This is a genomic window from Streptomyces sp. NPDC002994 (assembly GCF_040611155.1).
In the GTDB taxonomy this organism is placed as follows: domain Bacteria; phylum Actinomycetota; class Actinomycetes; order Streptomycetales; family Streptomycetaceae; genus Streptomyces.
The window spans coordinates 171,350-392,463 of sequence record NZ_JBEXNQ010000003.1; the positions used below are offsets into that span (position 1 = coordinate 171,350).

At 70.8% G+C, this 221,114-nt stretch carries 189 protein-coding genes, 9 pseudogenes and 2 riboswitches (1 of these 200 cut by a window edge); of the genes and pseudogenes, 118 read left to right on the forward strand and 80 right to left on the reverse strand.

What is annotated here, in order from left to right; translation table 11 throughout:
• From ABZX79_RS04555 to ABZX79_RS04580, 6 genes are all read left to right on the forward strand, one after another.
• Positions 1 to 636: the 3' portion of a glutamate ABC transporter substrate-binding protein gene (locus tag ABZX79_RS04555; RefSeq protein WP_355251489.1), read on the forward strand. It extends 204 nt beyond the left edge of the window; only the last 636 of its 840 coding nucleotides appear in the window; the start codon falls outside the window, past its left edge; the stop codon is at positions 634 to 636.
• Positions 637 to 668: 32 nt separating this feature from the next.
• A complete protein-coding gene (locus ABZX79_RS04560) occupies positions 669 to 1,334 on the forward strand; it encodes an ABC transporter permease subunit (protein WP_355251492.1) in 666 nt (221 codons plus the stop codon).
• On the forward strand, positions 1,331 to 2,239 hold the full coding sequence (locus ABZX79_RS04565; RefSeq protein ID WP_355251495.1) for an amino acid ABC transporter permease: 909 nt from the start codon (positions 1,331 to 1,333) through the stop codon (positions 2,237 to 2,239). Before ABZX79_RS04560 ends, ABZX79_RS04565 begins: the two co-directional genes overlap by 4 nt.
• A 42-nt stretch (positions 2,240 to 2,281) precedes the next feature.
• On the forward strand, positions 2,282 to 3,070 hold the full coding sequence (locus ABZX79_RS04570) for a type 1 glutamine amidotransferase (protein WP_355251498.1): 789 nt from the start codon (positions 2,282 to 2,284) through the stop codon (positions 3,068 to 3,070).
• 13 nt (positions 3,071 to 3,083) lie between these two features.
• Positions 3,084 to 3,269 (forward strand): DUF1737 domain-containing protein, encoded by a 186-nt coding sequence (locus tag ABZX79_RS04575; protein ID WP_355251501.1) that lies wholly within the window; start codon positions 3,084 to 3,086, stop codon positions 3,267 to 3,269.
• Positions 3,270 to 3,357: 88 nt separating this feature from the next.
• Positions 3,358 to 4,593 (forward strand): cytochrome P450, encoded by a 1,236-nt coding sequence (locus tag ABZX79_RS04580; protein ID WP_355251504.1) that lies wholly within the window; start codon positions 3,358 to 3,360, stop codon positions 4,591 to 4,593.
• 59 nt (positions 4,594 to 4,652) lie between these two features.
• Here ABZX79_RS04580 and ABZX79_RS04585 read toward each other — a convergent pair whose 3' ends face one another.
• The 4 genes from ABZX79_RS04585 to ABZX79_RS04600 form a co-directional block, all read right to left on the reverse strand.
• Positions 4,653 to 5,249, reverse strand: a complete 597-nt coding sequence (locus ABZX79_RS04585; RefSeq protein WP_355251507.1) for a Type-2Aa cytolytic delta-endotoxin — start codon at positions 5,247 to 5,249, stop codon at positions 4,653 to 4,655.
• Positions 5,250 to 5,347: 98 nt separating this feature from the next.
• A complete protein-coding gene (locus ABZX79_RS04590; RefSeq protein WP_355251989.1) occupies positions 5,348 to 7,984 on the reverse strand; it encodes a SpoIIE family protein phosphatase in 2,637 nt (878 codons plus the stop codon).
• Positions 7,985 to 8,160: 176 nt separating this feature from the next.
• On the reverse strand, positions 8,161 to 8,430 hold the full coding sequence (locus ABZX79_RS04595; RefSeq protein WP_355251510.1) for a DUF4873 domain-containing protein: 270 nt from the start codon (positions 8,428 to 8,430) through the stop codon (positions 8,161 to 8,163).
• 176 nt (positions 8,431 to 8,606) lie between these two features.
• Positions 8,607 to 9,368, reverse strand: a complete 762-nt coding sequence (locus ABZX79_RS04600; protein WP_355251513.1) for a LysM peptidoglycan-binding domain-containing protein — start codon at positions 9,366 to 9,368, stop codon at positions 8,607 to 8,609.
• Positions 9,369 to 9,372: 4 nt separating this feature from the next.
• Positions 9,373 to 9,537, reverse strand: a riboswitch (cyclic di-AMP (ydaO/yuaA leader).
• A gap of 482 nt (positions 9,538 to 10,019) precedes the next feature.
• On the opposite strand from ABZX79_RS04600, the gene ABZX79_RS04605 reads away from it, so the two are divergent.
• Complete coding sequence (locus tag ABZX79_RS04605) at positions 10,020 to 10,817, forward strand: SDR family NAD(P)-dependent oxidoreductase (protein WP_355251516.1); 798 nt, start codon at positions 10,020 to 10,022, stop codon at positions 10,815 to 10,817.
• A gap of 16 nt (positions 10,818 to 10,833) precedes the next feature.
• Here the strand turns inward: ABZX79_RS04605 and ABZX79_RS04610 are convergent, their stop codons facing one another.
• Positions 10,834 to 11,733: an SDR family oxidoreductase gene (locus ABZX79_RS04610; protein WP_355251519.1), complete on the reverse strand. Its 900-nt coding sequence runs from the start codon at positions 11,731 to 11,733 to the stop codon at positions 10,834 to 10,836.
• 205 nt (positions 11,734 to 11,938) lie between these two features.
• Between ABZX79_RS04610 and ABZX79_RS04615 the strand changes: the two genes are divergently transcribed.
• A complete protein-coding gene (locus ABZX79_RS04615) occupies positions 11,939 to 14,146 on the forward strand; it encodes a glycoside hydrolase family 6 protein (RefSeq protein ID WP_355251522.1) in 2,208 nt (735 codons plus the stop codon).
• A 92-nt stretch (positions 14,147 to 14,238) separates the two neighbouring features.
• Here ABZX79_RS04615 and ABZX79_RS04620 read toward each other — a convergent pair whose 3' ends face one another.
• Entirely contained in the window at positions 14,239 to 15,375 is a 1,137-nt protein-coding gene (locus ABZX79_RS04620) for a cellulose binding domain-containing protein (RefSeq protein ID WP_355251525.1), read from the reverse strand.
• A 416-nt stretch (positions 15,376 to 15,791) separates the two neighbouring features.
• Between ABZX79_RS04620 and ABZX79_RS04625 the strand changes: the two genes are divergently transcribed.
• Both ABZX79_RS04625 and ABZX79_RS04630 read left to right on the forward strand, forming a co-directional pair.
• Positions 15,792 to 16,508 (forward strand): hypothetical protein, encoded by a 717-nt coding sequence (locus tag ABZX79_RS04625; protein WP_355251528.1) that lies wholly within the window; start codon positions 15,792 to 15,794, stop codon positions 16,506 to 16,508.
• 70 nt (positions 16,509 to 16,578) lie between these two features.
• Positions 16,579 to 17,130: a hypothetical protein gene (locus tag ABZX79_RS04630; RefSeq protein ID WP_355251530.1), complete on the forward strand. Its 552-nt coding sequence runs from the start codon at positions 16,579 to 16,581 to the stop codon at positions 17,128 to 17,130.
• On the opposite strand, the gene ABZX79_RS04635 is transcribed toward ABZX79_RS04630, so the two are convergent.
• Positions 17,085 to 18,107: a LacI family DNA-binding transcriptional regulator gene (locus ABZX79_RS04635; RefSeq protein ID WP_355251992.1), complete on the reverse strand. Its 1,023-nt coding sequence runs from the start codon at positions 18,105 to 18,107 to the stop codon at positions 17,085 to 17,087. The genes ABZX79_RS04630 and ABZX79_RS04635 overlap by 46 nt on opposite strands.
• Positions 18,108 to 18,309: 202 nt before the next feature.
• On the opposite strand from ABZX79_RS04635, the gene ABZX79_RS04640 reads away from it, so the two are divergent.
• From ABZX79_RS04640 to ABZX79_RS04650, 3 genes are all read left to right on the forward strand, one after another.
• Positions 18,310 to 19,521 carry a glycosyltransferase gene (locus tag ABZX79_RS04640; protein ID WP_355251533.1) on the forward strand — a complete coding sequence of 404 codons (1,212 nt, stop codon included), beginning with the start codon at positions 18,310 to 18,312 and terminating at the stop codon, positions 19,519 to 19,521.
• A gap of 80 nt (positions 19,522 to 19,601) precedes the next feature.
• Positions 19,602 to 21,242 (forward strand): phosphoglucomutase (alpha-D-glucose-1,6-bisphosphate-dependent), encoded by a 1,641-nt coding sequence (gene pgm / locus ABZX79_RS04645; protein ID WP_355251536.1) that lies wholly within the window; start codon positions 19,602 to 19,604, stop codon positions 21,240 to 21,242.
• A gap of 78 nt (positions 21,243 to 21,320) precedes the next feature.
• Positions 21,321 to 23,543: an NADP-dependent isocitrate dehydrogenase gene (locus tag ABZX79_RS04650; RefSeq protein ID WP_355251538.1), complete on the forward strand. Its 2,223-nt coding sequence runs from the start codon at positions 21,321 to 21,323 to the stop codon at positions 23,541 to 23,543.
• An 83-nt stretch (positions 23,544 to 23,626) separates the two neighbouring features.
• Here the strand turns inward: ABZX79_RS04650 and ABZX79_RS04655 are convergent, their stop codons facing one another.
• Positions 23,627 to 24,607, reverse strand: a complete 981-nt coding sequence (locus tag ABZX79_RS04655; protein ID WP_355251540.1) for a TIGR03557 family F420-dependent LLM class oxidoreductase — start codon at positions 24,605 to 24,607, stop codon at positions 23,627 to 23,629.
• Positions 24,608 to 24,866: 259 nt separating this feature from the next.
• Here ABZX79_RS04655 and ABZX79_RS04660 point away from each other — a divergent pair, with 259 nt between their 5' ends.
• Positions 24,867 to 25,283: a CBS domain-containing protein gene (locus ABZX79_RS04660; RefSeq protein WP_355251543.1), complete on the forward strand. Its 417-nt coding sequence runs from the start codon at positions 24,867 to 24,869 to the stop codon at positions 25,281 to 25,283.
• A 79-nt stretch (positions 25,284 to 25,362) separates the two neighbouring features.
• Complete coding sequence (locus ABZX79_RS04665; protein ID WP_355251545.1) at positions 25,363 to 26,187, forward strand: PhzF family phenazine biosynthesis protein; 825 nt, start codon at positions 25,363 to 25,365, stop codon at positions 26,185 to 26,187.
• Between the two features lie 77 nt (positions 26,188 to 26,264).
• Here the strand turns inward: ABZX79_RS04665 and ABZX79_RS04670 are convergent, their stop codons facing one another.
• Positions 26,265 to 26,825: a hemerythrin domain-containing protein gene (locus ABZX79_RS04670; RefSeq protein ID WP_355251548.1), complete on the reverse strand. Its 561-nt coding sequence runs from the start codon at positions 26,823 to 26,825 to the stop codon at positions 26,265 to 26,267.
• A gap of 127 nt (positions 26,826 to 26,952) precedes the next feature.
• On the opposite strand from ABZX79_RS04670, the gene ABZX79_RS04675 reads away from it, so the two are divergent.
• The gene (locus ABZX79_RS04675; RefSeq protein ID WP_355251551.1) at positions 26,953 to 27,477 is read left to right on the forward strand and encodes a hypothetical protein; all 525 of its coding nucleotides are present in this window, start codon (positions 26,953 to 26,955) and stop codon (positions 27,475 to 27,477) included.
• Positions 27,478 to 27,555: 78 nt separating this feature from the next.
• Here ABZX79_RS04675 and ABZX79_RS04680 read toward each other — a convergent pair whose 3' ends face one another.
• Both ABZX79_RS04680 and ABZX79_RS04685 read right to left on the reverse strand, forming a co-directional pair.
• On the reverse strand, positions 27,556 to 27,741 hold the full coding sequence (locus ABZX79_RS04680) for a DUF2795 domain-containing protein (RefSeq protein WP_355251554.1): 186 nt from the start codon (positions 27,739 to 27,741) through the stop codon (positions 27,556 to 27,558).
• 83 nt (positions 27,742 to 27,824) lie between these two features.
• Positions 27,825 to 28,271: a DUF6098 family protein gene (locus ABZX79_RS04685; RefSeq protein ID WP_355251557.1), complete on the reverse strand. Its 447-nt coding sequence runs from the start codon at positions 28,269 to 28,271 to the stop codon at positions 27,825 to 27,827.
• 232 nt (positions 28,272 to 28,503) lie between these two features.
• On the opposite strand from ABZX79_RS04685, the gene ABZX79_RS04690 reads away from it, so the two are divergent.
• The 11 genes from ABZX79_RS04690 (at position 28,504) to ABZX79_RS04740 (ending at position 41,102) form a co-directional block, all read left to right on the forward strand.
• Positions 28,504 to 29,466: an NAD-dependent epimerase/dehydratase family protein gene (locus ABZX79_RS04690; RefSeq protein WP_355251559.1), complete on the forward strand. Its 963-nt coding sequence runs from the start codon at positions 28,504 to 28,506 to the stop codon at positions 29,464 to 29,466.
• Between the two features lie 77 nt (positions 29,467 to 29,543).
• Positions 29,544 to 31,217, forward strand: a complete 1,674-nt coding sequence (locus tag ABZX79_RS04695; RefSeq protein WP_355251562.1) for a carbamoyltransferase C-terminal domain-containing protein — start codon at positions 29,544 to 29,546, stop codon at positions 31,215 to 31,217.
• Positions 31,214 to 32,293 (forward strand): glycosyltransferase, encoded by a 1,080-nt coding sequence (locus ABZX79_RS04700; RefSeq protein ID WP_355251565.1) that lies wholly within the window; start codon positions 31,214 to 31,216, stop codon positions 32,291 to 32,293. Before ABZX79_RS04695 ends, ABZX79_RS04700 begins: the two co-directional genes overlap by 4 nt.
• 662 nt (positions 32,294 to 32,955) lie before the next feature.
• Positions 32,956 to 33,549: an HAD-IIIA family hydrolase gene (locus ABZX79_RS04705; protein ID WP_355251995.1), complete on the forward strand. Its 594-nt coding sequence runs from the start codon at positions 32,956 to 32,958 to the stop codon at positions 33,547 to 33,549.
• Positions 33,546 to 34,649, forward strand: coding sequence for a glycosyltransferase family 9 protein (locus tag ABZX79_RS04710; protein WP_355251568.1), 1,104 nt, complete (start codon positions 33,546 to 33,548; stop codon positions 34,647 to 34,649). Before ABZX79_RS04705 ends, ABZX79_RS04710 begins: the two co-directional genes overlap by 4 nt.
• Positions 34,646 to 35,611, forward strand: coding sequence for a glycosyltransferase (locus ABZX79_RS04715; protein WP_355251571.1), 966 nt, complete (start codon positions 34,646 to 34,648; stop codon positions 35,609 to 35,611). Before ABZX79_RS04710 ends, ABZX79_RS04715 begins: the two co-directional genes overlap by 4 nt.
• Entirely contained in the window at positions 35,608 to 36,882 is a 1,275-nt protein-coding gene (locus tag ABZX79_RS04720; protein ID WP_355251573.1) for a glycosyltransferase, read from the forward strand. The genes ABZX79_RS04715 and ABZX79_RS04720 overlap by 4 nt, the downstream gene beginning before the upstream one ends.
• 113 nt (positions 36,883 to 36,995) lie before the next feature.
• Positions 36,996 to 37,637, forward strand: coding sequence for an SIS domain-containing protein (locus tag ABZX79_RS04725; protein ID WP_355251576.1), 642 nt, complete (start codon positions 36,996 to 36,998; stop codon positions 37,635 to 37,637).
• Positions 37,634 to 39,037, forward strand: a complete 1,404-nt coding sequence (rfaE2, locus tag ABZX79_RS04730) for a D-glycero-beta-D-manno-heptose 1-phosphate adenylyltransferase (RefSeq protein WP_355251579.1) — start codon at positions 37,634 to 37,636, stop codon at positions 39,035 to 39,037. The genes ABZX79_RS04725 and rfaE2 overlap by 4 nt, the downstream gene beginning before the upstream one ends.
• A gap of 68 nt (positions 39,038 to 39,105) precedes the next feature.
• Positions 39,106 to 40,185: a glycosyltransferase family 9 protein gene (locus tag ABZX79_RS04735; protein WP_355251582.1), complete on the forward strand. Its 1,080-nt coding sequence runs from the start codon at positions 39,106 to 39,108 to the stop codon at positions 40,183 to 40,185.
• 35 nt (positions 40,186 to 40,220) lie between these two features.
• A complete protein-coding gene (locus tag ABZX79_RS04740; RefSeq protein WP_355251998.1) occupies positions 40,221 to 41,102 on the forward strand; it encodes a glycosyltransferase in 882 nt (293 codons plus the stop codon).
• 18 nt (positions 41,103 to 41,120) lie between these two features.
• Here the strand turns inward: ABZX79_RS04740 and ABZX79_RS04745 are convergent, their stop codons facing one another.
• Positions 41,121 to 42,554 carry an MFS transporter gene (locus ABZX79_RS04745; RefSeq protein ID WP_355252001.1) on the reverse strand — a complete coding sequence of 478 codons (1,434 nt, stop codon included), beginning with the start codon at positions 42,552 to 42,554 and terminating at the stop codon, positions 41,121 to 41,123.
• Between the two features lie 469 nt (positions 42,555 to 43,023).
• Between ABZX79_RS04745 and ABZX79_RS04750 the strand changes: the two genes are divergently transcribed.
• Together ABZX79_RS04750 and ABZX79_RS04755 are read left to right on the forward strand one after the other, a co-directional pair.
• Positions 43,024 to 43,761, forward strand: a complete 738-nt coding sequence (locus ABZX79_RS04750) for an SDR family oxidoreductase (RefSeq protein WP_355251584.1) — start codon at positions 43,024 to 43,026, stop codon at positions 43,759 to 43,761.
• 73 nt (positions 43,762 to 43,834) lie between these two features.
• The gene (locus tag ABZX79_RS04755) at positions 43,835 to 44,644 is read left to right on the forward strand and encodes an SDR family oxidoreductase (RefSeq protein WP_355251587.1); all 810 of its coding nucleotides are present in this window, start codon (positions 43,835 to 43,837) and stop codon (positions 44,642 to 44,644) included.
• A gap of 31 nt (positions 44,645 to 44,675) precedes the next feature.
• Here the strand turns inward: ABZX79_RS04755 and ABZX79_RS04760 are convergent, their stop codons facing one another.
• Together ABZX79_RS04760 and ABZX79_RS04765 are read right to left on the reverse strand one after the other, a co-directional pair.
• A complete protein-coding gene (locus tag ABZX79_RS04760; protein ID WP_355251590.1) occupies positions 44,676 to 44,903 on the reverse strand; it encodes a DUF6480 family protein in 228 nt (75 codons plus the stop codon).
• Positions 44,904 to 44,952: 49 nt separating this feature from the next.
• The gene (locus ABZX79_RS04765) at positions 44,953 to 45,354 is read right to left on the reverse strand and encodes a ChaB family protein (protein WP_355251593.1); all 402 of its coding nucleotides are present in this window, start codon (positions 45,352 to 45,354) and stop codon (positions 44,953 to 44,955) included.
• Positions 45,355 to 45,624: 270 nt separating this feature from the next.
• On the opposite strand from ABZX79_RS04765, the gene ABZX79_RS04770 reads away from it, so the two are divergent.
• Entirely contained in the window at positions 45,625 to 46,044 is a 420-nt protein-coding gene (locus tag ABZX79_RS04770) for a CBS domain-containing protein (RefSeq protein WP_355251596.1), read from the forward strand.
• A 440-nt stretch (positions 46,045 to 46,484) separates the two neighbouring features.
• Here ABZX79_RS04770 and ABZX79_RS04775 read toward each other — a convergent pair whose 3' ends face one another.
• The 4 genes from ABZX79_RS04775 to ABZX79_RS04790 all read right to left on the reverse strand — a co-directional run bounded on the left by ABZX79_RS04775 (position 46,485) and on the right by ABZX79_RS04790 (position 50,414).
• The gene (locus ABZX79_RS04775; protein WP_215133091.1) at positions 46,485 to 46,661 is read right to left on the reverse strand and encodes a hypothetical protein; all 177 of its coding nucleotides are present in this window, start codon (positions 46,659 to 46,661) and stop codon (positions 46,485 to 46,487) included.
• Positions 46,662 to 46,747: 86 nt separating this feature from the next.
• Positions 46,748 to 48,868: a xanthine dehydrogenase family protein molybdopterin-binding subunit gene (locus ABZX79_RS04780; protein ID WP_355251600.1), complete on the reverse strand. Its 2,121-nt coding sequence runs from the start codon at positions 48,866 to 48,868 to the stop codon at positions 46,748 to 46,750.
• A 20-nt stretch (positions 48,869 to 48,888) separates the two neighbouring features.
• Entirely contained in the window at positions 48,889 to 49,875 is a 987-nt protein-coding gene (locus tag ABZX79_RS04785) for a xanthine dehydrogenase family protein subunit M (RefSeq protein ID WP_355251603.1), read from the reverse strand.
• Positions 49,872 to 50,414 (reverse strand): 2Fe-2S iron-sulfur cluster-binding protein, encoded by a 543-nt coding sequence (locus ABZX79_RS04790; RefSeq protein ID WP_355251606.1) that lies wholly within the window; start codon positions 50,412 to 50,414, stop codon positions 49,872 to 49,874. Before ABZX79_RS04790 ends, ABZX79_RS04785 begins: the two co-directional genes overlap by 4 nt.
• Positions 50,415 to 50,512: 98 nt before the next feature.
• On the opposite strand from ABZX79_RS04790, the gene ABZX79_RS04795 reads away from it, so the two are divergent.
• From ABZX79_RS04795 to ABZX79_RS04820, 6 genes are all read left to right on the forward strand, one after another.
• The gene (locus ABZX79_RS04795; RefSeq protein WP_355251608.1) at positions 50,513 to 50,881 is read left to right on the forward strand and encodes a VOC family protein; all 369 of its coding nucleotides are present in this window, start codon (positions 50,513 to 50,515) and stop codon (positions 50,879 to 50,881) included.
• A gap of 9 nt (positions 50,882 to 50,890) precedes the next feature.
• Entirely contained in the window at positions 50,891 to 51,073 is a 183-nt protein-coding gene (locus ABZX79_RS04800; RefSeq protein WP_355251611.1) for a hypothetical protein, read from the forward strand.
• Positions 51,074 to 51,181: 108 nt separating this feature from the next.
• Positions 51,182 to 51,358 (forward strand): CsbD family protein, encoded by a 177-nt coding sequence (locus ABZX79_RS04805; RefSeq protein WP_355251614.1) that lies wholly within the window; start codon positions 51,182 to 51,184, stop codon positions 51,356 to 51,358.
• A 99-nt stretch (positions 51,359 to 51,457) separates the two neighbouring features.
• Complete coding sequence (locus tag ABZX79_RS04810) at positions 51,458 to 52,165, forward strand: HAD family hydrolase (RefSeq protein WP_355251617.1); 708 nt, start codon at positions 51,458 to 51,460, stop codon at positions 52,163 to 52,165.
• A gap of 22 nt (positions 52,166 to 52,187) precedes the next feature.
• Positions 52,188 to 53,414, forward strand: a complete 1,227-nt coding sequence (locus ABZX79_RS04815; RefSeq protein WP_355251620.1) for an aromatic acid exporter family protein — start codon at positions 52,188 to 52,190, stop codon at positions 53,412 to 53,414.
• Between the two features lie 71 nt (positions 53,415 to 53,485).
• Entirely contained in the window at positions 53,486 to 53,935 is a 450-nt protein-coding gene (locus ABZX79_RS04820) for an ATP-binding protein (RefSeq protein ID WP_355251623.1), read from the forward strand.
• Between the two features lie 13 nt (positions 53,936 to 53,948).
• Here the strand turns inward: ABZX79_RS04820 and ABZX79_RS04825 are convergent.
• The 6 genes and pseudogenes from ABZX79_RS04825 to ABZX79_RS04850 all read right to left on the reverse strand — a co-directional run.
• A pseudogene (locus tag ABZX79_RS04825) lies at positions 53,949 to 54,827 on the reverse strand (SigB/SigF/SigG family RNA polymerase sigma factor); the annotation flags it as partial.
• A 109-nt stretch (positions 54,828 to 54,936) separates the two neighbouring features.
• Complete coding sequence (locus ABZX79_RS04830) at positions 54,937 to 55,974, reverse strand: NAD-dependent epimerase/dehydratase family protein (protein WP_355251626.1); 1,038 nt, start codon at positions 55,972 to 55,974, stop codon at positions 54,937 to 54,939.
• A gap of 96 nt (positions 55,975 to 56,070) precedes the next feature.
• A complete protein-coding gene (locus tag ABZX79_RS04835; protein WP_355251629.1) occupies positions 56,071 to 58,077 on the reverse strand; it encodes a translation factor GTPase family protein in 2,007 nt (668 codons plus the stop codon).
• Between the two features lie 174 nt (positions 58,078 to 58,251).
• The gene (locus ABZX79_RS04840; RefSeq protein WP_355251632.1) at positions 58,252 to 58,593 is read right to left on the reverse strand and encodes a hypothetical protein; all 342 of its coding nucleotides are present in this window, start codon (positions 58,591 to 58,593) and stop codon (positions 58,252 to 58,254) included.
• A 35-nt stretch (positions 58,594 to 58,628) separates the two neighbouring features.
• Positions 58,629 to 60,356, reverse strand: coding sequence for a cytochrome c oxidase subunit I (ctaD, locus tag ABZX79_RS04845; RefSeq protein ID WP_355252004.1), 1,728 nt, complete (start codon positions 60,354 to 60,356; stop codon positions 58,629 to 58,631).
• A 150-nt stretch (positions 60,357 to 60,506) separates the two neighbouring features.
• A complete protein-coding gene (locus tag ABZX79_RS04850; RefSeq protein ID WP_355251635.1) occupies positions 60,507 to 61,751 on the reverse strand; it encodes a DUF6777 domain-containing protein in 1,245 nt (414 codons plus the stop codon).
• Between the two features lie 153 nt (positions 61,752 to 61,904).
• On the opposite strand from ABZX79_RS04850, the gene ABZX79_RS04855 reads away from it, so the two are divergent.
• On the forward strand, positions 61,905 to 63,200 hold the full coding sequence (locus ABZX79_RS04855) for a streptophobe family protein (protein WP_355251638.1): 1,296 nt from the start codon (positions 61,905 to 61,907) through the stop codon (positions 63,198 to 63,200).
• A gap of 15 nt (positions 63,201 to 63,215) precedes the next feature.
• Here the strand turns inward: ABZX79_RS04855 and ABZX79_RS04860 are convergent, their stop codons facing one another.
• From ABZX79_RS04860 to ABZX79_RS04875, 4 genes are all read right to left on the reverse strand, one after another.
• The gene (locus ABZX79_RS04860; RefSeq protein ID WP_355251641.1) at positions 63,216 to 64,226 is read right to left on the reverse strand and encodes a serine/threonine-protein kinase; all 1,011 of its coding nucleotides are present in this window, start codon (positions 64,224 to 64,226) and stop codon (positions 63,216 to 63,218) included.
• Entirely contained in the window at positions 64,226 to 65,536 is a 1,311-nt protein-coding gene (locus ABZX79_RS04865) for a hypothetical protein (RefSeq protein WP_355251644.1), read from the reverse strand. Before ABZX79_RS04865 ends, ABZX79_RS04860 begins: the two co-directional genes overlap by 1 nt.
• A 12-nt stretch (positions 65,537 to 65,548) precedes the next feature.
• Entirely contained in the window at positions 65,549 to 67,900 is a 2,352-nt protein-coding gene (locus ABZX79_RS04870; RefSeq protein WP_355251647.1) for an FHA domain-containing protein, read from the reverse strand.
• Positions 67,901 to 67,995: 95 nt separating this feature from the next.
• The gene (locus tag ABZX79_RS04875; RefSeq protein WP_355251650.1) at positions 67,996 to 68,481 is read right to left on the reverse strand and encodes an SPW repeat protein; all 486 of its coding nucleotides are present in this window, start codon (positions 68,479 to 68,481) and stop codon (positions 67,996 to 67,998) included.
• A 120-nt stretch (positions 68,482 to 68,601) separates the two neighbouring features.
• On the opposite strand from ABZX79_RS04875, the gene ABZX79_RS04880 reads away from it, so the two are divergent.
• A complete protein-coding gene (locus ABZX79_RS04880; protein WP_355251653.1) occupies positions 68,602 to 69,327 on the forward strand; it encodes a class I SAM-dependent methyltransferase in 726 nt (241 codons plus the stop codon).
• Positions 69,328 to 69,345: 18 nt separating this feature from the next.
• Here the strand turns inward: ABZX79_RS04880 and ABZX79_RS04885 are convergent, their stop codons facing one another.
• Positions 69,346 to 69,786: a hypothetical protein gene (locus ABZX79_RS04885; protein ID WP_355251656.1), complete on the reverse strand. Its 441-nt coding sequence runs from the start codon at positions 69,784 to 69,786 to the stop codon at positions 69,346 to 69,348.
• Between the two features lie 423 nt (positions 69,787 to 70,209).
• Here ABZX79_RS04885 and ABZX79_RS04890 point away from each other — a divergent pair, with 423 nt between their 5' ends.
• From ABZX79_RS04890 to ABZX79_RS04905, 4 genes are all read left to right on the forward strand, one after another.
• Positions 70,210 to 70,434, forward strand: coding sequence for a type A2 lantipeptide (locus tag ABZX79_RS04890; RefSeq protein ID WP_214966772.1), 225 nt, complete (start codon positions 70,210 to 70,212; stop codon positions 70,432 to 70,434).
• A gap of 170 nt (positions 70,435 to 70,604) precedes the next feature.
• Complete coding sequence (locus ABZX79_RS04895) at positions 70,605 to 71,411, forward strand: HlyD family efflux transporter periplasmic adaptor subunit (RefSeq protein WP_355251659.1); 807 nt, start codon at positions 70,605 to 70,607, stop codon at positions 71,409 to 71,411.
• Positions 71,408 to 73,687: an NHLP family bacteriocin export ABC transporter peptidase/permease/ATPase subunit gene (locus ABZX79_RS04900; protein ID WP_355251662.1), complete on the forward strand. Its 2,280-nt coding sequence runs from the start codon at positions 71,408 to 71,410 to the stop codon at positions 73,685 to 73,687. The genes ABZX79_RS04895 and ABZX79_RS04900 overlap by 4 nt, the downstream gene beginning before the upstream one ends.
• 4 nt (positions 73,688 to 73,691) lie before the next feature.
• Entirely contained in the window at positions 73,692 to 76,550 is a 2,859-nt protein-coding gene (locus ABZX79_RS04905; RefSeq protein WP_355251665.1) for an NHLP bacteriocin export ABC transporter permease/ATPase subunit, read from the forward strand.
• Positions 76,551 to 76,562: 12 nt separating this feature from the next.
• Here the strand turns inward: ABZX79_RS04905 and ABZX79_RS04910 are convergent, their stop codons facing one another.
• The 4 genes from ABZX79_RS04910 to ABZX79_RS04925 form a co-directional block, all read right to left on the reverse strand.
• Complete coding sequence (locus ABZX79_RS04910; protein WP_355251668.1) at positions 76,563 to 77,258, reverse strand: type 1 glutamine amidotransferase domain-containing protein; 696 nt, start codon at positions 77,256 to 77,258, stop codon at positions 76,563 to 76,565.
• Between the two features lie 15 nt (positions 77,259 to 77,273).
• Positions 77,274 to 77,600 carry a putative quinol monooxygenase gene (locus ABZX79_RS04915; protein ID WP_355251671.1) on the reverse strand — a complete coding sequence of 109 codons (327 nt, stop codon included), beginning with the start codon at positions 77,598 to 77,600 and terminating at the stop codon, positions 77,274 to 77,276.
• 156 nt (positions 77,601 to 77,756) lie between these two features.
• Positions 77,757 to 79,550, reverse strand: a complete 1,794-nt coding sequence (locus tag ABZX79_RS04920) for an ABC transporter ATP-binding protein (RefSeq protein ID WP_355252007.1) — start codon at positions 79,548 to 79,550, stop codon at positions 77,757 to 77,759.
• A gap of 86 nt (positions 79,551 to 79,636) precedes the next feature.
• Positions 79,637 to 80,098: an NUDIX domain-containing protein gene (locus ABZX79_RS04925; protein WP_355251674.1), complete on the reverse strand. Its 462-nt coding sequence runs from the start codon at positions 80,096 to 80,098 to the stop codon at positions 79,637 to 79,639.
• A 653-nt stretch (positions 80,099 to 80,751) separates the two neighbouring features.
• Between ABZX79_RS04925 and ABZX79_RS04930 the strand changes: the two genes are divergently transcribed.
• The 3 genes from ABZX79_RS04930 to ABZX79_RS04940 all read left to right on the forward strand — a co-directional run bounded on the left by ABZX79_RS04930 (position 80,752) and on the right by ABZX79_RS04940 (position 84,454).
• Complete coding sequence (locus ABZX79_RS04930; protein WP_355251677.1) at positions 80,752 to 82,299, forward strand: MFS transporter; 1,548 nt, start codon at positions 80,752 to 80,754, stop codon at positions 82,297 to 82,299.
• A 146-nt stretch (positions 82,300 to 82,445) separates the two neighbouring features.
• Positions 82,446 to 83,789 (forward strand): sensor histidine kinase, encoded by a 1,344-nt coding sequence (locus tag ABZX79_RS04935; protein ID WP_355252010.1) that lies wholly within the window; start codon positions 82,446 to 82,448, stop codon positions 83,787 to 83,789.
• Positions 83,786 to 84,454 (forward strand): response regulator transcription factor, encoded by a 669-nt coding sequence (locus ABZX79_RS04940; RefSeq protein ID WP_355251680.1) that lies wholly within the window; start codon positions 83,786 to 83,788, stop codon positions 84,452 to 84,454. The genes ABZX79_RS04935 and ABZX79_RS04940 overlap by 4 nt, the downstream gene beginning before the upstream one ends.
• Position 84,455: 1 nt before the next feature.
• On the opposite strand, the gene ABZX79_RS04945 is transcribed toward ABZX79_RS04940, so the two are convergent.
• On the reverse strand, positions 84,456 to 85,067 hold the full coding sequence (locus tag ABZX79_RS04945) for a TetR/AcrR family transcriptional regulator (protein WP_355251683.1): 612 nt from the start codon (positions 85,065 to 85,067) through the stop codon (positions 84,456 to 84,458).
• A gap of 145 nt (positions 85,068 to 85,212) precedes the next feature.
• On the opposite strand from ABZX79_RS04945, the gene ABZX79_RS04950 reads away from it, so the two are divergent.
• Positions 85,213 to 86,604: a cytosine permease gene (locus tag ABZX79_RS04950; protein WP_355251686.1), complete on the forward strand. Its 1,392-nt coding sequence runs from the start codon at positions 85,213 to 85,215 to the stop codon at positions 86,602 to 86,604.
• 190 nt (positions 86,605 to 86,794) lie between these two features.
• Positions 86,795 to 88,474 carry an amidohydrolase gene (locus ABZX79_RS04955; protein WP_355251689.1) on the forward strand — a complete coding sequence of 560 codons (1,680 nt, stop codon included), beginning with the start codon at positions 86,795 to 86,797 and terminating at the stop codon, positions 88,472 to 88,474.
• Here the strand turns inward: ABZX79_RS04955 and ABZX79_RS04960 are convergent.
• Entirely contained in the window at positions 88,434 to 89,522 is a 1,089-nt protein-coding gene (locus ABZX79_RS04960; RefSeq protein ID WP_355251692.1) for a magnesium and cobalt transport protein CorA, read from the reverse strand. The two genes, ABZX79_RS04955 and ABZX79_RS04960, sit on opposite strands and share 41 nt — an antisense overlap.
• A gap of 443 nt (positions 89,523 to 89,965) precedes the next feature.
• On the opposite strand from ABZX79_RS04960, the gene ABZX79_RS04965 reads away from it, so the two are divergent.
• Positions 89,966 to 91,435 (forward strand): UDP-N-acetylmuramoyl-L-alanyl-D-glutamate--2,6-diaminopimelate ligase, encoded by a 1,470-nt coding sequence (locus ABZX79_RS04965; RefSeq protein ID WP_355251695.1) that lies wholly within the window; start codon positions 89,966 to 89,968, stop codon positions 91,433 to 91,435.
• Here the strand turns inward: ABZX79_RS04965 and ABZX79_RS04970 are convergent.
• The 3 genes from ABZX79_RS04970 to metE form a co-directional block, all read right to left on the reverse strand.
• Entirely contained in the window at positions 91,422 to 92,192 is a 771-nt protein-coding gene (locus tag ABZX79_RS04970) for a fibronectin type III domain-containing protein (RefSeq protein WP_355251698.1), read from the reverse strand. The two genes, ABZX79_RS04965 and ABZX79_RS04970, sit on opposite strands and share 14 nt — an antisense overlap.
• Positions 92,189 to 92,788 (reverse strand): hypothetical protein, encoded by a 600-nt coding sequence (locus ABZX79_RS04975; RefSeq protein ID WP_355251701.1) that lies wholly within the window; start codon positions 92,786 to 92,788, stop codon positions 92,189 to 92,191. Before ABZX79_RS04975 ends, ABZX79_RS04970 begins: the two co-directional genes overlap by 4 nt.
• A gap of 146 nt (positions 92,789 to 92,934) precedes the next feature.
• Positions 92,935 to 95,238, reverse strand: coding sequence for a 5-methyltetrahydropteroyltriglutamate--homocysteine S-methyltransferase (gene metE / locus ABZX79_RS04980; protein WP_355251704.1), 2,304 nt, complete (start codon positions 95,236 to 95,238; stop codon positions 92,935 to 92,937).
• A gap of 159 nt (positions 95,239 to 95,397) precedes the next feature.
• Positions 95,398 to 95,630: riboswitch (cobalamin riboswitch) on the reverse strand.
• A 174-nt stretch (positions 95,631 to 95,804) separates the two neighbouring features.
• On the opposite strand from metE, the gene ABZX79_RS04985 reads away from it, so the two are divergent.
• On the forward strand, positions 95,805 to 96,773 hold the full coding sequence (locus ABZX79_RS04985) for a DUF4331 family protein (RefSeq protein WP_355251707.1): 969 nt from the start codon (positions 95,805 to 95,807) through the stop codon (positions 96,771 to 96,773).
• Here ABZX79_RS04985 and ABZX79_RS04990 read toward each other — a convergent pair.
• The 3 genes and pseudogenes from ABZX79_RS04990 to ABZX79_RS05000 all read right to left on the reverse strand — a co-directional run.
• Positions 96,774 to 97,001: pseudogene (locus tag ABZX79_RS04990) on the reverse strand (hypothetical protein); the annotation flags it as partial.
• 74 nt (positions 97,002 to 97,075) lie between these two features.
• Entirely contained in the window at positions 97,076 to 98,890 is a 1,815-nt protein-coding gene (locus ABZX79_RS04995) for a TIM barrel protein (protein ID WP_355251710.1), read from the reverse strand.
• Between the two features lie 25 nt (positions 98,891 to 98,915).
• A pseudogene (locus tag ABZX79_RS05000) lies at positions 98,916 to 99,561 on the reverse strand (shikimate dehydrogenase); the annotation flags it as partial.
• A 261-nt stretch (positions 99,562 to 99,822) separates the two neighbouring features.
• Here ABZX79_RS05000 and ABZX79_RS05005 point away from each other — a divergent pair.
• A complete protein-coding gene (locus ABZX79_RS05005; RefSeq protein ID WP_355251713.1) occupies positions 99,823 to 103,386 on the forward strand; it encodes a phosphodiester glycosidase family protein in 3,564 nt (1,187 codons plus the stop codon).
• 160 nt (positions 103,387 to 103,546) lie between these two features.
• Here ABZX79_RS05005 and ABZX79_RS05010 read toward each other — a convergent pair whose 3' ends face one another.
• From ABZX79_RS05010 to dhaK, 3 genes are read right to left on the reverse strand one after another with little or no spacing between them, the layout of a single operon-like run.
• Positions 103,547 to 103,957 carry a PTS fructose transporter subunit IIA gene (locus ABZX79_RS05010; protein WP_355251716.1) on the reverse strand — a complete coding sequence of 137 codons (411 nt, stop codon included), beginning with the start codon at positions 103,955 to 103,957 and terminating at the stop codon, positions 103,547 to 103,549.
• Positions 103,954 to 104,619 (reverse strand): dihydroxyacetone kinase subunit DhaL, encoded by a 666-nt coding sequence (gene dhaL / locus ABZX79_RS05015; protein WP_355251719.1) that lies wholly within the window; start codon positions 104,617 to 104,619, stop codon positions 103,954 to 103,956. Before dhaL ends, ABZX79_RS05010 begins: the two co-directional genes overlap by 4 nt.
• Before the next feature lie 35 nt (positions 104,620 to 104,654).
• A complete protein-coding gene (gene dhaK, locus ABZX79_RS05020; RefSeq protein WP_214981239.1) occupies positions 104,655 to 105,647 on the reverse strand; it encodes a dihydroxyacetone kinase subunit DhaK in 993 nt (330 codons plus the stop codon).
• A gap of 628 nt (positions 105,648 to 106,275) precedes the next feature.
• Between dhaK and ABZX79_RS05025 the strand changes: the two genes are divergently transcribed.
• Both ABZX79_RS05025 and ABZX79_RS05030 read left to right on the forward strand, forming a co-directional pair.
• Positions 106,276 to 107,361, forward strand: coding sequence for an S-(hydroxymethyl)mycothiol dehydrogenase (locus tag ABZX79_RS05025; protein ID WP_355251722.1), 1,086 nt, complete (start codon positions 106,276 to 106,278; stop codon positions 107,359 to 107,361).
• Complete coding sequence (locus ABZX79_RS05030) at positions 107,361 to 107,996, forward strand: MBL fold metallo-hydrolase (protein ID WP_355252013.1); 636 nt, start codon at positions 107,361 to 107,363, stop codon at positions 107,994 to 107,996. Before ABZX79_RS05025 ends, ABZX79_RS05030 begins: the two co-directional genes overlap by 1 nt.
• 12 nt (positions 107,997 to 108,008) lie before the next feature.
• On the opposite strand, the pseudogene ABZX79_RS05035 reads toward ABZX79_RS05030, so the two are convergent.
• Positions 108,009 to 108,840, reverse strand: a pseudogene (locus ABZX79_RS05035) (serine dehydratase beta chain); the annotation flags it as partial.
• Positions 108,841 to 109,006: 166 nt separating this feature from the next.
• On the opposite strand from ABZX79_RS05035, the gene ABZX79_RS05040 reads away from it, so the two are divergent.
• The 4 genes from ABZX79_RS05040 to ABZX79_RS05055 all read left to right on the forward strand — a co-directional run bounded on the left by ABZX79_RS05040 (position 109,007) and on the right by ABZX79_RS05055 (position 112,754).
• Positions 109,007 to 109,372, forward strand: a complete 366-nt coding sequence (locus ABZX79_RS05040) for a bifunctional 3-phenylpropionate/cinnamic acid dioxygenase ferredoxin subunit (protein WP_355251725.1) — start codon at positions 109,007 to 109,009, stop codon at positions 109,370 to 109,372.
• A complete protein-coding gene (locus ABZX79_RS05045; RefSeq protein ID WP_355251728.1) occupies positions 109,369 to 110,550 on the forward strand; it encodes an FAD-dependent oxidoreductase in 1,182 nt (393 codons plus the stop codon). The genes ABZX79_RS05040 and ABZX79_RS05045 overlap by 4 nt, the downstream gene beginning before the upstream one ends.
• Before the next feature lie 5 nt (positions 110,551 to 110,555).
• Positions 110,556 to 111,458 (forward strand): dihydropteroate synthase, encoded by a 903-nt coding sequence (gene folP, locus ABZX79_RS05050; RefSeq protein WP_355251731.1) that lies wholly within the window; start codon positions 110,556 to 110,558, stop codon positions 111,456 to 111,458.
• 168 nt (positions 111,459 to 111,626) lie between these two features.
• Complete coding sequence (locus ABZX79_RS05055; RefSeq protein ID WP_355251734.1) at positions 111,627 to 112,754, forward strand: aromatic ring-hydroxylating dioxygenase subunit alpha; 1,128 nt, start codon at positions 111,627 to 111,629, stop codon at positions 112,752 to 112,754.
• A gap of 18 nt (positions 112,755 to 112,772) precedes the next feature.
• Here ABZX79_RS05055 and ABZX79_RS05060 read toward each other — a convergent pair whose 3' ends face one another.
• Positions 112,773 to 113,570, reverse strand: coding sequence for an IclR family transcriptional regulator (locus ABZX79_RS05060; protein WP_355251737.1), 798 nt, complete (start codon positions 113,568 to 113,570; stop codon positions 112,773 to 112,775).
• Between the two features lie 152 nt (positions 113,571 to 113,722).
• Between ABZX79_RS05060 and betA the strand changes: the two genes are divergently transcribed.
• Positions 113,723 to 115,405 (forward strand): choline dehydrogenase, encoded by a 1,683-nt coding sequence (gene betA, locus ABZX79_RS05065; RefSeq protein WP_355251740.1) that lies wholly within the window; start codon positions 113,723 to 113,725, stop codon positions 115,403 to 115,405.
• Positions 115,406 to 115,419: 14 nt separating this feature from the next.
• Positions 115,420 to 116,277, forward strand: a complete 858-nt coding sequence (locus ABZX79_RS05070) for a 5,10-methylenetetrahydrofolate reductase (RefSeq protein ID WP_355251743.1) — start codon at positions 115,420 to 115,422, stop codon at positions 116,275 to 116,277.
• Between the two features lie 46 nt (positions 116,278 to 116,323).
• On the opposite strand, the gene purU is transcribed toward ABZX79_RS05070, so the two are convergent.
• The gene (gene purU, locus ABZX79_RS05075; protein WP_355251746.1) at positions 116,324 to 117,196 is read right to left on the reverse strand and encodes a formyltetrahydrofolate deformylase; all 873 of its coding nucleotides are present in this window, start codon (positions 117,194 to 117,196) and stop codon (positions 116,324 to 116,326) included.
• 224 nt (positions 117,197 to 117,420) lie between these two features.
• Here purU and ABZX79_RS05080 point away from each other — a divergent pair, with 224 nt between their 5' ends.
• From ABZX79_RS05080 to ABZX79_RS05135, 12 genes and pseudogenes are all read left to right on the forward strand, one after another.
• Positions 117,421 to 118,890, forward strand: a complete 1,470-nt coding sequence (locus tag ABZX79_RS05080; protein ID WP_355251749.1) for an aldehyde dehydrogenase family protein — start codon at positions 117,421 to 117,423, stop codon at positions 118,888 to 118,890.
• Between the two features lie 51 nt (positions 118,891 to 118,941).
• Positions 118,942 to 120,033: a glycine betaine/L-proline ABC transporter ATP-binding protein gene (locus ABZX79_RS05085; protein WP_355251752.1), complete on the forward strand. Its 1,092-nt coding sequence runs from the start codon at positions 118,942 to 118,944 to the stop codon at positions 120,031 to 120,033.
• Positions 120,033 to 122,018 carry an ABC transporter permease subunit gene (locus ABZX79_RS05090; RefSeq protein ID WP_355251755.1) on the forward strand — a complete coding sequence of 662 codons (1,986 nt, stop codon included), beginning with the start codon at positions 120,033 to 120,035 and terminating at the stop codon, positions 122,016 to 122,018. Before ABZX79_RS05085 ends, ABZX79_RS05090 begins: the two co-directional genes overlap by 1 nt.
• Positions 122,019 to 122,088: 70 nt before the next feature.
• On the forward strand, positions 122,089 to 123,036 hold the full coding sequence (locus ABZX79_RS05095) for an ABC transporter substrate-binding protein (RefSeq protein ID WP_355251758.1): 948 nt from the start codon (positions 122,089 to 122,091) through the stop codon (positions 123,034 to 123,036).
• A 220-nt stretch (positions 123,037 to 123,256) separates the two neighbouring features.
• Positions 123,257 to 125,695 carry an FAD-dependent oxidoreductase gene (locus tag ABZX79_RS05100; RefSeq protein ID WP_355251761.1) on the forward strand — a complete coding sequence of 813 codons (2,439 nt, stop codon included), beginning with the start codon at positions 123,257 to 123,259 and terminating at the stop codon, positions 125,693 to 125,695.
• Positions 125,696 to 126,018: 323 nt separating this feature from the next.
• The gene (locus ABZX79_RS05105) at positions 126,019 to 126,912 is read left to right on the forward strand and encodes a bifunctional methylenetetrahydrofolate dehydrogenase/methenyltetrahydrofolate cyclohydrolase (RefSeq protein ID WP_355251764.1); all 894 of its coding nucleotides are present in this window, start codon (positions 126,019 to 126,021) and stop codon (positions 126,910 to 126,912) included.
• Positions 126,909 to 128,213, forward strand: a complete 1,305-nt coding sequence (glyA, locus tag ABZX79_RS05110; RefSeq protein WP_355251767.1) for a serine hydroxymethyltransferase — start codon at positions 126,909 to 126,911, stop codon at positions 128,211 to 128,213. The genes ABZX79_RS05105 and glyA overlap by 4 nt, the downstream gene beginning before the upstream one ends.
• Positions 128,210 to 129,442: a sarcosine oxidase subunit beta family protein gene (locus ABZX79_RS05115; protein WP_355251770.1), complete on the forward strand. Its 1,233-nt coding sequence runs from the start codon at positions 128,210 to 128,212 to the stop codon at positions 129,440 to 129,442. Before glyA ends, ABZX79_RS05115 begins: the two co-directional genes overlap by 4 nt.
• A gap of 12 nt (positions 129,443 to 129,454) precedes the next feature.
• Positions 129,455 to 132,561, forward strand: a pseudogene (locus tag ABZX79_RS05120) (sarcosine oxidase subunit delta family protein).
• Entirely contained in the window at positions 132,554 to 133,264 is a 711-nt protein-coding gene (locus ABZX79_RS05125) for a sarcosine oxidase subunit gamma family protein (protein ID WP_355251773.1), read from the forward strand. The pseudogene ABZX79_RS05120 and the gene ABZX79_RS05125 overlap by 8 nt, the downstream one beginning before the upstream one ends.
• A gap of 1,001 nt (positions 133,265 to 134,265) precedes the next feature.
• Positions 134,266 to 134,916, forward strand: coding sequence for a fasciclin domain-containing protein (locus tag ABZX79_RS05130; RefSeq protein WP_355251776.1), 651 nt, complete (start codon positions 134,266 to 134,268; stop codon positions 134,914 to 134,916).
• Between the two features lie 69 nt (positions 134,917 to 134,985).
• Complete coding sequence (locus ABZX79_RS05135; RefSeq protein ID WP_355251779.1) at positions 134,986 to 135,444, forward strand: ATP-binding protein; 459 nt, start codon at positions 134,986 to 134,988, stop codon at positions 135,442 to 135,444.
• A gap of 293 nt (positions 135,445 to 135,737) precedes the next feature.
• Here ABZX79_RS05135 and ABZX79_RS05140 read toward each other — a convergent pair whose 3' ends face one another.
• A complete protein-coding gene (locus ABZX79_RS05140) occupies positions 135,738 to 136,082 on the reverse strand; it encodes an STAS domain-containing protein (protein ID WP_355251782.1) in 345 nt (114 codons plus the stop codon).
• 184 nt (positions 136,083 to 136,266) lie between these two features.
• On the opposite strand from ABZX79_RS05140, the gene ABZX79_RS05145 reads away from it, so the two are divergent.
• On the forward strand, positions 136,267 to 136,845 hold the full coding sequence (locus ABZX79_RS05145) for a hypothetical protein (RefSeq protein WP_355251785.1): 579 nt from the start codon (positions 136,267 to 136,269) through the stop codon (positions 136,843 to 136,845).
• Here ABZX79_RS05145 and ABZX79_RS05150 read toward each other — a convergent pair.
• The gene (locus ABZX79_RS05150; RefSeq protein WP_355251788.1) at positions 136,830 to 137,843 is read right to left on the reverse strand and encodes a YafY family protein; all 1,014 of its coding nucleotides are present in this window, start codon (positions 137,841 to 137,843) and stop codon (positions 136,830 to 136,832) included. The two genes, ABZX79_RS05145 and ABZX79_RS05150, sit on opposite strands and share 16 nt — an antisense overlap.
• Before the next feature lie 63 nt (positions 137,844 to 137,906).
• Here ABZX79_RS05150 and ABZX79_RS05155 point away from each other — a divergent pair, with 63 nt between their 5' ends.
• Positions 137,907 to 139,061, forward strand: coding sequence for an epoxide hydrolase family protein (locus ABZX79_RS05155; RefSeq protein WP_355251791.1), 1,155 nt, complete (start codon positions 137,907 to 137,909; stop codon positions 139,059 to 139,061).
• A 59-nt stretch (positions 139,062 to 139,120) separates the two neighbouring features.
• Here ABZX79_RS05155 and ABZX79_RS05160 read toward each other — a convergent pair.
• The 4 genes and pseudogenes from ABZX79_RS05160 to ABZX79_RS05175 all read right to left on the reverse strand — a co-directional run.
• A pseudogene (locus ABZX79_RS05160) lies at positions 139,121 to 139,521 on the reverse strand (transposase); the annotation flags it as partial.
• 9 nt (positions 139,522 to 139,530) lie between these two features.
• Positions 139,531 to 140,616 (reverse strand): lactonase family protein, encoded by a 1,086-nt coding sequence (locus tag ABZX79_RS05165; RefSeq protein ID WP_355251794.1) that lies wholly within the window; start codon positions 140,614 to 140,616, stop codon positions 139,531 to 139,533.
• A 494-nt stretch (positions 140,617 to 141,110) separates the two neighbouring features.
• On the reverse strand, positions 141,111 to 141,512 hold the full coding sequence (locus ABZX79_RS05170; protein WP_355251797.1) for an SMI1/KNR4 family protein: 402 nt from the start codon (positions 141,510 to 141,512) through the stop codon (positions 141,111 to 141,113).
• Positions 141,513 to 141,802: 290 nt separating this feature from the next.
• Positions 141,803 to 142,303: a hypothetical protein gene (locus tag ABZX79_RS05175; RefSeq protein ID WP_355251800.1), complete on the reverse strand. Its 501-nt coding sequence runs from the start codon at positions 142,301 to 142,303 to the stop codon at positions 141,803 to 141,805.
• Between the two features lie 301 nt (positions 142,304 to 142,604).
• Between ABZX79_RS05175 and ABZX79_RS05180 the strand changes: the two genes are divergently transcribed.
• The 6 genes and pseudogenes from ABZX79_RS05180 to ABZX79_RS05205 all read left to right on the forward strand — a co-directional run.
• Positions 142,605 to 143,144 (forward strand): hypothetical protein, encoded by a 540-nt coding sequence (locus ABZX79_RS05180; RefSeq protein WP_355251803.1) that lies wholly within the window; start codon positions 142,605 to 142,607, stop codon positions 143,142 to 143,144.
• A gap of 90 nt (positions 143,145 to 143,234) precedes the next feature.
• Complete coding sequence (locus ABZX79_RS05185) at positions 143,235 to 144,071, forward strand: DUF4097 family beta strand repeat-containing protein (RefSeq protein WP_355251806.1); 837 nt, start codon at positions 143,235 to 143,237, stop codon at positions 144,069 to 144,071.
• Positions 144,072 to 144,117: 46 nt separating this feature from the next.
• Positions 144,118 to 145,107 carry an ATP-binding cassette domain-containing protein gene (locus ABZX79_RS05190; protein WP_355251809.1) on the forward strand — a complete coding sequence of 330 codons (990 nt, stop codon included), beginning with the start codon at positions 144,118 to 144,120 and terminating at the stop codon, positions 145,105 to 145,107.
• A complete protein-coding gene (locus ABZX79_RS05195; protein ID WP_355251812.1) occupies positions 145,104 to 145,901 on the forward strand; it encodes an ABC transporter permease in 798 nt (265 codons plus the stop codon). Before ABZX79_RS05190 ends, ABZX79_RS05195 begins: the two co-directional genes overlap by 4 nt.
• Before the next feature lie 36 nt (positions 145,902 to 145,937).
• Positions 145,938 to 147,140, forward strand: coding sequence for a cytochrome P450 (locus ABZX79_RS05200; RefSeq protein ID WP_355251815.1), 1,203 nt, complete (start codon positions 145,938 to 145,940; stop codon positions 147,138 to 147,140).
• A 4-nt stretch (positions 147,141 to 147,144) separates the two neighbouring features.
• Positions 147,145 to 147,234, forward strand: a pseudogene (locus ABZX79_RS05205) (ferredoxin); the annotation flags it as partial.
• Between the two features lie 20 nt (positions 147,235 to 147,254).
• Here the strand turns inward: ABZX79_RS05205 and ABZX79_RS05210 are convergent.
• Positions 147,255 to 148,148, reverse strand: coding sequence for a hypothetical protein (locus ABZX79_RS05210; protein WP_355252036.1), 894 nt, complete (start codon positions 148,146 to 148,148; stop codon positions 147,255 to 147,257).
• A 156-nt stretch (positions 148,149 to 148,304) separates the two neighbouring features.
• Here ABZX79_RS05210 and ABZX79_RS05215 point away from each other — a divergent pair, with 156 nt between their 5' ends.
• Complete coding sequence (locus ABZX79_RS05215; protein WP_355251818.1) at positions 148,305 to 148,520, forward strand: hypothetical protein; 216 nt, start codon at positions 148,305 to 148,307, stop codon at positions 148,518 to 148,520.
• Positions 148,521 to 148,640: 120 nt separating this feature from the next.
• Here the strand turns inward: ABZX79_RS05215 and ABZX79_RS05220 are convergent, their stop codons facing one another.
• Positions 148,641 to 150,080, reverse strand: coding sequence for an MFS transporter (locus tag ABZX79_RS05220; protein WP_355251821.1), 1,440 nt, complete (start codon positions 150,078 to 150,080; stop codon positions 148,641 to 148,643).
• 204 nt (positions 150,081 to 150,284) lie between these two features.
• Between ABZX79_RS05220 and ABZX79_RS05225 the strand changes: the two genes are divergently transcribed.
• Complete coding sequence (locus ABZX79_RS05225) at positions 150,285 to 150,509, forward strand: hypothetical protein (RefSeq protein WP_215136164.1); 225 nt, start codon at positions 150,285 to 150,287, stop codon at positions 150,507 to 150,509.
• 1 nt (position 150,510) lies between these two features.
• Here the strand turns inward: ABZX79_RS05225 and ABZX79_RS05230 are convergent, their stop codons facing one another.
• Positions 150,511 to 151,365 (reverse strand): (2Fe-2S)-binding protein, encoded by an 855-nt coding sequence (locus ABZX79_RS05230; protein ID WP_355251825.1) that lies wholly within the window; start codon positions 151,363 to 151,365, stop codon positions 150,511 to 150,513.
• 145 nt (positions 151,366 to 151,510) lie between these two features.
• On the opposite strand from ABZX79_RS05230, the gene ABZX79_RS05235 reads away from it, so the two are divergent.
• The 9 genes from ABZX79_RS05235 (at position 151,511) to ABZX79_RS05275 (ending at position 160,970) form a co-directional block, all read left to right on the forward strand.
• Positions 151,511 to 151,831 carry a hypothetical protein gene (locus ABZX79_RS05235; protein ID WP_355252039.1) on the forward strand — a complete coding sequence of 107 codons (321 nt, stop codon included), beginning with the start codon at positions 151,511 to 151,513 and terminating at the stop codon, positions 151,829 to 151,831.
• Between the two features lie 91 nt (positions 151,832 to 151,922).
• Positions 151,923 to 153,113, forward strand: a complete 1,191-nt coding sequence (locus ABZX79_RS05240) for an ATP-grasp domain-containing protein (protein WP_355251828.1) — start codon at positions 151,923 to 151,925, stop codon at positions 153,111 to 153,113.
• On the forward strand, positions 153,110 to 154,885 hold the full coding sequence (locus tag ABZX79_RS05245; RefSeq protein WP_355251831.1) for an IucA/IucC family protein: 1,776 nt from the start codon (positions 153,110 to 153,112) through the stop codon (positions 154,883 to 154,885). The genes ABZX79_RS05240 and ABZX79_RS05245 overlap by 4 nt, the downstream gene beginning before the upstream one ends.
• Positions 154,882 to 155,235: a hypothetical protein gene (locus ABZX79_RS05250; RefSeq protein WP_355251833.1), complete on the forward strand. Its 354-nt coding sequence runs from the start codon at positions 154,882 to 154,884 to the stop codon at positions 155,233 to 155,235. The genes ABZX79_RS05245 and ABZX79_RS05250 overlap by 4 nt, the downstream gene beginning before the upstream one ends.
• Complete coding sequence (locus ABZX79_RS05255; RefSeq protein WP_355251836.1) at positions 155,235 to 156,998, forward strand: IucA/IucC family protein; 1,764 nt, start codon at positions 155,235 to 155,237, stop codon at positions 156,996 to 156,998. The genes ABZX79_RS05250 and ABZX79_RS05255 overlap by 1 nt, the downstream gene beginning before the upstream one ends.
• Complete coding sequence (locus ABZX79_RS05260; protein WP_355251839.1) at positions 156,995 to 158,209, forward strand: type III PLP-dependent enzyme; 1,215 nt, start codon at positions 156,995 to 156,997, stop codon at positions 158,207 to 158,209. Before ABZX79_RS05255 ends, ABZX79_RS05260 begins: the two co-directional genes overlap by 4 nt.
• A 27-nt stretch (positions 158,210 to 158,236) precedes the next feature.
• The gene (locus tag ABZX79_RS05265) at positions 158,237 to 158,683 is read left to right on the forward strand and encodes a MarR family transcriptional regulator (protein WP_355251842.1); all 447 of its coding nucleotides are present in this window, start codon (positions 158,237 to 158,239) and stop codon (positions 158,681 to 158,683) included.
• A 141-nt stretch (positions 158,684 to 158,824) separates the two neighbouring features.
• Positions 158,825 to 159,286 (forward strand): SRPBCC family protein, encoded by a 462-nt coding sequence (locus tag ABZX79_RS05270; RefSeq protein ID WP_355251845.1) that lies wholly within the window; start codon positions 158,825 to 158,827, stop codon positions 159,284 to 159,286.
• Between the two features lie 58 nt (positions 159,287 to 159,344).
• On the forward strand, positions 159,345 to 160,970 hold the full coding sequence (locus ABZX79_RS05275) for an NAD(P)/FAD-dependent oxidoreductase (RefSeq protein ID WP_355251848.1): 1,626 nt from the start codon (positions 159,345 to 159,347) through the stop codon (positions 160,968 to 160,970).
• 27 nt (positions 160,971 to 160,997) lie between these two features.
• Here ABZX79_RS05275 and ABZX79_RS05280 read toward each other — a convergent pair whose 3' ends face one another.
• From ABZX79_RS05280 to ABZX79_RS05300, 5 genes are all read right to left on the reverse strand, one after another.
• Complete coding sequence (locus ABZX79_RS05280) at positions 160,998 to 161,882, reverse strand: SDR family oxidoreductase (protein WP_355251851.1); 885 nt, start codon at positions 161,880 to 161,882, stop codon at positions 160,998 to 161,000.
• Positions 161,883 to 161,964: 82 nt separating this feature from the next.
• Entirely contained in the window at positions 161,965 to 162,402 is a 438-nt protein-coding gene (locus ABZX79_RS05285) for an ANTAR domain-containing protein (protein WP_355251854.1), read from the reverse strand.
• A gap of 204 nt (positions 162,403 to 162,606) precedes the next feature.
• A complete protein-coding gene (locus tag ABZX79_RS05290; protein WP_355251857.1) occupies positions 162,607 to 163,299 on the reverse strand; it encodes an inositol monophosphatase family protein in 693 nt (230 codons plus the stop codon).
• 30 nt (positions 163,300 to 163,329) lie between these two features.
• Positions 163,330 to 164,046: a flavodoxin family protein gene (locus tag ABZX79_RS05295; protein ID WP_355251861.1), complete on the reverse strand. Its 717-nt coding sequence runs from the start codon at positions 164,044 to 164,046 to the stop codon at positions 163,330 to 163,332.
• Between the two features lie 32 nt (positions 164,047 to 164,078).
• Positions 164,079 to 165,362 (reverse strand): MFS transporter, encoded by a 1,284-nt coding sequence (locus tag ABZX79_RS05300; RefSeq protein WP_355251864.1) that lies wholly within the window; start codon positions 165,360 to 165,362, stop codon positions 164,079 to 164,081.
• 70 nt (positions 165,363 to 165,432) lie between these two features.
• Between ABZX79_RS05300 and ABZX79_RS05305 the strand changes: the two genes are divergently transcribed.
• Entirely contained in the window at positions 165,433 to 166,458 is a 1,026-nt protein-coding gene (locus ABZX79_RS05305; RefSeq protein WP_355251867.1) for a helix-turn-helix domain-containing protein, read from the forward strand.
• A 9-nt stretch (positions 166,459 to 166,467) separates the two neighbouring features.
• Here ABZX79_RS05305 and ABZX79_RS05310 read toward each other — a convergent pair whose 3' ends face one another.
• Positions 166,468 to 167,214: a 2OG-Fe(II) oxygenase gene (locus ABZX79_RS05310; protein ID WP_355251870.1), complete on the reverse strand. Its 747-nt coding sequence runs from the start codon at positions 167,212 to 167,214 to the stop codon at positions 166,468 to 166,470.
• A 263-nt stretch (positions 167,215 to 167,477) separates the two neighbouring features.
• On the opposite strand from ABZX79_RS05310, the gene ABZX79_RS05315 reads away from it, so the two are divergent.
• Together ABZX79_RS05315 and ABZX79_RS05320 are read left to right on the forward strand one after the other, a co-directional pair.
• Positions 167,478 to 167,945, forward strand: coding sequence for a hypothetical protein (locus tag ABZX79_RS05315; RefSeq protein WP_355251873.1), 468 nt, complete (start codon positions 167,478 to 167,480; stop codon positions 167,943 to 167,945).
• Between the two features lie 42 nt (positions 167,946 to 167,987).
• Positions 167,988 to 168,554 carry an AAA family ATPase gene (locus ABZX79_RS05320; protein WP_355251876.1) on the forward strand — a complete coding sequence of 189 codons (567 nt, stop codon included), beginning with the start codon at positions 167,988 to 167,990 and terminating at the stop codon, positions 168,552 to 168,554.
• 70 nt (positions 168,555 to 168,624) lie between these two features.
• Here ABZX79_RS05320 and ABZX79_RS05325 read toward each other — a convergent pair whose 3' ends face one another.
• The 4 genes from ABZX79_RS05325 to ABZX79_RS05340 all read right to left on the reverse strand — a co-directional run bounded on the left by ABZX79_RS05325 (position 168,625) and on the right by ABZX79_RS05340 (position 175,235).
• Positions 168,625 to 169,017 carry a hypothetical protein gene (locus ABZX79_RS05325; RefSeq protein WP_355251879.1) on the reverse strand — a complete coding sequence of 131 codons (393 nt, stop codon included), beginning with the start codon at positions 169,015 to 169,017 and terminating at the stop codon, positions 168,625 to 168,627.
• A gap of 26 nt (positions 169,018 to 169,043) precedes the next feature.
• Entirely contained in the window at positions 169,044 to 169,922 is an 879-nt protein-coding gene (locus ABZX79_RS05330) for an NlpC/P60 family protein (RefSeq protein WP_355251882.1), read from the reverse strand.
• Between the two features lie 13 nt (positions 169,923 to 169,935).
• Positions 169,936 to 173,823 carry a helix-turn-helix domain-containing protein gene (locus ABZX79_RS05335; RefSeq protein ID WP_355251885.1) on the reverse strand — a complete coding sequence of 1,296 codons (3,888 nt, stop codon included), beginning with the start codon at positions 173,821 to 173,823 and terminating at the stop codon, positions 169,936 to 169,938.
• Between the two features lie 116 nt (positions 173,824 to 173,939).
• Positions 173,940 to 175,235: an MFS transporter gene (locus ABZX79_RS05340; RefSeq protein WP_355252016.1), complete on the reverse strand. Its 1,296-nt coding sequence runs from the start codon at positions 175,233 to 175,235 to the stop codon at positions 173,940 to 173,942.
• 81 nt (positions 175,236 to 175,316) lie between these two features.
• Here ABZX79_RS05340 and ABZX79_RS05345 point away from each other — a divergent pair, with 81 nt between their 5' ends.
• Positions 175,317 to 176,375, forward strand: a complete 1,059-nt coding sequence (locus ABZX79_RS05345) for a helix-turn-helix domain-containing protein (RefSeq protein WP_355251888.1) — start codon at positions 175,317 to 175,319, stop codon at positions 176,373 to 176,375.
• A 53-nt stretch (positions 176,376 to 176,428) separates the two neighbouring features.
• The gene (locus ABZX79_RS05350; RefSeq protein WP_355251891.1) at positions 176,429 to 176,761 is read left to right on the forward strand and encodes a type B 50S ribosomal protein L31; all 333 of its coding nucleotides are present in this window, start codon (positions 176,429 to 176,431) and stop codon (positions 176,759 to 176,761) included.
• A gap of 6 nt (positions 176,762 to 176,767) precedes the next feature.
• On the opposite strand, the gene ABZX79_RS05355 is transcribed toward ABZX79_RS05350, so the two are convergent.
• Positions 176,768 to 177,076 (reverse strand): hypothetical protein, encoded by a 309-nt coding sequence (locus ABZX79_RS05355; RefSeq protein WP_355251894.1) that lies wholly within the window; start codon positions 177,074 to 177,076, stop codon positions 176,768 to 176,770.
• A 195-nt stretch (positions 177,077 to 177,271) separates the two neighbouring features.
• Here ABZX79_RS05355 and ABZX79_RS05360 point away from each other — a divergent pair, with 195 nt between their 5' ends.
• The gene (locus tag ABZX79_RS05360) at positions 177,272 to 177,475 is read left to right on the forward strand and encodes a hypothetical protein (protein ID WP_355251897.1); all 204 of its coding nucleotides are present in this window, start codon (positions 177,272 to 177,274) and stop codon (positions 177,473 to 177,475) included.
• 77 nt (positions 177,476 to 177,552) lie between these two features.
• On the opposite strand, the gene ABZX79_RS05365 is transcribed toward ABZX79_RS05360, so the two are convergent.
• Together ABZX79_RS05365 and ABZX79_RS05370 are read right to left on the reverse strand one after the other, a co-directional pair.
• Positions 177,553 to 178,581, reverse strand: a complete 1,029-nt coding sequence (locus ABZX79_RS05365) for an iron-containing redox enzyme family protein (RefSeq protein ID WP_355251900.1) — start codon at positions 178,579 to 178,581, stop codon at positions 177,553 to 177,555.
• Entirely contained in the window at positions 178,578 to 180,083 is a 1,506-nt protein-coding gene (locus ABZX79_RS05370; protein ID WP_355252019.1) for an FAD-dependent oxidoreductase, read from the reverse strand. Before ABZX79_RS05370 ends, ABZX79_RS05365 begins: the two co-directional genes overlap by 4 nt.
• Positions 180,084 to 180,178: 95 nt before the next feature.
• On the opposite strand from ABZX79_RS05370, the gene ABZX79_RS05375 reads away from it, so the two are divergent.
• From ABZX79_RS05375 to ABZX79_RS05390, 4 genes and pseudogenes are all read left to right on the forward strand, one after another.
• Entirely contained in the window at positions 180,179 to 180,829 is a 651-nt protein-coding gene (locus ABZX79_RS05375; protein ID WP_355251903.1) for a HemK2/MTQ2 family protein methyltransferase, read from the forward strand.
• A pseudogene (locus ABZX79_RS05380) lies at positions 180,744 to 181,049 on the forward strand (CDGSH iron-sulfur domain-containing protein); the annotation flags it as partial. The gene ABZX79_RS05375 and the pseudogene ABZX79_RS05380, both read left to right, overlap by 86 nt.
• Positions 181,050 to 181,142: 93 nt before the next feature.
• Positions 181,143 to 181,559 (forward strand): CBS domain-containing protein, encoded by a 417-nt coding sequence (locus ABZX79_RS05385; RefSeq protein ID WP_355252022.1) that lies wholly within the window; start codon positions 181,143 to 181,145, stop codon positions 181,557 to 181,559.
• Between the two features lie 115 nt (positions 181,560 to 181,674).
• The gene (locus tag ABZX79_RS05390) at positions 181,675 to 182,853 is read left to right on the forward strand and encodes an acyl-CoA dehydrogenase family protein (RefSeq protein WP_355251906.1); all 1,179 of its coding nucleotides are present in this window, start codon (positions 181,675 to 181,677) and stop codon (positions 182,851 to 182,853) included.
• Between the two features lie 37 nt (positions 182,854 to 182,890).
• On the opposite strand, the gene ABZX79_RS05395 is transcribed toward ABZX79_RS05390, so the two are convergent.
• Positions 182,891 to 183,826, reverse strand: a complete 936-nt coding sequence (locus ABZX79_RS05395) for a MerR family transcriptional regulator (protein ID WP_355251908.1) — start codon at positions 183,824 to 183,826, stop codon at positions 182,891 to 182,893.
• Between the two features lie 109 nt (positions 183,827 to 183,935).
• On the opposite strand from ABZX79_RS05395, the gene ABZX79_RS05400 reads away from it, so the two are divergent.
• Positions 183,936 to 185,444, forward strand: coding sequence for an alpha/beta fold hydrolase (locus ABZX79_RS05400; RefSeq protein WP_355251911.1), 1,509 nt, complete (start codon positions 183,936 to 183,938; stop codon positions 185,442 to 185,444).
• Between the two features lie 75 nt (positions 185,445 to 185,519).
• Here the strand turns inward: ABZX79_RS05400 and ABZX79_RS05405 are convergent, their stop codons facing one another.
• On the reverse strand, positions 185,520 to 186,101 hold the full coding sequence (locus ABZX79_RS05405) for a hypothetical protein (protein WP_355251914.1): 582 nt from the start codon (positions 186,099 to 186,101) through the stop codon (positions 185,520 to 185,522).
• A gap of 158 nt (positions 186,102 to 186,259) precedes the next feature.
• Between ABZX79_RS05405 and ABZX79_RS05410 the strand changes: the two genes are divergently transcribed.
• From ABZX79_RS05410 to ABZX79_RS05420, 3 genes are read left to right on the forward strand one after another with little or no spacing between them, the layout of a single operon-like run.
• Positions 186,260 to 187,186, forward strand: a complete 927-nt coding sequence (locus ABZX79_RS05410) for an oxygenase MpaB family protein (protein ID WP_355251917.1) — start codon at positions 186,260 to 186,262, stop codon at positions 187,184 to 187,186.
• Positions 187,168 to 189,414, forward strand: coding sequence for a serine/threonine-protein kinase (locus ABZX79_RS05415; protein ID WP_355251919.1), 2,247 nt, complete (start codon positions 187,168 to 187,170; stop codon positions 189,412 to 189,414). Before ABZX79_RS05410 ends, ABZX79_RS05415 begins: the two co-directional genes overlap by 19 nt.
• Positions 189,415 to 189,460: 46 nt before the next feature.
• The gene (locus tag ABZX79_RS05420; RefSeq protein WP_355251922.1) at positions 189,461 to 191,017 is read left to right on the forward strand and encodes an NAD(P)/FAD-dependent oxidoreductase; all 1,557 of its coding nucleotides are present in this window, start codon (positions 189,461 to 189,463) and stop codon (positions 191,015 to 191,017) included.
• Positions 191,018 to 191,042: 25 nt separating this feature from the next.
• Here the strand turns inward: ABZX79_RS05420 and ABZX79_RS05425 are convergent, their stop codons facing one another.
• Positions 191,043 to 192,782, reverse strand: a complete 1,740-nt coding sequence (locus ABZX79_RS05425) for a serine hydrolase (RefSeq protein ID WP_355252025.1) — start codon at positions 192,780 to 192,782, stop codon at positions 191,043 to 191,045.
• A 212-nt stretch (positions 192,783 to 192,994) separates the two neighbouring features.
• On the opposite strand from ABZX79_RS05425, the gene ABZX79_RS05430 reads away from it, so the two are divergent.
• Together ABZX79_RS05430 and ABZX79_RS05435 are read left to right on the forward strand one after the other, a co-directional pair.
• A complete protein-coding gene (locus ABZX79_RS05430; RefSeq protein ID WP_355251924.1) occupies positions 192,995 to 194,107 on the forward strand; it encodes a nitronate monooxygenase family protein in 1,113 nt (370 codons plus the stop codon).
• Positions 194,104 to 195,660 carry an acyl-CoA synthetase gene (locus ABZX79_RS05435; RefSeq protein WP_355251927.1) on the forward strand — a complete coding sequence of 519 codons (1,557 nt, stop codon included), beginning with the start codon at positions 194,104 to 194,106 and terminating at the stop codon, positions 195,658 to 195,660. Before ABZX79_RS05430 ends, ABZX79_RS05435 begins: the two co-directional genes overlap by 4 nt.
• A gap of 188 nt (positions 195,661 to 195,848) precedes the next feature.
• Here ABZX79_RS05435 and ABZX79_RS05440 read toward each other — a convergent pair whose 3' ends face one another.
• Entirely contained in the window at positions 195,849 to 198,245 is a 2,397-nt protein-coding gene (locus ABZX79_RS05440) for a penicillin acylase family protein (protein ID WP_355251930.1), read from the reverse strand.
• Positions 198,246 to 198,437: 192 nt separating this feature from the next.
• On the opposite strand from ABZX79_RS05440, the gene ABZX79_RS05445 reads away from it, so the two are divergent.
• Positions 198,438 to 199,931: an acyl-CoA synthetase gene (locus tag ABZX79_RS05445; protein WP_355251933.1), complete on the forward strand. Its 1,494-nt coding sequence runs from the start codon at positions 198,438 to 198,440 to the stop codon at positions 199,929 to 199,931.
• A 2-nt stretch (positions 199,932 to 199,933) separates the two neighbouring features.
• Here the strand turns inward: ABZX79_RS05445 and paaK are convergent, their stop codons facing one another.
• Positions 199,934 to 201,223, reverse strand: a complete 1,290-nt coding sequence (gene paaK / locus ABZX79_RS05450) for a phenylacetate--CoA ligase PaaK (protein ID WP_355251936.1) — start codon at positions 201,221 to 201,223, stop codon at positions 199,934 to 199,936.
• Between the two features lie 143 nt (positions 201,224 to 201,366).
• On the opposite strand from paaK, the gene ABZX79_RS05455 reads away from it, so the two are divergent.
• Both ABZX79_RS05455 and ABZX79_RS05460 read left to right on the forward strand, forming a co-directional pair.
• Positions 201,367 to 202,890: an alpha/beta hydrolase gene (locus tag ABZX79_RS05455; RefSeq protein ID WP_355251939.1), complete on the forward strand. Its 1,524-nt coding sequence runs from the start codon at positions 201,367 to 201,369 to the stop codon at positions 202,888 to 202,890.
• Between the two features lie 87 nt (positions 202,891 to 202,977).
• Positions 202,978 to 203,352 (forward strand): DoxX family protein, encoded by a 375-nt coding sequence (locus ABZX79_RS05460; protein ID WP_355251942.1) that lies wholly within the window; start codon positions 202,978 to 202,980, stop codon positions 203,350 to 203,352.
• A gap of 1 nt (position 203,353) precedes the next feature.
• Here the strand turns inward: ABZX79_RS05460 and ABZX79_RS05465 are convergent, their stop codons facing one another.
• The gene (locus ABZX79_RS05465) at positions 203,354 to 203,551 is read right to left on the reverse strand and encodes a DUF4236 domain-containing protein (protein ID WP_214972726.1); all 198 of its coding nucleotides are present in this window, start codon (positions 203,549 to 203,551) and stop codon (positions 203,354 to 203,356) included.
• Between the two features lie 133 nt (positions 203,552 to 203,684).
• Between ABZX79_RS05465 and ABZX79_RS05470 the strand changes: the two genes are divergently transcribed.
• Positions 203,685 to 208,283, forward strand: a complete 4,599-nt coding sequence (locus ABZX79_RS05470) for a HEAT repeat domain-containing protein (protein ID WP_355251947.1) — start codon at positions 203,685 to 203,687, stop codon at positions 208,281 to 208,283.
• A gap of 19 nt (positions 208,284 to 208,302) precedes the next feature.
• Here ABZX79_RS05470 and ABZX79_RS05475 read toward each other — a convergent pair whose 3' ends face one another.
• Entirely contained in the window at positions 208,303 to 209,844 is a 1,542-nt protein-coding gene (locus ABZX79_RS05475; RefSeq protein ID WP_355251950.1) for an ATP-dependent DNA ligase, read from the reverse strand.
• 58 nt (positions 209,845 to 209,902) lie between these two features.
• On the opposite strand from ABZX79_RS05475, the gene ABZX79_RS05480 reads away from it, so the two are divergent.
• Positions 209,903 to 210,370, forward strand: a complete 468-nt coding sequence (locus ABZX79_RS05480; protein ID WP_355251953.1) for an SRPBCC family protein — start codon at positions 209,903 to 209,905, stop codon at positions 210,368 to 210,370.
• Positions 210,371 to 210,422: 52 nt separating this feature from the next.
• Complete coding sequence (locus ABZX79_RS05485; protein WP_355251956.1) at positions 210,423 to 211,193, forward strand: PepSY domain-containing protein; 771 nt, start codon at positions 210,423 to 210,425, stop codon at positions 211,191 to 211,193.
• A 42-nt stretch (positions 211,194 to 211,235) separates the two neighbouring features.
• Here the strand turns inward: ABZX79_RS05485 and ABZX79_RS05490 are convergent, their stop codons facing one another.
• Entirely contained in the window at positions 211,236 to 212,864 is a 1,629-nt protein-coding gene (locus tag ABZX79_RS05490) for an acyl-CoA synthetase (protein WP_355251959.1), read from the reverse strand.
• 161 nt (positions 212,865 to 213,025) lie between these two features.
• On the opposite strand from ABZX79_RS05490, the gene ABZX79_RS05495 reads away from it, so the two are divergent.
• The 5 genes from ABZX79_RS05495 (at position 213,026) to ABZX79_RS05515 (ending at position 217,404) form a co-directional block, all read left to right on the forward strand.
• Complete coding sequence (locus ABZX79_RS05495) at positions 213,026 to 213,832, forward strand: crotonase/enoyl-CoA hydratase family protein (RefSeq protein WP_355251962.1); 807 nt, start codon at positions 213,026 to 213,028, stop codon at positions 213,830 to 213,832.
• 47 nt (positions 213,833 to 213,879) lie between these two features.
• On the forward strand, positions 213,880 to 214,839 hold the full coding sequence (locus ABZX79_RS05500; RefSeq protein ID WP_355251965.1) for an OB-fold domain-containing protein: 960 nt from the start codon (positions 213,880 to 213,882) through the stop codon (positions 214,837 to 214,839).
• Positions 214,840 to 214,847: 8 nt separating this feature from the next.
• Positions 214,848 to 215,888 (forward strand): thiolase domain-containing protein, encoded by a 1,041-nt coding sequence (locus tag ABZX79_RS05505; RefSeq protein WP_355252028.1) that lies wholly within the window; start codon positions 214,848 to 214,850, stop codon positions 215,886 to 215,888.
• A complete protein-coding gene (locus ABZX79_RS05510) occupies positions 215,888 to 217,054 on the forward strand; it encodes a thiolase domain-containing protein (protein WP_355251968.1) in 1,167 nt (388 codons plus the stop codon). The genes ABZX79_RS05505 and ABZX79_RS05510 overlap by 1 nt, the downstream gene beginning before the upstream one ends.
• 107 nt (positions 217,055 to 217,161) lie before the next feature.
• Positions 217,162 to 217,404 (forward strand): DUF397 domain-containing protein, encoded by a 243-nt coding sequence (locus ABZX79_RS05515; protein ID WP_355251971.1) that lies wholly within the window; start codon positions 217,162 to 217,164, stop codon positions 217,402 to 217,404.
• Here ABZX79_RS05515 and ABZX79_RS05520 read toward each other — a convergent pair.
• A complete protein-coding gene (locus ABZX79_RS05520) occupies positions 217,330 to 217,962 on the reverse strand; it encodes a hypothetical protein (RefSeq protein WP_355251974.1) in 633 nt (210 codons plus the stop codon). The two genes, ABZX79_RS05515 and ABZX79_RS05520, sit on opposite strands and share 75 nt — an antisense overlap.
• The gene (locus tag ABZX79_RS05525; protein WP_355251977.1) at positions 217,959 to 218,333 is read right to left on the reverse strand and encodes a PadR family transcriptional regulator; all 375 of its coding nucleotides are present in this window, start codon (positions 218,331 to 218,333) and stop codon (positions 217,959 to 217,961) included. The genes ABZX79_RS05520 and ABZX79_RS05525 overlap by 4 nt, the downstream gene beginning before the upstream one ends.
• Positions 218,334 to 218,423: 90 nt before the next feature.
• On the opposite strand from ABZX79_RS05525, the gene ABZX79_RS05530 reads away from it, so the two are divergent.
• Both ABZX79_RS05530 and lepB read left to right on the forward strand, forming a co-directional pair.
• On the forward strand, positions 218,424 to 218,924 hold the full coding sequence (locus ABZX79_RS05530) for a hypothetical protein (RefSeq protein ID WP_214972705.1): 501 nt from the start codon (positions 218,424 to 218,426) through the stop codon (positions 218,922 to 218,924).
• A 34-nt stretch (positions 218,925 to 218,958) separates the two neighbouring features.
• Positions 218,959 to 219,690: a signal peptidase I gene (lepB, locus tag ABZX79_RS05535; protein WP_355252031.1), complete on the forward strand. Its 732-nt coding sequence runs from the start codon at positions 218,959 to 218,961 to the stop codon at positions 219,688 to 219,690.
• A gap of 79 nt (positions 219,691 to 219,769) precedes the next feature.
• Here lepB and ABZX79_RS05540 read toward each other — a convergent pair.
• Positions 219,770 to 220,987 (reverse strand): annotated as a pseudogene (locus tag ABZX79_RS05540) (germacradienol/geosmin synthase); the annotation flags it as partial.
• Between the last annotated feature and the right edge of the window lie 127 nt (positions 220,988 to 221,114).

Here is a 221,114-nt window from a genome sequence, read left to right on the forward strand (position 1 = left end):
ACGTACGTCGCCAGGGAGCTCGGCACCGAGCCCGGCGACATCGAGTGGAAGGAAGCCAAGAGCGCCGACCGCGAGCAGCTCCTGGAGCGCGGCGATGTCGACTTCATCGCGGCCACCTACTCGATCAACGAGGAACGTGAGAAGAAGGTCGACTTCGCCGGCCCCTACCTGCTCGCGCACCAGGACATCCTGGTCCGGGCGGACGACGACTCCATCAAGAAGCCCGAGGACCTGAACAACAAGAAGCTCTGCTCGGTCACCGGATCGACCTCCGCGCAGAACGTCAAGTCGAGGCTCGCGCCGAGGGCGCAGCTCCAGGAGTACGGCGGCTATTCGGAGTGCCTGACCGGCCTGGAGAACAGGGTCATCGACGCCCTCACAACCGACGACGTGATCCTCGCCGGCTACGCCGCGCAGAAGGAGCACCAGGGCAAGTTCAAGCTGGGCGGCTTCAAGCTGAGCAACGAGAACTACGGCATCGGCGTCCAGAACGGCAGCGATCTCAAGGCCAGGATCAACACCGCCCTGGAGAAGATGGTCGATGACGGCTCCTGGGACGAGTACGTCAAGAAGAACTTCGGCCCGGCCAACTACAAGAACGAACCCGCCCCGGAGATCGGCAACATCGTCCGCTGACGCACCTCCACACACGCGGAAAGCGGGCGATCGTGTTCGACTTTCTTGAGGGTTACGATCTGCTGGGCGCCTTCTGGGTGACGGTACAGCTCACCGTCTACTCGGCCATCGGCTCCCTGATCTGGGGAACGATCCTGGCCGCCATGCGGGTGAGCCCGGTGCCGCTGATGCGCGGCTTCGGCACCTCGTACGTCAACGTGGTGCGGAACATTCCGCTGACGGTGATCATCGTCTTCACCTCGCTGGGCCTCTTCCAGACGCTCAGCGTCAGTCTCGGCGCCCAGGATTTCGAGACCATCAACTTCAGGCTTTCCGTGCTCGGCTTCATCGCCTACACCTCGGCGTTCGTCTGTGAGGCGCTGAGGTCCGGGATCAACACGGTGCCTGTCGGTCAGTCGGAGGCAGCGCGTGCCATCGGCCTGAGCTTCACGCAGGTGCTGTCGCTGATCGTCCTTCCGCAGGCCTTCCGTTCCGTGGTGGGGCCGCTCGCGAACGTGCTGATCGCACTGACCAAGAACACCACGGTGGCCGCCGCGATCGGTGTGGCCGAGGCGGCCACCCTGATGCGGGAAATGATCGAGAACGAGGCGCAGCTCATCCTCATCTCCGCCATTTTCGCGCTCGGGTTCATCTGCCTCACCCTCCCGACCGGACTGATCCTCGGCTGGGTGAGCAAGAAGGTGGCGGTGAGGCGATGACGTCCGTTCTGTACGACGTTCCCGGGCCCCGCGCGAAACGGCGCAACGTCCTGTTCACGATCGTGTTCCTGGTGGCGCTCGCGGCACTGATCTGGTGGGTGCTGAAGGCCCTCGCCGACAAGAACCAGCTCGAGTGGATCAAGTGGGAGCCGTTCTTCACCGACGGCCGCGCCTGGACGACGTACATCCTGCCCGGGCTTGAGAACACGCTCATCGCCGCCTCCCTCGCCATGGTCATCGCCCTGCCCCTCGGCGCGCTCTTCGGTATCGCGCGGCTCTCCGACCACTGGTGGGTACGCGGCGCGGCCGGCACGGTCGTGGAGTTCTTCCGCGCCATTCCGGTGCTGATCCTGATGCTCTTCGCCAACGCGGCGTACGCCGAGTTCACCGACATCAGCCCCGAGAACCGGCCGCTGTACGCCGTGGTCACCGGCCTCGTCCTCTACAACGCCTCGGTACTCGCCGAGGTGGTGCGGGCCGGAATCCTGTCCCTGCCCACCGGCCAGACCGACGCGGCCAAGGCGATCGGCATGCGCAAGGGCCAGACCATGCGCTACGTCCTGCTGCCGCAGTCGGTCACCGCGATGCTTCCGGCGCTCGTCAGCCAGCTGGTCGTCATCGTGAAGGACACCGCGCTCGGCGGGGCGCTGCTCGGCTTCTCCGAGCTGCTGGCATCGGTACGCCCGATGAGCGCGAACTACGGTGCGAACACCATCGCCAGCTTCACCGTGGTCGCAGTGATCTTCGTCCTGCTGAACTTCGCGCTGACCACCTTCGCCAGCTGGCTGGAGGGCAGACTGCGGCGCGGCAAGAAGTCCACCGGCGCGGTGGTGGGCGTCGACGCCGTCGAGGACCTCGCGAGACCCGGCGAACACATGGGCCCGGGCGGACCGGACAGATCGTAAAGCCGGGCGAACGGCACCTCACGACCGGTAACAATGGCTGCCATGGCCGAGATACCTGCCGTACTCCGGCAACGATTGACGACGCCCGCCGGCGGTGAGCCGCCCGGGATTCTGGTGGTCGAGCACGAGGCGGAGTGTCCGCCCGGACTGTGGGGCGGGTGGCTGACCGAAGCCGGTCTGCGGCTGCACGTCGTACGCCCTTATCTGGGTGAGCCGCTGCCCGAGGACGTCGACCACTTCGCCGGACTCCTCGTCCTGGGCGGATCCCCTGGCCCCTGGGACGACGACCGCTTCCCGTGGCTGCCCGCCACCAGGGCCCTCCTGCGTACGGCCTTCGAGCACGGCACTCCCACGTTCGGCATCTGCCTCGGGGCCGAGCTGATGACCGCGGAGTTCGACGGCCGCACCGAACGCCGCGATGTGCCTCAAATCGGTGTGTACGACCTGAAGGTGCTCCCCGCGGCGGCCGAAGATCCCGTCTTCGCCGGACTGGCCGACTGCCCGCCGGCCATGCTCTGGCACCGGGAGGAAATGGCCACCCTGCCGCCCGGGGCGGTCCTTCTGATAGGCGGCACCGACTCCCCGCACCAGGCCTTCCGCCTCGGCGATCAGGCGTGGGGAACCCAGTTCCACCCCGAGGCGACGCCGGAGATCGTCACGGGCTGGGCCGACGAAAGCGCCATGCTGTGCGAGGCCGGGGCCGACGCGGACGAGATCGTCGCGCAGGTGGCGGCGGCAGCGGCCGAGACGACCCGGACCTGGCGCCCGGTCGCCCACCGCTGGGCCGCCCTGGTCCACCAGCGCCACAGGGATCGTCTTCTGCCGTCATGAGACGCTGGTCGCCATGAGCACACCACCGGACGGGCTGCCGGCCTATCGCGTTCTGACCGGGCCCGACGACGCCACGTTCTGCCGACGGGTGAGCGAGGCGATCGCCCTTGGCTATCAGCTGTATGAAGGCCCCGCCATTACCTTCAACGGCGAGCGCGTGATCGTCGCGCAGGCACTGGTCTGGCCGGTGAAGCGGTAACAACCGCGCAGGCGATATTGTGCGGCCCGAGAAGTGGCTGACCACGACGGGTACGCGGAAGGGGGTGGGTTTCGTCATGGCGATATCCATGAGCAGTGTGGATCTTTTCGACGAGGCGTACGCCCTTGACCCGTTTCCGGTGTGGGACGCGCTGCGCGAGAACGCGCCCGTGCACTACGAACCGGACACGGGTCTGTGGCTGGTGAGCCGGTACGACGACGTTCGAGCCGTATTGCTCGATACGGACACCTTCCTGCCGGCCAACGCGATGGACGCGATCGGCCGCTTCTCGGTGCAGACCCTGCGCGTCCTCGCCAAAGCCAAGTTCGCCCTGCCGCCCACGCTCGCCAGCAACGGCGGCGAAAGCCACGCCGGCTACCGGCGCATCATGACAAGGCTGCTCAACGCCCAGGCCGTCACCGCCGCCGTGCCCATGGTCGAGCAGGTGACCGGGGAGTGTGTGGACCAGGTCGAGGAACGCCTCGATGCCGACGGTGTGTGCGACCTCGCCACCACACTCGCCCGGGACGTCCCGTTGCGGGTGCTGCTGCGGCTGCTCGGCCTCGACGAGGCCATTGACGTCGGCATCGACACGCTGGCCCGGTGGAGCGACGCCTCCCTGGAGTTGTTCTGGGGCCGGCCGGACGCCGGCCGGCAGCGGGAGCTGGCAGGGGAGGCAGCCGACTTCTACTCCTGGCTCAGGGGCCTGGTGACCGAGCCCGGCCCCGGTGAAGACACGCTGCTCGGCGCACTGGCGGCGCACCGGCTGCCGGGTGGCGAGCCACTGAGCGTGGCCGAGACCGTCGCGGTGCTCTACTTCATGATCATCGCCGGTCAGGCGACCACCCGGCAGATGCTCAGCATCATGTACCGGCGCGCACTCACCGAACCCGGGCTGTGGCAGCGCTTCGCCGACGAGCCGGGCAGTGCGCAGCCGTGGACCGAGGAGGTGCTGCGCCGCGAGCCCCCGATCACCACCTGGCGCAGGGTCACCGGCCGGCCGGTCACCCTACGCGGAGTGGACATCCCGGCGGGCGCGCCGCTGCTGCTGATGCTGGCCTCGACGGGCTCGGACCCCGAGGTGTTCGAGAACCCGGAGCAGCTCTGCCCGTACCGGCCGAACCAGCGCAAGCATCTGGCCTTCGGCGTAGGGCGTCACAGGTGCTCCGGAGCCGAACTGGCCAGGATGGAGGCCGGCGTGATGATGCGGATGACCGCGTCGCGACTGCCCGGCCTGCGGCTCGCGGACACCTCCTCGCCCCCGGAGATGCTGGGACTGCTGTCCTTCCGGGCGCCGCTGCACGTTCGCGTGGAACGAGGCTGACCGTACGCCGCGCGCCGCGCCTCACCCCGACGAAGGGTGAGGCACGGCGGCTTCGGTGATCAGCCGGCGGACGGCAGGTCCTGCCGCACGGTGATCGCGTTCAGGCGGATCGCGTACCGCGCGGTGTTCCCGACGGTCAGGGAACGGACCTGCTCCGGGCCCAGCGCGACCGTCACATTGGCGCAGAAGGCGATGGAGTAGACAGAAGCCCCGGTCTCCTCGTCCTGGAGGGCGAACAGCAGGTTGTAGTAGTAGCTCGTACGGTCCGGATCCTCCCGGTAGAAGGAGAGGTGCGTGCCCTCCTGCTCGCCCAGGCCCACGAAGGCTGCGGTCAGCGCCTGCTCGACCTTGTCCCAGAAGACGGAGTTGGCCGTCGGGAGCGGAAGGGCCTGGCGTACAGCCTCCTTGAGGGACAGGACCATGACGCTGACGGGAGCGGTCTCCTGCAGACCCCAGCCACGGATGATCTTTACGGTCGAACAGTCCGGGATGCCGCTCGCCGCCCGGCTGATCTCACCGAAGTCGAAGTCCACGGTCGCCGGGGCGATCGCGTGCTGGAATCCGGCCTCAATGTCCCGTGCCCTGCCCATGAAGGACGACCCCACCTCGAAGACGGTCTTGAACGTTGTCTTCTCGGTGGCGATCTGGTCAGCCATCGCTGCTCCTAGCGTGTCGGAAGTGATCGCGCCCGGTCGGAGAGTATGCCGTCCGTACGCTCGCCTTCCGCACGGGGCACGGTTCGCTCCCACGGCCGTCAGAGCGGGTCGACGGGCAACCAGGACAGATCGTCCAAAGACGGCTCGGCCGACGGCTGCTGACCGTCGTTCAGTGACTGCTCGATCCACATGACTTTGCCGGTCGCCGTGTACCTGGTTCCCCACCGCCCGGCGAACTGGGAGACGAGGAACAGACCGCGCCCGCCTTCGTCGGTGGCGGCGGCGCGCCGCACGTGCGGGGCGGTGCTGCTGCCGTCGGACACCTCGCAGATCAGACCGCGCTCGTACATCAGCCGCACGTGGATCGGCTCGGAGCCGTAGCGGATGGCGTTGGTGATGAGTTCGCTCAGCATGAGTTCGGTGGTGAACCCGATCTCCCCGAGCCCCCACGTCTCCAGCTGACGGCCGCACGCGGCGCGGACGGGAGCGACGGCCGCGGGGTCGGCCGGGACGTCCCAGTCGGCGACCCGGGCACGGTCCAGCAGATGAGTGCGGGCCACCAGCAGCGCGATGTCGTCACTGCGGTGCGGCGGCAACATCGCACTGAACACGGCCTGGCAGGTCTCCTCGGGCGTCGGGTTCGTGGCGTCGGCGAGGGTGTCGCGCAGGAGGCGCAGGCCGGTGTCGATGTCGCGGTCGCGGTGCTCGATGAGGCCGTCGGTGTAAAGGACGAGCCGGCTGCCCTCGGGCAGGGGCACTTCGGCGGTCTCGAAGGGCAGGCCGTGGAGGCCGAGCGGCGGAAAGACGGGCATGTCCAGGATCTCCACCGTGCCGTCGGGGCGGACCAGCGCGGGGGCGAAGTGCCCGGCCGTAGCCATGCTGCACACGCCGGAGACCGGATCGTAGATGGCGTACAGGCAGGTGGCGCCCGCGATGCCGTCGCCGTCGTCGTCCCCCTCCTCGTCGTCGATACGGGAGACCAGCTCGTCGAGGTGGCCCAGGAGCTCGTCCGGCGACAGGTCGAGGGCGGAGAAGTTGTGGACGGCGGTGCGCAGCCGGCCCATCGTGGCGGCGGCGTGCAGGCCGTGGCCGACGACGTCGCCGACGACCAGGGCGACCCGCGCCCCCGGCAGCGGGATGACGTCGAACCAGTCGCCGCCCACCCCGGCCTGCGCGGGCAGATAGCGGTAGGCGACATCCACGGCGTCCTGCTCGGGCAGGACGCGGGGCAGCAGGCTGCGCTGGAGCGTTACGGCCATCGTGTGTTCGCGGGTGAAGCGACGGGCGTTGTCGATGGCGACCGCCGCGCGGGCCGCGAGTTCCTCGGCGAACGCCACATCTTCTTCCCCGAAACGCTCAGTGGGCTCCGCGCGCCAGAAATTCGCCATGCCCAGGACGACACCACGGGCCTGCAACGGCACCGAGACCAGCGAACGGATGCCGTAGGCGAGGGCCCGGTCGGCCCCCACCGGATCCTGGGACCGCCAGCCGTGGGCCACCGTCAGATCGGCCTCCAGCACCGCATGGCCGCTTGCCAGCGCCGCTGCCATCGGCGTCGTGGGGACGACGAATCTGATCAGGTCGCCCACCGGCTGGAAAGGCCGGCCCTCCTCACGGCGGCCGCTCACAGCGGCGCGGCGCATTTCGGTGTACGCGCCCGTCGGCTCCTCGCCCTGCAGTACGGGGTCCAGCAGCTCCACCGTGGCGAAGTCCGCGAACCGGGGGACCGCCACCTCGGACAGTTCCTCGGCGGTACGCATCACGTCCAGCGTGGTACCGATCCGCACCCCGGCGTCGTACAGCAGTTTCAGGCGCTCCCGGGCCACCTCCGCCGCGCCGGACAGCGCGCGCAGCTCGGTGGTGTCGCGGAGCGTCGCGGCAGTGCCGGGAGGACCTCCGTGCGGGGCGGTGGGCCGTGTATTGACAGCCAGCAGACGATCCCCGGCCAGGTGCACCTCGTCGGTCACCGCGCGGCCCGAGACCAGCAGCTCGGCGATGGGGGCATCGAGGCCCACCTCGGTGACGTGCCGGCCCTCCGCGCCCGCGGGCAGCTCCAGGAGCCTGCGTGCCTCGTCGTTGACCAGCGTCAGCCGGCCGTCGTCCCCGACGATGAGCACCCCTTCCCGGACGGCGTGCAAAACCGCGTCGTGGTGTTCGTACATCCGGGTCATCTCGGTGGGGCCGAGGCCGTGCGTCTGCCGGCGCAGCCTCCTGCTCACGAGCACGGAGCTGCCCGTGGCGAGAACGAGTGCGGTGGTGGCGGAGGCGAGGAGCATCGGCAGATGGCGGTCCACCGCGTCACCGACGTTCTCGACAGTGACACCGGCGGCCACCAGGCCGACGACGGAACCGGCGCGGTCCACCACGGGCACGACGGCGCGGGCCGCGTCGTTCGGGGCGCCCGTGAAGATCTCCGTGAAGGTTTCTCCGGCCGAGGCGCGTTCGACATCCTCGGCGCGCTCGCCGATCAGCGTCGGATCGGTGTCGACGTACCGGGTGCCGTCCGGGGCCATGACCGCCATGAAGTCCACGCCCGATCCCCGCCGGGCCGACTCCGCGTGGGCTTGCAGAACCGCGGCCGGGTCGGGAGACCGCAGGGCGTCGACGGTGCCCGGGGCGTCCGCGAAGGCCGCCGCGGCGGCGAGCGAGCGGTTACGGGCGTCCCGCTCGCTGTCGTGGCGCGTCTGGAACGCGAGCGCGACCACCGCGGCGGTGATCAGCAGCACCGCGACCATGATCTGGAGGAAGAGGACCTGACCGGCGGCGCTGCGCGCCTCCAGCCGGGAAAGCACTCCTCGCCGTGACGAGCGCGGTGACCCGACATGCCTGGATCGTCCGAGGCGTCCGCTCATGCCCTATTTTTAGCATTGCGTGGCATTTTAGGGGCAGCCGTCGAGGGTGACGGCGCCGCCTAGAACGGGATCGAGCCGACCCCGGAAATCTTCAGCCGCCCACTGCCGATGGCGGTGCGCTTCGCCAGGACGCTCGCCTCCCGGCCGTCCGGCAGCCGCAGCGTGGCGCGGTCGCCCTCCATCGCCGCGAAGAACTCTTCTGTCACCTTGTCGGTCTGCGCGCTGCCGCCCCACTCGGCCAGCTCGGCGCGGCCGCCGCTGAGGGTGGCCACGACCTCGATCTCGACGTCACCGGTGATGAGGACCGCGGGGCCCTGGTAGTTACTCATGGTCCCCAGTGTGCGCCCACCGGCCGCCGCGTCCTACCACAGGGGCGAGGTGCGCTGGGTGTACGACCGGCCGTGCGCTCCAGCGGGGTGCCCTCAGGCGCCCTGCTGGAGCGCACGGCCGTGAATTTCTCAATCACTCGCTACGGGAAGGGTGTTCACCCGCCCCGGCGGTCGCTTTAGTACGGTCCGTTGACGTTGTCGATCGAGCCGTAGCGGTCCGCGGCGTAATTGCACGCGGCGGTGATGTTGGCGACAGGGTCGTAGCTGTCCATCGACGTACCGGGCACGTGGTAGGCCGCGAAGGTCGGCTGGATGACCTGGAGGAGCCCCTTGGACGGCGTACCGGCCACGGCGTTGGAGTCCCAGTTGTTGATCGCCATCGGGTTGCCCGAGGACTCACGCATGATGTTGCGGTGGATGCCCTCGTACGTGCCGGGGATGCCGTGCTTGGCCATGACGGCCAGCGACTCCTTGATCCAGCCGTCCAGGTTGTTGGCGTACGTCGTGGTCTTCGTGACGGCGGTGCGGGTCTCGGAGCGGTCGGCCCGCTCGGCCGGGGCCTTCGCGGGCGTCTTCGCCTTCGGCTCGGCCTTCGCGCCGATCGTCAGCTTGAGGCCGGGGTGAATCAGCGCCGGGTTGTCGCCGATGACCTGACGGTTGTCCTCGTACAGCTTCTTCCAGCCGCCGCTCACGGAACGCGCGTCCGCGATCTTGGACAGGGAGTCACCCGCGACCACGGAATAGGTCTTGGGCTCGGCCTTCTTCGCGGCGGCGGCGACGGCCGGCGCGGCCTTCTCGACAGCTGCGGGCTGCGCGGCGGTGGCGGAGGTCGCCCCGATCAGCGGCAGGGCGAGTGCGGCGCCACCCGTGCTCGCGGCGATGAAACCGCGAGTGAGTGATCTGGCCTTGGGACGACGGTGCTTACCCTTCGAGGGCATAACGAATTCCTCTCCGTCGCCTGCGAGGTGAGCTGTCGGGTTCGGGCTGGAGATGCCCGGTCGCACGGTCAATGCGACTTCACCCCAAGCCGTTCCGGATTCCGGATCGGCGGCTTACCTGGTTCCCCCGCTCCTGCCGTACGTGAGTGTGAGTGGGTGCGGTTTCCGGACGGCGGCAGGATTCGGCGGTCCACCCGGATTGACGGTGACGGTAAGCGAGACAGGCAGGTAAGAACAAGCCCCGGATTCCGCGTCGCAATGGAGATGGCCTATCAGGACGTGGAAACTTCTGTCACTGTCCGTGGGCGGCAGGCGCAACTTTCCCTCTATTGACGGGAACTGAGGCGTTGGCACTACCGCGTTTCGCTGCCGACGTGACTCCTGTCACGGATGACGTCGAGCGGCCGACCATTCAGGCAAACCGCCCACATTGGTCATTCGTGGGCGGAATGCGTGCTATTGGAGCGGTGTGGGCCGGGAGTGCTTGCGCCGAACGCCGTAACTCCTCTGTCCCCGCGGCGACTTGCGCGCCCCTTTCCGCAAGTCCACCGCGCGCTGAAGGGAGTTGCTCCGCGACGGTCCGGTCATGGGCGGCATTGGGCAAACTGGAATAAACTGATACAAACAGCCTCGCGCGGGTATCCATCCCACATGAACGAAACCAGGCCTCTGGCCGTCGTTACCGGTGCCTCCAGCGGAATCGGTTTCGAGCTGGCCAAGCAATTCGCTGAAAATGGATTCGACCTTCTGCTGGCCGCTGAGAATTCCGACCTCGCCCTCGCGGCGGACGAAGTGCGGGCCCATGGAGCCGACGTACACATCGTGAAGGCCGATCTGGCGACACCGGACGGCACGCAGCGACTGCTCGGCGCCATCACGGCGACCGGGCGGCCGGTCGCCGCCGCCGCACTCAACGCCGGCGTCGGGCAGGGCGGGGCCTTCCTCGACACGGACCTCGCCGACCAGCTGCGTGTCATCGACCTCAACATCACGTCCACCGTGCGGCTGGCGAAGGGCCTGCTGCCCGACATGGTCGCTCGCGACGAGGGCAGAATCCTGTTCACGTCGTCCATCGCGGCAACGATGCCGGGCTCCTTCCAGGCGGTGTACAACGCCTCCAAGTCCTTCATCCAGTCGTTCGCCCAGGCGTTGCAGAACGAACTGAAAGACACCGCGGTGACGATCACGTCGGTCATGCCCGGCCCGACGGAGACCCACTTCTTCCACCGCGCCGGCATGGATGACACCCAGGTCGGGCGGCAGAAGAAGGACGATCCCGAAGAGGTGGCGAGGCAGGGCTTCGCGGCGCTGATGGCCGGCCGGAAGAAGGTCGTGGCGGGCTCCGTGAAGACCAAGGCGCAAGGGCTGGTCAACAAGGTCGTCCCCGACAGCGTCAAGGCCGCCGCCCACCGGAAAATGGCGGAACCCGGATCCGGCGAACCGAAGTGAGCGCCTTCCTGCTCTTTTACGGCAGAGGTGTGCCCCCGGTGGCGTTGACAATCTCAGCCGTGATGTAGCTCGCCTGCGGAGAAGCGAGGAATACGTAGGCCGGGGCCATCTCGGCAGGCTGTGCCGGGCGGCCCAGAGGCGCCTGCTTTCCGAACTTCGTGGTGTCCGGCATGGTCGCCGGAATCAGCGGCGTCCATACCGGGCCGGGAGCGACAGCGTTGACCCGGATGCCGCTGGACGCCACCATTTGCGCCAGCCCCTGAGTGAACGCGACGATGGCCGACTTCGTCATGGCGTAATCGAGCAGATGAGGGCTGGGTTTGTACGCCTGGACGGAGGACGAGTTGATAATGCAGCCGCCCTCGGGGATGTGGGGGAGGGCCATCTTCGACAGCCAGAACATGCCGTAGAGGTTGGTCTTCATGACCCGGTCGAATTGATCGGTCGTGATGGCGCTGATGCCGTCCGGCTGGGACATCTGATAGGCGGCGTTGTTCACCAGAATGTTGATGTGGCCGAATTCCGTGATCGCGCGGTCAATCAGCGCACGGCACTGCTCCTCGTCCCGGATGTCGCAGCTCACCGCGACAGCCCTGCGGCCCGCCTCCTCGACGAGGCGGGAGGTCTCGGCGGCCTCTTTGTCCTCCTCCGGAAGATGAGTGAGCAGAACATCGGCACCCTCACGGGCGAAGGCCAGGCACACCGCCCGGCCGATCCCGGAGTCCCCGCCGGTCACCACCGCCGCGAGGCCTTTCAGAAGCCCGTTTCCCCGGTAGGAGTCCTCGCCGTGATCGGGCGGAGGATCCATCGGGCCCGTCCAGCCGGGGTGTTCCTGTTCCTGGTCCGGGAGCTCCGGCTGCGGATGCTTCGTGACGGGGTTTTCCGGGGTTTCCCCCTCGCGGCTCTCTTCATTCATCGCGGCCTCCTTGTTGATCGGATTTGGTCACATCTGGGTTCCCCAAAGCCCAGCGCTCGAATCCACGGGCCTTGTCATGTGCATTGACACGCGCGCACGCCCGCTGCTTGATTGATGCCGCACCACGTTTGGGAGCGCTCCCACCGACGAGCGATGGGAGCGCTCCCACTCGGCCCCCGAAGTCTTCTGACAGGGAGATCCGCACGTGAGCCACCACAGAAAAAGCCGAAGAACGTTAGCGGCTGTCGCCGCCGGCACCGCCACCAGCCTGCTGCTCGCGGCGGCCGGACTGATCGGCACCACGCCGGCGGTCGCGGCCGAGGCGGCCGAAGCGCACGTCGACAATCCGTTCGCGGGTGCCTCGTCCTACATCAACCCCGACTACGCGACACTGATCGACGGGTCCATCGCCAAGACCGCCGACGCCACGGTCAAGGCGAAGATGGAGAAGGTCAAGAGCTATCCCACCGCCGTCTGGCTGGACCGCATCGCCGCGATACACGGCGGCAGCGCCAACGGGGGCCGCAAGAGTCTGGCCGACCACCTCGACCTGGCGCTGGCCCAGAAGAAGCCCGGACAGCCGCTGACCGCCACGTTCGTGGTGTACGACCTGCCGGGCCGGGACTGCGCCGCCCTCGCCTCCAACGGTGAACTGCCCCTCACACAGGCGGGCCTGGACCGCTACAAGGCCGAGTACATCGACGCCATCACCAGCGTCTTCGCCGCCCCGAAGTACCAGGACATCCGCATCACCACGGTGATCGAACCGGACGGCCTGCCGAACCTGGTCACCAACCTGGCGGACCCCGAGTGCGCGCAGGCGAAGAGCAGCGGCATCCAGGTCAAGGGCATCCAGTACGCCCTGGACAAGCTGCACGCCATCCCGAACGTCTATACGTACCTGGACTTCGCCCACTCCGGCTGGCTGGGCTGGGACACCAACCTGACGCAGACCACGCAGCTGTACACGGACGTCGCCAAGGGCACCGCCGCGGGTCTGAGCAGCGTTGACGGCCTGATCACCAATGTCTCCAACTACACGCCGCTGGCCGAGCCGTTCCTCACCGACCCCGACAAGACCGTCGGCGGGAACATGGTCAAGTCGGGCAAGTTCTACGAGTGGAACCCGAACTTCGACGAGTCGGACTTCACCAAGTCCGTTCACCGGGCGCTGGTCGCCCAGGGCTGGCCCGCGTCCACCGGCATGGTCGTCGACACGTCCCGCAACGGCTGGGGCGGCAGCGGGCGGCCGACCGCCGAAAGCACCAGCACCACCCTCGACACGTACGTGAGCGAGTCCAAGGCGGACCGCCGGGCCCACCGCGGGCTGTGGTGCAACCACAGCGGCGCCGGTATGGGGCAACCGCCGCAGGCCGCCCCCGCCGGCTACCCGGATTCGCATCTGGACGCGTTCCTGTGGGTCAAGCCGCCCGGCGAATCGGACGGCGCGAGCGAGGACATCCCGAACGACGAGGGCAAGCGCCCGGACCCGATGTGCAACCCGTCGTACACCGCGCCGGGCGCCGGCAACGGCAAGACCGGCGCGCTGCCGGACGCGCCACTGGCCGGTCACTGGTTCCACAACCAGTTCGAGATGCTGGTGAGGAACGCCTACCCGGCCGTCCCCACCGACGGTGGCGGCGACCCGGACCCGACGGACACGCAGGCGCCGACCGCCCCCACTGCCCTGAGCAGCACGGCGAAGACGGCGAACAGTGTGTCGCTGGCGTGGAACGCGTCGACGGACAACGTCGGGGTGACGGGTTACGACGTCTACCGGGGCACGGTGAAGGCGAACACGACACCGGTGGCCGGTACGTCCTTCACGGACACCGGCCTGTCGCCGTCCACGGCGTACAACTACACGGTCCGGGCGCGTGACGCGGCGGGCAACGTGTCGGCGGCCTCCGCGGTGTTGAGCGTGACGACCGGGGCCGGAGGTGGTGGCGGCGATCCGTCCGGTGCGCTGAAGGTCCGGTACAAGAACAATGACGCCTCCGCCACGGACAACTCCATCCGGCCGGGTCTCCAGGTGGTCAACACCGGTTCCGCCGCGCTCGATCTGAGCAAGGTCTCGGCGCGCTACTACTTCACCCGCGACGGCGGGTCGTCCTCGGTGAGCGCGTTCTGCGACTACGCGGCGGTGGGCTGCTCGCAGGTGAAGCTGCGGGTCGTTCCGCTGACCACTCCGGTCACGGGTGCGGACGCCTACCTGGAGGTGACGTTCTCGGGTGGCTCGCTGGCGGCCGGGAAGGACACCGGTGACGTCCAGCTGAGGCTGAGCAAGTCCGACTGGTCCAACTTCAACGAGGCCAACGATTACAGCCGTACGGCGGCTACCGCGTACGCCGATGCGCCGGCCATCCCGGCGTACACCGGCTCCACGCTCGCCTGGGGCGCCCCGCCGGCCTGACCGGCGAACGCTCGTCACTCCTGACCCCTGTCCCGCCCGGCCGGCCGCCGTACCGGCCGGGCGGGACAGGCCCATTTCTGGGCGATCGTTTCCTAAGCCACCGTGCACGCGGCTGCGTTGAGGCTGAACTGCGTCGGCTTGGTGAACGTTCCCGTATACGTGCCCTGGAAGCCGAACGACTGGCTGCCGTTCGGGGCGATCTGGGCGTTGGACGAGGTGTTGCTCGCGGTCACCGCGCCGGAGGACGGGGCGATGGTGGCGTTCCAGGCGTTGGTGACGCTCTGGCCGGACGGGAGCGTGAACGCCACCTTCCAGCCGTTGACGGGCGCGGAGCCGGTGTTGGCGACGGTCACATTGGCGGTGAAGCCGCCGGGCCAGACGTTCGTGGCGTACGTGACCTTGCAGGCCGCCGGCGTTCCCGGGTCACCCGGGTCACCGGGGTCGGTGCTGCCGCTGTTGATGGTGGAGGAGAAGGAGTCGACCCGCAGGCCGGCGCCGTTCTGCCACGGTTCGAACCCGGCCTGCACGCTGGTGATGTACCACGACGGCTGGGCCATCCCGCGGGCGACGGTCTGGTCGACGAAGTCCATCACGTCGAAGCTCCAGCCGGCGATCGCCGAGGGCGCTATGAACGAGATGACGTCGTTGGAGCCGTTGCTGCCGGTCCAGACGTCCCAGGTACGGCCGCCCACACTGGCCGTACCGGTCTTGGAACCGATCGGCTGGATCGGGCCCACCCGGTTGAACCAGATCATGATCTCGGTCCGGCTCACGCCGTCGGTCTTGGGGGTCGGGTCGAGCCAGATGTCGTACGACGCGTTGTAGACCGCGTTGCTGACGTAGCCGTACGAGATGCTGCTCGGCGCGCTGCTGATCGTGCTCACCTGCTTGGGCAGGTTGGTGCCGGGCGAGCAGTTCGTGTAGTGGCAGCCGTTGTAGATGGACGGGTACGACTTGGGCGCCCCGTTGGTCGGGACGGAGCCGTCGGCCCGGGTGAGCTCGAAACCGGTGGCGGTCGCGTTGACGCATTGCGTGGCGCTGGTGCCCCAGCGGTTGTTCTGGACCACGTAGCGGCCCTGGATGGTGGTGGAACCGAACTGATCGCATATCAGGGTGTCGGCCTGTGCGGGCCCTGCCGTCGTCACGAGAGTGGCCAGTGACGCCAAGGCCACCAGCATCGTCATGAGGGCCGTGCGGACGGACCGGACACAGCGCGGTAGCGGTCTCATGTGGCTCCTTCGGTGAGAAGCGTTGCGGGTGGAATGGGAGCGCTCCCGTCTCGGGCTCTGTGGGAGCGCTCCCAGGGAGCGCTCCCACTTGTGCTTCGGCAGGGACTGTAGGGACCTCCCGAAGCGCTGGCAAGTGCCTTGCATCGCAAGGGAATTGGCCATCGGCGCCCCGTGCGCGTAGCACTACGACCGGCCCACGGCGAGGAGTCATCCGGCCGAATCGCCTCGCCGTCGGCTTTCTTGGCCGGTTCACGCCGCCCGACAACGATTGACGGGAGCGTGTCAATTCCGCACAGTGAAGGTGAGGAAGGGATGCATCCGGTCGGCGTCCCTGAATGGGAGCGCTCCCGAAATCCCTTCCCCCTTTCCCGCCAGGACCCTGTTCATCCGTCCTGCCCGCACAGGAGGAAATCCCCATGCGCAGCCCCGCGTTACGACTGACCATGGCCGGCCTGGCCGCCCTCGCACTGGTGATCGCCACGATCGCCGTCCAGCTGACCACCTCCCGGACGGCCACCGCCGCCGCCGGACAGACCACAGCCGTCACCGGCGGCCCGGACAGCTTCACCCAGCAGCTGCCGACCGGCGGAGCCTCGCAGTACACCACCCCGCTCGAACGCTGCCACACCAGCCCCAGCTACCCGATATCCGGCACCAACCCCATCCTGAACGAGCCGCTGACCACGTCCTTCACCTCGAACGTCCCGCTCACCGTCAGCGTGCGAGCCGACAACACCACCGGTTACGGGCTGCGGGAGCTGGTCTTCACCAACCGTTCCAACAAGCCGGTCCACCTGGACTGCGGCGTCCTGATCTTCCGCGCTCCGTCCGGCTCGGACCAGCACCACTACGGTGCCTCCCAGGCGTTCGGGCACCCGCAGCAGGACTTCCTGGAGGTCAAGCGGGGCGACGGTACGTCGTTCTACATCGCGCGCCTCGGCTTCCACGACGTGTCGCTGCCCCAGCGCGGCATCGACCCCGGCCACGCCTGGGTGTACAAGCTCGGCGGCCCGAACCAGGGCGCGGTGGCCCTGGAAACCACCCGTGACTCCGTCCGCTTCACCGCGGACCTGAACGTCTCTGCCAACACCGACCTGGTGAAGAAGTACGGCACCGTCCGCTACGCCAACTGACCACCCACGCCGCCCCGAGGACCGGGCCTACGCACCCGGTCCTCGGGGCCCGTGCCACGGAAGGACTCACATGCGCGCCGACCGCGCCCCGCTGCTGCGGCTGTCCTGCGTGATCGCCGCACTGCTCGCGGTGGCACTGGTCAGCCGCGCCCAGGACACCGCCGGCTCGCCGGCCTCCACCGGACAGGCGGCCGAGGCCGGAGCCACCGCCGGGCAGGCCGCCCGGTCGGCCGCGCAGACCCACCTCGGGCTGCTCTCGGGCGGCGACTGGTCGGCGGCGTGGGAGGGATGGAGCAGCGGCGCCCAGCGGCACGTCCCCCGGGACACCTACGTCCGTACGCACCGGATCTGCCACCCCCTGCTCGCCGTCCCGTTCCAGACGGTACGGGCGGTCCCGCTGGACCGGCGTACGGTCGACATCGGCTGGCAGGGCGGGGAGGCCTCCGGCACCCTGCGCATGGTGTCCGAGCGAGGCGTATGGCGGGTCGCGCCGACCAGGACGCAGCTGGCCCGGTACGAGAACGGACCCGACGCGGCGGTCGCCGCGCTGCGCGGCCGCGGTGAATGCGACGCACGTCAGGCGGAGGCGCGCACCACCAGCTTCGTACGCAGGATGACGTGACGCCAGGCCGCGCTGGGTTCGTCGATGTCCTCCAGCAGTACGCGTGCCATGGCGCGGCCCATCTCCTCCACCGGCTGGCGGACGGTGGTGAGTTGCGGATCGGTGTGCTGCGCGAGCGGGGAGTCGTCGAACCCCACGACGGCCACGTCCTGCGGCACCCTGCGGCCTGCCGCGCGCAAGGTGTGCAACGCGCCCGCGGCCATGATGTCCGACGCCGCGAACACCGCGTCCAGCTCCGGATGGCGCTCCAGGAGCTCGGCCATCGCCCGGCGCCCGCTCTCCTCGGTGAAGTCGCCCTGCGCGATCAATGACGCCTCCACCTCGCCGAAGGCCTTCCGCATCTCCTCCTCGTAGCCCCGGAGCCGGCACTGCGCGACGTACATGTCCGGTGGACCGGTCACCGTGGCGATGGCCCGCCGCCCCGTGTCCACCAGGTGGCGGACCGCCGACCGGGCCCCGCCGACGTTGTCGGAGTCGACGTACGACACCGACTCGTCGCTGGAGCGCCGGCCACTGAGGACAGTCGGCAGTTCCAGTTCGGCGAGCATGTCGGGGAGCGGGTCGTCGCCGTGCAGGGACACCATCAGCACCCCGTCCACCCGGCCGGCGCGCGCGTACTGCACGAACCGCTGCCGTTCCTTTTCGGTACGTACCAGCGTCAGCAGCAGCTGGATGTCGGTGTCGGCCAGTCCGGCGCCGACCGCGTGGACGATGTCGGAGAAGAACGGCTCCGCGAAGAAACGCCGCTCGGTCTCCGTGATCACCAGCGCCACCGCGTCGGTGCGGCTGCCGGCCAGCGCCCGGGCGGCGTGGTTGGGAACGTAGCCGAGCTCGGCTATCGCCCGTTCGACCGTCAGCCGTGTCGCGGCCTTCACCCCGGGCGCGTTGTTGATGACACGGGACACCGTGCCCCGCCCGACGCCCGCGAACGCGGCGACTTCCTCGAGCGTGGGCGGGCCCGTACGTCCTCTCGTCACCATCGCGCGCGACCTCCAGGAGGGATATCCGGTCCTCGGAGCACCTGTTGGTACGAGGACAGGTCACATCGAATCACCGGACGCGCTCCCATCCCAACCCGTTGATCACATTGATCGGTGCGTCACCGCGTCGGCGCGGCCCGCACAAGAGGATGATTCGAGCGGGAAAATGCTGTCGAGCGGGCGAATGGTGATCTCTGGCATGCGCGTCCTGTGTACTTCGGTTCTCTCCCCATCCCACACGCGCGAGGCGCTCCGCTTCGCGCGCCTGCTGTCCGGCGCGGGTCATGAAGTGCACATCGCCACCGAGGAGTACCTGCTCGGTTTCTACCTGGACCAGGGCGTTCTGGCGACAGCATGTCTGCCGAGCCTGTTCGGTGACGCGATGACGGCCGGTCAGGAAACCCGCGATGCCGTCAAGCAGCTCCAGACCGGTGCCGCGTCCCGGGGATCGGCGGCGCTCGCACTGGCGGGCCCGCACCTGGCCGGTCAGCTCAACGCGCTGGACGCGGTGGCCCACGACTTCAAGCCGGATCTGCTGCTGCGCGACGCGATGGACGTCAGTGCCTGCCTCGTGGCCGAGAAACTGGGCATCCCCCAGGTCGCGATGCCGTCCGGGGCGAAGGGCTTCACCGACCCGACGGCTCTGCTGCCGCATCTCAACCGCTGGCGCTCCACCGTCGGCCTGCCGGAGCAGGACGATCCGATGTCCCTGACACCCCACGGGCACCTGGACGATCTTCCGCCCTCCTGGACCTTCGCTCCGCACCTCCCGCCCGCGCTCGCGTACCGCCGGCCGGCGTCCGCCGATCCCCGTGCGAAACTCCCCCGCTGGGTGGTCGGCCTGCCCATCGACCGGCCATTGGTGTACGCCGGTATCGGTTGCGCTCTGCCGCTCTTCGCGCACTCGCCGGACGGGCATCAGCCGCTGCCGGGACAGCCGGATCCGGCGACGGTCCTACGGTCCATGATCGAGGCGTTGTCACGGCTCGACTGCAACGCGGTGGTGTCCACCAGCGGAGTGACCGTCGCCGGTCTCGATCCCGCCCCCCATGTGCATGTCGTCGACTCCGTACCGCAGCCACTGCTGCTGGAAGCGGCCGACCTCTTCCTCACCCACGGCGGCTACACCAGCGTGTGGGAGTCGATCAGCACCGCGACTCCCATGGCGGTACTGCCCCGGACGGCGGACCAGCCGATGAACGCGCGGCGCGTCACCGAGCTGGGCCTCGGCAGCGAGGTCACCGATCCCACTCCGTCCGGCATCGCGTCGACGTGCCGCCGGCTGCTCGACGACGGCTCCGTACTGCGGCGAGTGAAGCAGGCCCGGCTGGCCTGCCTTGCCCTGCCGACCGTCGAAACAGCGCTGGATGACTTGGAAAGCCTGGTCAATCACCACACGGCCCCACAATGAAAGGTCCGTGTGGTACCCACTGGTGACTGACGTCGACGTCGGCACAGGCACCGGCACCAACGATCTGGAGGAGTGGGCAGATGGCGCACGAGCGAGCGGGACAGCAGGCCGGACCGGACGATCTGACCGATGTGGCCCGGCTGGTGACCGCGTACTACGCCCTGCACCCCGACGTGCGGGAGCCCGGTCAGCGCGTCGCGTTCGGAACCTCCGGGCACCGGGGAACGTCCCTGGCCACCGCCTTCAACGAGGACCACATCGCCGCGACCAGCCAGGCGATCTGCGAGTACCGGAGCCAACAGGGCACCGACGGGCCGCTCTTCCTCGGCGCCGACACCCACGCGCTGTCCGAGCCGGCCCGGGTGACGGCGGTCGAGGTCTTCGCCGCCAACGACGTGACCGTGCTCATCGACACGGCCGACGGCTACACCCCCACCCCGGCGGTGTCGCACGCCATCCTGGCCCACAACCGCGGCCGGACCTCGGGCCTCGCCGACGGTGTGGTCGTCACCCCGTCCCACAACCCGCCCGCCGACGGCGGCTTCAAGTACAACCCGCCCAGCGGCGGTCCCGCCGGATCGCAGGCGACCGGCTGGATCCAGGACCGCGCCAACGAGATCATCGCGAACGGAATGAAGGACGTACGACGCCTGCCGTACACCCGGGCCCTCGCCGCGCCCACCACCGGCCGGTACGACTTCCTGGGCAGCTACGTAGCCGACCTGCCGTCCGTCCTCGACCTGGACGCGGTACGCGCCGCGGGCGTGCGCATCGGCGCCGATCCGCTGGGCGGGGCGTCGGTCGCGTACTGGGGCCGCATCGCCGAGCAGCACAGCCTCGACCTGACCGTCGTCAATCCGCGCACCGACCCCACCTGGCGCTTCATGACGCTGGACTGGGACGGCAAGATCCGGATGGACTGCTCGTCGCCGTACGCGATGGCCTCCCTGATCGAGGGCCGTGACCGCTTCCAGATCGCCACCGGCAACGACGCCGACGCCGACCGGCACGGCATCGTCACCCCCGACGCCGGCCTGATGAACCCCAACCACTACCTCGCCACCGCCATCGGCTACCTCTACGCCCACCGCGAGCAGTGGCCCGCCGGGGCCGGAGTCGGCAAGACACTCGTATCGTCCGGGATGATCGACCGCGTCGCGGCCGACCTCGGGCGCCAACTGGTCGAAGTGCCCGTGGGTTTCAAGTGGTTCGTGGAGGGGCTGTCCGACGGCTCGCTCGGCTTCGGCGGCGAGGAATCCGCCGGCGCCTCCTTCCTGCGCCGCGACGGTTCGGTGTGGACCACCGACAAGGACGGCATCATCCTGGCGCTGCTCGCCTCCGAGATCCTCGCGGTCACCGGGAAGTCGCCCTCCGAGCACTACGCGGTGCTCACCGCCCGCTTCGGGGAGCCCGCCTACGCGCGCATCGACGCCCCGGCCAACCGGGAGGAGAAGGCGGTACTGGCACGCCTCTCGCCCGAGCAGGTCACGGCGGACACGCTGGCCGGGGAGCCGATCACCGCCGTACTGACCGAGGCCCCCGGCAACGGCGCCCCCATCGGCGGCATCAAGGTGACCACCGAGAGTGCCTGGTTCGCCGCCCGCCCGTCGGGCACGGAGGACGTCTACAAGGTGTACGCCGAGTCCTTCCTCGGCCCGGACCACCTCGCCCGCGTCCAGGAGGAGGCCAAGGCCGTCGTATCGGCGGCTCTGGCGGGCTGACCCACCCCTGTCGGGAGAGGTACGGTCTAGAGATATCTTGATGTCAAGCAATGTTGCAGACGTGGAGCGGAGCACCCGGTGACTGACTCGACCATCATCTACACACACACCGACGAGGCCCCGGCCCTGGCGACGTATTCGTTCTTGCCTGTGGTCGAGGCCTACGCCTCGACGGCCGGGGTCACGGTGGAGAGCCGCGACATCTCGCTGGCGGGGCGCATCATCGCCCTCTTCCCCGAGTTCCTCAAGGAGAGCCAGCGCATCGACGACGCGCTCGCCGAGCTGGGTGAGCTGGCCAAGACGCCCGGCGCGAACATCATCAAGCTTCCGAACATCTCGGCTTCGATCCCGCAGCTGAAGGCCGCGATCGCCGAGCTCCAGCAGCAGGGCTACGCGCTGCCGGACTACCCCGACGACCCGAAGACCGACGCGGACAAGGACGTCCGCGCGCGCTACGACAAGGTCAAGGGCAGCGCCGTCAACCCCGTGCTGCGCGAGGGCAATTCCGACCGCCGCGCCCCCGCGTCGGTCAAGAACTACGCCCGCAAGCACCCGCACCGCATGGGCGCCTGGACGGCCGACTCGAAGACCAACGTCGCGCACATGGACAACGACGACTTCCGCTCCACCGAGAAGTCCGCCGTCATCTCCGAGGCGGGCTCGCTGCGCATCGAGCTCGTGGGGGACGACGGCACCACCACCGTCCTGCGTGAGTCGGTGCCCGTCCTGGAGGGCGAGGTCGTCGACGCGGCCGTCATGCGCGTCGCGGCGCTGCGCGAGTTCTTCACGGCGCAGGTCGCCCGCGCCAAGGCCGAGGGTATTCTCTTCTCCGTACACCTGAAGGCCACGATGATGAAGGTCTCCGACCCGATCATCTTCGGCCACGTGGTGCGCGCCTTCTTCCCGAAGACCTTCGCGAAGTACGGCGAGGTGCTCGCCGCCGCCGGTCTGACGCCCAACGACGGCCTCGGCGGCATCCTCAAGGGCCTGGACTCCGTGCCGCACATCGGCGCCGAGATCAAGGCGTCCTTCGAGGCCGAGCTGGCCGAGGGCCCGGCCCTCGCGATGGTCGACTCCGACAAGGGCATCACCAACCTGCACGTACCGAGCGACGTCATCGTCGACGCCTCCATGCCGGCCATGATCCGCACCTCCGGCCACATGTGGGGCCCGGACGGCCAGGAGGCCGACACCCTCGCGGTCCTCCCGGACAGCAGCTACGCCGGCATCTACCAGGTCGTCATCGACGACTGCCGTGCGAACGGCGCGTTCGACCCGTCCACGATGGGCTCGGTGCCGAACGTCGGCCTGATGGCCCAGAAGGCCGAGGAGTACGGCAGCCACGACAAGACCTTCGAGATCCCCACCACCGGTACGGTCCGGGTCGTCGACGCGGCCGGCAACGCCGTGCTGGAGCAGGCCGTCGGCGCCGGCGACATCTTCCGCATGTGCCAGACCAAGGACCTGCCGGTCCAGGACTGGGTCAAGCTGGCCGTCACCCGCGCCCGCGCGACCGGCGTCCCGGCCGTCTTCTGGCTCGACGAGAGCCGCGCGCACGACGCGCAGCTGATCGCCAAGGTCAAGACGTACCTCGCGGAGCACGACACCGAGGGCCTGCAGATCGAGATCATGCCGCCGGTCGAGGCGACCGCGTTCTCCCTGGAGCGCATCCGCCGCGGCGAGGACACCATCTCGGTCACCGGCAACGTCCTGCGTGACTACCTCACCGACCTGTTCCCGATCCTCGAGCTCGGTACGAGCGCGAAGATGCTCTCGGTCGTCCCGCTCATGAACGGCGGCGGCCTGTTCGAGACCGGCGCCGGTGGCTCCGCGCCCAAGCACGTGCAGCAGCTCGTCAAGGAGAACTACCTGCGCTGGGACAGCCTGGGTGAGTTCCTCGCGCTCGCGGTGAGCTTCGAGCACCTCGCGCAGACGACGGACAACGCGCGCGCCCAGGTGCTCGCCGACACCCTCGACCGGGCGACGGCGACCTTCCTGGAGGAGGACAAGTCGCCGAGCCGTCGCCTCGGTGGCATCGACAACCGCGGCAGCCACTTCTACCTGGCGCTGTACTGGGCCCAGGAGCTGGCGAAGCAGACCGAGGACGCCAAGCTCGCCGAGGCGTTCGCCGCTCTCGCCAAGACGTTGGCCGAGCAGGAGCGGACCATCGTCGACGAGCTCATCGCGGTGCAGGGCTCGCCGGCCGACATCGGCGGCTACTACCGTCCCGACGCGGCCAAGGCCAAGGCCGTGATGCGCCCGTCGACCACGTTCAACCAGGCCATCGCGACGCTCGCCTGACGGCAGCAGCTGTCCGGTTCTGCCGTACGTTCCGCCCCGGCCCCGCATCCACGCGGGCCGGGGCGGTGCCGTCCGCGGGGGAGTCAGGCGCCGGCGCCGCCCGGCTTCAACCGCGCGATACGGGAGGCCAGTTCCCGCTGGTAGAAGTCGATGAAGCCGTCGGGATCGGGGCCGGCGTTCTGCATGACCAGCCGGTCGAAGCCCGCGTCGACGAACTGCTGCGCGACCTGGACGTACCGGGCGGGGTCTGTGCCGCAGGCGAACTTTTCGAGGATGTCGTCCTCGCGCACGGTCGTGGTCGCCGCGTCGAAGTTGACCGGGTTCGGCAGCTCGCTCATGACTTTCCATCCGGTCACCGCCCAGCGCGACGTCTCCAGCACGGCCTTCGCGGCGGTGTGCTCGTCGGGCGCCCAGGCCATCGGTACCTCCGCGTAGTGCGGGCCGCTGCCGCCCGCGTCGCGGTACTGCTGGACGATCTCCGGCTTGTCCTCGGTGGCGAACAGACCGTCCCCGAGCTCCGCGGCGATCCGCGTGGAGGCCGGGCCGCTCGCGGCCACCGCGATCAGCGGCAGTTCCTCCGGGAGGTCGAACACCCGGGCGTCCTGGAGCCGCAGGTGCTTGCCGTCGTACGACTGGTAACCGCCGCGCCACAGCAGCCGGATGATCTCCAGGGCCTCCCTGAGCATCTCGTGCCGGGTGCTGACGGTGTCCGGGAAGCCCTGGCCGACGACGTGCTCGTTGAGCCGCTCCCCGGACCCGATACCGAGGACGAAGCGGCCGTCCGACACCAGGGCCAGCGTCGCCGCGGCCTGGGCGACGATCGCCGGGTGGTAGCGCACCGTCGGGCACGTCACGCCGGTCGCCAGGCCGATCCGTGAGGTCTTCGCCGCGATGCTGCCCAGGACGGTCCAGGCGAACGGCGAATGGCCCTGGTTGTCGAGCCAGGGGTGGTAATGGTCGCTGATCTCGACGAAATCGAAGCCGGCCTGCTCCGCCAGAACCGCCTGCCGCACCAGTTCCGCCGGGCCGAACGCCTCGGCGGCAAGCTTGTAGCCGATCTGCATGTGCTCCTCTTTCCTGGTTTCCCTGGCTTCCCTGGTACCCCTTCTGCCAGGGGCGTGCCGCGCCTTTCACCCGGTCGGCCCCGGTGCGCGGCCGGGTGACGGGGGCAGGGCGGAGCCGGGCAATCGGATGACGCCGGTCCGGTGACGACGTGGCGCGTTGGCCGCTGTCCGATGGCGGGCGTAGGAAGTGTGAGGGAGCCGGCCCGGGGTGGCGAAGCCCCGGGCGGCTCCCTTCGCCACGAGGATGGGAAGACGACACGTGACAACTGCCAGAGAGATCATGACCCCCGGCACCGAGTGCATCGGAGCGGACGAGACGGTGCTGGTCGCGGCCCGGAAGATGACGGAGCTGGGCGTCGGCGCCCTGCCGATCTGCGGGACCGACAACAAGCTCAAGGGCATGCTGACCGACCGCGACATCGTCGTGAAGGTCCTGGGGGCCGGCAAGGACCCCGCGAAGACGACTGCGGGCGAACTCGCGCAGGGCGAGGCGGTGACGATCGGCGCCGACGACGACGCCGGCGAGATCCTGCGCACGATGACCTCGCACAAGGTCCGCCGGCTGCCCGTGATCGACGGTCACGACCTCGTCGGCATCGTGGCCCAGGCCGATGTCGCGCGGGCCCTGCCCGACCCGCAGGTGGGCGACCTTCTCGAAGCCCTTTCCACGGACTGACCACAGCGGCCGCCAGAACAGTCCACTCATTCCAAATTGGACTTGGCGGGGCTTCTATTGGCATCGCTACGGTGCGGGCATGCGAATCTACGTTGTCGACGCCTTCACCGATCGTCCGTTCGCCGGGAACCCGGCGGGTGTGTGTCTCCTGCCCGCCGGGGAGTGGCCGGACGACGGCTGGATGCAGAAGGTCGCCGCCGAACTGAACCACTCGGAGACCGCCTTCGCGCTCCCGCTGTCCGATACGGCCGAGGCCGACTGGGCGATCCGCTGGTTCGCCCCGCTCGTCGAGACCAATCTGTGCGGCCATGCCACATTGGCCACCACGCACGTGCTGCGCGCCGAGCGTGGACTGGTGGGTACGGTCCGCTTCAGCAGCCGGGAGAGCGGCGTCCTCCTCGCGCACACCGACGAGGAAGGCAGCATCACGCTGGACTTCCCGGCCGCCCCGGGCTCCGAAGTGCCCGTACCGGACGGACTGGCCGACGCACTCGGGACCGAGCCCGAGGCCACCTTCCGTACGGGCGCGCTGGGTGACCTGCTGACCGTCCTGCCCGACGAGGACGCGGTCCGCGCCGTGACCCCCGACCTGGACGCGGTAGCCGCCCTGACGCGCCGCGAGGGGCTGCGGGGAGTCGTCATCACCGCCCCGGCCGAGGCAGGACGGGCGTACGACTTCGTCTCGCGCTTCTTCTCGCCGGCCGAGGGCATCCTGGAGGATCCCGTCACGGGCAGCGCCCACACCGCGCTCGCGCCGTACTGGTCCGGGCGCCTCGGCCGTGACGGGCTCACCGGCCTGCAGGCCTCTGTGCGCGGTGGCCTGGTCCGTACCGCCGTGCGCGGTAACCGGGTTCACCTCACCGGGAACGCCGTTACGGTGCTGGACGCCACCCTGCACGCCTAGACGCGGGGGCTGAACACCACGGGCCAGGACCCCCGGCCGGAGTCCTGGCCCGTATCGGCCGCTGTGCGGTCTCGGGGCTACTTCTTGCCTCGGCCCGACATGGCGTCGCGCATCCGGTCCACGAGTCCGGCTCCGGGGGCGAGCAGCTTGTTGGCCGGCGGCTTGTCGGGCGCGGAGGGGTGCGGCCGCGTCGGCGCCATCTTCTTGGCCTGCCGGACCTTGTCGCCGAGGTCGTTCAGCATCTCGGCGGAACAGGACTCGCGCAGCCGGGGGAAGAGGTTGTTCTCCTCGTCCATGATGTGCGCCCTGATCTCCGTCATCAGCTTGCCCACCAGCATGTCGAACTGCGGGTCGTCCGCCTCGCAGCTCTCCATGTCCTTCATGGTGCGCTCCGCCTCGGCGTGGTCCTCCAGCTCCCGGTCCGCGAGTGCGTCACCGTCCGGGACGTGCTTGCGGACCGCCGGGTAGAGGTACGCCTCTTCCGCGACCGAGTGCCGGACCAATTCCATGGTGACCTGGTCCGCGTACACCTTCCGCTGCCGGTCGCCGGGCGGAAGTTCCTCGATATTGGTGAAAAGCTCCTCCACTTCCTGATGGTCAGTGGTCAATTCCGTGATGACGTCCGCGCCGTTTCCCATGGTTTTTGCTCCTCTGTTGGTTGGTGTGGTCCAGGTCACTGTCGGCTCGTGACGCGCGCCATTTCCACCGCCGGTCCCGGGAGGTAGCGTTCCGGACTTCTCTCCCGATGAATTCGGACGGCCGGACATGCCCGCAGATCTCTCCCCGCTGATAGCGGCGACCGCTCAGTGGCTGACCCGCGCCTATCCGTCCGGCGGCGGCGTGATGGACTCCGCCCTCTGCGAGGCGCAGGCGCGGCAGGCGGTGACGGTCGCGGCCTGGCTGCGCTATCCGACGGCGATGGACGCCGGGCTGGTGTCCGTGGCGGGGCCCGGGGGCTCTGCCCGGCTCGACTGGGTCACCGGCGCCGAGGGGGCCGCCGACGACCCGGACACGTACGCGTGGCGCACCTGGGTCGACGAGGTCGTGGCGAGCTGGGCGGCATGCCTGCTCAGCGCCCCGGACCTGGCCCAAGGCGCGGTGAGCGCGCTCGCCGGCTCCCGGTACGCGCAGGGTTCACCGGCGGAATTCCGTCGCCTGGTCACGCCCGACGCACGGGACCGGCAGGCCGCCGCACTTCTGCGCCACCCCGATCTCCTCGCCCCCGTGGCCGAGCTCCACCACGACAGGCTTCTCGACCGCCTGAAGCCCGGGCCGGCGCTGACCGCCTGAAGCCCGGGCCGGCGCTGACCGCCTGAAGCCCGGGCCGGTGCGGACCGGCTGAGCGAAACCGGTCCGGGTGGGGCAGGATTACTTGCCGACTTCCTTGCTGATGGCCGCCGGAGTGTCGTACTCCTTTTCCGGCAGACCCTTGAGCGCCTCCTTGATCTCCGGGCCGGCGCCGTTCTTCTCCGCCTTCTCCATGATCTGCTTCTTCGAGGCGGGGTAACTCACGCCGTTGAGGGACTTCTGCATTTCGATCGGGTTCACATTCATGGGCCGATATATGCCCCGGCCCCTGTGCGCGAATACCTCGCGTGGCCGCTGTCACCGCGATGGAGCAAAGCGCGGATCCTCCGCTAAGCCTTACGCCGCAGAGTGCCCCAGACGCCTTCCTGCCGGGCGACTTCGTCGGTGGCTTCTTCGATCACCCGTACGTCGATCCAGCCGACCGGCTCGACGTCCCCGACCAGCGGCTCATTGTCGGGCCCCCGGCCCGTCTCCCGTCCGCGCAGCGCCCAGGGGTGCACGTCCGGGCCCTTCTCGCGCGGCAAGTGCGAGTAGTCGTGCAACCGGCGGGCCACCCACACCCGCACCGGCCGGTCCTCCCACCACGGCTCGACGTCCAGGGCGTTCGCGGACAGGCCCGGCATCGCGACACCCGTCAGATCGTCCTTGCTCGACACCGATTTCAGGTCGGCCGCGGGGCCGCGCGACCAGCGTACGTACAGGTGATCGTGCCGCTCGACGAGACGGGTCAGGTCGTCGAGCGTGCGCAGGACAGGCAGGTCGTCCGGGGTACTCATGCCAGTACTCACTCCTCGACGCGTGCGCTTCGTCATCCACTGAGAACCGTAGGCACTCATGTGCTCGAAGGGGAAACCGGTAACCGGGTGTACCCGCGTCGCGCGTCCGCAGCCGCCCCTTATTTGCCCTCACTCTCCGTAGGTCACTCGGATGCTCTACATCACCGCGCCCGATGGCTCGCGGAGGCTGATCCTGATCGGAGGCTCAACGCTCGGGTCAGAGGAGATCGAAATGAACGCCGCTTTCTCACACGACTGGGAACACGCCGTCGTCACCGGCGGTGCGGGCTTCGTCGGTTCGCACCTGTGCACCGCGCTTCTGGACGCCGGCGCCGCCGTCACCTGCGTGGACGACTTCAGCACCGGCCGGCCCGAGAACATATCCGCGCTGCTCGACCGCCCCGGATTCACACTCGTGCAGGCCAACGTCTCCGAGCCGTTCGACGTCGGCCGGCCGCCCGACCTCGTGCTGCACTTCGCATCCCCGGCGTCCCCCGCCGACTACCTGCGGCTGCCCCTGCACACGATGGAGGCCGGCAGTCTCGGTACGCGCAACGCCCTGGCCCTCGCCCACGGCGCCGGAGCCCGCTTCCTGCTCGCCTCCACCTCCGAGGTGTACGGCGACCCCCAGCAGCACCCGCAGAACGAGCGGTACTGGGGCAACGTCAACCCGGTCGGGCCACGCAGCGTGTACGACGAGGCCAAGCGCTTCGGCGAGGCGCTGACCACCGCCGAGGCCGACGCCCAGGGCACCGACACCGGCATCGTGCGGCTGTTCAACACGTACGGCCCGCGGATGCGCGGCTACGACGGCCGCGCCGTACCGACGTTCATCCGTCAGGCCCTCGCCGGCGAGCCGCTCACCGTCACCGGTGACGGACTCCAGACCCGGTCGCTGTGTTACGTCGACGACACCGTGCGCGGCATCCTCGCGGCGGCGGCGCACGGCATGCGCGGCCCCGTCAACATCGGCAACCCCACCGAGATCACCATGCTCGAACTGGCGCGGCTCGTCATCGAGCTGACCGAGTCGAGCTCCGAGATCCACTTCATCGAACGGCCGACGGACGACCCCGCCGTGCGCTGCCCGGACATCACGCTGGCCCGCGACAAGCTCGAATGGGAGCCGCGTGTGCCCGCCGAAGACGGCCTGCGCCGCACCATCGCCTGGTATCGCGCCCACGTGGACAGCTGATCCGGCCGAACGCCCTCCTGGCCGCGCCCCCGGCGCGGCCCGGCTTCGCCCCGATTCGCCGAAAGGCCTGGGACCCCATGCGCATCCTCGGAATCAACGCCCTCTTCCACGACCCCGCCGCCGCGCTCGTCATCGACGGCCGGACCGTCGCCGCTGCGGAGGAGGAGCGGTTCTCCCGGCGCAAGCACGGCAAGCGGCCGGTGCCGTTCTCCGCCTGGGAGCTGCCTGAGAAGGCCGCCGCCTGGTGCCTGAAGCGCGCGAACCTGCGCCCGCAGGACCTCGACGCGGTGGCGTACTCCTTCGACCCCGAACTCGCCAGGGCCGCCGAGGCGATGGGCCTGGACGACCCCTGGGACCACCTGCGGCTGACGTACGCCCGGCAGGCCCCCGCGTTCCTCAAGGCCGCCCTGCCGGGACTGGACCCCGGCATCGTCCGGTTCGTACCGCACCACATGGCGCATGCCGCGTCGAGCGCGTTCGCGGCATCCGACGCCGAGACGTCGTCGGTGCTGGTGCTCGACGGGCGCGGCGAACGCGCCTCGCACCTCGCGGCGCGCCGGATCCGTAACCGGCTCGAGGCGTTCCACGCGCAGGACCTGCCGCACTCACTGGGGCTCGTCTACGAGGAGCTGACCGAGCACCTCGGATTCCTGCGCTCCTCGGACGAGTTCAAGGTCATGGCGCTGGCCTCGCACGGCACGCCGCGCATGCTGCCCGAGCTGCGCCGCCACGTGTATCCGACGGGGGACGGCGGGTTCCACGCCACGGCCGTGCCGTGGCACGAACTCTGCGCGCCGCGCGGGCCGGACGAGCCGTGGACGCAGGACCACGCGGATGTCGCGGCCAGCGCGCAGGCCGTCCTGGAGGAGACCCTGCTGGACTTGGTGAGGTGGCTGCACGGCAAGACGCACGACAGCGTTCTCACCCTCGCCGGGGGCGTCGCGCTCAACTGCGTCGCGAACTCCCGGATCGCCCGCGAAGGCCCCTTCTCCCGCGTGTGGGTACAGCCCGCCGCGGGTGACGCGGGGACAGCGCTCGGCAGCGCCCTGCTGCTCGCCGCCGACGGAGGGGACGAGCCGGAGCCCATGGCCGGCGCGGACCTCGGCCGCGACTGGTCGGACGCGGAACTCGGAGCCTGGCTGAAGACGGCGGCCGTGCCGTTCGACCGGCCGGCGGACATCGCCGCGACCGTCGCCCAGGCGCTGGCGGACAACGCCATCGTCGCGTGGTTCCAGGGCCGTTCGGAGTACGGGCCCAGGGCGCTCGGCCACCGCTCGCTGCTGGCCCATCCCGGTCACGCGGGCAATCTGGAACGGCTCAACGACGTCAAGGGCCGCGAGCAGTTCCGGCCGGTCGCGCCGATGGTGCTGGCCGACCGGGCCCCGGAGATCTTCGACGGGCCGATGCCGAGTCCGTACATGCTGTTCGTCCACGACGTGGCCGAGGCGTGGCGCGGCCGTATCCCGGCGGTCGTGCACGTCGACGGGACCGCGCGCATCCAGACCGTGGACCCGGCGCGCGAGCCGCTGGTCGCGCGGATGCTCAGCGAATTCGAGCGGCTCACGGGCCTGCCGGTGGTCGTCAACACCAGCCTCAACACGGCGGGCAGGCCCATGGTGGACGACCCGCGCGACGCGCTGGAGTGCTTCGGTTCGTCGCCCGTCGACCTGCTGGCGATCGGCCCGTACGCCATCCGGCGCGGTGAGTTCTTCCACTCGTCGGACACGTACAACGACGGGGCGACGCGATGACACCGTACGGAGAGGAAACGGATACCCCCGCACCCGCGTACGCCGTGGTGATTCCGACGCTCGGACGCCGCAGCCTGAGCGCGTGCCTGCGCGCGCTGGCCGGCGCCGCCGGTCCCCAGCCGGCGCAGGTGGTGCTCGTCGACGACCGCCGCGAACCCGGCGGGGTGCCCCTGCCGGTCGACATTCCGGAGGCCTTGCGGCCCGTCACCACCGTGGTGACAGGCCGCGCGAGGGGACCGGCGGCAGCACGCAACAGGGGGTGGCGCGAAGCCGGACCCGTGCCGTGGGTGGTCTTCCTGGACGACGACGTCGTGCCGGGCCCCACGTGGGGCGACGACCTGGCCAGGGACCTGGCGGCGACGACGTACCGAACGGCAGCGGTGACCGCCCGCATCACGGTGCCGCTCCCGCTGGACCGGCGGCCCACGGACTGGGAACGCAACACCGCCGGGCTGGCCACCGCGCGGTGGATCACCGCCGACATGGCGTACCGCCGGGAAGCCCTCGAAGCCGTCGGCGGCTTCGACGAACGCTTCCGGCGGGCCTTCCGTGAGGACGCGGACCTCGCGCTGCGGGTGCTGGCGGCGGGCTGGACGGTGAGCGCCGGAAGGCGCAGCACGGTCCATCCGGTCCGTCGCGCCGACCGCATGGTCTCCGTACGCCTGCAGCGGGGCAACGCCGACGACGTACTGATGAACCGGCGGCACGGCCGGGACTGGTGGAGCCGGGCGGACGCGCCGAGGGGGCGACTGCCGCGGCACCTGGTGGTGACGGCCGCCGCGCTGACGGCCCTCTCCAGCGCCGTCGCAGGCCGGCGAGCCGTGGCCGCGGCCTGCGCCGCCGTATGGGTGGCCGGTACGGCCGAATTCGCCTGGGCGAGGATCGCGCCGGGCCCGCGAACCCGGGACGAGGTCGCGACCATGGCGCTGACCAGCGCCCTGATCCCACCGGCCGCCACCTGGCACTGGCTGCGCGGCCACGCCAAGTACTACCGGGCGCTGCCGCTCGGCCCGCACGAGGCCGCGGCCCCGCCGCGCGCACCGCGCGAGCCGGTCCAGGTACGGGTGCGGCCATGACCTGCCATCCCGCGCCCCGGCCCGCGAACGGCCCCTGGGTATTCGACGGCCCGCTGGACGGCCCTCCAACCGGCCCCGTGGCCGCCCGCCGCGGCGGGCCCCCGCAGGCCAGCCTTGCCGGCTCCACGGCCGCCGCCCCGGACGCGCCGTTGGCACCGGACGGGCCTCGGGACCCCCGCTCGAACGGCCGCTTCGGCGCTCGGGCGGGCGGATGTCCGGAGGCCGGCGCGGACGGGTTCGTGTCCGCCGGCTCGGACGTGCCGTTGGCACCGGACGGGCCTCGGGACCCCCGCTCGAACGGCCGCTTTGGCGCTCGGGCGGGCGGAAGTGCGGAGGGTCGCGCGGACGGGTTCGTGTCGGCTGGCTCGGATGTGCCGTTGGCACTGGACGGGTCTGCGGACTTCCGCTCGGGTGGCCGCTTTGGCGCTCGGGCGGGCGGAAGTGCGGAGGGTCGCGCGGACGGGTTCGTGTCCGCCGGCCCCGACGTGCCGTTGGCGTCGGGCGGGACCTCGGGCCCTGGCTCGGGTGGACGCTTTGGTGCTTGTGCGGGCGGAGGTCTGGAGGCATGCGTTGACGGCTTCGCGGCCGCAGGCTCGGACGTGGCGTTGGCGTCGGGCGGTGCTCGGCCGGACGATCCGGCGGGCGTGCGCCTGGATGCGCCGTTGACGCCGGGCGGATTCGCGGATGCCCGTCTTGGTGGGGCCCCGGGCTCGGCGTGGGCCGGGGAGGTTCCGGGGGCGGTGCTCTTCGACCGGGACGGGACGCTTGTTGTCGACGTTCCCTACAACGGAGATCCGGCGCAGGTCGAGCTCATGCCGTCGGCGCGGGAAGCCGTTGCCGCCGTACGCTCCCTCGGGATCCCGGTGGGCGTGGTGAGCAATCAGTCCGGTGTGGCCCGTGGGATTTTGACGCGTCGGCAGGTCGAAGCCGTGCGGCAGCGGGTGGAAGACCTGCTCGGGCCGTTCGCGGTCTGGGCGGTCTGCCCGCACGGGCCCGACGACGGGTGCGGCTGCCGCAAGCCCGCGCCGGGTCTGGTGCTGGCCGCCTGTGAACGGCTCGGGGTGCCGGCCGAACGCTGCGTCGTCATCGGGGACATCGGATCCGATGTGGCGGCAGCGCACGCCGCCGGCGCGCGCGGTGTGCTCGTACCAACCGCGATGACCCGCCCCGAGGAGACCGCGGCGGCCGACGAGACGGCCGCCGACCTGCTCGAGGCGGTACGGCTCGTGCTGTCATCACCAGGGGGCCGGCGATGACCGCTCCCCGGACGCTCGTCGTCCGCCTCGACAGCGCCGGCGACGTACTGCTCGCCGGCCCCGCCGTGCGGGCCGTCGCGGCCGGTTCCTCGCACACCGCCCTGCTGTGCGGGCCGCTCGGCGTTCAGGCGGCGGGGCTGCTCCCCGGTGTCGACGAGGTGCTGGTGTACGACGCCCCCTGGGTGGGGATCGAACCGGCGCCGGTGACGAACGAGGCCACCCGGAAGCTGTTGGAGGCGGTCTCCGCCCGCCACTTCGACCGTGCCCTGGTGCTCGTCTCGTACCACCAGAGCCCCCTCCCGGCCGCCCTGCTGCTGAAACTCGCCGGCGTGGGATGGACGGCCGCCGACAGCGAGGACTACCCCGGAGCCCTGCTCGACCTGCGGCACCACCGGCTGCCCCATCGTCATGAGGCCGAGGCGGCCCTGGATCTGGCGCTGGCCGCCGGCTTCGCCCTGCCGCCCGGCGACGACGGGACCCTGCGCATCAGCCCCCCGCCCGACACCGCCCACCTGACCGGACCCGGCCCGTACGTCGTCCTGCACCCCGGCGCCGCCGTCCCGGCCCGCGCCTGGAGCGCCGCACGCGCCGCGCGGGCCGCCGCCGCGCTCGCCGCCGAGGGGCACCGCGTCGTGGTGACCGGCGGCCGGGCCGAGAAGGACCTGACCGCCGAAGTGGCCGGAAACCACGCCCTCGACCTCGGCGGGGCCACCGATCTTCACCAGCTGGCGGGTGTCCTGGCCGGAGCGCGCGTCGCGGTGGTCGGCAACACCGGGCCCGCGCACCTCGCCGCCGCGGTGGGCACACCGGTCGCGTCGCTGTTCGCGCCGGTCGTACCGGCCGAGCGCTGGGGCCCGTACGGCGTACCGCATGTGCTGCTCGGTGACCAGGCCGCGCCGTGCGCCGGGACCAGGGCGCGGCGCTGTCCGGCTCCGGGGCACCCCTGCCTCGACGGGATCCGCGACGCGGAGGTGCTCGCCGCCGTGGCCGCGCTCGGGGGCCGTACGGGGCTCGAAGCCGGCTGCCCGGCCGTACCGGGTGGCGTACCCGGCGGCGTATCCGAAATGGCCGAAAAGGAACGAGGAGGAGCGACCGCATGAACATCCTGCTGTGGCACGTACACGGTTCCTGGACCACGGCGTTCGTCCAGGGACCCCACACCTACCTCGTTCCCGTCACCCCCGCCCGCGATCCCGACGGGCTCGGCCGGGCGCGTACCTTCACCTGGCCCGACTCCGTAGAGGAGATGACGCCCGAGCAGCTGCGCGAGGCGCCGGTCGATCTCGTCGTTCTCCAGCGGCCGCACGAGCTCGAACTCGCCGAACGGTGGCTGGGCGGGCGCCGGCCCGGCCGCGACGTACCCGCCGTCTATCTGGAGCACAACGCACCGGACGGCGACGTTCCGAACACCCGGCACCCGTTCGCCGACCGCGACGACCTGACGCTCGTCCACGTCACCCACTTCAACCGGTTGTTCTGGGACAACGGTTCCACCCGCACCGAGGTCATCGAGCACGGCATCGTCGATCCGGGGCACCAGTACACCGGCTGGCTCCCGCGCGCCGCCGTCGTCGTCAACGACCCGGTCCGCCGCGGCCGTTACACCGGTACGGACCTGCTGCCCGCCCTGTCCGAGTCGACGCCGCTGGATGTCTTCGGCATGCGTACGGAGGGCCTGGCCGCGCACCTCGGCATACCCGACGACCGGCTGCACGCCACCGACCTTCCCCAGCGCGAACTGCACTCGGCCCTGGCCGAGCGCCGGCTGTACCTGCACCCCGTGCGCTGGACGTCGCTCGGTCTGTCCCTGCTGGAGGCCATGCACCTGGGCATGCCCGTCGTGGCACTCGCCACCACCGAGGCGGTCGAGGCGATCCCGCCCGGCACCGGAACGCTGTCCACCCGGCCCGACGTACTCGCGCGGGCCGCCCGGCACTACCTGGAGGAACCGGAAGCCGCGGCCGAGGACGGAGCCCGCGGCCGCCAGGCAGCACTCGAACGGTACGGGCTCAAACGCTTCCTGAACGACTGGGAGCGTGTGATGACGGAGGTGCGCTCATGACATCCCTCGGCCCCATCAACATCGGCACCGGCTTCGGCCCCGGCAACGCCGCCGCCCTGTCGATCGCGCTCGTCTCCGAGCACGCGAGCCCGCTCGCCGTCCTCGGCGGAGTGGACGCGGGTGGTCAGAACGTCCATGTCGCGCGCCTTGCGGGCGCACTCGCCGACCGAGGTCACAGCGTCACCGTCTACACCCGGCGGGACTCGCGCGACCTGCCGGACCGGGTGCCACTGCGAGCGGGCGTCGAGGTGCACCATGTGCCCGCGGGTCCGCCGGAGCAGATCCCCAAGGACGAACTCCTGCCGCACATGCTGGCGTTCGGCCGTTTCCTGGCCAGGGAATGGCAGATACGGCCGCCCGGCGTCGTCCACTCGCACTTCTGGATGTCGGGGCTCGCCGCGCTCCACGCGACGCGCGAACTGCGGCTCCCGCTCCTGCACACCTATCACGCGCTCGGAACGGTGAAGCGACGCCACCAGCGGCGCGCCGACACCAGCCCGCCCGCCCGGATCGGCTGCGAGCGCGAGGTGGGCCTGGGCTGCGACCGGGTGATCGCCACCTGCCGCGACGAGGTCGTCGAACTGGGCAAAATGGGCATCGCCCCCGACAAGGTCAGCGTCGTGCCGTGCGGTGTCGACACCGGCGAGTTCACGCCGTACGGGCCGGTCGCCGACCGGGACGGAACCTACCGGCACCGGCTGATCCAGCTGGGCCGCCTGGTTCCCCGCAAGGGCGCCGCCATCTCCGTCGCCGCGCTGGCCGGGCTCCCCGACGCGGAACTCCTGGTGGTCGGCGGACCGGCGCCGGACCGGCTCGACGACGACCCGGAGGTACGCCGGCTGCGCGACATCGCCCACGAGGCCGGGGTGGCCGACCGGGTCCGCTTCCTGGGCGGCGTACCCAGCGAGGACGTGGCGCCGCTCCTGCGGACCGCCGATGTGGTGCTGTGCCCCGGCGACTACGAGCCGTTCGGCATCGTGCCGCTGGAGGCGATGGCCTGCGGCAAGCCGGTCGTCGCCAGCGGGGTGGGCGGGCAGCTCGACACCGTCGCCGACCCGGCCACGGGACGGCTGGTGCCGCCCGGCGACCCCGAGGCCCTCGCTCACGCCGTCGGCGAACTGCTCGCCGATCCCGCTGTGCGCCAGGCGTGCGGGGAAGCGGGCCGCCGCCGGGTCCTCAGCCGTTACGGCTGGGCGAGAGTCGCTGCGGCCACCGAGTCCGTGTACTGCGAGGTACTCGCGCCGCAGCCCGCCGTGACGGGGGCGATCTGACGCCCGAACCCACAAAAGCGTTCCCGACCGCCCACCGCCCACCGCGCAGCACCGATGTCCGAAGGAGGTGCGGGTCCGGCCGTCGTCCCCCGGACGCGGTACGCCCGACCAGCATGAACGAATCCCTTGTACTCGACGCCGCGCACCGGCACTGCCAGTCACTGCAGGACGCGCTCACCGGCTTTCGCCGCCAGAGCCTTCGCCAACTCGCCGCCTGGGGCGCCGAGCTCGCCGCCGTACTCCCCGTCGGCGGCCGCCTGCTGGCCGCGGGCAACGGCGGCAGCGCCGCCCAGGCCCAGCACCTGACCGCCGAGCTGGTGGGACGCTACCGGCAGGAGCGCCCCGCCTACTCGGCCATCGCCCTGCACGCCGAGACCTCCAGCGTGACGGCCATAGGCAACGACTACGGGTTCGACCAGGTGTACGCCCGGCAGGTGTCCGCCCACGGCCGCCCCGGCGACATCCTGGTCCTCCTGTCGACCTCGGGCCGCAGCGCCAACCTCATCACGGCCGCGGTCACGGGCCGGGCCGCCGGACTGCGCGTATGGGCGATGACAGGCCCGGGTCCCAACCCCCTGGCCGAGGCGTCCGACGAGGCCCTGTGCGTAGACGCCGACACCACGGCGACCGTGCAGGAGACCCACCTGGTCGCCGTACACCTGCTGTGCGAATGCTTCGACGCGGCGGGCGGGGCGCCCGCTCCGGGCCGGGCCGAGGCGGCCCGGCCCGTCGCGGCCAACCGGAGGCTGTCATGACCGCGCGCAAGCCCCTGGTGGTCGTCGGCGACGTCCTGCTCGACGAGGACATCGAAGGCGTCTCCACCCGGCTGTCCCCGGACGCCCCCGCCCCCGTCGTCGACGTCACCGGCGACCAGAGCCACCCCGGCGGGGCCGGACTGGCCGCCGCGCTGGCCGCCCGGGGCGGCCGCGAGGTGATCCTGGTGACCGCGCTCGGCGACGACCCGGCCAGCGAAGCCGTACGCCGTGCCCTGCGCGGCCGGGTGCGGTTGGTGGAGATCCCGCTGGACGGCACCCTGCCGGTGAAGACGCGGGTACTGGCGGGAGGCCGCCCGCTCGTGCGGATCGACCGCGGCGGCGGGACGCCCGGCGAACCGGACGACGCGGTGCGTGAGGCGCTGGCGCAGGCCCACGCCGTACTCGTCGCCGATTACGGGCGCCACACCGCGAGCGCCGTACGGCCGCATCTGGAGGCCGTGGCCCGTCGCACGCCGCTGGTCTGGGATCCGCACCTCAAGGGCGACGACCCCGTGCCGGGGGCGCGGATCGTCACCCCGAACGGTGCGGAGGCCTGCGCGCTGAGCCCCGCCGAGGGCCAGTCCCTGCGGGCCTACGCCCTGCGCGGAGGCGAGCTGGCGGAGCGCTGGCGGGCGGCTGCCGTCGCCGTGACCCTGGGGGAGCGCGGCGTTCTGCTGACCCGACCCGGTGCCGGTACGCCGATGCTCGTCCCGGCGCCGTACCGCGCCCAGGGCGACCCGTGCGGCGCGGGCGACTGCTTCGCCGCCGCGACGGCCGCGGCACTGGCCGACGGGCTGCTCCCGGAGGAGGCCGTACAGCGGGCCGTCGCCGAAGCCGCCGCGTTCGTGGCGGCCGGTGGCGCGGGCAACCCGGCGCTGTGGCGGACGGAGCCGCCGTCCGGCCCCGAGGAGGAGGCCCCCGAGACGGACCCGTTCGCGCTCGCGGAGCGGGTCAGGGCGCGCGGCGGCACCGTGGTCGCCACCGGCGGCTGCTTCGACCTGCTGCACGCCGGCCATGTCGGGCTGCTGGAGAGTGCCCGGCGTATCGGCGACTGCCTCATCGTGTGCGTCAACTCCGACGCGTCGCTCACACGCCGCAAGGGCCCCGGACGCCCGCTCAACCCGGTGGCGGACCGGCTGCGGGTCCTCGCCGCGCTCGGCAGCGTCGACGCCGTCGCGGTCTTCGAGGAAGACACACCGGCCGCGCTGCTCAGCCGGTTGCGGCCCGATGTCTGGGTGAAGGGCGGCGACTACTCCGTCGAAGACCTTCCCGAGGCGGAGGTGCTGCGTGCCTGGGGCGGACAGGCGGTCGTCCTGCCTTACCTCGTCGGCCGTTCCACCACCCTGCTGGCCCACCGGGCCGCGCAGGCCGCCGTACGGGTGCGGCCCTCTTCGCCCTGACGCGGGAGAGGTATCCGTACAGAAGCCCATGACGCGCATGACGCGAATGAGGAGAGGCGTCCATCGACATGAGTGCCGCGAAACGACCACAGCCGGTCACCCGGGGCCCGAAGGCCGAGGCCGTGGGGGAGGGCCGACCGCGCGTGCTCGTACTGCGGGCGCTCGGGCTCGGCGATCTCCTGACCGCGGTGCCCGCTCTGCGGGCGCTGCGGCGCGGCCTGCCCGGGTACGAGGTGGTGCTGGCGGCGCCCGGGCGGCTGGCCGCCGCCGCGGCCGCGACCGGTCTGGTGGACCGGCTGCTGCCGGCGTACGCCGCCGGGCGCGCCGTGCCGGGCGAGCTGGCCTGGACCGGCCGCGAGCCCGACATCGCCGTGGACCTGCACGGCAACGGCCCGCCGAGCCACCTGCTGCTCCAGCGGCTGCGGCCGGGGCGGCTCTTCGCGTACGCGCACCCACAAACGCCCGGCATCACCGGCCCCTCATGGCGGCCCGACGAACACGAACGGGAGCGCTGGTGCCGGCTGCTCGACTGGTACGGCATCGCAGCGGACCCCGACGACCTGCTGATCCCGCGACCCACGGTGCCCTCCCCTGCCCCGGGCGCGGTCGTGGTGCACCCCGGCGCCGACGCGGCGGCCCGCCGCTGGCCCAAGGAGAGGTTCGCGGCCGTGGCGGGCGCGCTGCGCGGCTCGGGCCACGAGGTCGTGATGACCGCCGGTGCGGGGGAGGAGCCGCTGGCCCGGTATGTGGCGGCAGAGGCGGGGCTGGCGCCGGACGCGGTACTGGGCGGCGCGGACGATGTGCCGTTCGACCAGCTCGCCGCGCTCGTCGCACACGCCCGTTGCGTCGTCGTGGGCGACACCGGGCTCGCCCACCTCGCGACGGCGCTGGGCACGCCGTCGGTCGTCCTGTTCGGCCCGGTCGCCCCCCGGCTGTGGGGACCGCCCGCCCACGCGCGCCACCGCGTGCTGTGGCATCCCGGCGCCGACGACTCACCCCGCCCCGGCGACGCCCACGGTCACCTGCCGGACGAACGGCTGCTCCGGATCACCGTCGAGGAGGTCGTCGAGGCGGTACGCGCACTGCCGGCGCCGGACCTCGGTACGTCGGGTGCGGACCGGCCGCTGGTCCCGGAGGCCTCGCTGTGAGCGCGCAGCCCGCGGACGACCCGCGTACCGGCACCGTGGCGGACGGGCCGCCGGCGCACCAGCCGCGCACCGGCATCGTGGTGATCACCCGCAACCGGCGTACGAGCCTGCTCCGCACCCTGGACCGGCTGGCCGGGCTCCCCGAGCGGCCACCGGTCGCCGTGGTCGACAACGGCTCCACGGACGGCACCGCCGAAGCGGTGCGCGCGAAGCACCCCGGCGTACAACTGCTCACGCCCGGCCGCAACCTGGCCGCTGCCGGGCGCACGTACGGCGCCGCCGCACTCGACACGCCGTACATCGCGTTCAGCGACGACGACTCCTGGTGGGAGCCCGGCGCCCTCGACCGGGCCGCCGACGTACTCGACACGCACCCCCGGCTGGGGCTGGTGGCCGCCACCACACTCGTGGGCCCGGAAGCGACCCCCGATCCGCTCAACGAGGCGCTGCGCAGCTCGCCGCTGGGACAGGAACCGGACCTGCCAGGCCGTTCGGTGCTCGGCTTCCTCGCGTGCGCGGCCGTGGTGCGGCGGGCGGCGTTCCTGGAGGTGGGCGGATTCCATCCGCTGCTGGGGGTCGGCGGTGAGGAGCACCTGCTCGCCATCGACCTCGACGCGCACGGCTGGGGGGTGGCCCACTGCCCTGGCGTCGTCGCCCGTCACGACCCGGACGCAGACCCCCGCCCCGGCCGGGTGGCAAGGATGCGACGCAACGAGCTGCTCACCGCGTGGCTGCGGCGGCCCCTGCGACAGGCCGTCGCCCAGTCCGCGCGGCTGGCCCTGGACAGCCGAGACGATCCGCAGGCGCGGCTCGCCCTGGCCGACGCCGCCCGGCGGCTGCCCGCCGCGCTGGCCCGCCGGCGACGGGTGCCGCCGAGGGTGGAGCGTCGTATCCGGCTGCTGGAGATTTCGTCCTGAGCCGTCAGGGGACGGGTATCAGGCGGCTGTGCTCAGGGACGGCTGCAGCTGCCCGGTCACGACAGCCGGCTCCGTACGCAGCATTACGGTCGTCGCTGTCCGTCGGCGGCGGAGCACGTACCCGGCCGCGATCGCCCCGGCGATGATCAGTCCACCCGACACGAGGGCGCCTCGCGCCCCGGCCAGCTCCATCAGGAGGCCGAGCGCCGGCGGTCCCGCGAGACCCCACGAGGTCTTGATGGTGCCCCAGACACCGAGGACGCGGCCCCGCATGTGGGCGGGCGGGTCGGTCTGGAGCACGGTCGTCCCGGCGGTGTCGGAAATCGACTCCACCACGGCCATGGGCAGGACGAGCACCAGCAGCACGGCGAGTGACGGCGAGAATCCCGCCACCACCTGGAGCAGGGCGCCGGCGGCCGCCAGCGTGCCCACAAGCCGCACCGACGGCTTGCGCAGCCGGGCGCCGAGGACCGCGCCGACGATGCCTCCGACGGCGAGGACGGTGGAGACGGTGCCGAACGCTCCGGCGCCGCCGGCGAGCGGCCCGGTGACCAGTACGGCCAGGGTGAGCCCGTAATTCCGTCCGAAGACCGCGCTGAGGCCGGTGATCCCCGCGAGCGCGACCAGCCGGGGGCGGCGCATGAAGTAGAGGACGCCCTGGCGCACGGTCATGTCGTTGTCGTGGTCCGTGCCCCCGATGTCTCGTGTGTCTTTCTTCCCGAGCGGGGTACGCGGCGTCTTCGGTGCGGTCTTGGCACCCCGGACAAACTTGTGCACCGGACGGAGGAAGGGGATGACGGAGGCCACGAAGAGGAACGAGAGACCGTTGGCCGCGTACGCGGCGGCCGTGCCGAGGAAGCCCACCGTGATACCGGCCAGAGCGGCACCGGCGAGGCGGCCCGCGTTGTGGACGAGCGAGCCCACGCCGATGGCGGAGGGGACGTCTTCCGTACGGACGAGGTCGTTGCCCAGCAGCGCACAGGCCGGTCCGTCCACGGTGGCGATGAGCCCCGTGACGGCGGCCAGCGCCATCAGGACCGCGAGGTTCAGCTGATCCGTCGCGACCAGGACGGCCGTCACGAACGCGACGGCGCCGAGAAACCCCTGGCTGACGGCGGCGGTCACCTTGCGGGGCCACCGGTCGACGGCGGCGCCGCCCGCGACGCTCATCAGCAGACCGGGAGCCGCCTGGACGGACATGGACAGTCCTGTCGCGGCTGCGGACCCGGTGATCTGGAGCACGAGCAGGTTCTGGACCGTCAGCTGCATCCAGGTACCGGCGTTGGAGACGAAGTTCGCGACCGACCACCAGCGCATGCTGCGGTACTTCAGCGAACGCCACGGCGAGTGGTCGTCCGCCCCGCTCTTCGCGGGACGGACGAAGCGCAGCCGCCGGGCGGGAGCGGCGGCCTCAGGGGCAAGGGCAGGGGCGGGCGCGGGGCCCGCGGGCAAAGAAGACACAGTGAGTCACTCGGAGACGAGCCGGGGGGCTCAAGCGGCGGAACGGCGGAAGCTCGAACACCGGCTGCTCTGCGCGGCCGCTCCACCGGGTCTGGCTGGGCTGTGCCGCTCGTCGGGGGACTCATGACGCCTGTTGGCGAGGCGGAGAGTCCTTCCGGGGCACGGCCTGGACCATCGTGGCAGACCGGTTCTGCCGGTGCTGGGAGGAGCGTCACGCGGGGGTGCCGCCGTGGCCGGCAATTCCTTGGGGCGCAAGGGATCCGGCACTTCTGGTGTGCTTGCTCACAGGCCCCGGGCACAGCCGCCCGTACGTCCGGCGGCGTGAGCGCGGCCACAGCCCGCGGGCGGCGGCGCGACGGCGTAATCCGGCGTGCCGGAGACGGTCGCCGGGCCCACAGTGAGACACGGAGCACAAAAGAGGCAACGTGGGGCAACGGAAGGCAGCGGTATGGAAAGCGGAGTGCAGGTAGACCTTCACGGCAAGCAGGCACTGGTGACCGGCGGCGCGCGGGGGCTGGGGGCCTCGATCGTGCGCAGGCTGGCCGGCGCCGGGGCGTCCGTACTCGTGGCGGACCTGCGCAAGGACTTGGCGCGGGACCTCTGCAACGAACTGGCCGGAACGGTGCGCGGCGACGCGCGGTTCGTCGAGCTGGACGTCCGCGACGCAGCGGCGGTCGCGGAGGTCTTCACAGACCTGGAGGCCGAGGGGCAGACGGTGGACATCCTGGTCAACAACGCGGCCGTGGACGTCTCCAAGCCCATCGAGCACCTGTCGGCCGACGAGGTGACGCGGGTCATCACGACGAACCTGCTGGGACCCGTGTACCTGTGCCTGGAGACCTACCGCCGCATGGTCGCCCGCGGCGGCGGCCACATCGTCAACATCCTCTCGACGGCGGCCAACCGCACCTGGACCGAGGCCGGCCCCTACGCGGCGGGCAAGTCAGGCCTGCGCGCGTTCACCCACACCCTGTTCAAGGAGGCGCAGCGGGACTGCCCGGGAATCGGCGTCACCGGGATCATCGCGGGCGGCATGGAGACGCCGTTCATCCTCGAACGTTTCCCCGACGCCGATGTCTCCATGCTGCAGAGCCCGGACATCGTGGCCGACACGGTGCTGTACGCCCTCTCCGTCCCGGCCGGCAGCGCGGTGTCCGAGCTGGTCGTCGTACCGCGCAAGGAACCGTCCTGGCCCTGATCCGTCCCCGTCCCGTCCCCGTCCGCACCGCTCGCGAGAAGCACACGAGAAGCACACGAGAAGGATCGTCTCCATGTCCAGCCCTGAGAACGGACAATCGCCAGTCGCCGTCATCACCGGCGCGGACTCGGGGATCGGGCGTGCCACGGCCGTCCGCCTCGCCGCGCAGGGCATGGACGTCGGCATCACGTTTCACACCGACCGGGAAGGCGCGGAAGCGACGGCGGAAGAGGTGCGCGGGCACGGCCGCCGCGCGGCCGTCGCGGCCATGGATCTCACGGTGCTGCCCGACGCGGCCCAGGTGATCGACCGGCTGGCCGGGGAACTCGGCCGTATCGACGTCCTCATCAACAACGCCGGAACCGGCACGGCCGAGCCGTTCCTCGAACTTGACCTCGCGAAGATCCGCCAGGTCGTCGACGTCGACATGATCGGCCCGTTCCTGTGCAGCCAGCGGGCGGCGCGCCGCATGATCGAGCAGGGTGACGGTGGCCGGATCGTCAATGTCACCTCGGTCCACGAGACCCAGCCCCGCGTCGGCGCCGCGCCCTACTGCGCGGCGAAGGGCGGTCTCGGGCTCATGACGCAAGTAATGGCACTGGAACTCGCCGAATACGGCATCACGGTCAACGCTGTCGCTCCCGGTGAGATCGCCACACCGATGACCGGACAGGAGGACACGGACGTACGCACCGAGGTGCGCCGTGGCATCCCCCTGGGGCGTCCTGGCGACGCGCGGGAAGTCGCCTCCGTCATCGCGTTCCTCGCGGGCCCGGACGCCTCGTACGTCACGGGAGCCTCGTGGGCGGTGGACGGCGGCATGCTGCGCATGGGGCCCATGGCGGGCTCCCACCTCGACGACGACTCCTGGCGCCGTCCCTGAGATCTCGGCTTTCGGCTGTCTGAGAACGCGGCTACATGATCACCGCGAAGGCCAGGAAGAAGGCCGCGCACAGCACCACGACGATGCCGATGGCGATCAGCGGGCCCTTCGACCAGCCACGCGGCGGCTCGACGCGGGGACCGGTGCCGGAACTGGTACTCGCCTCGGCGGGCGGCGTCTCTCCGGGAGGTACTGCGCCGCCCGGTTCGAGGCCGGGAGTCCGGTCCGGCTCGGGATCTGGGTTGTGTGGTGTGTTCATATCGGGCAAGTGCCCGAAATCACCCGAATCAATTACGTCCGGTTGTCTATTACGTCCGGGCCTGGCGCGTCTTCGAACGGTTCGCCTTGCGAACGGCCTCCAGCAGGTCGGCCCTGGTCATCTTCGAACGCCCTTCGACGCCGAGCCGCTTGGCCAGGTCGTACAGATGCTGCTTCGACGCCTGCTCGTCGACGCCCTCGCCGCTGCGCCCGCCCACCTGGCGCGGCCGCGCCGCCCTGGGATCCGACGGGCCCTTGCGCTCCTTCTCCTTGCGCTCCCAGTGATCGCCGACCTTCTCGTACTTGTGCTTGAGCGCGCTGAAGGCCACGCGGTGGGCGCGCTCGCCTTCCCCGTACTCCTCGACGGCGGAGTCGTGCGCCTTGATCCAGGTGCGCTGTGCCTCTTTGGCGGACCGCTCCAGAGTCGACGGAAGTTCCTGCTCTCCCGGCACGGGATTCACCCCTTCTCCGAAATCGAACGAGAGAGATACGAGTGCCCTGCCGAGGTCCGTAGAAACGACGACACCTGGGCGACACGTGAGGGACGTCAGCCCTCCGGTTACCTCGGCAGGACCGGGGCACCCGCGAAGGGAAGGGACGTGTGAACACCGACCGGACACGGTTGCCGGAGCAGCAACTGGAGCGAGTTATGAACGATCACGGGCAGGACAGGAAAATTCTGAGTGCCCTTGGGCGCGGCACCGGGAACGGGTGACTCCGCCATGGCGCAACAAGTTCGCGAGATCATGACGAGCGCCCCCGTCACCGTGGGCGTGCTCACGGCAGTGAGCGAGGTCGCGCACCGGATGCGTGAGGAGAACATCGGCGCGGTACTGGTCGCCGAGGGCGACGAACTGCGCGGGCTGGTCACCGACCGAGATCTGGTGGTCCGCGTGCTCGCCGAAGGAAAGGACCCCGGCGAGACGACGGTGCGGGATGTCTGCAGCCCCGACCTCGTCACCGTCACACCCGACGACGAGGTCGACCACGCCATTCGGCTGATGCGTGAACATTCGCTGCGCCGACTGCCGGTGGTCGAGGGCAACACCGCCGTGGGCATCGTCTCCCTGGGCGACCTGGCGATCGAGCGCGACCCCGATTCGGCCCTCGGCGACGTGAGCGCCGCCGCACCCAATACGTGAGGCCGAACGGGTGAACTTCGACAGGCCGGCAGTAAGCGCCCCCGAAGCGGAGTCGCTGAGCCAGAGCCCCCGGACGCCACCGGGGGCTCTGGCTTGTCTGCACTCGGCTCGACTCACCTCACGTGACGGGCTCCGGATGCGGGACCGGCCCCGGCAGCGGGCCCGGCTGAGGCTTCGGCTCCGGCGGCGGGACCGGCGCAGGCGGGTCCGGTTCGGGCTGGGGCGGGGCCGGGGGCACCGGGTCGGGCCCGCCGGGTGCGGGCACGGGACCGGGCGAGGGCCCTGGCGCCGGCCCGGGACCCGGCGCGGGGGTCGGGGTGGGCGGAACGGGATCGTTCGGAGGTGTGCCCATGAGAAAACCCATCTGAAGGAATCCATCCTTCCGGCGAGTGCCCCCGGCTGCATGCGACAAACGGACCCGGTCCCTCGAAGGCACGGCGTCAGCGTCGGCGCCCCCGGGCCGACCACCCGGCGCCCACACCCGCCACATGCAGGGCGAGAAGGGCGAGCCCGACGAGCATGAGGCTCGTAGGTCCGAAAATCGCTTCCGTCGACGTCTCGGTCGCGTGAATGATGAAGGCGATGATGAACACCACCGCCGCCGCGAAAGCCAGCATCTGATTCTCCTGCCACTTGACGGCGAGCCACGCCTGGTTCCGGTGGCCGCGCGCCGCTGACAGCCTTCTTCCCCGCGATCTGCCGCTCATGCCCCGCCGGCCGAGGCCGGCAGATACGGCAGCAGCTTGTCCGGCGTCAGGGGCAGATCCCGCAGCCGTACTCCCACGGCATGGTGGACGGCATTGCCGATGGCCGCCGCCGTGCCGACAATGCCGATCTCACCAATGCCCTTGCTGCCCATCGGGTTCAGGTGCGGATCGTCCTCGTCCACCCAGTGCGCCTCGATCGCCGGCACGTCCGCGCACGCGGGCACGTGGTACGAGGCCAGATCGTGTTCCGCGAAGTCCCCGAAGGCAAGGTCCATGGTGCTTTCCTCCGTCAGCGCCATGCCGATTCCCATGGCCATCCCGCCGATGAACTGCGAGCGTGCGGTACGGGCATTGAGGATGTGCCCGGCGGCGTAGACGCCGAGGAGGCGGCGTACGCGGACCTCTCCCGTCACCGTGTCGACCTGGACCTCCGCGAAGTGGGCGCCGAACGCGTGCCGCGCGTACGGAGATTCCTCCGCCTCCGCCACCTCCTGCTCGGTGCTCTCCGCCGCGGTAAGCCCCTCGGCCGGCACGCCGCCGGGACGGTCCCGCAGACGCTCGGCCAGGAGCACGCACGCTTTGTGTACGGACCAGCCCCACGACGCCGTCCCCGACGAACCGCCCGCGAGTGGAGCCACCGGCAGGTCGCTGCTGCCGATCTCGACCCGCACCGATTCCAGGGGGGCGCCCAGCACATCGGCGGCGATCTGGGCGAGCACGGTCCGGGCCCCGGTGCCGATGTCCGTGGCGTTGACCCGGATCAGGTACGTGCCGTCGGCGGCGGCGTGCGCGGTGGCGGTGGACGGGCTGACGAGTACGGGATAGGTGGCCGCCGCGACCCCGGTGCCGAGCAGCAGGTCACCCTTGCGGCGAATGCCGGGCCGCGGGTCGCGCCGCTCCCAGCCGAAGCGCCGCGCTCCCTCCCGCAGGCACTCGGTCAGGTGCCGGCTGCTGAACGGGTTGCCGCTGTCGGGTTCGGTGTCCGGTTCGTTGCGCAGCCGCAGTTCCACCGGGTCCACCCCGGCGGCGACGGCGAGTTCGTCCATGGCCGACTCCAGGGCGTACATCCCGGAGGCCTCGCCCGGAGCACGCATCCACGACGGAGACGGCACGTCCAGCGCGGCGACCTGGTGGCTCGTTCGGCTGTGGGGCGAGGTGTACATGACGCGGGCCGGAACCGCCGCCTGCTCCACGAACTCCTTGACCGTCGACGTTTGCGTGACGACTTCGTGGGCGAGCGCGGTGATCACCCCGTCGGCGCCGGCACCGAGCCGCACGCGCTGCACGGTGGGCGCGCGGTGGCCGACGACCGCCGCGAGCTGGCGGCGGGGGAGTGCCAGCTTGACCGGGCGCCCGGTGTGCCGCGCGGCCATGGCGGCCAGTACCACCTGCGGACGGGGGGTGCCCTTGGAACCGAACCCGCCGCCGACATGCTCGGAGACGACGGTGACCTGCCGCTTCTCCAGCCCGAAGACCTGGACCAGGGCGTCCCGTACCTTGCCGGAGCCCTGACTGGAGTCGTGCACGGTCAGATGTCCGTCGTCCCACCGGGCGGTGGAGGCGTGCGGCTCCATGGGGTGGTTGTGCAGCGCGCTCATGGTGTACGTCGCGTCGATCCGGATGGCAGCCGCCGGATAGGCCGTGTCGAAGTCGCCGCGTTCCCGGACGGCGGGGACCTCGCTGTTCGCCTCCTCCGGTGTGTAGAGGCCGGGGTGGCTCGTGGTCAGCCGTACGTCGTGCTCGTCGCTCGCGTACTCGACGCGCAGCGCCTCGGCGGCGGCACTGGCGTTCTCCAGGGTGTCGGCGACCACCAGCGCGACGTACCAGCCGCGGTGCGGGACGCGGGCGTTCTGCAGCACCGCCAGGATCGGGTCGTCCGGCTCCTTGAGGCGGGGCGCGTTCTCGTGGCTGAGGACGGCGAGCACGCCCGGCAGAGCCAGTACCTCGTCGGCGTGCACGGCGGTGACCCGGCCGCGCGCGACGGTGGCGGGCACAGGCCAGGCGTACGCGCAGCCCGGCGGCGTGTGCTCGGCCGCGTAGCGTGCGGCGCCGGTGACCTTGTCGCGGGCCTCCGCGCGGACGGCGGGCGTACCCAGCGGGGTCTGTGCGTGCGTCATGACGGTTTGTCACGTCCCTCTCAGGTACGGGAAGCGAGGTCGGCGAGCACACGGATGGCGAGGTTGCGGGCGAGCGGCACCTTGAAGCCGTTGTCGCGCAGCGGCTCGGCCGCGGCGAGTTCGGCGTCGGCCGCCCGGGCGTACGTCTCCTCGGTGGCGGGCGCTCCGCGCAGGACCTCTTCGGCCGCGCGGGCACGCCAGGGCCGGTGCGCGAGCCCGCCGAAGGCGAGGGCGGCGTCCCGGACGACGCCGCCCTCCACGTGCAGGACGGCGGCCACGGAGGCGAGCGCGAAGGCGTACGAGGCGCGGTCGCGGGCCTTGCGGTAGCCGCACTGAGTGCCGGGCAGGACGGGCGGGAGGGTCACGCCGGTGATCAGTTCGCCCGCCCGGATGACGGTGTCCTGATCGGGACGGTCGCCGGGCAGCCGGTGGAAGTCCGTGACCGCGACGGTGCGTGCGCCCTGCGGGCCGCGCAGGTGAACGGCGGCGTCGAGGGCGGCCATCGCGACGGCCATGTCCGAGGGGTTGGTGGCGACGCAGTGCGCCGAGTGGCCGAGCACCGCGAGATCGCGGTGGAAACCCTCGCGGGCGGGGCATCCGGTGCCGGGCCCGCGCTTGTTGCAGGGCTTCGAGATGTCCTGGAAGTACGTGCAGCGGGTGCGCTGGAGCAGGTTCCCGCCGGTCGTCGCGATGTTGCGCAGCTGTCCCGAGGCTCCGGAGAGCAGGGCCTGAGACAGGGCGGCGTAGCGCGTACGCACGGTCGGATGGGCGGCCAGGTCGCTGTTGCGTACGGTCGCGCCGATGTGAAGCCCGCCGTCGGGCGTCTCGTCGATGCCGTCCAGCGGCAGGCGGCTGACGTCGATGAGGAGGTCCGGGGTCGCGACCCCGAGTTTCATCAGGTCGACGAGGTTGGTGCCGCCGCCGAGGTACTGCGCGCCGGGATGGCCGGCGAAGGCGCCGACCGCCTCCTCGGCGCTCTCGGCCCGGAAGTACGCGAACGGCCTCACGACGCCACCTCCCCGATCGCGTCCACGATGTTCGGATAGGCGCCGCAGCGGCAGATGTTGCCGCTCATGCGTTCCCGGATCTCGTCCGGGTCGAGAGCGGCGGGGGCGCCGGGAGAGTGCCGGTAGGAGGTGACGTACGAGGGGTGTCCTTCGGCGGCTTCGGCCAGTATCCCGACGGCCGAACAGATCTGGCCCGGCGTGCAGTAGCCGCACTGAAGGGCGTCCCGCGCGACGAAGGCCTCCTGGACCGGATGCAGCCGCTCGTCGTCGGCGAGGCCTTCGACGGTGGTGACGCGCGCGCCGTTGTGGGCGGCGGCGAGGAGCAGGCAGCTGTTGGCACGCCGGCCGTCGACGAGCACGGTGCACGCACCGCACTGGCCGTGGTCGCACCCCTTTTTCGCGCCGGTGAGGTCCAGGTGCTCGCGAAGGGCGTCCAGGACGGTGGTGCGGTGGTCGAGCGACAGCGTGTGGGGAGTGCCGTTGATGTGAAGGGTGAGGACAGAGCTGTGCGCGTTTTCCTGCTGGCTGGTTGGCTCCACTACCCCTTCCTATCAAAATGTTGCGGTTTGCGCGGTTCGGTTCAGGCGGCCCTGGAGGGGTACTGGGGTGGGACGCAATCCCGAGCAAGGAGGTCGGCATGGCCATCGCGAAGTACTGCCTCGTGGCCGTGGACTGTCCGGATCCGCAGGCACTCTCCGGTTTCTACGCCGCGGTGCTGGGCGGCGACGTCAAGAAGGACAGCGAGGACTGGTACGACCTGTACGTACCCGGCGGGGTGCGCATCGCCTTCCAGCGCGCGCCGGGTTTCCGGCCGCCGGACTGGCCGCGGGCCGAGAACTCGCAGCAGATGCATCTGGACTTCGATGTACCGGACATCGAGACGGCCGAGGCGCAGGTACTCGCTCTTGGCGCCACCCCGCTCGACGTGGACGACGACGGCGGGCAGCGCGGCTTCCGCGTGTACGCCGATCCGGCCGGCCACCCCTTCTGCCTCTGCCGAGCCTAGGGAGGACCCATGAACGACCCGCGGACACAAGACCCGGAAGAGACCGGCAAGCCCGTGCCGAGGGACCTGCCCGATCAGCAGGCGCTGGACGGCGAGGACCCGGCGGACGAGGCCGGCACCGGCACCCGGGACGGGCGCGAACACGCGACCGACGCCGAGCAGGGGTCGGCCCCGGACGAGCCGCCCGGCTGAATGGACTGGACGTAACAGACATTCCTCGGATTGCAGGCACGCGGTGACCGGCGCAAGGTGGTTGAGCCAAGTCCAGTTACGTCTGGATCCCTGTGGAAGGAACACCTCGTGAGCAAGGCAAAGGCGAAGGCGAAGCAGGTCAAGGGCAAGATGAAGGAAGCCGCGGGCAAGGCCGCCGACGACGGCCAGATGCAGGCGGAAGGCCGCGGTGAGCAGCTGAGGGGCAAGGCTCAGGAAACGGTCGAGAGGACCGGCGAGCGGGTCAAAAAGTCGCCCAACAAGTAACCCAGGTGCTGAACAGGTGCTGAAGACGGGCCGCGCCGCTCCGGCTGCGCGGCCCGTTCGGTTTGCCGGGCATTCGCTCGGCAAGGGAGGAACGGCGACATGGACCGCGCGGCCGTCTTCGATGTCGACGGAACGCTCGTCGACACCAACCATCTGCATGTGACGTCCTGGTGGGAGGCGTTCCGACAGGCCGGGCACGACGTCGTGATGCACGACATCCACCGGGCCGTCGGCCTGTCGGGGCACGACCTCATCGCCCATCTGCTCGGAGACGGACGCGATACGAGCCAGGACGACACCATCAACGCCGCGCACAAGACCCTGTACGCCACCTACTCCGACCGGCTGCCCGCCCTGCCGCAGGCAGGCCGGCTGCTGCGGACCCTCGCCGGGCAGGGCTGGAGCGTCGTCCTCGCCACTTCGGCGAGCGGCGGGGAACTCGACGCCCTGCGCCGTGCCATCGACGCCGATGACGCCATCACCGCCACCGCGAGCTCCGAGGACGTCGGCGAGGGCAAGCCGGCCCCCGAGCCGGTTCAGCGGGCACTGGAGCTGGCCGGGGTGTCCGCGGACCGTGCCGTGTTCGTCGGCGACACGGTGTGGGACATGGAGGCCGCCACCCGGGCGGGCGTACTGAGTGTGGCGCTGCGGTGCGGCGGCATCCCGCAGCGCGACCTCGAGGACGCGGGCGCCGCAGCCGTCTACCAGGACCCCGCGGACCTGCTCGAACACCTCGACGACAGCCCGGTCGCCCTGCTGAGGACACGGTTGGACGGCGCCGATCCGGGAACGCGTGCGCCGTCGTAGGCACCGGTCGGCGGAGGCGTCAGTGGCAGGCAGCGAGAGTGAGCAACAGTCGCGTACCCGCGGTGCCGCCCTCGGCCGGATGTGGCGGTGGCTGTCCTGGGAGGCGTCGGCGATCGGGCGCTCCGCCCGCCGCGCGATCGCGAGTCCCGGCCCCGAGCGCGACGTAGTCACCCAGTCCCTGAAGGCGGCGGGCGCCGCGGCCGCGGCCTGGGCGCTGACCGGCTGGTGGTGGCAGGCACCGATGGCCCTGATGGCTCCCTGGACGGCGGTCGTACTCGTACAGAGCACTGTCTACCGCTCGCTGCGGTCCGGGGTGCAGCAGCTCATCGTCATCGCTCTGGGCACCGTGCTGGCGGCGGGAGCGGCCAATCTGACGGGCAGCACCATGACCGCCATGGTCCTGGTGCTGCCCGTCACCGTCCTGCTCGGCAACTACGCGCGCTTCGGTGAGCACGGCCTGTACGCGCCGACCACCGCGCTCTTCGTGCTGGCGTACGGGTCCCACTCGGGCCTCGACGTCCTGCACCGGCTCTTCGAGTCGGCCATCGGCGCGGTCATCGGGATCACGGTGAACGCGCTGATCCTTCCCCCGGTCCACCTGCGCAGCGTCCGGGAGTCCCTGCGCAGGCTGCCTTCGGAAGGCGAGGAACTCCTGCACACCATCGCCGACGGCCTGCGGGAGGGGTACGGGCGCCAGCAGGCGGAAGCCTGGCACGACCGGGCGCGGCGGGTCACGGCCATCCTCGGGGACCTGCGCGACGCACGGCTGTGGACCCGCGAGAGCTACCGCCTGAACCCGGGCAGCCGGTTGCGCCGTACCGGCCCCGCGCTGCCCACGACCGAGTGGGACCAGGCCTGGGAACGGATCGCCGACCCGCTCGTGGCCCTCACGCGCACCCTCGCCAGTACGGTCGGCGAGACGCCCATGCTGAGGCCGCTGCCGGACCCGGTCCTGGCGCATCTGTCGGATCTCCTGCGGGCTGCGGGCGATGTGTGTGCGGCCGACCGGGCCGTCCTCGAAGGGCGGGACGGGAGCGGGGGTGCGCGGGAGGAACGCGCGCTCGCGCTCGACTCCGCCTGGGCCGCGCACGGGCGGCTGAAGCGGCAACTGCTGGAGCAGGACAGCGAGACGGCCACGTCGCTGGGGGGCCTGGTCGCGGAGTCCCAGCAACTCCTTTACGAGCTCGCTCCGGTGGACGGCGACGCCCGCGCATACGGCGACGGGGGCGGCGGGCAAAACCGGGGGTAAAACCAGACTTTTGGGGCACCCGATGGCCAAAGGCTCACTCGAAGACCTCAACCAAGACCAGGGGGTGCGTCATGGTCCTGAGTGACGTCCTCCAGTCGCGGGGCCAGACGCGTCGACTGACCCTGTGCGGCACCGAGGACGTTGTGGGTCGCTGCCGTGAATTCAGCCGGGAGGCGCTGGCCGACTGGCAGTGGATTCCCGCCGGCAGCGAAGAGGAGCGGGCGGTCGTGGACGATGTGCTTCTCCTGGTGTCCGAGGTGGTCACCAATGCCTGTCTGCACGCCGGAGGGCCACGGGAGTTCGTACTGAACTGCACGGCCGACCGGCTGCGCATCGAAGTCACCGACGGCAGCCCCGTGCATCCGAAGCCCCGGCCGTCGGGCGTGGCCGTGCCGGGCGGGCATGGCCTGATCGTGCTGCGGCGCCTCGCCCGGAGCTGGGGCTCGCTGCCTCGGGGTGGCGGCAAGACGGTGTGGGTGGAGGTGGCGGCGCCACGTGGCCCGGGGCGGCGGGGGGCGTAGCGGGCCGGCCGTCGTCCTCCGCGAGGAGTGCCTCGCGCAGTGTCGTCAGGATGCGGGTGAGCAGCCGGGACACCTGCATCTGGGAGATTCCCATCCGCTCGCCGATCTCCCGCTGTGTCAGTTCCTCCACGAACCGCATGGTGAGGATCATCCGGTCCCGTTCGGGAAGGGTGGTCATCAGCGGCTTCAGCGCCACGACACACTCGACGGTGTCGTACGCACGGACCTCCTGGCCCAGGCAGCACTGCGCGAAGCCGACAGGAGCGTCCTCGAAGACCGCGTCGAGGGAACGGGCGTTGTAGCCGTTCGCCGCCCGCCGGCCTTCCCGGACCTCGCCCTCGTCCACGCCCAGGTGGGCGGCCAGCTCGGCGGACGTGGGCTCCCGGCCCAGCCCCTGCTCCAGGATGTCGGACGCGCGCGCGATGTCGATCCGGAGCTCCTGGAGCCGGCGCGGCACCCGGACGTCCCAGCTGTTGTCGCGGAAGAAGCGCTTGATCTCGCCCTCGATCGTCGGCAGCGCGAAGGAGGGGAACTCCACCTCGCGCCCGACGTCGAAACGGTTGATGGCCTTGATCAGCCCGATGGTGCCCACCTGGACGATGTCTTCCATGGGCTGGTTCCGGTTGCGGAACCGCGACGCGGCGTACTTCACCAGGCTGAGGTTGATCTCGACCAGGGTGTTGCGGACGTACGCGTACTCCGGCGTCCCCTCCTTCAGTGCCGCCAGGCGTTCGAACAAGGAGTCGGAGAGGGTGCGCGCGTCCTGCGTGCGGAGCGTGTGCGGATCCGGGATGTCCGGGAGATCGGCCAGTCCAGGGGGCCGGAAGCCGGATGCGGTGGAGTCGGATTCGGAGTCGGATTCGGGTGCACGGGTACGCAGGCGGCTGGACATGAGGCTCCTTCGACGCGCTGGGGGAACCGTCGTACGAGCGTCCTGCCGATATCTTACCCAAATGGGGGTTTTAGCGCCCTTTGTCGTCTAGTCGTGGTCCAGCTGTCGGCTAGCTCGCTTTGCGGCCCGCGAGCGGCGCCGTCTCTTCGCCGCTCCCCTTGCGTACGCCGTCCAGGAACTCCCGGATCGCGTCGGTGGACGTACGCAGCGGCTGCCAGTCGAGCTCCCGGCGCGCCCGGGACGAGTCGAGGACGGGCAGGCGCAGCACCGCGTCGAACAGGTGCGGCGACGCGGGCGCGAGGTGCGCACTCCAGGCCGCCGCCAGCGCGGCGCGGACCACTCCCGTGGGCACCCGCACCACCTTCGCCTCCAGCAGTTCGCCCAGTACCCGCGCGTCGACGACCGGGTCGGCGGCCAGATTGAAGGCTCCGCTGACCTCGCGCAGTACGGCCTGCCGGTACGCCTCGGCGGCGTCGTCGGTGTGCAGCGCCTGGAGGACGAGGCCCTTCAGGTCGGGGACCCAGGGCAGCAGGTCGGGCCGTACCAAGGGGCCAGGGAGGAAACGTCCGGCGAAGATACGCCGCTGCTCGCTCGCCGACGTCTCCTTGAACAGGAACGCGGGACGCATGCGGACGACGCGGACGTGCGGGTGCTCGTACTCGAAGGTGTCCAGCACCCGTTCGAGGTAGGCCTTCTCGCGGCAGTACGCGGCGTCCGGCCAGCCGTGGGTGGGCCAGGACTCGTCGACGCCCGGGGCCTCCTTCGGCCCGGGCGCGTACGCGCCGACCGAGGAGGCGTGCACCAGTGCGGGCACTCCGGCGACCGCGAGCGCCTTGAAGACCCTGATGGACCCGAGGACGTTCGTCTGCCACGTGACCACCGGGTCGTGGGTCGGCTGGAAGCGCCAGGCGAGATGGACCACGGCATCGGCGCCGGCGAAGTGACCGGCGAGCCCGTCGCCGTTCTCGTCCTCGCCCAGGTCCACGGCGGCCCATTCAGTGCGCGGAAGGGTCAGCTCGGGCACCCTGCGCGCGAGGCCCAGGACCGAGCCGACCCGTGGATCGTCCGCGAGTGCGCGCACCACGCTGGTGCCGACATTTCCGGTGGCTCCTGTGACGACCACCCGCAGCCCTGTTGTCTCGTTCATGAGGCACTCCGTGACGTTGCTCGTCGTTACCGTGCTCCGGACCAGGCGGACTCCCTTCGAGTCCCCAGAACAGACCGGGTGAAACGGGGCGGCCGGTCACACGCCCTCCCGCCGTCCGCCCGTCCCCCGTACGACCTTCAGCAGGTATTCCTTGCGGTTGAGCGGGTCGTAGTCGGTCCGGGGACGGACCGGGGCCGGGCCCAGGACCGGCTCGTAGTGGTCGAAGGCGCATTCCATGACGCCCTCCCCGCGCGTCAACGACGGCAGCCGCTGATCGAGCTCGTGCATGCGAGCCGCCGGAATGTCCCCCTCCAGCAGGCATGACGAGCCCCGCACCTCCTGCGTCCGCGGAACGGCCCGCAGTCGCGCCAGCACCGGCAGGATCGCTCCGAGGGTGTCTGCCGGTACGTCGAGGCGGAAGCGGTGCATCGGCTCGTGCACCAGGGTGGTGGCCTGCCACAGCGCGCTCATCAGGACCAGCGGAGTCAGGTTGCGGAAGTCGGCGGTGGTGCTCGACATGCTCTTGTCGAATACGGCGTGGGAGTGGCTCTGTCGCGGCCAGTAACCGCAATGCGTCATGGTGACCACGCAGTCGGTGACCTGCCATCCGTGAACGCCCTGCCCCAGCGTCTGACGCACGGTGTCCTCGACCGCCTTGAAGAACGAGAACGGCATGGCCCCCAGCTCGACCTCCAGCCGGAATTCCACGCCCGCGCCGGCCGGCGCCGGATCGACACGCAACCCGACCGTCGCCAGAAACGGATTGGGCTCCTTGTCGATGATCTCGAAGGCCGCACCGCTGCCGACCGGCCGTTCCACGCAGATGGTCGTCGTCTCGCGGAACGTGACGTCCAGGCCGAACTCGTCCGCCAGCGTCGCCTGGATGACCTCCTTCTGGACCTCGCCGTAGAGCGAGACGAACACTTCCTGCCGGATGTCGTCCTGCCGAAGGTTGATCAGCGGGTCCTGCTCGGCGAACTGCGCGAGCGCGAGGTGCAGTGCGCCCTTGTCCGCCGGACGGCAGGGAACCACGACGGTTTCCAGCGTCGGCGGAGCGAAGTGGTGACGCGTCGACCTGTCCGGTGATACGCCGATCCAGTCGCCGATCCGGACATCGCCGAGCCCCCGGAGCTTCCCGATCTGACCGGCAGCGACCGACGCCGCGCGGACGGCGGAGCCGCGGTCGAACACACTGATCGCGGTGACCTTGCCCTCTTGACCCTGGCCGAACGGCAGCCGCTCCCGCGTCCGCACCGTTCCCGAGAACATGCGGACGAACGCCGTCTTCTCTCCGGCGGGCCCGCGCTCGACCTTGAACACGGTGCCCGAGACCGGTCCTTCGGTACCGCCTTCGGCCGCGGGCAGCAGTTCCCTGATGCCGGCGATCAGTGACTCCACGCCCGCTCCCGTGATCGCCGAGCCGAAGAACACCGGATGTACCAGCCCCTGCTTGGTCTGCGCGGCCAGTTCGCCGCGCAGCCCGCGGTACGAGACCGCCGCCTCGTCGTCGACGTACGCGGCCAGGAACGCGTCGTTGTGGTCGGCCAGCAGATCGACCAGCCGGGTGGTGAAGCCGGTATCGGAGGCGGTGAACGGCGTCTGGAAAGCGCCACGGGTGCCTTGCCCGCCGACCGACCCCATGGCGACGGCCGACGGGGTCAGCTTCCCGGAGATGCTCCGCAGTACGCCTTCGTGATCGGCGCCACGGCGGTCGATCTTGTTCACGAAGACGATCGTGGGGATCCGCAGCCGCTGGAGCGTACGCATGAGCAACCGGGTCTGCGCCTGCACGCCCTCCACGGCGGACACGACCAGCACAGCGCTGTCGAGCACGCTCAGTACCCGTTCGACCTCGGCGATGAAATCCGGATGGCCCGGCGTATCAATGAGATTGACCGTGACGTCGTCAATGACGAACGACACGACGGCGGATTTGATGGTGATGCCGCGCTGCCGTTCCAGGGCCAGGGAATCGGTCTGGGTACTTCCGTCGTCGACGCTGCCCATTTCGTCGACCACCCCGGCGGCGTGGAGAAGTCGCTCCGTCAGACTTGTCTTACCGGCGTCTACATGCGCCAGAATTCCCAGGTTCAACGTGTGCACGAAGTGTCATGTCCTCTGAATGAGTGGTGATTCCTTTCCGGGTGGACATGAACGTTCCGCGCATTTCGGCTCCTTGGGCAATCGACTGGTATGCGGCAGTACAGCAGGCCGCGTTCTCGGGCCGCAACGGATTTATTTACGTCGCGTGGGCGCGCGGGCGGGGCATCGGGGGCATTACCGGAAGAGCAAGGTGACGGCGGCGCACGCCCCGCTCGCCGCACCGGCGCACAGGACGGACACAGCCACGCAGCGCGTCTTGAGCTGTCGGTAGCGCTCTGTGTACTCGGCGCGCAGCGTGGTCGCGCGAGCCGCGATGCGAACCAGCATGGCGCGCGAGGCGGCCAGCCGCTCGGCCGTGTAGACCCGTTCGACATCCTCGCGCTGCGCGGTGGTCAGCCACGGCAACTGCTCGGTGAAGCGGTCGGCATGGCGGCGCGCTTCCGCCACCTCGGCATTCCACAGGAGGTAGCCCTCCAGTTGGGCCAGGCCGCGATCGCTTTCCATCTCGGGCTCCACGCTTCTCGCTCCTCCTTTCGTACCCGGACGGCGTCCTAACCCTGCTTGTCTCCCGGCGCCACTGTCGCGGAAGCGTCGGGGCGGTTGTGAGCCTGGTCGATGGCGGCGATCAGGGGGTGGTGCAGGTCGAACGCCGGGGATTCGGAACGGATCTTGGGGAGCGTGACGAAGTTGTGGCGAGGCGGCGGGCAGGAGGTCGCCCACTCCAGCGAACGGCCGTAGCCCCAGGGGTCGTCGACCTTGATCGGCTCGCCGTACTTCGCGGTCTTCCAGACGTTGTAGAAGAAGGGCAGCAGCGACATGCCCAGCAGGAACGAGCTGAGCGAGGAGACGGTGTTGAGAGCGGTGAAGCCGTCGGCGGCGAGGTAGTCCGCGTAACGGCGCGGCATGCCCTCGGCACCGAGCCAGTGCTGCACCAGGAACGTACCGTGGAAGCCCACGAACAGTGTCCAGAAGGTGATCTTGCCCAGCCGTTCGTCCAGCATTTTGCCGGTGAACTTCGGCCACCAGAAGTGGAATCCGGCGAACATCGCGAAGACGACGGTGCCGAACACGACGTAGTGGAAGTGCGCGACGACGAAGTACGTGTCGGAGACGTGGAAGTCCAGCGGGGGCGACGCCAGGACGATGCCGGTCAGCCCACCGAAGAGAAACGTGACGAGGAAGCCGATCGACCAGAGCATCGGAGTCTCGAAGGACAGCGAGCCCTTCCACATGGTGCCGATCCAGTTGAAGAACTTCACACCGGTCGGTACCGCGATCAGGAAGGTCATGAACGAGAAGAACGGCAGCAGTACACCGCCGGTCACGAACATGTGGTGCGCCCACACCGTCGCCGAGAGACCGGCGATCGCGATGGTCGCGCCCACCAGACCGATGTAACCGAAGAGGGGCTTGCGGCTGAAGACGGGGAGCACTTCGGTGACGATGCCGAAGAACGGCAGCGCGATGATGTACACCTCGGGATGGCCGAAGAACCAGAAGAGGTGCTGCCAGAGAAGCGTTCCGCCGTTACTGGCGTCGAAGATGTGGGCGCCGAATTTACGGTCCGCCTCCAGTGCCAGGAGAGCCGCGGCCAGCACCGGGAACGCGAGCAGGACCAGCACACCGGTCAGCAGGATGTTCCAGGTGAAGATCGGCATCCGGAACATCGTCATGCCGGGCGCGCGCATGCAGATGATCGTGGTGATGAAGTTGACCGAACCGAGGATCGTGCCGAAACCGGAGAAGGCCAGACCCATGATCCACAGGTCGGCGCCGACGCCCGGCGAATGAACCGAGTCGTTCAGAGGGGAGTAGGCGAACCACCCGAAGTCCGGCGTGCCGTCCGGGGTGAGCAGGCCACCCACCGCGATGGTCGAGCCGAAGAGGTACAGCCAGTACGCGAACATGTTCAGCCGAGGGAACGCCACGTCGGGCGCGCCGATCTGCAGCGGCATGATCCAGTTCGCGAAACCGGCGAACAGCGGTGTCGCGAACATCAGCAGCATGATCGTGCCGTGCATCGTGAACGCCTGGTTGAACTGCTCGTTCGACATGATCTGCGTGCCGGGACGAGCGAGTTCGGCGCGCATGAGGAGCGCCATGACCCCGCCGATGACGAAGAAGATGAACGACGTGGTCAGGTACAGCGAACCGATCGTCTTGTGGTCGGTGGTGGTCAGCCACTTGATGACGACGCTGCCCCGCCGGTGGGGGTGGACCGGAAGCTCGTCCTCGTAGCTCTCTTCCGGCTCCGGGCCGGCCGGTCCTGCGGTATCCATCGTCGTCATGGCGACGTTCCTCCGGTCGACAATCGCGTGCGGCGGCCCGTCGGCCTCCTGCCGGGGAGCCAATCAGGCGCGCGGCGCGGATGTGCGACCGGCGGCTGGCACGTCGTCAATTTCACCCGTAGGGCCCCGGCGCCGAAACCGTCAGGCGGGACCGGGCAGCGCGGACCCGGTGCCCCCGGCGGCCGGAGAGTCGGGACCCGGCGGCTCGGGCGCCGGGGAATCCGGCGCGGGCGACTCGGGGGCGGGGGAGTCGGGGGCCGGCTCGGAGGTGGGCGGTTGTTCGGGCGACGGCGGCTCCTCCGTCGGCGGCTCCGACGCGGGTGACTCGGTCAACGGTGACTCGGTCTTCGGTGACTCGTCCGGGGAAGGCGAGGGGGAATCCGTCTCCTTGGTGGGCGGCGCGGTCTTCTTGTCCTTGTTACCCGTGTCGCCCGTGTCGCGGGCGAACCAGTCCTCACTCTCCGGGTCGAACAGGACGAACTCGTCCACCGCCTTCGGCGCGGGCTGCACCGTCACGACGTTCGTGGACCGGTACGCGGGCCACGGGTTGCCCACCCGCTTGGCCGGGCCCTCGATACGGACCGGCGGGAGCAGCGGATTGCCGCACGCGCAGCGCACCCGCGGCACGCCGCGGTCGTCCACGAGAACGGCCGTGCCGGCCTGCAGTACGGCCTGATAGGGCGTGGCGGCGCCGTTCCGGTAGCCGTGGTTGGTGACCCGGGTGTCCATCCGCAACTGCACGGGGGTCAGCGACCGCAGATACGCGGGTACGCCGGTGGGCTCGATGTCCAGGACGGACGCGAACGCCTTGTTCTTGTCCTGCTGAGAGGTGAGAGCGGAGATCTGCTTCTCCACGTTGCAGCTGGCGACGTTCCGGGTTCCCCCGTACACGCCGGGATCCGAGCCTTCCACCGCCCGGGTGACGTTGGTCTGTGTCGGCGATACGGTCGGCCGCACGCTCGGCGGTGGGGTCGGCGGCTGTGACGCCGAGGTCTTGCTCGCCGTCGACTCGGTGTACGGATCGGGCCCGGACGAGCCCGCGGCCTCCAGGAAGACCTCGCCGCCCGCGACTGATGTGCTGTCGGGGCGCGTCAGGACGATGGTGACCACCACCGCGGCCACCAGGAGGGTGGCGATGGCCGCGACCCGCGGTACCGACCGCCACCAGGCGCGGCCCGGTCCCTCGGGTCCGCCCGTACCGCCCGTACCGCCGGGGCCACCCGGACCGCCGCCGCTCGGGGGGCCGGACGGTGTTTCGGGCGGGGGCGGCGGACTCGGTTCACCCGGTTCACCCGGTTGACCGGGCTGACCAGGGCGAGAAGGGCCCGAGAGCGGGCCGGAGGGGGGTCCTGTGGGGCGGCCGGACGGCGGCGGTTGGGCACTCACGGGCATTCTTCCCAACGTAGGGATTGGTCCCAGTTCGTAGTCTTCTTACCACTCTGAGTGCTTATTGTGTGCCTTGTACCCGTACGGCCCGCAAGCCGGCGCAGTCGGCCCTCCCCGGCGGCGGACTGCCCGTCCCGTGCTTAGCGTGGCAGCGTGAGCCAGCAGGAGATCAGCGACAAAAAGGGCGCGACGCGCGCCGCACACCTCTGGCGTGACGCCCTTGTGGCGGCGCTCGCCGGCCTGGCGGCCATGGCCGTCACGGCGGCTCTCGGCCTGTGGGCCGCGGGCGCGACCGACCTGCCGGGTGGCGGGTTCTGGCGCGTCGTCGCAGCCGTCGTCGTGATGGCGGTGGGCGGCTCCGTCGACATCTCCGGAGGCGCCGGGGCGATCGCGGAGACCAGAGCCGACCTCTCGGCGCTGCCCCTCTCGGTGACGCTGACCGGAGCCCTGGCGACCGCCACCTTCTTCCTGCGGCCACTGCGGCACCGGGCCGTCGCCAGCACCCGCGAACTCGCCGGACGAGCCGCCCGGTTGGCGGTCCTGTGGGCCATCGCGCTCATCCTTGTCTCGCTGTTCGCGCGGCACACGTTCCGGATCCCGCTGGGGGATCCGACGGACGGCCTCCTCGACGACTTGCTGGACGACGCCGCACCCGAGGTCGGGTTCCGGACCGACATCCCCCTCACCGTTGTGTTCGGACTGCTGTGGCTGGCGGGCCTCCTCATCCTCGCCCTGCTCGTGTCGCGCCGGGCCCCGCTCCCCGCCCGCCTGGTGCGCTACCAGGAGCCCGTACGCCCGGCCGCCTTCGCCATGGTGGCGCTGCTGCTCGCGTACGTCGCGCTGGCGCTGGTCATCGCGCTCGTCGTCGTGGTGACGCACGGCCACCGCGCGGAGACGTTCGCCGTGATCCTCCTCGGACTGCCGAACCTCGCCTGGCTCGCCCTCACGGTGGGCATGGGCGCGTCCTGGGAGGGGAAGGTGGAGGGGCCCTTCGGGCTGCCGATGCCGCGCGTGCTGGACGAGGTACTCCGTACGCGGGACATCTCCACCCTCAATCTCGGTACGCTCACCGAGCACGACGGACGGGCCTGGTGGCTGCTGGTCGCCGCCGTGGTTCTGGTGCCGGCCGCCGCGTTCCTCATGGCCGTCCGCTCACCCGCACGGGTGCGGCCCTGGCAGCACGCCGTGCACATGGCCGTCGGCCTCACCCTCACGGTGCTGATGATCTGTCTGGTCGCCCGGCTCTCCGCGCACTACGGCCTGTCACTGCTGGGCATCGGAGACTTCCTGGACCTCGGCAGCGCCCTCGGGGGAGAGGTCTCGCTGCGGCCGCGCCTGTGGACGGCGCTCGGCCTCGCGGTGCTGTGGGGGCTGCTGGCGGGCCTCCTGGGCAGTGTGCTCGCCGCCCGGGTGCACCGGCGGGGCGAGGTCGGGCCCACGGCGTCCTGAGCCCTGCGCCGCCGCCTAGCGGACGTACCCGCGGAAGACCGGCAGCGCCCAACGGGGTGGCGCGGGCGGCATTCCGGGCGTGGCGGACCAGCCGTCGGCGTGCGGGGCCGCGTGCGGTGGCGGGCGGTCCCGCGGCCCGATGGCGGCCGCGGCCGCGGCGCGCAGCGCGGCCACGAACTGCAGGCAGGAGCCGTACCGGTCGTCCGGGCTCTTGGCGAGCGCCTTCGCCAGTACACCGTCGACGGCGGCCGGCAGGTCGGGACGCTGCCCGGTCAGGGGCGGCGGCGGGTCGAACTGGTGGGCCCACAGCAGTGCCATGTCGTCGTCGCGCTGGAAGGGCGGCGTCCCGGCCATGGTTTCGTGTACGACGCAGGCGAGGCTGTAGACGTCGCATCTGCCGTCCACCGGGCGTCCGGAAATCTGCTCCGGCGCCACGTAGTCGAGCGTGCCGACGAACTGGCCGACGGTGGTGAATCCGGTCAGCGACAGCGACTTCTTCGTCAGGCCGAAGTCCGTGAGGTACACGTGCTCCGGGTGGTCGCTGTCCGTGCCCTCCGCGACCAGGATGTTGCCGGGTTTCACGTCCCGGTGCACGAGGTCGTGGTCGTGGGCGGCGTCGAGCGCGGACGCCACCTGCGCGGCGATCCGGGTCGCGGTCGCGATGGGCAGCGGCCCCTGCCGGTCGAGGAGATGGCGCAGGTCCTGACCGGCGACGAAGCGCATGGCGATGTAGAGAACGCCGTCGGTCTCGCCGGCCTCGAACACCGGCACGATGTGCGGGTGGTCGATCGCGGCGGCCACCCGCGACTCGTGGGTGAACCGCCGGCGGAAGGTGTCGTTGCGCGCGAGTTCGGGCGCGAGGAGTTTCAGGGCGACCGTACGGTCCAGGCGCAGGTCCTTGGCGCGGTAGACCACGGCCATGCCGCCGCGGCCGATCTCGCTCTCCACGAGGTAACCGGCGATCTGGCTGCCGAGGAGCTCGGACGGCCTCCCGGCCATGCCGGATTCGCGCGGGGCGCGTGCCATTACCCGTCACCGGGCCGGGTGGGAGGATGCGGCGCGGAGCGCTCGCCGGGCTCAACAACCCGCGTCGGCTCCCCGCCACGGGCACCGTCGCCCCGGACCTCGTCGGCCCCCGCCGCCCCACCACCCACGCCCCGCGAGGGTCCGGGTGGCGCTGGGTCGCCACTGCCCGGCGGTCGGTCCGGGCCGGTGCCGACGGTCCGTGTGGGTTCGGGTGGCGCTGAGCGGCCGTTGTCCGGCGGTCCGCTCGGGTCGGCGGCGACGACGCGCGTCGCCTCGCCGCCACTTGCGCCGGCGTCGGCCGGATGCGCCGGCCAGGCACTGCCCACCCGAGTGGGCTCGGGCGGCGCCGGGTCGCCGCTGCCCGGTGGTCGGTTCGGGTCGGTGTCGACGGACCGCGTGGGCCCAGGTGGCGTTGGGCCGTCGCTGCGCGGCAGTGCACTCGGGCCGGTGCCGACCACGCGCGTCGGCTCCGGTGTTGCTGGGTCGCCGCCCCCCGGCGGTCGGTTCGGGCCGGGGTCGACGACGCGCGTGGGCTCGGGTGGCCCTGGGGTGCTGCTGACGGGCGGCCCGCCTGGGTCGGTGCCGACGACGCGCGTGGGTTCCGGTGGGGCTGTGTGGCTGTTGTGGGGCGGTCCGTTCGGGGCGGCGCCGACGGCCCGTGTCGGGTCCGGTGGGGTGACGACTTGGGTGGGGTCCGGTGGCGGCGGTCGGGAGGGGGCCGGGTTGGCGGGGTTGACCACTTGGGTTGGGTCCGGAGGCTCCGGCGGGTCGGTGGGGGGCTGGGCGGCGACCTGGGTCGGTTCGCGGGGCGGCGGGCCGCTGTTGCCCGGGGACGACGAGGTCGCGTACGTGATGAGGTGCGTGCCGTCGCAGTACACCCAGCGCTCGTGCTCCGCGTCGTACAGCCACACCGACTCGCCCTCGACCACCATCCCCACCCGCAGTCCCCGCGTGCGGCGGCGGAACCCCTCGCCGTCCGTGCGGCCCGCCGTCAGGTCCTCCGCCGCTCGCCGGTACTGGCTCAGGGACTCCTCCACGCGGGCCAGGAGTGGCCGTGGATCCGCCGTACGGGCGCCGGGTTGTCCGGCCACCGGAGGCTCCTGCGGTACGGACACGAGCAGGCGGCCGTCGACCCACGCGGACCAGCCGTTGGCGCAGAGGATCTGCCCCCAGTCGCCGCGCCGGCCGATCAGCTGGACGGGAAGGAGTGGATCGAGCGGTTCGGTGGGGCGGGACACGTCCGGCGCCTCCCAGGTGGCCATCCCGGCCTGGGGGACGACATGCGTGGGACGGAAATCCGGAGTCGTCATGGCGCCCCGTTCCTACTTCCGCATGATGGCGGGCTCGTGCCGCCGCAGCAGCTTCGTGACGGCGTAACCGAAGACGGCCGAGAGCACCACCAGCATCCCCAGGTTGAGCAGCCACACCCCCATGGAGTGGGCGAACAGCGGGTCGGCCGTCAGGTCGCCCGGAACGATCCGGCCCAGTCCGATGGTCCCGGCCATCGCTCCCAGCGCCCACCGGGACGGGATCAGCCACGCCAGCTGCTCGACCCCGGCGACTCCGTCCAGCTTCAGCAGCGCGCCGCAGAACACGACCTGGACGATGGCGAGGAGGACGAGCAGCGGCATCGTGACCTCCTCCTTGCGCACCAGCGCGGAAACGAGGAGACCGAGCATCATCGCGGTGAACGACAGCATCGCTACCGCCACCGTGATTTCCGCCAGTGGCGGCAGGAGCACCCCTTCGCCGCCCGGGGCGTTCAGGTCCACGCCCACCAGCGCCACCAGGGTCAGGACGACGGCCTGGAGGATCGTGATGGTGCCCAGCACCACCACCTTGGACATCAGGTACGCCGATCTGGAGAGCCCGACCGCACGCTCCCGCTGGTAGATCACCCGTTCCTTGACCAGCTCACGCACCGCGTTGGCGGCGCCGGTCAGCACGCCGCCCACACACAGGATGAGCAGGGCGTTCATCGCGGTTTCCTGCGTCAGCCGCGAGCCGGCCAGGGCGCGGGCCATCGCGCCCATGACGAACGGCAGGGCGATCATGATCGCCAGGAAGGTCCGGTCGGCGCTCAGCGCGGCCGCGTACCGCCGCACCAGCGTCCTCAGCTGCGCACCCCAGCTCCGGGTCCGCGGTGGCGGCGGCGCGACAACCTCCGGCGCCGAGGCCTGCGGCAGGAGCGGCTGCGCGGTGGCGTTCGCGACGTACTGCCGGTGGAAGGGGGAGGCGAGGTACTGCCCCGCCCAGTCGCGTTCGCGGTCGTTCTCGAAGGCCTCGAACGCCTCCGGCCACTGTTCGAACCCGAAGAAGGCGAGTGCGTCGTCCGGCGGCCCGTAGTAGGCGATCTTCCCGCCGGGCGCCAGCATCAGCAGCCGGTCGCACACATCCAGGCTCAGCACGCTGTGCGTGACGACGATGACCGTACGGCCGTCGTCGGCCAGGCCGCGCAGCATGTGCATGACCGAGCGGTCCATGCCGGGGTCGAGCCCGGAGGTCGGCTCGTCGAGGAAGAGGAGCGACGGCTTCGTCATCAGCTCCAGCGCCACGCTGACCCGCTTGCGCTGGCCGCCGGACAGGCTGTGGATCGGCTGCGAGGCGCGCTGTTCGAGGCCCAGCTCGCGGATGACCTCGGCCACCCGCTCCCGCCGTTCGCTCTTCGCGGTGTCCTCGGGGAAGCGCAGTTCGGCGGCGTAGCCGAGGGCCCGGCGCACGGTCAGCTGAGAGTGCAGGATGTCGTCCTGCGGTACGAGACCGATGCGCTGGCGCAGCTCGGCGTAGTCCCGGTACAGGTCGCGGCCGTCGTACAGGACCGTGCCGTGGTCGGCGGGCCGCAGCCCGGTCAGCGCGTTGAGGAGAGTGGACTTGCCCGCTCCGCTCGGCCCCACGACCGCGAGCAGGCACTTCTCGCCGACGGGGAAGGACACGTGGTCGAGGAGCGTCTTGCGGCCCTTGTCGACCGAGACCGCCAGGTCCTGTACGTCGAGCGAGACCTCGCCCGTGTCGACGAACTCCTGGAGCGTGTCCCCGACCAGGCAGAACGCGGAGTGTCCGATGCCGACGATGTCACCGGGGGAGACCCGGGCGACGGTGACGGGCTGGCCGTTGAGGAAGGTGCCGTTGTGACTGCCTAGGTCGGCGATCTCGTACGTACCGTCGGGATGCGCCCGCAGTTCGGCGTGTCGGCGCGAGACGATCAGGTCGTCGACGACGAGGTCGTTGTCGGCGGCGCGGCCGATGCGTACGGTCCTGGCCGGCAGCGGCCGTACGGTCGTCGGCTGCCGGAAGGTGCCGGTCGCCGCCGGCATCGAGACGGCGGACGGGCGCTCGGGCGCGGAGGGCGGGGGCTCGTGTCCCAGGAGAACCGCGCGGGGCCCGTCGGCGGGGCTTCCGAAGCGAATGACGCTGCCGGGGCCGACATCCCACTCGTGGATCCGTCTGCCTTCGGCGTACGTGCCGTTGGTGCTGTGTTCGTCCTCCAGCGTCCAGTGGTCCGCCTCGGGTCGCAGCACCGCGTGATGCCACGACACGCGGGCGTCATCGATGACGATGTCACTTGTGGGGTCGCGCCCGACGTGGTAGTCCCGGCTCGGGCTGATCAGCGTGGAGCCCGCCTCAGTTTCGAGGACGAGCTCGGGCGGAGTCGGCGCGACAGGCGGCTTTCCCATGTTCGAATTCTATCTTTTGGTGCCGATTTCTGCCCGTTCAGCGGACTGGGCCCCGGCCGGGTACCGGCCGGGGCCCAGGGGTGGGTTCGGGAGCATCAGCCCATCGGGCCGACGTCCTGGGACCGACGGCCACGGCCGCGGCCACGGGCGGCGCCGGCGCGGTCGGAGGCGCCGGCGTTCATGGCCGCCATGGCCAGGCCGAGCAGCAGGGCCACGCATCCGACGATCACGTTGCTGACGATGCTGCGAGTGGTGTCGACATTGCCCGACACGACCCATGGAGCGACGATCGTCCATGCGCCGATGGCGGCGGCGGTCCATGCCATGGCGTGAGTCCGCTCGTACGCCGAGCTGAACCCGCCCATACACAGGGCGTAGGCAACACCGGTGATCAGGTTGCACACGGCCAGGGTGGTGAGGCCGTTGAACCCGACGATCCACGGAGACGCCGCGAGGAACACACCCGTCAGGAGGGCAAGTGTCTCGATCGCCTGAGCGCGGGGAGTGGTGGTCGCCCGCTCGAACCGGGAACGCATCTCGGCGACGTCGGGGTGTTGCTCAATGCTGGGATGAGTGGTCATGACCGGCTGCCTCCCATAGGGACCTTTATCTTTCGTTTACCCCCACATATAACGCTTAATCGCCCATTCCGGTCAACGGGTCGGTGAGGTGGGATTGGGGCTCTGGCTACTCTGGGGTCCGTGTTCACCTCCCAGGGACCCACCTTCCGCGAACTGGCCGTGCAGGCTCTCTCCTCCATCGAACGCGGCTACGACCTGCTGGCCCCGAAGTTCGACCACACTCCCTTCCGCACCCCCGACCGGTTCCTGGACGCGGTCGCCGGCGCCCTGGACCCGCTCGGCCCCTTCGACGCGGGGCTCGACGTCTGCTGCGGCACGGGGGCGGGGACGCGCGTGCTGCGCCCGCTGTGCCGGGACCGCGTCACCGGGGTCGACTTCAGTGCCGGGATGCTGGCCGCCGCCCGGGAAGCGTCCGACGACGAGGAAACACCTGATGTGGAGTGGGTGCGGGCCGACGCCCGCGCCCTGCCGTTCCGTCAGGAATTCGATCTGGCGGTGAGCTTCGGGGCGTTCGGGCATTTTCTGCCCGCCGAGCGGCCCGTGCTGTTCGCCGGAGTCCACCGGGCGCTGCGGCCCGGCGGGCTGTTCGCCTTCCCCATCGGCGCGCCGCCGCCCATCGGTTCGCGGCCGTACTGGACGCTGCTCGGCTTCGACGCCGTCATGCGCGTACGCAACGCGCTGTGGCGGCCGCGATTCGTCATGTACTACCGGACGTTCCCGCTGAGCGGCGTGCGGGACGACCTGGTCGGGGCCGGGTTCACGGTGCGGCTGCAGCCCCTGGAGGAGTTCGGCCGCCGCAGCGACGGGAGCCCCAACTGCCGTCTGGTGGTGGCCCGTAAGGCGTGACCGGCCAGGGGCGGCGGCTCAGTAGCCCTTGGGCGGCCGGCTCGGATCGGCCTGCTGGACCCGCTCCGCGAAGTTCGACCCGGACCGGTTGACGCCGTATCTCGCGCGTACGTAATTGATCGTGGCGCACATGCAGGCCACCACGTCGTAGGGCGTGGTGGCGGTGCCCTCCTGGTGGTACTCGGCGAAGGTCGGCGGGATGCACTGCGTGGCGCCGCGCGAGCAGTTCTGCGGGTGCCCGTCGGCCACGACCGGGCCGTGCGCGTTGGAATCGGTGGTGTTCACCCGCCAGCGCGGGTGGTTGGACGCGGACTCGCGCAGCGCGATCGTGGCCAGCGCGGGCACGCCGTACTCCGGGTCCATGCCGGTCAGTTCACAGGCCCGCCGCGCGTACGTACGCATGGCGGACTCGCCGGATTCGTCGTCAGGATCCTGATAGGTGACTTCAGACAGTTCCATGCCGGTTTCCTACCCATGTCGCTGATGACCTAGGCAGGCCCCATATGGTGAAGTGGCATTGCGTAATGGCCGTGTTACACCAGCGAATCTCCACATCGAATACGCACGCGGCACACCATCTCCCAATAGGTCCGGCTGTGCTGACCTGCGGATACGCCCCTCTGAACGGGAATGTCCCATTCGGTGTCCTCGGAGGGGACGGGTGCTCGCTATTCACGTCGGGCGATCCCGTGAAGATGCTGTCACCAAGTCATGAACGGACGTGCACGCCACGGTAATTCCGTGCGGGGATCGGCAGGCTCGGGCAATGACTTGATTGGCTGTCCAACGCGCATACGTGCTTTGATCCTTCGCACTGAGGGCCTATCCGTCAGGGTCGGTCCCGGTTATTTCGAAATATCCACGCGAAGGGAAACTCGCATCATGAACTTCTCCCAGGTTGCGACCCAGGAAATCTCCGACAACGACCTGGACAACGTGTCCGGCGGCCTCCTCGGTGGCGTGGTCGGCAACGCCACCGGCGTCCTGAACTCCGTCGTCCCCGTCTCGGGCATCGCGGGCTCCGCCATCGGCACCGTCGAGGGCGTCACCGGCCTCAACACGGGCGCCGTGACGGGCCTCGCCACCGCCACGGTCGCCGGCGTCTGATCCCCTCCTGTGCCGGTGAGCGGCACGGGACATCAGCGGTGACTTACGGCCCGTCGGCCACCCCTCCTTGCCGACAGGCCCGGTCGTACGCCTCCGGATCCACCCAGGGTCCGGGGCGTACGGCCGTCCGGAAATACCTGACAGCCCATTGCAGTTGAGGGAAGAGTGTCGTGCAGTTTCGCCAACAGGCGCTTTCCAAGCTGCAATCGCCCGAAGAAATTGATCTGCCGGTGCGATTCGCCCGGCCCCAGGGCCTGCTTGTTCTGATCGTCACGATCATCGTCATGGCCGCCTCGGCCGTCTGGGCCGTGACCGGCACCGTGTCGTCCACACTCGCCGCCCCCGGAATCCTCACCCACGCCCAGGGCAGCTACGTCCTGCAGAGCCCCGTCGCCGGCCAGGTCACCGCCGTACTCGCCGAGGAAGGCGAGCGCGTCGCCGCCAACGCCCCCCTCCTGAAGGTCCGTACCGCGCAGGGGGACACCGTCGTACGCACCATCGCCGCAGGCCGGCTGACGACGCTCGTCGCCGCCATCGGCTCCGTGGTGACCACCGGGGCGGATGTGGCGGCCGTGGAACGGGTGCAGAACCCGGACGACCCCCTCATGGCGACGCTGTACGTACCGGCCGAGCGCGGGTCCACCGTGCCCGTCGGGGCAGCGGTGGATCTGACCGTCCAGTCGGTCGCGACGCAGCAGTACGGCGTACTGCGCGGCCGGGTCAAGTCCGTCGGCAGGACGGCCCAGACCCAGCAGCGCATCACCAGCTATCTCGGCAGCGGCCAGCTCGGCGAGGAGTTCTCGAAGCAGGGCCAGCCCGTGTCCGTACTCGTCGAGCTGGACCGCTCGGACGCCTCGAAGTCCGGCTACTCCTGGTCGACGTCGGGCGGGCCGCCGTACGCCGTCGAGTCCATGACCCTCGCCTCCGGCGCCATCCACCTCGCCGAGCAGCATCCGATCGATTGGCTGCTTCCGTGACCGCACCGAACGATTCCGCGGCGCCGCCGCAGCAGCAGTCGCCGCCGCCGGGCCGGCGCAGGCACCGCCCGGAGGCCCCGGCCGGTGGCGGCCGCCGCCGTGCGAAGCCCGTACAGGTCAAGAAGCGCAAGGCCGTCCGTACGCCCACGGTCCTCCAGATGGAGGCGGTGGAGTGCGGCGCCGCCGCGCTGGCCATGGTCCTCGCCCACTACGGCCGCCATGTCCCGCTCGAAGAGTTGCGTATCGCCTGCGGGGTGTCGCGCGACGGCTCGCGGGCCAGCAACCTGCTCAAGGCAGCGCGTAGTTACGGTCTGCAGGCCAAGGGCATGCAGATGGAGGCGACGGCGCTCGCCGAGGTCCAGGCGCCCGCCATTCTCTTCTGGGAGTTCAACCACTACGTCGTCTATGACGGCATGGGGCGTCGGTTCGGGCGTCGGGGCTTCCACATCAACGACCCCGACAAAGGCCGTCGTTTCGTCACGACGGAGGACTTCGACACCAGCTTCACCGGAGTCGTCCTCGTCTTCGAACCCTCCGAATCCTTCCGCCGTGGTGGCCGTAAGCCCGGCGTCATGGGCGCCGTCCCCGCGCGCATGCGCGGAACCACCGGCACCCTGCTCGCCGCACTGCTCGCCAGCCTGCTCCTGGTCGCCGTCGGCGCGGCGGTGCCCGCGCTGAGCCGTACGTACATCGACATGTTCCTGATCGGCGAACAGACGTCGATGCTGGGGCCGCTCTTCGCGTCGATGGCCGCGATGGTGGCGCTCACCGCCGTACTGACCGGCCTGCAACAGGCGAACCTGCTGCGCGGACGCATCATCTCCTCCACGCTCAGCAGCGCCCGGTTCCTGCGCCACCTGCTGCGCCTGCCCGTCACCTTCTTCGCGCAGCGCAGCCCCGCCGACCTCGTGCAGCGACTCCAGTCCAACGACGCGGTGGCCGAGACGCTGGCACGCGACCTGGCGGCCGCCGGGGTGGACGGGGTGGTCGTGATTCTCTACGCCTTCCTGATGTGGTCGTACGACCCCCAGCTGACGTTCGTCGGAGTGATCGTCGCGCTGCTCAATGTGGTCGCGATGCGCATCGTCATCCGGCTGCGGGCCACGCACACGCAGAAGCTGCGCGCGGACAGCGCCCGGCTCACGAACACGTCGTACACCGGTCTCCAGCTGATCGAGACGATGAAGGCAACCGGCGGCGAGAACGGGTTCTTCCGCCGCTGGGCGGGCCAGCACGCGACCACGCTCGACGTGCAGCAGCGGCTCGGCGTACCGAGCGCGTTCCTGGCCGTCGTCGCGCCCACCCTCGCGACGCTCAACAGCGCGCTGATCCTGTGGATCGGCGGACTGCGGGCCGTGGAGGGGCATATCTCGATCGGTCTCCTCGTCGCCTTCCAGGCGCTCGTGGCGCGCTTCACCGCGCCCATCAGCCGCCTCAACGGCGTCGCGGGCCGCATCCAGGACTTCGCCGCCGATGTGGCCAGGCTGAAGGACGTCGAGAGCTTCCCGGTCGATGTCCTGTACTCGCGGCGCGAGCCCGACGAGAGCACGCGCAGGCTCAAGGGGCATGTGACGCTCGAAGAGATCACCTTCGGCTACAGCCCACTCGACAAGCCGCTGCTCACCGGCTTCTCGCTGGCCGTGGGACCCGGGCAGCAGGTCGCCCTCGTCGGCGGATCGGGGAGCGGCAAGTCGACCGTTTCGCGGCTGATCTCGGGTCTTTACACCCCCTGGGAGGGGACGATCCGTATCGACGGACAGCGCCTGGAGGACATCTCCCGCAGCGCGCTGGCCGCCTCGGTCTCCTTCGTCGACCAGGACGTCTTCCTCTTCGAGGGCACGGTCCGGGACAACGTGGCGCTGTGGGACCCCTCGATACCCGACGAGGCCGTCGTCGCCGCGCTCCAGGACGCCGAGCTGTACGACGTGATCGCGCGGCGCCCCGACGGCATCCACAGCCGCGTCGAGCAGGACGGCCGCAACTTCTCCGGCGGCCAGCGGCAGCGGCTGGAGATCGCCCGCGCGCTGGTCAGGCGGCCGAGCATCCTCGTACTGGATGAAGTGACGAGCGCCCTCGACGCCGAGACCGAACGGATCATCATCGACAATCTGCGGCGGCGCGGCTGCGCGTGCGTCGTCATCGCCCACCGGCTGAGCACGGTGCGCGACAGCGACGAGATCGTCGTACTCGACCACGGATCGGTCGTCGAACGCGGCCGCCACGAAGAGCTGGTCGCCGCCGGCGGAGCGTACGCCGAGCTGGTCAAGGAGCACTGACACCATGTCGTCCGTACACCCGACCCCCGTCGAGGCGGGTCACGCCGAACTCGACGCGGTGACCTACGCGCTGGGCGGCCTCGGCGCGCCCGTCGACTGCGCGGGTCTGCGCAGCCTGGCGCTGGAGGGGCCGCAGGTGCTGTGGCTCGTCGTGGGGGGCGCGCTGGACCTGTTCGCGGTCGACGCCGCCCAGCAGGGGCACTGGCACTTCCTCGGCCGCCTGGAAGCGGGAGCGCTGCTGCTCGGCCCGGTCGAAGGACCCCAGCACACGCTGCTCGGCCGGCCGTCGCAGGACTGCCTGCTGCGGCGGATCCCGCTGCGGGAGCTCTACCGGCAGCCGGAGTACGCCGATGGCTACACCGATCCGTACACCGACACCTACACGGCGTACGAGAGCCCGCTGGACCATGCCTTCGCGCTGGGCATCGGACGCAGTCTGGGCGTGCTCTTCCAGGCCCCGCTGGACGGCCGCCCCGACATCGAAGGCCCGGTGACCGACGACGACATCCTGTGGATGCCGGTGTCCCCCGGGAGTGTGCAGTACGGCGCCTCCTACGGCCACGAGGCCGCGGGGGATCTGCTGATCGAGCCCGCGATGTGGCAGCAGCTGGTGAACCAGCAGTACCGCCTGCTGTCCGCCGTGGACCACTGGATCGAAGACCTCGAACGCGCCCACGAGGACCGTACGGCCGCCGGCATCAAGGCGGGCGCGGCCGTGCGCGCGCGGGCCGACGAGGCCCTGGTGGCCTCCATCGGCCGCCCGGACCGGTCAGGGCGCGCCTCGACGGGCACGGACCGAGCCACCGACGACGCGACCTTCGCCGTCTGCCGCCGGGTCGCGGAGGCGGCCGGGATCACCCTCACGGAGCCCCCGAAGGGCGGCGCGGTCAACGACCGTGTCACCCCCGTCGACCGCATCGCCCTGGTCTCGCGCGTCCGTACCCGCCCGGTGCGGCTCGACGGGCGGTGGTGGCGGGCGAACTCCGGCCCCCTGGTCGGCCACCGCGCGAAGTCGGGCGCGCCGGTCGCGCTGCTGTGGCGGCGCGGTGGGTACGAGGCGGTGAACCCGGCCTCGGGCATGCGGATACGCATCGGCAAGGACAACGCGGACGACTTCGAGCAGCGCGCGGTCATGTTCTACCGGCCCCTTCCCGAGCGGCCACTGACGCTGTGGGGCCTGCTGCGCTTCAGCCTCCGCGACACCCGCGTCGACCTGCGGAACCTTCTCCTCAGCGGTCTGGTGACGGTCGGCCTCGGCGGTCTCGTACCGATCGCGACCGGCCAGGTGCTCGGCGTGTACGTACCGAACGCCGAGACCAGCCTCATCGTCCAGGTCTCCCTGGCCGTCATGATCACCAGCATCGTGACCGCGTCCTTCATGCTGCTGCAGAACCTCACCATCCTCCGTATGGAGGGCCGCATCGAGGCGAGCCTCCAGCCCGCCGTCTGGGACCGGCTGCTGCGCCTGCCGACGAAATTCTTCACCGAGCGGTCCACCGGCGAACTCGCCAGCGCGGCCATGGGCATCAGCGCCATCCGCAGGGTGCTGTCGGGGCTCGGTCCGGTGGCCGTACAGGCTTCCACGGTCGGCGCCATGAACGTCGTTCTGCTGTTCTGGTTCAGCGTGCCGCTGGCCCTGACGGCGATCGCCATGCTCGTCGTCATCGGCGGCGTGTTCCTGGGGATGGGCCTGTGGCAGGTGCGCTGGCAGCGCAAACTCGTCGAGCTCGGCAACAAACTCAACAACCAGGCGTTCCAGACCCTGCGGGGACTGCCCAAACTGCGGGTCGCGGCCGCGGAGAGTTTCGCGTACGCCGCCTGGGCCCGCGAGTTCGCCCGCTCGCGTGAACTTCAGCAGCGTGCGGGCCGTATCAAGAACCTGACCACGGTCCTCGACGCCATCTATCTGCCGCTGTGCTCGCTCATCATGTTCATGTTGCTGGCGGGTCCCGCTCGCGGCAGCATGTCGGCCGGAGCGTTCCTGACCTTCAGCACGGCCGTCACCATGCTGCTCACGTCGGTCACCCAGCTCAGCGGCGCGCTCATCTCGGTCGCCGCCGTGCTGCCCATGTTCGAACAGATCAAGCCGGTTCTGGACGAGGCCCCGGAGGTACGCGGCGCCAGCGCGCAGCCCGGCACCCTGTCCGGCTCCATCGAGGCCAGGAAGCTGTCGTTCCGCTACACCGACGACGGCCCGCTGGTGCTCGACGACGTGTCACTCGAAGTGCGCCCGGGCGAGTTCGTGGCGATCGTCGGGCCCAGCGGCTGCGGCAAGTCGACCCTGCTGCGGTTGCTCATCGGCTTCGACAAGCCGGTCTCGGGCAGCGTGCTGTACGACGGCCAGGACCTGGCCGCGCTGGATCAGTCGGCCGTACGCCGTCAGTGCGGTGTCGTCCTCCAGAACGCGCAGCCACTGACGGGATCGATCCTGGACTGCATCAGCGGCGCCGAGGTCTTCTCCCAGGAGGAGGTGTGGGAGGCCGCCGAGATGGCAGGCCTGGCCGAGGACATCCGGCGCATGCCGATGGGGCTGCACACGATGATCGCCGGCGGCGGCGCGATCTCGGGCGGGCAGCGCCAGCGCCTGATGATCGCTCAGGCGCTCGTACGCCGCCCCCGGATCCTCTTCTTCGACGAGGCCACCAGCGCGCTCGACAACGAGACCCAGCGCATCGTCATGGCCAGCACGCGGAGGCTGAGCGCCGGCCGCCTGGTCATCGCCCACCGGCTGTCCACGGTCATGGACGCCGACCGGGTGATCGTCATGGCGGAGGGCAGGGTCGTCGAACAGGGACCGCCCGCGCAGCTGCTCGCCGACACGGGCGGCCGCCTGCACGAACTCGTGCGGCGCCAGCTGGCGTGAGGCGTCGGCCGCTCAGCGCAGCGCCTTGAGCATCTCCTCGGCCAGCGGGCCGGCCGAGGCCGGGTTCTGGCCGGTGTAGAGATTGCGGTCGACGACCATGTGCGGCGCCCACGGTTCGCCCTCGCGGAAGTCGGCGCCGAGCTCCACGAGGCGGTCCTGGAGCAGCCACTTCGCCTTGTCCGCGAGGCCCGCCTGGGTCTCCTCGGCGTTGGTGAAGCCGGTCAGCCGGTAGCCCGCGAACGGTGAGCCGCCGACGGCGTTCCCCGTGGCCAGCAGGGCGGCAGGGGCGTGGCACACCACACCCAGCGGCTTGCCCGAGGCGAGCGCGCCGGTCAGCACCCTGGCGGAGTCGGCGCTGACGGCCAGGTCCTCCATGGGGCCGTGGCCGCCGGGGTAGAAGACGGCGTCGTAGTCGGCCGGATCCACCTCCTCCAGCTTCAGCGGCTGCTGAAGCCGCGTGAACGACGCCAGGGCCCTCACCACCCGGTCGGCGCCCTCCGGGCCGCCGTTGGCCTCCGGGGCCAGGCTGGCGCGGTCCACGGCCGGCACGACGCCGCCGGGCGTGGCGACCACGACCTCGTGGCCCGCGCCGGTGAACGCCTCATAGGGGGCCACGACCTCCTCGGCCCAGAAGCCGGTGGGGTGGGCGGTGCCGTCGGCCAGGGTCCAGTGGTCGGCGCCGGTCACTACGAAGAGGATGTTCGACATGGAGCTCTCCCAGAGTTAGTTGTCGATCTTGAGTTCACCCATCGCGCTCCATCCGTCGGCGCCCTCGATGGTCGTGCTCACGATTTCGGGCGTACGGCGAACAAGCGGGCGCATCGTCTCCAACGCGGCCTTGAAATGGCTGGAGTTGACGTGCGCCGCGGCCGCGTCGTCCTGGAACGCCTCGACGAGCACGTAAGTGTTCGGGTCCTCGACGCCGCGCGACCATTCGAACCACAGGTTGCCGGCCTCGGCCCTGGTGGCCTTGGTGAAGGCCTCGACGTGTTGCGGCCACGCTTCGGCGTACTCGGGCTTTACGGGAAACTTGACAACAATGAAGATCATCCGGTCATTCTATGCCGCACCCCTCCAAGCCGCTGCGCGAGGCCGAACCGGGGCGCTGCCCCGGAGCCCGCTCCTCAAACGCCGGAGGGGCTGGATTGTGGACCCGACGTGCGGGCGCCGGGTCCACGTTCACGCGATCACCGGGGCCGAGTGGGCTCAGCGGTCCTGAGACAGCGCGTACAGCTCGGCGAAGAGGCCGCCTTCGGTGTGCGCCAGCTGCTCGAAGCTGCCCTCCTCCCGGATGCGCCCCTTGTCGAGTACGAGGATGCGGTCCGCCATGCGGACGTTCTCCAGCCGGTGGGTGACGACGAGGGTGATACGGCCGGGCGCCATCTCCCGCAGTGCGTTGAAGATCTGGTGTTCACCGCGGGCGTCCATCTCGCTCGTCGGTTCGTCCAGGATCAGGAAACCCGGCCGCCGGTAGAGCGCTCGCCCGCACGCGAGCCGCTGCCATTGCCCGCCGCTGAGCTCATGGCCGCCCCACAGCGACCGGGCCAGCAACGTGTCCATCCCGTCGGGGAATTCGGCCACCGCCTCCCTCATGCCGACCTGCTCGGCGGCCTCCCAGACCAGCTCGTCGCCGTGCCGGCGGGGCTGGCCCAGCGTGATGTTCTCCCGTACCGCCAGCGGCCAGTGTCCGTTCGTCTGGGGCACGAGCCCGATGTGGCCCCACACCGACTCGGCGTCCGCCGCGGCCAGATCCGTGGCGTCCCACAGGACACGGCCGCCGGTGGGCAGGGTGAGTCCGGTCAGCAGGCGTACGAGCGTGGACTTGCCGGCGCCGTTCTCCCCGACCAGCGCGACCACCTCGCCCCGGCGGAGAGTGAGCGACACCGGGTGCAGCGCCGGGGTGGTCTTCTTCGGGTACGTGAACGACGCCTCGTCGAGCCGGATCTCCACCGGAGCCTGCGCGGTGATGCTGCCGCGCCGGGTCGTCATCTCGCGGGCCTGAGCCAGAAATTGGTGGTAGTCGTCCAGATAGAGACCGTGGTGGAACATCGCCGCCCCGTATCTGACGATCTGGTTGAGCGCCCGGCCGGCGGTCTGCGAGGCCACGATCGCCGTGCCGGCGATGGCGAGCCCCATCTGCCCCGACAGCACCAGCGCGGCGAGCGAGGCCCACATGCCCACGATGAATACGCCGCTCAGCGCGGCGGCGGCCAGGTTGACGCGCAGGTACTGCGGCGCCGCCGCGAGCGCCCTGCCCTCGATGCGGTCGCACATCGTGCGATACCAGAAGTGCAGGTAGGGGCGCATGGTGTTGGCCCGCAGCTCGTCCGCGAGCGTCGGCGTGGTGAGGTACCAGCGCATCATCCCCCGGACATTGCGAGCGGAGACCGACGCATCGAACACGCGGTAGTCGATACGGGCCGCGATCACGCCGCCCAGACCGCGCGGGACGACCGACAGCATCAGCACCACCAGCAGAAGCGGATGCAGCACGGTAAGGACGGAGGCGGCGGACACCAGCTGCACGAAGCCGTTCGTGAGCGTCTTGGCGTCCTCGGCGATGTCGACGGCCCGCAGCGCACCGATCTCGGCGGCCTGGCTCCGGTCGGTGAAGCCCTCCTGGTCGTACGTCGACAGCTCGACCTTCATATGGAGGTCCACCATGGTCAGATCCGCCGCGGACGCCACCTGGGGGTTGAGGCGGCGCGTCGCCCAGTCGGCCAGGATCCAGGACAGCGCCCCGACCGCCAGCGCGACGGCCGCGACGATCAGCGCGGGGCGGGCCTCGTTGAGCCCGGCCCGGGCGTCGTCGGAGCCGAAGAGCGGCCCCATGGCCCGGGCCACCGCGGTGAGCATCACGGCCGTACCGATCCCCGACATGAGCTGGCACACCAGAACGGTCACCACCATGCGCCGGTCCACCGACCAGGCGAGCCGGAAGGTCTGGGCGAGTGCGCCGGGGATACGCCGCGCCATTTCCCACAGCGTGGCGCCCTGCATGGCGTTTCCGTGTACACGGCCGTTGTAGTTGAGCTCGGGCGGCGCGGCCGGCTGGGGTGCGTCCTGCCGCTGCGGGGGGATGGTGCTCAATGCGGCCTCCTCGGGTGGGCGATGTTGGCGTACAACGAGCCGCCGACGACGAACTGGCGGAGCACGGCGGTGGAGTACGCATGGCAGTCGGGCGGCGGATTGCCGGGCTCCGCCCACACGAGGGCCGTGTGCTTGTGCGGCTCCCGGTTGTACGGTTCGCCGCGCCAGCGCTGGGCGGTGAAGGCGAAGCAGATACGTCGCTCGTCCTCGGGCCCCCAGTAGTGGGCCGCGCCGCAGAACTCCGTGTCCGCCGGGTCGATTTCGACGCCGACCTCCTCGTGGGCCTCACGCCGTGCCCCGTCGTCGGCGAACTCGCCGCGCTCCAGGTGGCCCCCGACGATGCTGAGCAGCCCACCGGCGTACTCGGTCTCGGCGCGGCGCACGAGCAGAACGCGGCCGTCCGCACGCTGGAGCAGGATCAGGACATCGACGACGCTCGTGTAGCGCGTCGCGGTCATGCGAGGGCGTCCGTCGCGTCAACCAGGCGCACGAGGCGGGTGAGCACGGCGGGGCCGCACTCGAACGCAGAATGTCCGCCAACGACACGAACGGCAGCGGGTACGGGATACATGGTTCCTCCTGGATCGCAGTGCACGCGGACTGGCGGACGGACAACGCACCTGATCAAAGGCGCGTAACGGGAGGCGCCGGGCGAACTCTCGACCAGAGATTCGATTCCGTCGTGCCTGCCGGTGCGCACGGGGACGCCCGGGCTGTTATCCGGCGTTCGATCACCCGGAAGAGGTCCGGCACCCGATCAGGCGATTGCTTTGCAATCGGGAGCACACGACTTCTGTACGTCGCGTCAGCGGGTCCGGGGGTTCAAGGGGCTCCGCGGGCCGCCCGGGACATCAGAGGCCTCCCGGACTTCGCAGATGCTTCCCCACGTCACCGCGCGCACCGCACCGACCCCCCTGACGTGTCCACCGCACCATGCGGCCTGCTCGGTGCGCTCCGGGACGCGGCGGCGACGTAAAAGCGCAAAAGGGACATAAGGTCGCGCCGGGGGAATGGATGTGCGCATTGCCGTCTTGTTTGAGACACTGACGTCTCAAGCGAGACCGTACGGTGTCAGCAGGCACCCTCCGGCACGACCCCGAACAGGAACCCCATGCACCCCGCCCCCGCCCGGCAAGCTTCCCGGGCCCAGCTCGATCCCCGGCGCTGGGCCGTCCTCACGATCCTCTCCGGCAGCCTGCTGCTGATCGCGATGGACACCACGATCCTCAACGTCGCCTTCCCCTCCCTCGTCGCCGATCTGCAGCCCAGCTCCGTGCAGCAGCTGTGGATCATCGACGTGTACGCGCTCGCGCTGTCCGGTGTGCTGGTCACCGCCGGCGCGCTCGGCGACCGCTGGGGACGCAAGCGCATGCTGCTCATCGGCTTCAGCGTCTTCGCGCTCGCCTCGCTGATCGCCGTCTTCGCCACCGCGCCGTGGCAGGTCATCGCCTCCCGCGCGCTGCTCGGCGTCGGCGGCGCGGCCATCATGCCGACGACCCTGTCGATCCTGCGGAACGTCTTCACCGACGCCCGTGAACGCGCCTTCGCGTACGCCGTCTGGGCCGCGGTCTTCGGCGGCGGCATGGCGCTCGGCCCGGTGGTGGGCGGTCTGCTCGTCGAGAAGAACGGCTGGCAGTCCGCGTTCCTGCTCAATATCCCGGTCGCGCTGGCCGTCATCGCGTTCGGCCTGTGGCTGCTGCCCGAATCGCGTCAGCCGAGGGAGGGACGCTGGGACTGGTGGGGCGTCGGGCAGTCGATCGTCGGCATGCTCGCCCTCGCGGGCGGCATCAAGCAGCTCGGCAAGGGCGGCCCCGCGGACCCGGTCGCCTGGGCGCTGCTGGTGCTGGCCGCGGTCGCGCTGACCGTGTTCGTACGCCGCCAACTGAGGCTGAGCCAGCCGCTGTTGCAGGTGCGGCTGTTCGCGAGCCGGTCGTTCAGCATCGCCGCCGCCGCGATCTTCCTCGGCATGATCGCGCTCGGTTCGGCGCTGTTCCTGATCACCCAGTGGTTCCAGTACGGCGAGGGCTACACGCCGCTGGAGGCCGGTATCCGGCTGCTTCCCGCGCCGCTCGGACTGGTCGTCACCTCCCTGGTGACACCTGCCCTGATGCACCGGCTCCCGATCCGCCACGTCCTGGGCAGCGGGCTGCTCCTGATGACCGCGGGCCTCGCGCTGCCCTGGATCCTCCAGCAGACCGGCACCCTCGGCTACCCGTCGATAGCCTTCGCGCTGGCCGTGCTCGGCTGCGGTGTGGGCATCGCGACCACGGTCGCCTCGGTGACCCTGATGGCCTCGGCCCCGGCACGTGACGTCAGTGGCGCCGCCGCCATCGAGGAGACCTGTTACGAGCTCGGCGCCGCGATGGGCGTGGCCATCCTGGGCAGCATCGCATCCGCCCTGTACCGGGCACACCTGCCCGAACTCGGCCTGGACGACGCGGCGACGGCGTCCGTACGCGACTCCGTGGGCGAAGCCGCGCACCTCGCCGGGCTGACCGGTGGTCCGGCGGGCGCCGCACTGCTGGAAAAGGTCTCCGCGGCCTTCACCGCCGGCATGACCCCGACCTTCCTGCTCGCCGCGGCGCTGCCTCTCGCGGCGGCCGCGCTGACGTGGGCGAAGATCCCCAAGGACCTCCGCCCGACGGAGAACGCGCACTGAGGGACGTGCGACCCCCTACCCGTAGTACTTGAGAGCTACGCGCAAGGTGCGCTCCCCGGCGGGACGCCGACCGTAAGGCGTGGGCCATAAGTTCCTTACCGGAACCACGAAAGCCTAGGGTGGATCTTGTGAGGGGGGAGAGCGCGATGGCGGAGCGGCTGCTGAAAGCTGTGCGGGCAGTGCCGCGCAACCTCCGCGAGGATCTGTGGACGGGGGCCGTCGCCCCCCTGCCACGCAGTGGACGGCCCGGCTGGTTGATGTGGCAGCCGGTCATCGTGTTGCTGTTGCTGATCGGCGCGGCAACCCTCGGCGTGGTCAACGTGAACACGCTCGCCTCCAACTGGGACCACGGACTGGACACCAGGTACGCCCTGCTGCTCGGCGGGGCCCAGTCGGTGGCGCTCGTCGTCGCGGCGTTCCGGCCGCTGCCGGCGTGGTGGATGGTGACGATCGCGATGGTCGTCGTCGCGTGGCTCTCGGGCTCGCAGTCCCCCGGGGCCGAGGTGTTCCCCTGGGCAGCCCCCGGGATCGCCGCGGAGCTCCCGGGCTCGCAGTTCCCCTGGGACCCGTTGTTCCCCTGGACCGGCCCCGGGATCGCCGCGCAGGCCGGCGTGCTCTTCATGCTGGCGCTGCGGGTCCGCCCCCGCGTCTCGGTCGAGGCTCTGACGGTCAGTCTCCTGGCGGGTGTGGTCTGCAGCACGCTCATTCTCCAGGGTCACTTCACCGGCGTCGCCCGCGCCGCCGCAATTCTCACCGCCGCGGTGGTGGTCGGCGGCTCGCTGCGCGGGCGCCAGGTGGCCCGCACGGAGCTGGTCGTACAGGAAGAAATGACCGCCGAGGAGCGGTCCCGGCGTACCCTCCTGGAGGAGCGCAACCGGATCGCCCGCGAGCTGCACGACGTCGTCGCACACCACATGTCCGTCATCTCCATCCAGGCGCAGGTCGCCCCGCACCTGGTCGAGAACCCGTCCGACGAGCTGAAGGAAAACCTCGCGGGCATACGTGAGAACGCCGTCGGCGCGCTCACCGAACTGCGCCGCGTGCTCGGCGTACTGCGCTCCGAGGACGCCTTGTCGGCGGCCGTGCGGCACGCCCCGCAGCCCACGCTCGACCGGCTGGACGAACTGGTCGCCAACGTGCGCGGCGCGGGGCTCGCGGTCACCACCCGGACCACCGGAGAGCAGCGCCCGCTGCCGCCCGGCGTCGAGCTCTCGGCGTTCCGTATCGTGCAGGAGGCGCTCAGCAACGTGATGCGGCACGCGCCCGGAGCGCGGGCGCGGGTGGAGATCGGGTACCACGCGACCGGCCTCACCGTCCGGGTCACCAACACCGCGCCGGACGGGTCGGCCGAGCCCTCGCGGGGCGTCGGCCACGGTCTGCTGGGCATGCGGGAACGTACCGTCATGCTGGGCGGTGAGATCGCCAACGGGCCTGTTCCAGGAGGCGGTTACGAAGTACTGGCGACGCTTCCCCTGGAGGGCAGTCCATGACCATCCGCGTGCTGATCGCCGACGACCAGATGATGGTCCGGCAGGGATTCACGGTGCTGCTCAACGCCGAACCCGGCATCGAGGTGGTCGGTCAGGCCGTGGACGGCCTCGACGCCGTCGCCCAGGTCGCCGAACTCGCACCGGACGTCGTCCTGATGGACATCCGGATGCCCGGGCTCGGCGGCATCGACGCGACCCGCCGCATCACCGAACCGGCCGGCGCCACGGTGAAGGTTCTGGTCCTGACCACCTTCGACCTCGACGAGTACGTGTACGAGGCGCTGCGCGCGGGTGCCTCCGGGTTCCTCCTGAAGGACGCGTCCGCTGCCGAACTCGCCCACGCGGTACGGGTGGTGGCGTCCGGTGAAGCCCTGCTCGCCCCGAACATCACCAAGCGCCTGATAGCCGAGTTCTCCCGGCTGACCGACGCGCCCCGGGCACCGCTCAAGGACCGCGTCGGCGACCTGACGGAACGCGAGACGGAGGTCCTGTCCCTGATCGCGCAGGGCCTGTCGAACGCGGAGATCGCCGTGAGGCTGGTGGTCGCGGAACAGACAGTGAAGACCCATGTGAGCCGGATGCTGGTCAAGCTGGGCCTGCGTGACCGGACCCAGGCCGCCGTCTTCGCGTACGAGACGGGCCTGGTGCGCCCGGCCGGCTACTGAGCTACCGAGCCGTCCCGGGCGGGATCAGCCGGGCGGCCGCCGATCTCGCCGCCGTCAGTGCCTGGCGGCGGCCGCTGCCGCGCTGGCCCAGCACGACCCGCGTGCTCAGGCCGTCCAGCAGCGCCAGCAGCTCGGAGGCGTGCGCCGGTATGTCCATCGGCGCGAAGCGTGAGCGCGCCACGCCCTGGACGAGCAGCGCCTCCAGGTCCTCCTGCCAGACCTGGTCCATCTCCTCCTGGGCCTGGCGCAGGGCTTCGTTCGCGGGCGTACGGGCCCAGAGCTCGATCCACAGCATCCAGCGCGGGTCGCGCGGCCCCCGCGGCAGATACAGCTCCAGGAACTGGTCGAGCTTGCGCTCCGCCGTCGTCCGGCGGCCCAGCAGGAGCCGGCGCTCCCCAGCCAAGTCCGTCTCGCTCCAGCGCAGCGCCTCCAGCAGCAGCCGGTCCTTACTGCCGAAGTAGTACAGGATGTGGCCGCCGCTGGTGTCCAGCCGCTCGGCCAGCGCCGACATGGTGAGCGCGGCCAGGCCGTTCTCGGCGATCACCGCCATGGCCTCTTCGAGCATCCGCTCCTGGGCGATGTGCCCGTCCCGCCGTCGCGCCGCTCCTGCCACCGGTTTCGCCTCCACCGTTCGTGCCCGATGTCATGACCTTAGCCGCGGATTTACGCCCGGGTCTTGACGGGGCGGGGACCGGCACCGCATCTTGAATGCCGTTCTAACTCTTAGAACGGCATTCAAGGTCTGGCTGGGGAGTGGCATGGCAACGCACACGGCGGAGCGGCAACCGAAGAGCGACGAGGTCTTCCACGTCGAGACCCATGGCATCGATCCCATCCCCGACGAGGAGCGGCACGGCAGCGCCAAGGACCTCTTCTGGCTCTGGTTCGGCTCGAACCTCACCTTCACCTACGTCATCAACGGCGCGCTCGCCGTCGCCTTCGGCCTCTCCTTCTGGCAGGCGACCGCCGTCGTGGTCGTAGGCGGCCTGGCCTTCTTCGTCATCAGCGCCGCGGGCCTCAGCGGCATCCGTACCGGAACCGCCACCCTCGTGATCTCCCGCGCCGCCTTCGGTACGCGCGGCAACTGGCCCGCCGGAGTGCTCAACTGGATCGTCAGCATCGGCTACACCATCGTCAACACGGTGGTCGGCACCCTCGCGCTGGAAGTCTTCTTCGCCGAAATCGGCTGGCAGGGAGGCAACACCGCCCGCGCCCTGGCGCTCGCCATCACCCTCACCCTGACCTTCGCGGTAGCCATGTGGGGTCACGCCACAGTCCAGTTCGCCGAACGCTGGATGGCGTACGCCCTGGCCGCCGGCTTCGTCGCACTGCTCGTCTTCGTCCTGCCCGGCGCCGACACCACAGCCCCCGCCGTCGGTCCCGGTGCCGCCGGCTGGAGCCTGGCCTTCGTCGTGATGCTGTCGAGCCCCTTCTCGTACGTACCGATGCCCGCCGACTACACCCGCTACCTCCCCAAGACGACCACCCTGCGCTCCATCACCTGGAGCGGAGCCCTCGGCGGCTTCCTCTCCTCGGTCGCGCTCGGAGTCGCCGGTGTCGCCGCCGCGACCCAGACCGACATGACCGACGCGGTGGCGGGCACCGAGGAGCTGCTGCCCGGCTGGTTCCAGCCGGTCTTCTTGTCCCTGGTCCTCCTGGGCTCCGTCACCAACTCGATCATCACTCTCTACTCGTCCAGCCTGAACCTCCAGGTGCTCGGCATCCCGTGGAGCCGGTCGAGGGCCATCCTCATCAGCGCCGCCGTCACCGCCGTCGGCTCCCTGTGGGCCCTGTTCTTCGCCGACTTCACCGAGTCGCTGCTGTCCTTCCTCTCCCTGCTGATCATCGTCTTCGCCCCGTGGAGCGGCGTCTTCCTCACCGACATGGTGCTGCGCCGCTGCCGTTACGACGCCGAGGCCCTGCACGCCGGACCGGGCGGCGCGTACTGGTACCGGGCGGGCTACCACCCGGCGGGCATGGCGGCCCTGCTCACCGGCATCGTCTTCGCCGGTCTCACCGCCGACTCGGAGCTGTGGACCGGCCCCCTGGTCGCACCGCTGGGCGGCGCCGACCTCACCCTCCTCGGCTCGGTGGTCTCCGCGCTCACCTACTGGGCGCTGGCCGCCCGCAAGCCCGTACGTACCGCCTGACCCCGCCGCACGAGCTCACGCCGCCGGGAGGGGACGTGTCGGGGCGCTCCCCGCAGGGCGTCGAACGCAACGAGCCCGAAGAAACAACGCACTACCCGAACGTTCGATGCCCGAGGAGACGCCCCGGCGCGGCACCGACCCCACGCCCCCGCAAAAGAGCCCCGCACCGCACCCCCAGGAGTTCACCCTCATGCCCCCTACCACCCCGGCCGATCTGGTCCTCCTCAACGCCCGCATCCACACCGTCGACCCCCTTCTGCCCGAAGCCGAGGCACTCGCCGTACGCGACGGGCGTATCGCCTGGCTCGGCGCCGACTCCGACGCCGCACAGTGGACCGGACCGGACACCGAGATCGTCGACGCGGGCGGCCGCCTCGTACTCCCCGGCTTCATCGACGCCCACAACCACGTCAGGCTCGGCTCCGACGACGCCTGCGTCCAACTCGCCGGAGTCCGTACGCTCGACGGCATCCACGAGCGCATCCGCGCCTGGCACACCGCCCACCCCGACGCCGAGTGGATCGAGGCCGAGGCCTTCGACTACTCGGCGATCCCGGACGGCCGCATGCCGCGGGCCGAAGACCTCGACGCCGTCACCGGCGACACCCCCGCCTTCGTACTCAGCTACGACGTGCACACCGCCTGGCTGAACACAGCGGCTCTCCGCCGCCTCGGCATCGACCGCGACCGTACGAGCCTGCCCTTCGGCGAGGCCGAAACCGACCCCGCGACCGGAGAACCCACGGGTTTCATCAAGGACTTCGCCGTCAAGGGCCTCTCCCGCGACGGCCACCGCGCCCTGCGCGCACTCGGCGTGCCCTGGGCCTCGCCCGACCGGCAGTACGGCCGCCTGGCGCAGAGCCTCGACGAAGCGATCTCGTACGGCATCACGACCGTCGTAGAGCCGCAGAACTCCCTCGACGACCTCGCGCTGTACGAGCGGGCCCGCACCGAGGGCAGGCTCCGCTCCCGGATCGTCGCGGCCCTCTTCCACCCGCGCGGCACCACCGAAGCCGACCTCGACGACTTCGCGGCGGCCGCCCGCACCTTCGACGACGACCGGCTGAACGTAGGCCCGCTCAAGCTCTACATCGACGATGTCGTCGAGCCCCGCACCGCCGCCCTCCTGGAGCCCTACACGGGCTGCGGGCACCACCGGGGCGACACCTTCTACCCGCCGGAGGAGTTCGCCGAGCTGCTGACCCGGCTGGACGCGCGCGGCTTCCAGTGCTTCGTCCACGCCACCGGCGACCGTGGCATCCGTACCGTCCTCGACGCGGTCGAGACCGCCCGTACCGCGAACGGCCCGCGCGACGCCCGCCACCAGGTCGTCCACGTCGAATGCCTCGACCCCGAGGACACCCCCCGCTTCAAGGAGCTCGGCGTGGTCGCCTGTATGCAGCCGCGCCACTGCGCCCCCGAGATCGCCGGGCCCGGCAAGGACTGGGCGCGGAACGTCGGCGAGGAGCGCTGGCACAAGGCGTGGCCGATGCGCAGCCTGCACGAGGCCGGCGCCGTGCTCGCCTTCTCCAGCGACTGGAACGTCGCCGAGATGGACCCGATGGTGGGCATCTACACCGCCGTGACCCGTCGGCCCCTGGGCGGCGGCGAGCCGTGGATGCCCCACGAGACGGTCGACGTGCGGACCGCCGTGCACGGCTACACGATGGGCTCGGCGTACGCCAACTTCCTTGAGCGCGAACGCGGTTCGCTGACGGTCGGCAAGCTCGCCGACTTCGTCGTCCTCTCCCGCGACATCCTTGAGCTCGCGCCCGAGGACATCCCCGGCACCGTTGCCGAGACCGTCGTCGTGGGCGGCGAAGTGGTGGTCACAGCCAGCCGTTTCGCCGGAACGCCCGGTGGATCGTGAAGCAGGCGACGGCCATGACGGAGAGGGCGAGCGGATAGCCGTACGTCCAGCGGAGCTCGGGCATGTGGTCGAAGTTCATGCCGTAGACCCCGCAGATCATGGTCGGCACGGCGATGATGGCCGCCCATGAGGTGATCTTGCGCATGTCCTCGTTCTGGGTGATCGTCACCTGGGCCAGATGGGCCTGGAGGATCGAGTCGAGCAGTCCCTCGAAGGCGGCGATCTGCTCGGCCGTCCTGGTCAGGTGCCCGGCGACGTCGCGGAAGTACGTCCGGATCTCCGGGCCGACGCTCGGCATGGGCTCGGTGGCCAGCACGTTCAGCGGCCGGGCCAGCGGCGCCACCGCCCGCTTCAGCTCCAGCAGTTCACGCTTGAGCTGGTAGATGCGGCCGGCGTCACCGCGGCCCGCCGGCTCGCTGAAGACGGCCGTCTCGACCGCGTCTATGTCGTGCTGCACGGCCTCGGCGACCACGAGGTAGTCGTCGACGACGTGGTCGGCGACGGCGTGCAGCACGGCGGCGGGGCCCATGGAGAGCTGATCGGGCGCCGACTCCAGGGCCTCCCGGAGCGGTCCGAGCGAGCCGCGGCCGCCGTGGCGGACGGTGATGACGAAATCGGGGCCGGTGAAGACCATCAGGTCGCCGGTGTCCACGATCTCGCTGGTGGCGGTCAGCTCGGTGTGCTCGACGTAGTGGACGGTCTTGAAGACGGCGAACAGCACGTCGTCGTACCGCTCCACCTTCGGCCGCTGATGTGCCTGTACGGCGTCCTCCACGGCCAGCGGATGGAGCCCGAACAGGGCGGCAAGCCCCGCGAATTCCTCTTCCGACGGCTCGTGCAGGCCGATCCAGACGAAGCCCTGGCCCGACTTGCGGACCCGGGCAAGGGCCTCCTGCGCCGGACAGTCGCCTGGCCGGCGTTCGCCGTCCTCGTACACGACGCAGTTGACGACGGCACTGCCCAGCGGGGAGCGGGTGGGGTGGCTGAGATCCACGTTCGGGCGGTAGGCGCGGCGTACCGCCCGGCTGAGCGTGCGGATCAACGGCATGGAGTGCTCCTTCGGCGAATCGGCGGCCAGTGTGCCACCGGCCCACCGGCCGCCTCTCACAGGGGTGCTCCGGGCCGCCCCGGGGCCGTACACTCCAGAGCATGAGTCGCAGCACACGTGGAGCCGGGGAGTGCCTGAGCCGGCCTCCTCATGCCCTGTGCCGGGCCCTGCACGGCCACGGCTAGCGATTCCCCTCGTCCCGGTGGAGCCCAAGGTGCTCACCGCCGGTTTTTAGTGCGGCCTTTCCGCCTGTGGCGCTTTCCCCCACCGCGTGAGGGGCTTCGCCCCGGACCCCGCTCCTCAAACGCCGGAAGCGGCTGGAGGTTGCCGGGGCGGGGGCGCCGCCTTTGTCGCACCGCACCGCACCGCACCGCACGACCTGGCTGTCGCCGTACCCGCATACCCCGCATTCCCCGTATACCCCGCCCCCCGAGAGGACCCCTGTGAAGTTGAGCGAGTTGCTGGCCGGCCATGACCACGAGGTCCTCGCGGGGGATCCGGAGACGACGATCACGGCGGGCACCTGCTTCGACGCCCACCGGGCATCACCGGGCACGCTGTTCATCGCCGTCCCCGGACACGTCGGCGGTGGACCCGAGGCGGTCGGCCCCGCGATCGCGCGCGGCGCGGTGGCGGTGCTCGTCGACGGTGACAGTGGGGCCGACGGCGCGGCCGCGGGCGTCTGCGTCGTACGCGTACCCGACACCCGGAAGGCGGCCGCGGCCGTAGCGTCCCGCTACTACCGTGAGCCCGGACGGGCCATGGACATGGTGGCCGTCACCGGAACCAACGGCAAGACCTCCGTCTCGTACATGGTCGAGTCCCTGCTGCGGATCGCCGAGGGCGCCGAGGTGGGTGTCATCGGGACGGGCGGCAGCCGCATCGGGGACGAGATGATCCCCATGCCGCGGTCGGTCCTGACGACGCCGGAGTCGCCGGACTTCCAGTACCTGCTGGGCCGCATGCGGGACCGCGAGGTCTCCACCGTGGTGCTCGAAGCGACCTCGATGGGGCTGCTGACGCACCGGGTGGACGACGCGTTCATCGACGTCGGCGTCTTCACCAACCTTTCCCAGGACCACCTGGACGACCACGGCACCATGGAGAACTACCGGGACGCCAAACTGCGCCTCTTCCAGGGGCTCTGCCGGCGCGCGGTCGTCAACGTGGACGACACGGTGGGTGCCTCGATCGTGGCCATGATGCCGGACGCGGTGGCGACGTACGCCATCGACGCGGAGGCGGACTACCGGGCCACCGACCTCAGCATGGACGGCCACGGCACGCGGTTCACGCTCCACCACGACGGCCGCAAGTACCCGGCGGCGATTCCCGTGCCCGGCCGCTTCTCGGTCGCCAACGCGCTCGCCACCGTGGCTGCCTGCCATGTGCTGGGGCACGATCTGGCCGGCCTGGTCGCGGCCCTGGACCGGATGCCGACGGCCCCCGGGCGCTTCGAGCGCTTCGAGACGCCGGGCGGCACGTCCGTGATCGTGGACTACGCGCACTCCCCGGACTCGCTCGAAAAGGTCCTGACCACCATCCGCGGCTTCGCCAAGGGGCGGGTCGTCACCGTCTTCGGCTGTGGCGGTGACCGTGACATCACCAAGCGGGCCGAGATGGGCCAGATCGCCGGGACGCACTCCGACCTGTGCGTACTGACCTCGGACAACCCGAGGAACGAGAACCCCGAGGAGATCCTGGACCAGATCACCCCGGGGCTCGCGGCGACCGGCACCCCCTTCGAGCGGTACGCCGACCGGCGCAGCGCCATTGCGTACGCGCTGTCCGCCGCCGGGCCGGACGACATCGTGCTGGTCGCGGGGAAGGGCAGCGAGCCGTACCAGATCGTCGGTGAGCAGCTGATCCCGTTCAGCGACATGGCGACGGTGCGCGAACTCAGCGGCCTGTAGCCGAAGCCGTCGGCTCCGCGCCGGTTCTGAGGCGTACGACGTTGGACTGCTTGCCGTAGACGAGGGCGCGGATCCGGTAGGACGCCTTCTTCTCTTCGGGCAGCGTGATCAGGCCGAAGGAATTGACGTCGGGATCCAGGACGGCGGCCGGCCGGAACGACCGGCTTCCCGCCGGCCTGATTTCCAGTAGCTGGGCCTCCTCGTCGCCGGCGTGGTCGGTCCAGGTGAAGCGGATGCCGTTGGCGTGCTCGACGGTCGCCTTCAGGCCCTTCGGCGCGGCGGCGGCGTCGTCCCGCACCGGGTGCGTGGGTACGACCCGGCCCCCGACCGTGCGGGGCGGCGCCCACTCGTGGTCGTGTCGCTGGTCCTGCTCCGTCAAGCCGCCCGGCGGCAGGGCGACTTCGACCGGCTGGGACGCCGGGCCGTAGTAGGGGCGAAGGCGGTAGTGGAACGACGTTCGCGGTATCAGATCGGGATGCCGGTACGTCCGCTGCTCCGGGGACACGTACTGGAGGATCGTGTACGGGCCCGCCGCCTGCGTCGCGAACTCGACGACGCGGCCCGCCGCGCCCCTCTCCCCGCCCGTCCACCGCAGGGTGATGTCGATTGGCGAGTCGAGGACCGCTGTAAGGCGGGTGGCCGTGCCCGTGGCCGTACCTGTGGTCTTGGCCATGGACGGCGGAGAAGTGCAGGCGGCCAGTGCGAGGACGAGCGCCGCCGCCGAGGCCCCGGCCCATGCCCTGGCCGTCGCGGTCACTTGCGCCAGAACTTCACGTTGCTCCAGACCACCGTGGCCGGGCCGTTGCCGCCGCTGGTGCGGTACGCCCCGAACTTGTCGTAGAAGCTGCCGTCGGGGCTGTCGTGCGAGTGCTTCAGGGAACCGTTGATGTACGTCCGGTGCTGGTTGCCCACCTGGTGCACCGTGTTGACGCGGACCGTCGCTCCGACCGTCCCCGCGTTCGACAGCGTGGTGCCCCCGTGCACGGCGTACAGGCGGCCGCCGCGCTCGGCCGCCAGCATGAAGTACGGGCCGGGAGCCGAGTCGTTGAAGGTCTGCTTGAGGCTGATCCGGGTGCCGCCCATGCTGGTGATCCGGAAGTAGCCCTCGAACTGACGGGTGCCTCCGGTGTACGTGGCATAGCGGCGCTCGGCGCGCTGATCACCGCTCGCGGTGGAACACGTCAGCGTGAACGTCAGGTCGTCGACCTGGCCGCATCCCCTTTCCTGGACGTTGAACGACGGCGAGACCGAGGTCCAGCCGCCGGGCTCGACTTCCGCATGGGCACTGGGCGCCAGAGCCAGGCCGCCGACAGCCGCGAGGCCGGCCGCGGTGGCGAGGAGTTTGCTTCGCATGACTCACTTCCCCATATGTGAACGATGTTCATGGGTGGGATCGTGTGAGCGTAGAGCTGCGCAAGTCGACTGGCAATGGGGCGCGTTCAATTCACGGATGGAACCCGCCGGGTTGCCCGGCGGGTTCCGATGGTGGTGGTCGTCCCTCAGCCGCGGATCCGGCGGGCGGCGGCAACGAGGTTCTCCAGCGCCGGGCGGACCTCGGCGGGCGTACGGGTCTTCAGGCCGCAGTCCGGGTTGATCCACAGCCGGTCGGCGGGGACGGTACGCAGGGCCAGATCAATGAGATCGGTGATCTCACGCTCGGCCGGTAGGCGAGGGGAGTGGATGTCGTACACGCCGGGACCCACTTCACGCGGGTACCCGGCCGTGGCGAGCTCGCGCGCGATCTGCATGTGCGAGCGGGCCGCTTCGAGGCTGATGACATCGGCGTCGAGGTCGTCGATCGCCGCGAGCACCGCGCCGAACTCGGCGTAGCACATGTGGGTGTGGATCTGGGTGTGGGCCTGTACGCCGCCGGTCGTGAGCCGGAAGGCCTCCGTGGCCCAGGCCAGGTAGGCCGGCCGGGCCGCCTCGCGCAGCGGCAGCGTCTCGCGCAGCGCCGGTTCGTCGACCTGGACGACGCGAGTGCCCGCCGCCTCAAGGTCGGTGACCTCGTCGCGCAGCGCCAGAGCGACCTGGCGGGCCGTGTCGGCGAGCGGCTGGTCGTCGCGGACGAACGACCAGGCGAGCATGGTGACGGGCCCGGTCAGCATGCCCTTGACCGGGCGGTCGGTGAGCGACTGGGCGTACGACGTCCAGCGCACCGTCATCGGCTCGGGGCGCGACACGTCACCGGCCAGGACGGGCGGCCGGACGTAGCGCGTGCCGTACGACTGGACCCAGCCGTGCCGGGTGGCGAGATAGCCGGTGAGCTGCTCGGCGAAGTACTGGACCATGTCGCCCCGTTCGGGTTCGCCGTGCACCAGCACATCGAGACCCGCCTTCTCCTGGAAGGCTATGACCTCGCGGATCTCCGCCGCGATCCGCTCGTCGTACGCCGGAGAGTCGATGCGCCCCGCCCGCAGATCGGCGCGGGCGCCGCGCAGCTCCGTGGTCTGCGGGAACGAGCCGATGGTGGTCGTGGGCAGGAGCGGCAGGCCGAGCCGGGCCCGCTGGGCCGCTGTTCGCTCGGCGTACGGCTCGGGGCGGCGGGCCTGCGCCGGGGTGATGGCCGAGCAGCGGGCGCGTACAGCCGGGTCGTGGGTGAGCGCGGAGGCGGCGCGGGAGGCCAGAGCGGCCCGGTTCGCGGCGAGTTGGGGCGCGACGGCGTTGGCGCCGCGACTCAGGCCGGTGGCCAGGGTGACGGTTTCCGACACCTTCTGCCGGGCGAAGGCCAGCCAGCGGGCGACCTGCGGGTCCAGGTCGCGTTCGGCGGTGGCGTCCAGCGGCACATGAAGCAGGGAGCAGGACGGCGCGACGTCCACCCGGTCCGCGAGCCCGAGCAGGGTGGCGAGGGTGGAGAGCGAGCTCTCCAGGTCGTTGATCCATACGTTACGGCCGTCGATGACCCCGGCGATCAGCCGCTTGCCCGGCAGACCGCCGGCCGCGGCGAGGTCGTCGAGGTTCGCGGCACCCGGCCCGGTGAAGTCCATGGCCAGGCCCTCGACCGGAGCGTGGGCGAGGACGGGCAGTGCCTCGCCGAGACGGTCGAAGTACGACGCGACAAGGAGCTTCGGCCGGTCGGTGAGCGCGCCGAGCTCGCGGTAGACGCGGGCGGTGGTGCTCAGCACGGCCGGGGACTGGTCCTGCACGAGGGCGGGCTCGTCCAACTGGACCCAGTCGGCGCCCGCCGCCCGAAGGTCCGCGAGGACTGCGGCGTACACCGGCAGCAGCCGGTCGATCAGGGTGAGCGGATCGAATCCGTCGGCGACGTCCGGGGCGGCCTTGGCGAGGAGCAGGAACGTAACGGGGCCGACCAGCACCGGACGGGCGGTGTGGCCGAGTGCGACCGCCTCCCGCAACTCCCCGACCGGGCCCCGGGAGTCGGCGGTGAAGGTGGTGTCCGGGCGGAGTTCCGGCACCAGGTAGTGGTAGTTGGTGTCGAACCACTTGGTCATTTCCAGCGGCGCGCCACGGTCCGTGCCGCGCGCCATGGCGAAGTAGCCGTCCAGCCAATCGGCGGCGAAGGCGGCGCGGTGGCGCGCGGGGATCGCGCCGACCATCACGGCGGTGTCCAGTACGTGGTCGTACAGCGAGAAGCTGCCGGTGGGCACTTCCCGGATGCCGGCGTCCGCCAGCTGCTGCCAGGTGTCGCGGCGCAGTTCGGCGGCGGTCCGGCGCAGGGACGCGGCGCTGATGCGGCCCGCCCAGTAGCCCTCGACGGCCTTCTTGAGCTCCCGGCGCGGGCCCTGACGGGGCCAGCCGTGCACGGTGGGAAGCGAATGCGGGGTGGCGAAACGGTCAGCCACGGGACTCTCCTTCGCGAGTCGCGGAGACGACCCCGGCAACCGGGCGAGGACGCGAAGGAACGGCGTACCGGACAGCACACCGGACGGCTCACAACAGCCGTGCCGCGCCTGCCCGTTACCGCCGACCCGCCCTCGAGGTCACCGAGATCTCCGCATGCGGGGTCGCACGCGGGCAGTGGCAGGTCTTCGGACTCGCGGGCCGGCCTGCCGGGGGCTTGCACCCGGCGGGCACCTACTGGCCGTCGCTTCCCGGTCCCGGAGATCCGGGGCCAGTGCGTATGACGGCGGTCGTTCCCACTCACCGCTGCGGGGCAGTTCCGGATTCCCACCGGATTCCCTCTTACGACGCTTCCGTCCGGCTGACGGAGCGAACCAGCTGCAGGGACAACGTACTCCACGTACCTTCGCTCCCGGCACGACTCCCGGAAGGAGACCGAGGCCGGAGCCAGTGAGGCCGGCAGGAGACGGCACCGTACGGCGAAGGGTCTGTGACGTACACGGACAGCGGTCCACGTATGGCGGGCGCCACCGTGCGCGGAAGGGGCCGGGGGCCGAGGGTGGGTGACATGTCTCATCACCTCAGCGGGCCGAATCTGCGGTCGCCCATGGACGACGCGCGGCTGGATCTGACGGACCTGTTCGCGTTCACGGTGCCGGGCGGGCGCACCGTCCTGATCATGAACGTCCACCCGATCGCCCCGGCCGCGGGCGCGGCGTTCCACCCGGACGCGGTCTACCGCATCAATGTCGACATCGACGGCGACGATCACGCCGACGCGGCGTTCAGCTTCGTCTTCTCCCCGCCCGTCGACGGCCGGCAGACGGCGACCGTGTACTGGGCGACGGGGGCGCAGGCCCGCAGCGCGGAGCCCGGCGGGCAGGAGATCTTCACCGACGCGCCGGTCGCCCTCGGGGCGGAGGCGCGGGTGGTCGAGGCCGGTCCGTACCTCTTCTCGGCCGGTCTGCGCAGCGACCCGTTCTTCGCCGACCTGGACGGCATCGTCAAGGACTTCCAGTGGACCGGCGTGGACTGGGGAGCCGACAAGAACGTTCTGGGCATCGTGCTGGAGGTTCCGAGCGACGAGCTGTGCCCCGACCCGGTGATCGGGGTGTGGGCGCGGGTGAGCCTGCGCCAGGACGGCCGGCTGAAGTCCGTCGACCGCGGGGCCCACCCGTCGCTGACGGCGTACTTCAACCCCGAGGAGGCGAAGGACGCCTACAACGAAGGCGAGCCCGCCGAGGACTGGGCGACGTACAGCGGGCCGTGGACCGAGGTGCTCCGCCACACCGGCGGCTACGACGCGCACGCCGCCGAAGAGGTCCTGCGTACGGTCCTGCCGGACATCCTGGTCTACGACCGCAACCGTCCCGCCGCCTACCCCAACGGCCGGGCTCTCACCGACGACGTCACCTCGACCCGGCTGGCCATGATCTCGGGCGGGAAAGTCGCCAGCGACCACATCGGCCCGCACACCGACCTCCTCCTCGACTTCCCTTACCTGGGCGCACCCCACCCGGATCCGGCAGTCGGCTGATCACGCGCGCGATGCTTGGCGGCGGGTCAGGTCGTGGCCGCCCAGGGCGCCTCGAAAGGTGTACTGGTTGGCGATCCGGAAGACGCAGAACGCGCTGATCATCATGTGTACGTCGATCACGTCCGGGGTGACGAACTCACTGCTTGCCCGGTCCGCGTCCAGGATCTTGCTGATCAGGTCGAGCGCGGGCGTATCCAGGTTCGCGAGCGCCGGCGACCTGCGGATGTGCTCCGCCCGCTGGCGGTCCTTGTCGGCCTGGGGGCCGGCGGCGAGGTCATGGGGCCTCCACTCGTATGCGCAGGCTAGTCACGCTCCGGGGCGGGCGCGGGTGGGTGCTGGGCGGCGAGCCGGACCGGGGCGTTGGCCATGCCGAAGCCGCGGTAATCGCCGACGCGCTGCACGATCTCGAAGAAGACCCGGCCGACGGTGACCGTATAGAGGTGCAGGAACTCGCCGCCCTCGCCCTCGTCGGACCTGTCGTACATCAGCCCGAGCTCACGCAATTCCCGGTGGCGCGCCTCGCCGAGGTCGAAGCGGGCCCGCAGGTCGTCGTAGTAGTTGTCGGGAATCGGCAGCAGTACGTCGTCGGACAGGGCCCGGAGCCGGCGCGCGGTCGCGACGACGTCGTCGTCGGCGAGGGCGATGTGCTGCCCGGGCAGCTCCTGCGAGGCAGCCCCGACGTGCGCCATGTCTAGGGCGAGGCGGACTGTACCGGAGGCGTTGGACATGGCGCGGCTGCGCAACAGTCCGTACGGATCGGCCATTTCGACGCTCTCGTGCGGCCGCAGCCCGAGGACCGAACGGTAGAAGAGGGTCGCCTCGTCGAAGTGGTCCCAGGAATGCCCCAGCGCCACGTGGTCGATATGGCCGATGTGGCCCCGGGGCGGTTCGACGGCATCGAAGTCGTCGCGCCAGCGCGGCTGTGCGGAGTCGCAGAAGAACAGCTCCGTGCCGTCCGGAGCCGCGACGGCGGCGAGCGGCGCCTCGTCGGCGGCGCGGTGACGGGGGAGTGCGGGCGACAGCAGGGACTTGGCACGCGCGGCGGAGAGCGCCGGGTCCGGCGACTCCAGGCCAATGGCCACCAGCGAGGTGTCAGTGGGGCTGTCGGGATGGATGCGGCTGAGGAGAATCCTGGCCCGGCCCTGCTCCCACAGCTCGACCGGCTTGGTCTCATGCTGTCCCGTACGGGCGAATCCCAGCGCACCGAGCAGTCCGCCCAGACGCTTGTGGTCCCGGGTGGCCAGCTCGGCGAAGGCGAACCCCTCGGGCTGCGCGGGTCGGGGGAGGGGCGAGCCGGTGCCGAGTACCTCGGCGACGGACTCCTCCAGCGCGAGCAGGGACCGCATCGCGTCGACGGCCGTACGACCGGCGTCCGCCTGCCGGAAGCTGTCGTTGAAGACCTCCAGCGACAGTGGGCCCGCGTAACCGGTACGCAGGACGTGAGCGAGCAGCCCGGCGAGGTCGAACCCGCCCTGGCCAGGGAAACACCGGTAGTGGCGGCTCCACTGGAGTACGTCCATGGCGAGCAGCGGGGCGTCGGCGAGCTGAAGAAAGAAGATCTTGTCGCCGGGGATGGCCTCGATGCCGCCGGGGTCCGAACCGCGCGACAGGATGTGAAAGCTGTCCAGGCACGTACCCAGATTCGGGTGGTCCGCCATCCGTACGATCCGCCAGGCACGCAGATACGTGTCGACGTGCCGGCCCCAGGCCAGCGCCTCGTACGCGATCTTGATGCCGTGTTCCGCGGCCCGCTCGGCGAGCAGGCGCAGCTGCTCGGCGGCGAGCGCGTCGTCGTCGACGGCGCCGGGGGAGACGTTCGAGCAGACCAGCAGTATGTCGGCGCCGAGCCGCTCCATCAGCCGGAACTTGTGGTCGGCCCGCCGCAGATTGTCCGCGAGCCGGTCCGGGGTGACCGCCTCGAAGTCGCGGAAGGGCTGATAGAGGTCGATCCCCAGCCCCAGCGCTTGTGCTCGCTCGTGGATCTGCTCAGGCGGCAGCGGACACCCCAGCAGATCGTTCTCGAAGATCTCCACGCCGTCGAACCCGGCTCGGGCGACGGCCTCCAGCTTCTCGGTCAGGGATCCGCTGACGGAGACGGTGGCGATGGACTTGCGCATGTTGGGCTCCTGCCTGGTCGGCGACGAGGGCGGCCATGTGGGCGAGCATCCTGCACCGGGTCGGGCTCGCGCCCGGTGAACAGCCGGAAGGCGTGCGCGGCCTGGAACACGGCCATGCCGCCGCCGTCCAGCGTGCGGCAGCCGAGGGCGCGCGCCCGGCGCAGCAGGTCCGTGTCGAGCGGCCGGTAGACCACATCGGCGACCCAGAGCCCCGGATGCAGCAATTCGGCGGGGAAGGGGAGACCCGGGTGGTGGGCCACGCCCATGGGTGTGGCGTGCAGCAGCCCGTCGGCTCCGGCAAGAAGCGCGGCGAGCCGGCCCTGGGGCGCGGCGTACGTCCGGCCCGCGCCGAAGCGTCCGGTGAGTTCGGCGGCGAGGGCCGAGGCAGCGCGTGCGCCACGGCGGCCCCGGCGCGGCCCGCGCCGAGCTGCACGATCCGGCGGGTGGGGGCCGCTCCAGTTGATGTCGGGCCCGCAGGACCGGCCGTCCTTGCCGAAGACGACGGTCTGCTTGCCGGGGTGCGTGATGTTCAGGCCGTCGTACCCTCGCCGGCGCGCCGTGCGTAAATCCAGCCTGTCCGGCGATTGAGGACATGCCCGGAGGGCGTCTGTGTTGGCTGGGGGGCTGGAGGGGAACAGCCCCGCAGGGCCCACCACCCGACGGGGCGTCACCTACCGGCGCTCCGCAACGCCGAACGGATGGGTGACGCGTCGGTCGACCAGTCGCTGCCCCGCGCGAAGCTCGCCGAGCCCTAACGTGATCGCGTCCGCCCCGCGCAACCCGCGTCACCTCACCGGCGCCGCAAGTTTTCCCCGAGGCCTCCGTCAACCCCTGGTGCGTTGGTGCGTGCGCGGCAATGCTGTGGCGACAGCGCTTACTGCCCGCTGACCCGCTGACCCGCCCGCTCAACCAGCCGTTCCCCAGGAGGACTTGTGGGCCTTGGCACAGTTGGTGGCTCCCTCAGGCGGCCCGTCGTACTTCTCGCGACGGTCACCGCGCTGACGGCCGGGGCGATCGCCCCCGCGGCCGCCGATACGACCCCCGACCCCCGTCCCCGTAACGCGGCGGAAATCCTCAGACCCGTCGCGCCACCACCCGCGAGCGCCCCGGCGGGCAGCCCCAGATCCGTCGTCGACGGCGACGGCATCGAGACCGCCCACAGCGCCCGCCCGATCGCCCCGGGCGTCCGCCTCACGTCGTACGACCGCCTCGAATCCGACAAGTGGCTTCGCGTGGACGCGCTCTCCGTCGACCTCGACCACGACAGCAGCGACAGCAACGACGGAAGCGGCGGCGTACAGGCCGACTACCTCCACTCCGGCAAGGTCTCCGACCGCCGCTCCGTCTCCGATCTCGCCGCCGCGCACGACCCGGGGCCGGGCCGCCGTACCGTCGCCGCCATCAACGCCGACTTCTTCGACATCAACCAGACCGGCGCCCCCCAAGGCCCCGGCATCAAGGACGGCAAGCCCGTCCACTCCCCGGCCCCCGGCCTCAACCGGGCCGTCGGCATCGGCCCCGGCGGTGCCGGCCGCGTACTCCAGCTGTACTTCGAAGGCACGCTCACGCTCCCCACCGGGACGCACCCCCTGGCGTCGTACAACGCGGCCAATGTGCCGGCCGGAGGAGTGGGGGCGTACAACTCCGGCTGGGGCGTGGCCGACCGCGCGCTGACGGTGGACGCCGCCACGCCCGTCGCCGAAGCGGCGGTACGGGACGGAAAGGTCGTCGAGGTCAGCGACCGGCCCGGCACAGGACCCATCCCCGAGGGCACAACGGTCCTCGTCGGACGCGAGGCCGGGGCCGCCGCCCTCACCTCGCTCAAGCCGGGCGACCCAGTGGCGATGGAATACAAGGCCCGCACCGACGGCGGACCCGTGCCGCGCACCGCCGTCGGCGGTCGCGAACTGCTGGTCGTGGACGGCATACCGCAGAACCACGACGGCCAGAGCAACAACACCGCCGCGCCCCGCACCGCCGTCGGCTTCTCCAAGGACGGCAGCGAGATGCAGGTACTCACCGTCGACGGCCGCCAGGCCGACAGCGGCGGCGTAACCCTCACCGAGCTCGCCCTGATGATGAAGCGCGCCGGATCGCACAGCGCGCTGAACCTCGACGGCGGCGGCTCGTCGACCCTGATCGCGCGCGAACCCGGCAGCGACGCGCTCCAGGTGGAGAACAGCCCGTCCGACGGCAGCGAACGCACCGTACCCAACGGCCTCGCCCTCACCGCCCCCGACGGCAGCGGCGAACTGCGCGGCTACTGGGTCGAGACGCGTACGCCCGCCGGCAGCGCACCCACCGCGGACCCGGTCAAGGGCGGCCACCCCGAACGGGTATTCCCCGGCCTGACGCGGCAACTCACCGCCGCCGGTTACGACGAGACCTACGGTCCGGCGCAGGGCGACCCGCACTGGCAGAGCGCCCGCGCGTCCGTGGGCCGCGTCGACGGCGACGGGCTGTTCACGGCGCGCGGCAGCGGCACCGTGAAGGTACGCGCCCACCGCGGTCCCGCTGAGGGGGCCACGCACCTGACCGTGCTGGGCGACCTCGCCCGCGTCGAACCCACCACGCGACGCGTGGGGCTCGCGGACGCGGCGGCGAGCGCCACGTTCGGCATCGTCGGGTACGACGCGCACGGCACCAGCGCCCCCGTGGAACCGCGCGACGTGAAGCTCGACTACGACCGTTCGCTCTTCGACATCCGTGACGACGGCCGGGGCAACTTCACCGTCACCCCCCGCACGGGCAGCGGCGGCGCCGGCCAGGTCAAGGCGACCGTAAACGGCACGGTCACCGCGCTCGCCGTCAGCGTCGGCCTGACCGAACAGGCGGTTTCGGCCTTCGACGACGCCGCGTCCTGGACCTTCACCCAGGCCCGCGCGAGCGGCTCGGTCGCGGCGACGCCCGAAGGCCACACCGGCACGGGGCTGAAACTCACGTACAACTTCACGCAGTCGACGGCGACCCGCGCCGCCTACGCCAACCCGCCGCGGCCACCGGTCGCCGTGGCCGGGCAGCCCCAGTCGTTCAAGCTGTGGATCAAGGGCGACGGCAAGGGGGCCTGGCCGACCCTGCACCTGAAGGACGCGGCAGGCTCCGACCAGCTCCTGCGCGGCCCGTTCATCACCTGGACCGGCTGGCGGCAGGTCACCTTCGCCGTACCGCCGGGCGCGGCGATGCCGCTCGCGGTCCACCGCTTCTACCTGGCCGAGACGGCGGCCGCCAAGCAGTACACGGGCGAGATCGTCATCGACACGCTGACCGCCCAGGTCCCACCCACCGTCGTACTCCCCGACCCGCCCGTGCCCGTCGACCCGCTCATCGATCCGGCGGCCGAAACGGAGGGGAGGGACTGGCAGTTCGCGGTGATGTCCGACGCCCAGTTCGTCGCCCGCGACCCGGACAGTGCGATCGTGGAGCAGGCGCGCCGTACGCTGCGCGAGATCAAGGCGGCGAAGCCCGACTTCCTCGTCATCAACGGCGACCTCGTCGACGAGGGATCACCGGCCGATCTCGCCTTCGCCCGCCGCATCCTGACGGAGGAGCTCGGGGACGCCCTGCCCTGGTACTACGTGCCGGGCAACCACGAGGTGATGGGCGGCAAGATCGACAACTTCGTCGCCGAATTCGGCCCCGCACACCGGACGTTCGACCACGAAGGCACCCGCTTCATCACGCTCGACACGTCGAGCCTGAGCCTGCGCGGCGGCGGTTTCGCGCAGATCAGGAACCTGCGGGCGCAGCTGGATGCGGCGTCCGAGGACGACCGGATCGGCTCCGTCATGCTGATCGAACACGTCCCGCCGCGCGACCCGACCGCACAGAAGGGCAGCCAGCTGGGCGACCGCAAGGAGGCCGCGCTGATCGAGGGGTGGCTGGCCGATTTCCGGCGTACGACCGGGAAGGGCGCCGGTCTCATCGGCAGCCACGTAGGGGTCTTCCACGCCGCGCACGTCGACGGGGTGCCGTACCTGATCAACGGCAACTCGGGGAAGACGCCGGCGGGCCCGGCGGACGAGGGCGGCTTCACGGGCTGGTCGCTGGTGGGCGTCGACAAGGTCTCACGCACCGAACAGGCGGCGGCCCGGCAGCGCCCGTGGACCGGGGGCCCGGACTGGGTGTCGGTCCAGACGCGCGCTCATGTGGACGCCCTGGCGCTCGACGTACCGTCAGCACTGCCGGCCGGACGCGACGCGGCGGTGGAGGCGACCGTCACCCAGGGCACGCGACGCGTCCCGGTCGGCTTCCCGCTGAGCGCGGACTGGACGGGTTCCCCGAACCTCCACATCGGCCCGGCGAAGGACGCCCGGCCCCGGCACGCGGCCACTTTCGACCCGGCCACGGGAACCCTGACGGCACTACGCCAGGGGACGATCACGCTCGCGGTGACGGTCAACGGAACGACACAGTGGACGGGAGTGCGCATCGCGGCAGAGGGGGAAGCGACTGCTTCAACGATCCGACGGGAAGCGGAAGCGACCCGTGCCTCGTGAACGCCCCGATCTTCTGTGAGCGGTGGCCGTACGCCTCCTCGGGCGGCTCGTACTTCCAGTGCGTACGCGCACAGCACGCCCCCCGCGCCTCACCGCCCTTGCCTGCCGCGCACCGCAGGCAAGGGCGGTGAGCCGCGCGCTCACACGCCCGGCCCGCTCATCACACCTTGCGATAGTCGTATGCCTCTTTGGCCGCGGCTTCCACCGCGTCCAGGTCCCCGCCCGCCGACGCGGTGACAACCGCGGCCACCGCACCCTCGACGAAGGGCGCGTCCACCAGCCGTGCCCCGTCCGGCAGTTCGTCACCCTCGGCCAGCAGCGCCTTCACCGTGAGGACCGCACTGCCGAGGTCGACCAGGACGGCGACCCCCGCGCCCCCGTCGACCGACCTGGCGGCCTCCGAGATCAGTTCCGAACTGGTGCCGAGCCCACCGTCGGGCGTGCCGCCCGCGGCGGCCACCGGCGCGGTCTCCTTGCCGCCCGCGAGGCCCTTCGCCAGCTCGGCGACGGAGGCCGCGACCGACGCGCTGTGCGAGACGAGCACCACCCCGACGAGCTTCTCCCCGCTCACGCGCCCGCCTCCCCGGCGTCCCCTGTGTCGGCCGTGTCTGCCGCGTGCGCCGCGTCCGCCGTGTCCGCCGTGTCGGCGAGCGTACCGATGAGCAGGGCCGACGACGTCGCCCCGGGATCCTGGTGCCCGATGCTCCGTTCGCCCAGGTAGCTGGCCCTGCCCTTGCGCGCCTGCAGCGGTACGGTGGCGAGCGCCCCCTCGTCGGCCGCTGCCCGGGCCGCGCCGAACGACAGCGACTCGCCGAGCGCGCCGGCCGCCGGGATCAGCGCGTCCAGCATCGTCTTGTCCCCGGCCTTCGCCCCGCCCAGCTGCGCCACCGCGTCGACGCCCGCGCGCAGCGCCTCGGCGAGCTGCTCGGGCGTCACCTCGCCGTCGTCGCCGAGCGCCTTGCCTGTACGCCGCAACAGCGTCCCGTACAGCGGCCCGGACGCCCCGCCCACGGTCGAGATCAACTGCCGGCCCGCGAGCGCCAGTACGGCGCCGGGTGTGCCGGGCGGTTCCTTTTCCAGCGCGGCGGTGACGGCCGCGAAACCGCGTTGCAGGTTGCTGCCGTGGTCGGCGTCGCCGATGGCCGAGTCCAGCTCGGTGAGGCGGCCGGCCTCGCGGTCCACGGCCGCTGCCATGGCCGACATCCAGCGACGGAAGAATTCGGCGTCGAGCACAAGATCTCCTTCACACGGTCGTACGGATGTGAGTCTCAACGTCCCCAGCGGAGTGCGGGAGTCTCGACCGGCGCGTCCCACAGGCGCAGCAATTCCTCGTCCACCTGGCAGAGCGTCACCGAGCAGCCCGCCATGTCCAGCGAGGTGACGTAGTTACCGACGAGCGTACGGGCCACGGCGACCCCGCGCTCGGACAGCACGCGCTGCACCTCGGCGTTGAAGCCGTACAGCTCCAGCAGCGGGGTGGCGCCCATCCCGTTGACGAGTACGAGCACGGGACGCGTCGGCCGCAAGTCCTCCAGTACGGCGTCGACCGCGAAGTCCGCGATCTCGCCCGAGGTCATCATCGGCCGCCGCTCCCGCCCCGGCTCGCCGTGGATACCGATGCCCAACTCCAGCTCACCGGCGGGCAGATCGAAGGTCGGCGTACCCTTCGCGGGCGTGGTGACGGCGCTGAGTGCGACGCCGAAGCTCCGGGAGGACTCGTTGACCTGCCGCGCGACGGCCTCGACCCGCTCCAGTGGCGCGCCCTCCTCGGCGGCGGCGCCCGCGATCTTCTCGACGAAAAGCGTCGCACCCGTACCGCGTCGGCCGGCGGTGAAGAGACTGTCGGTCACGGCGACATCGTCATTGACGAGGACCTTGGCGACCTGGATGCCCTCGTCCTCGGCGAGCTCGGCGGCCATGTCGAAGTTGAGTACGTCGCCGGTGTAGTTCTTGACGACGAACAGAACCCCCTGCCCACTGTCGACTGCGGCAGCCGCCCGCACCATCTGGTCGGGAACGGGCGACGTGAACACCTCACCGGGACAGGCGGCGGACAACATTCCGGGCCCGACGAACCCACCGTGCAGCGGCTCGTGCCCGCTGCCCCCACCCGACACGAGCCCCACGTGGCCCGCTACGGGGGCGTCGGACCGTACGACGACACGGTTCTCGACATCGACCGTGAGCCGCGGGTGCGCAGCGGCCATCCCGCGCAACGCGTCCGCGACGACCGTCTCCGCCACGTTGATGAGCATCCTCATGCGTACCTCCTGGTGAGATGGGCAGCTGGGCCCAGGACCGGCGTCTCCGCAGGTCAGATTGGGTAAGGCTGGTTCTGATCTTGGCGCTTCACAGCGGCTTCAGGCGGGGTCTGGCGGGGCTGATGCTGACCTCATGCTGACTTTGGTGACTGGTCATCAGAAGCGGCTGGCGTCAGGGGGCGTTCTGGGATCGGCTGGCTGAGCCCAGTATCGGGGGAACGTCGATGAGGCGCACGTATTGCGATGGGGGCTGCTCGTTGCACCATGCAGGGTGACGCGGGTAGCCAGTCCGTCCGTGGTCACGTTGAGTGCGTGTGACGTGTCGGACGATGGAGGGCCGTCCCCGCGTCGAAGTCTCCGTGCTGGAACGACTGGCCCGGCGTGTCGCCGGCCTGGCCGCGGTACGGGCGCCCGCGTCGGCGAGCAGGTAGCCGAGACCGCGGGCGAACACTGACTCACCTCCGGGAGTCGCCGCCGCATCGAGGCAGGCCGACCGCGAGTACGGGGCGGACTTTGCGGACCCGGGGCTTGACTGCTACTCCCGCCCTCGTCGATGCTTTCGTTGCGGCAATTGAGGCGTGTGCCGCATTGTGCAACACCCTACGTTTGCTTCGGACGAGGAGCACCCATGACTCACCAGGTCCGCGCTGTCGTCGCCCGGGGGAAGGGCGCCCCCGTCTCCCTCGAGACCATCGTCGTACCCGACCCCGGCCCGGGCGAGGTGCTCGTGAAGGTCGAGGCCTGCGGTGTCTGTCACACGGATCTGCATTATCGCGAGGGCGGCATCAACGACGACTTCCCCTTCCTCCTCGGGCACGAGGCCGCGGGGCGCGTGGAGGCCGTCGGCGCGGGGGTCACCGAGGTGGCGCCCGACGACTTCGTCATCCTTAACTGGCGTGCCGTATGCGGCCAGTGCCGGGCCTGCCGCAAGGGCAAGCCGTGGTACTGCTTCTCGACGCACAACGCGACACAGTCCATGACATTGCTCGACGGCACACCACTCGCCCCCGCGCTCGGCATCGGCGCCTTCGCGGAGAAGACGCTGGTCGCCGCGGGGCAGTGCACGAAGGTCGACCCCACGGCTCCCGCCGCCGCTGCGGGCCTGCTCGGCTGCGGGGTCATGGCGGGCTTCGGTGCGGCGGTGAATACCGGCGCCGTCGGACGCGGCGACTCCGTCGCGGTGATCGGGTGCGGCGGTGTCGGAATGGCCGCGGTGGCCGGAGCGAGGCTCGCGGGCGCGACCACGATCGTCGCGGTCGACGTCGACGAGCGGAAGCTGGAGCGGGCCAGGGACTTGGGGGCCACTCACACGGTCGACGGCACCAAGGCCGATGTCGTCGACGCGGTACGTGAGCTGACCGGAGGTTTCGGCGCGGACGTGGTGGTCGACGCCGTGGGCCGCCCCGAGACGTACAAGCAGGCGTTCTACGCCCGCGACCTGGCGGGCACGGTGGTGCTCGTCGGTGTTCCCACCCCCGAGATGAGCCTGGAGCTGCCGCTGCTGGACGTCTTCGGACGTGGCGGCTCGCTGAAGTCCAGTTGGTACGGCGACTGCCTCCCGTCGCGCGACTTTCCGGCGCTCGTCGACCTCTACCTGCAGGGGCGCTTCGACCTCGATGCCTTCGTCTCCGAGACCATCGGTCTCGGCGACGTGGAGAAGGCGTTCGAGAAGATGCACCGCGGCGATGTGCTCCGCTCGGTAGTGGTGCTGTGATGGCCGGCGATCTGCGCATCGAACGCCTCGTCACCAGGGGGACATTCAGCCTCGACGGCGGTACGTGGGATGTGGAGAACAACGTATGGCTTGTCGGTGACGACGACGAGGTCCTGGTGGTCGACGCCGCCCACGACGCCGGGGCGATCCTGGCCGCGGTCGGCGACCGCCGCCTCACCGCCGTCGTATGCACCCACGCGCACAACGACCATGTGAACGCGGCCGATGGCGTCGCGGACCGGACGGGTGCGCCCATCCTGCTCCACCCCGACGACCAGGTGCTCTGGAAGATGGTGCACCCGCACCGGCGGCCGGACCGCGCACTGGCGGACGGCGACCTGATCGAGGTGGCGGGCACCGGCCTGCGCGTTCTGCACACTCCCGGGCACGCTCCCGGGGCGGTGTGCCTGTACGCGCCCGACCTGGGCGCTCTCTTCAGCGGCGACACACTCTTCGCGGGAGGGCCCGGCGCGACCGGGCGGTCGTTCAGCGACTTCGACACGATCATCGCGTCGATCAGCGACAGGCTGCTCACGCTGCCGGGCGACACGGTCGTACACACAGGTCACGGCGAGACGACCAGCATCGCCGCGGAAGCGCCGCATCTGCAGGAGTGGATCGCCCGCGGCAGGTGACACGTCCGAGGCGAGGCTGTGCTCCATGCCGATCTCGGCGGCGTTCTCGACCTGTTCGGGGGTGCCACCGAGCGCTTCGGCCAGGCCGGCGGCCGCGAGATCGAGGCGTTCGCCTTGAACAGCGCCCCCACCGCACCGGCGGTGAGCAGGAAGCGGACCACTCCGTCCTCGTCGGCCCCGGGAACGAAGCGGGTGTAGTAGTGCATCACCGCCGGCACGATCCCTGCGGCGCCGTTGGTCGGCGCGGTGACGATGCGACCGCCCGAGGCGTTCTCCTCGTTCACGGCGAGATCGCGATGCAACTGCGGAGCACGGCGGCGCACCTTCAGCCTGCCGGGCAGGGTGGTCCCGGTCCGCGAACACCCCCGGTCCACGCACGCGCGAGTGAGCAGCTCCGACGCCGAGCCGAAGGGGTGGCGTACGGGGGTGGTGCCGGGCTCTGTCCGGTCCGCTCCGGTCGCCGTCCCGTCGACGACGAAGCCACCGCCCACTGAGTAGTACGTGCGTTCCGCGAGCTCGCGGCCCTCGGGATCCAGGGCGCGGAACCGCATCCCGTCGGGGTGAAACGGGAGCGTGCGGCGGCGGTGCGGCGTCAGGTGGCCGGGCTCACGGAAGTCCACCTCGTGACGGCCCAGCAGCCGCAGCCGTCCGGCCTGGCGGATCCGGCTCACCCGGTCGCACCAAGTGACCCGAACAGTTCGACGCGTACGGAGCCGGTGTGCTGGAGGAAGCGGTCATCGGCCAGCTTCATGACGAAGGTACGGGCCGCTTTCATTGGTCCCACCGTGTGTGAGCTCGACGGCCCGATGCCGACCGTGAACAGGTCGAAGACGCTGATCGCCACCGCAGGTTCCCTCCAGATTGGTTCTTTATTGCGCACAACGTTGCGCAGAATGGAACGCCGGACAAACCCTCCACTGCCCCGATCGATGCCTTGACAAGGTCTGGGGGCGCCCTCAGAATAATGTTGCGTCAATCGCAATCCGTTCCGCTATACGCACCGAGGTGTCATGATGATTCCCGTGTGCCGTCTCGCAGATCTGCCGCGAGGCGAGGCCTACCGGCTCGAAATCGACCCCCCCGTCGCGGTGTTCCACACCGAGGACGGCGAGGTCTTGGCCATCGACGACACCTGCACTCACCAGGACGCCTCGTTGTCCGACGGGTGGCTGGAAGGATGCGAGGTCGAGTGCCCGCTGCACGCTTCGAAGTTCGACCTGCGCACCGGCAGCGTCGACTCGCCGCCGGCCAGGCTCCCTGTGCGTACTCACCAAGTCCTCGTGGTGGACGGCATGGTCTACCTCCTGCCGTCCCAGGCCGCGCCGAACCTCCCGCCGTCCTGCGCCGTCGCACGCCTGACCGGAGGCATCGCATGAAGACTGTGGCCGTGGTCGGCGCGTCGCTGGCCGGACTGTCGGCCGCACGCTCACTGCGCAAGCAGGGCTACGACGGGCGCCTTGTCCTGATCGGCGACGAAACGCACCGCCCTTACGACAGGCCGCCGTTGTCGAAGGAGTTTCTCGCCGGCGAGATCGACGAAGCCGCCCTGGCGCTCGAGGCGGACGGCGAGGACCTCGACGCCGAGTGGGTGCTGGGCGCCAGAGCCGTCGCACTCGACCGCGGCGACCGCTCGGTCCGGCTCGCGAACGGCCGGTCGGTGGCGGCGGACGGATTCGTGATCGCCACCGGATCGGCCGCGCGGACCCTGCCGGGCACCGACGGCATGGCCGGCGTGCACGTGCTGCGTACGATCGAGGACGCCCGCGCTCTGCGGGAAGACCTGGCGCGCGGCGGCCGCCTCGTCGTCATCGGCGGTGGGTTCATCGGCGCCGAGGTCGCCTCCACCGCACGCGGTCTCGGTCTCGAGGTCACAGTCGTCGAGGCCGCCCCGACGCCGCTGGCCGGGCCGCTCGGGGCGGCCATGGGAGGCATCGTCTCCTCACTCCATGCGGACCAGGGCGTCCGGCTCGAGTGTGGTGTCGGTGTACGCGCGCTCAGCGGCGGCCGGCGGGTCCACGCGGTCCTGCTCGAGGACGGCCGCCGTCTCCCGGCCGACACCGTCGTCGTCGGAGTGGGCGCGCGGCCCTGTGTCGAGTGGCTGGAGGGCTCCGGCATCGTGCTCGAGAACGGTGTGAAGTGCGATTCCGCCGGCGGCACGAGCCTGTCTGGCGTCGTCGCGGTCGGTGACTGCGCGTCCTGGTACGACCCCGCGGTCGGGGCGCACCGCCGGATCGAGCACTGGACCGGTGCGCGGGAGCGGCCGGCGGCGGCCGTGACCGCCCTGCTCTCCGGTGGCACGGCCGCGCCCGAGCAGCCCAGGCCGCCCTATTTCTGGTCGGACCAGTACGGCATCCGCATCCAGTTCGCCGGACACGCCGCCGGGGCCGACAGTGTCACAGTCGAGGAAGGCGCGGTCGCGGAACGCAGCTTCCTCGCGGTCTATCGGCGCGCCGACCGTCCGGTGGCAGCGCTCGGTATGAACCAGACCCGGTTGTTCACGCGGTGGCGCCGGCAGCTGGTCACCGCCGCGGCCGGGACGGCCGGGCTCCCGTGAACACCATGACCTGCCCGCGTCCCGGGATCCCGGACCGCCATCCGGAAGCACTCCCGCGGCCGGGACGGCCGCTGGTCATGGGCATTGTGAACGTCACGCCGGACTCGTTCTCCGACGGCCGGCGGTGGTTCGACCCGGCGCGAGCCGTCGCGCACGGCCTCGCGCTGCTCGAAGAGGGAGCGGACCTGGTGGACGTGGGCGGCGAGTCGACCCGCCCCGGCGCGGTGCGCCCGCCGGCCGAGGAGGAGTTGCGGCGCGTCCTGCCGGTCGTCCGCGAACTCGCCGCGGCGGGCGCGGCTGTCAGCGTCGACACCATGCGGGCCGAAGTCGCGGCGCGCGCCCTCGACTTGGGTGCGCGCCTGGTGAACGACGTGTCGGGCGGCCTCGCGGATCCGGGCATGCTGCCGCTGATGGCACGGTCCGCCGTGCCGTACGTCATCATGCACTGGCGTGGACACGCCGCAGGCATGCAGGCGAAGGCCGGGTACGGCGACGTCGTCACCGACGTGGTCGGCGAGCTGCGGCTCAGGATCGAGGCCGCCTTGGAGGCGGGGGTTCCGCCGGGCTGCCTGATCGTCGATCCCGGCCTGGGCTTTGCCAAGAGCCCTGAGCACAACTGGGCACTGCTGGGCCGGCTGCGGGCCATCAGTGCGCTCGGCCATCCCGTCCTCGTGGGCGCCGCGCGCAAGTCGTTCCTGGGCCGCCTCCTTGCCCATCCGGCAACGGGCGAGGAACGTCCTGTGGGGATGCGGGACGCCGCCACCGCCGCCGTGTCCGTCCTCGCCTCGGCCCAGGGCGCCTGGTGCGTGCGGGTGCACGACGTCGCCTCGACACTCGACGCGGTACGGGTGACCGCCCGCTGGGGGACGGAATCAGCAGTCCCTGCCCAGCAGCCGGTACTGCTGTGAGGGCGCGGTGGCCGGTCGGACCATGCGGGCCGGGCTCGTGTCCTGCCGAAGTCTTGACACTGGAGCCCTACGCCCAGATTCTGTTGCGCAATTCTCCATGCGTTGCTTCCTGCACAACGCGTCCGGCCTGATCTCCAGCGGCGCGTGACGACCCGATCGGAGTGCACTGTGACAATGACCAGTCTGCCGGAGAGCCTGATCGCCACCCTTCCCGGCGACTGCTACACGGACCCGGACATCTTCCGCCTGGAGCAGGAGCACATCTTCGAGTCGATGTGGTTCTGCGTGGCGCGTTCCTCCGAGCTGGCCAGGCCGGGAGCCTTCAAGACCGTGGAGGTGGGGCGCGAGAGCATCCTGGTGACCCGTTCGCGCGACCACTCGGTCCGCGCCTTCTTCAACGTGTGCCGGCACCGGGGCGCGAAGCTGTGCACGGAGGAGTCCGGGGAGGTCAAGCGGGCGTTCCAGTGCCCGTACCACGCGTGGACGTACGACTTTCAGGGCAAGCTCATAGCCGCGCCCAACCTCACCAAGATGCCGGACGTCGGCCGCACCGAGTACGGCCTGGTGAACGTGCACGTGCGCGAGTGGCTCGGCTACGTCTGGGTCTGCCTCGCGGACAACCCGCCCTCCTTCGAGGAGGACGTCATCGGGGACGTCGTCGCACGCCTCGGCGACGTGGCGGCGATCGACCAGTACAGCATCGCCGATCTCGAAGTCGGGAAGCGGATCGTCTACGACGTCAAGGCGAACTGGAAGCTGATCATCGAGAATTTCATGGAGTGCTACCACTGCGCCACGATCCACCCCGAACTCACTGAGGTACTGCCCGAGTTCGCGGACGGATACGCGGCGCAGTACTTCGTCGGCCACGGCGCCGAATTCGGTGCGGACGTCAAGGGGTTCACGGTCGACGGCTCCGAGGGCCTGGACCGCATTCCCACGGTCTCCGCGGACCGCCAGTACTTCGCGATCACCGTCCGGCCGCAGGTCTTCATCAACCTCGTCCCGGACCATGTGATCTTCCACCGGATGTACCCCGTCGCGGCCGACCGCACGATCGTCGAGTGCGACTGGCTGTACCTCAAAGATGTGGTGGACAGCGGCAAGGATGTCAGCCACTCCGTCGAGCTCTTCGACCGCGTCAACAGGCAGGACTTCGACGCCTGCGAGCGCTGCCAGCCGGCGATGAGCTCCCGCCTGTACGCCAAGGGCGGCGTACTCGTACCCAGTGAGCATCACATCGGCGCGTTCCACGACTGGATCCACGCCCGCCTGGGCACGCGGCAGCCGCAGTAGTCCCCCAAGCGCGTCGGCTCAGCCCAGATAGCCGAGGCGGTGGCTGATCTCCTGCGCGCCCTCGAGCAGCACGGGTGCCACCTTGTGCATGCGCTCCACGGTGAACCGGTACGCCGGTCCCGAGGCGCTGACGGCGGCGACGACGTCGCCGTCTCTGCCGTAGACCGGAGCGGCCATGGCGTGGAGGCCGAGTTCGAACTCCTCCACGCTGATGGCGTACCCGCGCTCCCGTGCCTCGTCGAGGTTCTTCTCCAGGCGGGCCTTGGCAGTCAGGGTGTGCGGCGTCAGCTTCTCCAGGCCGGCTTCCTTGAGAAGCGCGGTACGGCGCTTCGCGGGAAGCTCGGCCAGCAGGAGCTTGCCGCTGGAGGTCGCGTGCAGTGGCGTCAACTGCCCGACCCAGTTGTGGGCGGTCACCGCTCCGGGACCGCGCACCTGGCAGAGGTTGATCGCGTAGTGCGACTCCAGGACGGCGATGTTGACGGTCTCCTCGAGCTCTGCGGCGAGGCGCTCGCAGATCGGGCGGCCCTGCTCGGCGATGTCGATGCGACCGGTGACCGCGCCGGCCAGGCGCACGATACCGAAGCCGAGGCGGTACTTGCCGCGCTCACTCGCCTGCTCGACCAGTCCGCGCGCTTCCAGGGCGCCCAGCAGGCGGAATGCGGTGGACTTGTGAACGTCGATCTCAGCGGCCACTTCGCTGACCCCCGCCTCACCGCGCTGGGCGAGGATCTCCAGAACGCTGACGGCGCGATCGACGGACTGTACGCCGCCTGCCGACGGACCTGCGGTTTCCGTTCCAGTGCTGTAGTTGCTCATAACGAAACTATACGTGCAGTAAACAACATGGCGTCGACTGCGCAGGCTGGAGCGCACTCCCCAAAAGTTGCGCTGCTCGCAACCTAGTGCGTATAGCGATACTCGTAATAGCATGCCTGGCGTATCGACGGCACGACCGAGACGAGGCAGCAATGGCGCCCAAGCAGTACGACTTCGTCATCGTCGGCGGCGGATCGGCCGGCAGCGCGCTGGCCAATCGGCTCTCCGCGGATCCGGGCAACCGCGTTCTGGTACTGGAGGCCGGCCGGACCGACTATCGGTGGGACGCCTTCATCCACATGCCGGCAGCGCTGCCGTTCCCCATCGGCAGCCGCTTCTACGACTGGAAGTACGAGTCCGAGCCGGAGCCGCACATGGGCGGGCGGCGCATTTACCACGCCCGCGGCAAGGTACTGGGCGGCTCCAGCAGCATCAACGGGATGATCTTCCAGCGCGGTAACCCCATGGACTACGAGCGCTGGGCGGCCGACCCCGGCATGGAGACCTGGGACTACGCGCACTGCCTGCCGTACTTCAACCGGATGGAGAACTGCCTCGCATCCGATCCCGAGGACGAGTTCCGCGGCCGCTCGGGACCGCTCGTACTCGAACGCGGCCCGGCCTCCAGTCCGCTGTTCCCCGCCTTTCTGGAGGCGGCGGAGCAGGCGGGATACCCGCGCACCGACGATGTCAACGGCTACCGGCAGGAGGGCTTCGCCGCCTTCGACCGCAACGTCCACCGCGGGCGGCGGCTGTCCGCCGCGCGGGCCTATCTGCACCCGGTCATGAAGCGGCCCAACCTGACGGTGAGGACCCGGGCGCTGGTCACCCGCGTCCTGTTCGAGGGGAAGCGCGCCGTCGGTGTGGAGTACCGCCGCGGCCGCGGCGCGCCGCAGGAGGTGCGCGCCCGCGAGGTCATCCTGTGCGGCGGCGCGATCAACTCTCCGCAACTGCTCCAGCTGTCGGGCGTCGGCAATGCCGGGGAGCTGCGGGCGCTGGACATCGACGTCGTACACGACCTGCCGGGCGTCGGGGAGAACCTGCAGGACCACTTGGAGGTGTACGTCCAGTACGCCTGCAAGCAGCCGGTCTCCATGCAGCCGTACCTGAAGTGGCGGCATCGCCCGTGGATCGGGCTCCAGTGGCTGCTGCGCAAGGGCCCCGGGGCGACCAACCACTTCGAGGCCGGCGGGTTCGCACGGAGCAACGAGGACGTCGAGTACCCCAACCTGATGTTCCACTTCCTGCCGATCGCGGTGCGCTACGACGGTTCCGCGCCCGCCGGCGATCACGGGTATCAGGTGCATGTCGGCCCGATGTACTCCGACGCCGTCGGCTCGGTGAAGATCAAGAGCAAGGACCCGCGCGAACATCCGGCCCTGCGGTTCAACTACCTGTCCACCGAGCAGGACCGCCGCGAGTGGGTCGAGGCGGTCCGTACCGCGCGCCAGATCCTCGGCCAGCCCGCCATGGACCCGTTCAACGCGGGCGAGACCTCGCCGGGCCCGGACGTCCGGACCGACGAGGAGATTCTCGACTGGGTGGCCAGGGAGGGGGAGACCGCGCTGCATCCGTCGTGCACCTGCAAGATGGGCACCGACGAGATGTCGGTCGTCGACCCGGCGTCCATGCGGGTGCACGGGCTGGAGGGGCTGCGCGTCGTGGACGCGTCGGTGATGCCGTACGTCACCAACGGCAACATCTACGCGCCGGTGATGATGGTCGCGGAGAAGGCCGCCGACCTCATCCTGGGCAACGACGCGCTGCCGCCGTCGAAGGCGGAGTTCTACCGGCACAGCCACACCGGGCAGGGGCAGCGCCCCGGGCCCGCCTGACAGGGCGGGTCGCGTTGACGCGGCATACGCCTACCCCTCGCGCGGGGGGCCTTCCAGAGCTCCTGCGCAGGGTCCGTTACGAGGTCCTGCCGGCGAAGGCCACCGAGGACAAGGTCCTGGAGTGGGTACCCACCCACGTGCCGGTCACGGTCACCGCGTCGCCCGCCAAGGGCCTGGCCCCGACCCTGGACCTCGCGACCCGACTGGCGGCGCACGGCTACCGCGTCGTCCCGCATGTGCCCGCCCGGCTGCTGGTCGACGACGTACATCTGAAGGAGGTCGTCGACCGGCTGCTGGCGGCCGGTATCGACGACGTGTTCGTTCCGGCCGGGGACGCGGATCTCCCGGCCGGTGCTTATGACGCGGCCCTGCCCGTCCTGCGGCGGCTGAGCGAGCTGGGCAGCCCCTTCGCGGACGTCGGGATCACCGGCTATCCCGAGAGCCATCCGATCGTCGACGACGACGTCACCGTCCAGGCGATGTGGGACAAGCACCCGTACGCGACGTACATCGTCAGCAACCTGTGCTTCGATCCGCACGTGCTGGGCGCGTGGCTGGGCAGGGTGCGTCGCCGGCACATCACGCTGAGGGTGCACGTGGGCGTGGCCGGGCCCGTTGAACGGGCGAAGCTGCTGTCGATGGCGACGAAGATCGGTGTGGGGGAGTCGGCGAGGTTCCTCACCCGGCACCCCGCGTGGTTCCTGCGCTTCGCGGCGCCGGGCGGCTACTCACCGGACCGGCTGCTGCGCCGGAGCGCCGGCGCGCTCACCGCACCCGCCGCGTCCGTAGCGGGTCTGCACCTGTTCACCTTCAACCAGATCGCCGAGACAGAGCGCTGGCGTCGCCAGATGCTCGAACGCGTTGGAACGTAGCCGAATCAGGGGGCGCGCCTTGGGCAGGGGCGCCCCCACGGCGGGGTCAGCGGAAGACGACGGTGCGATTGCCGTGGACCATGACCCGGCTCTCGCTGTGCCACTTCATGGCGCGGGCGAGGACCTGTGCCTCGACGTCCCGGCCGACGGCGACCAGTTCGTCGGGGTCGCGCGAGTGGTCCACGCGTACGACGTCCTGCTCGATGATCTGGCCCTCGTCCAACTCCGAGGTGACGTAGTGCGCTGTGGCCCCGACGAGCTTCACTCCGCGCTCGTGCGCCTGGACGTACGGCCGTGCGCCCTTGAAGCTCGGCAGGAAGGAGTGGTGGATGTTGATGGCCCGGCCTTCGAGCTGTTTGCACAGGTCGTCGGAGAGGATCTGCATGTAGCGCGCGAGCACCACCAGGTCGACCTGGAGCTCGTCCACCAGCTCCAGCAGCCGCGCCTCCGCCCCGCCTTTTGTCTCACGGGTCACCGGAATGTGGTGGAACGGGATCCCGTAACTCTGCGCCAGCGGCTCGAAATCGCGGTGGTTCGAGACGATGGCCGGGATCTCGATGTTGAGCGCCCCGCTGCGCCGGCGGAAGAGCAGGTCGTTCAGGCAATGGCCGAACTTCGACACCATGATCAGCGTGCGGGTCGGAGTCGACGCGTCATGCAGCTGCCAGGAGATCCGGTACGCCTCGGCCACCGGGCCGAAGCCGCAGCGCAGCTCCTCCAGTCCGGCGCCGGCCACCGGGACAGTGAAGTGCACCCGCATGAAGAACCGGTCCTGCAACCGGTCGTCGAACTGCTGGCTCTCCAGGATGTTGCCACAGTGCCCGACGAGGAAGCCGCTCACGGCGTGGACCAGACCGGCTTGGTCGGGACACGAGAGGGCGAGGACGAACTCGCGGCCGGATTGCGGTCGAGGTGACATATGAATCCTCCGTTGATGCGTATTGCACAACAGGGTGAGTGATACGCAACATGGTCATGTCCGGTTCCCGTGCGGTCAAGTGCCGGTGCGCAACTCTCGCGCGTGGCTGAATCCGCCCGTCCGAAACCTTGACGTACGTCATCACGTACCCGATTGTGTTCCCCATCGAGGAAGTCGATGCGTTATACGCAACGATGCTTTCCCCACCCTGAAGGGCTCCCCGCGTGGCAGACCTGTATATCGACGGCAAGTGGCGCGAAGCGGTGGCAGGCGGCCACCGGGACATCCACTGCCCCGCAGACGGCACTTTCGTACGGGCCGTGTCCGAGGGGACGCGAGACGATGCCGAGGCCGCGATCGCCGCCGCGCGGCTCGCCTTCGACGAAGGGCCATGGCCGCGGACCCCGGAGCGGGAGCGCGGCGCGCTGCTGCTGCGGGCCGCCGACGTCATCGAGCGGGACGGGCCGGATTTCGCCCGCGCCGAGTCGCTCGACACCGGCAAACGCCTGGTGGAGAGCGAGTACGACATCGCCGACATCGTGGCGTGCTTCCGGTACTTCGGCGGGATCGCGGGCACCAGTGCCGGCCGCGTCGTCGACACCGGCCGCGAGGACGCCATCAGCCGGGTGGTGTACGAGCCGGTCGGTGTGTGCGGACTGATCACCCCGTGGAACTACCCACTGCTGCAAGCCTCGTGGAAGGTCGCGCCCGCCCTGCTGGCCGGCAACACGGTGATCCTCAAGCCCAGCGAGCTCACCCCCTCCACATCAATCCTGCTCATGCGCGCACTGGAGGAGGCCGGTCTGCCGCCCGGCGCGGCGAACCTCGTCCTGGGATCAGGCCCCGAGGCGGGTGCGCCGCTCGCGGATCACCCCGGCGTCGACCTCGTCTCGTTCACCGGCGGTCTCGAAACCGGCAAGCGGATCATGGCAGCGGCCTCGGCGACGGTGAAGAAAGTCGCCCTGGAACTGGGCGGCAAGAACCCCAACGTGGTGTTCGCGGACGCGGACTTCGAGGCGGCGGTGGACTTCGCTCTCACGGCCGTCTTCGTCCACTCCGGTCAAGTCTGCTCGGCCGGCGCCCGCCTGATCGTCGAGGACTCGTTGCACGACGCCTTCGTGGACGAGGTGGTGCGGCGCACCGAACTGATCCGGCTGGGCGGCCCGTTCGACCCCGAAGCTGAAACCGGGCCGCTGGTCTCCGCACACCACCGTACGAAGGTCGAGGCGTACGTGGCGGCGGGCCTGGCGGAGGGTGCGGTGCTGCGCTGCGGAGGCCGTCGGCCCGACGACGTCACGCTCGCCGGCGGCTTCTACTACCTGCCGACCGTGCTCGACGAGTGCCACCAGGACATGCGCGTCGTACACGAGGAGTCGTTCGGCCCGGTGCTCACCGTCGAGCGGTTCTCGGGCGAGGACGATGCCGTGCGGATCGCCAACGACACGCAATACGGGCTCGCCGGGGCGGTGTGGACCCAGGACGCGGGCAAGGCCCAGCGGGTCGCCCGGCGGCTGCGGCACGGCACCGTATGGATCAACGACTACCACCCCTACGTCCCACAGGCGGAGTGGGGCGGCTTTGGTCACTCGGGGGTCGGCCGGGAGCTCGGGCCGACCGGTCTGGAGGAGTACCGCGAACCCAAGCACATCTGGCAGAACATCCAACCCCGGCCGCAGCACTGGTTCCGCGGCTGAGTGGATGTCACCGGCGTCGAGCGCGGCCGTACCATCCGAAGAGAGGTCGAAGTGACCGCAACAGAGACTGAACTCCCGCCGCGGCGGGACATGTCCGAGGACCGGGCTCCGGTCATCTCCGTGCGCGGGCTGTGGAAGGTCTTCGGGCCGAAGGCCGCACAGGCCGCGCAGGTGCCGGGCTCACCGGAGCTGTGCGGGCTCTCCCGCCGCGAGCTGATGGAGCGGACCGGCTGTACCGCTGCCGTCCGGGACGTGAGCTTCGACGTGTCGCCCGGTGAGGTCTTCGTCGTCATGGGCCTTTCCGGTTCGGGCAAGTCGACGTTGGTGCGATGCCTGACCCGGCTGATCGAGCCGACCTCCGGCGAGCTGGTCTTCGAGGGCGAGGACATCCGCGCCGCCGACGACAAGAGGCTCCGGGAGCTGCGTCGCCGCAAGTTCTCGATGGTCTTCCAGCACTTCGGGCTGCTGCCCCACCGCCGTGTCCTGGACAACGTTTCGTACGGACTGGAGATCCGGGGGATGGGCCGGACCGAGCGTAACCGGCGCGCCAAGGAGGTCGTGGAGCTGGTCGGCCTCGCCGGATACGAGCACTCCTACCCCGACCAGCTGTCCGGCGGAATGCAGCAGCGGGTCGGGCTCGCGCGGGCCCTCGCGGGCGAGCCCGACGTCCTCTTCTTCGACGAGCCGTTCTCCGCGCTCGACCCGCTGATCCGCCGTGACATGCAGAACGAGGTCGTCCGGCTGCACCACGAGCTCGGCAAGACGATGGTCTTCATCACCCACGACCTGTCGGAGGCGCTCAAGCTCGGTGACCGCATCCTCATCATGCGCGACGGCCGCATGGTGCAGTGCGGCACGGGCGACGAGCTGGTGGGCGCGCCCGCCGACGACTACGTACGGGACTTCGTCGCGGACGTGCCGCGCTCGGAGGTCCTGACACTGCGTTGGATCATGCGACCCGCGCGGCCGGACGACGCCCTGGACGGGCCCGAGTTGGCCCCGGACACGGTGGTCCGTGATGCGATACGCACGGTGCTCAGCGCGGTCGGGCCGGTGAAGGTGGTCGACGACGGGCGGCTGCTGGGCGTCGTCGGAGACGAGGAGATCCTCTCGGTCGTCGCCGGAACGCGGGACGGTGCGTGATGGCTGTCCTCGCCGAGGCGGCCGCGCGGCCCGCACGCGTACGCGTCAGCCGCAAGCTCGTCGTGGCCGCGATCATCGCCGGCTGGCTCGCACTGTGGCTGATTCTGCGCGGCAGCCACACGCTTCCCCTCGGCACGGCCGACCTGACGCCGCTGCACCGCCGGTTCAACGAGCTGAACGACGCCATCGGCGCCGGCCGCAACACCAACCCGCTCTTCCTCTACTTCTTCAACGAAATCCGGCTGGTCGTCGACAACCTGGTCACCTTCATCCAGGCGCTGATCTCCCAGCCGTCGTACGGCCGCCCGGTGCCCGTGGTCGGCTGGCTGGGTGTGGTCGCCGTCGTGGGCTATGTCTCGTGGGCGTTCGGCAATGTGCGGGTAGCGGCGCTGGCCGTCGCGGGGTTCGTCTTCTTCGGCCTGCAGGGGCTGTGGCAAGAGAGCATGGACACCCTCGCGCTCACCGTGGCGGCGGTGCTCGTGGCCCTACTCATCGGCATTCCGCTCGGGGTGTGGGCGGGGCTGTCGGACCGGGTGAACCGGCTGGTCACGCCGGTGCTCGATTTCATGCAGACGATGCCGACGTTCGTGTATCTGGCGCCGCTGACGCTGTTCTTCCTCATCGGCCCGGCGTCCGCCACGATCGCCACCCTGATCTTCGCGACCCCTCCGGCGGTACGCATCACCGCACACGCCATCCGCGCGGTGCCCGGAACCACGGTCGAGGCGGCCGAGTCACTGGGCTCTACCCGCAGGCAGACGCTCACCAAGGTGCTGCTGCCGATGTCGAAGCGCACGATCGTGCTGGGCGTGAACCAGACGATCATGGCGGCGCTTTCCATGGTCACGATCGCCGCGCTGATCGACGCACCCGGCCTGGGCAAGACCGTAGTCAAGGCACTCCAGACGCTCGACGTCGGCGTGGCGTTCAATGCCGGTCTCGCCATCGTCGTCATGGCCATTGTGCTCGACCGGGTGACGACCGCCGCGAGCGTACGGGTCGAGAACGCCAGGCGGGCGGGCGGCCGGTCCGCCGCATGGCGCCGGCCGCTGCTGCTCGCGGGCGGCGTACTCACCGCCTGCTGCGTATGGATGTCCTACACCTATGTGTGGGCGGCGCAATTCCCCGGCGGCATCGCGGTGGGCAGCGTGATCGCCCGTACGGCGGACTCCGCGACCCAGTGGTCGCAGAGCAGCCTGTCGGGAGTGACGAACGGGGTGCGCGATGTGCTCACCACGCTGCTGCTCAACCCCTTCGAGGAGCTGCTGACCGGCTCCCCGTGGTGGCTGGTCGCCGCAGTCCTCGTCGCTCTCGGCGCTGTTCTGGGAGGGTGGCGCGCCGGCGTCACGGCGGCGGTGTGCACGGCGCTGATCGTCGCGACCGGCCTGTGGCAGGACAGCATGACGACACTGGCCTCGACCCTGGTGGCCACGGCGATCGTGCTGGCCCTCGGCGTGGCGGTGGGCGTCTGGATGGGGCGCAGCGCCATGGCCGACCGGCTGATCCGGCCCGCCCTCGACGCGGCGCAGACCATGCCGACGTTCGTCTACCTGGTGCCTTTTCTGGCGCTGTTCGGCGCGAGCCGGTTCACCGCGATCGTCGCCGCGATCGTCTACGCGGCCCCCGTGACGATAAAGATCACCGCGGACGGGATACGGGCGGTCCCGCCGACCACAGTGGAGGCGGCGACGGCGGCCGGTTCGAGCACCTGGCAGATCATCACCAAGGTCCAACTCCCGATGTCCCGCGCCGCCCTGACCCTCGCCACCAACCAGGGCCTCATCTACGTCCTCTCGATGGTCGTGGTCGGTGGCCTGGTCGGGGCGGGAGCCCTCGGCTACGACGTCGTAGCCGGCTTCTCGCAGGGCCAGTTGTACGGCAAGGGCCTGGCGGCGGGACTGGCCATCGTGCTGCTGGGCGTCATGTTCGACCGGATCACTCAAGCGGCGGCGCACCGGGCCGCCAGGGCGCCCAGTGGGCGCTGAGGCAGAAGGAGCAGGACACGTGACAGGCGAGATCATTACAGGGCATTCGTCAGCGCGGCGGCGCGCCGGCATGGCTTCTCTGGCGGCGCTGGCGCTCGCACTGAGCGGCTGCGGCGGAGCCAAGATCGGCGAGTCGGGCGCCGGCGCGGCGGGCGCGGGCGGCGGGAAATGCGGTGTGTTCAACCTCGCCGTCAACCCCTGGGTGGGCTATGAGGCGAACGCCGCTGTCATCGCGTACGTCGCCGAGAAGGACCTCGGGTGCGCGGTGACGAAGAAGGACCTCAAGGAAGAGGTCGCCTGGCAGGGCTTCGGCACCGGCGAGGTGGACGCGGTCGTCGAGAACTGGGGCCACCCGGACCTCAAGAAGAAGTACATCGACCAGCAGAAGACGGCCGTCATGGCCGGCGAGACGGGCAACAAGGGCGCCATCGGCTGGTACGTGCCGCCGTGGCTGGCGAAGAAGTACCCGGACATCACGGACTGGAAGAACCTGAACAAGTACGCGGCCATGTTCAAGACGTCCGAGTCCGGCGGCAAGGGCCAGCTGCTGGACGGCGACCCGTCGTTCGTCACCAACGACGGTGCTCTCGTCAAGAACCTGAAGCTTGATTACAAGGTGGTGTACGGCGGCAGCGAGACCGCGCTCATCCAGGCCTTCCGTCAGGCCGAGGAACGCAAGACACCGGTCATCGGGTACTTCTACGAACCGCAGTGGCTCTTCTCGGAGATCAAACTCGTCAAGGTGAATCTGCCGCCGTACAAGGAGGGCTGCGACGCCGACACGGAGAAGATCGCCTGCGACTATCCGAGTTACGCCCTCGACAAGATCGTCAGCAAGAAATTCGCCGACTCCGGCAGTCCCGCCTACACACTCGTGAAGAACTTCAGCTGGACGAACGAGGACCAGAACCTCGTGGCGAAGTACATCGCGCAGGACAAAATGTCGCCCGACGCCGCCGCGGCGAAGTGGGTCGAGGACAACCGCGACAAGGTCGACGCCTGGCTCGGGAAGGGCTGAGCCACCAGAGCAGGAATTCAGGCGCGGTGCCCGGCGGGCTGTCCAACAGGCCGTCGGGCACCGCGTTTTCGTGCGCCGGTGCATGGGCTCTTTCGCTACTGAATTCACCCCCGAATCCACCTCTTGACACCACCCTTGGGGACCGGCAGTGTGAGTTGCGCAACCTGAAGCACGTTGCGCTGACAGCAACTGGACTGCTTCTTCAACTGGAGGTGCGGCGATGGCGGGACCGCGTGTGGTCATCATCGGGGCGGGTGTCGTGGGAGCGGCGCTGGCAGACGAACTGTCCTCCGCAGGCTGGACCGATGTGACGGTCGTCGACCAGGGCCCGCTTCCCGCCACCGGCGGGTCGTCGTCCCACGCCCCGGGACTGGTGTTCCAGACCAATCCCTCGAAGACCATGACGGAGATGGCCCGCTACACCGTCGAGAGGCTCTCCTCCCTCGACGTCGACGGGCAGCCCTGCTTCCTGCAGACCGGAGGCCTCGAGGTCGCCACGACACCGCAGCGGCTCGAAGAACTCCGGCGTCGGCACGGCTGGATCACGGCCTGGGGCATCGAGGCCCGGCTGCTCGGAGCGGACGAGTGCGTCGAGCTGCACCCGCTGGTGGACCGGGGACGCGTGCTCGGCGGCCTGCTGGTCCCCACCGACGGTCTGGCCAAAGCGGTGCTCGCCGTCGAGGCACAGATCCGGCTGGCCACGGCTCGCGGCGTACGCTTCCTGGCTCGCCACGAGGTCTTGGACATCCGTACGGAGGACGAGCGCGTCGCAGCCGTCGTCACCGACCAGGGCGAGATCCCCGCGGACATCGTCGTATGCTGCGCCGGCATCTGGGGCCCCAAGGTCGCCCGCATGGTGGGCATGAACCTGCCCCTCACACCGCTGGCACACCAACTCGCGTGGACCGGCCCGGTGCCCGCACTGGCCGGCCAGACGGCCGAGGCTGTCCGCCCGATCCTGCGGCACCAGGACGCGGACCTGTACTACCGCGACCGCTTCGACCGGCTCGGCATCGGGTACTACGGCCACCGCCCCATGCCGGTATCGGCGGACGACATCGCCGACGTGGACTCCGCCGAGCAGATGCCGTCAGTCCTGCGGTTCACCGAGGACGACTTTGCCGAGGCATGGGCCGAGACCCAGACACTCCTGCCCGCCACAAGGGAAGCGAAGATCGAAGAGGGCATCAACGGTCTCTTCTCCTTCACCACCGACGGGATGCCGTTGCTGGGCGAGTCACCGGAGGTGAAGGGCTTCTGGGTCGCCGAGGCGGTATGGGTCACCCATTCCGCCGGGGTGGGCCGCGCCATGGCGGAATGGCTCGTCGACGGCTACTGCTCCTCCTTCGACCTGCACGAGTGCGACGTCAACCGCTTCGAGCCGCACCAGCTCGCCCCCGAGTACGTCACGGCGCGCGACTGCCAGAACTTCGCCGAGGTCTACGACATCCTCCACCCGCTCCAGCCGACCGGAGCTCCACGACCGCTGCGCACCAGCCCCTTCCACGTACGCGAACAAGAGCAGGGTGCCTTCTTCCTGGAGGCGTCCGGCTGGGAACGCCCCCAGTGGTACGCCGCCAACGAGCCCCTCCTGACCACCCGGAACATCCCGACGCCCAACGACTGGGCCGCCCGCTACTGGTCCCCGATCGTCGGCGCCGAGGCGCAGGCCACCCGCGAGAGCGTCGCGATGTACGACATGACGGCCCTCAAGCGCCTGGAGGTCACCGGTCGCGGAGCCGCGGCGTTCCTCCAGTACCTGACCACCGCGAACGTCGACAAGTCCGTCGGCTCCCTGACCTACACCCTGCTGCTGGACGAGGACGGCGGCATCCGCAGCGACGTAACGGTCGCGCGCCTCGGCCGACACCACTTCCAGGTCGGCGCCAACAGCAATCTGGACCTCGACTGGTTCCACCGTCACCTGCCCGACGACGGTTCCGTCGTGGTCCGCGACATCACCGCGGGCACCTGCTGCGTCGGCCTGTGGGGGCCGAAGGCGCGCGAGGTACTCCAGCCGCTCGCCGACCAGGACTTCTCCAACACCGGCCTGAAGTACTTCCGCGCCAAACGCGCGCACATCGGCTCCGTCCCCGTCACCGCGATGCGCCTGAGTTACGTCGGCGAGCTCGGCTGGGAGCTGTACACCACCGCTGACATGGGCCTGAAGCTGTGGGACACCCTCTGGGAGGCGGCCCGGCCCCACGGCGGCATCGCGGCCGGCCGGGGCGCCTTCAACAGCCTGCGCCTGGAGAAGGGCTACCGGTCCTTCGGCACCGACATGACGTACGAACACGACCCGTACGAGGCGGGTGTCGGCTTCGCCGTGAAGATGGACAAGGGCGACTTCATCGGCCGCACCGCACTGGAGCGACGCGCGGCGCAGGTCCGCCGCCGCCTCACCTGCCTGACCATCGACGACCCCCGCGCCGTGGTCATGGGCAAGGAGCCCGTGTACGACGGCGAGACATGCGTCGGGTACGTCACCAGCGCGGCCTACGGCTACACGATCGGCAAGGGCATCGCCTACGCCTGGCTGCCCGCGGAGCTGTCCACCCCGGGCCGCTCCTTGCACATCGGCTACTTCGACCAGCGAGTTCCCGCGCAGGTTGCCGCGGAGCCCCTGTTCGACCCATCGATGTCGCGCCTGCGCGGCTAGGAAGGCCGGGTTTGTTCTCCTCAAACGCCGGAGGGGCTGATTCCACCCCGTCCGGAGTGTTGCGGGGCTGCCCTGCTCGGGCCTCGCGGATCACGGTGCCGGGAGGGGACGCGTCGGGGCGCTCCCCGCAGGGCGTCGAACGCAACCCGCCCCCAACAAAACCCAGTACCTCGGTGTTCGGCGCCCGAGGAGACGCCCCGGCGCGGCACCGACCCCAACGCCCCCGCCCCGGACCCCCGCACCCGGGGGGCCGGCCCCCACACGGCGGAGCCGCAAAACCGCCGGAGCCGCACCCACACCCGCACCGTAAGGAGAGGAGCACCGTGAGCGCACAGGTCCTCGACGGACGCCGCACCGCGGCCGCCGTCCGCACCGAACTCACCGCCCGGGTCGCGGCCCTGGCCGAACAAGGCATCAGGCCCGGTCTCGGCACCGTCCTCGTCGGCGACGACCCCGGCAGCCGCGCCTACGTGGCGGGCAAGCACCGCGACTGCGCCGAGGCCGGTATCACCTCGATCCGGCGCGACCTCCCCGCCGACGCCACCCAGCAGCAGGTGGAACGCGTCGTCGACGAGCTCAACGCCGACCCCGCCTGCACCGGCTACATCGTCCAACTGCCCCTGCCTCGCGGGCTCGATGCCAACGCCGTGCTTGAGCGTATGGACCCGGCGAAGGACGCCGACGGCCTGCACCCCGCCAACCTCGGGCGGCTGGTGCTCGGCGTCGACGCTCCGCTGCCCTGCACCCCACGCGGCATCGTCGAACTGCTGCGCCGCCACGACGTCCCGCTGGCCGGCGCCCGGGTCTGCGTAGTCGGCCGCGGGATCACCGTCGGCCGCCCGATCGGCCTGCTGCTCACCCGTAAGTCGGAGAACGCGACGGTGACGCTGTGCCACACGGGCACGAAGGGCCTCTCGTGGCACGTCCGGGAAGCGGACATCGTCGTCGCGGCGGCCGGCTCACCAGGGCTCATCACCCGCGAAATGGTCCGGCCCGGCGCAGCCGTGCTCGACGTCGGCATCACCCGCACCGACCAAGGGCTCCTCGGCGACATACACCCGGACGTCACCGACGTCGCGGGATGGCTCGCGCCCATGCCCGGCGGCGTGGGCCCGATGACCCGGGCGATGCTGCTGGCCAATGTCGTCGAGACGGCCGAGCGCGCCGCCGCTTCCGCCGGTACGTCCACGACCCCACGATCGAGGCAGGTCGCATGAACGCCCAGCAGCTCCAAGCCGCAGCCGCCCTCCTCGACGCGCCACTCGCCGAACTGGACCCCGAAGTCCACGCGGCGGTACGGGCGGAACTCGCCCGCCAGCAGTCCACGCTGGAGATGATCGCGTCGGAGAACTTCGCCCCGGCCGCGGTGATGGAGGCGCAGGGCTCGGTCCTCACCAACAAGTACGCCGAGGGCTACCCGGGACGCCGCTACTACGGCGGATGCGAACACGTCGATGTGACCGAGCGGCTGGCGATCGATCGGGTCAAGGCGCTGTTCGGGGCCGGGTTCGCGAATGTCCAGCCGCACTCCGGTGCGCAGGCCAACACCGCCGTGTTCTTCGCTCTGCTGCAACCCGGCGACACGATCCTCGGCCTCGACCTCGCGCACGGCGGGCACCTGACGCACGGCATGCGCCTCAACTACTCGGGCCGGATGCTGAACGTCGTTCCGTACCACGTCAGTGAGACCGACGGTCTGGTCGACATGGACGAGGTGGAGCGGCTGGCCAAGGAGCACCGGCCCAAGATGATCATCGCGGGCTGGTCGGCGTACCCGCGGCAGCTGGACTTCGCCGCGTTCCGCCGGATCGCGGACGAGGTCGGCGCGTATCTCATGGTCGACATGGCCCACTTCGCCGGTCTCGTAGCGGCAGGTCTGCACCCGACCCCGGTCCCGCACGCCCACGTCGTAACAACGACAACGCACAAGACGCTCGGCGGTCCGCGCGGCGGCGTCATCCTCACCGATGACGCCGACCTCGCCAAGAAGATCAACTCGGCGGTGTTCCCCGGCATGCAGGGCGGCCCGCTCGAACACGTCATCGCCGCAAAAGCCGTGGCCTTCAAGCTGGCGGCGGCGCCGGAGTTCCGGGAACGGCAGCAGCGCACACTCCGGGGCGCGCGGATCCTCGCCCGGCGGCTGCTCGCGGACGACGCGGCGGAGGCGGGCGTGCGGGTGCTGACCGGAAGCACTGAGGTCCACCTGGTCCTGGTCGATCTGCGGAGAAGCGAGCTGGACGGCAAGCAGGCCGAAGACCTGCTCCACCGCATCGGCATCACGGTCAACCGCAACGCCATCCCGAACGACCCCCGCCCGCCCATGGTCACCTCGGGCCTGCGCATCGGCACACCCGCGCTGGCGACCCGGGGTTTCGCAGACGAGGACTTCGCCGAGGTCGCCGACGTCATCGCGCTCGCCCTGCAACCCGCCCCCGACATCCCCGCGCTCCGCGCCCGTACCGAGGCACTTGCTGCCAAGCACCCGCTCTACCCGCACCTGTCAGGAGACGCGCGATGAGCCCCCGCACCCCTGGTGCCGACCTCCCCGAGCACCCCGACTGGCTGTGGCGCACGCCCGAGCCCAAGCCTTCGTACGACGTCGTGATCGTCGGCGGCGGCGGACACGGCCTCGCCACGGCCCACTACCTGGCCAAGAACCACGGCATCACCAACGTCGCCGTACTCGAAAAGGGCTGGCTCGCGGGCGGCAACATGGCCCGCAACACCACCATCATCCGGTCCAACTACCTGTGGGACGAGAGCGCCGGCATCTACGAACACGCGCTCAAACTCTGGGAAGGCCTGGAGGACGACCTCGACTACCCGATCCTCTTCTCCCAGCGCGGCGTGCTGAACCTCGCCCACAGCCTCCAGGACGTACGCGACAGCGTGCGCCGGGTGGAGGCCAACCGGCTCAACGGTGTGGACGCCGAGTGGCTCGACCCCCAGCAGGTCAAGGAGGCCTGCCCGATCGTCAACATCTCCCAAGACGTCCGCTACCCGGTCATGGGGGCGACGTACCAGCCGCGTGCCGGCATCGCCAAGCACGACCATGTCGCCTGGGGCCTGGCCCGCGCCGCCGACGCCGCCGGCATCGACCTCATCCAGAACTGCGAGGTCACCGGCATCGACATACAGAACGGCCGAGTGACCGGAGTCCGCACCTCGCTCGGCCCGATCGCCGCGGGCAAGGTGGCCCTGTGCGCCGCCGGCCACACGTCCGTACTCACCGCGATGGCCGGATTCGACGTACCCGTCCAGAGTCACCCACTCCAGGCCCTGGTCTCCGAGCTGCTCGAACCGGTGCACCCCACCGTCGTCATGTCGAACGCGGTGCACGTGTACGTCAGCCAGGCACACAAGGGCGAACTCGTCATGGGCGCCGGCATCGACGCGTACAACTCCTACACCCAGCGTGGCGCTTTCCACATCATCGAACGCCAGATGGCCGCCGCACTGGAACTGTTCCCGGTCTTCGCCCGCGCCCACGTCCTGCGCACCTGGGGCGGAATCGTGGACGTCAGCCCCGACGCCTCGCCGATCGTCGGACTCACCCCCGTGGACCAGCTCTACCTCAACTGCGGCTGGGGCACCGGCGGCTTCAAGGCCACACCCGGAGTCGGCTGGGCCTTCGCGCACACCATCGCCCACGACCGGCCCCACCCGCTCAACGCCCCCTTCACGCTCGAACGCTTCACCACCGGCGCGCTCGTCGACGAGCACGGCGCGGCCGCGGTGGCCCACTGAGGAGCCCTGCCCATGCTGCTCATCCCATGCCCCTGGTGCGGTCCTCGTGACGAGGCCGAGTTCCACTACGGCGGTCAGGCGCACGTGCCCTACCCCGAGAACCCCGCGACCCTGACCGACGCCGAATGGGCGCGCTACCTCTTCTTCCGCGACAACCTCAAGGGGCCCTTCCCCGAGAGATGGAGCCACGCGGCCGGCTGCCGCCGCTGGTTCAACGCCGTCCGGGACACGGCGACCAACGAGATCCTCGCCGTCTACCGGACCGGCGAACCAAGGCCGGTGATCGCATGACCTCGCAACCCTTCCGACTGCCCGAAGCCGGCCGTATCCCACGCGACGAGCCGCTGAGTTTCCGCTTCGACGGCGTGGACTACACGGGCTACCGGGGCGACACCCTCGCCGCCGCGCTGCTCGCCAACGGTGTCCATCAGACCGGCACCAGCGTCAAACTCGGCCGCCCGCGCGGCATCTTCTCCGCCGGAATCGAGGAGCCGAACGCCGTCGTCCAGATCGAGGCGCCGTTCCCGGAGCCGATGCTTCCGGCGACGACCGTCGAGCTGTACGACGGGCTCGTGGCCAGCAGCCTGCCCGGTCAGGGACGCCTCGCCACCGAACCCGACCCCGCCCGCTACGACGCCGTACACGCCCACTGCGACCTGCTGGTCGTCGGCGGCGGACCGGCCGGGCTCGCCGCAGCGGCAGCGGCCGCCCGGAGCGGGGCGCGCGTGATCCTCGCGGACGACCAGCCCGAGCTCGGCGGAAGCCTGCTGGGGACGACCGACCTCCTCGACTGGGCCGCCGCCGTCAACCACGAGCTGGACGCGGCGCCCGAGGTGCGGGTGCTGCGCCGCACCACCGTCTTCGGTTACTACGACGACAACTACCTGCTCGCCGTCGAGCGCCGCACCAACCACCTCGGCGCCGAGGCCCCCGCCCATGTCTCGCGCGAGCGGGTCTGGCGCATCCGGGCGCGCCGGGTCGTCCTGGCAACCGGCGCACACGAACGCTCGCTGGCCTTCGCCGGCAACGACCGCCCGGGTGTCATGCTCGCCGGCGCCGCCCGTACGTACGTCAACCGCTACGGGGTCGCCCCGGGCCGCCACGCGGTCGTGTTCACCACGAACGACAGCGCCTACGCCACCGCGCTCGACCTCACAGCGGCAGGCGTGCACATCGCGGCGGTCGTCGACACCCGGCCCGAGCCGGGGGAGTGGGCGCGCCGAGCCGAGCGGGCCGGGATCGAGGTGCTCGCGGGGCACGCCGTGGTCGGCACCACGGGCGAGGCACGGGTCTCGTCGGTGCTCGCGGCTACCCTCGGCGAGGGCCCGGCGCACCGCGAATTCGCCGCCGACCTGCTCCTCGTCTCCGGTGGCTGGAACCCCGTAGTACACCTGTTCAGCCAGGCCGGAGGTCGGCTGCGCCACGATGACGGGGTCGGCTCCTTCGTCCCGGCTGCGGACAGCTGCCGTCAGGCGGTGGAGGTCGCCGGCTCCGCCCAGGGCGTGTTCGACCTGCCCGGCTGCCTGGCCGACGGCGCGGTGGCCGGAGCCCGCGCGATCGAGGCCGAGGGCTTCCCCACCGCCGGTCCGCTTCCGCTCCCGGCGGCCGTCGAAGAGCCCCGATCACCCGCCATGCACCTGTTCGTCGTACCGGGAGCGGATACCGCCCGTTCCTTCGTCGACCTCCAACGCGACGTCACCGTCGACGACCTGGCTCGCGCGACGGGGGCGGGCCTGCGCTCGGTGGAGCACCTCAAGCGCTACACCACGGCGGGCACGGCGAACGACCAGGGCAAGACCTCGGGCCTGCTCGCGAGCGGCGTCGTCGCGCACCTCCTCGGCGTCGACGTCGGCGACCTGGGTACGACGACCTTCCGGGCCCCGTACGCACCCGTCGGCTTCGCCACGCTCGCCGGCCGCGACCGAGGTGCGCTGCACGATCCCGTACGGGTGACCGCGCTCCACGAGTGGCACGTCGCCCACGGCGCCCTCTTCGAGAACGTCGGCCAGTGGAAACGGCCGTGGTACTACCCGCAGGACGGCGAGGACATGGAGACAGCGGTACTCCGCGAGTGCCGCGCGGCCCGCGAGGGTGTCGCGTTCATGGACGCCTCCACGCTCGGCAAGATCGACGTCCAGGGCCCGGACGCCGGCGTCTTCCTCGACCGGCTCTACACCAACATGATGAGCACGCTGAAGGTCGGCATGATCCGCTACGGCGTCATGTGCCGCCCGGACGGCATGGTCTTCGACGACGGCACCGTCATCCGCCTCGCCGCCGACCGCTTCCTCGTCACCACCACAACGGGCAACGCCGCCGCGGTACTCGACTGGATGGAGGAGTGGCTCCAGACGGAATGGCCCGACCTGCGCGTGCACTGCACCTCGGTCACCGAACAGTGGGCCACTGTGGCCCTGGTCGGGCCCCGCTCCCGCGATGTGCTGGGCGGGCTGGCCCCGCAGCTCGCCGTGGACGCGGGCAGCTTCCCGTTCATGGCCTGGCGCGATACGGCCGTCGCCGGGATCCCGGCGCGGGTCTGCCGGATCAGCTTCTCGGGTGAGCTGGCGTACGAGATCAATGTCCTGCCGTGGGACGCCCCCGCGCTGTGGGACGCGCTGTACGAGGCGGGCCGCGACCTCGGCATCACGCCGTACGGCACCGAAACGATGCACGTCCTGCGGGCCGAGAAGGGCTACCCGATCGTCGGCCAGGACACCGACGGCACGGTGACACCGCAGGACCTCGGCATGAGCTGGGTGGTGTCGAAGAAGAAGCCCGACTTCATCGGCAAGCGCTCGCACGCCCGGGCCGACACCAGCCGGCCCGACCGCAAACACCTCGTCGGCCTGCTCCCCGACGACCCCGCCACCCTGCTGCCCGAAGGCACCCACGTCGTCGCCACCGGTCAACTCCACGCGCCACCGGTACCGATGCTCGGACACGTCACGTCCAGCTACCGCAGTGCCGCCCTCGGGCGGACCTTCGCGCTCGCCCTGATCCGCGGCGGCCAAGGCCGCATCGGCGAGCGCCTGTACGCGCCGGTGGGGGACACGATGGTGCCCGTGACGGTCGCAAGCCCTGTTCTCTACGACCCCGAGGGGGCACGCCGCGATGGCTGAAACCACAACACGCCGCGACCCGTTGAGCCCGCTGTCGTACGCCGCCGGCCGGTTCGCCGCCGCCACCCGCGCCTCGGGCGGAGCCGTGCGCCTGGCGGAACTCCCCTTCCTCGCCCAGCTCAACGTGCGCCTCGACCCCAAGGGCCCAGCAGCGGATGCCGTGGAACTCGCACTCGGCATCCCGCTGCCGCTCGAGCCGAACACCAGCGTGCGCGGCGGCGAGCTGGCCGCGCTGTGGCTTGGTCCCGACGAGTGGCTCATCGTCGGCCCGGCCGGGACACAGCACGGACTCGAGGCGCGGTTGCGCGCGGCGGTCGATGACGCCGCCGCCACGGCCGCTGTTGTCGACGTATCGGCCCAGCGCACCACCCTGCTCGTCGCCGGGCCTTCGGCCCACGACCTGCTGGCCCACGGCTGCCCCCTCGACCTGCACCCGCGCTCCTTCGGGGCGGGCCGGTGCGCGCAGACCACGCTGGCCCGCGCGCAGGTGGTGCTGGTCCCACGGGACGAACACAAGCCGGGATTCTGGGTCCTGGTGCGCTCGTCCTTCGCCGGGTACCTGGCCGAATGGCTCCTCGACGCTGCCTCGGAGTACGGGCAGATACGACGGCCGGTCGAGCGGGCAGGACGCGGTGCCGTTCGCCGCGTGGACGCCGACCGTGACTTGACGGCCGGCCTGTTTGCTGACCGCACTGCGGTCTGATGGGCGACGCCCACGGACCTGGTGCCGCACTTGGGGAATGACACGTCGTCGATCACCCCCGCCTGCGGGGCTGTCGGCCTGGCAAGACGCTCGGCCGACAGCACCGACCTGGCTTGATGGCGCCCCCTCATGGGATCTTTCTTGTACATATAGTGACACCGGTGGGCGAAGAGTGAGCGGTGATGACCAGTGACGCCACGGTCGTGGTGGTCGATGGGCGGGGCGTCGTCACGGACTGGAGTGAGGGTCGTGTCGGCGGCGGTCTGGCCAGGCGTACGGCGTGCGTGCGAAGGGTCCGGCGGGTTCGGGCGTCGGCCAGAAACGGATTCTCCGTGACACGGGCGGAGTCGCCTGCGGCGTCGAGAAGTTCGGGCAGATCGGTACTGTCGACGTCCCGCCGGTGATGACAACGGGGCCGTTGCTTCGCTGTCCGTCGGCTCGGCTGAGCCGAGAGGTGGGGAGGCTGACCACAACACAAGTCCCGCGGCCGGCTGATCGGGATCTCCGCCGCCCGGCCCGGGCGGTCCTCCGAGATCACCACCTCGCGGGTGATGATGAGCATCCTCACGCGTACCTCCTGGTGAGATTGGCAACTGTGACCCTGGCCGGCGTCGCCGCAGGTCAGACCGGGTATGGCCGATTGATCTCGGTAGTTCCCGGCGGCTGTGCCGACTGAGCCCAGTACCGAGGGAACGTCGTTGAGCGTCACGCACTGCGATGCGGAACTCTTGGTTGCCGGTGGAGGGTCTCCACGTGCAGGGCGGCGCATGCCGTGCAATCCGTAGCCGTAGGCCTTGCGGACTGGTGCGCCGACCGAATTGTGCGCCCCGGAAACACGCTCGCTCCACGACCAATCCGCATCGGCTCCGGTGACGAATGAAGGGCGTGAGGGAAGCGGTACGGCCTCGAAGCAGCAGAAGCGGGCTGCGGGGCCGTACCTACGTGCGGCCCTCACTCACCGGCGCCGGCCGGTACCTCTAGGCACTCAAGGAGAGCTCTTCATGTTCAGCACCCGTTCGCGTCGCACCTTTGCCGTTGTCCTCGCCGCGGCCGCCCTGCCTGTCGCCCTCACGGCCTGTGGCATGGACGGCGGCAGCGACAGCGACAAGGGCTCCAGCCCCTCCGCGGCAAAGGAAAGCGCGGCCCAGGGCGACGCGGGCAAGGACGCGCAGGCTTCGGGCCCGTTCGGCCCCGGCTGCGCTTCGGTGCCGAAGGAAGGCGCCGGCAGCTTCGACGGCATGGCCCAGGACCCGGTGGCCACCGCGGCGTCCAACAACCCCGCGCTCTCTACGCTCGTGACCGCGGTGAAGAAGGCCGGTCTGGTCGACACGCTCAACAACGCCGAGAACATCACCGTGTTCGCCCCGACCAACGACGCCTTCGCGAAGATCCCCAAGGCGGACCTGGACAAGGTCCTGGCCGACAAGGCGACGCTGACCAAGATCCTCACGTATCACGTCGTGGGTGAAAAGCTCGCCCCCGAGCAGCTGGAGAGCGGCACCTACCAGACGCTCGAGAAGAGCACACTCACCATGGCCGGCTCAGGTGAGTCGTACAAGGTCAACGATTCCGCCGCGGTCGTCTGCGGCAACGTGCCCACCGCCAACGCCACCGTCCACATCGTCGACACCGTCCTCATGCCCAAGATGTGATCACAGGGCGTCCGACGGCATCGCGATGCGAAGACCCATCCAAAGGCGCGCAGGTGACGAATAAAGAGTGTGAGAGTCATCGTTTCTGTTGAGCCCCGCTTCGGACCCGGCCGTATTCAAGCCGCGGCACCGGAGGGCGCTGCCGGCGGCGCCAGAGCTGTGATGAGGCAGCATCTGGCGAGCTGGGGACTGGAGAGCGTCGCCGAAGACGTGCTGCTGATCGTGACGGAGCTGCTGTCCAACGCTGTCCGTTACGGCACGTCGCCGTGGGGCGCACGCATGTGCCTGGTCCTGGACGAGCATGGCCGACGGTACGTGCGGCTGGAGGTCGACGACTCCGGCGTCGGCATCAACGTCGACCGCATACGCGCCCACTGGCGCCATCCCTCCGGCTCGCTGATGGACGGCGGGCGCGGTCTGTTCATCGTGGACACCCTCGCCTCGCGCTGGGGCGACGATCATTCCGGCCGCGGGCACACGGTGTGGGCGGAACTGGACGTCACACCTGACCCTGCCGGGGCCGGCTGACAGCGCAACTGCTGCAAGCGCCGTCGTTTAGCCAGGGGCGCGACGGCCGGCGAAACCGAGCGGTAGGGGGGGCCGGTGCGAGCGAGAGTGCAGCGGCGACAGGTCGGATCGTAGGCAGGCGCCGGGCGCCCTCGCTCCACCCGCGGACGATGCCCCGCTCATCGATGGTCGCCGTCGCCGCCGCGGTGTAGACGGTGTCCAGTGGACGTCCGGCCGGTCTGCGGGAGCGACAGGGTGCCGCATCATCGCCACCCCTCCCTGCTCGGGATGGCCCTTGACCGCTCCGGCGCAGATCAATCCTCGATATGCAGGAGCTTTTCGGCGCCGGTCTCGTGCAGAGTTCTCCGTACGCGCTTCCGCGCGCCCCGAACGCTCACCACGGGCGGCGGTGAGACCTCGACCAACGGCCTCATCAGCGCGTACGCACAGGCAGCATCCAGCTGCTGGACCTCGCTGAGATCCAGCACCCACTCGCGAACGCCGCGCAAGGCCTTACTGGAGAGGCATTCCTCGATCTCCAGGGCGGCATTCCCGGTCACCTCACCGCTGAGCGAGAGCTCGGCACGGCCTGCGTCGACAGACTTCAGACGTACATGGGCTGGAGGACCGAGATCTGTCCCGTACGGGGGAGCCGACATGGGAACCACCTCGACCGGATGTGACGCCGGGATTGGCGCTTACTCCCATTCTGCAGGGCAGATGCCGCTCGAGGCGAAACGTGGCTGACCACGGCGCGCACGAGCTTGATCTGTTGGTGCTGGATCGCGACAGCCACTCGTCGGCGTGGGGAACCGGGGCGCTCGCAGTGCCGTCGTACGGGGCATGGAAAGCAACACCTCACCGACCTCCTTCGCCCCACCTGCCACCCCCGGCGAGTGGCATGCCCTGGTGGCGGACTGGGACTCTCTCCGGCACGGGTACTACCTCGGCGACAAGGACGAGGCCGTCCTCCGGTGCGTCCGCCACCTCCGCGCGGAGGTGACAGGCCCCCACTCCCTCGTGTGGACCCTCGGGCTGGTCGTTCTGTCCCCGTACGTCGGTTGGGGCAGCCCCGGGCCCGGTGTCGAGGCACCGGTGAGGGAAGTGCTCTCAGCGGTGGCACGCGCGCACGACGGACACGTATGCGGGCACGAAGGGCATCCCTTCGAGCCATTCGAAGACGACATGGACCTGTATCTCGACCGGCTTCCCGGCGCGCTGGAGGTTCTGAGCAATCCCGAAACGGGGAGGTTCGGAAACCTTGACCTTGACCTTGACCTTGATGACGAGGACGAGGACGAGGACGGCGGCCTCCGGAACGAGGAGAGCGCTCTGAGCCGCCCGGAACTGCTGGAGCGGTGGCGCTGTCCGCGCAATATCGAAGGATTCGCCCGAGTGGCCCTCGACTACATCGGCGGCTGAAGCGCGGAGCGCGTGGCTGGCATAGCGCTCGTAACGCCAGGAGATGGATCGTCCGTCGCGGCGGCGAGCCGGGTTGCCAGCGTCCTGACGTGCTCGACAAGCTCCGGTGGTTCGTGCACCTGGAAGTCGAACCCTTTGGTTGTCACGTAGATGGCCAGCTCGTCCAGCGAGTTGGACCCGGCCCGCAGCGTACAGCTGTGCTCGTCGATCGGCTCCAGCGCTCCGGTGGTGGGGGCGATCCGCTCCGCTGCGGTCTCGGCACTGACGTGCAGGGTGAACCGGGCCTGGTAGCGGTAGGCCGACGTGGAGATCGCCCGCGAGGTGTAGCCGCTGATATCGGGGTCCGGCGGGGTGCGCGGGGTGAACAGGGGGCCGGTGGGCGTGCGCGGCTGGACGCGGTCTACGCGGTAGGTGCGCCAGTCCTGGCGGTCGACGTCCCAGCCGACGAGGTACCAGCGCCGCCCCGCGTGCACCAACCGGTGCGGCTCGGTCGTGCGGATGCTGCTGGTTCCGTCGTGGGTGCGGTAGTCGAAACGCAGGCGCAGCGAGTCGCGGCAGGCGGCGGCGATGGCGGTGAGGGTGCTCGGGTCGACGGTGGGGCCGGTGTTGGCCATCGGCACCGTCACCGATTGCAGGGCGTTGATCCGGTGGCGCAGCCGGGACGGCAGTACCTGTTCGAGCTTGGCCAGGGCCCGCACTGAAGTCTCCTCGATGCCGGTGATCGAACCGCCGGCGGCCGTGCGCAGGCCCATCGCGACCGCGACGGCTTCGTCGTCGTCGAGCAGCAGCGGCGGCAGGTCCGCTCCGGCACCCAGCCGGTAGCCGGCGGTGCCCGCGGTGGCCAGCACGGGGTAACCGAGGCCGCGCAGCCGGTCGATATCGCGGCGCACGGTGCGCGAAGTGATCTCCAGCCGCCCGGCCAGTTCGGCGCCGGACCAGTCACGTCGGGTCTGCAGGAGCGAAAGCAGTCGCAGCAGCCGTGCCGAGGTTTCCCACATGGTGTGAAGTCTTCCATCGAGCTAGGACCGAACCTGACCTAACCGGTTCCTAGAGTTGTCGACATGGCGATCAACAGCGAGATCCGGCCCTTCACCATCGACATCCCCCAGGCTGACCTGGACGACCTGCGGGACCGTCTCGCCAGGACCCGGTGGGCCGCGGACCTGCCCGATGTCGGCTGGAGCCGCGGGGTGCCGGTGAGTTACCTCAAGGCGCTGGCCGAGTACTGGCGCGACGGCTACGACTGGCGCGTCCACGAGCGGGAGCAGAACACGTACCCGCAGTTCACCACCGAGATCGATGGGCAGAACATCCATTTCCTGCACGTGCGCTCGCCCGAGCCGGACGCGCTACCGCTGATCATGACCCACGGCTGGCCCGGCTCGATCGTGGAGTTCCTGAACGTCATCGGCCCGCTGACCGACCCCGGGGCACATGGCGGCGACCCGGCGGACGCGTTCCACCTGGTGATCCCGTCGATCCCCGGCAGCGGGTTCTCCGGGCCGACCGGCGAGGCCGGCTGGGACACCAACCGGGTGACCAGGGCGTTCGCTGAGCTGATGAACCGGCTCGGTTACGACCGCTACGGCGCGCAGGGCGGCGACACCGGCGCGGTCATTTCCCCGGGGCTCGGCAGGCTCAACCCCGACAAGGTGGTCGGCGTACACGCGAACGGGCTCGCCGCTTTCACCGAGGTCGACCCGGACGAGCTGGGGGAGCTGACCGAGGCCGAGCGGGCACGGCTGGAGCGCCTGGAGTACCTGAAAAACGAGCAGTCCGGCTACGCGATGGTCCAGATCAGCCGGCCGCAGACCCTGGCGCACGGGCTGCACGATTCCCCGGTCGGGCAGTTGGCCTGGATCGTGGAGAAGTTCAAGGAGTGGACCGATCCGGCTGCCGAACTGCCCGAGGACGCGGTGGACCGGGATCTGTTGCTCACCAACGTGATGCTCTATTGGCTGACCGGCACCGCCGGATCCTCGGCCAACAGCTACTACGAGACCGCGCATGCCGGAGCCTGGGGCGCGAGTGAGCGTTCCAGTGTGCCGACCGGGGTCGCGGTGTTCCCCCTGGATGTGTCGATCCGGCGCACTGTCGAGCTCGAACACACTGTCGCGCACTGGTCCGAATTCGGCCGCGGCGGCCACTTCGCCGCCATGGAGGCCCCCGACCTGCTCGTCGGCGACGTCCGGGAGTTCTTCAGCAAGCTGCGCTGAAACCCCGGCGGCTGCGGCCGTGGGCCGAGTCGGACGCCGCCGAGTTCCGCGCCCTCCTCTCCGGCGACCCGCACCAGCGTCGTCAGCGGCACCGGCTGGGGCGAGTAGCAGCGGTAGTAGGCGAGTTCGCGGGTGGTGCGGCTGCCAGTCGCGCTTGGGGAGCCCTTTTTTGGCAGGTAGTCTGCGCGGAACTTCCCTGCATGGGTGGTGACTTCGTGAGTGCGGGCCACCGCGAGTACGTAGCCGCTGCCGCGTTCCTCCGGACGGTGCGCAGTCTCGGGTTGCCACCGTAGACCTCATCGCCGGCCACCCATCGTGCACGGTGGCCGGCGTCCAGGAACCGGGCGATCATGCGGGCTGCCAGTTCCGGCATCATGGCGAACGCCGTGCCGGGCGCGAGCCCCGCCGCCTGGCGGCGGTCGGGCCGGTCGGTCCATGAGCGCGGGATGTAGAGCATCCTCGTCTCCGGTCAGGAGAAGACCACGCAAGCGGCGGCCGGAACCTCCACCGCGCCGCCGCGGCGCAGTTGCCCGCTCTCCGCGTCCACGTCGAACCAGGTGACGTCCCCCGACCACTCGTTGACGACGTACAACCAGCGTCCCGAAGGGTCGGCCACCAGGTCGCGCGGCCAGCTCCCGCCGCAGTCCACGCCGCTCGTGAGCTGTGGCTTCTCGGGCCCGTCGGCGAGGGAGAAGGTGAGCACCCTGTTGCTGCCCCGCACGGCGGCCCGGACGAAGCGCCCGTCGGGCGAGACGGAGACCACGGAGGGGTGGACCCGCTCTCCCTCAGGCGCACCTTCGGGCTCGATCGCCACCTCCGCCAGCGGCTCCAGGCGCCCGTACGCCGGATCCCAACGACAGACCGTCATCTGCGGTTCCAGCTCATGCAGTACGTACGCGACCTCGCCGTCCGGGTGAAAGGCGAGGTGACGCGGCCCCGACCCGGCACGGAGAACCGTCTCCGCCCGCACCCGGAGCTCTCCGGTGTCCTGGTCGAGCGCGCACACCCGGACCGAATCGGTGCCCAGGTCCACGCTGAGTACCCATCGCCCGCCGGGATCCGGCAACACCTGGTGGGCGTGTGGTTCCCTCTGCCGCTCTTCGTCGGGACCCGAGCCGTGGTGCGCCAGCACGACGGGGGCGTCCGAAACGCTCCCATCGGGTCCCATGGCGAGGCTACTGACGCTGCCCGAGCCGTAGTTGGCGGTGAGGAGCCGGCGGCCGGCCACGCTGAGATGGGTGGGGCCGCGGCCGCCCACATCCACCGCCGGGCCGAGCGCGCTGAGGCTCCCGTCCACCCCGGTGCGGAAGGCCGCGACCGCGCCCGGCTCCGTGTCGCTCACCGCGTAGAGCACCCCTGTGTCCCGGGCGAGGGCGAGACACGAGGGGTTGACGACGGCGTCGACACTCGTGCGCGGGGTCAGCGCCCCGGTCGCCGCGTCAACGGCCGCGACGGTGATGCCGCGGCCGCCCCCCGAGGTGAAGGAGCCGATGTACGCCCACTGCACAGGATGCCCTCTCTGCCGTTCGACGACTGGCTGGGCACTGTAGATCACGGCTCGGTGCGTCAGGGGCTGTACACGCCGTCATGGCGGAGCGGTAGCTCCATCCGGTCCCGCGTTCGGGTCCACGACACGGACCAAGCGGGCCGGTACGGCCCTGAACGGTGCGGTATCCAGGCCGCCGCCCCCGGGTGAAACGACTGCCGTCCAGCGGCGCGCGGGTTGCCGTCCACGGCACGGTCCGTTGCGTACTTCGTTCAACTTCAGCGACAGCATTGTCCAGCAGTTACGACAGCTGGGTCCGGTCGGGTCGGCGCTGTGGAGCAGGCCAAATGCGTTCGGCAGCCTCCGCGATGTCGGCGAGTGCGTCGGTCAGTACGGTGCCGCGACGTGATGTCGGCACCATGTCCCGAGAGCCACCACCGCACGACTCGTACATACCCGTGCTGCGCCCTGGCTCCCGAACTCGTCCATTCGCAGCCCGACGTCCGGATTCCGAGCGAGGCAGTAGGTCGGTCATGACTGTCGTTTGTCCGTGAGGACGCCTGTCAGGAGGGCGAGGGCTCAAAGTCGTCCCATTTCCATCCCGTTTCGGGGAACTGCTCGAGCAGGGCAGCGAACGAAGTCGCCTGGTGGATGGCGGACGACCAGTCTTGAGCGGAGACGTCGAGTAGGACCAGAGACGGGGGTTCCTGCCGGAAGTCATAGGTGAGCATTTCGCGGCTTCCGTCCCCACCGATGACGACGCTCCTCGGGAAGCGTTCCTGGAAGTCGCCAGCCTCGTTGACTTTGATGAGCTCCGTAATGGGATTGATCATCAGGAAGTCGTCCGTAGGAGGAACGAACCGGCCCATGCTCCCTTCCGTGGCCAGGAAGTGTCGGTAATCCTCGGGAAAACGGACTCCGAAGTGGCACTCGGCCTGCGCGATCTGGTCGTCGTTCGAACTCATGAGGCCGTTCTATCAAGGCCGGTCATGCCTGGTGGCGGTGGTTACCTTGAGCTGCGGTGAGCAGGATTCGCTTCCGGAGTCGGGGGAGGGGAAGGTTCGCGCGTCCGTGCGGGGCAGCGGCAGGACGGCTCCCCGCCCGGCCCGCGAGCGCGACGGCACAACAGCCGCGCACCCGGGGTAAGACACCTCGCCTCACGGGTTCTCGCCACCAGGCGAATCGCTGTACTTGCTGAGGTGCGGAAACAGGTCACCGACGAGCTCATCACACCTCGCCACGGTCCCAGATGACGCTAGTCCGCCGAGGCACCCGGTTGATCGCTCTCACGGAATTTGCGCGTGATCCGCTCGGTCTGGTGTGCAGGGGATCTGATGGGCGACGTGGCGGTGGATGTGATCACCGACTGGGTGCGGAGCCCTTCAGCGAGGTGCGCCATTTCCACGGACGTGCCAACCAAGCCGGCTTCCTTGAGTTCGGCAGCCATCAGGCGTGCCTCGCCCAGCGACAGGTCATGTGTCTTGCGCAGAGCTCGCAGCACAGGGACGAGGCGGGCCTCCCTGTCCGCCAGGCGAAGCCGAGTCACTCCATGTTCGACCAACAGGGCCTGCCTAATGTCCTCGGGACCCGGGCCTGCGCCCATCTCGCACCACGCATCGGGACACGCTTGGCATTGTCCTTCGACGCCCCAGTGCAGCTGTCCCCGGTCGATGAACTGACCGACGTCGCGGACCAGCACGCCGCCGCAGCTCGTGCATTGCGATGTGAGCTTCACTCCCTGGGTAGCGGTGATCATTGGTCTCTTTCCGCGCGACGTAGGTCCGCCTGATCCTGCCGCAAGCGGCACAGCCTGACGACCGGGTCGGGCATGCCCTCTGTGGACTTTGCGGTTGTGGAGCCAGGTATCCAACCGTTTCGGGCCGAGTCGGCGGAGGCTGGCCGGCTTTTGTCAGCCGGTCGGCAGGGTGAGAGAGAGCACGGGACTCGGTCGCGCACGCGGTGCCAGGCGCCCATCACTCGTCGTTGGGGCGCCACTCTGGCGCGCGAGTGGCGCCATGGGGCTCGCAGTGGCGCCATCGATGTGCCATGATGGCACCATGGACCTCACGCCGTACGTTGAAAATCTCCGGCACGAGCTCGCGGTCGCCGCGGGCGCCGGCGGAGACGAAGCCCGCGCCCTGGCCGAGCGGCTCACCGCGCCCCTGGAGTCGGCCGCCCGTCTGACCTTGCTGAACGCGCTGTCCGCCGCCATGGACGAAGTCACCCGCGACCTGGCGCCGGGTTCGGTCGACGTACGGCTGCGCGGGCTCGACCCCGAGTTCGTGGTGACACCACCGCCGGCCCAGGAGCCGCAGCACCAGGACGCCGAGGACCACGACAGCGCGCCAAGTGCGGTGCGGGCGCCCGCGTCTCCTGCTCCTTCGGATGGCGACGAGGGCGGTACGGCGCGTATCAACTTCCGCCTCCCCGCCCACCTCAAGACCCGGGTCGAGGACGCGGCAGGACAAGAAGGCCTCTCCGTCAACGCCTGGCTCGTACGGGCCGTCGCCACCGCCCTGGAACCCGGCGGGCGCCCCCGCCCCTCGGGGCGCAGCCTCCCTCGGGGCAAGCAGGGCTACACCGGCTGGGTTCGCTAGCAGAACCAGGGCGACGTACCGCGGCCCACTTCGTACTTCACCCGCTCTACCGGCGGGAACACACACCAGAGCCATGAGGACGGGACAGCCATGCCTACTTTCGACACTCCCGAACCGATCTCCGTCACCCTCGAATTCGACATCGGTTCCGCCCGGATCACCGCGAGCAAGCGCACGGACACGGTCGTGGAAGTGCTGCCGGCCGACGCGACCGACGACGCCGACGTGCGGGCCGCGCAGCAGACCAAAGTCACCTGCTCGGGCGGCAAGTTGCTGGTCAAGGGCCCCAAGAAGCGCTCCCTGTTCGGCAAGAGCGGGTCGCTCGACGTCAGCATCGAGCTGCCGGCCGGATCGGACGTGCAAGGGACCTCGCCCATGGCGGACTTCACCTGTGAAGGCCGTCTCGGGGACTGCGAACTCAAGACCTCGCTCGGCGACATCCAGGTCGACGAGGCAGGAACCGTGTACCTGAAGACCGGCCACGGTGACATCCGTGTGGACCGGGTGACGGGCGACGGCGAAATCCTCGGGTCGGGCCGGGTCGACATCGGCCGGATCACCGGCGCGGCGACGATCAAGAACGGCAACGGCGAGACCACGGTCGACGAGATCACCGGTGACCTGCGGGCCAACTCGTCGAACGGCCGTATCTCCGTCGGCGTCGCGCACGCCGGAGTCGACGCCAAGTCCGCCAACGGCGGCATCCGGATCGGCGAAGTGGCGCGCGGTCAGATCACGCTCCGGGCCGCAGCCGGTGATCTCGAGGTCGGCATCCGCGAATCCACCGCCGCCTGGCTCGACGTGAACACCGGCGTCGGGAAGCTGCGCAACTCCCTCGGTCCGGCCGAGGGCCCCGAGGCCTCCGACGAGACCGTCGAGGTGCGCGCCAGCACCGGTGTCGGCGACATCGTGATCCACCGCTCCTGACCGCCTACCCCGCAGAAGGAACACGACTGCCATGACCATGCCTGCCATGACCACGTCTTCCGCGACCGCCCTGAGGCCGGCGATCACCGCCGAAGGACTTTCCAAGTCGTACGGCGACAAGGTGGTGCTCGACGGCATCGATCTGCGCATCCCCGAGGGCACGGTCTTCGCCCTGCTGGGGCCCAACGGCGCGGGCAAGACGACCACCGTGGAGATTCTGTCCACGCTCATTCCGGCCGGCGCCGGCAAGGCACGGGTCGCGGGCCACGATGTGACCGAAGACGCCGATGCCGTACGCGCCGCGATCGGCGTCACGGGCCAGTTCTCGGCGGTGGACAACCTGCTGACCGCCGAGGAGAACCTGCTCCTCATGGCGGACCTGCACCATCTGCACCGCCGCGAAGGGCGACGGCGCACCGCCGAACTTCTGAGCCGCTTCGATCTCACCGAGGTGGCCACGAAGCCCGTGGTCACCTTCTCTGGCGGTATGCGGCGCAAGCTCGACCTCGCGATGACCCTGGTCGGCAACCCGCGCGTCATCTTCCTCGACGAACCGACCACCGGACTGGACCCGCGAAGCCGGCGCACCATGTGGGAGATCATCCGCAGTCTGGTCGCCGACGACGGCGTCACGATCTTCCTGACGACGCAGTACCTCGAGGAAGCCGACCAACTCGCCGACCGCATCGCCGTCCTGGACCACGGGAAACTGGTCGCCGAAGGCACCGCGGAAGAGCTGAAGCGCCTCATCCCCGGAGGCCACATCCGCCTCGGGTTCGCCGACGCGAGTGGACTCGAATCGGCCGCCGCCCTCTTCGCTTCCACCGCGCGTGACAGTGAAGCGCTCACCCTGCAGATCCCCAGCGACGGCAGCGTCCCGACGCTGAGGGCCGTCCTCGACATCCTCGACAATGCCTCGGTCGACGTCGAAGCACTCACCGTGCACACCCCCGATCTCGACGACGTCTTCCTCGCCCTCACCGGCCGGCCCCAGCCCGGCGACAGAGTCAAGTCCCAGAAGGAGAGCGCCCGATGAGCACGAGCACGATGTCCTACGCCGCCCGCGATTCGGCGACGATGCTACGGCGCAACCTCAGGCACGCGCTGCGCTACCCGTCCATGACCGTCTCGGTCGTCGCGATGCCCGTCATGATGCTCCTCCTCTTCAACTACGTCTTCGGCAACGCCCTCGGAACCGGTATCGGCGGGTCGCCCAAGGGCGAGGGCGAGTACATCGACTACGTCGCCCCCGGCATCATCCTGATGGCCGCGACCTCCGGAGCCCTGGCCACCGCGGTCGGCGTCTGCGTCGACATGACCGAAGGCATCGTCAACCGGTTCCGTACGATGGCGATCTCCCGCGCGTCGTTCCTCACCGGTCATGTCGTCGGCAGCGTGATCCAGACCATGGTCAGCATCGCGCTCGTCATCGGCGTCGCGCTGCTCATGGGCTTCAGGCCCAACGCCACGCCCGTCGAGTGGCTCGCGACCGCCGGCGTCCTCGCCCTGCTCACCCTGGCGCTCACCTGGCTGGCGGCCGGGATGGGCCTGGTGGCCAAGAACCCCGAGACCGCCAGCAACATGCCCATGCCGCTGACGTTCCTCCCCTTCATCGGCAGCGCCATCGTCCCGCCGGAGTCCATGCCGACCGGGCTGCGCTGGTTCGCCGAGTACCAGCCCTTCACGCCGGTCATCGAGACGCTGCGCGGGCTGCTGATGGGCACCGAGATCGGCAACAACGGCGTGATCGCCCTCGCCTGGTGCCTCGGTCTCAGCCTGGTCGGCTACCTGTGGTCACGGTCGGCCTTCAACCGCGATGCCAAGCGATAAACCCGTACCCCTCAAGCCACCGCCCTGGAGGACCCCATGCGAAACGAAGCGTCGACTCCCTTACCCGCCATGCCGGTGACCCGTCCCGCGGGCTGTCCCTTCGATCCGCCCGCCGAGCTGGCGCAGCTGCGCGAACAGCAGCCGCTCACCCGGATGCGTTACCCCGACGGGCACGTGGGCTGGCTGGCCACCGGCCACTCGGTGGTCCGGGCGATATTCGCCGACCCCCGCTTCAGTTCGCGGTACGAGCTCATGCACTACCCGTTCGCGGACGTCGGCGAACTGCCGCCCGCGCCGGTCGGCGACCTCACCGGGATGGACGCACCCGAGCACACCCGCTACCGGAAGCTGCTCACCGGCAAGTTCACCGTCCGGCGGATGCGCGAACTCACCGCACGCGTCGAGCAGATCACCGCCGAGCACCTCGACGCCATGGAGCGCCAAGGACCTACCGTCGACCTGGTGGAGGCGTACGCACGCCCCGTCCCCGCGCTGATGATCTGCGAACTCCTTGGTGTGCCGTACGCCGACCGAGAGGTCTTCCAGCGTCATACGGCGACGTTGGCCAACCAGAGCTCCACCAAGGACGACGTGCTCGCCGCCATGACGGCGCTTCAGGAGTACCTGCACGAGCTGGTGGCGGCCAAGCGCGCCGAGCCCACCGACGACCTGCTCAGCGACCTCACCACCAGCGATCTCACCGATGAGGAGCTCGCCGGCGTCGGCGGCTTCCTGCTGGGCGCCGGGCTGGACACCACCACGAACATGCTCGCGCACGGCACCTTCGCTCTGCTCAGCAACCCGGACCAGCTCGCAGCCCTGCGGGCCGACCCCGGCCTCGCCGACCAAGCCGTCGAGGAGCTGATGCGCTACCTGACCATCGCTCACACCGGTGCCAAGTCAGCGCTGGAGGACGTCGAACTGGGGGGCCGGCTGATCAAGGCCGGCGAGACGGTCACCCTCTCGATCGAGACCGCCAACCGTGACCCGGAGCGGTTCACCGACCCCGACACCCTGGATCTGCGCCGCAGAGCCATCGGGCATCTGGGCTTCGGGCACGGCATCCACCAGTGCCTGGGCCAGCAACTGGCGCGGGTCGAGATGCGCGTCGCTTTTCCCGCCCTGTTCACCCGGTTCCCGACCCTCCGCCTGGCCGTCCCGCCCGAGGACGTGCCGCTGCGTACCGACATGAACATCTACGGGGTACACCGTCTGCCCGTCACCTGGGACGAGGAGTAGGCCGGTGGAACTCAGCGTCGACCGCGAGCGCTGCCTGGGCGCCGGCATGTGCGCACTGACCGCTCCCGAGGTGTTCGATCAGGACACCGAGGAAGCGCCAACTCCTCCTCGATCTCAATATGACCGTCCGTCGAATTTCGCAGCGACGGCCTGCTCCAGCGTGAGGCCGCTCGCGTCCTCGTCCGGTTCGAGGAACGCGTGGATCACGGCAAGCGCGACCGTGCCCATGAGGGAGCGGCGGTTGTCGTGGTCGACGACGCCGGCGCCGGGGTCACCGATGGCCCGCAGGATCATCCCGTCGGTGGCCGCGGACAGCGCGTTGGCCAGGTCGTCGAGGGTCAGGCCCGGGCGCAGGCGCAGGCCGCGCTGCTTCATGACGGCGGCGTACAGCTCCTTCCACGAGCCGAGGTAGTCGGCGTACATGGCGGAAATGGCTTGCGTCACCTCCTCGTCACCTTCGGCCGCCGTCATGAGGGCGAGGCCGAGCCGGACGGAGGGCATGTCAATACCCTCGGCGGTGTGCTGGAAGGCGGTCTCGTGTACGGCGCGCACGAAGTCCGGGCCGCTCACGAGCCGTTTGGTGTTGGCGGCACGTTGTTCGCGGTAACCCGGCCGGTAGTTGTCGCGCCACACAGCGAAGTGAATCAGGTCGGCGACGAAGTCGGACTGCGCGCTCCAGCGGTCGCGCAGCGACGCCACGCTGCCGTGCCGGGCAAAGGGGCTGGGGTTGCCGGCGACCTCCGCGGCGACCGCGCGCTGGGAGAGGAAGTTCAGGAACGGGCGCTCGCCATGGGCGCGTTCCTGAGTTCCGGGGCCGAGATGTCGTCCGAGCAGCCGCATGCCGGCAGCCAGATACGAGGCTGTGACCGGGTCGTTCGAGAGCCGGGTTCGGAAGGTGCGGGTGCGGCGGTTGAGATGGCGCAGCACCCCGGACAGATCCTGGTCGTAGGGGAAGGGCAGTTCCCGCTTCCAGGACCTGCCTCTGGGACCTCGCGGCTTGTTCACCATGGCCGCAAATCATTGCGTGGTCTGCGACCGGCCGACAGGGGCGCGGCTGCGTGGAGGTTGGGCAAGCCGACCGGTACCGCGCGGCTGCGAGGCAGCGGATCCCCGAGCGCCCGCGCTACACCGGGGGTCTCCCGACTCCCGAAGGGGTGACCACTGATGCTCACCATCACCATGGGCGCTGCCGCGTGGTTGCTGGCCTCTGTGGCCGTCAGCAGCGCTGTGGTCCGGCTGATGCTCGCACTGCTCGCCGCCTACGCGGCTCGTAAGGCACTCGGGCCATCGACCGGCTCGCGGTCCGCCGACCGCCTTCGTGCCCACCGTCTCGCGGTGTTGCGCGCGCTCCTCAACGGGCTGAGGCCGCCCCGCCAGTGAGCAACCCGTACCCGTCGGGTCCGGGAACGGGACGGGGTCGCCCGACGTCTGCTGGAGAGACATCGGGCGACCCCCCGTGGGCGACGGTTTTCGCTGTGTGGCTGCGCGACAGCCCATCGGTTATACGCCGACCTGCTCGCCCTGCGCGGCGGACTGCTGCGAGCCGGCCGTGGTGGACGGCTTGTCGCCGCGCATCACGAGCAGGGTGATTACTCCGCCGAGTGCGGCGACAGCCGCCGCGCCGGTGAAGGCGGAGCTGAACCCGTCGGTCAGGGCCGGCAGGTTGCCGAGTTCGCCGGCGCCCTGTGAGGTGGCGAGTGCGGTCAGGGCGGCCAGGCCGAGTGCCGAGCCCACCTGGTAGGTGGTGTTGACGATGCCGGAGGCGAGTCCCGCCTGCTCCTGCGGGGCGCCGGACATCGCGGTCATCATGACGGGGATGTAGGCGAGCGACATGCCGAGCGCGGCGACCAGCGACGCGGGCAGTACGTCGATCAGGAAGCTGCCGGTCGGTTCGACGGCCGACAGCCACAGCAGACCGGCCGCGAGAACCAGCAGTCCGCCCGCGATCAGCGGCTTGGAGCCGAACTTCACCATCAGCCGCGCGGTGATCATCGTCATGAAGATCATCAGGAGCACGGTCATCGGCAGCAGCGCGGCGCCGCTCGCGAAGGCCCCGTATCCGAGGACCTGCTGGAGGTAGAGGTTGAGGAAGTACCACATGGGGATCCAGGCGGCGCCCAGCAGCATCATGGCCAGGTTGGCCGAGCCGAGCCGCGGCACGCGCCACACACTGAGCGGCATCAACGGCTCGCGGACGGACTTCTGGATGATGAGGAAGAGCAGCAGCAGGGCGGCGGCGCCGACCAGTTGGAGCACGGTTCCCGTGGAGCCCCAGCCGGTCTCGGGGGCCCGTACGACGGCGAAGACGGCGAGCGCGAGACCTGCGGTGACGGCGACGGCGCCGGTGACATCCACGGAACCGCGGCGGCTCGCGACGGCGGGCAGCAGCTTGCTGGCGGCGAGCGTGGCGATACCGATCGGGATGTAGATGATGAAGACCCACGGCCAGCTCAGCCACTCGGTGAACACGCCGCCGAGGAAGACGCCGGCCGTGCCGCCGGCGGGAGCCGCGGCCCCGTAGAAGGCCATGGCCTTGCCGAGTTCCTTCGGGTTGTGGCCGAAGAGCATCATCAGCAGAGTCATGGCGGACGGCGTGATCAGCGCGCCGCCGACGCCCTGCACACCGCGGCCGGCGACTTCGGCCCAGGCGGTGGTGGCGCCCGCGGCGACGACCGAGCCCGCGATCATGATGGCCCAGCCGGTGACGAAGACCTTGCGGGCGCCGAGCAGGTCGGAGAGCCTGCCGCCGAGCAGCAGCAGCCCGCCGAAGGCGATGACGTAGGCGTTGAAGACCCACTGCAACTCGCCCTGGGAGAAGCCCAGGTCCTTCTGCATTTCGGGGAGCGCCACCCCGATGATGGACGTGTCCATGATCACCATGAACTGCGCGGTGGCGAGCACGGCGAGCGCCCACCAGCGCTTGGGATTGACGTTTGACATGACCCTTCCCCTCCTCCGGATTTAACTCCATACCCCCAGGGGGTATCTATGGAGTGGACCATAACACACCCCTGGGGGGTATGTGTGTTTGGCTACGGTGGAGACGTTCGCGGGCCGAAGTTGCCCCGCGCCGGCCGGGTGCGTCCGTAGCCCGTCCGGATGTATGCGGATGCGTCACGGGCGTTCCGGGGGGACGCTGGTTCCATGTCCGGACACCTGCCTGTGATCGTTCACCCGCCGCTCGGTCAGGGGGGCCGCCGCGTGACCGTGCGCGGTGAGGACCTCGGCCTCGCGTCCGGCCTTCCTGACCTGGTCGAGTTCCTGAGCCGTGCCGGGCTGGACATGGAGGACACCGAAGTCGTGGTGTCCCCGTTGATCGATTGGCGGGGCGGAGGCCCGGAGTACTGGGGGCCGGAGACGCGGCTGTGACTCAGCGCGGCGTGGTGAGCCTCTGGGTACGCTCGCTGTCGCAGACGCGGGGGCAGGTCAGGCACGCGTTGTCGGGACGGATCGTGTAGTAGAGGCAGCAGCCGAGCCGGGTGCGGGTCGTATGCGGCAGCCCGGCGCCGTCGCGCAGCCGGCGGAAGTCGGCGCCGCCGGGGAACGGTGCGACCGGGCCGGGGAGCAGTTCGGTGGCGGCGCGGACCGACCGGTCCTCCTCGCCGAGCGTACGGCCGAGATACCAGATTCCGGAGATCAGATCGTCTCCTGTCATGCCCCACAACACCCGGGGCCGCCGCCGCAGTTGAGGTGCCAGAGCGGTCAGCAATGGGCGTACGTGCTCAACCACGACGCTCCGGAGCTCGCCGCGCAGTGTCTCCTCGTCGGGTACGACCCGCACGCCGGGGGCCGCGGCCGCGGGATCGTCGGGCAGGCATGTGAAGGCGCCGGGAACGACGGCGAAGTCTCCACTGCGGCGCTCGATGTGCACGTCCTGCGGCCGCAGATGAGGCACCCGCCGCTCCAGGTACCAGGGGCCGCTCATCAGCAGACAGACCGACCACAGGTAATGGTGCAGCGCCCTGGAGGCGGCGACGTCCGGGCGGGCAGTGTGGCCGTGCGCGGCTTGGATACGCAGGGATTCGGAGCCGACGAATTCGTCGAGCTGCCCGGGGCCGGCCACCAGGTGCGCGCCGTCGGTCCATCCGTCGGCCGGATCTGCCGACGGTGCGACTTCCGCGTCGAGCGACGCGCAGATGCGGGTGAGGCGTTGATACGTCTCAGCCAGAGGTACGGGCCAACTCGCCGCGGGGGTGGGTGCGGTAGGTGCCGGGGCAGGCATCATCAACTCCCCTCCAACATCGCTAGATAAGGTGAGGCTCACCTTAGTCCCATGCGAGCGCCACCGTGATCAGGAGATGGGTCACATGGCGAGAAGTTCGCCCCGCGAGTTGACAGGCTTAGGTAGACCTAACCTAACCTTTCGCCTCGTGTTCAAGATCGAGCCGGGGACCCCGACGGGTGCTCGTGCCCCCACAACCGCCCGGCGGGTTCCGCTGTTTGTCGTCGGCGCGTGCGCGCCGGCGCTGTGCGCGGCGCTGAGCCTTGCCATGGGTTCGCGGCCGGTGCCGATGTCCACCGTCGCGGACGCGCTGTTCGGTGACGGCGGGGGCAGTGACGCGCTCGTGGTCACCGGCCTGCTGTCCTGGACCTCGGCGGTGGCCTGGATGTCCGGCATCGGCGTTCAGGCCGACGAGCGCATGCTCAGCGACGTGGCCAAGGCCACCGGCGTGGAACTCCCCAAGAAGTAACCCGTGTCGGGGTCTGGCCGCAGGCCGGGTCCGCCCCCGCCCGGCGTCACCGTTTCGCCCCGTCCCCACCGCCCGGAAGGGGCTCCCCCCCATGCGGATGTACCTGCTCGCCCTCAACCCGACCGACTCCGTCACCGAGGGCTTCCTCCCCGCCGCCCGCCGGCTCGGCATCGACATCACCCTGCTCACCGACCAGCCCGAACCCCACCGGCGCCGCGCTCCGGACATCGAGATCCTCGAGTGCGACGTACGCGACTACCGCGCCGTCATCACCCGGATCGCCACCCACCACCCGGCCGACGCGGTCTTCACCAACAGCGACCACCTCCAGACCCAGGCCGCGCTGGCCGCCGCGTACTTCGGCCTCCCCGGCAAGGACTGGCGGGCGACCCTGCGCACCAAGGACAAGGCCGAGATGCGCAGGCACCTCGCCGCCGCCGGGGCCGACGCCGTGTGGTCGGCCGAACTCGCGGCGGGGCAGAACCCTGCGGAGCTGCTGGCCCGCCCCGTTCCGTACCCCTGCGTGGTCAAACCGCGCGAAGGCGTGGCCAGCGAGGACGTCGTGCTGGCCGGCACGGACGACGAACTGGTGCTGCGCTGCGAGGAGATCCAGGCACGGCGGCCTGAAGCGGCCCTCGTCGTCGAGGAGTACCTGGCCGGCGAGCTGTACACGCTGGAGACGCTCGGCGACGGCCGGCGGCGTCATGTGCTGGGGGGCTTCCACACCGAGCTCTCCCCGCCGCCGTACTTCATCGAGACGCGTCTGACGTACGTTCCCGAGCACCCCGGGTCCGTCGTCGCCCAGGTGCTCAGCCGGCTCGACGCGCTGGGCGTGGGATTCGGTGCCTGCCACACCGAGTTCGTGGTGCACGAGGGCCGCGCGCGGATCATCGAGGTGAACTACCGGGCGATCGGCGACCAGTGCGACCTGCTGCTGCAAGAGCTGCTCGGCATCCCGCTGTTCGAGCACATCCTGCGTACGCACCTGGGCGAGCCGCTCCCCGCCGACCTCGGGGCACGATCCGACGGGCGGGCCCGCCTGGACTACCCGTGCGCCGAGAGGGCAGGAACACTCACCGCCGCCCCGACGGCCGCCGACCTGACCGTGGACGGCGTACGGCTGACCTACCGCCCGCTGCGCGAGATCGGCGAGCGGCACGAAATCCACCACACCAACCGTGACTTCGTCGGCGTGCTGCGTGCCATCGGGACCGACCAGGAGGCCGTCGACCGGGCGGTGACCGGCTTCCTCGCCGAGCAACGATGGGAGTTCACGCCGTGACCGCTGCCACGAAGCCCGACACCGCCGAGGCCGGACTGCTGCTGCGGGTCCTCAGCGCGCTGCTGCGCGAGGACGTCGCCGGCCTGCGGACGCGCAGCACACCCGTGCGGCTGCCCGACGGCCGCTGGCTGCGGCTTGCCCTCGGTGACGGGGACGCCCTGCTGCTCCCGGTCGCCGATGACGGCTTCCAGTGCGCCGACGCCGCCCGTCTGCCGTTGCTGCGCCGGGAGTCCGACGGGGCAGGACTGACCACCCTCGCCGAGGTCGTCACGGCGCTGCGCGCTCTCGCCGCCCCCGCCGACCGGGGCGGATTCGACGACTTCGCCGGGGAATGCCGGCAGACCCTCGACACCGTCCGTCTGCACACCGAAGCCCGGGAAGAGGTCACCGAAGCCCTCACCGCCCGGTACGGCGCCACACCCGCCGACTGGACCGGCCCGGCCGGCGGCCTGGCCCACGACACCCTCGCCGCCCATCTCGACCACCCCGTCTACCCGACCGCACGCGGCCGTTCCGGCCTCGGACGGGGCCAACTCCGTGCGTACGCACCGGAGTTCCACCCGCGCTTCGCGCTGCGCTGGATCGCCGTACCGCAGGACGCGGTGACTCTACCGGGCGGCCCCTCGTCCCTGCCCGTCTGCTGGCCCACCCCCGCGATCCTGGGCCTGCCCGAGCTCGACCGCAGCCATCTCGCCCTCCCCGTCCACCCGCTGTCGATCGGCGCGCCACTGCGCGAAGCCCTGCGCGAGAGCGGGCTCACGGACCGTACGGTCCTGGCCGACCGGCCGTACCTCGAAGCCGTACCGACCCTGTCGATGCGTACGGTCGCACTCGCGGCGGACCGCGCGCTCCACCTCAAGGTGCCGCTCGCCACGGCGTCCCTGGGACTGCGCAACCGCCGCACCATCAAGCCCGGCACGCTCGTCGACGGCGCGGCGGGGCAGCGGCTGCTGGAGTGTGTCATCGCCCGCGAGGAGCGGTTCGCGGATACGGTCCTGCATGCCGACGAGGCGACGTACGCCCACGCCGGGCATGAGCTCCTCGCCGTACTGTGCCGCCGCTACCCGGCGGGGCTCGACTCGTCGGCCGTCGTCCCCATGGCGGCTCTGCTCAGCGAGGCACCCGACGGCCGGCTCGTGATCGACCACCTGGCGGACCGGTTCTACGGCGGTGACACCGTCGCGATGCTCGACGCCTGTCTCACCCTCCTCTTCGACTGGCAGACCACGCTGTTCGGGTACGGCGTCGCGCTGGAGTCCCACCAGCAGAACATCTCCCTGGTGCTGGACTCCGAGGGCGGGCCGACCCGGCTGCGGCTCCTGCTGAAGGACAACGACGGGCCGCGCCTCCACACCGCCCGGCTGCGCCAGACCCTCGGCGCCGACGCCCCCGCCCCGTCCGACTTCGCCGACCAGCGGATCTTCACGGACGACGACCGGCAGCTCACCGACCTGTTCACCACCATCACGGTCCACCTCTGCGCGGGCGCGTACGCCTTCGGGCTCGCCCGGCACGGCCGGGCGCCGCTCGACACGCTGCTGAGGCTCGTACGCGACCGGCTCGCCGAGGCCGTAGAACGGCTCGGTACGGCGCCCGGTGAGCCCGGAGCGGTGCTGCGCGCCCACGTACTGGACGCGCCGAGCCTCCCGGTCAAGTCGATGGTGACCGCGGGCACCTTGCTCAGCAAGGAGCGTTCGGGCGCCGCCGACATCAACAAGCACTACACCGACGGACCCAACTACCTCCGGCGGGCGGGGGAGGACGCGCGATGAGCACGTCGGCACCGGCCACGACCCGCGGTTCCGCAGTCGCAGTCGCAGTCGCTGAGTGCCCCGCGGCCGCCGGTCCCGCCCTCGGCCGCCGCCAGGTGCACGCCGTCGCGGGCTCCTGCTTCGTGGCGCCCTTCGCCGCCCTGGGACTGCCGCCGTACCTCACCCGGATCCTGCCGGAGTCCGGCGACGCGGCCGTCCGCCGGGCCGGTCCGCCGGCCGCGGTCGGCAACAAGCGGTTCGGGCCCGGCGCGCACGTACCGACCGGCACAGCCGACGCTGTGACCGCGGCCCTCCTGGTCGCCCTCCGCGCTATGATCCGCCGTTCGTTCCACCCTCGCAGGAGCCGTTGATGACACTGCCGACCGGCGCCGCCCCCCGCCATTCGTCCGCCCCGCGCGGTCTGCCCACCGCCGACGAGGCCGTGGCACACACCCTCCTGAACTGTCTGCTGCGCGAGGTCTCGGGCCCCGAGCACCAGACCGCCGTCGCCGACGGCCGGCTGCTGCTGCGGCTACCCCGATGCGGCGTACTCCTGCGCGTCGCGCTGCGCCGCACCTCGCTGCTGGGCGCGCACCGCTTCACCGGGCCGGTGACCGAGCAGCGTGACGGCGGCACCTGGGCGGAGGTCGGCTGGCGCCGGCTCGCCGGCTACGCGCAAGCCGAACTCTCGCTCCGTACGGGCGTACGCAACGAGGAGTTCCTGGAGCAGATCACCTCAAGCCACCAGGGCGTACGCGCCGCGCTCGCGGCCGGTCCCCGCCCGGCGGCCGCCGACCGCCACCTCTCGTACCTGGCCTCCGAGCAGTCCCTCGCTCTCGGCCACCGCTTCCACCCCACCCCGAAGGCCCGCACCGGCGACCGGGACGCCTGGTCGTCGTACGCCCCCGAGGCGGCGGCGTCCTTCCCGCTGCGCCATCTCGCCGTACGTGAGGAGCTGATCGCCGAGGAGAGCGCCGAGCCGGGCGGGGCCCATCCCCTTGACCGGCTGGACTATGGCGATGGGCCGGTTGTGCCCACCGGCTACCGGCTGCTGCTGGCGCACCCCTGGCAGTACGAGCTGCTGCGCGAGCACCCCGCGCTCCGCGAGGCGCTGGCGCGCGGCGACGTCATCGACCTCGGCGAGGGCCGCACGCCGTTCGCCGCCACCGCGTCCGTGCGCACGCTGTACGACGGCGAGACGTTCCTGAAGTTCAGCCTGAACATCCGCATCACCAACTGCGTACGTAAAAACGCCAGTTACGAGTTGGCGGGCGCCGTCGCCCTGACCCGCCTGCTGCGCCCGGCCCTGACCGACCTGGCGGTGCGGTTCCCCGGCAGTGCCGTGCTCCGCGAGCCCGCCTACCGCAGTCTCGCCCTCCCCGGCCCCGACGGCGTACCGCACCTCGACCTGCTCGAAGGCTTCGGCGTGATCGTCCGCGAGGGCCTGGCCCGGCGCCAGCTGCCCGGCACCACGGCGCTGCTCGCCGCAGCCGTCGCCGACGAGTACCCGACGGGGCCCGGGCACATTTCCCACCTCATCGACGGGGCCGGCCCGCAGGTCGCGCTGGACTGGTGGGAGGCGTATCTGGAACTGCTCCTCCCACCCGTCCTCGCCGCCTACTTCGACCACGGTCTGGTGCTGGAGCCGCACCTCCAGAACGTCGTCGTCTGCGTCGACGACTTCGGCATCCCCGCCCAGGTGCTCTTTCGCGACCTGGAGGGCACGAAACTCGTCCCCGAGCACCACGCGGACGCGCTGGCGGCGCTCCCGGCCGAGGTCGCCGGTCCCATGACGTACGACGCGGAGCGCGGCTGGGACCGGGTGGTGTACTGCCTGCTGGTCAACCACGTCGCCGAGATGCTCGCCGCCCTGGCCGACCTGCACCCGGAGACCGAGCCCGCCCTGTGGGCCAAGGTCCGCGCCACGCTCCAGAACTACGCCGACCGCTTCGGCTGCCCGCCGCGACTCGCCGCCCTGCTCGCCGGCGTACCGCTGCCCGCCAAGGCCAACCTGCTCACCCGCTGGGAGCGCAGGGCCGACCGTGAGGCCGGTTACGTACGGCTCCCCTCGCCGCTCGCCGAGGACGTCCTGTCCGGGGCGACCGGCACCGACACCCCCTGGAGCGCCCGATGACGAACCCCACTGCCGCGGTGCGCGACCGCGCCCTTTCTCTTCCCGCCGCCGAACTGCCCGCCTACATCTACGACGTGGCGGCGCTGCGCGAGCACGCCGAGGCGGTACGGGCCGCCCTGCCCGGACGCGTCGAGCTGTACTACGCCGCCAAGGCCAACCCGGACCCGGAAATCCTGACCGCGCTCGCCCCGTACGTGGACGGCTACGAGGTCTCCTCCGGAGGCGAACTCGCCCACGTCCGCCGGGCCGTTCCCGGACACCCGCTCGCCTTTGGCGGCCCCGGCAAGACCCCTGCGGAGATCACGACCGCGCTGGAGCTGGGCGTACGCCGCTTCCACGTGGAGAGTGCCTACGAGCTGCGGATGCTGGCCGAACTGACCACGCGTACGATCCCGGGCGAGCGGGTGGCAGTGCTGCTGCGCTTCAATCTGCCGCTGCGGGAAGGCTCGCTGGAGAACAGCTCGCTGGCGATGGGCGGCCGCCCGACGCCGTTCGGCCTCGACCCGGCGGAGGCCGACGCGACGGTGCGACTGCTCACCAACGGCACGTACCCACAGCTGGAGCTGGTCGGCGTACACGCCCACCTCGCCAGCGGCCTGGAAGCGGGGGAGCAGCTGGCGGTGGCGGAGTCCGTGGTGGGCTGGGCGGTCGCCCTGGCCGACCGGCACGGACTGCGCCTGTCCGAGGTGAACGTCGGCGGCGGCATGACGGTGGACTACACCGAGCCGGAGCGCCGCTTCGACTGGGCGGCGTACGGCAAGGGACTCGGCGAACTGGCCCACCGCCACCCCGACCTGACGATCCGTATCGAGCCGGGGCGCGCACTCACCGCGTACTGCGGCTGGTACGCCACCGAGGTGCTGGACGTGAAGCACAGCCGGGGGGAGGAGTTCGCGGTCGTCCGCGGCGGTACGCACCATCTGCGCACCCCGGCGACGAAGGGGCACGACCAGCCGTGTTCCATACTGCCGGTGGACGACTGGCCCCACCCCTGGCCGCGCTCGCAGGCCCGTCAGGACCTGGTCACTCTCACCGGCCAGCTGTGTACGCCGAAGGACGTGCTGGCACGGCGGGTCCCGGCGGCGGGGCTGCGGGCGGGCGACCGGGTGGCCTTCTCGCTCGCCGGCGCGTACGCGTGGAACATCTCGCACCACGACTTCCTCATGCATCCCCGGCCGGGCTTCCACTACCTGGAGGGGAGCCGGGGCTGACGCGGCAGCGATCGGTATCGTGAGCGCATGACAGTCCAAGGCGGTGAACGCCGCGACCTCGCCGCCGTGCTGCAGCCGCTCGTGCGCTCGCTCATCGCCGCTGAGCTGCCCGTACTGGCCGCGCATGACCTCTCCATGTGGGGCTACGTCGTACTCAGCGCCCTCGATGACGGCCCGGTGCGTACCCAGGCCGCGCTCGCGGAGGCGATCGGCACCGACAAGACGCGGATCATCGCCACCTTGGACCAACTCCAGGAATCCGGCCTGATCTCCCGTACGCCCGACCCCGCCGATCGCCGCGCCCGGCTGCTCTCGATCACCGAGGACGGCCGCAAGGTACGCAGATCGGCCCAAGCCGGCATTCAGGCGAACGAGGACCGTCTGCTCGCCATGCTGCCGCCGGCGGACCGGCGGGGCTTTCTTCGCGCGGTGCGGGCGCTGTCGGCGCTGTCGCGCGAAGAAATCGTGGGCTGACGCACCCGGCGGTGATCATCGCGTCACGTACGTCCGTACCGAGGACCGTATGCGGTCTCCGAGAGGTCGATGAGGGTTGCGCGCCCTAGGCTGGGCACTCGGGGGGCCGGCGATCGTTTCTGTCGAGGCGTTGGAGGACCCATGGCCGTACGGCATCAGCTGATCCGCAGTGCGCCCGAGGCGGTGTGGGAGGTTCTGGCGGACGGGTCGCGGTACAGCGACTGGGTCGTCGGGACCTCTGACTCACAGCCCGGCAAAGGTCATTGGCCGGAGGTCGGCGCGACGATCGACTACACGGTGCGGCTCGGGCCGCGGACGCTGACGGGCGAGACGATCGTCCGCCGGAGCGAACCGCCGCGCGAGCTCGAACTGGAGGTCGACAGCGGCCCGCTCGGTACGGCCAGGATCGCCATCGAGGTCCGCCCCTGGGGGGACCACGCGCTGGTCATCCTCGACGAGCATCCCCTGCGCGGAGTGGGCGGCGCACTGCACAACGTGGCACTCGACGCCGTACTGCAACTGCGCCACCGCAGCATGCTGGGCAGGCTCGCCAAGGTCGTCGAGCGCGGTTCGCGGCACGCCGCCGCCGGCGCACAGCCCTGAATCGTGTGGCCGGGGTGGGCGGGGCGGCCGGGGTGGCGAGGGTGGACAGGAGGCAGCGATGCCGGACGCCGTAGTGATCGGCGCGGGCCCCAACGGGCTCGTCGCCGCGAACGTGCTGGCCGACGCGGGCTGGAGCGTGGAAGTCCTCGAAGCCCAGCCCGAGCCCGGCGGCGCGGTCCGCAGTGACCGGGGCGTACACCCCGATTACGTCAGCGATCTCTTCAGCGCCTTCTACCCGCTGGCCGCCGCGTCCCCCGTGCTGGCCCGCCTCGGCCTCCACGAACACGGGCTGCGCTGGAGCCACGCCCCCAGCGTGCTGGCGCACCCCCTGTCCGACGGCCGGTGCGCGGTCTTGGAACGCCGCGCCGCCGACACCGCCGCCGGCCTGGACCGCTTCGCCGCCGGCGACGGCGCGGCCTGGCACGCTCTGTGCGGGACCTGGGACCGGCTCGGCCAGGACATCCTCGGCTCCCTCTTCACCCCCTTCCCGCCCGTACGCTCCGCCGCCCGGCTCGCGGCCCGGCTGCGCGGCGCGGGCGGACTGCGTCTTGCCCGGACGATGCTGCTGCCGGTACGCCGCCTGGGCGAAGAGGAGTTCCGTGGGGAGGGCGGCAGGCTGCTGCTCGCGGGCAACGCCCTGCACGCGGACCTCGCCCCGGAAGCGGCGGGCAGCGGCGGCTTCGGCTGGCTCCTGTCCATGCTCGGCCAGAGGTACGGATTTCCCGTGCCGGTCGGCGGCGCGGGCGCGCTCACCGCGGCGCTCGTACGGCGGCTGGAACGGCGCGGGGGCGCTGTGCGCTGCGGAAAACGTGTGGACGAGATCGTCGTGCGGGCGGAGCGGGCGGTGGCCGTGCGCACCGCGGGCGGCGAAACGGTGCCGGCGGGCCGGGCCGTGCTGGCGGACGTGGCCGTGCCCGACCTCTACGGCGGACTCGTCGACGTACGGCATCTGCCCGGCCGCTTCCTGCGGGACCTACGCGGCTTCCAGTGGGACTTCGCCACGTTCAAGGTCGACTGGGCTCTGGACGGCCGGGTTCCGTGGACCGCGGCCGAAGCCTCGACGGCGGGCACGGTCCACCTGGCCGACGGGGTCGACGACCTGACACGCTTCGCCGCACAGGTCACGATGGGGCAGGTTCCCGACCGGCCCTTCGCGCTGTTCGGCCAGATGACCACCGCCGACCCCTCCCGCTCACCGGCGGGTACCGAATCGGCCTGGGCGTACACCCACGTCCCGCACGCGATCAAGGGTGACGCGGGCGACGACGGCCTTACGGGCGCCTGGGACGAGCGCGAGCAGGAAGCGATGGCGGACCGCGTCGAGGCCCGGGTCGAGCGGTACGCGCCGGGCTTCCGCTCCCGGATCCTGGCCCGCCGTATCCTCGCCCCTGCGACATTGCAATCGATGGACGCGAACCTCCACGGGGGCGCGATCAACGGCGGCACGACCGCCGTGCACCAGCAGCTCGTCTTCCGCCCGGTCCCTGGCACAGGCCGCCCGGAAACGCCCGTCAAGGGGCTCTACCTCGCCTCGGCCGGCGCGCACCCGGGCGGCGGCGTCCACGGCGCTCCGGGAGCGAACGCGGCCCGGGCGGCGCTGCGCAGCCGCTCCCTGGGCGGCGTACTCAGCCGTACGCAACGGGCTCTCGGCCGCCGCCACCGGAGCGGTGAACGCGTGGACTGAGACAACTGAGACAACTGGGACCTTCCGTCATCTCAGGCCGGCAGCCTCGGCGTCGGCCTCTCCGCCCGCCCCGAGCAGGCCGGTCGCCGAGAGGTCGGCGCGGCCCGCAAGCCGGCCGAGCTCGCGCCGGGAGCGGTGGGTGACGACGGCCGGCAGGCAGGCGCGCGCGGCTTGTGCGGCGCGCAGCCACGGCTGGGCGTAGATGGCGGGAGAACGTCGCTCGATACCCCGGACGAGGCGATCGACCACCGGCTGCGGAGCGTAAGTCCGGTCGGCGGGCCAGGGCATGCGGGCGCGCAGTGCACGCAAGGAGTCGTGGTGCTGGGCGCCCCGGATCATGTCCGTGTCGGTCCAGCTGAGGTACGCGACGCCCACGGCCACGCCGCGGTGCGCCAACTCGGCACGTACACAGTGGGCGAAGGCCTCCACACCCGACTTGGAGGCGCAGTACGCCGACATGAGCGGAGCCGGGGCGATGGCCGCGAGCGAGGCGACCTGGAGGTAGTAGCCGCGCGTCAGCAGAAGGCCGGGCAGGAAGACCCGGGCGGTGACCGCGCTGCCGATCAGGTTGACGTCCACGACGCGACGCCAGGTCGCCGGGTCGTCGTCGAGGAACAGGCCGCCCGAGGACACACCGGCATTGGCCACCAGCACGGACGGCGGCCCGAAGCGCTGCTCCACCTCGGAGGCGGTACGCGCCATCGCGGCCTCGTCGGTCACGTCGACCTGCCAGTGAGCGGCTCTGCCCGGGGGGAGCGAAGCCGCGACCCGGGCGAGTTCGGATTCCTCGTGACCGAGCAGGGCCACATCGGCTCCGCGCCGCACGAGAGCGCGCGCCATTCCTTCCCCGAGGCCCCGGGCGGCGCCGGTGACCACCGCGGTGCGGCCCACCAGGGGAAGAGTTCGTTCCATCGTCGCCCTCCGTCATCCAGAGATCTTGAAGCGTAGGCCCGCCTGACGTCCGCAGACGGCAGGCGGGCACCCACTGGTCGTGTCAGGCGGTGTTGGTGGTGGTGGAGCGGAGCCGTTCGAAGGCGTTGTGCAGGGCCGTACGCAGCGGTCCGCTGGGGGGCGGGCCATCGACGCTGTCCACGAGGCGCTGGGCGATCTCGCGGAGCTCGATGTTGGTGTGCCGTGAGACGTCCACCAGGACCTGGAACGCCTCCTCGTGGGTGCAGCCTCCCAGGGTCATGACAATACTGCGGGCGAGGCCGATCACCGGGCGGGTCTCGTGGAGGTGCCAGAGCTGGTTGAGTTCCTGCTTCAGCGCCCGCTCCGCGGCTGCCGGCGCCGGCGGACGGACTGCTTCCAGGGCGGCCTGGGCGGCGTGGTACTGCGCGGCGTCCGACGCCTGCCAGGACTGGTCGTCGTGTTCCCGGTGCGCGGGAGCCTCGCTGTCCGCGGTGATGGTGCGGTTGTCGTTCGTCGTCATGACTCCGGCTCCTTTTGACCAGTCTGCCGGCCGTCCCGGGCTCGAGCGGGGACGCCGGCGGCCCGCCGTACGGACGTGCTCCTTGGTTGATTCCCTGTTTCTGCCGGTTTGAGGCTGCGGGTCTTTTTCGTCACCGGGCCGGGGGCGACGGCCGCGGTGAGGGGCTCCTGCCATCGCTGCGAATGGATGAGTGAGGTACGCCGCTCAGGCGCGGGCAGCCAGGATCGAGCGCACCGTCCGCCAGCAGCGCGGATCGGCGGCGGCGAGCAACCCGCTCCTGGCGTCGTCGGGCCGGTAGGGGCTGCGGTCGTGACGTCGTACGACGCCGGCCGCTTCGGTGAGGAGGAGGGCGCCCGGCGCGTGGTCCCACGGCAGCGTGCGGTGGTACAGGACGAAGTCCTGTCCACCCTCCGCCAGTCGGGGGTAGTCCACGCCGGCGCACTTGGTGCCCGGCCCCAGAGCGGCGAACCGCGACGCCGCGGCCCGCACCCGTGCCCTCGCCGGTGCGTCGAGGAATCTGGTCAGTGCGGCGCCGCGCAGGGCGGCGGAGTCGGCGGGTGCGGGCGCGCGGTGGATCCGTGTCCCGTCCCGCCAGGCTCCGGAGCCCTTCTCGGCTGTGTACGTCCGGCCTCGCGCGGGTTGCACGATCCACGAGGCAACGGTCCTTCCGTGCCGCACCAGCGCCGCCATCACGGCGTACTCGGGCCGCCCGGCGACGAAGTTCGCCGTGCCGTCCAGCGGATCGACCAGCCATACCGCCGGAGCCTCCCGGAGTGCGAGCAGGAGTCCCAGATTCGCCGTCGTGGCTTCCTCGCCGTCCGCGAGCGACCGGTAGCGAGGAAGAATCGCCGCCTCGGCCGCCTCGCGCAGAATCTCGGTCACCACATCGATGCGCATGATCAGCAGGCTAGCGGGGCCGTACGCCCTTCAGCGGTGCTCGGGGTTGGGAAAGTCCGACCGGCAGCCCGCGTCCCACGCGGAACGCTGATTGCCGTGGGCGGGGATGCCGCCCGCCTGCTTGAGCATGGCGGCGACGGGCATCAGGTTCCAGCTCATGAAGGACGTGTTGCGGTTGGTGAAGTCGTTGTCGGGGCCGCCCGAGCCCGGGTCCAGATAGGAAGGGCCGGGTCCCGCTTCGCCGATCCAGCCGGCGTCGGCCTGCGGCGGGACGGTGTAGCCCAGGTGCTGGAGGCTGTAGAGGACGTTCATGGCGCAGTGCTTGACGCCGTCCTCGTTGCCGGTGATGAGGCAGCCGCCGGCCCTGCCGTAATAGGCGTACTGACCACGGTCGTTGAGGGTGCTGGAGCACGCGTACAGCCGCTCGATCACCTGCTTCATCACGGAGCTGTTGTCACCCAGCCAGATCGGCCCGCACAGCACGAGAATGTCGGCCGCCATGATCCGCTCGTAGAGCTGCGGCCAGGCGTCGGACTCCCAGCCGTGCTCCGTCATGTCCGGCCATACACCGGTCGCGATGTCGTGGTCGACAGCACGGATCACCTCGGTCGTGACGCCGTTGTTCTCCATCACGCCGCGGCTCCTGTCGATCAGCCCCTGCGTGTTGCTGACCTCGGGTGAGCGCTTGAGCGTGCAGTTGAGGAACAGTGCGCGCAGTGATGCGTAGCGGTACGTCGTCGTGGACATCGGCGGGGTCTCCTCGTGGGTCGTTCGCTCCGTCAACCCTGGCGCACAGAGTCGCGGATCGTGTGTACCGCCCCGGCCGCCGGTGCGCGCGGCGGCGTGCTTCGCGGCTGCCGACGCGGCGGGCGGACGAGGAGCGTCAGCGCCGCCGCGGCTGCCGTGACCAGGAACGCGGCGCGCAGGCCGTACGCGTCGCTGAAGAGCCCGAGCGCGGCCGGACCCGCGACCGTACCCAGGCCGAGGAACAGGACGGTGACGCTGAACCCGGTCGACGGCCGGTCGGGGAAGACCCGGTAGCTCCACACCGCGAGAACGCCCGAGCCCGCCATGAAGCACGGCCCGTAGAGCACCGCCGACAGCATCACGGCCACCGGCGCGCCCGGCGCCACGCCGAGCAGCGCGACCGCCATCGCGATGCCCGCGAACAGCGAGCCGTGGACCCGGCGCAGACCGTGCCGCGCGATCGCGCCGCCCGTCAGGGCGCCCGCGGTGCCCGCCAGGCCCATCACCGTCCAGAACAGGGCAGCCGTGGGTGCGTCGCGCCCCGCTTCCCTGGAGACCGCCTCCACGGCGAACGCCCAGTAGACGGCGCCGACCAGACCGTACGACAGGGCCGTGAGGTAGAGCGGGACAGCCGGGCGGCGGGCGAACGACCGAAGGCCCAGACCGGCGCGCCCCCGACCCGTGCCGGTCGCCGGGTGCGCTCCGGCGGGCAGGACGCGCGCGTTGTACGCGGTCGTCAGCAGGGCCGCCGCCGCGAACACCAGCCAGGCGTACCGCCATTGAGCTCCCCGGGCGATCAGCGCCAGCGGTCCGGCTACGACGACGGCGAAGGCCGTGCCGCTCGCGATCGTCCCCATGACGCGCTCGCGCAGCCCCGCCGGAACCATTCGGTCCACCGCGTCCGAGTACGGCGCCCAGGCCCACCCCGAGCTCGTACCGGCCAGGATCAGCCCGGCCGTCAGGACCCCCGGCCCGCCCGCGAAGGCGACCAGGGCCATGCCGACGGTCGCCGACAGCCCGCCGACGACGACCAGCGGACGCGGGCCGAAGCGTGAGACCAGCGCGCCGACCAGCACCAGCGCCGCCATGTAACCGAGGTACGTCGCGCTGCTGATCAGCCCCACCTGCGCCACCGAAAGCCCGAACTCCCGCCGCAGCTCCGGCAGGAACAGCCCGTAGCCGTAGCGGGCGAACCCGAAGGTGACGCCGATCGCCGTCACCCCGGCGAGGCTCACCTGCCACCGGGGCGGCAGCCTCCGCATCCGCTGTCCGTAGCCCATGCCTGACGCCTTCCGCTCGTGTACGCCGTCGCTCACGCCCCCAGCCTCCGACGTGCGAAGAGGGCGTACCAGTGACGTAAACGTCAGGGTCCCGTAGATTTACGACATGGCTCGTACTTCTTCCGTGTCTCCCATCCGCGTCGCCGTCGTGCTGCTCGCCGAGTCCTCGCTCTTCGAACTGGCGGTGCCGTGCGCGGTGTTCGGCCAAGGCGGCGACGAAGCCACACCGCCGTGGTACGAGCTCACGCTGTGCGCGAGCGCCCCCGGCGTGCAGCGCTCCCCGGGCGGGCTGCGGCTGGAGGCCGAGCAGGGCATCGAGGCGCTCGACGCCGCCGACCTCGTCATCGTCCCTGCCTGCCTCATGAACGGTTACGAGCCCCCGGCCGCACTCCTTGACGCCCTGCGCGCCGCCCACGGACGCGGCGCCCGCATCGCTTCCCTGTGCTCCGGCGCCTTCGTGCTGGCCGCGGCCGGCCTCCTGGACGGCCGCGAAGCCGCCACGCACTGGATGTACGCCGACGAGCTGCGACGCCGCCATCCGCGCGTCGACGTCAACGAGCACGCCCTGTACGTCGACGGCGGTGACATCCTCACCAGCGCGGGCACCGCCGCCGCCATCGACCTGTGCCTGCACATCGTCCGCGGCGACTACGGCACTGCTGCCGCCGCCGAGGTCGGGCGGCGGATGGTCGTGGCCCCGCACCGCGAGGGCGACCAGACGCAGTACGCCCGGCCGAAGCCGAAGAGGCCGGCCACACCCACCGCCAAGGGCCTCGCCGCCGTACTGGACTGGGCCGTCGCCCGGCTGGACCGGCCCCTCACCGTCGCCGAACTCGCGGCCCGGGCCGGCCTGGGCCTGCGGACCTTCGAACGGCACTTCGCCCGCGAGGTCGGCACCACCCCGCTGAAGTGGCTCAACCAGCAGCGCGTCGCCCAGGCCCGCGTACTCCTGGAGACCACCGACCTGCCGGTCGACTCCGTCGCCGAACGCAGCGGTCTGGGTACGGGCGACGGGCTGCGCCAGCACTTCCGCCGCACCCTGGGCACCAGCCCGGCGGCGTACCGTCGCACCTTCCGTGGCGGCGCCCGGCCCAGCGCCGCTGCCACCGCCGGTCAGGCGAGGGGCGCGTAATGGGGTAGCTCACGTCGCGTCGTGGAAGACGAGCCCCAGGGTGCGCCGGCTGCCCGAACGCACCGTACTGACACCGTGCCGTACCGGCGAGGCCGACCAGCCCCGCTGGGAGCGCACCGGGCGGTCCCGGGTGGTGAAGACCAGGCCGTGGCCCTGGGGCAGCATCATCGCGGTGCCCCGGGACTGCGCGCGGGGGCGCTGTTCGACGAGCAGGAACTCGCCGCCCGTGTAGTCGGTGCCCGCCGCGTCGAGGCCGACGACGACCTGGAGCGGAAAGACGGCCTCGCCGAACAGGTCGCGGTGCAGGGCGTTCCAGTCCCCGGCTCCGTAACGCAGCAGGATCTGGGAGGTCCTCGTCTGCCCCGCGTCGTGGCACATCGCGATCCACTCCTCCAGGCTGTCCGGCCAGGGTGCGGGCCTCCCGAGCTTGTCGGCCCAGTCGCGGGCGATCGGCAGCAGGTGCGGATAGAAGGCCGCGCGCAGCTCGCGCACCAGCTCCGGCAGCGGGTCGCCGAAGTAGCGGTACTGCCCGGAGCCGAAGCGGTGGCGGGCCATGTCGACGGTCGAGCGGAACCGCTCCGTATCGTCGTACAGCGCGGCCAGCTTCCGGCATTCGGCAGGGGTGAGGATCCGCTGGGTGAGCGCGCAGCCGTACTCGTTGACCTCGTCAGCCAGGGCCCGCCAGTCACCTGCGGCGACGCGGCAGGCCGCGGCGCCGCCGACCGTGCGGTCCGCCTGCTGGATGGTGGGGTTCATGGTTCTGGTTCCTCCGGTGTGCAATCCGGTTCTCTTCCGAGAGTGACGCCCCGCGCGCACGATCACCGGCGGAATTCGGACGTCGCGCAGACCGGTGACGCAGACCGGTGACGCCGACCGGGCCGGGGGTTCCGCCCTAGGGCCCGCGGCCGGGTCAACCCTTACTGGAGTCGGGGGTGGGCCCGGTCGCTCGGGGGACGCGCGACGCCGGGTTGTGGAGTGAAATCGCAGCAACGGCTCAACCGCTCCCCCGGAGGCTCCCCGTGACCACCCGCGCCCACAAGCGTCCGCTCCGCCCGATGATCGCGGCATTCGTACGCTTCGTCGTCTGCGGCGGCGGCGTCGGGCTGGCGTCGAGCGGTGTGCTCGTGCTGCTCCACGACCGGATGCCGCTGGCTGCGGCCAACGCGCTGGTCACCGTCGTATCCACGCTCATCGCGACCGAGTTGCACGGCCGGGTGTCCTTCCGCAGCGAGCGCGGTGGCTGGGGCGTCCATCTCCAGTCGGGCCTCACGGTCCTGGTGAGCTATGCGTTCACGACGGGCGCGCTGCTCGGTCTGTACGCTGCCCAGTCCGCACCCCCGGTCCTGACCGAGCAGGCGGTCTACCTCTCGGCTTCGGCGCTGGCGGGAATTGGCCGCTTCGCGGTCCTGCGGCTCGTAGTCTTCGCCGAACGCCCGGTGCCGGCCGGGCCGGCGCTCAGCAAGGCGGCCGTGGTCATCGCGGCTTGATTCGTTCGCATGAGGATTCGCATGAGGAGAGGCGAGAGGCGCATGACCCTGGACCTGGTGCCCGTCGACCGCGAGCCCGCCGCGGGCGTGGTGCTGCTGGCCGGGATCCCCGGCAGCGGCAAGAGCACCGTGGCCGCGGCGCTCGCCGCGCGGTTCGCGCGGTCGGCGCACATCGAGGTGGACGCCCTTCAGGAGCTCATCGTCGCGGGAGGGCGGTGGCCGTCGTGGGCGAAGGACGAGGAGGCCGACCGCCAGATCTTCCTGCGCGCCCGCAACGCCTGCCTCCTGGCTGACAGTTTCGCCGCCGCCGGTTTCCTGCCGGTGATCGACGATGTCGTCGTACGCCGCTCGCATCTCGACTTCTATCGCGGCACCCTCGCCGGCAAGCCGCTGCACCACGTCGTGCTGGCGCCGGCACCGGCCGTCGCCTGGGAGCGCAACCTGGCGCGGGACAAGACGCTGGACACGGACTGGACGCCGCTGGACGAGGCGATGCGGGCAGAACTCGCGGGGGAGGGGGTGTGGATCGACAACGCGGGGCAGAGCGTCGCCCAGACCGTGGACACGATTCTGTCCGCGACAGGGCTGGCACCTTTCGCGGACGCGTGAGCCGGACGTGCGTGAGTGGGCCGCCCCTCGTCCGTAGGGCGGCCCACTCCTCAATGCGCGTGTGCGTCGGTCAGCACTCGCGCAGGCCGGGCGCCGGGTCGACTGAAGTGTGAACGTCCACGGCGGCCATGTTGCCCCACTGGCCGTTGTCCAGCTGGGTCCAGTACCAGATGTTGTTGCCGCCCGGGTGGCTGTCGCCACGGCCCCAGCACGAGAACCAGCTGAACGTCGTGTTCATCTGGCCGCGTACCGCCGAGGCGTACGACCGGTGCTCGTAGCCCTTCGCGCCGGCCCGGTTGCCGCAGTACAGCTTGCCGTCGGAGCGGACTCCGCATTCGGCGGCGGGTCCGGCCGGTGCGGCGGTGGCGGGGGCCGTGACGCCGGCCAGGCCCGCCGTAAGAGCGGTCGCGGCGAGGGTGATCGCGAGCTTCTTGCCAAGCTTCAGGTTCAGGTTCAGGTTCATGGTTTCTCCTTGAGGTGCGGTGCGGATTACGAACAGGTGGGCACGCCGTTGAGCCAGGCCGGGCCCTTGATGTAGATGTTGGTGATCCACGCCTTGTGGTCCGGCAGATAGGACCAGGCGTCGTTGGTGATGCCCTCGGCGGTGACGGACTGGGCATGCTTCTGGCACGTGATGCGCACGGACGTCGGGCCGGCGAACTTGATCACCCGCGCGCTCGTCGTGGACGCCTCGGCATGCGTCCACACGTCCGTACCCCAGGTGCTGAACGTCCCCTGCCCCGGCGCGGCGTTGATGCGTACAGCCCCGAAGTAGTCGCCGCCCAGGCGCACATCGCTGACCATGATCCGGGTGCCGGACTGCTTCGCCTCGACCATCTTCCCGGCGCCGAGGTAGATCGCGATGTGATGCACCTTGCGGGCGTTCCCGTAGACCAGCAGATCGCCGGGGACCAGCGGCCCGGTCCCCTCCGACGGGCCGAACCGGGCTGTCGCGTGCGCGGTGTTGTACTGGCTGTGGGCCGTGCCGTTCAGGATGTCCTGGCCGGTCGCTTCGGCGTAGGCGTACCTGACCAGGCCCGAGCAGTCGAAGCCGCGCCGCTGTGGGTCGTGTTCGCTGGCCGGGTCGGTGGGGTCCACCATCCCGTACGTGGGTCCCGGCGCCGGGCCGTGGCCGCCGCCCCATGAGTACCAGACGCCGATCTGCGAACAGGCGGTCCGTACCGCCTTTTCGGCCGCCGCCGAGGCTCCGGGGGCGAGGACGTCGCACCCCTCGGCGGCCGCCGTACCCGCCGTCCCCGCCGTTGACGAAGTGGCCGCCCGGGCCGGCTGCCCGGCCTGCGCCGGCCAGGCGATGAGCGACAGTCCGACGGCCGCTGCCGCGGCTGCCGCTCTCCATCGGTTGCGCATTGCTGATCCCCGTTCATCTTCCGTCAGGCTTCCGGCTTGTCGGGTTCGGTTCGTTCGGTCCACCCGGTCCGGCCCTTCGAGCCTGGGCCGTGAAGCCGGCGGCTGTCGAGGTTCCAGCTGTCTCCTGGCGCGACAGGAAACGGGAAACATCCTGGGAAACGGCCCTCACGTCGGTGTTCCAGAGCCGTACGGTGCCGTCATTGCTGCTGCTCACCAGCGCCTGCGTCCGCGGGTTGAAGGCGACACCCCACACCGCGCCGCTGTGGCCGGTGAGGGTGGCGGTGAGCCGGTGGCGCGTGGTGTCCCAGAGGCGGACGGTTCCGTCACTGCCGCTGCTGGCGAGCGTCACGCCGTCCGCGCCGGCGCCGGTGTCGAACGCGACCGCCCGCACCGCGCCGCTGTGGCCCGCGAGGGTGGCGGTGGGCCGGTGATGCGCCATGTCCCACAGGCGCACCGTCCCGTCGTTGCCGCTGCTCGCCAGCGTCCGCCCGTCCCGGCTGTACGCCACGCCGCGCACCGAACCCTTGTGGCCGCGCAGCACAGCGCGCGTCCGGTGGTCCGCCACGCCCCACAGCCGCACCGTCAGATCGTCACCGCCGGCCGCCAGCGTCCCGCCGTCCGGGCTGAACGCGACCGCGTTCGCGAAGTCCTGATGGCCCGTGAGCGTGGTGAGGGACCGTCGTCGGCGTACGTCCCAGAGCTTGACCGTACGGTCGGCGCTCGCGGAGGCGAGGAGGCGCCCGTCGGGGGAGAAGGCGACGCCGAAGACGGAACCGGTGTGTCCGGTGAGGGTGGTGAGGAGTCTGTGGCGGCGTACGTCCCAAAGTCTGACCGTGCGGTCGGCCCCCGCGGAGGCGAGAAAGTCACCGTCGGGGGAGAAGGCGACGCCGAAAACGGAGCCGGTGTGTCCGGTGAGGGCGGTGAGGAGCCTGTGGCGGCGTACGTCCCACACCTTGACCGTACGGTCCACACTCGCCGACGCCACCAGCCGCCCGTCCGGCGCGACCGCCGACTGCCATGCCTCCGCGAAGGGACGCGCGGTCAGCGCCGTCCTGTCCAGGTTCCACAGCACCGCCGACTGGTCGAAGCCCGCCGTCGCCACCACATTGCCGCCGCTGACGGCGGCCCCGAGCACGTAGTCGGTGTGCCCGGACAGCGTGGCGGTCACCCGGTGACTCGCCGTGTCCCACACCTTCGCCGCGCCGTCCCCGCCCGCGCTGACGACGCTCGCCCCGTCCCCGCCGTACGCCACCGCGTTGACGTCGTCGCTGTGGCCGGTGAGCGTGGCCCGGATGCGGTGGCGGCGTACGTCCCAGATCTTGACCGTACGGTCCGCACTGCCCGAAGCGGCGCTGCGCCCGTCCGGGCTGAAGGCCACCCCCAGCACGCCGTCGCTGTGCCCCCGCAGCGTCGCCCGCATCCTGCGCCCGGCCACGTCCCAGATCCGGACCGTACGGTCCAGCGCCCCCGAGACGACGCTGCGTCCGTCGGCGCTGAAGGCCACCCCGTGCACACTGTCGCTGTGGCCCCGCAGCGTCGCCCGCACCCGTCGGCGCGGCACGTCCCAGAGGCGCACCGTGCGGTCCGCGCCGCCCGATACGAGGCTCCGCCCGCCCGGGCCGAAGGCGACCGAGCGTACGGCGCCGCCGTGGCCGAGCAGCGTTCCGGCCGGCTGACGGTCCGCCACGCCCCACAGACGCACCGTGCCGTCGGAGCCCGCCGACGCGAGTCGCCGCCCGTCGGGACTGAACGCCACGGCGATCACCGGACCGCCGTGACCCGTGAGCGTATCCACGGGGCTGCGATGGTCCGCCCCGCCCCACAGCCGCACGGTGCCGTCCGAACTGGCCGACGCCAGCAGCTTGTCGTCGGGGCTGAACGCCACGCCGTTGACCGGTCCGGTGTGCCCGCCGAGACGGCCCGCGAAGTACCGCGCCTGCGTGCTGAGCAGCGCGCCGCGCGCCTCGGTGGTCGGCGCCGTGCGGTACGCCTGGGCCGCCAGGCGCATCGATGCCTCGGGCTGCCCCGACGCCAGCGCGCCGGAACGTACCGCCATCGCCTGGGACTGGGCGACCCGGCGCTCGTCGATGGCGCGTGAGCGCTGGTGGAACGCCGTCGCGCCCCCGAGGAGCGCCAGTACGAGCAGCGCCACCAGCAGCACCAGCAGCCTGCGACGGGTGCGGGTCTGCCGCCGCTCGGCCTGTTGCCCGGCCACCTCCTGCGCCCGGCTCGCATCGAGAAACTCGGTTTCGTACGGGCCGAGTTCGGTTCGTCCGTCGGTCTGCTCCGCCCATTCCTGTACGGCGGCGAGCCGCGTCCCCCGGTAGAGGAGTCCGGGATCGCGGCCCGCGCGCACCCACTCGGCGGCCGCCTCGGCGAGCTGCTGGTGGATGAGCAGCCCGGCCCGGTCGGTGCCGATCCAGCCGCGCAGCCGGGGCCAGGCGCGCAGCAGTGCCTCGTGGGTGATCTCCACCGCGTCGCTGTCCACGGTGACGAGCCGGGCCCGTACGAACGCGTCGAGCGCCGCCTCCACGCCGCGCCGGTCGGGCAGTTGCTCCAGCAGCAGCTCGCGGCTCGCCCTGCGCCGGGTCGCCGCGTCGCTGTCCCCGGCTCCGTTGCCGCCGCCGTCGCCGGCGCCGACCTGGACCAGCCGCACCAGTACCCGCCGCGCCATCTCCTGTTCGGCGGGCTGGAGCCGGGTGAACACGGCTTCGGCCGTCCGCGCGATCGCGCCGTGGATGCCGCCCGTCGTCTCGTAGCCGGCGACGGTCAGCGTGTGGTCGGTGCGCTGCTGCCAGGTGACCAGCAACGCGTGGGCGAGCAGGGGCAGCGCGCCGGGCGAGGCCGGGGTGAGGTCGTCCTGGCTGCCCTGCCCGGTGCTCCTGGCTCCCACGTCGCGCAGCAGCAGGCCGACGAGACCGGGCTCCAGGGTCAGCCCCGCGCGCTGGGCGGGAAGCGTGATGGACGCGCGCAGTTCGGCGCCGGTCATCGGGCCGAGCGCGAACAGGCCGTGCGAGAAGACGGCCGCCAGCTCGGGGTGGTCGAGGCACCGGCCGCTGAAGTCGGCCCGTACACCCAGGACTACGACACCGGGCGGCCGCTCGGCGTCCCCCTCGGCGGGGGTGGTGAGGGCGGACAGTGCCGCGACGAAGGCGCGCCGCTCCGCCTCGTCCGCGCACAGCGTGAACGTCTCCTCGAACTGGTCCACCAGCAGCATCAGCCGCCCGGGTCCCGCCGCCAGCAGCGGCCGTACGGCGTCGGCCAGCCGTTGTGGCCGCACCCGCAACGACTCCGGGCTGACCTCGACGCCCGCCCCCAGCGCCTCGGTCACGCACCGCAGCAGCTCCTTCAGCGGATGGGCGGTGGGCGTGCACACGGCCACCGGCCAGCCGCTCGACCCCTCGACGGGCAGCGCGCCGCGCCGCAGCGCGGGTACCAGACCGGCCCGCAGCAGCGAGGACTTTCCCGCACCGGACGAGGCGACCACGGCGAGGGGGCCGCTGCCGGCCCGTTCGGCGAGCCGGCCGACCAGCTCGGCCGTCGCCCGCTCCCGGCCGAAGAACCACTGCGCGTGTTCGGGGCCGAAGGCGGCGAGGCCCCGGTACGGGCACACCGCCTCGGCCGGGCCGGGGAGTTGGGGCGGCAGCGGGGGCCGGCGCGCGGGCGATCCGTCGACGCTGTCGCTGTCCACCAGCCGCACCAGGGAACCGCCCGCTCCGAGCGCTTCGTCGCAACGCCTGGCCACGTCGGCTGTCGGCGGCTTGCCGCCGTTCTCGATCTTGCTCAGATAGCCCTTGCTGTAGTGGATCGACCGGGCCAGCGCCGTGAGCGAGATGCCGCGCTCGCTCCGCAGACGCCGTAGTTCTTCCCCGAAGGAGCATGCGCCCCGAACCCCGTCCATGCGGGGCACCGTACAGGCCGATTACTGTCAGTTTCCTAACGTAGTAACGCTTTTGCCTGAATTCTCGCCTGCGTGGCTTGTTCGACCCGGGGGCGGGGTAGGTGGCCGGGTCATCCTCACGCCGCTGCTCGCGGCCGTACGACCATCAGCGCCAGCAGCGCACCCGCCCCGCACAGCGCGCCGACGCCGACCCACAGCGGGTCGTACGAACCGAACGCGTCCCGGGTCGCACCGCCCGCGAACGCCGCCAGGCCGGCGCCCAGTTGGTGCGCCGCCGCGACCCATCCGAAGACGATGGAGCTGTCCTTGCCGTACAGCTCCCGGCACAGCGCGAGCGTCGGCGGAACCGTGGCGACGTCGAGCAGCCCGAACAGGACGACGAACGCGACGAGGGGCGCCCCGATGTGAGCCGACAGCAGGAGGGGCAGGGCGAGCAGGGTGAGGCCGCGCAGCGCGTAGTACGCGGCGAGCAGGCGCCGTGGGTCAAGGCGGTCGGTCAGCCAGCCCGAGGCGATGGTTCCCGCGACGTTGAAGACGCCGATCGTCGCGAGCAGTGACGAGGCGAGCGTGGCGGGCATGCCGTGGTCGTGCGCGGCCGGGGTGAAGTGGGTCCACATGACGCCGTTCGTCGACGCGCCGCAGATCGCGAACGTTCCCGCGAGCAGCCAGAAGGGACCGGTGCGCGCCGACCGTACGAGCACGTGAACGGTCCGCAGGGCGGCCGTCCCGGGAACGGTCGCGGACCGTTCCCGGGAAGCACGCGCGGCGTGCTCCGGAGCCCCGTACGGCCGTAGTCCGACATCCGTCGGACTATCACGCAGCAGCAGGAGTACGAGCGGCAGCGCGACCAGCGCCGCCACCACGAGCGTCACCGTCCCGGCGCGCCACGCGTACCGGTCGACGATCCAGGACAGCAGCGGCAGGAACACGAACTGCCCGAACACGCCCGCCGCCGTGAGCGCACCGGTGACCAGCCCGCGGCGGCGTACGAACCAGCGGTCCGTGACGGTCGCGGCGAACGCCATCGCCATCGACCCGCAGCCCGTACCGACGAGGACGCCCCAGGCGAGCGCGAAGTGCCACGGCTCGGTCATCACCGTGGTGAACAGGGCGCCCGTCGCGACGGCCGCCAGCGCGCCGCCGACCACCCGGCGCATCCCGAAGCGGTCCATGAGGGCGGCCGCGAACGGCGCGGTCAGGCCGTACAGGACCATGTTCACGGACGCGCCGAAACCGATCGTCGAGCGCGACCAGCCGAACTCCCGGTGGAGCGGGCCGACGAGCAGCCCGGCCATGGTGGTGAAGGCCCCGGCCGCGACGATCGCCAGGGCAGCGACCCCGGCGACCAGCCAGGCCCGGTGCACCCGTGTCCGTACCGGCGGCCGCTGGCCCGGACTTTCCGTGATCCGCATCTGAACCATGCGTCCGACCATCCGTCCGCGGGACGCCTCCGAACCAGTGGCGAGAAAGTCATGGTGTGAAAGAATCTCGCCATGTCGACTGAGACGGCGTTCCGCGGCTTCCCCGGCCAGTCAGGAAACCCGCACCGCGTGGCAGTCCTCGTGCGTGACGGACTGCTCACCATGGAACTGGGCATCGTCCACAGGCTGTTCAGACAGGCACTCTCGTCCACCGGCGAACCCCTCTACGAGGTCCTGACCTGTACGCCCGAGCCCGGCGACGTACGCACGGACGCCGACGTCACCGTCCATGTCGCGCACGGTACGGACATCCTCGCCGAGGCCGACACCGTGGTCGTACCGGCCTCCGACGAGGACTACACGCCCCGCGCCGCACCCCACCTGCCGCCCGAACTGGCGAAGGCCCTGGGCCGGATCCGTCCCGGCGCGCGCATCGCCTCCATCTGCACCGGGGCCTTCGTCCTCGCGGCGGCCGGCCTGCTCGACGGCAAGCGCGCCACGACGCACTGGCGCTCCGCCGCCGACCTCCAGCGGCTCCACCCGCGGGTGCGCGTCGACCCGGACGTGCTCTACACCGACGACGGTGGCGTACTGACGGCCGCGGGCGTCGCCTCCGGCATCGACCTGTGCCTGCACATGATCCGCGGCGACCACGGCTCACGGGTGGCCAACGAGGTGGCCCGCGGCACGGTCGTCCCGCCGCACCGTGACGGCGGCCAGGCGCAGTACATCCCGCGCCCCGTCACCGCCCCGCGCCAGTCGTCCACGGAGCCCGCCCGCACCTGGGCCCTGGCCCACCTGGACCGCCCCATCAGCCTGCGCGAGCTCGCCGAGCGCGCCGCGATGAGCACCCGCACCTTCTCGCGGCGCTTCTGCGAGGAGGCCGGGCAGACACCGGTCCAGTGGCTCACGGGACAGCGCGTCGACCGGGCCCGGCACCTGCTGGAGGAGACGGACCTGCCCGTCGACCGGGTCGCGGCCGCGGTCGGCTTCGGCACGGCGGTGTCGCTGCGCCAGCACCTGCACGCCGCGCTGGGGGTCTCGCCGAGCGCCTACCGCTCCACGTTCCGGGGCGCGGCCGGCGGGGCGGCTGCGGCTGCGACGGATGCCGACGGGCGCCGTCCGGCTTAGCCTGGGAAGGCTCGTACGCGCGTACTCCCGTACACCGAGGCGAGGAGCCAGATGTGAAGCCGGACGCCAGCATCTCCTACCAGGAGGTCGTCTTCAGGGACCGGGCCGCGGGATACGCGTTCCTCACCCGGTCGACGGCCACCAGCGAGAACACCATCGAGTGGGACGACGGCAGAACGTACCCCGTTGTCGATGTCGAGATCTCCTCCGAGAGCCACCCGTTCTACACCGGCAAGGCCCGGACAGTGGACACGGAGGGGCGGGTCGCGGCGTTCGAGCGGCGGTACGGTCAGGAGGGACAAGAAGCGCAGGGCGGGCAGAGCGGCAGGGGCGGGCAGGACGGCACGGGCGGTCCGGCCGGTGAGAGCCAGTCGTCGCCCGGGTAGCCGCGGCTATCCGCCTTCCAGTTCCTCGTCGAGATCCTCGAGCTCGTTGTCCAGACCTCTGAGTTCGTCGTCCTCTTCCTCCACGTCGGGGGCGTCCGGATCAATGTCCGGTTCCTCCTCGGAGAGAAGCTGGTCCAGCGACTCGCCCCGATGTGCCTCCTCCGCCGTGTTGCCGAAGAATTCCGCGGGCGACCAGTGCTCGGGGGGTGCGATGCCCGCGTCGAGCGGGTCGTACTCCAGGTCGTCGCTCTCGAGCGTGTCCTGCGCGTCCAGGACGCCGTCGTCCTCGGGAGGAATGGTGTTGTCTTCGCTCATGTGTCCCACTCCGTGCCTCGATCGGCCCGATTGGGCTGCCCACATTGCCCACGCTCCCGCAGGCGGGCGCCCCTCGCATCCGGAACGGAAGAACACGGAACGGAAGAACACAACAGGGCCGTGGGATGTTCACCGGATGCGGTGCGGGTACGCGAGAACCAGAATGCCGACTGTGCGACGAAACAAGGAGGCGGTATGAGCGAGGAATCATCCGTTGCGAGGCCGAAGCCGTCGGAGGTGACCCCCGACAGGCTGCTGCACACCGGCGCCACCGACGACGTAACGCCCGAGGACGTGGTGCTCTCCTCAGGGCGTGACGTGACTCCGGCAACGCTGGAGTGGGCGCGGCGCCGGCTGGAGAAGGAGGGCCGAGCGGCGATCGACACCCAGCTTCCTTAGCGCCCCGCGACAGCACACCCGCACTCACGCACTGCGCCCCGCACAGGCCGTTCTGTGCGGGGCGCAGTGCGTGTACCTCAGCGGGGAGCCGTGGGGTGGTCCGCGGGGCGGTTGATGTCCGGCGCTCCCGGCCGCAGCGAACTGCGTCCCTCCCGCCAAGCCGCCAGGACGTGCTCCTCCCAGCGCGACTCCAGCAGCACGCTCGCCCGGATACCGAACGCCACGTCCCCGGCCAGCTCCGGCTCCCTGGCCAGCAGGTCCCCGATGACGTCACGGCGCATCACCTGCTCGTGCACCGCGTCCGCCTCGACGTGCTCGGTGAAGAAACGCGTGCACTGCTCGCCCGCGCCCAGCCGCTCCAGTGCCTTCGCCATCCGGCGCGCTCCCGGCGGAGAGGTGATCTCCAGGGTGGCGAAGTTGCCCACCATGGCGCCGCGCAGCGCACGGCGCAGTCCGAAGAGCGACATCACATTGACGGGGGCGAGCGTGACGGCAGGCGCGAACTCCAGGTACCGGCCGTAGCGCGCGTCCAGCCCCGCGCCCTCCATCAGGTCGGCGAACAGCCTGGCATGCACGTTCTCGCCGTGGCCGCCACCGAACTCGTCGAACTCGACCGCCACCAGCGACGCCTTGGCCTGCCCCTCCAGCCGGGGGATCACCCACGCCTGCGGGTCCGCCTCCTTCAGCTGGTACAGCGAGCGGTGAGCCAGGTATTCACGCATCTGCTCCCAGGTGCCGTCGTGCATCAGCTCGTGCGAGACACCGTGCCCTTCGACCAGCTCGGCGAGCAGCGCGTCCAGCTCGGCTGTTACGTCGTCGCCGCCGGACGCCGCCGCGCGCAGCGCGCCGAGGAACGCCTCCTCCATGGCGCCGCGCAGCCGCAGCAGCTCCAGGTCCCACTCCCGGGAATCGGGGACACCCTGGAAGCCCCGGTAGTGCGGCTCGTACGCCATGTAGAGGGCCAACTGGAGATCGTCCCCGAACGGGTCCGCGGAGGCGGCCTCGTCCGTGGGCAGGCCGCCGGGCGGGGGAGAGCCGAGGAGTATGTTCCGCACGGCGTCAGACAAGGGGCCGCGAGAGGAGGGCAGCTCGGCGGTGCTGGTCATTTGCCGTCGTCCTCGAAGTCGTGGATCTGTTCAAGGGGGCGTACGGCCGGTCCCTGGAGCACGTCCCCGCCGATCCCGAACCGGGAGCCGTGGCACGGGCACTCCCAGGTACGTTCCGCGTCGTTGAACCGCACGATGCAGCCCAGGTGCGTACACCGGGCCGACAGCGCGTGCAGCTCCCCGGTGTCGTCGCGGTGCACCGCCAGCTGACGGGAGCCACTGCGCACCACCGCGCCCCCGCCGGGAGCGATCGCCGAAGCAGGCCCGCCGCCCGTCACGAACGGCAGCCGGTCGCCCACGAAGTGCCCGGCGGCAGCGGCCTGGAACCGCATCAGCGACGGGGCCTCCTTCAGCGGCTGGAGGCGCACCGGGTCGTACAGGTCCGTCCAGGGCAGCTTCTGTCCGGTGATCCGGGCGGCGAGGAGCTTGCCGGACATCACGCCGCTGGCCATGCCCCAGCTGTTGAAGCCCGCCGCCACGAAGGCGTGACGCGCGCGCGGATGCAGGGCGCCCACGAAGGGCACGCCGTCCGTCGGCTCGTTGTCCTGGGCGGCCCAGCGGTGCGTCAGCCGTACGTCCGGGAAGCGCTCCGTGGTCCACTTCTCCAGCCGTTCGTACCGTTCACCGACACGGCCCGCTCCCGGGGTGAACTTCTCGCCCGTGACGATGAGCAGCCGCTGCCCCTCGCCGTACGGAGCGGTCCGCACCGAACGTGTCGATCCCTCGGGCGTCAGGTACATCCCGAGGGGGTCCTGTGCGGCCGGGATGATCCCGGCCACCACCAGCTCGCGGTGCGGCTTCAGCCGCGCGAACAGCAGCGACCGGTCGAAGACCGGGTAGTGCGTGGCGACCACGACATCACGGGCCACCACAGTGCGGCCGTCCTCCGTCGTCAGCCGGCACGGATCCCCCTCGCGCAGCCCGACGATCCTGGTCCCCTCGAAGATCTGCCCGCCGCGACGTTCCAGGTCGGCGGCGAGCGCGTAGAGGTACTTGCGGGGATGGAACTGTGCCTGTTCCTCGACGCGCACCGCGCCCGCGACAGGGAACGGCAGCCCAGTCTCCTTCACGTACGACGCGGGCAGCCCGGCCTCACGCGCGGCCTCCGCCTCCGCCTCGACCGTACGGGCCTCCTTGGACGTCTCGGCGTACGTGAACGCCGGGGCGCGCTCCAGGTCACAGTCGATCCCGAGCTCCTCGCACACGGCCACCACGTGGCCGATGGCGTCCTGCTGCGAGCGCGCGTACAGCGCGGCGCCCTGTGCGCCGCGCGTGCTGCGCAGCCGCTGGTAGACGATCCCGTGCAGGGCGGAGAGCTTGGCCGTGGTGTTGCCGGTGACTCCGGAGGCGATACGGTCCGCCTCCAGCAGGGCGACGGTCTTTCCGGCCCTGGCGAGCTCCCAGGCCGTACAGATCCCGGAGATGCCCGCGCCGATCACCGCCACGTCCACCTCGAGTCCGTCGGGCGGCCCGGGGCGCGCCGCGCCGTCACCGAACTCCATCCAGTACGAAACGGGGCGGGCGGGGACATCCCTCATTTGCTGCTCCTTCCGGCGGGGGCCGTTACGACCAGGGGTCTTCGAGGTACCCCCGTCCCATGCGCCTACTCAGACCACCTGGTGTCTACGCCCCATTGGAAGACACCCAACTGCTCGCACGGGTGGCCCGTGAGGAGCCACGGATGCCCGGTGCCGACGTGCTCGACGTCGGCACCGGCACGGGTGCGCTCGCCCTGGTGGCCGCCGAAAGCGGCGCCGTGAGTGTGACCGCGACCGACCTGTCGCGCAGAGCCGTCCTCGCGGCCCGGTTCAACGCCCGGCTGCGAGGACTGCCGATCCGTGTCCACCGCGGAGACCTGCTGAGCTCGGTGGCGGGGCGGAGCTTCGATCTGATCCTTTCCAATCCACCGTACGTCGCTTCTCCCGGCGGCGTACCGGCGAAGGGCGCCGACCTGGCCTGGTGGGCGGGTGCGGACGGCCGGGCGGTGCTGGACCGGCTGTGTGTGCAGGCGCCGTCCCTGCTGAGGCGGGGCGGCGTACTCCTTCTGGTGCAGTCGGCGCTGTCCGGCGTAGGGGCGACCGTGGAGGCCCTGACCGCGCAGGGGCTGCGGGCCGAGCCGGTGGCCCGCGAGACAGTGCCGTACGGCCCGGTGATGCGGCGGCATGCCGCCTGGCTGGAGGCCCGCGGCCTGGTCGCCCCGGGCGAGACGAAAGAGGAACTGGTGGTCATCCGTGCCGTGCGCAGCTGAGCCCGAGCCTGAGCCCCGAGAGCCGCGTGAAAACCCTCAGACCCCTCCGGCGACGCGGGACAGCCGCCCCGCCCGGCGCGTCGTCGTGGACCCGCAGGGGCCTGTGCTGGTCGAGGGCCCGGTCGAGATCACGCTGGCGGACGGCACGACCGTCCGCTCCGACCGGTTCATGGTGGCCGTCTGCACGTGCCGGCGCAGCCGCAGCTACCCCTGGTGCGACACCAGCCACCGCCGCAGAAGGGTTGCCAGGAGCGAGGCCGGGTACTCGGCGGGCTCCAGCGAACGGACCGTCAACCCCGAATCAGGAGGGACGATGACAACCGCACGCCAGATCATGTCCAAGGGCACGGAGTGCGTGGGTGAGCAGGAAACCCTGGCGGACGCCGCCCGGATGATGACGCGGCTCGGCGTGGGCGCCCTGCCCATCTGCGGCACCGACGAAAAGCTCAAAGGCATGCTGACCGACCGCGACATCGTGGTGCGGGCACTCGGCACGGGCAAGGACCCGGGCACGACCAAGGCCTCCGAACTCGCGCAGGGCGAGGTGGTGTTCGTACAGGCCGACGACGACGTCGAGCAGGTGCTGCGCAAGATGACGCGGCACAAGGTGCGCAGGCTTCCGGTGATCGACGACCACCGCCTGGTGGGCATGATCGCCCAGGCCGATGTCGCCAAGGCGCTCCCCGAACCGCAGGTCGGTGAGCTCCTGGAGGCGCTGTCCACCGACTGAGGACGGCGGGCCGGCAGAGGCCGGCAGCGATCGGGTGCGGGAAGGCCCTTCCAGATTCTTTGAACGCGTTCTAGTGTGTGCGCCGCCGTAGGGAACGCGACACTCTGGAGGGGCCGTGCACCTCGAATACACGCCTGAGCAGACGCGGTTGCGCGCCGACCTGCGTGCGTACTTCGCCGAGCTGGTAGCCGACAACGCCTACGCCCGGTACGCCGATCCGGCGGCCCAGAAGCGCTTCTACCGCGCCACTGTCCGCCGGCTCGGCACGGACGGCTGGCTGGGTGTCGGGTGGCCCGAGGAGTACGGCGGCCGAGGGCTCTCGCCGATGGAACAGTTCATCTTCTTCGACGAGGCCGCGCAGGCCGGCGTGCCGCTGCCGCTGATGGCCCTCAACACCGTCGGCCCGACGATCATGCAGTTCGGTACGGACGAACAGAAGGCGTACTTCCTCCCCAAGGTGCTGGCAGGGGAGATCGACTTCGCGATCGGCTACAGCGAGCCCGACGCAGGCACCGACCTCGCCGCCCTGAAGACCCGCGCCGTACGCGAGGGGGACGCGTATGTCGTCAACGGGCAGAAGATCTGGACCACCAACGGGGACACCGCCGACTGGGTCTGGCTCGCCGTGCGCACCGACCCGGACGCGCCGCCCCACAAGGGCATCACCATGCTGCTCGTACCGACGAACGACCCCGGCTACTCCTGCACCCTCATCAACACCCTCGCCTCGCACGACACCACCGCCAGCTACTACGAGAACATCCGCGTCCCCGTCTCCCGCCGCGTCGGCGAAGAGAACAAGGGCTGGCGGCTCATCACCAACCAGCTCAACCACGAACGCGTCACGCTCGCCGCCCACGGCACCATGGCCATCCGCGCCCTCCACAACGTTCAGCGCTGGGCCGCCGACACCAAGCTCGCCGACGGGCGCCGCGTCATCGACCTCGGCTGGGTGCGCGGACGCCTCGCGAAGACCCACACCAGGCTCGACGCGATGAAGCTCCTGAACTGGCAGATGGTGTCCGCCCTCCAGGACTCCACGCTCACCCCGCAGGGCGCCTCGGCGGTGAAGGTCTACGGCTCAGAGGCGCGCCGCGACGCGTACGCCTGGCTGATGGAAGTCGTGGGCGCCGCGGGCCCGTTGAAGGAGGGCTCGGCGGGCGCGGTCCTGCACGGCGACCTTGAACGCGGCTACCGCAGCGCCGTCATCTTCACCTTCGGCGGCGGCAACAACGAGATCCAGCGCGAGATCATCTCCTGGATCGGCCTGGGAATGCCACGCGTACGCCGCTGACCGGCTGCGACGTGACGTCGTGCGACTTGGCGCGCGACTATGGAGTGAGCGGGACAGGGGCTGGACGGCCGATTTGGGTCTTCAGGGCGGCGCAGAGCCAGAAGTGGGCAGCGCCTGCGGTAGGTTCCGCCGGGCCGGACGGCGGGGCGGTGAGTTCGGCGGTGAGTTGCCAGTAGCGGCCGATCACCGGGTCGGCGCTCCGGGCGACCTGGCCGGTGAGGTGGTTGCGGAAGGCCGGGGTGTCCCGGGTACCGCGTGAACGGGCATAGGCGGAGACGAAGCAGTCGAGTGCCTCCCCCGCGCCCGGTGGCCGCCGGGCCCGCAGGTCCGCCGAGGCCAGCGCGTAGGCCTCGCTGAGGCCGTCGTAGAGCACCGTGGGGCGGTATTCCTCGGCGGGCGGGAGAGGCGCCGGTCGGTAGTCGTCGGTGCCGAGGCGGGTGTCGGAGACGAGGGCGTGCAGTCGGGCGAAGGCCAGCACCTGGGCCGGGGTCGGATCCGCAGGGGGCTGCGGAACAGCCGCGTCGAGGACCATGGAGACCAGCCGGGCCGGAAGCCGTGCGGGCAGCGTGCGGCGCCAGAAGCGCGCCAGGGCGGCAGTGCTGGGCGGGGTGGCGACGGCTCCGACCAGACGCAGCCGGTCGACGCGTTCCTCCGCGGTGCAGTCCCGGAGCAGCTGGAGGGCGGCCTCCTGCCAGCGCAGGGAGGCCAGTTGGGAGCCGAGCCCCCGCAGCTGCCCCGCGATGACGTCCTCCAGCGCATCGTCTCGGTCCAGGACCCGGACCACCTCCGAGACGGGCAGGTCGAGGGTGCGCAAGGAGCGGATCAGCCGGAGTCGGTCGAGCGACTCGGGCCCGTACCGCCGGTGGCCACCGGCGCTGCGAGTGGTCTCGGGCAGCAGACCGCGCTCGGAATAGAAGCGAACGGTCTTGACGGTGACACCCGCATGCTCGGCGAGCTCTCCGATACTCCACATGCCGTCAGGGGGCAAGACTTGAACCTCCCTCAGGGGGAGTTCCTACCGTACCGGTGAACGCGGGCGGCCCCTGAGCCGGCCGCGGACCGTGGCATACGAGGAGGCGATCATGACGGCGTTCGTGTTGGTGTCGGGGCCCTTCACCGGGGGCTGGGTGTGGCGGGAAGTGACCGCCCGGCTCAGGGAGTCAGGATCCGAGGTGTACCCGGCGACACTCACGGGCATGGGGGACCGTCGTCATCTGGCCGGGCCGGAGACGGACTTGGAGACACACATCGAGGATCTGGTGCAGCTGATCGACGAGGTCGAAGCGCCGGATGTGGTGCTCGTCGGCCACGACTACGGTATCCACCCGGTGCTGGGCGCCGCCGAGCGGCGCCCGGAGCGGATCGCGCGGATTGTCCACCTGGACGCGGGCATGCCACAGGACGGTGACTCGGCCCTCGCGCTGGTGCCCGACCAGGCAGTCCGCGACCAGTTGTCGCACCGGACCGGGCAGTCCGAGGACGACTGGCGGATCCCCCCGCCGCCACGGGACGAGTGGCAGCGCTGGGGCAGCACCGCCGGCATCCCCGCGAACGCGTTGGCGCGACTGGACCGCCTCGCCGCACCGCAGCCGTCGGGCACGCTCACCCAGCCGCTCCGACTGTCCGGTGCGGCCGCTGAACTGCCGACGACCGGGGTCCTGTGCACCGCCGGCGGGGCGAGTATCGCCATGGTCGAACTCCTGGTGGCATCAGGGCCACCGCAGTACCAGGCGCTCGCCGACCCCCGAGTGGGCTTCTTCGAACTGGACACCGGCCACTGGCCCATGCTGTCCGCCCCTGACGAGCTGGCCGAGGTGCTGTTGCGAGCCGCCGTGGGAGAAGGGCGCCGAGTGGCCGCGGCCGTCGGCGAGCAGCCCGCCCATCTGCGGCCCTTCCTCCTGGAGGTACCGGAGCAGCCTTACGACCGGGTGGGGCGGGTCGATTTCCATCTGCCGGGCGCCGACCGCCCTCGTCCGGCGGTGGTGTTCGTCCATGGCGGCCCGGTCTCCCCCGACCTGCGGCCCACGCCGCGGGACTGGCCTTCCTACGTCGGCTATGCCCGATACGCGGCGAGTCTGGGAGTGGTCGGTGTGACGCTGGATCACCGCCTGCACGACCTCGCCGACTACGCGCGTGCCGCAGAGGACGTCGCCGCGGCGGTCGAGCTCGTACGAGCCGATCCGCGCGTCGACGGGGAACGCGTCGCGCTGTGGTACTTCTCCGCCGGCGGGCTGTTGTCGGCGGACCTGTTCGCGGCGCCCCCGCCGTGGCTGCGGTGTGTGGCGCTGACCTATCCCGTGCTCGCGCCGCTTCCGGGCTGGGGGCTTGTGGACTCCCGATTCCGCCCCGTGGACACGGTGAGCTCGGCGGGGCAACTGCCGATCGTGCTGACCCGGGTGGGGCTGGAACACGCGGCGATCGCGGCGACGGTCGAGGAATTCCTCAGCGCCGCCGAGAACTGCAAGGCCAATGTCGACGTGATCGACGTGCCGCTCGGCCACCACGGGTTCGAGACGATCGACCACACCGAGCAGGCACGGGACGCCGTGAACCGGGCGGTGCGGTCCGTGCTGGGCCACCTGCCGCGCTGATCCCTGCCGCGCTCCTGCCGGGTTGCCCCCAACACGCTTTCCAAGAGGGCAGAGCACTGGAAAAGGCCCGTGGGCTCATATCCGGCGCCTCCAGACCAGCCTCCAGCGTTCCGCGCGGGCGGCCTCGACCCCGGGAGCGGGCTCGGTGGGCCGTCCGGCGAGGCTCACCCCGCATCCCGCGCAGAGGCGGTGTTCCGTGAACCCGTCGTGCCAGGACTTCGTACCGCGGCCCGCTCCGCACACCGGGCATTCGGCCAGATCCCCGGCAGGGGCGCGCAGGATTCGCGGCATCACCGCCGCGAGCGGTTCGGCCGGGTGGGACTCGGGGTCGGGGCACAAGAGCCGGCGCCGGGGTTCGGGCGGGTCGGGAACGCGTATGCCGGCGGCCTTCTGCGCACGGCGGCGGACCTGCCACCCGTGGAACTCCGCCAGCCAGATCTCCCGCGCGGCGTGCAGCTCCTCGACCGCCCGCACCACCGCCTCCGAGTCCATCTCGGGCTCGGCCGGAATCCCGGCTCCGCGGCACAGGTGGTGATAGGTCGCGTGGAAGCCGTACGGGGCGAACTCCGCGAGGCACGTACGCAGCGCGCCGAAGCGCTGCACTGGTGAACGCGTACGGTCGTGCGCCCGCAGGCGGTGTGTGGTGAAGCTGCCCATCACCCGAGCCTAGGGGGCCTGTTTCAGAAGTGAGGTTCTGAGTCCTGAGAGAGTCCGGCGCTCTGCTGGTGCCAACTGGGATTCCTCGTCACACCGTCCGCCCGGCGTTAGCCTGGCCGTACCGGCCTGGCAGGAGGCGGCGAGGAGGAGGCGGAGACATGCGTGACGCCGACCCGGGCCTCTTCGGACCCGAATCGGTCACCTGGCAGATGCACAGCGACCCGATCATGTGGGTCGCGGGCGTACGCGCCCTCTACCTCCAGGCGCTGCACCCGCGCGCGGTACGCGGCGTTCTGCAGAACAGCGACTTCAGGAAGGACACCTGGGGCCGGTTGATGCGCACCGCCTCCTTCGTCGGCACCATCACGTACGGCACCACGGAAGCCGCCGAACGGGCCGGCGCCCGGGTCCGCAAGATACACAGCATGCTGGGGGCCACCGACCCGGCCACCGGTGAGCGCTACGGCGTCGGTGAGCCGGAGCTGCTGCTGTGGGTGCACTGCGCCGAGGTCGGCTCGTACCTGGAGGTCGCGCGCCGCTCCGGCATCGGGCTCAGCGAGGCCCAGGCCGACCAGTACCTCGACGAACAGCGCGAGGGGGCCCGCCTGGTCGGTCTCGACCCGGCACACGTCCCCGCGTCGACTGCCGGACTCGCCGCCTACTTCGAGAAGGTACGGCCGGAACTCGCCGCCGGGCCCGAAGCTCGCGAAATCTACGATTTCCTGCGCAAACCCCCCGTGCATCCGCTGCTCGTACCGGCGCGCGCGCTGCTGTGGCGGCGCGCGGCCGCCCTCGCGTACGCCTCACTGCCTCCTTACGCCCATGAGCTGTACGGCCGCCCCGCCCCCGCCCCGGAGACGGTGACCCGCAGGCTCGCCGTAACCGGAACGGCCCTGCGCTGCATCCCCTCGCGTGTGCGGTGGCAACTGCCGCCCGGTCACATTCTGAAGGCGATGGCACGACTCGGCCCCGACGCGCGCCCCGCACCGTACAAACTCCGCAGACAGGCGGCCATACTGGACGGGCCGGGGAGGGCGCAGCGGAGTGACGGGGGCGACAGCACGAGATGGCGGACACCAGGCTGATCCAAGGCCGGTACCGGCTGCTCGATCTGATCGGGCGCGGGGGCATGGGCGAGGTGTGGCGTGCCCACGACGAGTCGCTGGGGCGCAAGGTCGCCGTCAAGTGCCTCAAACCGGTGGGGCCTCAGCACGACCAGTCGTTCACCAGGGTGCTGCGGGAACGCTTCCGCAGGGAGGCGCGCGTCGCGGCCGCTCTGCAGCACCGGGGCGTCACCGTCGTCCATGACTTCGGCGAGCACGACGGCGTTCTCTACCTGGTCATGGAACTGCTCGACGGGCGCAACCTCAGCCAGCTCCTGGAGGACAACAAAGCGCACCCGCTGGACGTCGCCGATGTCGTCGACATCGCCGAGCAGGTCGCCTGGGCCCTCGCCTACACGCACGAACAGGGCATCGTCCACCGTGACCTGAAGCCCGCCAACATCATGCGGCTCACCGACGGCACCGTGAAGATCTGCGACTTCGGCATCGCGCGCCTCGGCCACGACATCGGCTTCACCTCCCGGCTCACCGGCACCGGAATAGCCATGGGCACCCCGCACTACATGTCGCCCGAGCAGATCAGCGGCATAGAGGTCGACCACCGCAGCGACCTCTACTCGCTGGGCTGTGTGCTGTACGAGATCGCCACCGGCGTTCCGCCGTTCGACCTCGACGACGCCTGGGCGGTCCTCGTCGGCCACCGCGACACGCAGCCGGAGCCACCGCGTAAGCACCGCCCGGAGCTTCCCGGGTTCTTCGACCGCATCGTCCTCGACCTGCTCGCGAAAACCCCCGAGGAACGGCCTTCCGATGCCAAGGCCCTGGCGCACCGCCTGACCGCGGCCCGCTCGTCGGGGCCCGTCGGCGTACCCGCGCTACGCCCGCCGGCCGGGCGCCCCGAACAGCCGCCGTCACGCGCACCCCGCCGGCCCTCCTGGACGCGCGGCATGACCACCGGCCACAAGGCGAGCGGGACGTGGTCCCTCCCGCAGACCCCGCCCGACCATTCCGCGGGGCTGACGGGGGAGTGGACCACCGGCGTCGACCTGCGACGCGCTGCCGCCGTCCCGGCCCCGCTCAGGCCCGAGCGGCCCACACCCCCGCCTGAGGTGCTGGCCGTACTCAACAGCAGGCACAACGCGGGACTCAGCCTCGGCCGCCTCGGCCGCTGGAACGAGGCAGGAGAGGTTCACCGCGCGGTCGCCGCCGAGCGCGAACACGCCCTGGGCCCCGACCACCCCGACACCCTCGCCAGCCGCTACGAGGTCGGCTTCACGCTCAGCAGGACCGGGCGCGCCGCCGACGCCCTGCGCGAGTTCGGCGCCGTGGCGGAGGGGCGCGAGCGCACCATGGGCCCCGACCATCCCGAGACCCTCGCCGCCCGGCAGGAGACGGCGTATGTCCTCGGGCAGCTCGGCCGGCATTTCGAGGCGCACCAGGTGTACGCCGCTGTCCTCGCCTCCCGGGAACGCACCATGGGAGCCGAGCACCCCGACACGCTGCGCTGCCGGCACAATCTGGCGTTCAACCTGAGCAGGCTCGGGCGCCTTGAGGACTCGTACCGTATGGCGCACGAAGTCGCGACGGCCCGCGCCCGGGTGCTCGGCGCGACGCACCCGGACACGCTCGTCACGCGGTACGAAGTCGCGTACGCGCTCGGCCAGCTGGGGCGCTGGGCGGAGGCCCTCCAGACGTACCGCGAGGTTGCCCAGGCCCGCGCGCAGGCGCTCGGCGCCGATCACCCGGACACCCTCGCCGCCCGCTACGAGGTCGGTATCAGCCTGGGCCGGCTGGGCCGCAGTGCGGAGGCCTTGGAGCTCTACCGGGCACTGGTCGACGACCGCACCCGGGTGCAGGGCCCGGCCGATCCCGAGACGCTGCGCGCCAGACACGGCCTCGGCGTCAACCTCGGCCGCCTCGCCCGCTGGGAGGAGGCCCTGGCCGAGGCACGCGACGTGTGCGCGATCCGCGAACGCGTCCTGGGTACCGACCACCCCGATACGCTCGTCAGCCGCCGGGAAGTCGCCGTCGGCCTCGGCTGGCTGGGCCGCTGGGCCGACGCCCTCACCGTCTACCGGCAGGTCGCCGAGGCCCGCGAACGCGTCCTGGGCGCCGACCACCCCGACGCCCTCGCCAGCCGCAACGACGAGGCACACTGCCTGGAGCAGCTCGGGCGCGGCGCTGAGGCCGTCGAGCTGTACCGGCGGGTGGCCGCTCTGCGCCAGCAGCGCGGAGCGCAGAGCCACTGAGTCCGGGGTACGCACAGAGGTACGCGAAGACAGGAGTGCGCACGCCATGCCCGTACACGTACAGGACAGCTATGACGCCGTGATCGTGGGCGGCGGACACAACGGCCTGGTCGCCGCCGCCTATCTGGCCCGCGCGGGGCGCTCCGTGCTCGTGCTGGAACGCCTGGACCGCACCGGCGGTGCGGCGGTGTCCACCCGCCCGTTCGCCGGTGTCGACGCCAGGCTCTCCCGCTACTCGTATCTGGTGTCACTGCTGCCTCAGCAGATCGTCCGCGATCTCGGGCTGGACTTCGCCGTACGCAAGCGCACTGTCTCGTCGTACACGCCGAGCGGGCGTGGCGGCCTGCTGGTCGGCGGCGGCACCGAAAGGACCCGGGAATCGTTCGCACGGCTCACGGGCGGTGACACGGAGTTCAAGACCTGGCAGTCCTTCTACGCCGTCATGCGCCGCGTCGCGGAGCGCGTCTTCCCGACTCTCACGGAGCCACTGCCCACCCGGGACGCCCTGCGCGCCCGTATCGACGACGAAGCAGCCTGGCGGATGCTCTTCGAGGAGCCGCTCGGTGTCGCCATCGAGGAACACTTCGCCGACGATCTCGTACGCGGCGTTGTCCTCACCGACGCCCTGATCGGCACCTTCGCCGACGCCCACGACCCCACGCTGCTCCAGAACCGCTGTTTCCTCTACCACGTGATCGGCGGCGGTACGGGTGACTGGGACGTGCCCGTGGGCGGCATGGGAGCGCTCACCGACGCGCTCGCGAACGCCGCCCTGGCAGCCGGCGCCGAGATCGTCACCGGCCATGAGGCCACCCGTATCGACACCGATGGCAGCCGAGCCGAAGTGACCTTCCGAAGCGACACGGGTGAGGCCACTGTCGCGGCCCGCGACGTTCTCGTGAACGCTTCACCCCACGCTCTCGCGACCCTCCTCGGGGAAGAGCCTTCCGCCTCCGCCTCAGCCGAGGGGGCGCAGCTCAAAGTCAACATGCTGCTGCGCAGACTCCCGCGCCTGCGCGACCGTTCCGTGGAACCGAACGAAGCGTTCGCGGGAACGTTCCATGTCGCGGAAGGGTACGGTCAATTGGCGGCCGCGTACGGGGAAGCGGCGTCCGGGCGGCTGCCGAGCGCGCCGCCGTCCGAGATCTACTGCCACTCGCTGACCGACCCGTCGATCCTCGGCCCGGATCTCGCCGCGCAGGGTTACCAGACGCTGACACTCTTCGGTCTGCACACTCCGGCACGCCTCTTCGCCCACGACAACGAAGCGGCCCGCGCCGAACTCCTCGCGGCCACTCTCGCCCAGCTCGACACCTACCTCGAAGAGCCCATCGCCGACTGCCTCGCGCTCGACGAGAACGGCCGCCCCTGCATCGAGGCGAAGACCCCGCTCGACCTCGAAAACGAACTGCGGCTGCCGGGCGGGAACATCTTCCACCGCGCGCTGTCCTTCCCGTATGCCGACGAGTCCGCCGGAACCGGCCGCTGGGGCGTCGAGACAGCGCACGCGAACGTATCGCTGTGCGGGGCGGGCGCTGTACGCGGCGGGGGAGTCAGCGGTATCCCCGGCCACAACGCGGCGATGGCGGTTCTCGGGCGCTGAACAGTCCCTTCAGCGCCCTTCGCCGTCAGTCCTCGGACGCTGTCCAGCCCGTCGCCTCGATGCGGGCGGCATCCGCGGGCCTCGCCTCGTCGAAGAGCGTGCGCCGGCCGTCGTCGACGCGCAGCCCGTCGACGTACGCGCCCCGCCCGACGTACAGCGTGTCGGTCCGGTACCGCCAGCGCAGACGTACCTCCTTGCCGCGCCACGCCGCGAGGTCCGCGCTCAGCCGGTGCCAGACGCGCTGCGACCAGCCGGTGACCGCGCCCGCCGGGTGGGACTGCGGCTCATGCCCCTTGCGTACGGTCGTGAACGGCACGGCCTGCCACGTTGTCCCGCCGTCCGCCGAGGCTTCGAGGAAGAGGCGGTCGGAGCCTGGCTCGGTGTCCCACCACAGCGAGCAGCGCAGCCGGGGGCGGTCCGACCCGGGGGTGAGGGCGGGCAGCGTGAGCGTGGCCGTGGTGGCCGAGGCCATGCCGGAGAACCAGGCGGTGCGGCCGTGGACCGGGCGTACAGCGACCGCGCGGGCCATGTTGTTGGCGGCGGCCACGCGCGGGGCGCTGCCGGAGCGCCAGCTTCGCACCGGGTGGACCGAGTTGCCGAGTACGACGAGGAAGGAGTCGGTCGACGGGTCGAGGACCAGGCTGGTGCCGGTGAAGCCGGTGTGGCCCGCGGTCTTCGGGGTGGCCATGGCGCCCATGTACCAGTGCTGGTAGAGCTCGAAGCCCAGGCCGTGCTCGTCGCCCGGGAAGGCGGTGTTGAAGTCGGTGAACATCAGCTCCACCGACTCGGGGCGCAGGATGCGCGACCGTCCGTACGCGCCGCCGTTGAGGAGCGTACGGCCGAGGATCGCGAGGTCCCAGGCGGTGGAGAAGACACCGGCGTGGCCCGCGACGCCGCCGAGGCTGTACGCGTTCTCGTCGTGCACCTCACCCCACACCAGACCGCGGTCGAGACCGGACCAGGGCAGTCTGGCGTCCTCGGTGGCGGCGGTCTTCGGCTTCCAGGAAGCGGGCGGGTTGAAGCGAGTGCGGTGCATCCCGAGTGGAGCAGTGATCTCGTCGTGGAGCAGGGCATCCAGAGTGCGACCGGTGATCTCTTCGAGGACGAGCTGGAGCGAGATCAGATTGAGGTCCGAGTAGAGGTACCTGGTGCCGGGCGCACTGGACGGCGCCTCGTTCCACAGGAGCCGCAGCTTTCCCTCCCGCGTCGGCTCCTTGTAGAGCGGAATCCAGGCGCGGAACCCGGAGGTGTGCGTGAGCAGCTGGCGCACCGTCATGTCCTGCTTGCCCGCGCTGCCGAACTCCGGAAGGTACGAGGCGACCTTCTCCTCCAGTTCCAGCGTGCCGCGCTCGATCTGCTGCACGGCGAGCATGGACGTGAAGAGCTTCGAGACCGACGCCAGGTCGAAGACCGTGTCCTCGGCCATCGCGATCCGCTGGTCCGCCGGGAACTCCACCGCCGTATCGGTCTTCTCGTCGTACGCCGAATAGCGCACCGCCGACCCGATGGCCTGATGCAGCGCCACCGTGCCGCCCCGCCCGGCGAGCAGGACCGCACCCGCGTACCAGGGGTGCTTGGGGGACGGGCCGAGGTAACGCTCCGCGTCGGTGACGAGCTGCTTGAGGGGCCCGGGGAGCAGCCCGGCGCGTTCGGGTGAACCACGCCGCAGCGTCGGCCGTCCGGCGTCAGCGTCCTTGGCGCGGTCCGCCGCGCCCGCCCGTCCCGCAGCCAACGGCGCGAGCACTAGGGCGCCGCCCAGCGCCATGATGCCGCCACCCAGCCTGCGCCGGCTGATTCCTCCGTCGGTCACGAGCCACCCCTTGTGAAAGTAACTTCCGCCACACGTTCAGCAAATGAAACTTTCTTGCAGGCGGAGAGTGCTGTCAACCGGTCGGCCGCCGCGAAGGACACGAGGAATCTGACGCTGTATCAGAAAATCTCTTCCCTCGTCCGCCCCGCTGCGGCATCCTGCCGCTCATGGAGACGGAGCTGAGTAAGAAACTGGGTGTCGAGCACGCCATCTTCGGCTTCACCCCCTTCCCGGCGGTGGCCGCCGCCATCACCCGGGCAGGCGGATTCGGCGTGCTCGGCGCGGTCCGCTACACCGCGCCGGACGAACTCGCGCGCGACCTCGACTGGATGGCGGAACACACCGACGGGAAGCCGTACGGCCTCGACGTCGTCATGCCCGCGAAAAAGGTGGAAGGAGTGACCGAGGCTGATGTGGAGGCGATGATCCCCGAAGGGCACCGCCGGTTCGTGGAGGAGACCCTCGCCAAACACGGCGTACCGGGCCTCGCCGCCGGCGAGGCCTCGGGCTGGCGTATCACCGGCTGGATGGAGGAGGTCGCCCGCAACCAGCTCGACGTCGCCTTCGACTACCCCATCAAGCTGCTCGCCAACGCCCTCGGTTCCCCGCCGGCCGACGTCATCGCCCGTGCCCACGACCACAACGTCCTCGTCGCCGCACTCGCAGGCAGCGCCAAGCACGCCAGGCGCCACGCCGAAGCGGGCATCGACATCGTCGTCGCGCAGGGGTACGAAGCGGGTGGCCATACGGGTGAGATCGCCTCGATGGTCCTCGTCCCCGAAGTGGTCGACGCCGTCCACCCCCTGCCCGTCCTCGCGGCCGGAGGCATCGGCAGCGGCGAACAGATAGCCGCCGGCCTCGCGCTCGGCGCCCAGGGCGCCTGGCTCGGGTCGCTCTGGCTCACCACCGAGGAAGCCGACCTCCACTCGCGCGCCCTCACCGCCAAACTCCTGGCAGCGGGCTCCGGCGACACCGTCCGCTCCCGGGCGCTGACCGGCAAGCCCGCCCGCCAGCTGCGCACCGAATGGACCGACGCCTGGGACGACCCGAACGGACCAGGGACGCTCCCCATGCCGCTCCAGGGACTGCTCGTCGCCGAGGCCGTCTCCCGGATACAGAAGTACGAAGTCGGCCCGCTCCTCGGCACGCCCGTCGGCCAGATCGTCGGCCGTATGACAACCGAACGCAGCGTCCAGGCCGTCGTCGACGACCTCACCCGCGGTTTCGAACGCGCCGTGGACCGTATCAACCGCATCGCCGGAAGGAGCAGCCGGACATGACCGTGACTCAGCCGCCCAACGGCTTCTGGGCCCAGGCGACCGCGGACCCCGGGCGTACGGTCCTCACCGCCCCCGACGGCGAGGAATGGACCGCCGGGCGGCTGCACACCGCCGTCAACCAACTCGTCCACGGACTGCGCGCGGCCGGCATGCGCCAGGGGGACGCCTTCGCCGTCGTCCTGCCCAATGGTGTCGAGTTCTTCACCGCCTATCTGGCCGCCTCCCAAGCCGGCTTCTACCTGGTCCCCGTCAATCACCACCTCGTCGGTCCGGAGATCGCCTGGATCGTCGCCGACTCCGGAGCGAAGGTCCTCATCGCGCACGAACGCTTCACGGGAGCGGCCACCGCCGCGGCCGACGAAGCGAAGCTTCCCGTGAACGGCCGTTACGCCGTCGGCGACGTGCCCGGGTTCCGCCCGTACGCCGAACTCCTAGGAGGGCAACCCTCGTACGAGCCCGCCGACCGCACTCTCGGCTGGGTCATGAACTACACCTCGGGCACCACGGGACGCCCGCGCGGCATCCGCCGCCCGCTGTCCGGCAAGCTCCCCGAGGAGTCCTACCTCGGCGGCTTCCTCGCCATCTTCGGCATCCGCCCCTTCGACGACAACGTCCACCTCGTCTGCTCGCCGCTCTACCACACCGCCGTACTCCAATTCGCGGGCGCGGCCCTCCACATAGGCCATCCCCTCGTCCTCATGGACAAGTGGACGCCCGAGGAGATGCTGCGCCTCATCGACCGGTACGCGTGCACGCACACCCACATGGTCCCGACCCAGTTCCACCGGCTGCTCGCCCTGCCCGAGGACGTACGCGCGTCGTACGACGTGTCGTCGATGCGCCACGCCATCCACGGCGCGGCGCCCTGCCCCCACCACGTCAAGCGGGCGATGATCGACTGGTGGGGCCACTGCGTGGAGGAGTACTACGCCGCCAGCGAGGGCGGCGGCGCCTTCGCCACCGCGCAGGACTGGCTGAAGAAGCCCGGGACCGTCGGCAAGGCCTGGCCCATCAGCGAGCTGGCCGTCTTCGACGACGAAGGAAACCGTCTGCCGCCCGGTGAACTGGGCACCGTCTACATGAAGATGAGCACCGGAGGCTTCAGCTACCACAAGGACGAGAGCAAGACGAAGAAGAACCGCATCGGCGACTTCTTCACCGTCGGAGACCTCGGGATACTCGACGAGGACGGCTATCTCTTCCTCCGCGACCGCAAGATCGACATGATCATCTCGGGCGGGGTCAACATCTACCCCGCCGAGATCGAGGCGGCCCTCCTGACCCACCCCGCCGTCGCCGACGCCGCCGCCTTCGGTATCCCGCACGCGGACTGGGGTGAGGAGGTCAAGGCCGTCGTCGAACCCGCCGAGGGGCACACGGCCGACGACGCGCTGGCCGCCGGTATCCTCGCGCACTGCGAGCGGCAGCTGGCCGCATTCAAACGGCCCAGGACTGTCGACTTCATCGAGACGATGCCCCGCGACCCCAACGGCAAGCTCTACAAGCGCCGCTTGCGCGAGCCGTACTGGGAGGGCCACGAGCGGGCTCTCTGATCCGCGCCGACCGCCCGGCGCCACGCGCCGGGCGCCGCCGGGCGCAATGTGCTCCCGAGACGCCGACGGCGTACGGGAACGGCCTCGCCGACGACCGAACCCTCTCCCGGGCTCGGCTTCGCCGAGAGTGCCCCACCTGCGGACGGGCCCCCACCGCACCGGTGAGGGCCCGTCGTGACGCCCGCGCGTCAGTGCTCGCGCACCCGCTCCACCCGCAGCTCCGGTGACCTGAGGATGTCCTTTTCGCAGAACCGGGACGTAACCCAGCGCTCGCCCGAGTACAGATCAGTCTGATCGCTGTAGTACGGCGACAACGGGTTCGACGACTGCGCGTAGGTCAGCAGCGTGCGCGCCACCGGACACCGCCCGCCGTCCCAGCCCACAGCCTGGATGTGGCTGGATCCGGTCGTCACGTCCGTGTAGCCGCCGCCCGCGGCGTTCCACACGGGCTCGATCTTGTTCCAGATGCCGAGCGACTCCGTGCCGCCGTGGAGTGGGACGCGCTTGCCGTTCCGTACGACGAACTGGTGCTTGCCCAGCGGCGCGTCGAGTGCGATGCCCGCCGCCTTCAGCTCCGCCACCGCGCCGGTGAGGGCGGTCTCGAAGCCGGGTGCGGCCGTGTTGAGGGTGTTCGGCGTACGCACCGGATCAGCCGCGGAGAACGGCACCTTCCACAGGTCCGCCGCAGACACGGACGCCACAAGCCTTCGCCAGAACCGGTCGAAGAGCAGCGCGCCCTTGCTGTCCGTGTTCACCGTCCTGTCCCACCGCCCCAGCACCTCGCACGCGTCCCGAAGATCCGGACGGTCCGCCGCCAGCGCCGTGCACCCCTTGGCCGCATCGGCCGCCGCCAGGTCACCCGCGGGCGCCCGGTTCGCGAACTGCTGCCGCTGCAGATCGCCGACCGTCAGCCGGCCCTTCTCCGCCATGGCCGCCACGTCCTCGACAGCGCCGCGCGTACGCATGGAGCGGCGAGTCGCGACCGTGCCGAAGATCCGCTCGTAACCGGTCAGCGGACGGTCCGTATTGGTCAGCCAGGCGCTGTCGTTGGAGTTCTCGGCGTACGGCGCGTCCTTGAGTGTCGGCATCTTCGACGGGCCGAAGATTCCCGGCTGCACCGCGTCCTTGTCCGAGCCGAGCGCGCAGTCGGTGCGCGACCCGTCCAGTACGGCGACCCCTGATGCCGGGTACGTCACCTTCCCGAGCGGCGTCGAGCAGCGCTGCGCCAGCTCGTCGGTGATCCTCGGCAGGACCTGCGACTGGCTGAAGAACGAGTGCCCGGCGGAGTCCGCCGCGACGGTGTTCACCCAGGGCAGCCCCTGGACGCGGCGCAAGGTCTCTTGGATGTCGCGCGTCGAGCGGGACTTGGCGAAGCCGAGCGCGGTGTCGGAGCCCCGCATGTTGGCGGCGTTCGGGTCATTGAGGGCGTACGCCGTCGTCGCCGACCAGGGGAGTGGCAGCGAGGGGCCGAGCCCGGTGACGACCGGCCCGTAGCGGGTCCACCACTGGGTCCGCGTGACCGGGGCCCCGCCCTTGACCGGCACGGACACCGTCCGCTTCGTCATACGCTCCGGCTTGCCGTCCACGAGATACGCCGTCGGGTCGGCCGGATCCAGCGTCAGCTGGTGGAGGTTGAGCGTGACGCCCGTCGCGACCGTGTGGCTCCAGGCCACCTTGTCGTTGAAGCCGATGTTGACCACGGTGGTGCCGAGCAACGAGCCGCCGGAGACGTTCAGTTCACCCGGGATGGTCTGCTGCGACTGCCAGAAGCGCCGCCCGCCCTTCCAGGGGTAGTGCGGATTGCCCAGCAGCAGTCCGCGCCCGTTGGCGGTCGTCTTCCCGCTGAACGCCACGGCGTTGGAACCCATGTCGGCATTGCCGGAGGCGAAAATCTCGCGCGCCGCACCGGCCGCCCGCTCCGGATCGACCGCGCCGACGGGCGCGGCGCCCGGCGGAGTCGCGGCCGTGATGCCGTCGATGGCGCGCCCCTGGCCGCCCAGGACGGAGACCGCGAACCCGCGCCGGGCGACGTCCAGCGGTGTCACCGGGCGTACCCAGTCGGCGTCCTTGCAGGCGGGGTCGGTGATGCGGTTCTGCTTGAGCCACGCGTTGTACCCGGCGGCCCAGCCGCGCATCGAATCCTTGATCTGCCGGCTGGGACCGGCGGGGGCGGGCGTGGCGAGCAGCTTCTCGACCGTGCCGGCGTCCCGTACCCCGGCGAAGTACAGGTCGCTGGAAAGGTTCTTGGCGGCCGACGACAGTGAGCCGTCGGGCGCCGCGTCCGGGCCGAAGTGGCGCGAGCGCTCGCCGCGCACGGTCACGAAGCCGTCGGCGAGCGTGCACACCTGGTCGGCGGCCTGGGCCCAGCCGGTGCCGAAGCCGAGGTTCGCGTAGTCCTTGGCCACGATGTGCGGAATACCGTGTTCCGTGTAGCGGATGAGGGCGGACAGTCCGCCGGACGAGGGATGCCGGTCACGGGAACCGGCATCGCTGGCTCCGGCGGTGGCCGGTGGCAGCCCGGCCGCGGCCGTGACCAGGGCTATTGAGGTGAGTGCGAGCTGTCTCAGGCGGGTGCGGAGGTGCAACGTGCCTCCCAAAGGGACTGCGGTGCAGGGTAGTTGGCAGTGTGGCCGGAGTGGTGGGCAGAGTGATTGGTCCATGCACGCAGCCGGGCGCGCTCATGTCAACATTCCGTTCGGTATCCAGTCACGTCCGGGCTCGGGCCCAGGGCCATTCAGCCCCTTGACCCCACTCTCACCGCGCCCCAGGATCACGCCATGACGACAGACGTACGCAGCAGCACAGTCGACGGGATCGTGCGCCGCAGCGCGCGCCGGACCCCGCAGCGCGCCGCCCTGCGGTACGCGGACCGGACCTGGACCTACGCCGAGCTGGACGCGGCGGTGTCCACCGCTGCCGCCGAACTGGTCACCTGCGGCCTGGAGGACGGCGACCGGGTGGCGGCCTACGGCCACAACTCGGACGTGTACCTGATCGCCTTCCTCGCCTGTGCGCGGGCCGGGCTCGTCCATGTGCCGGTCAACCAGAACCTGACCGGTGACGACCTGACGTACATCCTCGAGGACTCGGGCAGCGCGCTGGTCCTCGCCGATCCCGGCCTCGAGCACCGCATTCCCGCAGGCTTCGCCGTACGTCCGCTGCGTGACGCCGAAGGGTCGATGCTCGCCGCGCTGGGCACCCCACGGCCGTTCGACCCGGACCGGGACGCCCGGGACGTCGTGCAGTTCCTCTACACCTCCGGTACGACGGCGCTCCCGAAGGGGGCCATGATGACGCACCGCGCGCTCGTCCACGAGTACGTCAGCGCCATCACCGCACTGGACCTCAAGGAGGACGACCGGCCGGTCCACTCGCTGCCGCTCTACCACTCCGCGCAGATGCACGTGTTCCTGCTGCCGTATCTCGCGGTCGGTGCGGAGAACGTCATCATCGACGGGCCCGACGCGACGACGATCTTCGACCTGGTGGAGGCGGGGCGGGCGGACAGTCTCTTCGCGCCACCCACGGTCTGGATCGGTCTGTCGAACCACCCCGACTTCGCCACCCGCGACCTGGGCGGACTGCGCAAGGCGTACTACGGCGCATCCATCATGCCCGTACCGGTACTGGAGCGACTGCGCGAGCGGCTGCCCGGGCTGGCCTTCTACAACTGCTTCGGGCAGAGCGAGATCGGCCCACTGGCCACCGTCCTCGGGCCGGACGAGCACGAGGGACGGATGGACTCGTGCGGCAGGCCGGTGCTCTTCGTCGAGGCGAAGGTCGTCGACGAGAACGGCGACGAGGTCGCCGACGGAACGGCGGGCGAAATCGTCTACCGCTCACCGCAGTTGTGCGAGGGGTACTGGCACAGGGCGGCCGAGACCACGGAGGCGTTCCGCGACGGCTGGTTCCGCTCCGGAGACCTCGCGGTGCGCGACCACGAGGGGTACTTCACGATCGTCGACCGAGTGAAGGACGTCATCAACTCCGGTGGCGTGCTGGTCGCCTCCCGGCAGGTCGAGGACGCGCTCTACACCCACCCCGGCGTCGCGGAGGCCGCGGTCGTAGGGCTCCCCGACGAGCGCTGGATCGAGGCCGTCACCGCCGTCGTCGTGCCGCGCGGCGAGGTGACCGAGGCCGAACTCCTCGCGTACGCCCGCGAGAAGCTCGCCCACTTCAAGGCCCCGAAACGGGTGCTGTTCGTGGACGAGCTGCCGCGCAACGCCAGCGGGAAGATCCTCAAGCGCGAGCTGCGGGACCGCTTCAGCTGACGTCACTTCGTCCGCAGATCCTCGATCCGCTTGAGCTTGCCCACCGACCGCTCCAGCGTCTCGGGGTCGACGATCTCGACCCCGACCGAGACCCCGATGCCGTCCTTCACGGCGGTCGCGATGGACGCCTCGGCTGCTGCCCGCTGATCCCCGGTGGCCCCCGCCCGCGCCTCCGCCCGTACGGTCAGCCGGTCCATCCGGCCCTCGCGGGTCAGCCGCAGCTGGAAGTGCGGGGCGACACCGGGCGTACGCAGCACGATCTCCTCGATCTGGGTGGGAAAGAGGTTCACGCCGCGCAGGATGACCATGTCGTCGGTGCGGCCGGTGACCTTCTCCATCCGCCGGAAGCCGGGACGCGCCGTTCCCGGGAGCAGTCGCGTGAGGTCGCGGGTGCGGTAACGGACGACCGGCATGGCCTCCTTGGTGAGCGAGGTGAAGACCAGCTCGCCCTGTTCGCCGTCCGGCAGCACCTCACCCGTGACGGGGTCGACGACCTCCGGAAAGAAGTGGTCCTCCCAGATGTGCAGACCGTCCTTGGTCTCCACGCACTCCTGGGCCACTCCCGGGCCGATGACCTCCGACAGCCCGTATATGTCGACGGCGTCGATCGCGAACCGCCCTTCGATCTCGCGCCGCATCTCCTCGGTCCACGGCTCGGCGCCGAAGATGCCAACTTTGAGGGATGTCGTACAAGGATCCACGCCCTGGCGCTCGAATTCGTCGAGCAGCGTCAGCATGTAGGAGGGCGTCACCATGATGACCTCGGGCCTGAAGTCCTGGATCAGCTGCACCTGGCGCGCGGTCATGCCGCCGGACGCCGGGATGACGGTGCAGCCGAGGCGCTCGGCCCCGTAGTGCGCGCCGAGGCCGCCGGTGAACAGGCCGTATCCGTACGCCACATGCACCTTGTGCCCGGGGCGGCCGCCCGCCGCGCGGATCGAGCGGGCGACCATGTCGGCCCACATGTCGAGGTCGCGTTCGGTGTATCCAACGACCGTCGGGCGGCCCGTCGTGCCGCTGGAGGCATGGATGCGCCGGATGTCGGACTCGGGGACCGCGAACATGCCGAAGGGGTAGTTGTCGCGCAGGTCGGTCTTGACGGTGAAGGGGAAGCGGGCGAGGTCGGCGAGCGACCGGCAGTCGTCGGGACGCAGGCCCGCCTTGTCGAACGACTGCCGGTAGAAGGGGACGTTCTCGTACGCGTGTCGCAGAGTCGCCCGCAGCCGTTCCAGTTGCAGAGCGCCGAGCTCCTCGCGGCCGAGCTCCTCCGCCGCGTCCAGCAGAACCGTCATAAGTGACTCCCCATGACTCTCCCGTACCAACCGGACAACCGATCATTCGGTTGATCCTCTGGGGGTCAGTAATCCAGGAGGCCGGTCGGGCGTCAAGAGAAAAGCATTGCCTTGGGCGCCCCGCAGTTGTAATGATCTTGTGCATGAGGGCCACGGGGACATTCAGCGCGTACGACGGGACCGAGCTCGCCTACCACCTCGTGGGTGAGGGAGAGCCGCTGATCTGCCTCCCCGGCGGCGCCATGCGCGCCGCCGCCTACCTCGGTGACCTGGGAGGGCTCTCCGCGCACCGCCAGCTCGTCCTCCTCGACCTGCGCGGCACCGGCGGCTCCGCTGTCCCGGCCGACCCTTCGACGTACCGCTGCGAACGGCTGGTCGCCGACGTCGAGGCGCTGCGCGATCATCTGGGCCTGGAGCGCATGGACGTGCTGGCGCACTCGGCGGCGGGCAATCTCGGCATGCTGTACGCCGCTGCCCACCCCGGCCGCGTCCGCCGCCTGGCGCTCGTCACGCCGACCGCGTGGGCCGCGGGCGTGCCGGTGACACCCGAGGACCGGCTGGCGGCGGCGCGGCTGCGAAAGGGCGAGCCCTGGTTCGAGGAGGCGTACGCCGCCCTCGACGCACAGCTGCGCGGCGTCGACACGAGCGGGTCGGCGTACCCGTTCTTCTACGGACGCTGGGACGCGGCCGCCCAGGCGCACGCCGCGGCAAGCCCGCAACAGCTCAACCGGGCGGCGGCGACGGTGTTCGCCACGGAGAGCACCTTCGACCCGCCGGCGACGCGCACCGGGCTGGCGGCGCTCGCCGCGCCCGTTCTCGTGCTCGCCGGGGAACGCGACGGCGTGCCCACCCCGGAGCGCGCCGCCGAGATGGCCGCCCTCTTCCCCGACGTGGAGTTGGCCGTCCAGCCCGGCGGCGGGCACTTTCCGTGGCTCGACGACCCGGGCTGGTTCGCCCGTACGGTCGGCGCCTTCTTCGACGCCGGGCTGCGGAGCGTACGGGCGAACGGCATCCGGATCGCGTACCGCACCTGGGGCGACCCCGCCGCGCCACCCGTCGTACTGCTGCACGGCAGGTCCGGGAACAGCGCCCACTGGACGCACATCGCGGAGCGGCTCGCCGCCACCCGCCGGGTGTACGCCCCGGACCTGCGCGGGCACGGGATGAGCGACTGGCCGGGCAGCTACACGTACCCCCAGATGCGCGACGACGTAAGGGCGTTCCTCGATGCGCTCGGTCTGGACCGTGTCAGCCTCGTCGGGCACTCCATGGGCGGCTCGATCGCCTCGCTGGTGGCCCAGGCGTATCCGGAGCGGATCGGGCTGCTCGTGCTGGAGGACCCGCCGCCGCCGTTTCCCGCCGACCCGCGGCGTCCGGTTCCCTGCCGTACGGACGAGGTACTCGACTTCGACTGGGAGGTCGTGCCGGCGACGGACGCGCAGTACAACGATCCCGATCCGGCGTGGTCCGAGGGGCTGACAGGTATCACCGCGCCCGCTCTCCTGATAGCCGGAGGTTCTGCGAGCCACCTGCCTCAGGACAGGCTCGCGCGGATGGCGGATCTGATTCCCGGCTGCCGCCTGGTGACCATCGACGCGGGCCATCACATCCATCACGAGGCGCCCGAGGCATTCCTCGCGGAGCTCAAGTCGGCCGGCTGTTACTGACATGATGTCTAGCAATGTGGCGTACCGACTGGTAATAATCATGCTGCCCGACTGCCACGACTGCCACGACCGCCCTGGAGGCTCACGTTGACCGCCACCGACCGTTCCGCGCGTCTTCTCGTGGGTCTCCTCGCCGTGGCGGGCGCCGCCCACATCGTGGCGCCCAAACAGTTCGACGCGACCGTGCCCGAGGTGCTGCCGGGAAGTCCCCGTGCGTGGACGCACGCGAGCGGCGTCGCCGAGCTGCTGCTGGCGGCGGGTCTCGCCGTGCCCCGTACCCGGCAGGTCAGCGCGGTCGCCGCAGCGTGCTTCTTCGCGGGCGTCTTCCCGGCCAACGTGAAGATGGCGTACGACTGGCGCCACAAGCCCGCCCCGCTCAGGGCCCTCGCCTACGCGCGGCTTCCGCTCCAGGTCCCGCTGGTGCTCTGGGCCGCCAAGGTGGGGCGGGACGCCGCCCGCTGACTCAACGCCGGTGCGTGCGCGTGGTCTTGCGCCAGCCGAAGGGGCCGGGCAGATCCACCGAGGTGGTGCGGCGTCCCGTGCTGCTGGTGGTGCGCCGGGGGCCGTTCCTGCCGCCGGTGGTGATGGACCAGGAGCGACGGTTGATGTTCAGCCGCACCCCCGGGAGGATCCGGAAGCTCTTGCGGAATGTGATCGGCATGTGTGACGTCCTTCTGAGGTGGGACGGGATGGGTTGCTGTACGGGTTTCCCGTCCCGCCCGCGCCATGCCGACCGCGCCTGCCCCGTCGAATCTCGCTGGTGGAACGGAAACTGGCCTGCTTAGGATCCGACCGTGACCACGCCGACGGACGAACCCGCCAAAACCCACCCCCCGGCCGTCGTCCGGCGTCTCGTCCTGCTGGCAGAACGGGTGGCGTCGGGCCGCGCGCCCGACGAGCGGGAACTCGCTGAACTGGCGGGGCTGATGGCGGGACCCATGGCGGAGCCGCCGGAGGCGGCGCTCGTCCTGGCCGGGCTGTACGAGCGACTGGGGTCCCGCATCGGCGGACCACCCCCGCTGTCGTGGCGTGCGGCCGCATCGCCGGTAAAGGTACGGATCGCCTGGCTGCGCGCCGAGTTGCTCAACGAACCGACGGTGGTGCGGCAGGAACCTCCGGGCGAACTCCTCTACCAGGCCGTGCGGCAGGCGAGCGTCACGAGTGCGCACCGGCCCGACCGCCTCGTGGCCGAGCTGGCGGGCAGCCGCGACCCCGTGCTCCAGGCCGAGGCGCTGCGGCTGGCCCGGCAGGGACTGCACGCCGGACTGCTGGCCCCCGCGCCGGTCCGCGAACACCTGCTCGGCCTGCTGAGCGCCGACAGCGCCGAAGTCGCGGCCGCCGCACTGGGCGAACTCACCCAACCATGGGCCGCGCAGTACCCCTTGCCGCCTGAACTCCTGGCCCCCTTCCTCGCCCCGAGCCCGGCGGCCACACGTCCCGGGGTGACCGACGCCGCGCTCGCGGCCGCTGCCCATCACGGTCACCGCGACGTACTGCGGCAGGCTGTCGAGAATCCGGACCTGCCGCCACGTCTTCGGCGACGGGCCCTGGAACTGCTCGGTGACGTGGCCGAACGCGGCGACATCGGTGAACTGACGACCGTCGCCGCACAAGACCCGTTGCTGCTCGGCGGGCCGGCGGTGACCTGCTTGCGCCGTCTCCACCGGCGTGGGCACTTCCCGGACGACCGGGCCGTCCGTTCCATCGTCGGCCTGGCGCTCGCCGACCACACCATCGCCCCGGACGACATCGCGACGGTCCTTTTCACCTGCCGTCAGGTGTTGTTCCGGGTGCTGGTGGACGTGGCCGCCGACGACCCGAACTGGCCCCGGCGGCTCGCCCTGTTGGTCGCCCTCGCCGGGCAGGGACCGGGGGACCTGCCGATCGGGGAGGAAATCACGCGAGTGCTTCCCCTGTCTCCCTCACCCGCGCCGTTTCTCGACGCGATCCGTCAGCTGCGCCACGCCGATGCCGAAGACGCCGTGATCGCCCTGCTGCCCTCGGCACCCTTGGCGGCGCTGAACGCTCTGGAGGCCATGGGCGGGCACCGGACGGTGACGGCGCTGGCGGAAGGGCTCGGCCTGCCGCCGGACGGGACGCCGTACCCCGCCCCGGGCGAGGGCGAGGGCGGGGGCGAGGGTGTGATCGTGCCGCACCTTCGCGCCGTACGGAACCAGGCCCTTGAGGTCCTGTGGCACCTGAGCCACGAGCCGCACCAACGGCACCGCATCCTCGTCCGTCTCGACCCCGCCGATCTGCCGACCCGCATCGCGACCGATCTGGGCGCCCCCGACGAGCGGGAACCGGCCCTCCTCAGTTCCCACTTGGACCCGGACAAACCGGTGGAAGCCCTGTGCAGGCTGGCGGCCCACGGCGGCGCCCGCACGCTGCCGCTCATCGCCGACCTGCTGCTCGCCGTCGTGCGCGAGCTGGCGGCGGACGCGGAGCCGGGCGGCGCAGCCACGCGCCCGCCCGCCAGTGACGAGCCGGCCGGCGAGCCCGCGGTGCCTCAGGAGGCGATTGACGCCCTGTACGCACTGGGCTGCCGCCTGCACGAGCGGGGGAAGGTCAGACCGTCCTGCCTGCTCGACGCCGCCGATGCGCCGGCGGCCGGTCGCGCCCTCGTCGCGACCGTGGCGCTGGATCTGCTGGACCGGCCGGGCCTGTCCGGCGGCGAGCAGTCGATTCTGCTCGGCATGCTGCTGGCCGCCCCCAGCCCGTGCACTCGCCCGCGAGTGCACCGACTGCTGCGCTCGCGTGACCGGCATGTGCGCAAGCGCGTCATCGCGCTGCTCGCCCAGGACGCCACGGGGGACGATGCCCAGGCGTTGTCAGCGACGCTGATCACCCTGACCGCCGCCCGCGACATCCAGACCGTACGGCAGGCGCTCCTGGCTCTCGGTCAGGCGCGGGCCGGCTGGGCCTCGGCCGCGATCGCCGCATGTCTGAGCCACCCGAACATGAACGTCAAAAAGACCGCAGCCGAGGTCCTGGCCCAGGCGGGCACATCGGCGGCGGCGCCCGCCCTGCTCTACTGGCTCGGGCACCACGACAATCCGGGCCTGCGCGCCGCACTCGTCAAAGCGCTGCGCGGCATCCTCGGCGCCGCATATGCCGCGACCCTCCTCGCCGCCGCCGAACGCGGCGAGGACAGCCGCACGCGCGAACTGCTCCTGGCCGGCCTCGACGGCGTACTGCCGGCGCGTTCGGTTCTCGCCCTGGACGGCGACGGGCAGGCATCACCGGTCGCACCGACGCTGCTCGGCCTGGTGGCGGCCGGGCGGGTGGCTCTCGCCGCCGGGACGATCGCGGATCTGGCAGTCCCACTGGCCAGACATGGCATCACCGTACCCGCGGCCCGGAAACCGCGGCCGGAGCCCGATCCGGACGCCAACGGAACGGACCCCGAAGTCGCGTCGCTGCTGACCGAAGGCTGGAACCCCTCGGTCGCGCTGCGCATCGCGGGCCGGCACCAGCCGCCGCACCCCGACCGCCTCCGGGAACTGCGGCCCATGCTGGCGGACTGGCTGCGCCTGGCGGGCTCCACGCCCACCGCACGAAGTCGCGTACTGAGGCTCGCACTTCGACTCTGCCCCGCACCGCGGTCGGCCGGCGAACTGGCGACCTTGGCGCGGTTCGTCCACGTCCTGCTCGACGGGCTCGCCGACGCTCAGGGCGGGAACGGGCACGACCTCGTCGCGCTGCTGGAAGAGGTCGCGCCGATCCTGCCGGCCGTCGAGAAGCTGTCGGTGACGGACGCGGTACGGGCACTGCCCGCCGAAGCTGCCGGGGGCCGGTCCGTTCTGCCGCTGCTGCGACGATGTGGCGCGGTACTGGTCCGCACCGATCTCGACCGGGCTCTGGCCGCCGTACGGCTCGGCGCCAACCCGTGGCAGGCGGAGACGGACGTACTGCGCGACGCTTTCGCCGTTCCGCGCCCGCCGGTTCCGGCCGGGACAGAGGCTCAGGCCGAGGCATGGCGGACCGGGCTGCGGGAAGCGGTACGTACGCCCGCCGGCCTGGAGGAATTCCGCCGCGACGCAGCGGTCGCCCAGGCTCCGTGCTCACGGGAGCGGCTGAGCGCCCTGATCGACGCCTGTGCGGCCGCCGGTCCGGACGTCCGCGAAGCGCTCCTCGACTGGATGACGGCTCTTCAGCCCCTCGACGCACCGCCCTGGACCATCACGGAGACACCACCCGACACACCGGCATCGCCGCCGACGCCGCGACTCGTGCACATTGACGATCTCGACCAGCCACGTTCCGCCGCTCAACGAGAGCGTCTGCTGGCCATGCTGGACGCCGCGACCCCGGACCGCCGGGACGCCGCCGCCCTGGCGCTCTCGAAGTGGCCGGAGCCCGAGATCGCCCGTCACGTGCTGCGAGCGTTTCTCCGGGGCCGTGTCACAGTGCCCGTCAACACCGGTCTGGCCCGCACGTTGAACGCCTTCGGCGAGACGGAACTCAGCAGCGACGACATCCTTCCCGACAGGGTGATCCTCGCGGCCCGGTGCCTCGGCGACCCGGAGGGCCTACGGCCGCTCCTGCCCCTGCTGCTGCGATGGTGGGAGCACGGCCCGCCCGCCATCCGCCCGGAAGCCGGACATGCCCTGCGCGGTGTCCCCGCGGACCTGCTGGCGGCAGCCCTTGCCGACCGCCTCGACGCAGGTGCCTGGGGGCTCCTGGACCTGCTTGCCGGCCGTCCGGTGCTGCGCACTCCCCAACTGGACCGGGTCAACCGGCGGCTGCTCGCCGAAGGCCGTGACGACCTGGCGGACCGGCTCCGGCTCGTCGACGGCCCGCTGCGCGGCCCGGACGCCGAACAGCGGGACGCCGCCGCGCTGGCCGAGCTGCGCGAGCGCGCGGCAACGGCGCCCGGCCCTGCGGATCGTCCGTCCCGGGAGGACCTCCTGCACCTGGCCCGCACCGGTGACGCCGAGCAGATACGCCGCGCACTCAACCGCCTGGCCGAGGAGCACCACGGACCGGACCCGGACCAGGACCCCGCGCTGCGGCGGCTGATCGGTGAGTTGCTGAAGCACCCGAGGCCCAAGGTCCGTCTCCACGCCCACCGGACCTCGCGGGCCATGCTCGACCGGCCGGCCCACCTGCACCACACGGCCCTCCTGCTGGACGACCCCCAGCCCGACGTGGCGCGCCTGGCCATCCGGACGCTCTGCCACGCCGCCTGGGAGCCCGCGATCCCCATCGTGATCGACAAGCTCAAGCACGCACACCCTGTCGTCCGCAAGGCGGCACGCGAGGGACTCACCAGGATGGGCACGTCGGTCGTCCCTGCTCTCAGACACGCCGCCGACCACGCCCGCCCCGACAAACGGTCCCTCTATACGGACCTCCTCACCCGCATCACGTCCACCGCCGACATGTCCTAGGCGAGCCGAGTACGGCCGTTCAGTCCTGGGCCCGCACAGGACCCGTCGCCAGGACGGTCTCGACCGTGTCCGCCTCGGCGGCCGGCTTGTCCTCGCGGTAGCGCACCACACGCGCGAAACGCAGTGTCACGCCCTCCGGGTAGCGCGTGGACCGCTGAAGCCCGTCGTACGCGATCTCGACGACGAGTTCCGGACGTACGGTCACCACCTGGCCGCTGTCGCCGGTCGCCAGCTCCAGCAGCCGCTCCGTCTGCCAGTCGAGCATCGCGTCGGTGAGTCCCTTGAAGGTCTTCCCGAGCATGGCGAACGTACCGTCGGGCCGCCGGGCGCCCAGATGCAGGTTGGAGAGCTTGCCGGTCCGCCGGCCGTGCCCCCATTCGGCGGCCAGAACCACCAGATCAAGGGTGTGTACGGGCTTCACCTTGAGCCACGACGTACCGCGCCGCCCGGCCTGGTACGGCGCGTCCAGCGCCTTGAGCACCACCCCTTCGTGGCCGCGCTCCAACGTCTGCGCCAGGAAGTCCTCGGCCTGCGGCGCGTCGTCGGGGCCGGTCACCACCGTCCGGCGTACGCGCATCGGCCCGGGCACCAGCCGCGCCAGCCGCTCGTACCTGTCCGCGTAGGGCAGGTCCAGGAGGACTTCACCGTCGAGCGCCAGTACGTCGAAGAAGACGGGGGACAGGGGAAGCGCCTCCCGCGCGGCCGCGACGTCGAGGCGGGAACCGACGCGGCCCGCGATGTCCTGGAACGGTAGCGGCCTTCCCTCCGCGTCGAACGCGATGACCTCGCCGTCGAGAATGAACGGGTCACCGGTCAAGCCGACGGCCACGGAAGTGAGTTCCGGTACGCGGTCGGTGATGTCGTCCAGGGTGCGTGTGAAAACGCGTACCCGGGTGCCGTCGCGGTGCACCTGCACCCGGATGCCGTCCAGCTTCTCCTCCACCGCGCACGGCCCCAGCTTGCCGACCGCCGCGCCGACGCTCTGCCCGGGATGCGCCAGCATCGGCGGCACGGCGCGGCCCACCTGGAGGCTGAACTCCGCGAGCGCCGCGGGCCCTCCCGCCAGCAGCGCCTGACCGACCGCCACCAGCGAACCGCTCAGCATCACCGCCCGCCGCACATCGGCGGCGGGCACCGAAGCCGCCGCGGCCAGCCCTTCCGCCGCCAGCGCGTCCAGCGCCCCTTGCCGCACCTCACCCGTGAGCAGCCCGAACAGGAACTGCTGCTCCTCGTCGGTAGCCGCCCCCATCAGCTCCCGCACCAGCCGCCGCCGCTGCGTCTGCGCACCCGGCCCGGCGACGCCCGCGAACGCGGTCAGCGCCGCGTCCACCTCGCGCACGGTCAGCGTGGGTTCGGCGGCGGGGGTGACGGGCTCCCGCAGCAGGCTCCAGCCGGTTCCGATGCGCCCCTGGGGGAGGCGGCCCGCCAGACAGGGGATCACGATCGGTACGTCGTCGGGCCCGGCGCTGCGGAAGAGTTCCGCCAGCAGCGCGGTCTTGCGCGAGCGCGCGGACGTCGAGGCGATCTCCCGCGAGACCCGGGCGAGTGTGGCCAGCAGCATGCCCCCATCCTGCAACGCTGCCCGCCGTCCCGCTGCCCCTCAGCCCTAAGGTCGGGCTGTGGCCCTCTTCCGTATCGAACGCCGAACACCGCTTTCCGTCGACGAGGCATGGCGGCGCCTGACCGTGTGGGAAGACCACGCCGCCCAGGTCCCGCTCACCCGCATCACCGTCACCACCCCGCCGCCGACGGCCGCGGGGACGGTGTTCGTGGCCCGCACGGGCCTGCGGCGCCTCGGCTTCGACGACCGCATGGAGGTCGTGGCCTGGGATCCGCCGGAGAGAGGCGGTTCTGGGCACTGCCGGCTGGAGAAGCGGGGCGCGGTGGTTCTCGGGTGGGCCGAGATCGACGTACGCCCGGTTCCGGGCGGAGCCGTGGTGGTCTGGACCGAGGACCTGCGGCTGCGGGGGCTCCCCCGGGCGCTCGACGGGGTGATCGAGCGAGCGGGCCGGCTGGTCTTCGGCCGGGTGGTCAAGGGGTTGCTCGGTTGCCGGCCCGGTGCGGCGAACGGCCGTGCGATCGGGTGACTCTTGCGGTCGGACGACATGCGGGGGCGGCCGGGAGGTTAATCGTGCGGTCATGAACCTTCAGCCCATTCATGTGTACCGCGCCGGCACCCCGCGTGCCCGGCGTGTCCGTACTGCCGGCGTCCTGTACGTCGCAGCCGCCACTGCCGCCGCAGCGCTCCTGACTGGCTGCGGGAACAGCGGCGACGACAAGACGGCCCGCGCCGCCGCCGGGCAGCCGGACGTACGGCAGACCCCCTCGCCGAGCCCCACGGGCTCCCCCCGGCTCACCGAGGACCAGGCCGCGCGCAAGGCCCTGGTCCCGACCGCCAAGGTGACGGCCGACAAGGCGGCCGCCACGGCGGTGGGCGAGGTGCCGGACAGCACGCTCCTGTCGATCGAGCTGAAGCGCTCGGCCCGTGGCGCCGACCCCACCGCGAGCCCCACTGGCAGCCCGAGTCCGAGTCCGAGCCCGAGCCCCGGCGCCCGTCGTTCGGTATGGGTCGCGGAGGTCTCCGAGAAGGACGGCACGGAGCACACCGTCCGCATCGACGCCGCGTCCGGTGACGTGATCCGGTCGCGGACGGACGCGGGTCAGGACGCCGACGACAAGGCGGAACGGGCCGAATGGCTCACCAAGATCAAGCAGACTCCGGAGCAGGTGGCCAAGGCCGCCACCGACCGGAAGAAGGGCACGGTCACCTCCATGGAACTGGATGACGCCGACAGCGGTGACGTCATCTGGTCGGTCGAGGTCGTGACCACCAACGACTGGAACAAGACCACGTTCGACATCGACGCGACGACGGGCGAAGTCCTGAGCGAGGACGTCGACCGCGACTGACACGTCGCGTCCCCACCGGACGCGGTGGGCGACCGACAGGCCCTACTGGCCTCCGGAGCCCGCCGCGACCGTACGGGCCCAGCGGTAGTCCGCCTTGCCGCTCGGCGAGCGCTGTATCTCCGGGGTGATCACCATCTGGCGGGGGATCTTGTATCCCGCGAGCCGGGTGCGGCAGTGCGCCTGGATGGCGTCCAGGCCAGGGGCGTCCGCGCCGTCGCGCAGCTGCACCACGGCCGCCACCCGATTGCCCCACTTCTCGTCCGGTACCCCGGCCACCAGCGCGTCGTACACATCCGGATGGGACTTGAGCGCCTGCTCGACCTCCTCCGGGTACACCTTCTCGCCGCCGGTGTTGATGCACTGGGAGCCCCGGCCGAGCACGGTGACGATGCCCTCCTCGTCCACCGTCGCCATGTCGCCCAGCAACACCCACCGCTCGCCGCCCGCCTCGAAGAAGGTCTCGGCGGTCTTCTTCGGGTCGTTGTAGTAGCCCAGCGGGACATGCCCGCGCTGCGCGATCCGGCCCACCTCGCCGGGTGCGGCCGGGGCGTACGTCGCCGGATCGACCACGGCCGTACGGGAGTTGACGCGCAGCCTGAACCCCTTGCCGGGACCCGAGTCGTCCGTCGCCGTGCCGTTGAAGCCGGACTCCGACGACCCGAAGTTGTTCAGCAGCATCACATTCGGCACCAGCGCCTGGAACTGCTCGCGCACCGTCTCCGACAGGATCGCGCCCGACGAGGAGACGCTGAACAGCGAGGAGCAGTCGGTGCCCTTCATCGGGCCGTTCAGTGCGTCGATCAGCGGCCGGAGCATCGCGTCGCCCACCAGCGACACGCTGGTGACCTTCTCCTTCTCGATCGTACGCAGCACCTCCTGCGGCGCGAACCTCCGGTGGATGACCACGCGTTGGCCGAAGAAGAACCCGATGAACGCGGTGAGCGTGGACGTGCCGTGCATCAGCGGGGGAGTGGGGAAGAAAGTGATCCCGTCGCCGCCGGCCGCCACCCGCTCCGCCAGCTCCTGCGGGGACTTCACCGGCTCACCCGTGGGCGCGCCGCCGCCGAGCCCGGCGAAGAACAGGTCCTCCTGGCGCCACATCACCCCCTTCGGCATGCCGGTCGTGCCGCCGGTGTAGATGATGAACTGGTCGTCGGCCGAGCGCGGCCCGAACCCCCGCCCCGCCGCCCCCGACGCCTCGGCCTCCGCGAACGGCACCGGCAGGACCGCGGGTTCCGGAGCGCCGCTGGGGGGCGTACCGACCCGTACGAGATGCCGGAGCTTGTCCGTCTGCGGCAGAGCGGCCGCGACCCGCTCGGTGAACTCGGCGTCGAAGACCAGCGCCACCAGGTCCGCGTCGCGGTAGAGGTAGACCAGCTCCTCCTCGACATAGCGGTAGTTGACGTTCACGGGAACGACGCGCGCCTTCAGGCAGGCCAGCACGGTCTGGAGGTATTCGATGCCGTTGTAGAGGTGCAGCCCCAGGTGCTCGCCCGGCTTCACGCCCGCGTCGATCAGATGGTGGGCGATGCGGTTGGCCGCCGCGTCCAGCTCGGCGTACGTGAGCCTGCGCTCCGCGCCCGTACCGGGATGGTCGGCGTACACGAGCGCCTCACGGTCCGGGACCGCGTCGACGACCGACTCGAACAGGTCGGCAAGGTTGTACTCCACCGTTCCTCCTGACCCAGGCTGCGGGAATTCTCATCAGAGCAAAGGGCGCCACAAGTGGGAAGGGGCTGCACCGAATAAATCTGACTGACTGTCAGAAAGCTATTGAAGTGGGCGCCGCCCTACTGCAACCTGTTCTCGTTCCTGAGACGGGAGGCAGTCAAATGGGTGGTGGTACGGAACACCTCACCGTGCGGCGCGAAGGCGCCACACTGGTGCTCACCTTGAACAGGCCGGAGGCGAAGAACGCGCTGTCGCTGCCGATGCTGGTAGGGCTGTACGACGGCTGGCTCGCCGCCGACGCGGACGACGAGATCCGCTCCGTCGTGCTGACCGGCGCGGGCGGCGACTTCTGTGCCGGTATGGATCTCAAAGCCCTCGCGGGCGACCGGGGGATGGGCGGCGACCAGTACCGCGACCGCATGAAGGCCGACCCCGACCTTCACTGGAAGGCGATGCTGCGCCACCACCGCCCCCGCAAACCGGTCGTCGCCGCCGTCGAGGGGTACTGCGTAGCAGGCGGTACGGAGATCCTCCAGGGCACCGACATCCGCGTCGCCGGTCAAAGCGCCACCTTCGGCCTCTTCGAGGCCAGGCGGGGGCTGTTCCCCATCGGCGGCTCGACCGTACGCCTGCCGCGCCAGATCCCGCGCACGCACGCCCTGGAGATGCTGCTCACCGGCCGCCCATACCCGGCGGCGGAAGCCGAACGCATCGGACTCGTCGGCCATGTCGTCCCCGACGGCACCGCCCTCGACAAGGCCCTCGCCATCGCCGGGCAGATCAACGCCTGTGGCCCGCTCGCCGTCGAGGCAATCAAGGCGTCGGTGTACGAGACGGCGGAAATGACCGAAACCGAAGGCCTGGCAGCCGAACTCAAGCGTGGCTGGCCCATTTTCGACACCGCCGACGCGAAGGAGGGCGCCCGCGCCTTCGCCGAGAAACGCCCGCCCGCCTACCGGCGGGCATGACCGTGTGACCACTGCGTCGGCCAAGCCGCCTGAATGGAGTCTTGCCCATGACTGCCACCCCCTCACCGGAGGTGCTGCGTGCCCCGCTCGTTGTCGAGTTCCCCTTCACCCGCTCCCTTGGGCCCGTACAGAGCGCCTTCCTCACCGGCCTTCGCGAGCGCACCGTCCTCGGCGTGAAGACCGCCGACGGCGGGGTCCTCGTGCCGCCCGTCGAGTACGACCCGGTCACCGCCGAAGAGATCCGCGACCTGGTCGAAGTCGCCCCCACCGGCACCGTCACCACCTGGGCCTGGAACCCGGCCCCGCGCCGCGACCAGCCCCTGCCCACCCCCTTCGCCTGGGTCCTGGTGAAGCTCGACGGCGCCGACACCGCCCTCCTGCACGTCCTCGACGCGCCGGGCCCCGACGCCGTACGCACCGGCATGCGCGTCCGCATCCGCTGGGCCGGCGAACGCACGGGCGCCATCACCGACATCGCCTGCTTCGAGCCGTACGAGAGCGAGAACAGCGGGCCGGCGGCCCCGCACGACGGCAGCTTCGCCGACCCCGTCACCGGCATCACCGCCCCCGCCCGCCTCGACTACACGTACAGCCCCGGCCGCGCCCCCACCGACTACATCAACGCGCTCGCCGAGCAGCGCACCGTCGGCGAGCGCTGCCCCTCCTGCCGCAAGGTGTACGTCCCGCCCCGCGGAGCCTGCCCCACCTGCGGCATCGCGACCGCCGAGCGGGTCGAGGTCGGCCCCCGCGGCACCGTCACCACCTTCTGCATCGTCAACATCAAGGCCCGCAATCTCGACATCGAAGTCCCGTACGTCTACGGGCACATCGCACTCGACGGCGCCGACCTGGCCCTGCACGGCCGGATCGGCGGCCTCCCGTACGACCAGGTGCGGATGGGGCTGCGCGTCGAGCCGGTGTGGACCGAGGGCGGCCGCTATCCCGACCACTACCGGCCCACCGGCGAACCGGACGCCGACTACGACGCGTACAAGGAGCTGATCTGATGCGCGGGATGCGTGAGATCGCGATCGTGGCCTTCGCGCAGACCGATCACCTCCGCCGCACCGACGAGCTCTCCGAAGTGGAGATGCTGATGCCGGTGCTGCACGAGGTGCTCGGGCGGACCGGACTGAAGACCAGCGACATCGACTTCACCTGCTCCGGATCGAGCGACTACCTCGCGGGCCGCGCCTTCTCCTTCACCATGGCCCTCGACGGTGTGGGCGCCTGGCCGCCGATCTCCGAGTCCCACGTGGAGATGGACGGCGCCTGGGCGCTCTACGAGGCCTGGGTCAAGCTCCTGACCGGCGAGGCCGACACCGCGCTCGTCTACGCGTACGGCAAGTCGTCGCCCGGCGAGCTGCGCGACGTACTCACCCGCCAGCTCGACCCGTACTACGTCGCCCCCCTCTGGCCGGACTCCGTGTCTCTGGCCGCGCTCCAGGCGCAGGCGCTGATCGACGTGGGCGACACCGACGAGCCCGCCCTCGCGGCGGTCGCGGCCCGCAGCCGTACCGCCGCCGCGACCAATCCGCACGCCCAGCTCAGGGGAGCCGTCCCCGCCGGCGACTACCTCGTACAGCCGCTGCGTACGGGCGACTGCCCGCCCATCGGCGACGGCGCGGCCGCGGTGATCCTGGCGGCGGGCGACACCGCGCGCCGACTGTGCGAGCGACCCGCCTGGATCCGCGGCATGGACCACCGCATCGAAGCGCACAGCCTGGGCGTACGCGACCTCACCGACTCCCCGTCGGCCCGGCAGGCAGCCGAGCGGGCCGGGGCCTTCGAAAGGCCCGTCGACACCGCCGAGCTGCACGCGCCCTTCACCTCGCAGGAGGTCGTCCTGCGCAAGGCCCTGCGCCTCGGCGGTGACGTCGACGTCAACCCGTCCGGCGGGGCGCTCGCCGCCAACCCCGTCATGGCGGCCGGACTCATCAGGCTCGGCGAGGCGGCGGCCCGTATCCACCGGGGCGAGTCCGGCCGGGCGCTCGCGCACGCCACCTCAGGGCCCTGCCTGCAACAGAACCTCGTCGCCGTCCTGGAGGGGGAATGATGACCAAGGAGCCCGTCGCCGTCGTAGGCATCGGCCAAACGAAGCACGTAGCCGCCCGCCGCGACGTCTCCATCGCCGGTCTCGTGCGCGAAGCCGCCCAGCGGGCCCTGGACGACGCCCAGTTGACGTGGGCGGACATCGACGCCGTCGTCATCGGCAAGGCCCCCGACTTCTTCGAGGGCGTGATGATGCCGGAGCTCTACCTCGCCGACGCGCTGGGCGCCGTCGGCAAGCCCATGCTCCGCGTCCACACGGCGGGCTCCGTCGGCGGGTCCACCGCGCTGGTCGCCGCCAACCTGATCGCCGCCCGCGTCCACGGCACGGTCCTCACCCTCGCCTTCGAAAAACAGTCCGAGTCCAACGCGATGTGGGGCCTGTCCCTGCCCGTCCCGTTCCAGCAGCCCCTGCTCGCCGGGGCCGGCGGCTTCTTCGCGCCGCACATACGGGCGTACATGCGCCGCAGCGGCGCACCCGACACCGTGGGCTCCGTCGTCGCGTACAAGGACCGCCGCAACGCCCTCAAGAACCCCTACGCCCACCTCCACGAGCCCGACATCACCCTTGAGAAGGTCCAGGCCTCGCCGATGCTCTGGGACCCCGTCCGCTACTCCGAGACGTGCCCCTCCTCCGACGGCGCGTGCGCGATGATCCTCACCGGGCGGGCCGGCGCCGCCCGCGCGCCGCACCCGCCCGCCTGGGTGCACGGCGGCGCGATGCGCAGCGAACCCACCCTCTTCGCCGGCAAGGACTTCGTCTCCCCGCAGGCGGGCAAGGACTGCGCCGCCGACGTCTACCGCCAGGCGGGCATCACCGATCCGCGCCGGGAGATCGACGCCGTCGAGATGTACGTGCCCTTCTCCTGGTACGAGCCGATGTGGCTGGAGAACCTGGGCTTCGCCGCCGAGGGGGAGGGCTGGAAGCTCACCGAGTCCGGCGTCACGGAACTCGACGGCGACCTGCCCGTGAACCCGTCCGGCGGTGTCCTGTCCACCAACCCCATCGGCGCCTCCGGCATGATCCGCTTCGCCGAGGCCGCCCTCCAGGTGCGCGGGCAGGCCGGTGAGCACCAGGTCGACGGCGCCCGCAGGGCCCTGGGCCATGCCTATGGGGGCGGCGCCCAGTTCTTCTCCATGTGGCTGGTCGGCGCCGAACCGCCCGCTTCCTGAGGGGCCCCGCCCGGCGGACGGGCCACGGCAGTGCTGACGTGGCCTGTCCACTCCCGGAGTCGATGGCTAGGCTGACCGGCGGACGACGAACCGGGAGGAGCAGGGACGTGGCCGAGAGCATCACTGCGCAGCGTGTTACGGGCTGGGACAAGCCGGAGCAGCTGGACCTGAGCAAAGCGGACTGGCAGTCGGGCAGTCAGGGGGCGGGCGACCTTCAGATCGCGTTCGTCGAGGGATTCATCGCGATGCGCAATGCCACTGCCCCCGGCAGCCCGTCACTGATCTTCAACCCGGCCGAGTGGCGAGCCTTCGTCCTGAACGCGCGGGACGGCGCCTTCGATCTGACCTGAGCCCGTTGAGCTCCCCGATGTGGCCCGGTAGTCGGCGACGAAGTACGGCAGGCCGGGAACCATCATCAGCAGAGGGACCCACAGTGGCAGTTCGAAGAGCGGATCGTCACCGGTCAGCCAGGCCGTGAGGAAGGTGGCAGGGAGCCCGATCAGCAGCTGGACGAGCAACAGCTTTCTGAACCCGAGGCTCCCTCGCCGCGTCTCCCAGGTGACCACGACCATCGCGAGCACGGCGCACAGGACGAGGCGGCTCGGGATGACGGGCCGCTCGTACGACCAGTGCAGCAGGTGTGAGAGCAGCAGCATCGGGCCGAAGACGCACGGGATCAGCGCCACCATGCGCAGAGCCCGCTGACGCAGTGGCTTGCGCGCCCGCGCCCACGCGGCGGCGAAGGACTTCACGTCCTCCCCGACGACATCCTTCGCGCCACGCCCGGCCGCCGCGGCGTCGTCCAGGTGAGCGGAGAGCTCGTCGAGCATCTCCCGTACGGAGGCGTCGTCGATGCCGCGGTACTCCCAGTTGCTCTTGCATATGGCCAGTACGTGCTCACGCGTCATGGTGTGTTTCCCCCGGGTCGTTGGTTCAAGGTCCGCCCGACCGCCTCGGAGAAGTGTTGCCAGGCGGCGCGGCCGACGGTCAGTTCGGCCCGCCCCTCGTCGGTCAGCCGGTAGTACTTGCGCGGCGCGCCGCCGGTGGCCGAAGGGGCGCGGAAGGTTTCCACGAGACCCGCTCGTTCCATCCGGGCCAGCAGCGGATAGATGCTGCCTTCGCTGACCAGGTCGAGCCCGGTCGCGGCGAGAGCCTCGACGAACTCATAGCCGTAACGCGGCCGCTCGGCGATCAGCGCGAGCAGGCACAGGTCGAGGACGCCACGCAGAAGCTGACTGCGCCGCTGGTCACCTGCGGCGGCGGGCGGCTTCTCTGTCATGCGGTACAAGATAGTTGGCGCTGTCTTGCGGCGCAAGACACTGCCGTGCCCCGACGCCGGAAGGGCCCCCGGGCCACGTACCATGGCGACATGTCCTTCCTCCGCCGCCGCCCCTCCGCCACGCCCGCGGGCCCGGAATTCGATGTCCTGGCCATGGACCCGGGCGACTGGCCGGGCAACCTCGGAGCGGGCCTGCTGCCCGCGCCCGACGGCAGCTGCCAAGGTGTCTTCCTGCGCTACGACCTGTTCGGCGGCCGGGGCCCCGCGATGATCATCGGCAACCTGCCGGAGGGCTCGCCCGCCAGGGAGCTCGAGGAGGGCCAGGTGCCCTTCGAGGTGGCGCAGCTGCTCGTGGCGCTCGAGAACGACGAGCCCGTCGAGGTGACCGGCAGCGAGGACATGCCGGTCATGCAAGGTGACAATCTGCTCATCGTGCGCCGTATCAAACTCTCCGAAACCCGCATCTCCTGCGTACAGTTCGACCGCAGCGACAATGTGCTCGTCACCATCGCCAGCTGGGACCGGCCGATCACCGACGACCTGTACGCGCTGCTGAAGCCCTTGCCCGCGGAGCTGTTCCAGCAGGGCTGAGGACCCTGTGAGGCGAGGAGTGGTTGTGGGAGATGTGTCGGTCGGGGCACCGGACGCGCAGGAAACCCAACAAACCCAGCATCCGAAGGTGAAGAAGCCGCGCCCCTTCTGGAAGGAGTTCCCGCTCCTCGTCGTGATCGCGCTGCTGCTGGCCCTGCTGATAAAGACATTTCTGCTGCAGGCGTTCTCGATCCCCTCGGACTCCATGCAGAACACCCTCCTCAAGGGTGACCGCGTCCTCGTCGACAAGCTGACCCCGTGGTTCGGCTCCGAGCCGGAGCGCGGTGAGGTCGTCGTCTTCCACGACCCGGGCGAATGGCTGAAGAACGAGCCGACTCCGCGGACGAACGCCTTCCAGGACGCGCTCAGCTTCATCGGGCTGATGCCGTCCGCCGAGGAGAAGGACCTGATCAAGCGGGTCGTCGGAGTCGGTGGCGACACGGTGGAGTGCGAGGGCACGGGCCCGCTGAAGGTCAACGGCAAGGCGCTCGACGAGCCGTACGTCTTCCCGGGGAACACGGCGTGCAGCACGGACGACGACGGTCAGTTCAAGGTCACGGTGCCCGCCGGCCACATCTGGGTGATGGGCGACCACCGGCAGGCCTCCGGCGACTCCCGCTACCACCAGCACGAGCCCGGCGCCGGCATGGTGCCGGTGGACGACGTGGTGGGGCGCGCGGTGGTGGTCGCCTGGCCGCTCGACCGACTGGACAACCTGCCGGTGCCCGGCACCTTCGGTCAGACGGGCATCGACGCGCGAGACTGACCGCGCCTCAGCCTTCCGACGCCTGGCGGTGAACAGGCCGTACGCAGCGGCCTGTTCACCGGCGACCGGCCGGTCGGAGCTACGCGTGCGCCAGGGCCGGCCTGCCCAGCAGGGTGACGATCTGTGCGGCCGAAGTTCCCAGCCCCGTAGGGCCGCTCAGCTGCCACGGGGCGCCGCTCGTGCCGCCGGTGCCGCCCCGCAGGTCCTCGTCGTGGTAACGGACGCATTCGTGGTGCCAGTTCAGGATTCCGGCCATCCAGTCCTGAAGCTCGCGCACATAGCCGTCGAGTACGTCGCGTGCCTCGGCGTCCAGCGCGAAGTCGTCGTAGAGGACGGGCAGTTCGACCTTGATGACATGCTGGAACTGCTGCATCCGCCCCTTCATCAGCTCGTGCACCATGTCGACCCCGGTCGGGTAGTCCACCCCGAAGAAGTTCTGCACGACCAGGACGGCGTTGTGCACCTCGCCCTCGTACTCGATCTCCTTCTGGTACGAGAAAAGATCGTTGAACAGCATGGCGTAGTCGACGGCGGAGTTCTCCAGCGAGCGGATGGGGCCGCTCCGGTAGATCTCGTCGGGCACCCGGTCCCCGTGCGACAACCGGCACAGCCGCATCGTCATGTCCGCGCCGAAGGTGAACCGCCGCATCTCGATGTAGTCCACCGGGTCGGGGATGCGGTGCAGCGCCTGATTGGCCAGCTCCCACTCCCAGCTCGCGATCATGTCCTCGACGGACTTGCGGAACGTACGCCGCGAAGCCTCGTCCATCGGCCCCGCCGTCCGCTGCCACAGGTCGGCCAGCCCCCGCTCCATCGCGTCGGACGGCTCCGGCGTGGGCTCCCCGTCCAGTGGCATGAAGAGCCTCAGCCGCTCATTGGCCGCGTGTGCCCCGGCCAGGTCGCGGGTGCGCCCGTAGATCACGGGGTACAGGTCGTCACCGTACGTTCCCCAGGTCAGCCAGTTCGACGACAGATCCAGTTCCTCCGGCGTCGCTTCCGGATGGAGGCCCGCCGAGCAGAGCGGCAGGTCGATGTTGCGGGCCCGCCGCTCGTCCCAGACGTGCGACGCCGGCCGCCCCGGCAGCGGCTCCAGCATGCCCATCCGCCGCGCCCAGGCGATGTTCCGGTCCCGCGTGCCCGGCAGATGCGGACTGAGCTGGAGCGCGTACGGAAAGTCCAGATCGGGAACGATGGACGGACCGACGTGCTGGTACGGCACATGGGTATGCCGACGCCAGCGCGCCGCCTCGGCCCGCGGCGTGAAGTGGATCGTCGCCGCCGCCATGCCCCAGGCGCTCTCGCCGGGCGCGGCCGGGGGGGGGGGGGGGGGGGCCCCCCCCCCCCCCCCCCCCCCCCGGGGGGGGGGGCGCGGGGGGAGAGGGGGCACAGGGCCCCCCCCCCCCCCGCGCGGCACCCCCCCCCCG

Bases quoted from the DNA above. Each gene is read 5' to 3' on its own strand.
- ABZX79_RS04565 (WP_355251495.1), top strand. From the start codon at position 1,331: ATGACGTCCGTTCTGTACGACGTTCCCGGGCCCCGCGCGAAACGGCGC.
- ABZX79_RS04570 (WP_355251498.1), top strand. From the start codon at position 2,282: ATGGCCGAGATACCTGCCGTACTCCGGCAACGATTGACGACGCCCGCC.
- ABZX79_RS04575 (WP_355251501.1), top strand. From the start codon at position 3,084: ATGAGCACACCACCGGACGGGCTGCCGGCCTATCGCGTTCTGACCGGG.
- ABZX79_RS04580 (WP_355251504.1), top strand. From the start codon at position 3,358: ATGAGCAGTGTGGATCTTTTCGACGAGGCGTACGCCCTTGACCCGTTT.
- ABZX79_RS04585 (WP_355251507.1), bottom strand. From the start codon at position 5,249: ATGGCTGACCAGATCGCCACCGAGAAGACAACGTTCAAGACCGTCTTC.
- ABZX79_RS04590 (WP_355251989.1), bottom strand. From the start codon at position 7,984: ATGGTCGCGGTGCTGCTGATCACCGCCGCGGTGGTCGCGCTCGCGTTC.
- ABZX79_RS04595 (WP_355251510.1), bottom strand. From the start codon at position 8,430: ATGAGTAACTACCAGGGCCCCGCGGTCCTCATCACCGGTGACGTCGAG.
- ABZX79_RS04600 (WP_355251513.1), bottom strand. From the start codon at position 9,368: ATGCCCTCGAAGGGTAAGCACCGTCGTCCCAAGGCCAGATCACTCACT.
- ABZX79_RS04605 (WP_355251516.1), top strand. From the start codon at position 10,020: ATGAACGAAACCAGGCCTCTGGCCGTCGTTACCGGTGCCTCCAGCGGA.
- ABZX79_RS04610 (WP_355251519.1), bottom strand. From the start codon at position 11,733: ATGAATGAAGAGAGCCGCGAGGGGGAAACCCCGGAAAACCCCGTCACG.
- ABZX79_RS04620 (WP_355251525.1), bottom strand. From the start codon at position 15,375: ATGAGACCGCTACCGCGCTGTGTCCGGTCCGTCCGCACGGCCCTCATG.
- ABZX79_RS04625 (WP_355251528.1), top strand. From the start codon at position 15,792: ATGCGCAGCCCCGCGTTACGACTGACCATGGCCGGCCTGGCCGCCCTC.
- ABZX79_RS04630 (WP_355251530.1), top strand. From the start codon at position 16,579: ATGCGCGCCGACCGCGCCCCGCTGCTGCGGCTGTCCTGCGTGATCGCC.
- ABZX79_RS04640 (WP_355251533.1), top strand. From the start codon at position 18,310: ATGCGCGTCCTGTGTACTTCGGTTCTCTCCCCATCCCACACGCGCGAG.
- pgm (WP_355251536.1), top strand. From the start codon at position 19,602: ATGGCGCACGAGCGAGCGGGACAGCAGGCCGGACCGGACGATCTGACC.
- ABZX79_RS04655 (WP_355251540.1), bottom strand. From the start codon at position 24,607: ATGCAGATCGGCTACAAGCTTGCCGCCGAGGCGTTCGGCCCGGCGGAA.
- ABZX79_RS04665 (WP_355251545.1), top strand. From the start codon at position 25,363: ATGCGAATCTACGTTGTCGACGCCTTCACCGATCGTCCGTTCGCCGGG.
- ABZX79_RS04670 (WP_355251548.1), bottom strand. From the start codon at position 26,825: ATGGGAAACGGCGCGGACGTCATCACGGAATTGACCACTGACCATCAG.
- ABZX79_RS04675 (WP_355251551.1), top strand. From the start codon at position 26,953: ATGCCCGCAGATCTCTCCCCGCTGATAGCGGCGACCGCTCAGTGGCTG.
- ABZX79_RS04680 (WP_355251554.1), bottom strand. From the start codon at position 27,741: ATGAATGTGAACCCGATCGAAATGCAGAAGTCCCTCAACGGCGTGAGT.
- ABZX79_RS04685 (WP_355251557.1), bottom strand. From the start codon at position 28,271: ATGAGTACCCCGGACGACCTGCCTGTCCTGCGCACGCTCGACGACCTG.
- ABZX79_RS04690 (WP_355251559.1), top strand. From the start codon at position 28,504: ATGAACGCCGCTTTCTCACACGACTGGGAACACGCCGTCGTCACCGGC.
- ABZX79_RS04695 (WP_355251562.1), top strand. From the start codon at position 29,544: ATGCGCATCCTCGGAATCAACGCCCTCTTCCACGACCCCGCCGCCGCG.
- ABZX79_RS04700 (WP_355251565.1), top strand. From the start codon at position 31,214: ATGACACCGTACGGAGAGGAAACGGATACCCCCGCACCCGCGTACGCC.
- ABZX79_RS04710 (WP_355251568.1), top strand. From the start codon at position 33,546: ATGACCGCTCCCCGGACGCTCGTCGTCCGCCTCGACAGCGCCGGCGAC.
- ABZX79_RS04715 (WP_355251571.1), top strand. From the start codon at position 34,646: ATGAACATCCTGCTGTGGCACGTACACGGTTCCTGGACCACGGCGTTC.
- ABZX79_RS04720 (WP_355251573.1), top strand. From the start codon at position 35,608: ATGACATCCCTCGGCCCCATCAACATCGGCACCGGCTTCGGCCCCGGC.
- ABZX79_RS04725 (WP_355251576.1), top strand. From the start codon at position 36,996: ATGAACGAATCCCTTGTACTCGACGCCGCGCACCGGCACTGCCAGTCA.
- rfaE2 (WP_355251579.1), top strand. From the start codon at position 37,634: ATGACCGCGCGCAAGCCCCTGGTGGTCGTCGGCGACGTCCTGCTCGAC.
- ABZX79_RS04735 (WP_355251582.1), top strand. From the start codon at position 39,106: ATGAGTGCCGCGAAACGACCACAGCCGGTCACCCGGGGCCCGAAGGCC.
- ABZX79_RS04755 (WP_355251587.1), top strand. From the start codon at position 43,835: ATGTCCAGCCCTGAGAACGGACAATCGCCAGTCGCCGTCATCACCGGC.
- ABZX79_RS04760 (WP_355251590.1), bottom strand. From the start codon at position 44,903: ATGAACACACCACACAACCCAGATCCCGAGCCGGACCGGACTCCCGGC.
- ABZX79_RS04770 (WP_355251596.1), top strand. From the start codon at position 45,625: ATGGCGCAACAAGTTCGCGAGATCATGACGAGCGCCCCCGTCACCGTG.
- ABZX79_RS04775 (WP_215133091.1), bottom strand. From the start codon at position 46,661: ATGCTGGCTTTCGCGGCGGCGGTGGTGTTCATCATCGCCTTCATCATT.
- ABZX79_RS04780 (WP_355251600.1), bottom strand. From the start codon at position 48,868: ATGACGCACGCACAGACCCCGCTGGGTACGCCCGCCGTCCGCGCGGAG.
- ABZX79_RS04795 (WP_355251608.1), top strand. From the start codon at position 50,513: ATGGCCATCGCGAAGTACTGCCTCGTGGCCGTGGACTGTCCGGATCCG.
- ABZX79_RS04800 (WP_355251611.1), top strand. From the start codon at position 50,891: ATGAACGACCCGCGGACACAAGACCCGGAAGAGACCGGCAAGCCCGTG.
- ABZX79_RS04810 (WP_355251617.1), top strand. From the start codon at position 51,458: ATGGACCGCGCGGCCGTCTTCGATGTCGACGGAACGCTCGTCGACACC.
- ABZX79_RS04820 (WP_355251623.1), top strand. From the start codon at position 53,486: ATGGTCCTGAGTGACGTCCTCCAGTCGCGGGGCCAGACGCGTCGACTG.
- ABZX79_RS04830 (WP_355251626.1), bottom strand. From the start codon at position 55,974: ATGAACGAGACAACAGGGCTGCGGGTGGTCGTCACAGGAGCCACCGGA.
- ctaD (WP_355252004.1), bottom strand. From the start codon at position 60,356: ATGGATACCGCAGGACCGGCCGGCCCGGAGCCGGAAGAGAGCTACGAG.
- ABZX79_RS04860 (WP_355251641.1), bottom strand. From the start codon at position 64,226: ATGGCACGCGCCCCGCGCGAATCCGGCATGGCCGGGAGGCCGTCCGAG.
- ABZX79_RS04865 (WP_355251644.1), bottom strand. From the start codon at position 65,536: ATGACGACTCCGGATTTCCGTCCCACGCATGTCGTCCCCCAGGCCGGG.
- ABZX79_RS04870 (WP_355251647.1), bottom strand. From the start codon at position 67,900: ATGGGAAAGCCGCCTGTCGCGCCGACTCCGCCCGAGCTCGTCCTCGAA.
- ABZX79_RS04875 (WP_355251650.1), bottom strand. From the start codon at position 68,481: ATGACCACTCATCCCAGCATTGAGCAACACCCCGACGTCGCCGAGATG.
- ABZX79_RS04885 (WP_355251656.1), bottom strand. From the start codon at position 69,786: ATGGAACTGTCTGAAGTCACCTATCAGGATCCTGACGACGAATCCGGC.
- ABZX79_RS04890 (WP_214966772.1), top strand. From the start codon at position 70,210: ATGAACTTCTCCCAGGTTGCGACCCAGGAAATCTCCGACAACGACCTG.
- ABZX79_RS04905 (WP_355251665.1), top strand. From the start codon at position 73,692: ATGTCGTCCGTACACCCGACCCCCGTCGAGGCGGGTCACGCCGAACTC.
- ABZX79_RS04910 (WP_355251668.1), bottom strand. From the start codon at position 77,258: ATGTCGAACATCCTCTTCGTAGTGACCGGCGCCGACCACTGGACCCTG.
- ABZX79_RS04915 (WP_355251671.1), bottom strand. From the start codon at position 77,600: ATGATCTTCATTGTTGTCAAGTTTCCCGTAAAGCCCGAGTACGCCGAA.
- ABZX79_RS04920 (WP_355252007.1), bottom strand. From the start codon at position 79,550: ATGCAGGGCGCCACGCTGTGGGAAATGGCGCGGCGTATCCCCGGCGCA.
- ABZX79_RS04925 (WP_355251674.1), bottom strand. From the start codon at position 80,098: ATGACCGCGACGCGCTACACGAGCGTCGTCGATGTCCTGATCCTGCTC.
- ABZX79_RS04930 (WP_355251677.1), top strand. From the start codon at position 80,752: ATGCACCCCGCCCCCGCCCGGCAAGCTTCCCGGGCCCAGCTCGATCCC.
- ABZX79_RS04935 (WP_355252010.1), top strand. From the start codon at position 82,446: ATGGCGGAGCGGCTGCTGAAAGCTGTGCGGGCAGTGCCGCGCAACCTC.
- ABZX79_RS04940 (WP_355251680.1), top strand. From the start codon at position 83,786: ATGACCATCCGCGTGCTGATCGCCGACGACCAGATGATGGTCCGGCAG.
- ABZX79_RS04950 (WP_355251686.1), top strand. From the start codon at position 85,213: ATGGCAACGCACACGGCGGAGCGGCAACCGAAGAGCGACGAGGTCTTC.
- ABZX79_RS04955 (WP_355251689.1), top strand. From the start codon at position 86,795: ATGCCCCCTACCACCCCGGCCGATCTGGTCCTCCTCAACGCCCGCATC.
- ABZX79_RS04960 (WP_355251692.1), bottom strand. From the start codon at position 89,522: ATGCCGTTGATCCGCACGCTCAGCCGGGCGGTACGCCGCGCCTACCGC.
- ABZX79_RS04975 (WP_355251701.1), bottom strand. From the start codon at position 92,788: ATGCGAAGCAAACTCCTCGCCACCGCGGCCGGCCTCGCGGCTGTCGGC.
- ABZX79_RS04985 (WP_355251707.1), top strand. From the start codon at position 95,805: ATGTCTCATCACCTCAGCGGGCCGAATCTGCGGTCGCCCATGGACGAC.
- ABZX79_RS04995 (WP_355251710.1), bottom strand. From the start codon at position 98,890: ATGCGCAAGTCCATCGCCACCGTCTCCGTCAGCGGATCCCTGACCGAG.
- dhaK (WP_214981239.1), bottom strand. From the start codon at position 105,647: ATGAGGATGCTCATCAACGTGGCGGAGACGGTCGTCGCGGACGCGTTG.
- ABZX79_RS05025 (WP_355251722.1), top strand. From the start codon at position 106,276: ATGACTCACCAGGTCCGCGCTGTCGTCGCCCGGGGGAAGGGCGCCCCC.
- ABZX79_RS05030 (WP_355252013.1), top strand. From the start codon at position 107,361: ATGGCCGGCGATCTGCGCATCGAACGCCTCGTCACCAGGGGGACATTC.
- ABZX79_RS05040 (WP_355251725.1), top strand. From the start codon at position 109,007: ATGATGATTCCCGTGTGCCGTCTCGCAGATCTGCCGCGAGGCGAGGCC.
- ABZX79_RS05045 (WP_355251728.1), top strand. From the start codon at position 109,369: ATGAAGACTGTGGCCGTGGTCGGCGCGTCGCTGGCCGGACTGTCGGCC.
- folP (WP_355251731.1), top strand. From the start codon at position 110,556: ATGACCTGCCCGCGTCCCGGGATCCCGGACCGCCATCCGGAAGCACTC.
- ABZX79_RS05060 (WP_355251737.1), bottom strand. From the start codon at position 113,570: ATGAGCAACTACAGCACTGGAACGGAAACCGCAGGTCCGTCGGCAGGC.
- betA (WP_355251740.1), top strand. From the start codon at position 113,723: ATGGCGCCCAAGCAGTACGACTTCGTCATCGTCGGCGGCGGATCGGCC.
- purU (WP_355251746.1), bottom strand. From the start codon at position 117,196: ATGTCACCTCGACCGCAATCCGGCCGCGAGTTCGTCCTCGCCCTCTCG.
- ABZX79_RS05090 (WP_355251755.1), top strand. From the start codon at position 120,033: ATGGCTGTCCTCGCCGAGGCGGCCGCGCGGCCCGCACGCGTACGCGTC.
- ABZX79_RS05095 (WP_355251758.1), top strand. From the start codon at position 122,089: ATGGCTTCTCTGGCGGCGCTGGCGCTCGCACTGAGCGGCTGCGGCGGA.
- ABZX79_RS05100 (WP_355251761.1), top strand. From the start codon at position 123,257: ATGGCGGGACCGCGTGTGGTCATCATCGGGGCGGGTGTCGTGGGAGCG.
- glyA (WP_355251767.1), top strand. From the start codon at position 126,909: ATGAACGCCCAGCAGCTCCAAGCCGCAGCCGCCCTCCTCGACGCGCCA.
- ABZX79_RS05115 (WP_355251770.1), top strand. From the start codon at position 128,210: ATGAGCCCCCGCACCCCTGGTGCCGACCTCCCCGAGCACCCCGACTGG.
- ABZX79_RS05125 (WP_355251773.1), top strand. From the start codon at position 132,554: ATGGCTGAAACCACAACACGCCGCGACCCGTTGAGCCCGCTGTCGTAC.
- ABZX79_RS05130 (WP_355251776.1), top strand. From the start codon at position 134,266: ATGTTCAGCACCCGTTCGCGTCGCACCTTTGCCGTTGTCCTCGCCGCG.
- ABZX79_RS05140 (WP_355251782.1), bottom strand. From the start codon at position 136,082: ATGTCGGCTCCCCCGTACGGGACAGATCTCGGTCCTCCAGCCCATGTA.
- ABZX79_RS05145 (WP_355251785.1), top strand. From the start codon at position 136,267: ATGGAAAGCAACACCTCACCGACCTCCTTCGCCCCACCTGCCACCCCC.
- ABZX79_RS05150 (WP_355251788.1), bottom strand. From the start codon at position 137,843: ATGTGGGAAACCTCGGCACGGCTGCTGCGACTGCTTTCGCTCCTGCAG.
- ABZX79_RS05155 (WP_355251791.1), top strand. From the start codon at position 137,907: ATGGCGATCAACAGCGAGATCCGGCCCTTCACCATCGACATCCCCCAG.
- ABZX79_RS05170 (WP_355251797.1), bottom strand. From the start codon at position 141,512: ATGAGTTCGAACGACGACCAGATCGCGCAGGCCGAGTGCCACTTCGGA.
- ABZX79_RS05175 (WP_355251800.1), bottom strand. From the start codon at position 142,303: ATGATCACCGCTACCCAGGGAGTGAAGCTCACATCGCAATGCACGAGC.
- ABZX79_RS05180 (WP_355251803.1), top strand. From the start codon at position 142,605: ATGGACCTCACGCCGTACGTTGAAAATCTCCGGCACGAGCTCGCGGTC.
- ABZX79_RS05185 (WP_355251806.1), top strand. From the start codon at position 143,235: ATGCCTACTTTCGACACTCCCGAACCGATCTCCGTCACCCTCGAATTC.
- ABZX79_RS05190 (WP_355251809.1), top strand. From the start codon at position 144,118: ATGACCACGTCTTCCGCGACCGCCCTGAGGCCGGCGATCACCGCCGAA.
- ABZX79_RS05195 (WP_355251812.1), top strand. From the start codon at position 145,104: ATGAGCACGAGCACGATGTCCTACGCCGCCCGCGATTCGGCGACGATG.
- ABZX79_RS05200 (WP_355251815.1), top strand. From the start codon at position 145,938: ATGCGAAACGAAGCGTCGACTCCCTTACCCGCCATGCCGGTGACCCGT.
- ABZX79_RS05210 (WP_355252036.1), bottom strand. From the start codon at position 148,148: ATGGTGAACAAGCCGCGAGGTCCCAGAGGCAGGTCCTGGAAGCGGGAA.
- ABZX79_RS05215 (WP_355251818.1), top strand. From the start codon at position 148,305: ATGCTCACCATCACCATGGGCGCTGCCGCGTGGTTGCTGGCCTCTGTG.
- ABZX79_RS05220 (WP_355251821.1), bottom strand. From the start codon at position 150,080: ATGTCAAACGTCAATCCCAAGCGCTGGTGGGCGCTCGCCGTGCTCGCC.
- ABZX79_RS05225 (WP_215136164.1), top strand. From the start codon at position 150,285: ATGTCCGGACACCTGCCTGTGATCGTTCACCCGCCGCTCGGTCAGGGG.
- ABZX79_RS05230 (WP_355251825.1), bottom strand. From the start codon at position 151,365: ATGATGCCTGCCCCGGCACCTACCGCACCCACCCCCGCGGCGAGTTGG.
- ABZX79_RS05240 (WP_355251828.1), top strand. From the start codon at position 151,923: ATGCGGATGTACCTGCTCGCCCTCAACCCGACCGACTCCGTCACCGAG.
- ABZX79_RS05250 (WP_355251833.1), top strand. From the start codon at position 154,882: ATGAGCACGTCGGCACCGGCCACGACCCGCGGTTCCGCAGTCGCAGTC.
- ABZX79_RS05255 (WP_355251836.1), top strand. From the start codon at position 155,235: ATGACACTGCCGACCGGCGCCGCCCCCCGCCATTCGTCCGCCCCGCGC.
- ABZX79_RS05260 (WP_355251839.1), top strand. From the start codon at position 156,995: ATGACGAACCCCACTGCCGCGGTGCGCGACCGCGCCCTTTCTCTTCCC.
- ABZX79_RS05265 (WP_355251842.1), top strand. From the start codon at position 158,237: ATGACAGTCCAAGGCGGTGAACGCCGCGACCTCGCCGCCGTGCTGCAG.
- ABZX79_RS05270 (WP_355251845.1), top strand. From the start codon at position 158,825: ATGGCCGTACGGCATCAGCTGATCCGCAGTGCGCCCGAGGCGGTGTGG.
- ABZX79_RS05275 (WP_355251848.1), top strand. From the start codon at position 159,345: ATGCCGGACGCCGTAGTGATCGGCGCGGGCCCCAACGGGCTCGTCGCC.
- ABZX79_RS05280 (WP_355251851.1), bottom strand. From the start codon at position 161,882: ATGGAACGAACTCTTCCCCTGGTGGGCCGCACCGCGGTGGTCACCGGC.
- ABZX79_RS05285 (WP_355251854.1), bottom strand. From the start codon at position 162,402: ATGACGACGAACGACAACCGCACCATCACCGCGGACAGCGAGGCTCCC.
- ABZX79_RS05290 (WP_355251857.1), bottom strand. From the start codon at position 163,299: ATGCGCATCGATGTGGTGACCGAGATTCTGCGCGAGGCGGCCGAGGCG.
- ABZX79_RS05295 (WP_355251861.1), bottom strand. From the start codon at position 164,046: ATGTCCACGACGACGTACCGCTACGCATCACTGCGCGCACTGTTCCTC.
- ABZX79_RS05305 (WP_355251867.1), top strand. From the start codon at position 165,433: ATGGCTCGTACTTCTTCCGTGTCTCCCATCCGCGTCGCCGTCGTGCTG.
- ABZX79_RS05310 (WP_355251870.1), bottom strand. From the start codon at position 167,214: ATGAACCCCACCATCCAGCAGGCGGACCGCACGGTCGGCGGCGCCGCG.
- ABZX79_RS05320 (WP_355251876.1), top strand. From the start codon at position 167,988: ATGACCCTGGACCTGGTGCCCGTCGACCGCGAGCCCGCCGCGGGCGTG.
- ABZX79_RS05325 (WP_355251879.1), bottom strand. From the start codon at position 169,017: ATGAACCTGAACCTGAACCTGAAGCTTGGCAAGAAGCTCGCGATCACC.
- ABZX79_RS05330 (WP_355251882.1), bottom strand. From the start codon at position 169,922: ATGCGCAACCGATGGAGAGCGGCAGCCGCGGCAGCGGCCGTCGGACTG.
- ABZX79_RS05335 (WP_355251885.1), bottom strand. From the start codon at position 173,823: ATGGACGGGGTTCGGGGCGCATGCTCCTTCGGGGAAGAACTACGGCGT.
- ABZX79_RS05340 (WP_355252016.1), bottom strand. From the start codon at position 175,235: ATGCGGATCACGGAAAGTCCGGGCCAGCGGCCGCCGGTACGGACACGG.
- ABZX79_RS05345 (WP_355251888.1), top strand. From the start codon at position 175,317: ATGTCGACTGAGACGGCGTTCCGCGGCTTCCCCGGCCAGTCAGGAAAC.
- ABZX79_RS05355 (WP_355251894.1), bottom strand. From the start codon at position 177,076: ATGAGCGAAGACAACACCATTCCTCCCGAGGACGACGGCGTCCTGGAC.
- ABZX79_RS05360 (WP_355251897.1), top strand. From the start codon at position 177,272: ATGAGCGAGGAATCATCCGTTGCGAGGCCGAAGCCGTCGGAGGTGACC.
- ABZX79_RS05365 (WP_355251900.1), bottom strand. From the start codon at position 178,581: ATGACCAGCACCGCCGAGCTGCCCTCCTCTCGCGGCCCCTTGTCTGAC.
- ABZX79_RS05370 (WP_355252019.1), bottom strand. From the start codon at position 180,083: ATGGAGTTCGGTGACGGCGCGGCGCGCCCCGGGCCGCCCGACGGACTC.
- ABZX79_RS05375 (WP_355251903.1), top strand. From the start codon at position 180,179: ATGCGCCTACTCAGACCACCTGGTGTCTACGCCCCATTGGAAGACACC.
- ABZX79_RS05385 (WP_355252022.1), top strand. From the start codon at position 181,143: ATGACAACCGCACGCCAGATCATGTCCAAGGGCACGGAGTGCGTGGGT.
- ABZX79_RS05395 (WP_355251908.1), bottom strand. From the start codon at position 183,826: ATGTGGAGTATCGGAGAGCTCGCCGAGCATGCGGGTGTCACCGTCAAG.
- ABZX79_RS05400 (WP_355251911.1), top strand. From the start codon at position 183,936: ATGACGGCGTTCGTGTTGGTGTCGGGGCCCTTCACCGGGGGCTGGGTG.
- ABZX79_RS05405 (WP_355251914.1), bottom strand. From the start codon at position 186,101: ATGGGCAGCTTCACCACACACCGCCTGCGGGCGCACGACCGTACGCGT.
- ABZX79_RS05410 (WP_355251917.1), top strand. From the start codon at position 186,260: ATGCGTGACGCCGACCCGGGCCTCTTCGGACCCGAATCGGTCACCTGG.
- ABZX79_RS05415 (WP_355251919.1), top strand. From the start codon at position 187,168: ATGGCGGACACCAGGCTGATCCAAGGCCGGTACCGGCTGCTCGATCTG.
- ABZX79_RS05420 (WP_355251922.1), top strand. From the start codon at position 189,461: ATGCCCGTACACGTACAGGACAGCTATGACGCCGTGATCGTGGGCGGC.
- ABZX79_RS05425 (WP_355252025.1), bottom strand. From the start codon at position 192,782: ATGGCGCTGGGCGGCGCCCTAGTGCTCGCGCCGTTGGCTGCGGGACGG.
- ABZX79_RS05430 (WP_355251924.1), top strand. From the start codon at position 192,995: ATGGAGACGGAGCTGAGTAAGAAACTGGGTGTCGAGCACGCCATCTTC.
- ABZX79_RS05435 (WP_355251927.1), top strand. From the start codon at position 194,104: ATGACCGTGACTCAGCCGCCCAACGGCTTCTGGGCCCAGGCGACCGCG.
- ABZX79_RS05445 (WP_355251933.1), top strand. From the start codon at position 198,438: ATGACGACAGACGTACGCAGCAGCACAGTCGACGGGATCGTGCGCCGC.
- paaK (WP_355251936.1), bottom strand. From the start codon at position 201,223: ATGACGGTTCTGCTGGACGCGGCGGAGGAGCTCGGCCGCGAGGAGCTC.
- ABZX79_RS05455 (WP_355251939.1), top strand. From the start codon at position 201,367: ATGAGGGCCACGGGGACATTCAGCGCGTACGACGGGACCGAGCTCGCC.
- ABZX79_RS05465 (WP_214972726.1), bottom strand. From the start codon at position 203,551: ATGCCGATCACATTCCGCAAGAGCTTCCGGATCCTCCCGGGGGTGCGG.
- ABZX79_RS05475 (WP_355251950.1), bottom strand. From the start codon at position 209,844: ATGCTGCTGGCCACACTCGCCCGGGTCTCGCGGGAGATCGCCTCGACG.
- ABZX79_RS05485 (WP_355251956.1), top strand. From the start codon at position 210,423: ATGAACCTTCAGCCCATTCATGTGTACCGCGCCGGCACCCCGCGTGCC.
- ABZX79_RS05495 (WP_355251962.1), top strand. From the start codon at position 213,026: ATGGGTGGTGGTACGGAACACCTCACCGTGCGGCGCGAAGGCGCCACA.
- ABZX79_RS05500 (WP_355251965.1), top strand. From the start codon at position 213,880: ATGACTGCCACCCCCTCACCGGAGGTGCTGCGTGCCCCGCTCGTTGTC.
- ABZX79_RS05505 (WP_355252028.1), top strand. From the start codon at position 214,848: ATGCGTGAGATCGCGATCGTGGCCTTCGCGCAGACCGATCACCTCCGC.
- ABZX79_RS05510 (WP_355251968.1), top strand. From the start codon at position 215,888: ATGACCAAGGAGCCCGTCGCCGTCGTAGGCATCGGCCAAACGAAGCAC.
- ABZX79_RS05520 (WP_355251974.1), bottom strand. From the start codon at position 217,962: ATGACGCGTGAGCACGTACTGGCCATATGCAAGAGCAACTGGGAGTAC.
- ABZX79_RS05525 (WP_355251977.1), bottom strand. From the start codon at position 218,333: ATGACAGAGAAGCCGCCCGCCGCCGCAGGTGACCAGCGGCGCAGTCAG.
- ABZX79_RS05530 (WP_214972705.1), top strand. From the start codon at position 218,424: ATGTCCTTCCTCCGCCGCCGCCCCTCCGCCACGCCCGCGGGCCCGGAA.